We start from the raw sequence: 225324 nt of genomic DNA on the forward strand, positions 1-225324 counted from the left end.
AAAGCCAGGAAGAAAACAATTGCCTTCGGGTTCAGCAGATTCACCCAGAGCCCGCGCCGAAAAATGGACCAGGCAGGCTCGTTCCGAAGGCCCGCAATCTTTTCCTGCCCAAGGTCCGGCTTGCTGAGGAACTGCCGGATGCCCAGGTAAACCAGGTACGCGGCGCCAGCATAGCGGATGACGTTGAAGGCCACAGGGGAACTGGCCACCAGCACCCCCACGCCAAGAGCCACGATCACCACATGGATGACCAGCGCTGCCTGCTGCCCGAGGATGCCCCAAATGGAGCGGCGGAAGCCGGCGTTCAGGGAGTTGCTCATGGTGTTGATGGCTCCGGCGCCGGGGGTGAAACTGATCAGGGCGCCGGCGCCGGCCAGGGCAAGCCAAAGTGAGAATTGCACCAGTAAAGCTTAGTGGCAGCTATGGACACGATCAGTACCAGCGGCGGTTTGACGTTGCCTGCACACCGCCGCGGATCTATGCCCGCGCTATGACCTCGCCGTTGGGGATCAGGAACCAGCCGTCGTCGGTGGAGCCCCAGCGGTGCCAGCCGGCGGAAATCCGGGCAAGGTCCGCAGGGTTGGCGAACCCGTATTCCAGCGCCTGTTCAGCAAACGCTGAGTGCAGGACGCGCTCACCCCAGACCCGGGCCTGCCAGCGCCGCTGCTGGCCTGTGGCATAAAGCCAGTTGCTGCTGCTGGGCGCGACGTCGGTGAAGCCCGCGGACTGGGCCCAGCTGACAAGCCGCCGCCCGGCGTCGGGCTCTGCTCCGTTGCGCCGCGCGATGCGCTGGTACAGCTCCATCCACTCGTCCAGCTCGGGGATGGCGGGGTACCAGCTCATGCCATGGAAGTCGGCGTCGCGTACTGCAACAATCCCGCCGGGCTTTGCGACCCGGCGCATCTCCCGCAGCGCCTCCACCGGGTCGGTCAGGTGCTGCAGGACCTGGTGGGCGTGGACGACGTCGAACGTTTCGTCCTCGAAGTCGAGGTCGTAGATGTTGCCGGCCACGAACTCGACGTTGGCGACCTCCCGCTCGGCGGCGAGGGCCTTTGCCTGGGCGATAATGTCCGGGGAGCGGTCCAGCCCGGTGACCTTTCCGGGGGTGACCAGGGCGGCGAAATCACAGGTGATGCTGCCCGGCCCGCAGCCGACGTCGAGCACTTCAACCCCCGGCCTCAGGTGCGGCAGGACAAACGCCGCGGAATTCTCGGCCGTCCTGGCGGCATGGGCCCGGACCACCGACTCGTGGTGGCCGTGCGTGTAAACGTCGTCTTCAGGCTGCTGCGCACTCATAATCAAACGCTACCCCCCAACCGGGTAACTCCCACTGTCGTTTCGGGCCGTAAGACGACGCTGGCGCGACCTACTTGCGCGCCGTGGGAGAACCGGGCGTGTTGGCCGATTCTTCCCGTGCGGCCACCGTGGCTTCCACCATGGCCGTCATGAACCGGGTCACCGTCTCCAGCTCCTCCGGGCTGAAATCCGCCATGGCGCTCCCCATCCGCCGCGAGAGGGGAGCGAAAATGGCTCCGCCGTCCTGGAATGCCTTGGGTGTCATCCGCAGGTGGACCTGCCGGCGGTCCGAACTGTCGCGCTCGCGCACCACATGCCCGGAGTTGTCCAGCCTGTCGATCAGCGCGGTGGTGGCAGGCGAGCTGAGGTTCAGTTCCTTGCGGAGGAGCCCCGGCGTGACCGTGCCGCCGGCGGCAGTGTGGCGCATGATCACTGCCAGTGCATTCAGGTCCGTCCGGTGCATGTCCTTGCGCCCGCCCGCTGAGTCCACGTAGCGGTTGGCCTCCAGCGTGAACTCCTGAAGGAGCCGAACCAGCGGATGCGGGCCCTCACCCGTGGGAGGGCCGGTGATGGCGGCAGTTTCCTCGCCGGTCATGCCCCTCCAATGTGTGCCTTAAGCGGGAACTCTCCGCTGTGGACGGCAGTCGTGCTGCCGGGCCGTATTGACGGATATTACTTCAGGAGCGCCCGCCCGCCCTCATCGGTGCCGGAGAGAAAAAGCTAGGTAAACACTTATCTCCATCGCAGAGATACTTTAATATGGAACCAATTCTACTCCTGCCCAGCACTAGGAAGGCCCCATGAACTCCCACTCCCATGCCAAGGAACGCGTCCCGTTCTGGCTGCGCTGGCTGCTTCCCGTGATCCTGGTCTTGACGTGGCTGGCCCTTGCAGGGGTGGGCGGTCCCACCTTCGGTCGCCTGGAAGAGGTCTCCTCCAACGATCAAGCGTCTTTCCTGCCCGCCAGCGCCGAGGCAACCGCCGCGCGTGACTGGCAAGCAAAGTTCCGGGACTCCGATGAAGTTCCCGGCGTCATCGTCCTGGAGGGCGAGGAAGCTTTGAGTCCGGAACAGCTGGGCGACATTGCAAGCCTCCGGACAGAGCTTGAAGGCCTCGAGCTCGGCAGCGCCGTGATCGGACCCATCCCCTCCGAGGACGGCAAGGCAGTCCAGTTCATCGCCCCGATTGATTCTTCCGCCGAGATCAAGGAGGCCGTCCAGGAACTGCGGGACACCGTGGCCGAGGCGGCACCGGAAGGCCTGCGCACGTTCGTTACCGGTCCTGCCGGGCTTGCTGCCGATCTCACCGCAGCCTTTGCCGGCATCGATGGAATCCTCCTGCTCGTGGCGCTGGCCGCCGTGTTCGTGATCCTGCTGGTTGTCTACCGCTCACTGCTGCTTCCCATCGTGGTGCTCCTGACCTCGGTCTTCGCACTGTGCGCGGCGATCCTGCTGGTCTTTGGCATGGCCAAGGCGGGCTGGATCCAGCTCAACGGCCAGAGCCAGGGCATCCTGTCCATCCTGGTGATCGGCGCCGCCACGGACTACGCGCTGCTGTATGTGGCAAGGTTCCGTGAAGCCCTCACCCATACGAGCAACCGCACGGCCGCCGTGTTGACTGCCTGGAAAGCCTCCTTCGAGCCCATCCTGGCTTCAGGCGCCACCGTGATCATCGCGCTGCTGTGCCTGCTCTTCTCGGACCTCAACTCCAACAAAGCCTTGGGGCCGGTGGCTGCAGCAGGCATCCTCTGCTCGCTGTTCGCAGCCCTGACCCTGCTACCCGCACTGATGGCCCTTTTGGGCCGCGCAGCGTTCTGGCCCTTCCGCCCGAAGCTTGCGCCGGCAGGCGCGCGTGGGCCGGAGATCGTGACCGGGCTGGAAGGCCAGAAGGGACTGTGGCGGGCCACCGGCTCGCTGGTTTCCCGGCGCCCCCGCATCATCTGGGTTGCCTCGGTACTCGTTCTGCTTGCCGGTTCCGCCGGTCTCCTGCAGCTCAAGGCCAACGGCGTCCCGCAGACGGACGTCATCCTCAGTGCTTCCAATGCGGTGGACGGCCAGGACGCCTTGGCACGCCATTTCGACGCCGGCAGCGGCAGCCCCGCCGTCGTGGTCGCGGATCAAGGGAAGGCACAGGAGGTGCTGGACACTGTGAAGGCGGCCGACGGCGTGGGCGAGGCCTACCTGCTGGCCCAGGGCTCGGTGCCCATTACCGGAGCCCCCGGCGCTCCCAGCTCGCCGGACGTCCGCGAAGGAAAGGTGCTGATCAATGCCACGCTGAACTCCGCAGCTGATTCCATCGAGGCCGAGGAGGCTGTGAAGGCCCTTCGCGACGACATCAAGGCGGTGGACCCGGGCGCGCTGGTGGGAGGCGTGACGGCGACAGCCCTGGACACCAACACCACCGCGCAGCGGGACCTGGTGATCATCATCCCGGTTGTCCTGGTGGTCATCCTCTTCATCCTTATGCTGCTGCTGCGCTCAGTCCTGGCGCCGGTCCTGCTGGTGCTCTCCGTGGTGCTCTCCTACGCGGCCGCCATGGGCGTCTCGGCGCTGGTGTTCAACAACATCCTGGGCTTCCCGGGCGCGGACGCCACCGTACCGTTGTTCGGTTTTGTATTCCTTGTCGCCCTCGGCGTGGACTACAACATCTTCCTGATGAGCCGGGTCCGCGAGGAATCCCTCAAGCACGGCACCCGCCCCGGCATTCTCCGGGGACTCAGCGTCACCGGCGGCGTCATCACATCCGCAGGCGTGGTGCTGGCAGCGACCTTCGCCGCGCTGGGCGTCATTCCCATCATGTTCCTGGTGCAGCTGGCGTTCATCGTCGCGTTCGGAGTGCTGCTTGACACCGTCCTGGTGCGCTCGCTGCTGGTGCCCGCCCTGGCCTATGACATCGGTCCCCGGATCTGGTGGCCGGGCAAGCCGGGCCGCCCCGAACAGGACGCCGCCGTATGGGGCGAGGCCGGCCGGAGCCACGAAACCGACCTGGAAGGAGCCGGCCGCCGGTAAGCAGGACCTGATGGGGGTGCCCTGCCTGGCAGGCGCCCCTTCCGGCCACCGTCCAATAAGAGCTGAACAATAAGGAGGGCGGCCGGAGGAGCTTGGGTTCATTTCTTTCCCCGGGCGCTGAGGTCGGACAGCGCATCCATGCTCCGGTTGCTTGAGGTAAGTAGAGTCACGATGACAAAGTGAGCACTTCGGTTGCCCATGCGCCGGTGGGCGCGGCTGCAGCGTTTTGGATACGCGCGGCATCAACCGCAAAGAAGCGAGCTAGCGTTGCGCATCCCACCAGCACTGAGTGTGGGGTGAGGCGAGGATCATGAAGGAGCCAAGACAACATAAGATCGACGTCACTGTCATTGGAAGGCAGAGGCGCTGCTAGGAGATGAGCACCCAATTCCCACCGGCCTTCCATGGGGTCGGACTCCCGTACGCCCTGCCGAATCTGGTCAGCGGTTTGTTCCACTTGGGCTAGTGTCATGAGGACATTCGTCCCGCGCTCTTTGTCATCAACCGTGAACTTTCCTATGCCCAGGGTCTGAAACGCTGCAGGCCCCAACCGCAACCCCAGCTCTTCGCGGGCCTCCCTTGCCAACGCCCTCCTCGGATCAGGAAGTCCATATTCGTCGCCGTCAGGAAACACTCCCTTGCGCGTTCGAAGTTCGAGATTGCCGTTTACAGCGGGACCGAATTGGTTGGGATGAGATCCTGCCAATCTCGATCTGCTGGCAAAAAGCAGCATCTTGTCTGATGTTATAACAGAGGCGGAAAGTGTGAGGAGTCGGGCGTAGGCCCCATCTACTTTGCGATTTTCACCGGTCATGTCTCTAAATGCAGCAGGATAATGATCGAGGATTACGGCGCCGAACGTTGTCTCCGACAATGCTAGGTGGAGGCGAAGTCTGCCGTTCGATTCATCTCTTTCCATTCGCCAATCCAGCAGTCGGGGTAAAACGCCGTCGAAAGCGTGTTGTTTTGCGAGCTTTTCTGACAGCAATAAAAGGTCTTCTTCGGAAACGTTAAGTGAGAACTGCTCAAGGCCAGGATTTTCGAGGGATTGTGGGCGATCGGTCCTCGGTATGGTTTGAGTTGGTGCTGAGGGCGCTAAGCGGTGGCGCCTATAGCTGACAAAAAGGTCATAAGCCAAGGTTCCCGAAGTCAGCTCTGGCAAGTTGAATATCTCGAGTTCCCTCCGAAATTTTGGACTTTCGATTTTAAAGCTTTCGGGAGTCTTCATAGTTTGGCCAGACGCAGCTTCTGCTAAAAGGTTTGCGGTCATGGTGGCCATTTGTATTTCCTGAGTTACAACAGGAGCCGCGGCCGTACCTAACAGAGAACCTCTCCTGAGGTCGGCGGCATATGCCAGATACGCCCTCGACAAATCCACGATCTGGCTGCGATTTGCGCTGTAACTGATCAAATTCGAGGGCGCGACGTCAGCATCTTGATATAACCGGTGCGATGAGTAGATGTTCGCCAGCCAGTTGAGTTCGTCAGCAGCGCTGTGTGGAGCACCCCGGATTATTGCCTTTACCCGCGAGAAGGATGATTTGCGAGGTACGCGAACGCCCTTCATCGCTGCGTGTCGGCGTCTCCCCATCAGTGACGCGGGTCTCGCCCTCCAGGCGCTAAAAACCGCATAGACGGCAATAGCAGCCGGAAGGAGTGACACCCAGTCAGCGAAGTGCATTCCCCAAAAATCCTCTGGCCACGTCATGCACTTAGTGAACCATAGGCCGATTCGGAACCCTGTTGACGGAAAGTCCTGCTGGATAGACTGCAAATGCGCCCGCATGGACGCGGAACTCAAAGGAGAGATGCACCATGACTGAGAACCAGGAAACTTTCGGCGAGGAGCCCCGCGAAGGAAGCACTGCCCCCGGCCTTGAGGGCGAAGGCGGGCAATACGTGAGCGGCGACTACGGAGATGCCGGCACCGCCGGTGACGCTGCCCGAAACCTTGAAGACGGGGAATACGAGGACGGCGACTACGGCTCTGCCGGCACCGCCGGAACGGCCCACGAAACGGACAGCATCCGCGAAAGGCTTACGGACGGGCAGGTCAACACCACCGCGGAGGAGCGGGGGCCCCTTCACGGTCACCGGGACGGAGACAGGTAGCACAACCAGGCAGGCAGTACGGCGGCGGCGTTCTCCAGCAGCGAAACGGAGAGCCGTCGTCGTTCGCTTTTAACACCGGCTTTTCGCGGAAACCCAAGCCCGCCCCGCACTGCCTAAACCCAGACTTGAGCGTAGGTCACTCAACTTTGGATTGACATTGCTGACGCCCTGAGTAGAGTTGAGTGCAGAACGCTCAATTGTCTGGGCGCCCGCAGTTTCCAAGAAAAGAAGGAAGCAATACATGTCACGTGCAGTAGGTATCGACCTCGGAACCACCAACTCCGTCGTCTCCGTTCTCGAAGGTGGCGAGCCCACCGTTATTGCCAACGCCGAGGGTGGCCGCACCACGCCGTCCGTCGTTGCATTCTCCAAGTCCGGCGAGGTCCTGGTCGGCGAGATCGCCAAGCGCCAGGCCGTCAACAACATCGACCGCACCATCGCTTCCGTCAAGCGCCACATGGGCACCGGCTGGACCGTCGGCATCGATGAGAAGAAGTACACCCCGCAGGAAATCTCCGCGCGTATCCTCATGAAGCTGAAGAACGACGCCGAGTCCTACCTGGGTGAAAAGGTCACCGACGCCGTCATCACCGTCCCGGCCTACTTCAACGACGCCGAGCGCCAGGCGACCAAGGAAGCCGGCGAGATCGCGGGCCTGAACGTCCTGCGCATCGTCAACGAGCCCACCGCCGCGGCACTGGCCTACGGCCTGGACAAGGGCAAGGAAGACGAACTCATCCTGGTCTTCGACCTCGGCGGCGGCACCTTCGACGTCTCCCTGCTGGAGGTCGGCAAGGACGAAGACAACTTCTCCACCATCCAGGTCCGCGCCACCGCCGGTGATAACCGCCTCGGCGGCGACGACTGGGACCAGCGCGTCGTTGACTACCTGCTCAACCAGCTCAAGGTCAAGGGCATCGACCTGTCCAAGGACAAGATCGCCCTCCAGCGCCTCCGCGAAGCAGCAGAGCAGGCCAAGAAGGAACTTTCCTCCTCCACCAGCACCAACGTCTCCCTCCAGTACCTGTCCGTCACCCCCGACGGCCCGGTCCACCTGGACGAGCAGCTGACCCGCGCCAAGTTCCAGGACCTCACCAAGGACCTGCTTGAGCGCACCAAGAAGCCCTTCCACGATGTGATCAAGGAAGCCGGCATTAAGCTCTCCGACATCAACCACATCGTCCTCGTCGGCGGCTCCACCCGTATGCCTGCGGTTTACGACCTGGTCAAGGAACTGGCCGGCGGCAAGGAGCCCAACAAGGGCGTGAACCCGGATGAGGTCGTCGCTGTTGGCGCAGCCCTCCAGGCCGGTGTGCTGAAGGGTGAGCGCAAGGACGTACTCCTGATCGACGTCACCCCGCTGTCCCTCGGCATCGAAACCAAGGGTGGCGTGATGACGCACCTGATCGAGCGCAACACCGCCATCCCCACTAAGCGGTCCGAGACCTTCACCACGGCTGATGACAACCAGCCGTCTGTGGCTATCCAGGTCTTCCAGGGCGAGCGCGAGTTCACCCGCGACAACAAGCCGCTGGGAACGTTCGAGCTGACCGGCATCGCGCCGGCTCCGCGCGGCGTCCCGCAGGTTGAGGTCACCTTCGACATCGACGCCAACGGCATTGTCCACGTCTCCGCCAAGGACAAGGGCACCGGCAAGGAACAGTCCATGACCATCACGGGCGGTTCCAGCCTCTCCAAGGAAGACATCGACCGCATGGTCAAGGATGCCGAGGAGCACGCAGCCGAGGACAAGGCCCGCCGTGAGGCCACCGACACCCGCAACACCGCCGAGCAGCTTGCCTACTCCGTGGACAAGCTCATCGCCGACAACGCCGACAAGCTGCCTGAAGAGGTCAAGACCGAGGTCCAGACCGACGTTGACGACCTCAAGAAGGCCCTTGAAGGCACGGACGACGCCGCAGTGAAGGCCGCCTTTGAGAAGCTCCAGGCTTCCCAGGGCAAGCTGGGCGAGGCCATCTACTCCCAGGCCGGTTCCCCCAACGGCGCAACCGGTGCCGCAGGTGCTGAAGGCGGCGCTCCGGCCGGTGACAAGGGCGACGAAGACATCGTCGACGCCGAGATCATCGACGAAGACGAAGCGAAGAAGTAACCATGCCGCACCACGGTAACGAGGAAGAGCACAACACGTCACCCCGTGAAGAGCACCTCCAGGAGCAGCAGGGCAACGGCCGCCAGGAACCGGTCATCCGGGACAACCGCAAGGTTGACCCGGTGACCGGGGCTGCCCGCCACCCCGAGGGCGGGCACGCTGAAGGCGGCAACACTGTTCCCGGCGACCCTTCTGAAGCAGTGGATTCCGACGGCGACGCGCTTGCCCAGGCCGAAGAGATCCTCAACGGCATCCAGGTGCCGGCAGAGGAATCCGTGGCGCAGGGCGTTTCGGCAGGTGGCTCCTCAGCTGAGGCGGCAGAGCTGAAGAACGACCTCCTCCGCCTGCAGGCCGAGTACGTCAACTACCGCAAGCGCGTTGAACGCGACCGTGCCGTGGCAGGGGAGATGGCCGTCATCGGCGTCCTGAACTCCCTGCTTCCGGTATTGGACGACGTCGACGCCGCCCGGCAGCATGGTGACCTCGCCGACGGCCCCTTCGCCGCGATCGCCGCAAAGCTGGAGAACGCGCTGAAGACCTACGGTTTGGTTCGGATCGACGAGACCGGCGTGGAGTTCGATCCCACGATCCACGAGGCCCTCATCCAGCAGCCCGGCGGGGACATCGAAGTTGACACCGTCAGCCAGGTGCTCCGCTCCGGCTACAAGTCAGGCGAACGCGTCCTCCGGGCCGCCCAGGTCATCGTCGCAGTACCTGCGTAGCTATACTCCGGTGGTTGAGCTTGTCGAAACTTGGGTTTCGATAAGCTCAACCACCGATTCATAACTTTCGAAAGGAAACGCCATTGGCTAGCCAGGATTGGGTGGACAAGGACTTTTACAAGATCCTTGGTGTCGCCAAGGACGCTTCCGACGCCGATATCAAGAAGGCTTACCGGAAGCTGGCACGCGAGCACCACCCTGATACCAACTCGGGGAACTCTGCTTCCGAGAAGAAGTTCAAGGACATCTCCGAGGCTCACTCTGTTCTCTCCGATCCCGAAGAGCGCCAGCAGTATGACGCCATCCGCGCCATGGGAGGCGGGGCCCGCTTTGCTCCCGGCGGTGCCGGAGGAGGCAACGGCGGGTTTGAGGACATGTTCGGCGGCCTTTTCACGGGCAACACCGGACGCCACGCCGGGGGCTTCAATCCTTCTTCGGGCGGCATCCCGCCCGAGTTTGCGGACCTGTTTGGCGGCGGTTTCGGCCAGACGGGTTTCCAGCGCGCTCCGCAGAAAGGCGCCGACCGGTCTGCCTCCACCAGCATCTCCTTCTCGGGTTCCATCCGCGGCACCACCATCGGGCTGCGGGAACCCAGCGGTGAAGTCATCGACGTCCGCGTGCCTGCCGGCATCAAGGACGGCCAGAAGGTCCGGGTGCGAGGCAAGGGCCAGCCGGGTCCGGCCGGCAACGGCGACCTCGTGGTCTCCGTGGCGGTCAAGCCGCACGAGTTTTACACCCGCGACGGCGACAACCTCCGCGTGCACGTCCCGGTCACCTTTCCCGAAGCTGCGCTGGGTGCCGATATCGAAGTGCCCACCATTGACGGCGAAAAGGTGCGGGTCCGCGTGCCGGCCGGTACGCCGTCGGGCCGTACGCTGCGGGTCAAGGGCAAAGGCGTGAAAACGTCCAAGGGGACCGGGGACCTGCTGGTGACCATCGACGTCGCCGTGCCCAAGAACCTGAACAAGGAAGCTGAAGCTGCGGTGAAGGCGTTTGCCGATGCCACAGCCGGCGCTGACGTCCGAGAGGGCCTGGCCGCCAAGGCCCGGCTTTAGCAGCGGGTGAGCCGTGGACATCAACTCAGACCAGCCGATCTTTGTAATTTCGGTGGCGGCTGAACTGGCGGACATGCACCCCCAGACCCTTCGGCAGTACGACCGGATGGGCATCGTCTCGCCCAGCCGCGCGCCCGGAAAGTCCCGCCGCTACTCGCAGCGCGACATCAACATGTTGCGCGAGGTGCAGCGGCTCTCCCAGGAAGGCGTCTCGCTCGAAGGCATCAAACGGATCCTCGAGCTCGAAAACCAGGTGGCCGCTTTGCAGCGCCGGGTTTCCGAGCTGGCGGACGAACTGAGCCGCCGGCCGCAGCCATTCGATTCGCGCATTTTCGCAGCCGGTGCTGCCGGCGACGTGGTGAGCCTGGCCCGGGGCCAACGGCCCCGGCCGCGGTCGCAGGCCGTGGTGCTCTGGCGGCCGCGCGCCATCGGGCGGTAGGCGCCGCTACTTCCGCCTGGCGCGAGCCGGCCGCTGGCCGCCTATTTTCCTATAACCGCAGGTGAGCGGTGCCATTGCCTTCGTGGATTGTGTCCGGCCCGCAGGCCTAAGTTACGAATCAGCACGTTTCCCGCAGGTTAAATCTCAGCGTCCCGCTTTCCCGCGGTTCTTCCGCGCGTTACTTCCTGCGCCGTGGCTTTGGGCCAGCCCAGGCAACAGTTTGGAAACTGTCCCGAAACCAATCCTCCAGGCACCGAAACAATCGGCTCCTACATTCATCGCAAGAGGTCACTTCCCAAGGCCTTGGAGGCGAGCCGCTGCCTTGGCAGCGGCTGAATGAGAAGCAGGTACACATGAGGGTTTCGGTTAACAAACGCGCTTTCCTTCCCCTTACTGCGGCCGCTGTGGCCACGGTGCTGGCAGGTTGTGGCAGCCAGATTGCGGACCCGGCGTCCGGAGGCTCCACCGCCAGCAGCGGCAGTTCCTGTGTGGACACGTCAGGCAACAGCATCAAAGTGGGTTTCATAAACTCCCTGTCCGGCACCATGGCCATCAGCGAGAGCACCGTCTTCGACTCCCTGACCCTGGCCGCGGAGGAAATCAATGCTTCCGGCGGTGTTTTGGGCAAGCAGCTACAGGTGGTCAGTGAGGACGGCGCCAGCGAACCGACCAAGTTTGCCGAGCGTGCCGGAAAACTCATTCAACAGGACTGCACAGCTGCAGTCTTCGGCGGCTGGACCTCGTCAAGCCGCAAAGCCATGCTCCCGGTGTTCGAAGCCAACGATGCCCTTCTGTTTTATCCGGTGCAGTACGAAGGCCTGGAGTCGTCGAAAAACATTTTCTATACCGGCGCCACTACGAACCAGCAAATCATTCCCGCTCTGGATTACCTGGCTGAGCAGGGAACAAAGTCGCTTTTCCTGGTGGGCAGCGACTATGTCTTCCCGCGGACGGCCAACAAGATCATTCGGGCCTACGCCGCTGCCAAGGGCATGGAAATTCTAGGCGAAGAGTACACGCCGCTCGGCTCGACCGAGTTTTCCACCATCGTAAATAAAGTGCGGGACTCCAAAGCCGACGCGGTCTTCAACACTTTAAACGGCGACAGCAATGTGGCCTTCTTCCGTCAGTACAAGAGCGTCGGCCTGGCGGCTGACAGCATGCCCGTTGTCTCGGTTTCCATTGCCGAAGAGGAAGTTCCCGGCGTCGGCCTGGACAACGTTGAAGGACAGTTGACGGCTTGGGACTACTACCAGACCCTTGATACCCCAGCCAACAAGAAGTTCGTCGCAGCGTTCAAGGCGAAGTTCGGTGCCGAGAGGGTGACGAGCGACCCCATGGAGGCTGCCTACACCTCCCTGTATCTCTGGAAGGCCATGGTGGAAAAGGCCGGGTCATTCGACGTGGACAAGGTTCAGGCCGCAGCGGACGGGGTCACCTTTGAGGCGCCCGAAGGCCTGGTGACAGTGGACGGGGAGAACAACCACATCACCAAGACTCCCCGGATTGGCAAGATCAACGCGGAGGGCCTCATTGACACCGTCTGGTCCTCACCGGAAGCCGTTAAACCGGATCCTTTCCTGGCCACCTACGACTGGGCCAAGGATTTGGCCAAGTAACAGCTGCCCACACATCGAAGAAAGGCCTGCTGGAATGGAACTCCTGATAGGGCAGATGTTCGCCGGGCTCAGCCTCGGTTCCGTGCTGCTCCTGGCGGCACTCGGGTTGTCGTTGACTTTTGGTCAAATGGGTGTCATCAACATGGCCCACGGTGAATTTATGATGGCCGGAGCCTATACAGCCTTTGTGGTTCAGCAGGCCATCTCGGATGCCGGGGTTTCACTGCTGGTTTCCATTCCGGTGGGTTTCGTCGTGGGCGGTGTCCTGGGGCTGGTGCTCGAGGCGGTGCTGTTACGCCGCATGTACCACCGGCCCCTGGACACGCTTCTGGTTACTTTTGGGGTAGCGCTCATCCTGCAGCAAGCCGCACGGGACCTCTTCGGCGCACCCAGCGTGGATGTCCGCGCGCCAGCCTGGCTTCAGGGAAACATCGAGTTGCTGGGTGCGCCGATCCCGCTGACCCGGCTCTTTATCCTGGCTCTCTCGCTGGTGTGCCTGGCAGGTTTGGTCCTCCTGCTTAGGGCTACGCCACTGGGGCGCCGCATCCGGGCTGTTGTGCTGAACCGGGACCTGGCAGAAACCAGCGGTGTCTCAACCCGGCGCAGCGACCAACTAACGTTCTTCATCGGTTCCGGCCTGGCCGGTGTAGCCGGTGTCGCTGTCACCCTCATTGGTTCAACCAGTCCCTACCTCGGCACCAACTACATCGTTGATGCCTTCCTGGTGGTGGTGGCCGGTGGCATTGGCCAAATCAAGGGGGCAGTCATCGCCGCATTTTCCCTTGGCGTGCTGCAGTCCATCTTTGAGTACTCGACGACGGCGAGCATCGGCAAGGTCCTGATCCTGATATTGATCGTGGTGTTCCTTCAGCTCCGGCCGCAGGGCATCTTCAGCCTCAAGACGAGGAGCCTGGCATGAGGGGCCTTCTGCGCGGACGGTTGGGTACTGCGGCGGCGTTCGCCGCCGGTGCGGTCCTGCTCCTGGGTGTTGCACCGGTGATTCTTCCAGCGTTCAGCCTGGGACTGCTGGGAAAGTTCCTTTGCTTCGCTATCGTGGCGGTGGGCATTGGCCTGGCGTGGGGGCGCGGCGGCATGCTGACCCTTGGCCAGGGGGTGTTCTTCGGGCTTGGCGCCTACATCATGGCGATGCACATGAAGCTTGCCGACGCGTCACTTTTCGGCGGCTCCGGCGTGCCGGACTTCATGTCCCTTTACGGCAACGGCGAGGTGCCCGGCTGGTGGGAGCCGTTCCGAAGCCCGGCTGTAACTCTGCTTGCGGTGGTGCTGATCCCGGCGCTGGTGGCACTTGTCCTGGGTCTGGCGGTCTTCAAGCGCCGGGTGAAGGGTGCCTACTTCGCAATCCTGAGCCAAGCGCTGGCCGCTGCATTCGCTGTGTTCCTTATTGGTCAACAGGCCACCACTGGCGGCTCGAACGGGCTGAGCGGCTTCCGGTCATTTTTCGGCTATGACCTGCAGGACCCGAGCAACAAGGTGATGTTGTACATGATTGCGGCGTCAGTGTTCCTGCTGTCCATAGCCCTCGCCCGGCAGCTGATGCACAGCAGGCTCGGCGAGCTGCTGGTTGCGGTACGGGACCAGGAGGAACGGGTCCGCTTCCTTGGTTACGATCCGGCAACCATTAAAACCGTCATCTACGTGATTGCCGCTGTCCTGGCAGGCATTGCAGGCGCACTGTTCGTCCCGCTCGTCGGAATCATCTCTCCGGCAGACGTAGGAGTGATCCCTTCCATCGCCTTCCTCATTGGTGTTGCCATCGGCGGCCGTGCCACGTTGCTGGGGCCGGTCCTCGGTGCTGTCGGTGTCGCCGCCGCCCAGTCCGGCCTGTCCTCCACTTTTCCCTCCTTTTGGGTGTATTTCCAAGGCCTGTTGTTTGTCCTGGTGGTCGGGTTCATGCCCGGCGGGCTGGCTTCAGTGCCGGCGCTCGTGGGCAGGCGGCGCAGAATTCGTCCGGCTGTATCGGTGCCCGCGGCACCAACAACGCCAGCGTTTGCGGCACTATCGCCGGAAGCTGAAGAAACAGTTATCCCTGAGGAGGCCCGCAGATGACCACGCCCACCCTGCTCCCGAACGGTGAGCCCCGGGCCGGAGGGCTCCGCCATGGCCGGCCCAAATACCTGGAAGTCCGCGACCTGTCCGTCTCCTTTGACGGATTCCTGGCCGTGGACAACGTCAGCCTCGATGTCATCCAGGGCGACCTGCGGTTCCTGATCGGCCCCAACGGCGCGGGGAAGACAACGGTGATCGACGCGATCACCGGCCTGGTACCTGCCACGGGATCAGTGAACCACACCGGGGTAGAGATCCTCGGACGGAAAGTGCACCAAACCGCACGGCTGGGGGTGGGGCGTACATTCCAGACGGCGAGCGTGTTTGAAAATCTTTCCGTACTCCAGAACCTGGACATCGCGGCCGGCGCCGGCCGCGGTGCGCTTCGGATGCTCCGTCGGCGCAGGACCGTGGATGCGGCGGTGGAAGAGGCGCTTGAAATCATCGGGCTGGAGGGATCGGCCGGAAAACAGGCGGGCATTCTCGCCCACGGACAGAAGCAATGGCTGGAGATCGGCATGCTTCTGGTGCAGAACGCGGACGTCCTCCTGCTGGACGAGCCGATTGCCGGGATGAGCCAGGACGAGCGGTTCGAAACCGGGGAGTTGTTGCGTCGAATAGCGGCCAGCCGTATCACGGTGGTGGTCGAACACGACATGGATTTCGTGCGGGAGTTCGCAACGTCCGTCACCGTGCTTGCAGCGGGCAAGGTCCTCAGCGAGGGAAGTGTTGCCCAGGTGCAGGCAGATCAAAAAGTGCAGGATGTCTACCTTGGATCCTCGCGAGTGGAGGCCACTGATGCTTGAAGTTGAAAATCTGGAGACCGGTTATGGACGTACCCAAGTCATCTCCAACGTCAGCCTGAGCGTCCCGGACGGAGCCGTTGTCTCTGTCCTGGGGCACAACGGCGCTGGCAAGACAACGCTGCTGCGCGCCGTCGTCGGGCTTCTCAAGCCGACCGCGGGACGCATCACCCTTGACGGGGAAGACATCTCGGCTCTACGCCCGCACCGCAGGGTAGACCGGGGAATGGCCTACGTGCCGCAGGGCCAGCAGTCATTCGGGCAGCTGTCCGTCATGGAGAACCTGCAGCTCGTAGCGGACGGGCGGAGGAACGGCCCCGAACGGGTGGCGGAAGCCTTGCACATGTTCCCGGCGCTCCAGACATTACTGGAACGCCGGGCAGGGCTGCTTTCGGGCGGCCAGCGGCAGCAGCTCGCCATCGCCCGGGCGCTCATCACAGACCCCCGCCTACTGATCCTTGACGAACCCACCGAGGGAATCCAGCCAAACATCGTCACCGAAATAGAAGCGACCATCGTCGAGTTGTCCCAGCGGAAAGGCATGAGCATCCTCCTTGTGGAGCAACACATCGGCTTTGCCCTGCAGGCCGCGGACAGCTACTACGTCTTGTCGGCGGGAAGGGTCTCCTCTTCAGGTCCCGGCGGTGCCGGTTCGGCCGGTACGGTTCGGGAGGCCATGCTCATCTGAGCCGCGGAGGATGCCGGTGCTGATGTCCTCATCTTCCGCCTGCACCACGCCAACGATGACAACAACCGGTGGAGTGACAAGGGCAAGAAGCTTGCCCGCTGGGACCGGCGTCAGTATGCCGGTCTGTCCGCCGCCACCCCTGGGGTGGGGTAACGGCGGCCGCGACCCGGGAGCCTCACCGCCGGAGGGCATGCGGGGCTCGCGTTTCCGAGGGCTTCCAGCGGAGCACTTGGGATACCGAAAATGCCAGAGGCCTTCGACCGCCGAACTTGAACCCGTAAACCAGAATATTTGGCGCAGCCGAAGGAGATGCATGCACGCACGGCGCCGTCCCTTTGGATGCAGACGGTGCGGAACCGGTTCTGGTGCTCCATTCAAAAGAGGCCAGGACGCCGGCGGGGCGGCATGGCGGGTTGCGCCCAGCGCGGCTGACATCCTGCCCGTGCTCTTTCGCTGCCTGCAGGACGCCCGGCATGAGACGAACGGGTTGCATTGTAGACGGGATGCTCTTCAACATCCTGTTGGTCCGGGAGGTACTCTGGCCCACCCCATCCGAAGTGTCAGGTTGGACTTTATGAGTTTCTTGAGTGCGTGTCAGAAAAGCGGCAATTACGCTTCAGTCTGACAACTTGTCGGCTGCCACCTGACGTCAGGTTGGGGTGTGGCCGAACCTGAACAAGCTCCTGGCCCATGTGCTAGTCCTTTATGAGGTCGTAGGTCACAAGCTTTCAAAGGGAGCATGAATTTGTCGTTGAGCTGTAGCGACCACTTAGCCCGTTTTGCTAACTCAGCGGCCCTCCAGAGGGGGTTCGCTTTGGGCGCTTGCGTGCCTTACGGACCCGGTTGTCGTCCTGCGGATGACCGGATGGGGGTGTTCTGATGATGGTGGCAGGTTGCCGGTTTCCTTCTATGCATCCATTGCCAGTCAATCTCGCCACTGCCAGACGCGACCGATAGCCGACAGGTCAGGTCCTGCTGGCCGTTCAGTCTTCGTCCGCGTTGCGCGTGTGTCGCGGAAGGAATGCCGCGGTCACGAGGGCGACGACTGCGATAACAGTGCCGACTGTGAATGCAGCGCGTGCACCATTTGCGATGGAGGTAGCGTCGGTGCCGTCGGCGTTCGAGCTGAGAACCGCGATGAGTACTGCCAAACCGGCCGCGCCGCCGAGCTGCTGGATAGTGTTGAGCGCGGCGCTGCCGTGCGGAGCGAGAGCACTAGGAAGCGATCCCAGCGACATGGTGAAGAGAGCGACCCAGGCGAACGCTTGGCCGGCGCAGACGAACATGTAGGTTGCCAGGACCACCCACATCGAGGTGTTCTCGGTGAAGGCCGTCATGAACCACCAGCCGGCACTGACAACGATGGCTCCCGGGATAGCAAGCCCCCGGGCTCCGATGCGGTCGTAGTAGCGGCCGACGAGGAGGGACACGATCCCAATCGTCGCGCCGCCGGGCACCATGAGCAGCCCGGTCTCCAATGAACCGAGTCCGAGGGATTCCTGCAGGATGAGGGGGAGCAGGGTGGCGAGACTGAAGGCGCCCATCACCAGGAACGAAAAGACGATAACGGGTCGTGCGAACCCGGCATGCATGAAGATCCGCATGTCCAGAACGGCCGCGTCACGGCGCTGCAATCGGAGCTGACGCAACACGAATGCTGCGATTCCCGCCACGCCCAGCGGGATCGCGATCCAGAACGCTGTTGAGAAGTGACCGCCGCTGGATTCGCCGGCACTCGCTAGTCCGTACACCAACGCGCCGAATCCGATCGCGGAGAGCACCAGCGACAACGTGTCGAATCCGATTCGCCGCGGCGTAGTGAGGTTCGGCATCTTGATTGCCCCGATGAGGAGGCCGAGGACCGACAGAGGCAAGATGATGATGAACAGCCACCGCCAGGTCAGCTGCGACATCACGAGGCCGGAGAAGGCGGGACCGAGGGCGGGTGCGACGGCAGACACCGCCGTGACTAACGCCATCATCTGTCCACGACGAGACGGCGCAACGAGACCCATCGACGTCGTCATCAGCAGCGGGACCAACACCGCCGTACCGAGGGCCTGCACAATCCGGCCGGTGAGCAGCAGCGCGAAGCCGGGGGCAACTGCCGCGATCAGGGTGCCGAGGGTGAACAGACCGACGCTGACAATGAAGATTGTCCGGAGCTGGAACCGCTGCATGATGTACCCGGTGGTCGGGATGATCACCGCGAGGGTGAGGGCGTAGCCGGTGGTGAGCCACTGCCCGGTCGTAGCCGTGATGTTCAGGTCGTCCATGATCTGTGGCAGCGCCACCCCGACCACCATCTCGGACAGGAACGCCACGAACGCCGAGAAGACCAGGACGGAGATCGTCAGGACCTCTCCCGGAGACAATCGTTTCGTTGGTGCCGAGTTGGTCGTGTTCGGGCCGGTAACCGCTCCCTGGGGATCGGCGATGATGCCGGCCGGCCCTGTTGCAGGGGCGAGATGCGTGTCACTACTCATAAGCTGTTGACTCCAAGGTGCTCGTAGGATTCATCGGTTCGGGTCGGAATCCACAGGATTACCGACTGGACAAAGCACCGCTCCATCGGAGAGCTTGTCGGTATTTCAGTCTCCACATTCACACTAATGTGAAGGTCAAACCGGCTCAGCGCCAACCTTTCGTTGGGTCGTCGTCTTGGCGGGAAATCTCCGGTGCCTGGTGTGCGGCGGGGCGTAACCAGCGGAGAGAAGTTCGGTCGGCCAGTCATCCTGTTTTAGGCGAGCGTTTGGGGTTTGACTGCCACCAGGATCAGGCCGCCGAGCACGGAGGCGAGGCCGCCGAGGACCAGGGCGGTCTGTACGCCGGCACCGTCGACGAGGAGCCCACCGATGAACGCGCCGAGGGCAATCGCGACCTGGAACACACCGGTTTGGAGTCCGCCGATACTTTCCAGGCGGCTCGGTTCGGCTCGCGCAAGCCAGGTCGAGATAACCGTGGGCAGAGCACCGAAACCGGCCCCCCAGAGCGCGGCTGCGACGAAGAGCAGCACGGTGCTGCTGCCCATGTACACGAAGGCGATCATCGCGAGACCAAGGACGAGCGGGAAGATCAGAGTCGCGATGCGCAGCGTGCGGTCGGCGAGAGGTCCGGCGATCAGATTGCCGCCCACAATGCCCAGGCCGTACACCAGGAGCAGGACAGCGAGCTGCTCGGGATCGAGTCCGCCGACCTCGGTCGCTGCAGGACGGATGTAGGTGAAGCCGGCGAAGTGACCGGCGCCCATCAGGGCCATGGTGAACAGGCAGAGCAGGACCATGCGGGAGCGCAGTGTCTGTACCAGGGGCCGGAATCCGCTTGAGGGACCGGTCACCATCGAAGGCAGGGCGAAGAATTGGATGACCATGGCGATGATGCCGACGCCCGCGGCCAGAGCGAACACTGCACGCCAACCCCAGATCTCACCGAGCAGCGTGCCGAGCGGGACGGCGGCGACGGTAGCCAGGGTCACGCCCACGTTCACGATCGTCAAACCCAGACCGAGCTTTGATGCAGGCACCAGGCGCGCTGTGATGGAGATCGCCAGCGCCCAAAACCCGCCGATCGCGATGCCGAGCAGGACGCGGGCGGCCAGAAGGATCGGGTAGGTCGGCGCGATCGCCACCAGCACATCGGATACGACTGCAAGCGCCGAAAGAATGATCATCAGGTGCCGGCGGTCCATACGCGAGAGCACGACAGGGATGGTGATGCCGGAAATGGCTGCGACGATGGCTGTGATGGCGACGGACTGACCGGCCACGCCCTCTGTCACTCCCAGATCCGCGGCAACCCTGGAAAGAAGACTTGCCGGCAGGAATTCGGCCATCACGAGGGCGAATACACCCACGCTCAGCGAGGCCACCCCCGCCCACGAGGGTTTCTGCGTCGGGCCTGCACTGTCGGACCGTGATCCGTTACCGCCGGTCTCTTGTGTTGCTGTTGCTTCGTGAGAAGTCATTCGGGATTCATCCTGGCTTGCGTGTGAGCGCGCATCAGTAGGTGCGCGTTGGTACGTGGGGGGGAGTTGTGGGGACGTAGCGTCAGCTGTAGCAGGCACGGTTGATGGCGACGAGGAACTTGCCGTCCGGTTTACCGCCGGCATTGATGTACCCGCCGATGGCGTCCATGGCCAGATCCCGGCGCTGGGGGACGCGCTCCTTCTGGGCGGCTGCCAGGAAGGCTGGCATCTCCTCGCGTCTACGATCCGTGCAGTAGACGGGGGCGCCGGGCTGCTGGCGCCAGGACTCGGCGAGGACTCCGGCGTCGACAGCATCGAAGCCGGTCTGTTCGACCAGTGACATCGCGAGCTTCCGGTGGTCGTCACGGTCGGCTGCCACCGGGATTGCCACCCGGCCTGCCGTGCCGGCCTCAACGGCCTTCGCGTCGAACGACTGGGATGTGATGGCATTCCAGGCTTTGGTCACGGGGCGGCCGAACAGCTCGGACAACCAGATGCTTTCGGGTTGCCCCTCAACGAAGGCGGGGACGATGCCGTCGCGGGCCGGGTAGTAGTTGGACGTGTCGATGACGGCGGCGGCCTCGGGTGCGCGCCGGACGTGGGCGGCGATGTCCTCGTTGCGGTTCATCGGGACCGAGACGATGAGGACGTCGACGTCAGTGGCCGCTTCGGAAGCTGTGACGGCTCGCGCGCCAGTCCTCAGGGCCGAGGCCGAGATGGTCTCGGGCCCGCGGGAATTCGCGACCATTACGTCGTGCCCATGGCGGCTGAGGCGCCGGGCGATGGTCGAGCCGATCGAGCCCGCGCCGATGATACCGATCTTCATGTGTCTCCCTAGTGCAATGTCTGTCCTCTCATCATCAACATTGCCACTAGTGTGAAGGTCAAATCGGAGGTGTCATATACCGGACGAGGACGAAGGTAAGCGACCCACCGATACAACGACCTACACACGCATCAGGCAGGGTCGAGCTCGCGGAGGGCCCGGTATTGGCCTTGGAAGTACACCAGGGGATCAGGGTGTTCTTTAGGAGATGTTCCTAGTTCGATAACGCGTCCGAGCACGATGAGATGGTCGCCGGCGTCGTGCTCGGCCCAGATTGTGCAGTCGAGCCAGGCCAGGCTTTCATCCAGGACCGGGTTGCCCTGTGTTGTGGGGCTCCATCGGATGTTGGCCCATTTGTCCGTGCCTCGTCGGGCGAACTGGTTGGATACTGCTTCCTGGTCGCGCGAGAGGATGTTGACCGTGAAGGTTCCGGCGTCGCGGATCCTCGGGTAGGTGGTGGAGGTTTTCATGACGCTGAAGGACACGACCGGCGGGTCGACGGGGACACTGTAGAACGACTGGCAGGTGAACCCGATCGGCCCCTGGTCATCGTGACTGGTGATGATCGTGATGCCCGACGCGTAACGTCCCACGGTGCCACGGAAGAGACCCTGGTCAATGATGTGGCTCTGATTGTGGCTGGGGTTGTCGGTGGTTGTCGTCATTCGGCGTTATCCGCGAGTCGAGTGTCCAGGCCGTACTGGGCGGGGGCGCCGAGGTGATCACGGAGGGTGGTGCCTTCGTAGTCGTCGTGGAAGAGACCGCGCTCCTGCAGCAGGGGAACAACCTGGTCGACGAAGGTGTCGATACCGTCCTCGTAGACGTCGATGGACACCCAGAAGCCGTCGCAGGCGCCTGCCTCGAACCATTCCTGCATGTGGTCCGCGGTGACGGATGCCGGACCGACGGGGGTGGGGTGGTAGTCGATGACCCCGTGGGCGAGGATATCGCGGAGGGTCCATCCTTCGCGGGCGACCTCCAGTGCCCGTGGGGAGCGGGGATCGAAAGGGCTGGGTCGGGCTGCTGCCAGCTGGGCGGGCCTGAGTGGCTCGTCGATCTGGCTCGCATCGAGAGTCAGTCCCAGCATGGAGCCGAGATAGGGGACGAGGGCGGGGGCGGCTTGGTCGCCGAGGGCTACGCGGCGGTCCAGTGCCGCGCGTTTGGTGGCGGCGATGGCTGGCATCACTCCGGCGATGAATTTCACCTCGTCAGGGTTGCGTCCGGCCCTGCGCGCTGCATCCCGGACGGCTTCGCGCTGGGCGCGCGCGTCCTCGATGGTGAATACTGCGCCGATGACGGCGCTGGCGTACCGACCGGCGATCTCGAGGCCGTTCGCGCCTCCGCCGGCTGAGAAGACCACAGGTTGGCCCTGCTCCGACGGCGGTATGGGCAGCGGACCGCGAGACGCGACATATTTGCCCTGCAGGTTGATGGCCTCGATCTTCTCCGGATCGATGAACCGGGCGTTCGTCGTGTCCCTGATCCAGGCATTCTGCTGCCAGCTACCCCAGAGAGCTTGTGTGATCTGGATGGTCTCGTGCGCCCGCTGGTAACGCTGCGGCCGGGGCGCGATCTCCTGCCCGAAGTTCGCGGCGGACGCAGGGTCGCTGGTCGTCACAGCGTTCCACCCGGTCCGGCCATGACTCATCACATCCAGGGCCTTGAACTGGCGAGCGAGGTTGTAGGGCTCGTTGAAGGTCGTCGAGCCGGTCGCTACCAGACCGATGCGCTCGGTCGCGCGGGCTATGGCTGCCAGGGTCAGCATGGGTTCCAGGGTGAGCATCGGCGCCTCCTGCACGCCATCTGCTTCATAGGCCAGGAAGTCAGGCAGGAACAGGAACGCGAACTTGCCCCGTTCGGCGGCCTGGGCGTAGCGCACCTGCGCGTCGAAATCGGCGTAATTGGCCGGGTCCACGCCCGCGGCGCGCCAGGCCGACCCGTGGGCGCCGTACCCATTACCGAGCTGCAGGCCGAGGATTAGTTTTGAAGAGGAGGAGGAGGTCATCTACCCATCGTGCAACCTTCTCACTAGTGGGAAGGTCAAATCGTGCGCCCGCTGCTACGCCGGCTGGCGTTCGGTGACGATGCTGCTCTTGCTGCCGGCGGCGGCCTCCAGGGCCTGGACGTAGCGGGTGATGGCATCCCGGTTCTGCGAAAGGACGTCGATCTTGTGCGTCATCCGGTCCCGCTCCTGCCGCAGAATTTCCAGGAGTTCCGGGTCAGCGTCGTCGACGACGACGGTCTGCGGCTGGTTCAGGCACGGCAGGATGTTGCCGATGATCCTGGTCGGGATACCCGAGTCGATGAGCCCGCGGATTTTCGCCACGCGGTCAACAAGGTATTCGTCATACTCCCGGTAACCGTTGTCGAGGCGGCGCGGTGTCACCAGGCCCTGATCCTCGTAGTAACGGAGCATCCGAGCCGGCACTCCGGACCTTTGTTCCAATTCACCTATACGCATGCCCGCTCCTTCGATCGTGACCAGATCTGCACCAACCTTCACACTAGTGGAAGGCTAACAGGGTGAGCTACCCGGATCGGAGTCGGAAGCAGTATCTGCGTCCAGCGATGAGCCTTTACAGCTAACCGCGTATTCGAGTGATTCCAGCGGTGGTACCGAGTTGTCCGCGGACCCGCTGGTAGATTTCGCCGAACGTCGTCTGGTGACCGGCGTCGGTAAGTTCGGCCCATCTATCCGTCGAAGGCGGCGCGGACTGCTATCCCAGCGAATTCGGTCACGAGGCGTGCTTCCTCGGGCTCACCTCGCCCTCAAAAGCGTTTCCGTCAACCCGGCGAGGCTCGGACAAGCTGCGCTCGGCGACCCTGTTCCGTCCACAGTTGGGGGCAATTCGGGTTATCCACAGCTGGATATTGGGAGCCCCTGGATTAGCTCCCAGAGCAGCAGTAGCGGTGGATAACCCATCAGAATCGTCCCTGACTGTGGGCGGCGTCGGACCTTAAAGCCTCGCAGTGGACCACTTTACGTTCCTATTTCTGGGGCCCGAGCCTATGCTCTTGTGCGAGGTTGGGGTGTGCTTCATCTTGGAGTCGGCCACGGCCGGGAAGGGGAAAGCCCTCGACCGGAGCGGGTCGAGGGCTTTCCTCATGTGCAGTGTTGCGGAGGAGATGTAGGTCTACGGCTTGGAATTCTTCGTCTGGGTCCCGCCGCGTGGAGCATCGAAGAGCAGGTGCTCTCCTTCCAGCACTTCGGGGTCTGCCGGTGCGACGGTGGCACGCGGGCCCTTGCTGCCGGTCTCGGGGAGCGTGAAGTAGACGATGAGGGAGAGGGTGACAATGGCGATCATGTAGTACGCAACGAACATGGGCTGTCCGGCGCCGACGAATGCAGCGGCGATAAGTGGTGCGGTGCCACCGAAGACGGCGATGACGATCTGGTGCGCGAAACCGATGCCTGCTACCCGGACTGAGGCCGGAAAGAGCTCTGCCTGGATTGTCGGGTAAACGGCCTGCCAAATACCGAGAACTACCCACCCGGATGCCGAAACCAGAACGTATACCCAGAAGCCTGGCTGGTTCAGCAGCAGGAGCAGTGGGTAGAAGAGTACGATCATGCCGATGGCGCCGATGATGGGGAAGATCTTGCGGCGGCCGAGGCGGTCCGAAAGGTATCCACAGACCGGCACGATGACCACGAGCAAGGCCAGCCCGATAACGCTCCCGGCCAGGGTGGAGGACAGGTCCCGGCCCGTGGTCAGCTTGGCGTAGGTGGGGAGGAACGTGGCCCAGGTGTAGTAGGCCACGGCCGGGGCAGAGAGTGCCGCTGCCTGGAGCAGGGCCTTCGGGTGTTCGCGGAGCAGGTCCTTCAGGCGCGCCCAGGCGGACTTTTGATCGACGAGGGCAGCTGCCTCAAACTCAGGGGTCTCATCCGAGCGGGCCCGCAGGATGAGACCGGCGACGCCGAGGGCGCCGCCCACAACGAAGGGGATGCGCCACCCCCAGGCTGCGAGTTCGGCGGGAGCAAAGGATGATGTCACGATTGCGGCCGAACCGGTCGCGGCGAGGGTCGCGAGGCCGCTTGCCATGTTGGAGAACGAGCCGAACAGGCCTCTCCGGTTCGCGGGAGCGTGTTCGACCATGAACGCGATGGCGCTCTGCTGCTCGGTGCCGGCCGAGATTCCCTGGAGGATGCGTGCAACCAGAAAGAGAACAGGTGCTGCGTAGCCGATCGTCGCGAATGAAGGGGTGAGGCCGATGATCAGAGAGCCGAGCGCCATCCCGGAGATGGACAGCGTAAGGATGAGCCGGCGGCCGTAGCGGTCGGCCAGCGGCGAAATGATAATTCCGCTGAGCGGGCGTACAACGAAACCGACCGCGTAGGTGAGCAGCGCTGCGACAAGGGACGCGAACGGGTTCTCGCTTGGGAATATCTGTCCCGCGAACACCGCTGCCAGCAACCCGTAGATGTACCAGTCGTACCACTCCACAAAGTGGCCGATCGTGCCTGCCACCATGTTGACGGAGCGCCGGGGCGGCTCCGGCACTTCCGGAAATTCAGAAGGGCCCGAGCTGTCGAGCGCATCTTTTGAGGTCTTCATTGAACTCTCCATACTTTCACGTTTGCTGAGGAGGGGTTAGGGATTGAACCAGAGGCAATCAGTCCTCCGGCTTTTCACCGGTGCCAATAAGATCGATTGCTGAGATCGGTTGCAGAGATCGGTTGCAACAAACACTACGGGCGACAAACAAGGCTTGTCAACGTTTTTTGTGAGCCACGTCGCAGCTTCTGGCTTTGCCGTCTCTAAGGGAGGGCACACGCTTTGTCCTCGGGAGGCAGACGCGCGGCCTCGGCCGGATTAGGAGTGGTGTGGCCCGTTCATGCTGCGGGCTGCAAGAGCGGCTGGCGTAGAACTGGCCGAACCGGGCCGGTCTGCTGGTTCAGCCATCACCCCTCCGCCGGAAGGGGTGTCTCGTTGTTGTAGTCCACGAACCGGGCTCCCGACCACGCGCATTCCAAGCTCCCGTAGACGGACCAGTATTCCTCCCAGTGGGAAAGTTTCCACTGGTCCCGTTCCAGGCCGCGGCGGGCAATCCGGTCCCGCAGAAGGTCCTGGGGGACGCTCACCCGCACTACCGTGGTCACAGACGGTGGCCAGTTGAACTTTTCTGCCGCACGCGTCAGGAAGTCCGGTTCGTCGAAGTAGGCTCCGAAAGGGGCATCGAGCACGACGGACCGGTCCAGGCGCAGGTTGGCCCCGGCCACGTCCATGAGTGTTTCGTACTCGAGGGGCAGGAGGTTGTCGCGATAGTAGTCGTTGGACTCCCGGTCGGTGGGGTCGTGTCCGGTCGCCTTCAGCGCGAACTCGACGAAGCGTCCGCATACCCGGTCCTTGTCCAGGTATGCCGCGTTATGTTCTTTTGCTGTTTTTTGCGCGACCGTCGTTTTCCCTGAGCCGGCCGGGCCAATAACAATATAGACGCTGGGGACTGTCATCGGCGGGCCTCTGCCACTGCTGACAGGAACTCCTCGGCGGCTTTGGTGACGCGGGTAAAGTCGCCATCGGGCTGCCATGCTTTGGTCACGTAGCTGCCGACGCCGACACCTGCCACGCCCGCCGCGAACCATTCGCCTACGTTCTCTACGGTTACCCCGCCTGCCGGCATGATAGGCAGATGGGCAAGCGGGGCGAGCACGGACTTGGCATAGGGGATGCCGCCAGCCTCGGTGGGGAAGAGCTTGAGGATGTCAGCGCCCGCCTCGGCGGAGTTAACAAGCTCAGTCGGCGTGTAGGCCCCGCTGATGGTGGGTATCTGGTACCGGTTTGCTGTCCGGATCATTGCCGGGTTCAGCTGGGGACTGACGAGGAACTCAGCCCCGGCGCGGATGCACTCGTAGGCCGAGTGCTCGTCCAGCACCGTTCCAGCTCCGATCGCTACGCCATTCGAGCTATGCCTAACCGAAAGCCGGCGGATTACATCGACGGCTCCAGGGATCGAGAGCGTGATTTCAAGGGCACGGAAGCCTCCGGCGATGGCAGCTTCGGCAACACGTTCTGCGACCTCAGCGTTCTCGAGGCGGACGATGAGGACGGCGCCTGATGCGTCGATGGTCTGCAGGGTGCGAAGTTTCTTGTACATGGCTGGCCTTTCTCGGGGCCCAGGCGGGACGATGCTCCTTGTTACCTGGGCCACTGTTGAAGTGTCGTTGACAAACTCTCCCACCATCCATACTGTTATTGCAACCGATCTCAGCAATCGATCTCATACTTAGCAAAGGGGCTGGCAGATGAGTGGTCCACGCACGATCATTCTTGGTGCTTCCCATTGGCACGTTCCGCTGTACGTCCAAGCGATTGCCGAAGTGCATCAGGTTGTCGGTGTCAGTGACGAGGACGTGTCCCTCGTCCGGGGGCTTGCCGATGGCTGGGGAGCTCCGGTGGAAGCTGACTGGCGGAAGCTGGTTGACCTTCCCGATATTGGGCTGGCCTACGTTTTTGGCCCCCATTATGGGATGGCCGAGAAGTGTCATGCCCTGATCGAGCGTGGGATTCCGTTTGTGGTGGAAAAGCCGCTGGGAACGTCCCTTGCCGAACTTACTGCGGTGCGCAAAGCCGCCGATGCAGCCGGTGTGCCCGCTACCGTCCCGCTGATCCAGCGGGGCGGTCCCGCCGATCGGTGGCTCGCCAAGGCTGGCAGGCCAACGTATCAGCGAATCTCTTTTATTGCCGGACCGCCCTCCCGCTATGTCGATAACGGCAATGCGTGGATGCTGGATCCGGCCAAGGCGGGCGGAGGGTGCCTGGCGAACCTGGGTCCACACTTCGTGGACCTGTTCCTGCAGGGCTGTGACGAGACCTCGGTTCGTGTGCAGGCCCGGCTTTCGTCAACGTTGCACGGGGGAGATGTGGAGGACCACGCCAGTCTCATCCTCACTACGCCCGAGGGACGGGAAGCCATCGTGGAGGTTGGCTACGCATTCCCGGGTTCGCCGTTGAAGCGTTACTGCAGTTATACGTCTGTTGGTGAGGCAGGATACGCCTCGGTTAACTCTGATGGTTCTGCTACTTTCACCGCAGCCGATGGGACCACGGAGAGCGCCAGGATCGACGTGGACAGCGACCCTCTCTACGATCCGTTCGTGCGGCGGGTCGCCCAGACGCTGGAAGATGGATTCCAGGGCTTGCCTACACTGGCCCAGATCGAAGACGTCATGCGCCCCATTTGGCAGGCCTATGACGACCAGCACGGAGGAAGAGAACATGCCTGATCTGAGTATCGACGTCGTTGCGAAGGCCGCCGGTGTCCACCGGTCCACGGTCTCCCGGGCATTCTCCCGCCCGGAAGCGGTGAAAATTGAAACCCGCGAGCACATCCTCCGGGTCGCTGAGGGGCTGGGCTACACAATGAGTCCACTCGCCCAGGCGCTTCGCCGAAAGACCAGCACCTTCATCCCGCTGATCGTCCCTGACATCACCAACCCGTTCTTTGCAGAACTTGCCAAGACGATGACGCAGGCGGCGGACGAGCGCGGCTACCAGCTGCTGCTCTGCGTCACCAATGGTGACCCTGCCAAGACCGACGGGTACTTCACCGCCATGCAGGCCATGTATGCCCCCTTCGGTATCGTCGCCCCCTCCACGAAGGTCGATACCGAGGCGCTGAAACGCTTCGCTTTTGGCCACAAGGTGGTGGTGATCGACCGGGTTGAAGGCGACGATGCGGTCCCAACTGTCACCGTCGACAGCCGCCGCGGAATCATGCTCGCGCTGGACCACCTGCATTCTCTGGGGCACACGTCGATCGGCTACGTTTCCGGCATCGCCGGAACGCACACCGCCCAGGACCGGATGGACGCGTATCTGGAGCTGTCCGCTGAGAGCGGCAGCGCACCTGTGGTGCTGGACAGCGGGTCAGATCTGGATGCCGGCACGCGCGGGGCCGAACATTTCCTCGAGATGGAGAATCCGCCGACCGCCATCATCGCGGCAAATGACATGGTGGCATTTGCGGTAATCTCGGCCCTCGGCCGAAGCGGCGTGCGCGTACCGGAGGACGTGTCGGTCATCGGTTTCGACGGTCTGGCTTTGGGGGCCCGGTTCAACCCTCCCCTCACGACCATCCGGCAACCCATCGCCGACATGGGACACATCGCCATAGAACTGGCCGAGAAGCAGAACATCGACGGCTCCGTGGACCACATCGTCCTCGAACCTGAACTTCTGGTCCGTGCCTCCACCTCGGGACCACGCAAATGACCGCGGAGACTAACGGCGCCCCGGCAGGAACACTGCGGCGGCTGCCGGGGCTCCAGCACACGGACCACGTCGGCCTCACCGTCCCCCACCTCGAGGAGGGTATCCGGTTCTTCGTCGACGTGCTCGGGGCCGAGGAACTGTACCGCTCAGAGCGGGGTCCCGACGAAGAATTCATGCCCACAAACTTCGAAGTCCCGGCAGATGCGAAACTCACGCTGGCCATGCTGCGCCTGCCCCCGAACCTCAATATTGAACTCTTCGAGTGGAGCAGCGCTGAGCGGCGCGAAACCCCGCCACGGCATTGCGATGCCGGCGGACACCACCTGTGCTTCGTCGTGGACGACGTCGACGAAGCGGTCGCCGTGCTCCAGGAAACACCTGGGGTGCGGGTGCTCGGTGAGCGCAAAGAAGTCGCAGGCGACAGCCCGCGCGTAGCCGGCAACCGCTGGACCTACTTCCTTACCCCCTGGGGCCTGCTGATGGAGATCGTCGACCGGTCCCGCGTCCCCTCCCCACCCCGGCTGGTCGGTCCTGCGGACTGGACAGCGGCTCCAAACACTTCCAGAAAGGACGACCAATAATGCGGCTTGCAGGTCACACACTCGGAACCCCGGACCACACGGTTCCCCAGGCACTAGCGCTCTTCAAAGCTGCCGGCCTCGACGCCGCTGAAGTCATCTACCAGGACGACTACCTGTCAGGGTTGCCTCTGGGAGACCGGCACGCCGCGATGGAGGCACTAAAGGCTGCCGACAGCGAAGGCATCCCGATCGTAGGCCTTACGCCCTACACCACAGCCATCAACGCACTCGATGACGCAGAGTGGCGCGGCGCGGTCGATGAATTCCGCGGCGCCATTGAAACCGCGCACGTGGTCGGGGCCGACCGGGTCCGCGTCTACGCCGGATCCTGGCATGCCGGAGACTCCGACCATGCCCGGCGGTGGGCAAAGCTCGTGGACGCGCTGCAAACCCTTGCACCCGAAGCTGAACAGGCAGGCGTACGGCTGTGCGTTGAGAACCACTTCGGCACAATGACCCAGTCCGCGGCCGAAACTGCAGCCCTGGTCCGCGAAGTCGCCCACCCGGCCATCCGCGTTCTGTACGATCAGGCGAACCTGACTTTCACCCACGACGAAAAGTTTGAACAGGCCCTCGCTGTCCAAGGCGACCTGATCGGCCACGTGCACGTGAAGGACCTTGTCTTCACCGATCCCAACGCAGCGTTCCGCGCAACCGAAACGGCCCGGGTTAACGCTTCCGAGCGGGCCGTACGGTCCCGCGTCGTGGGAAGCGGCGTCGTTCCCTGGCCCCAAATTCTCGCCGGGCTGGTGCAGCACGGCTACGACGACGTGCTCAGCATCGAACTTGAATACCGCTGGCACCGGCAAGACCTTCCCAAGCCCGAGGACGGATTTAGGGAATCAGCCGACGTCCTGCGCGCCATGCTCTCTGATCCCGCTCAGGTAAGGAATGCTCGATGAACACCAACCGCCTCCGCGTCGGCGTCATCGGCGCAGGAAACATCGCTACCATTGCCCAATTGCCCACACTCGTACAGCGCGATGACGTTGAGCTGGCCGCCCTGGTGTCCCGCCGTGAGGATCCGGGCAGCCTGGTCCGACGCTGGGGCTTCGGCTCCGCCTACAAGTCGGTCGAGGACATGCTGGGTGCGCAGGACCTGGACGCAGTCTTCGTCCTCACACCCCGCTCCGAGCATGCCCACGCGGTCCAACTGTGCCTGAGCCGCGACGTCGACGTCTTCTGCGAAAAGCCCCTGGCCCCGGCCACTGAGGAGGCAGAACGCCTCGCGGACTTGGCCGATGAACGCGGCCGCATCCTGATGGTCGACTTCAATCGCCGCTATGCCCCCGTCTACACCGCCGGCCGTGAGCTGTTTGGCGACAAAGGCGCTACCTTCTGCGTCGCGCAAAAGAACCGCCCGGGATCGGAATACCGCGCAACGTTCGAGAACGCCATCCATATGGTCGACCTGCTCCGCTGGTACTGCGGCGGCGAGCCCGTGGACGTGGCCGCACACGCAGCCGGTGATGACCCCTGGGAAGAAGACGGCGTCGCAGCCATGATCCGCTTCAGCACAGGCAACACCGGAGTGCTCATGGCAGCCCGGACAGCAGGTGCCTGGAGTGAAAAACTCGACGCCTACGGCGCCGGCAAGACCGTGGAAGTCAGGGCACCGGAAACGGTCTCGACCACTGTCCAGGGAGTCACCACCTCACGGGAGCTCAGCGCCGAGGCCTACGGCTGGGCCACAGCGACCGATACGCTCGGCTTCTCAGCAGCAGTCCACCACTTCCTGGACCGGGTCGCCGACAGGGCCCAGCCAGTGACCTCCGGCCGCGACGCCGTTCACACCCAGCGGCTGCTTGACCGGATCCTCGCCGCCTCCGGACTGCCGACAGAAGAACAAGAAGGCCGGCAATGGGCAAGCCACGCCACCAGCGGCAACAGCTAATCAGCACGGGCACGCGCCACTCTGGACCGGGGATGGCAGAGAACCCGGGCTTCACCAGTGCAGCAGCAGGTCAGGACACGGAGCGACACCACTGAAGCAGCCGCGCCCGGAGCCATGGCACACCCTTTGGGAAACACCTCAAGTAAGGACCTAGAAAGATGAAACGAGCAGACCGAGTCGTTCTGGTGACCGGATCAAGCGGCGGAATCGGCGATGCCGTCGTCAGCGCACCCACAGCCGAAGGGGCCCTCGTCATAGGTGCCGACCGTGGCCCGAAGGAGGGCCAGGAACTGGCCGGCTTCTTGTCATCGAAGTCGTCCAGGTCCGCGTGGCTCCCGATATCTTGCAGGACAGGCTGCGCAAGCGAGGCCTCGAGCGCGACCCTGTCAAGCTCGCACAGTGGGACGAGTACTGGGCTGAGCACGGCGACCAACTCTGCTCCTGGACAGATGTTCCAGTGACGGAGCTGGGTGCACCGCGCAAACGGGCGAACCCGATGATCAGCGGAACGACGACGCTCATCGCGCACCTGGGATATCCCACCCACACGTTCAAGTCGTCTCTGATCTGCAACCCATGGTTTGAAACGCACGCGATCGATGCAGTCGTCGTCCCCATGGGGATCAAACCGGAGGACTACCCCGACTTCTTCCGCTCCGTCTTCACGCTAACCAACATCCGAGGTGCGCTTGTCACCATGCCGCACAAGGTGGTCACCATGAACCTCGTTGACGAGGTCAGCCCAACTGCCCAGATCGCCGGTGCCACCAATGCCGTCCTCAGGCGAGATGACGGATCACTGCTGGCCGAGCAGTTCGACGGAGCAGGCTTCGTCCGCGGCGCCCTGCGCAAAGGATTCGTCCCTCACGGCAAGCGGGCCCTGGTCGTCGGCAACGGCGGCGTGGGCTCGCCGATCGCCGCCTCACTGGCCGGCCTCGGACTTGCCGGCATCGGCTTGTTCGACCCCGATACAGGTGCCTCCGACGCGCTCGCCCAGCGCATCAGCGCGCACTACCCTGACGTGCAGATCGCCATGGGGTCAAAAGATCCGGAGGGCTACGACCTGATCGTCAACGCCACCCCGCTCGGCATGAGGGACGGTGACTCCATGCCTGTCGACATCGACCGGATCACGCCCGGCTCGTATGTCGGGGACGTCGTGCTGAAGGCCGGAATGACCCCATTCCTGCAGGCCGCCAAGCAGAAGGGATGCACAGTTCAGGTGGGCAGCGACATGCTGTTCGAGATGATCCCCGCTTACCTCGAGTTCTTCGGATTCGGCACTGCGACAGCCGAAGAACTGCGCACAACAGCGCAATTGCCCTTATGAAGAAAGGCCTCCGTGACGATGAGGTGGTTGTGAGTCGACCCAAGGCATCCCTCAACCGATAAAGATCCTTTGCGGCAAGACCGCTCGAAGCCGGCCTCGGGTGGCCACCCCGATAGTGGTGGCTTACTCGGTTCGGGCGGTCGTCCTGATTTGCATTGCTCGGAGAGGGCACGCGCCGCTCTCACGCGCTGGTATCAGAATAGAGCGAAATTCCGCTTCCCTGACAGTGGCTCCATGATGTTCTCAGAATCCACCCTGACAGTCGCCGGAAGTTCGAAAACACGGAAAGCCCATGGAGTTGCACATCTTATGAAGTCCATTTCGGGCAGTGGGCGGCCATGTCACCTGATGTAACTGGTCGGACGTCGGAGAACAACCCAGAGCTCCACCCCACAGGCCGAGTCCTCCCACGTCAGGCCGCTCCGACGTCAGGTTTGGGTGTGGCCCAACCGGTCAATCAACCGCTTTGAGCCTTTTCATCCAGACCTGATGGCCCCGGTATGCAAAGGGGCCCGGGGATGGCTAAGACTTGAGCAGGCCCCGGGTCCAGCATCCAGGGCGAGAGTAGTTCGAAATCGAATATGCACCTGTATCAGTAACCGAGCGCCGCGTCAGGTTGGGCCGAAGATGGTAGAAATCAGCAGTACATAACTGGTGGTGCCGCCTGCGATGCTCAGCAGCATGTTCGCTTTCCATAGGTGCAGCGCTGATGTCACCACCACCCCGAACATTGCGGGAACTGCGCTTGACATTGCGGGAACTGCGCTTGCCGGGTCGATGATGCTGACGTGCCGGAGGGTGTAGACGGTGAGAATCACCATCACGCCGATCGGGATGAGTTCGGCGATGTAGGGCAGGAGTTTGCTGCTGCGTAAGGGTGCGAGGATCGCGAAGGGGAGTGCGCGTAACGCCCAGGTCACTGCGGCGGCCACGAGCGTGACGGCGAGGAGGTATTGGGTGTCATCCATGACGCGACCTCCAGCGCTTGAACCCGTAGGAGGAAAGGAGCAAGCCAACGAATGTTCCCATGGCGGGCAGGATCATCGCGTCCCCGGCAAAAATTACGAAGAACAGGGCACAGGCAAGCGCTATCAGCGGTATCGGTACTGAGCGGCGCACACGGTAGGCGTCGATGCCCAGCACGAGAAAAAACGCAGTGATCGCGAAGTCCAGCCCCACTATGCCGGGCGGGACGAGGGAACCGGCGAGTACACCGATCGTGGCGCTGACCACCCAGTTCACGTAAAACACCGATTGGATCCCAAGGACGCGCGCACCGGACCATTGGCGCGCTTCGGGATGCGCCGTCAGTGCCCAGGCCTCATCGCACAGGATGTACGTGCTCAGCACCCGGAGACTGCGCGAGCGGATCTGTCCGAGGGGAAAAGAGAGCGCGTAGAAGACGTGCCTGAAGTTCACCAACAGTGCCGTCAGCGCTACTGACGTGAGCGGCGCGGCCGCGATCACCATGCCAACGAGCAGGAACTCAAGGGAACCAGCGAAAATCACGCCCGTAAACAGCGGTGCTGTCCACCACGGCAGGCTGGACTGCGAGATGAGCACCCCTAGTGCCATCCCCAGCGGGAACATTGCTATCCCGGCGGGGAGCGCGGTCCGGATGCCAGATAGGACTTCCCTGGGGCTGCCTGGGACGCCCGTCTCCTCATTGTTCACCACTGCTTCGCCCATAAAGCAATCGTAGAAACAATTGTGCGAACTATGGTTGTTGCTTTGAGCCGCTAGAAGGCATAGTGGGCAACATGAGAGAACCCGATGCGCTGGACTTAGCAATTATTGAGCAGTTGCAATTGGATGGTCGTATCAGCAACCTCGAATTGGCCCAACGTGTCGGGCTGACTCCGGCGCCGTGTCTGCGCCGGGTGCGCCGCCTTGAGGCTGACGGAGTGATCGCCGGCTACCGTGCAGTCATCGACGCCCAAAAGCTGGGCCGTCGCCTCGAAGTAACCGCCACAGTCGAGGTCAGGAGCACCGATACGCAGACGATCGCAGAGTTCGAGCGGGCGGTCGTGGCTTTCGACGAGGTGGTTGAAGCGCGGAAGGTATTCGGCAACCCGGACTACTTCTTACGCATCCTCGTGAGCGGCATCGAGGAATACGAGCAGTTCCAGATGCAAAAGCTCACAGCACTCCCCGCAGTCTTCCGCGTCGACTCGCACCAGACCATGAAGCTGCTCAAGAACTGACCGACTCCCATTACTTAGTACCGGCCAGGCAGGCCATCGCTGGTTGCTCTTATGGACCGGGCGTTCCGCGGTCCTGAAGTTCCTCGCGGCACAGGTTCTCCTGTTAGTTTTCCGCTGAAGCCCCATGCGCAGAGGGGGCAGGAGCAGGGCTGTTGCTTTGCTGCCTAGCAGCAGTCCTCCTCCTGCGCCCTGCCAGCCAGATCGCCACTGTGTTCGTGGCAACGATCATCCCCATGCCGAGCCATTCGTGGAGGACGAGGACCTGTCCCAGTACTACTGTTCCGGAGAGCGCGGCCAGGATGGGGTTGATGCTCATGAAGACGCTGAAGAATCCGGCCGGCACGTGGCGAAGCGCGATCAGGTCAGCGGCATAAGGGACCACCGAGCAAAGGACCCCGGCGGTGACGGCGTACAGAAGCGCCGGCGCGGTAAACACTCCCTGAACGAGGAGATACGCAGCTACGGGCAGGTAAAAAACCAGGGAAACCAGTGTTCCGGCGGCGGGAGCCTGTAGGCCGGGCAGGCGTTGACCGGCAACCCTGTTTAAAAGGATGTACGCCGCCCAGCAGGCGGCTGCAGCCAGGGCGACGGCAACACCAATGAAGTCACTGCTGGGGCCCGGCATGACGAGAACATACACTCCCAAGCCGGCGCTGAGCCCACACACCAGATCCCACCGGCTCCTCGAGGACAGCAGCGCAACGCCCAATGGTCCAAGAAATTCCAGGGTGACGGCAAGCGCCAGCCCGATCCGGTCGATGGCCACGTAAAGACAAATATTCATGAGGGCTGTCGCTGCCCCCAGCAGAAGGACCGGCCACCACTGCCGCCAGGTGAATCGATGGAAGGGTGGCCGCGCAACAGGAAGGAGAACCGCGGCAGCTACAAACTGCCGAACGGCCACGACACCGGCCGGTCCGACCATCGGAAAGGCGTGAGCCCCGATTCCGGCACCAATCTGGTTACTGAGTCCGCTTCCCGTCATCGTCAGAACTCCACGAACTAGCGATGTGTGGGCGCGGGCGCCGCGGGAATGGGCCGTTCCCTGTTCTAGCTGAGCTTCCATATCGAAAGCTTCGGGGGTCGAGCTGTGGTTGAGAAATGTGCTCTGTGGGCGTTCTATACGATGAGCGTATGGATGTTGAAGTGCGATACCTTCGGGCGCTGATTGCCGTGGTGGACGCCCAGACCTTTACCGACGCCGCCATTGACCTCGGAACATCCCAAGCCGCGGTTTCACGGTCCGTTGCGGCACTGGAACGCGTCCTAGGGTTGCGCATTCTGCAAAGGACAACGCGCAGCATCACACCTACTCCCGCGGGGGAAAGGGTCATCGCGCAGGCGCGGCGCGTCCTGGCAGAGGTGGCGCTCCTTGAACGGGCGGCACGCGAGCACAATAGCGAACTGAAAATAGGTTACGCATGGTCGGCGCTGGGCGCCCGGACCGCGGCCCTGCAACGCAAATGGACACAGGCACACCCAGACGTAGACCTGGTGTGGGTCCAGACCTACGCCGCATCCGGAGGGTTGGCGGACGGCTCTGCCGATGTCGCGGTCTTCAGGCGCCCGATCAGTGATGACCGCTTCACATCGACGCTCATTGGCAAGGAAGGCCGCTACGCGGCAGTGGCCACGGAAGACCCACTGGCCCGCAAACGCTTCCTGCGCATGGCTGACTTCGCCGGTCATACGCTGGCTGTGGACCACCGCACCGGAACGACTACCGAAGACCTTTGGACCGGATCGGCACGTCCGGCGTCCTTCCGACAGGTGCAGGGCGTCGATGAATGGCTGATGCTCATCTCCACCGGACAAGCCATAGGCATGTCCTCGGAGGCGACCGCAGCGCAAAATCCCCGGCCCGGCGTCGTGTACCGGCTGGTCCGGGATGCCCCACCTATCTCAGTGTTCCTCGCCTCCCGCCGTGACGATCCTTCAGCCCTGGTAGCAGATTTCACACGGCTGGCGCGGGAGACATTCAGTCCCGACGAAACGGCAAAGACATCCCACTAAGTCCCGAAGCGCAGCAGCAAGTCCCGCTCATGACCCCGCGAGGATTCGGCCGTCCTTTTTACAGCTCATTCCGGACGCGCTGGCGGTAATTTCTTGGTGTTTCTCCGGCGTCATTGAGGAAATGCCGGTTGAAGTTTGAGAGGTTTGAGAAGCCGACTTCGTAGCAGATGTCTGAGATGGCTTTGTCGCTTCGCTCCAAGAGCCGACGGGCGTGTGCGAGGCGCAGTTTACGGGTCAAGTCACTGAAGTTTTGGCCCGTAGAGCGCTTGAAGTACTTCGAAAATGTTGGTTCTGTCATTCCGACCAGGGCGGCCGCGTCGGACATTTTGAGGGTTCCGGCGTGGTTGCTGAAGACGTATTCGAGGACGATGTCGACCACGGCAGCGGCCTGGCCGTCCAGCTGGGGCCTGAACCATTCGTCGGCGAGGTAGCGCCGTTCTTCCTGTGGCGCACGGCTCAGAGTAGAGAAGAGCTCCATGAGGTGCTGAAGCCGCGCAAGTCCTGTGGAAGCGCCCATGGCTTCCATGGAAAGGGCCGCGCTCCGCGCCGCCTGCCCCAGGAATTCAATACCGCGGGCGGACTGATCGAGCAGGAGTTTGACTTCGGCCATTTCGGGGACGAGGGCAGCGGTGTGCTCCACCCACTTTCCGTCGAACTGGATGACCACGTCCCGGTTCTCCAGGACTTCTCCCGGTTCCAGGTCACTGACCCAGTCGTGGGGCAGGCCTGACCCGACAAGCGAGACGTGTCCGGCCTCAAACGTTCCGATGTGGTCACCGACGATGTACTTTCCAGTGCCCTTACGGATGAGGTGGATCTCGTACTCAGGGTGATAATTCCACCGCGCAACAGGGCTCGGGTAGTCGTGTTCGTGCCACCTGACGGAGTGGTTGGGGTCTGGCGGAATGACTTCGCGGTTAGCGCGCATTCCCAGCAGTCGTTCAGCCAGCCGGGCAGTCGCTCCGTCCTTGGGCTCCCCAACACTCATGATGGTTCTCCATGTTGCTTTGTTTATGAAATATGGACAGCACACTGACCGCCTTCCCCTAGAGTAATGGCTGCCTCGGAGTGAAGGGCGGGAAAATTAGTATCAGAAATAGGCAACCAGGACGCTAGTTGTGCCTTACCCCACAGCCCTAATGTTGAGGAACAAGAGAGCGGCGCACCGGATTTCCCGGTCGTAGTCGCCTCACCCGGTCCGGCATCGACACAGCAGTCGTTATGCGGTGACTGTGCACCCTTGAAGAACAAAGGAGTCCTTTATGCGCCCGAAAACGCGCGCTGCCGTCGTGTCCGCCGGAGCCCTCTGCATTGCCTTCAGTGCCTCGGCCTGCGCAGGTGCCGGCGGCGGCAATTCCGCCGGAGACCCGAACAGCATCAGTGTCCTGATGGTGAACAACCCCCAGATGGAGGACCTGCAACGGCTCACAGCAGAGAACTTCACCAAGGAAACCGGGATCAGGGTCAATTACACGATCCTGCCCGAGAACGACGTCCGGGCCAAGATCAGCCAGGAGTTCTCCAGCCAGGCCGGCCAGTACGACGTCGCGTCCCTCTCCAACTACGAAATCCCGTTCTATTCCGCGAACGGCTGGCTCGCCCCGCTGGATGATGTGGCCACGGATCCGGAGTTTGACCAGGACGACATCCTGCCCGCCTACACCGCGTCCCTGACGGGCGAGGACGGCAAGCTTTACGGCGAACCGTTCTACGGCGAGTCCTCGTTCCTGATGTACCGCAAGGACATCCTGGAGGCCAAGGGCCTGACCATGCCGGCGAAACCCACCTGGGACGAGGTCGCCGAGATAGCGGCGAAAGTCGACGGCGCGGAACCTGGTATGAAAGGCATCTGCCTGCGCGGCCAGCCGGGCTGGGGCCAGGTCTTCGCACCCCTGACCACGGTGGTGAACACCTTCGGCGGGACCTGGTTCGACAAGGACTGGAACGCCCAGGTCAACAGCCCCGAGTTCACCGAAGCTGTGGAGTTTTACACGAGGCTGGTCCGCGAGCACGGTGAAGCAGGGGCCGCGCAGGCCGGCTTTACCGAGTGCCTGAACAACATGAGCCAGGGCAACGTGGCCATGTGGTACGACGCAACTTCCGCTGCTGGGGCCTTAGAAGCTGAGGACTCTCCGGTGAAGGGCAAGATCGGTTATGCCCAGGCGCCCGTGAAGGAAACCAAGTCTTCCGGCTGGTTGTGGACCTGGTCCTGGGCCATGCAGGCCGCTTCCAAGAAGCAGGACGCTGCCGAGAAATTCATCGCCTGGGCCAGCTCCAAGGACTACGAGGAACTCGTCGCCTCCGAGCTCGGCTGGGCCAAGGTCCCGTCCGGCAAGCGCATCTCCACCTACGAAAACGCCGAGTTCCAGAAGGCCGCACCGTTCTTCGAAGCTGAACGCTTCGCTATCGAGAACGCCGACCCGAAGAACCCCGGCGCCCAGGAACGCCCCGCCGTCGGCATCCAATTCGTGGGCATCCCCGAATTCGCCGCCCTGGGCACGAACGTGTCCCAAGGCGTCAGCTCTGCCATCGCCGGCCAAGGCAGCGTGGCCGACGCGCTGGCCAAAGGCCAGGAAGCCGCCCAAAAGGTCGGCAACAAGTACAAGCAGCCCTAACCGAACCGCAGGAGAACATCATGACAACCGCAACGGCGCGCATCTCCCGCCCGGGACACCACGCAGCCAAACCTTCACGAGACGCCAAATCGCGCGAACGCGCCCTGGCCTGGGCACGGCGCGCACCGCTACTCCCTGCCCTGGTCTTCCTCATCCTGGTCACCCAGCTCCCGTTCGTGGTGACCCTGATCATCTCGTTCATGAACTGGAACAGCCTCAGCCCGGACAAGACCGCCTTCGCCGGCCTGGAAAACTACGTCACGGTCCTCACGGACCCTGACCTGCGCCAGGCAATCTTCACCACCATCCTCCTCACCGTCTCCGTGGTGCTGATCAGTCTGCTCATCGGCCTGGGCCTGGCCCTGCTGCTGGACAAAAAGTTCATCGGCCGCGGCCTGGCCCGGACCTTGCTGATCGCGCCGTTCCTGGTGGTTCCCGTGGCAGCGGCCCTGATCTGGAAGCACGCCCTCCTCAACCCCACCTACGGGCTGATCAACGGCATCCTCACCTGGGTGTGGTCCCTGTTCGGCAGCACCGCAGCCCCGCAGCTGGACCTGCTCTCGCAGGCACCCATGATGGCAGTGATCCTCTCCCTGGTGTGGCAGTGGACTCCGTTTATGATGCTCATCCTGCTGGCCGGACTGCAGTCCCGCCCCATGGACACCGTGGAAGCTGCCCAGATGGACGGCGCCACGCCCTGGGCGATCTTCCGCCACCTGACCCTGCCGCACCTGCGCCAGTACCTGGAACTCGGCGGGCTGCTCGGAGCGATCTACATCGTGCAGAACTTCGACGCCGTCTTCACCCTCACCGCAGGTGGCCTCGGCACGGCCAATCTGCCCTACGCGATCTACCAGACGTTTTACTTCGCCAACGAATACGGCCTGGCGTCCGCCGCCGGCGTCGTAGTGGTCATCGGCACCATCATCGTGGCTACCTTCGCACTCCGCACCGTCTTTTCACTCTTCAAGAAGGAGGCAGCACGATGAGCACCCTCACCCCCGCTGCACCGCAGAGCACCCCTCCCGGCCCCACCGCATTGAACACCGGCCGCACCCCACGCCGTCGCGGCAAGGCACGCATGGACCCCACCCGCAACAACACCGCCGCCGGCATCGCCGCCTGGCTGCTCGCCCTGCTCTTCGCAGTCCCGGTCCTGTGGATGATCCTCACCTCGTTCCACTCCGAAACCGACGCCGCAACCAACCCGCCCTCGATCGCAGCGAACCTCACCCTGGACGCGTACCGGGAATTCTTCGGCGAAACCTCCGGCGTCAGCCCCTGGCCGTCGCTGATCAACTCCGCCACCGCCTCGATCCTGTCCACGGTCCTCGTGCTGCTCCTGGCATTCCCCGCCGCATATGCGCTCTCCATCCGGCCGGTGAAGAAGTGGACCGACGTGATGTTCTTCTTCCTCTCCACCAAGATGATGCCCGTGGTCGCGGCCATCCTGCCGCTCTACCTCTTCGCACGAACCGTCGGAGCCCTGGACAACATCTGGTTCCTGATCCTGATGTACACCTCCATGAACCTGCCCATCGCCGTCTGGATGATGCGCTCCTTCCTCGCCGAAGTCCCGGAAGAGATGCTGGAAGCCGCACAGATCGACGGCGCCAACCTCCTGCTCATCCTCCGCAAAATCATCGCCCCTGTCGCGATGCCGGGCATCGCCGCCACCGCCCTGATCTGCTTCATCTTCAGCTGGAACGAACTCCTGTTGGCCCGAGTTCTAACCGGCGTCGTGGCAGGCACCGCCCCGGTGTTCCTCACCGGCTTCGTCTCCGGCCAGGGCCTGTTCCTCGCCCAGGTCTGCGCCGCCGCCGTCGTCATCTCCCTTCCAGTGCTGTTCGCAGGCTTCGCCGCCCAGGACAAACTCGTCCAGGGACTCTCCCTCGGCGCCGTCAAATAGTCAGCCGGTTCCCCGCCGAACTCTTCTCAAGGAATACTTCGATGACAACAACAACCACCCAGTCAGCCGCCACCGGTTCCGGCTTGCCCGCAACTATGCGGGCCAACATCCTCAAGAGCCAGGGCGACATGGCAATGGAAACCCTGCCCCTCCCGCAGCTCGACGCCGACCAGGTCCTGGTCCAAGTCGCCGCCGTCGGCGTCTGCGGAAGCGACGTGCACTACTACGAACACGGCCGGATCGGCCCCTACGTCGTGGACCACCCGCTCATCCTCGGACACGAACTCTCCGGACGGATCGCCGCCGTCGGCACCGCCGTTGACCCCGCCCGCATCGGCCAGCGCGTCGCCGTTGAACCACAGCGCCCCTGTCGGACGTGCAAGCAATGCAAGGCTGGCCGCTACAACCTCTGCCCGGACATCGAGTTCTACGCCACCCCGCCGATCGACGGTGCATTTGCCGAGTACGTCACCATCCAGTCCGACTTCGCTTACGACATCCCCGACAGCGTCAGCGACGAAGCAGCCGCCCTCATCGAACCGCTTTCCGTGGGCCTCTGGGCCTGCGAACGCGCCGAGATCCGCCCCGGGAGCCGGGTGCTGATTGCCGGCGCCGGTCCCATCGGCATCATCGCTGCCCAGGCCGCCCGCGCCTTTGGCGCAACCGAAATCTACATCAGCGACATCGCCGAAGACCGCCTCGCGTTCGCCCTCGAACACGGCGCTACGCACGCGCTCAACGCCAGGACCGACAGTGTCGAAGGGCTCGACGTCGACGCCTTCATCGATGCCTCCGGCGCGCCACAGGCGGTCCGGTCAGGCATCAAGGCCGTAGCTCCGGCCGGCCGCGTTATCCTTGTCGGCCTGGGGGCCGATGACGTCGAACTACCGGTCTCCTACCTCCAGAACCGCGAAATCTGGCTCTCCGGCGTATTCCGCTACACCAACACCTGGCCTCTGGCCATCCAGCTGATTGCGGACGGGAAGGTGGACCTGGACATCCTGGTCACCGGCAAGTTCTCCCTCGCCGAGTCGGAAGAGGCGCTCAAGGCCGGCAAGCAGCCCGGCCAGCTCAAAGCCGTCGTCTACCCCGGCCGCTAAGCACGCAACCCGGAGTACCGGCAAGAACATCAAGCACTGACCTGCGAGGAAGCAGCCATGCAAAAACGACAGAACCCCCTTGTGGCCGGGGATGCCGATGATCAATCATTGGTGACCGTTATCGGCGAATCCCTGGTGGACATCATCGAGGACCCGGGACAGGGGGCCAATGCGCGGGAGGTCCAACCCGGTGGCAGTCCTCTGAACGTGGCGGTCGGATGCGCCCGGCTGGGCCTCAGTACCAAACTCGTCACGCACTTCTCCGACGACCCGCACGGGCGGCTCATCGCCGGGCACCTCAGCAGCAACGGGGTGGACACCCTGGTGAGCGGTTCCCTGCCCACCTCAACCGCGGTAGCTTCCCTCGACGCGGCGGGCGCCGCCACATATCGGTTCTCCATCGGCTGGGACATCAACGGAGCCTCCATTCCCGCCCTAGCAGCAGTGGAAGGCTCGCACCATGTCCACACCGGCTCGATTGCCACTGTTTTGTCCCCCGGGGACAAAACAGTACGGAACCTGGTCGAGGCGGCACGCCCTCACGCCACCATCAGCTTCGACCCCAACAGTCGACCGGCCATCAGCAGCGACGTCGCCCATGCCCGGCAGGCTGCTGAAGATTTTGTCGCCGTCAGTGACATCGTCAAGGCCAGTGATGAGGACCTGCAGTGGCTCTACCCCAACAGGACCCCGGACGAGTCATTGGCTGCCTGGCTGGAGCTCGGCCCGTCGCTGGTGGCCCTGACCCGCGGCGCAGAGGGGCCCGTACTCCTGAGCAGGCAGGGCCGTGTGGAACTGCCAGGGGAGGCCATCGTCGTGGCAGACACCGTAGGGGCGGGGGATTCCTTCATGGCCGCCCTCATCTCCGGCCTTGCACAGCTGGACCTCCTAGGCGCCTCCGCCAGGTCACGCCTTCGCAGTCTTGCATCATCGGATCTGCAGGCGCTGGCCGCCTATGCGAACAAAGCGGCAGCCATTACCTGCTCGCGGCAGGGCGCCAATCCACCCACCACCGCGGAACTGCACCCATTGACCGCAACGCACACGGCTTAGGAGGACGCCAAAATGCCCACACTCACCGCCGGCTCACTTCGCGCGCTGCCTGAAACTGTGGCAAAACCTGCCTATGACCGAACGAAACTCACTGCCGGGATCGTCCATTTCGGTGTCGGTGGTTTCCACCGCGCACATCAGGCGTTGTACCTGGACCGGCTGATGAGCGCCGGCAAGGCTTACGACTGGGCTATCTGTGGGGTGGGCGTTCTGCCCGGGGACGCCCGGATGAAGCAGGTCATGGAAAGCCAGGACTGCCTGTACACCCTGATGGTCAAGAGCCCGGATGGGAGCCGTGAAGCACGGGTCATCGGCTCAATCATCGAGTACCTCTTCGCCCCCGAGGACCCCGAAGCTGTGATCGAGAAGATGGCTTCCGAGACCGTCCGCATCGTCTCGTTGACCGTGACCGAGGGTGGCTACAACTTCCACCACGTCACCGGGGAGTTCGACGCCGAGAATCCTGACGTGGTCCACCACCTTCGGCCCGGAGCTGCACCCCGGACGACCTTCGGCCTGATCGCCGAAGCCCTGTCCCGCCGTCGTGCCCGCGGCCTGGCACCCTTCACCGTAATGTCCTGCGACAACATTCAGGGCAACGGTGACGTAGCGCGGAAGATGTTCACCGCGTTCGCCACCCTGAAGGACCCGGGCCTGGGCAGGTGGATGATGGAGCACGTCCCTTTCCCCAACAGCATGGTGGACCGCATAACCCCGGTAACCACCGACGCCGACCGCACGGCGATTGCCAAAGAGTTCGAGGTGGAGGACGCCTGGCCTGTGGTGTGCGAGCCGTTCGAACATTGGGTACTGGAGGATAACTTCAGCCTCGGCCGCCCGCCCTTCGAAGACGCCGGAGTCCAGCTCGTAGAGGACGTCGAGCCTTACGAGCTGATGAAGCTCCGCCTGCTCAACGCCAGCCACCAGGGCATGTGCTACTTCGGCTACCTCGCCGGCTACCGTTACGCCCACGAAGTCGCCCAAGACCCGCTCTTCGCCCAGTTCCTGCTCGACTACATGGATCAGGAAGCCACCCCCACCCTGCACCCCGTCCCGGGCATAGACCTCACCGATTACAAGCGCACCCTCATTGAGCGGTTTTCCAACGAACACGTCAGGGACACCCTTGCGCGCCTCTGCGCCGAAAGCTCAGACCGGATACCCAAGTGGCTGCTACCGGTCATCCGCATCAACCTCGATCACGGCGGCCAGATCCACCGCTCGGCCGCTATCGTGGCCAGCTGGGCCCGATACGCCGAAGGTACCGACGAACAGGGAAACCCGATTGACGTGGTGGACCGGCTCAAGACGGACGTGATGGCCGCGGCAGCGCGTCAGCGTGATGAACCGCTGGCCTTCGTCTCCAAGCGGGAACTTTTCGGTGATCTCATCGACAACGCACGTTTCGTGGCCGCGTTCGGGACGGCTTTGGATGACCTCCACACTGGGGGCGCCAGGGCGACCTTGGCATCTGTGGTGTCGGGCTCCTGACAGATCACGGCGGATGAAAACGTTCACAGTCATGCTGCAGTGGGCTTTGGCTGCCGGGGTCGTCTTTGGTCTTCCCTGCTGCTTGGTATTGCAGCTTGAACTCCATCCGGACACAACGTACCTGGACCACCTGCCCGGTACGTTCGCGCTGCTCGCCGGAGGGCTCCTTGCACTGGTCCGGCCATCGCCGGCACCCGAACCGATCAGCGCTTTGCCGGATGCACATGCCGACGTTTTCCGCTACGCCATCCGCTCCGGAGTGCTTCCAATCGCAAGCATCTTCAGCGATTGGAGCGGAGAGCTCTCCCGGCTCCGCGCTTTGCTGGAAATGACTCTCCGCAGCCTGCCAACTGCCACGGGGGCAGTGTTGGCCATGGAAATGTACGGCCTCTTCATGTACCCCGCCGGCCGCGTCTTCTTCTTCGCGAGTGCCTTGGCATCCACCGTATTCAGCTTGGTAGCGTTCTCCTGCTCGGCAGTCACCCTAAAGAATATCGGCATCATTGAGGAGCGCCTCCGCGTTCAACAACAGCACCTTCAAGTCGTGTGATTACCGCCTGCGGGGCAGATCCGAGCACGCGGGCGTTCCTGCTCTCCGACCGCGCCAATAACAAGGACCGGGCGCGGCCCAGACGCTGGCGTCCAGTGCCTTAGACCTCTCCCCTAGCCGTCTTTAGAAGAGCCGATAACCGTGATTCCGTCAACCTGCCTCGGCCGGGCAAACCCGTGCTTGCTGATCACACGGCCGGAACTGGTGGCGACTCTAATCCGTCCATGGCTGGGGTCAATTCAGGTTATCCACGGCTGGGAATTCGGAGCCGTTGGGGTAGCTCCCCGGCAGCAGTAGCGGTGGATAACCTATGAGAATTGTCCCCGGCTGTGGGTGGCGGCACCGTACTGTCTCACGGTAGAGCGGAGAAGTAATTCCTAGTGCTTCTGCAGTTTCGTAAGCCTTGGTTGTCGACGGCGAGGTGCACCAGAGTTTTGTAACTGGCTCTGGTGGGCTCTGTGGTGTTTAGCTAAAACTCATCCAAGCACTGCACATTTCGTCCTACGCCAATGTTTGAGGCTGAAGGCCCCGGGTCAGCTTGCGGATGGCCTCGTTGTGGAGTCCGCTAAGTGCGGCGAGTTCGAAGTCGTCCATAGCTCCAAGGCGCCGTGCCGCAGCCAGTAACTTCAGCCGCTGTCCCTCTAGGACTGCCTTCGATTTCTCGAGCTGCGCCAGCTCGGCCCTGAGCGACTCAATCAGGAGACATTGATTTTCGGGCGGTTCGCCTGATGGCACGAGGTCATCGTAGGACAGCCCAATGGTCCTGATGGTCCATCGCGACAGTCCCGCGGCTTTGGCTAACCTAGTGACCTTCATTCCATCGCAGAGTGCTTGCGCGACGTGTTGGTTCAGGCGCCCGGACAGGGGGCGGCTGCTGCTTGCGATGAAGGCGAGCCGCGCCCGATTCGCCTTGAGCAGCTTCCGAAGCTTTTCCGCCTCAAGCGCTGTCTTGTCAGGTTTGGGTTTTCTCCGGTAGCGGTAATAACCGCTCCCGGCGTGATGTTCTACGGCCAAGAGCACTCCTCGGTTTCGGATACTGCCGGATGGGCAAATTCAAAGGCTAGACAGATGGACGTTCCCGCGGAAATACCAATAGTGCGTGGACCCATAACCGGAAACTGTGGGTCAGCTAGCCATAAGGGACGCTTATCCGTCCACGCACTTTAGGTCTTATCCATACCAGCCCGTTGTCCCTAGGGTCGAAGGAAACGAGTACCGCTCGGCTCCTGACTCCTTAGGAAGAGACCATGCCTAAATTTGAACCTGCATCGCGGGTATCCCGCATCAAGTCATCCGCCAGCGTGGCCGCCGCGGCCCGTGTGCGTGAGCTGAAAGCAGAAGGGCGACGCATCCTCGACCTGACAGTCGGTGAGCCTGACTTTGACACCCCTGAGCACATCAAGGCAGCCGCCGTCGAAGCCATCCGCCGTGGCGAAACCAAGTACACGTCAGTCACGGGAACCCCGGCCCTACAGAAGGCGATCCTGCAGACGCTTGAACTCCGGACCGGTCTGCACTACACGCCGGCTGAGATCACCATCGGTGGTGGAGCAAAGCAGGTCATCTTCACAGCCTTCATGGCTTCCCTCAATGCCGGTGATGAGGTAATCATCCCCGCCCCCTACTGGGTCTCCTACCCGGACATGGTCCTGGCCAACGAAGGGACACCCGTCATCGTTCCCTGTGGCGAGGACACGGGGTTCAAGCTCACGCCCGACGCTTTGGCCAGCGCGATCACCCAGCGCACCAAGTGGATCATCCTCAACGCACCGTCCAACCCGACCGGCGCCGTCTACTCGCGGACTGAACTGCGGGCACTCGCTGACGTTCTGGCCGCCTTCCCGCAGGTCTACGTCCTGACCGACGAAATTTATGACCAGATCTACTTTAGCGAAGGCAAGCTTGCGAGTTTGGTTGAGGTGGCCCAGGAACTCAAGGTCCGGGTTCTGGCGGTGAACGGCGTGTCCAAGGCCTACGCTATGACCGGCTGGCGGCTCGGGTATGCAGCCGGTCCAGCGCCGCTGATTGCTGCAATCAACAAGCTGCAGTCCCAGATCTCCTCCTGCCCTTCTTCGGTGAGCCAGGCAGCAGCGGCCGCTGCGCTCACGGGCGACCAAGGCTTTGTCCAGGAAAGCGTTGAAACGTACCGCAGACGCCGGGATACCACCGTAGCAGCCTTGAACGCGGTGGACGGCCTGTCGTGCACGACGCCGGATGGCGCGTTTTATGCGTACGTCAACTGTGCGGGGGTCATCGGCAAGACGACTCCGGCCGGCACCGTGATCCGCGATGACCAGGACTTTGTCCTGTACTTGCTCGATGAGGCCTCTGTGGCGGTCATCCAGGGATCTGCCTACGGACTGGGCCCGTACTTCCGCGTCTCCTACGCCACGAGCCTGGACATTATCGAAGAATCCATCGCTGCCATTGACAAGGCCGTCCAGGCCCTCAGCTGACCCAACCCACCTAAGGAAAATCGCCGTGATTCACGTCAAAACCACCATCGACCGCCCCAACGCGGAGGCCGTCAGCCGGCTCGCGAAATTTTCGTCAGCCACCATCCACGAGGCACAGGGACGCAAGGGAGCCCTCAGTTCACGGATCAAGCCCATCGACAGGTCCATGTCCTTCTGCGGCCCCGCCACCACGGTCCGCTGCGCACCGAGGGACAACCTCATGCTGCAGGTTGCCATCCACTATGCACAGCCCGGTGACGTTATCCTGGCCGCCGCAGGGGAGTACGAGGAAGCCGGCACCTTCGGCGACGTCCTTGGCAACGCGATGAAAGCCAAAGGACTGGCCGGCCTCGTGACGGATTCCGGCGTCCGCGACACCCAGGACCTCATTGAACTTGGGCTTCCCGTTTTCTCCGGCAGCATCTGCATTAAGGGCACCGTCAAGGAAACCATCGGCCCCATCAACCACCCGGTGGTCTTCGGGGACGAGATCATCTACCCCGGCGACGTCCTTCGCGGGGATGCTGACGGGGTGGTGGTAGTCCGCAAGGAAGAAATTGAGGAAGTCATCCGTCTCTCACAGGAACGTGAAGACGCCGAGCGTGAGCTCATCGGCCTGTACAAGGCCGGGGGGACCACCATCGACCTGTGCAACCTGACCGAGGTCCTGAAAGTTAAGGGACTGCTGGTCGAACAGGCCTAGCAGCACCAGTGCTGCCGCCGTCCGGGTATGCCCGGGCGGCGGCACCGGCATGCCCTCCCTGTTGGACGCGCCCTCCAACACAAGAGGGAGGCCCGGCGCCTTGGACAGACACCGGGCCCTCCCCGGAGAAGTAGTGCAAAGTAGCGGTTTACCGCTGTGGAAGCACGTGGGTTGGAGGACCGACCACGGCGTCCTCGAGGAGCCATAGCGTGGATCCACCCCTGCCAGCTGGCATGATGCTGCCTTCGAAAACGAAGACAGGTTCCATGGAGCGGTCCTCCGGACGCCAAAAACCGTTTGCGGGGCAGTGGAAACCGGTTTTAGCCATCAAACCCCGGCTGTTTCCCGAAATTTTCCGGAGGGTGTTGATTTTTTTCACGGTTTACTCCCAATTAATCCTTAAAAGAATGAATTGACCGCTGTTTCCCGGTCATGAATTAATCTTAGGATCAGGAGCGTAAGGGCGCTAAGACGAATGATGCGTGCCCCAATAAGCGAACGGTATGGAGCGGCTATCTTGCGTATTTGGTACTGAGCATTTCCTGGAGCATTTCCTTCAGCACCAGGAGAACCGCGGCTGCCGCCTCGGAAAGAGGGTCATGGTCAGGCGTGCACAGGGCGATCTTGCACTGAAGCGCCGGATCCTTGATGCGCAGTACATGGAAGTCCTCTTCGTGGAAGAGGGCGTCCGCGGCGGACTTGGGCAAGATGGTGGCGCCCAAATCCGCCCGCAGCAGCCGGGCAAGCGACGGAACGGATTCCACTTCACCCACGAGCAGGATCTTCAGGCCCTTGCTGGTGAAACCGGCTTCCACGGCCTGGCGAAGGGTGTGGATTTGCTCGGGCAGGAAGAGCCCGTGGCGGGCCACCTCTTCAAGGGAGATCTGACCGTCTGCATGGTTAACGTCTGCTCTTTTTGCGTTGACGACAAAGTGGAGATCTTCCACGATCATCGTGGTGAACTGGACGCCGCGGATCGCGCCCGGCTCGTAGATGAGCGCCATGTCCAGCCGGCCGTTCTTGATGGCTTCGCTGAGCACGCCGCCATAGATTTCGGTGACGTGCAGGGTGATGTCGGGGTACCTGCTGGCCACTTCGGTGATGATCCTGGGCGTCAGACTTGATGCCATGCTGTACGGCGCGATCGCAATGGAAACGCGCCCTGACGGTGCTGCCCCGGACTTGGCGACGTCCAGCCTCGCCTGGTCGACGAGGCGCAGGATGGACTGGGCGTGCCTGTACAGCGTGCGTCCGGCGGCAGTGGGTGTTACACCCTGCTTGCTGCGGATCAGCAGTCGTTGCTTGAGCTCAGCCTCTAACGCTGACACCTGCTGGCTCAGTGCCGGCTGGGCCACATGCAGCGCCGCCGCGGCCTTGGTGATGCTTCCCGAGTCCACAATCTGCACAAAGTACGCAAGCTTCCGCGTATCCATGCCGCCTTCTCTCTCTGCGGCGTCCTGAACCCGTATAGGTCATAACCGGATGCTATGAAGGGATATGCAACTGGTCTTTGTGTGATGCACATCTCTGACACTAGGTTGAGTTCAGATCGCTATTTCACTGGCAGTACATTCTACCCCTCCGGGCAGACATGCAATTCTGTGATGGCGTCAGATGCATTCTGCATAAAAGCGGCTTTTACTGACATAAACGTTTTCCTTAACATTTCCGAAATATGCACTCCATAACATCGGAGCACCCAAGAGTCCGCCGGCAACAGTAAACGGATTCTTCCTTAGAAAGAGATGACAAATGCGAACAACAATCAAAGGCAAAATGGCAGCCGTGGCCGCGCTTTCCGCGGCGGTGCTGGCACTGTCTGCCTGCGGGGGCGGCAACGAAGCCGCCAGCAGCGGCAGCGCCACGTCAGGTGAAGTGAACCTGATCGCCTACTCCGGTGTGTGGCAGGACCAGTACACCGCCGCAGTGATCGAACCGTTCCAGGCGAAGTACCCGGACATCAAGATCAACTACTCGTCCAAGCGGTCCTCCGCTGAGATGCTCAGCGCACTGCAGGGCCAAAAGAACAACCCCGCAACCGACGTGGCGATCATGGACAACTCGGTCTCCACCACCGGCAACAAGCAGGGCCTGTTTGAAAAAGTGGACGAGGCAAGCGTTCCGAACCTGGCGAACGTCCCTGAGAAGTTCCGGGACAAGGAAGGGTACGGCCCCGTGGCCATGCTGGACGCTGTCGGGCTTCTCTACGACACCGCCACGTTCCCGACGGCGCCCGAGAGCTGGAAGGTGCTGTGGGATCCGGCCTACGCGGGCAAAATCAACGTCAACGCCCCGCCGTCCCTGCTGGGACTGTCCCTGACCGCCATCACCTCGAAGATGGAAGGTGAGGACTACACCAAGAGCATCGACGCCGCCGTGACCCGCCTGAAGGAGATGGCGCCAGGTGTTCAAACCTTTGCGCCCAACCCGGACGAGTACCAGAACGTAATTACCGGCCAGACGGTGCTCGGCCTTGGCCAGAACGCGCGAGGCCAGTTCTACAGCGACCAGAGCAACAAGAAGATGGGCGTCACCTTCCCCGAGGAAGGCACGGTCTACCAAATCAACACCATCAACCTGGTAAAGGACGCCCCGCAAGCCGCGGCCGCCAAGACATTTGTGGACTACGCACTCTCTGCTGAGGCACAGACCGCATTTGCCAAAGCTCTGTTCTACGCACCCTCCGTCACCAACGCGGAACTGCCCGCAGATGTGAAGGACCGCGTGGTACCCACCGACGGCCTCGTGAACGTCGTTCCGCTGGATGTGGAATTCCTGTCCTCGGCCCGCGACAAGTGGACCGATACCTGGAAGCGCGAAATCATCACCAAATAGCACCCCGGGTGCCCCTCCCAACTTTCCCTTCAGGAGAACTGAATCCCCGTGACTGAATCAAAACTGTCGATCGAAAATCTGACCAAAAGATATGCAGCAGGTCTGGAGCCGGCCGTCGACCGCCTGAACATGAAAGTGGAGGAGGGGCACCTGGTGGCGCTCCTCGGCCCGTCGGGCTGCGGCAAGACAACAACCCTGCGGATGGTTGCCGGCCTGATGGACCCGACCGCCGGCTCCATCGTGGTGGACGGCAAGGAAATCACGCATACCCCCGTCAACAAACGCGGAATGGGCATGGTGTTCCAGTCCTACGCCCTCTTCCCACACATGAACGTTGAACAGAACGTGGCCTTCGGCCTGGAAATGCGCCAAACCCCCAAATCAGAACAAAAAGCCCGCGTGGCAGCGGCCCTGGATATGGTCCAGCTGGGCCACCTTGGCAAGCGCCAAACCAAGGAGCTCTCCGGTGGGCAGCAGCAGCGCATCGCACTGGCCCGCGCCCTGGTAGTGGAGCCCACCCTGCTACTGCTGGACGAACCGCTGTCCAACCTGGACGCAAAGCTCCGCGAAACCATGCGCACCGAAATCCGGTCCATCCAGCAGCGCACCAAAGCTACGACGCTCTTCGTTACCCACGACCAGGACGAGGCCCTGGACATGGCCGACCGGATCGCCGTCATGAACGGCGGCCTGATCGAACAATTCGGTTCCCCCACAGAGGTGTACGAACGCCCCCGCACACATTTCGTGGCTAACTTCATCGGCCAGGCCAACTTCCTCACTGCCCGGGTGGGCGCTGAAACCGGACCGGCAAACCAGTCCGGTGAAAGCTACTACAAGGTCGACGTGGAAGGCCTGGGCCAGTTCGGTGCCATAGGCGCTTCAGGGCTTTCCGGCAGCACGCATGAACTGGTCATCCGGCCGCACCGGCTGGGCGTCGCACTTCAGCCGGGAGCTGCCCGGGCACCCATGACCGGGGCCATAGAACGGGTGAGTTACACCGGTGACGCGCTGTCTGTGGCCGTACGCGTTGGTGACCAGCAACTGCAGGCCCAAATGCTGACCAACAGCGGTGACCTGCCCCGGATCGGCGATGCCGCCTACCTTTCCTGGGCAGCGGAAGACGCCTACCTCCTGCCAGCCCCCGCGGAAAGGCTCGCGGCATGACCCTCCTCCAGACTCCGGTCATCCACAAACCCCCCGCCGGGGGCGAGGGAGAGCTGGAAAAAGCCACCGAACGGCGCAACCGGCGCACCTACCTCGCGCTCCTGCTGCCCGGTCTTCTCGGCCTGCTGGTCAGCTTTGTCTTCCCGCTGGCCTACATGATCCGGATGTCCTTCAACGAGGGCGCCCCGGACGGTGTCATCATTGAGACGTTCACGCTGGACACCTACATCCAGCCCCTGACCGACCCCTACTACTGGCGCGTCACCTTGGACACCTTCCAGATGGGCGTCACCGTAGGCATCCTGTGCGTCCTGGTGTCCTACCCGGTGGCACTCTTCCTGGCTCGCAGCACCAGCAAGTACCGCGGCCTGCTCATCGCCATCGCCATCGCTCCGCTGCTTACCTCGGCAGTGGTACGCACCTACGGCTGGATGGTCATCCTCGGAACCAACGGGCTGGTCAATTCCTCCCTGGACGGACTCGGCCTGATCGACACCCCGTTGAAGCTCACCAACAACATGACCGGCGTGACCATCGGCCTGGTGGAAATCTTTATGCCCTACGCCATCCTGGCCATGATCTCCGGCTTCGGCCGGCTCAGCCCCCAACTCGAGGAGGCGGCCGGTTCCCTGGGAGCCAGCAAGTTCAAGGTCTTCACCCGGGTCACGCTCCCGCTGTGCCTTCCGGGCCTGCTGACCGCGTTCCTGCTCGTATTCGTGCTTTCCATCAGTACGTTCATCACGCCGAGGCTCCTGGGCGGCGGCAGCGTGCAGGTCCTGGCCACCGAGATCTACGACCAAACCACCGGTCTGCTGAACTGGCCGTTTGCAGCCGCCCTGTCCGTCATCCTGCTGGTGCTGTTCGGCCTGATCATCGCAATCTACCAGCGCCTCACCAAGAAGATCGGAGGCTGAGACCGTGAGCGACATCAAGGTATTCAAGCCACGCTTCAACCCCGCCAAACCAGCATTCGGGCTGCTGGTGTTCCTGCTCTACCTGTTCCTGCTGGCGCCACTGCTGATCGTCTTCGTGGTGTCCTTCGCCTCCAACCAGTACCTGTCCTTCCCGCCGGAAGGGTTCACCTTGAAGTGGTACGAGATGCTGCCGCAGGAAAGCACGTTCATGGAGGGCATGAAGGTCAGCCTGATCGTAGCCGTCATCGTCACGCTCATCGTCCTGGCCCTGGGCGTACCGGCAGCGCTGGCGCTGGAGAGGTTCGAGTTCAAGGCCAAGGCAGCCGTCCAGTCGTTCTTCCTGTCACCGCTGCTGATCCCCAGCATCGTCCTGGCCCTGGGCATGGTACTGCTGTTCGGTCCGCTGGAGCTGAACAACACCTATGCCGGCATCATCATCGGCCACGTCGCCATCACCATCCCGTTCGTCATCCGGACCACGTTGATGAGCCTTGCCACCACCGACACATCCTGTGAAGCGGCCGCCCGCATCCTCGGTGCGGACTCCTGGACGGTCTTCCGGCGCGTGACCCTGCCCATCATCCAGCCGGGCGTGATCGCCGGCGGCGTTATTGCCTTCATCGTCTCCTTCGACGAAGCCGTGATCTCGCTGTTCGTGGCCGAATCAGGCCTGCCCACCCTGCCCGTTCAGGTGCTGAGATACGTGGAAAACTCCGCCGATGCCGCCGTCGCCGCCCTGTCCGTGATCCTCATCCTGATCTCCCTCGCGGTGGTGGTCGTCGTCGAACGCGTGATGGGACTCCGCAAAGCCCTGCGCTAAGGCTCCGTCCGAACGAAAGCCAAAACCCCTGCCCAACCGGCACAACGAAAAAACCTGCCCGGTCCGCAACAGCGGGCCGGGCAGGACGTCGTCCAGGACGGGTGCAGGTCATAACTGGCACCTATCCCGTGACACCGATTACGTCTTTGTGTGATCAAAGTCCCGGTGTCAGACTTTTTCTACACGCCCGGTAATCCGGGCCACGGGAGCCAGGCTTCACCCGGCTGGTCCCGAAACTTCCGCTTCCGGCATCTGACGCTGTGCCTTCGTGCCAGCGCTGCGCCAACACCCCTGAAGGAGGGCTCACATGGGACCCATCGTTGATCTCGTTGCAGATCTCGGAGAAGGCTTCGGCGCCTACTCCATGGGCGATGACGCGGCCCTGCTCGAAGTGGTGTCCAGCGCCAACATCGCCTGCGGCTTCCACGCCGGAGACCCGGACATCATGAACGCCACCGTTGCTGAATGCGTGCGCCGCGGCGTCAGCATCGGGGCGCACCCCAGCTTTCCGGACCTGCGGGGCTTCGGCCGCCGCGCCATGGACCTAACCGCAGACGAAGTCCGCAACGACGTCCTGTACCAGTTCGGGGCCCTGAGTGCCTTCGCCGCCTACCACGGCGCCGGCGTCGCACACCTCGCCCCGCACGGACGCCTCGGCAACCTCGTAGCCACCCGCGCCGACTACGCCGAAGCCGTGGCTGACGCCGCCGCCCGCATCAACGCCGACCTCATCGTCCTGGCACAGGACGGCGAGCTTGCCGACGCGGCCGCAGCCCGCCGGCTTCCGGTAGGGATCGTGGGAATCGCAGACAGGGCCTACGAGGCGGACGGTACCCTCGTGCCGCGCAGCCGCCCAGGTGCTGTCATCCACGATTCCTCAATCATCGTGGACCGCACCATCCGTATGGTCTGCGAAGGGCTGATCGAGACCGTCGCCGGAACCGACCTGCCGATCGTCGCCGACACCATCCTGCTCCACGGGGACACCCCGGGCGCGGTTCAACTGGCCAAGCAGGTCCGCGCAGAACTGGAACGAGCAGGCGTAACCATCGCACCCCTCGCCCAAGTCCTGGCAGCCAAAGTGGAAGCTGTCTGACATGCCCGCCACGCCAGCTCCAGCGCTGCCTCCGGTGGAGGTGTTCGAATCCGGGGACGCCGCACTGCGCGTCGTCGCTTCATCCCCGGACCGGGAGGCCAATTGGGGCACCGTCCACGCCCTCGCCGCATGGCTTGAGGTGGTGGGGGCCGACGGCGTCTACGGCGCGGTGCCGACGTACGACTCCCTGCTCGTGGAATTTGATCCCGGCGTCACATCCGCACGCCAGGTCCGGGCTTTCATCCTGTTGGGCCTGCGCCAGCTCGAATTCACCGGAACCCCTGCCCGTACACCCAGAGAGTTCAACGTCCCCGTGGTGTATGGCGGCGAGTACGGCCCCGACCTGGAGTGCGTAGCCGAGCAGCAGCAGCTATCCGTCGAAAAGGTCATCGAGCTTCACACAGCCAAGTCCTACGTGATCCGCTGTCTCGGTGCACCCGCCGGCTCGCCCATGATGGACGGCCCCAATTTTCCCTTCCCCGTGCCGCGGCTGAAGGACCCCCGGGTGTCCGTCCCTGCAGGTGCGGTATCGGTAGCGGGGCGCCAGGCAGTCATCGCCCCGGCAGTGGCACCCGGCGGCTGGTGCGTCATCGGCCAGACCCCGCTCACCGTCCTCGACGCCGCGGTCGAGCCGTTGGTTCCCTATGTCCCGGGCGATGTGCTGCGCTTCCACCAGATCCAGCCCGAAGAGTTCGCGGCCTTCACCGGCCGCAAGTTGGAGGCAGCACGATGAGCGGCTCCCTGATCATCCAGCAGCCCGGCCACTCCGTGGTCACAGATCTCGGACGCTTCCGTGGCCCGCGGTTCGGGCTGCCCGTGAACGGCGCACTGGACCAGTTCTCAGCCCGGGCGGCCAACATCCTGGTTGCGAACGGCGATAACGCGCCGCTGCTGGAGGTCACCGCCCTGGACTTCCGCATGCGCGCCACTACTGACATCCTTATTGCCGTCACCGGCGCACCACTGCACCTCACAGTGGGCGGGCGCGAGTGCCAGCAGTGGGAGCCCGTATCCGTCCGGGCAGGGGAGACCGTGACACTGCGCGGGATCAACGGCGGACTGCGCGCCTACATCGCCGTTCACGGCTCCGTGCAGGCACCGGTCCTCCTCGGCAGCTGCGCCCCGGACACCGTCGTCGGATTCGGCCTGCGGCTCACCGAAGGCACCGAACTGAAGGCTTTCCGCAGCGTCCCGCCCATCCGGCAGCCGTACTTCGACCTCCCGCTGTTCCGCCTGGGCCTGACCCGGCCGGAATTCACCAGTACCGCAGTAGTGGAGGTCACGGACGGCCCCGACGTGAATGAGTTCGGGGGCACCGCGGACCTGCTCTACAACACCGAATACACCGTCAGCGGCCGGAGCAACCACATCGGCCTGCGGCTCGGCGGAGCGCTTCCGGAACGCCAGTCCACCGCTGAGGTACTGTCCCGGGGCGTCCCGGTGGGAGCCGTCGAGGTGCCATCGCGGGAGGAACTCCTGGTCCTGCACCGCGGCCGCGGAGTCACCGCAGGCTACCCCGTCCTCGCCGTCGTCACCACCCGCTCCCTCGACGTCCTGGCCCAGGCCCGCCCGGGCCACAAAATCAAGTTCCGCAAAACCACCGTCCCCGAAGCAACAGCGAAACACCGGGCAGCGCTGCGCGAACTGGAGAACCTCCGATCCACCGTCAGTACCGTGTTCTCACTCCTGGTCATGAACAACCAGCCCGGCTGGCAACAACTGGCACCGGCCGCCGGAAGCTAAAACCCCCTCGCCTCACCCCCAAAGCATTGTTACCATCCCTTAAGTAAGGAAAGACATGTCCACCTCTACGCACGCGGCCCAGCCGCAAGAGCGGCTCAGCAACAAGCAGACCCGCAAGGTCGTCACTGCCGGCTGCGTCGGTATTTTCGTGGAACTCTACGACAACGGCATCTTCGCCTTCATGGCCGGAACGCTCGCCCTCGTCTTCCTGGCGCCCGGAAACCCGGACAACGCCCTACTCTTCGTCTTCGCCGGTTACGCCGTCTCCTTCTTCGTCCGCCCCCTCGGGGCGGTTGTCTGCGGATACCTGGGAGACCGGATCGGGCGGCAAAAGCTATTGGTCTTTGTCATCCTCCTGATCAGTGTGGCCACCGCTGGCATCGGGCTGCTGCCGGGCTACGCCGCCATCGGCATCGCGGCCCCCATCCTGCTCGTCCTACTCCGCATGCTGCAGGGCTTCTCCGTCGGCGGTGAGGCCGCCGGCGCCATGACCTTCCTCGCCGAGCACGCACCCGAAGGCAAGCGCGGCATCATCACCTCCTACGCCCAGATCGCCTCCTTCGCAGCACTCCTCACCGGCACGCTGGTTGCCTACTCCATGTCCCCCTGGCTCACCCAGGCAGCCATCGACGGCGGCGGATTCGGCGCGTTCGCATGGCGCATCCCGTTCCTGGTGGCCATCCCGATGGGCATCATCGGCTGGTACATCCGCAAGGCCATCAGCGACACCCCCAACTTCGAAAAGCTCAAGGAAGAAGGCGGGCTGTCCGCCAACCCGCTCAAGGAAGCCTTCGCCTCCGCGGAACACCGCCGCGCCATGCTGCTGGCCCTCTTCATCCCGCTGATGAACGGCTCCGGCTACTACGTCCTGTTCTCCTACATGCCCACGTTCCTGAAGGGCAAGCAGCTCAACTTCACCATCGGTGAGGCCCTGCTGGTCACCGCCTGCAGCCTGGTGGTTATCTGCATCGCCATCCCCTTCATGGGCGCCCTCTCGGACCGCGTCGGCCGCAAGAAGGTCATCGCCGGCTCGGCCATCGCCATGGCCGTCCTGGGCATCCCCTCCTACGCCCTGATCGCCACCGGCCAGATGGCCTTCGCCATCCTAGGTGCCTCGATCATGGCGGTGGTCTTCGCCGGACACACGGCAGTGATCCACATCCTGATCGTGGAACTCTTTCCCACCCGCGTTCGGTACTCGGCCTACGGCTTGGGCTACAACATCTCCTCGGCACTCTTCGGCGGTACAGCGCCGCTGCTGATGACCTGGCTGATCTCCTCCACGGGCAACATCTACATGCCCGCCTTCTACGCAGTGATTACCGCGCTGGGCACGCTGGCCGCCGTCAGCACCGTCAAGGACCGGGCACACCTGCCCCTCCGCGACGCCTAACCTTCCACCTTCATCCAGCAGTTTTCGACTGCACCATAGGAGCTATCCATGTCTTTTTCCGATTACTCAACTGCCCTCGTCACCGGCGCGTCGACCGGGATGGGCGCCGCGATAGCCGAACGCCTGTCCAAGCGCGGCCTCACGGTCCACGCCCTGGCACGCAACGAAGGGCGCCTGAAGGAACTGGCGGACAATACCGGGGCGGTTCCCCACGTCGTGGACCTCACGGACACCGCGGCGCTGACCGCTGCCGTCGGGAACCTTGAGGTGGATGTTTTGGTGAACTGTGCAGGCGTCTCCCGCCCCGGCAACATCCTGGACTCGAGCGAGAGCGACATCGACGAACTCGTGGACGTCAACCTCCGCGGCCTGCTCCAACTGACCCGGCTGGTCCTGCCCGGCATGGTGGAACGCGACCTGGGGCACATCATCAACGTCAGCTCCATCGCAGGCACCTACAATTTCTACGGCCACACGGTCTACCACGCCACTAAAGCCGCGGTGCACCAGGTCTCCCGGCAGCTCCGCAACGACACCGTGGGCAGGCGCATCCGCGTCACCGAAATCTGCCCCGGACGCGTCGAGACAGAGATCTTCGGCCGCAACATGGGCGGTACGCCCGAAGCGATGGAAGAGGCATGGAAGACCTACTACGAAGGCTACGAATCGCTCACCACCGATGACATCGTCAACGCCATGGACTACGCCATCGAAACACCCCGGCACGTAAACGTTGGCATGCTGGAGCTGATGCCCACGTTCCAGGTTCCCGGCGGCCTCACCTTCAACAGGCGCTAACCGCGGCCCTGCCCCTCCACCGATAACCGCCCGACTGATAGGTTTCCCGATGCAAACAGTCCGTACAGTCAGCTTCCCCGACCGGCAGCTCCTCGACGATCTCTCACCCCTTCCCGAAGGGCTGCGCGGAGTGGTCTGGGACCTGAAGGCGGATCCCGACGGCGGGACAATGGGCGAAATCGACGGCGTCATCCTCCCGTACATCGATGCCGGCGCCGTGTTGGGATCCCTCGCCAAGGTCGAGTCGCTGAAATTCGTCCAGACGCAGTCAACCGGGTACGACGGCGTCATCGAGGCTGCCGGCCCGGCGGCCGGCGTCGCCAACGCCTCCGGAGTCCACGCGGCGGCGACCGCGGAACTCGCCATAGGGCTGATCCTGGCGAAACTGCGCGGCATCGACCAAGCAGTCCGGGACCAGCAATACGGCCTCTGGCGGCCTGAACGGCGCCAGTCCCTCGCGGACCGGCGCGTGCTGCTGGTCGGCATCGGCGGGATAGGACACGAGATCGCCCGCCGCCTCGAGCCCTTCGAAGTCACCGTCACCCGAGTGGGGAGCTCAGCCCGCACCGATGAGCACGGTGAGGTGCACGCGTCCTCAGAACTGACCACACTTGCCGCCACCCACGACATCCTCGTTTCGGTGCTCCCGCTGAACGAACACACCCACCAGCTGATCGGCGAAGAGGTCCTCGCGGCCCTGCCGGACGGCGCCCTGGTGGTAAACGTAGGCCGCGGCTCCGTTGTCGACACCGCTGCCCTCACCAAGGAAGTCCTCTCCGGCCGCCTACAGTGCGCCATCGACGTCATCGATCCCGAGCCGCTGCCACAGGACCACCCGCTGTGGTCCACCACTAACGCCCTGATCACGCCCCACGTCGGCGGCAACGCCTCCGCGTTCCAGCCGCGGATCATCAAACTCCTCCGGAAGCAGCTCGAAGCCCTCGCCGCCGGACACACCCCGGTCAACCTGGTGCAGGCAGGCCCGTTCTCATGACCTCACTTTTTGACCTGACGGGCCGGGTCGCCCTGGTCACCGGCTCCAGCCGGGGGATCGGCAACGCGCTGGCCCGGGCATTGGCCGACGCGGGAGCCACCGTGGTGCTGAACGGTATCAACGAGGAGCGGCTCAAGGCTGCAACTGCCGCCATGGCTGCCGATTTCGCCCCCGGCCGGGTGCACAGCGTGGCGTTCGATGTCACGAGCGACGCCGAGGCCGCCCGCGGGGTCGCGTGGGTGGAAGAACACGTGGGGCCACTGGAGATCCTGGTCAACAACGCCGGCATCCAGCACCGCGTGCCCATGCTGGACCTGGACGTCAAGGACTGGGAACGGGTGATTTCCACCGACCTGACCAGTGCCTTCCTGGTAGGCCGCGAAGCAGCGCGCTTTATGATTCCCCGCGGCCACGGCAAGATCATCAACATCTGCTCTGTCCAGACCGACCTGGCCCGGCCCACCATCGCCCCATACATCGCGGCCAAGGGCGGACTGCGGAACCTCACCCGTGCCATGACGGCTGAATGGGCTTCGTCCGGTCTGCAGATCAACGGGATCGCACCCGGCTACATCCACACCGAGATGACCCAGAACCTGGTGGACGATGAGGCCTTCAACTCCTGGATCCTCGGCCGGACCCCCGCGAACCGCTGGGGGACGGTCCAGGACCTGGCCGGGCCCGCCGTCTGGTTGGCGTCCAGCGGCTCGGACTTCGTCAACGGCCAGACCATCTTTATCGACGGCGGAATGACGGTGGTGGTCTGATGGCCTTCACCGAAGCCCTGCCGGAACCAGGAGTAAGCGTGCAGTCCCTTCCCAACCCTGTCCTTCCTGTTACCGGGCCTGCAGTCGTTGCCCACGCCGCCGGTGACCTCCGGATCGACGAACTCACCCTCACCGCCCCGGCCCCGGACGAAGCAGTTATCGAGGTGCACTACGGCGGCATCTGCGGCTCGGACCTGCACTACTGGCTGCACGGCGCCGCCGGCGAATCCATCCTCAAGGCACCACTGGTCTTGGGGCATGAGATTTCCGGAACGGTTATCCAAGCCGCTGCCGACGGAACCGGGCCGCTTCCCGGAACACCAGTCGCGGTCCATCCGGCAACACCCGGTCCGGGCGCTGCCCGGTACCCGGCGGACCGGCCCAACCTGTCCCCGGGCTGCACCTACCTGGGCAGTGCCGCCCGGTTCCCGCACAAAGACGGCGCGTTCAGCCGGTACGTGAACCTCCCCACCCGGATGCTGCGGACACTGCCACCCGCCATCGACCTGCGCACCGCCGCACTGATCGAACCAGCCTCCGTAGCCTGGCACGCCGTGGCCCGGGCCGGGGAAATCGCCGGGAAAACGGCACTCGTCATCGGCAGCGGCCCCATCGGCGCCTTGGCCGTTGCAGTCCTGAAACGGGCCGGCGCGAGCCGCATCACCGCCGTCGACATGCACGAAAAGCCGCTGGAAATTGCCAAAGCCGCGGGAGCGGACCAAGTGCTGCAGGCCGGCGACACTGAAGCGATCGCTGCCGTCGAGGCCGATATCGTCATCGAATCCTCCGGCAACCACCACGGCCTGGCCTCCGCGATCCAGGGCGCAACCCGCGGCGGCACCGTAGTGATGGTCGGGCTGCTGCCCACCGGCCCGCAACCGGTGCTGATCTCCCTGGCCATCACCCGGGAACTGGAGCTGAAGGGTTCCTTCCGGTTCAACGACGAGATCGACGACGTCATCGCCGCCCTCGCCGACGGCACCCTGCAGATCGACCCCGTCATCACCCACGAATACCCCGTGGAGCAGGCACTCGAAGCCTTCGACGTCGCACGGAACTCCGCCGAATCCGGCAAAGTACTCCTCAGCTTCGGCGCGGGAACCGCGTCATGAGCCAGCTGCCGCCCCTAGTGGTAATGGGTGTTTCGGGGTGCGGGAAGTCAACCGTCGGTTCCCTCCTGGGGGAGCGGCTCGGCGTTCCGTTCTTCGACGGCGACGACTTCCACCCGGCCGCGAACAAGGCCAAAATGGCCGGCGGAATTCCCCTGAACGACGGTGACCGCGGACCCTGGCTCGCCGAAATCGGCACGGCGCTGGCAACCCCTGCCGGAGAAGCGCCGTCATGCATCATCGCGTGCTCCGCGCTCAAGCGCAGTTACCGGGACCTGCTGCGCAACTTCGCCCCTAATACAGTGTTCATCCATCTCACCGGTGACGCAGCAACCATTTCAGACCGGCTGAGCAGCAGGAAACACGAATACATGCCAGGGAGCCTCCTCGCCTCCCAGCTAGCTACTCTTGAACCGCTCGGATCCGATGAACCCCACATTGCCGTGGACATCCACCAGGATCCAGCGTCGCTGGTGAATCGAATCGTGCGGCAGCTGGCCGACTTACAGGGCAAATTTCACACTTCTTGACAGGACCCTTACGTTGCGAAGTGCATTACCCGAGCCAGCTCGGCCATGGCCTTCGTCCAGCTACCACATCGCCAATTCCCTCCCGTCTGTTTACGGCTGCCCGAACCGAAGGCATGGCGTTTCGTTGAGCGCGCCGTCCGTCGATTTCAGGAGCAGCGGGCCACCGCCGAGCGAAAGCGCACGGCGAAGTCCGATCACCCTCCAGGCTTTCTGGCCTTGATGACATTTGGGGCTGCTTGCCTGTCTCACGACATGCCCTCGGTGAACCAGACGCTGCTGGGCAGCTGCGATTAGGGGGCCTCGGAAGGAACTCCTCCGCCAGAGCATGGCAGGAAAGCAACCCCCTTTGACGGGCACTCCCCCGCCAATTTCGAAAGGCCGATAATGGACCTTCTGTCGAGCTGACCACATCTGGATCATCCTTGCTTCTGCATATCAGGGAGACGATGGGCGGTCCACGGCTGGGGTCAATTTTGGTTATCCACGGCTGGGAATGGGGGCCCTCGGATTAGCTCCCTGGCAGCAGTAGCGGTGGGTAACCAATGAGAATTGTCGCCGGTTGTGGACCGCCGCGCTTCACGTGACTCTGGTTTCTAGAAGCCAGAGTCGGAGTCGTAAAAAAACGTCACAACCATCGTCGTCAGGTTTGGGTGTACCTGAGTTGACGTACCAAGACGCTCGGCGGCGTCGGCCCTGAAATCTCATCTTTCGGTGTGATCGATCCCGGCCGGAACCATGGGGTGTCCTTCGCCTAAGTTTGCGAGGATCTGGTCGGTGAGTGCTTCGATGCCGCCTTCTGATGTCACGGTCATTCCGGCTTCGGCTGTTTCCAGGTCCTCAAGTGTCTCCAGCTGTGAAGTGAGAAGGGATGCGGGCATGAAGTGCCCTGGGCGCTGGACCAAGCGCTCCTTCAGTACCGAGGGGTCGACCCTTAGGAGGATGAACCTGGTGGAAGGAGCGGCTGCCCGGATAGCGTCACGATAGGCACGTTTGAGGGCCGAACAGGCAACGACGATGCCGTGGGGGTGTTCTGCCGCGAGTTCTGCGCCGACCAAGCGAAGCCAGGGCCATCTGTCGTCATCGGTAAGCGGTACGCCAGCTGCCATCTTTTGGACGTTCGGCAAGGGGTGCAGGTCATCAGCATCTTTGAAGGTTGCTCCGAGCCGGGCGGCGATGGCGGCGCCGACGGTACTCTTTCCTGAGCCCGACACGCCCATGACAACAAGGGCGATGTGCACTAGAGGAGTCCTTGCCGTGGGGTTCCTGCGGGGATAGGCGCAAGCCGGGTCACAACAACAGGTGTTTCCAGGAGGCCGTCCAGAGCGGCGTTTAGGCGTTTGACCGGTTCGCCGGCACCGTGTGCGTCGAGCAGCTCGGCTGATTCCCATTTTTCGATCATGAGGATCTGGTTGTTGGGGGCTTCGTGTATCGCGTAGAGCAGGCAGCCGGGCTCTTGGTGCACTTCGCTGATCGCGGGGGAGAGGGCGGCGACGACCTGGTCGAAGGCGCCTTCCTTCGGGTTGAAAGCAGCGGTGACGACGACGGTCATGGTTGGGGTTCTCCTTGCTTTGAGGGTGCCCTGAAGGGCGGGGTTGGTCCTTGGGGACGCGGCGCGGACCGACCGTTAAAGTCCGTCAGTCCGCGCCGAACATCCGCAGGGTGCTCTTCAGAATTAGCTGGGAACGGCGAGATTTTCCCCAAGGGCCAGGGCCTCGGTTTCGCGGCGCAGTTCGAGGGCCTGGGCGAGTGAGTCGTCCATGATGACGTCGTCCCAGCGGACGATTCCGCCCTTGGCTACGTCGTTGCGCAGTTCGACGTGGTGGGCCAGCGCGACCGGCAAGGCTCCGGTGGTGACGGAGTGCTTCGCGGAAACGAGCTGGCCCCAGACGGTGTATCCGCCTTCGCCGTCAAGGTATTCGCCGGCTTTGAGGTCTTTTTTGGCGGTTGCGACGACGTCGCCGAAGAATCCGATGGGGGAACCCGTTGAGATTCCGCGGAGGACGGCGTTGGCGATGGATACGTTCAGTTCCAGGCCGACGTAGTGGTAGGGGCGGTACAGGGCGGCGTACTGGCCGGTGGGGTCCGGGTGCCAGGGGTATTCGTTGAAGCAGCCGGAAACGTAGGCGTTCGTGGCTTTCACGACGACGAAGACGCCTTCCTGGGTGTTGTGGGGGATCCAGGTCCCGTCGCGGTTGACACTGGACATGACGTCGACGGTCCCCTCGTGTGCGAGGGCTCCTCCGACGTCGGCGGGGCGGCAGATTGTGGCGATTTCTTCCACGTCTCCCGGTGTAAACGTCAGTCCGGTGTCAGAGGGGACCAGTCCTGCCCCGTTGGCGACGGCGGCCATTTCGATGGCGGCCTTGGTGCCGTCGCGGAAGGAGGTGTGCATGTTGGGGTTCAGCTGCCCGGAGTCGGTGAGTTCCTTGGAGAATTCCCAGTTTTCCCAGACGTTGTCGGGGTTCATCTCGTGGTAGTGCTCGAGGAATTTGGCGCCCTTGCCGGCGCAGACGACGTCGAATCCGCTGGTGCGGGCCCAGTCGACAAGTTCCATGATGAGGGCCGGCTGGTCGCCGTATGCCATGGAGTAGACAACGCCGGCTGCTTCTGCCCGCTTGGCCAGGGCGGGCCCTGCCAGGGCGTCGGCTTCAACCGTGACCATGATGATGTGCTTTTTCGTTTCGATGGCGCGCAGGGCGTGCTTGACACCAACGATGGGGTTGCCGGTGGCTTCAACGATGATGTCGATATCTACGTCGAAAAGCTCGTCAGCGTTGGCCACGATCGCGGTGGAGCGGTCCCTCAAAGCGGTTGCTATGTCGGGCGCGATCTGGTCTTTGGGCCAGCCAACGAGCTCGAAAGCACCTTCAGCGCGCTTGACGTTGATGTCTGCGATGGCGACGACGTGGATGCCCGGGATGTTGTTTGCCTGGGCCAGGTACATCGTCCCGTAGCGTCCGGCGCCGATCAGACCGACCCGGATGGGCTTTCCGTCGGCCTCGCGCTGAGTCAGGAGATGGTGCAGATTCATGGGTTGCCTTTCAAGGGATACGGCGCTGTTCCGGAAGGGTGCGGGCTGGTCTGGGATCAACCGCAGCTTTTGGGGCTCTACTTTTCACTCTGCGGCTCGCCGCTTGGTGGTGAGGCTGCTGAACAAGCGGGACCCACCTGAGGTAAAATAAGTGGAACCGGTACACTTTTATGTCATACGGGTAGGCCCGAGGTCAAGCCCTAGGCTGAAATAGGTTTCCAGATGTCCAGGAAGTGCCAGGCAAGGAGTAGGCGTGCAGAAACAACCGACCATCCGCGATGTTGCTCAGGCGGCCGGGGTGTCCGTTGCTGTTGTCTCCCGGGTGCTGAACCCGGGGTCAGGTCCCGTTGCCGCAGCTACCCGCGGCAGAGTGAACGACGTGATGAAGAACCTCGGATACCACCCCCGCACGGCAGCCAGGGAGCTTAAGTATGGCCCGCCTACAACCCTGGGGTTGCTGCTGGCTGATGTCTCCAACCCCTTTTTCGCCCGACTCGCTGATCAGGTGGTGCAGGAGGCGCACTCGCGCGGTATCCAGGTGCTGCTGATGACCACGCAGGAGGATGACCAGCTGGAGTCGGAACGTCTGGCGACGCTTATCGAGCGCAGGGTCAGTGGCATTATCGCGACTCCTACCGGCAACAACCTGGCCATCTGGAAGCAGCTTCAGGATCTCGGCACTAAAGTGGTTTTTGTCGACAGGTCAATACCTTCGCTTCCCGAAGTTGACGTGGTCAGCATCGATAACTTCGAATCCGCGCGGGCAGCAACGGCGCTCCTCGCCGCTCACGGCCACCGCCGCATCGGAATCATCTCCGGGCCGGCTTCCTCCACTACCGGCAGGGACCGGATTGCCGGCTATCGGCAAGCCCTGGAGACAGCCGGCCTGGAGCAGGATGAGCTCCTCATCCGGCACGCCGCGTTCCGTGGACCCGCAGGAGGGGATGCTGCATCAGCCCTGCTCAACATCGAGGAGCCGCCAACTGCTTTGGTGGTGGCAAATACCGCCCAGGTCACCGAAGTTCTGCGTCGCCTCTCCCACGCCGGAATCGAAATCCCCGGAGCGCTGTCTGTCATCGTCTTCGAAGATTCGCCCTGGACCGAACTCATGACCCCGGCACTCACAATCGTCAGGCAACCCATAGATCTGCTCGCCCGGCATTCCGTGCAGCTCGCTTTATCCAACACCCAGGGCAAGACGTCGGCAAAACACAACGTCATACGCGTGGCCGCGGAACTGGTCGAACGCTCCAGCGTTGCCCGGCTGCAGTTCTCCAAGTAACCAATAGGGCACTCACTCCCTAATGGTTTACAGCAGCATAGGCCTTGTGGTAAAAAAGTGTACCGGTTCCACTGGCACCGCAGTCTTTCACTTTGTTCTGTAGGCGTGTACCAGGACGCCCCTGTTTACCCTGTCCGCACAGCCCCGAACGCCTTTGTCACCGCCATCCAAGCATTAGCACCCCTGTCCTTGTAGGCCAGGAACCAGCAAGTATTCAAAGGAGAATCAGATGCCAAAGCGCACCTTGGCCACCGCAGTTATGGCCGTTGCACTCACCGTTAGTACTGTCCTTACCGGTTGCGGCGGGGGCGGGGCCGCTGGAGGGTCCAGCACCACCGTCCGCCTCGGCATCGGCGACCCGGCAGCCTCTTCCATGGGGGTGTCCGCAAAGCACTTCGCCGAAAAGGTTGCCGAGCTGAGCGACGGCAAGGTCAAGGTCGAGACATTCCCCGACGGCACCCTGTTCGGCGGCGACCAGAACGCAGCCGTCAACCTGCTTGGAAACGGCACGCTGGACTCGACCATCATGTCGACCTCGGTCTACGCATCATTCGAACCAAAGATGAATGCGGTCAGCCTTCCCTACCTCTTCAAGGACTCGGAAGAGGTTACCAAGTACTTCGAAGGCGAGCCGGGCAAGGAACTGTTGGGCTCACTGGACAAGCTGGGCATTAAGGGTGTGTCCATGCTGACCCGCACTCCGCGGCACACCACCAACTCAGTGCGTCCCATTACCCAGCCCGAGGACTTCAAGGACCTGAAGCTCCGCGTACCGCAGAACGACCTCTGGGTTAAGTTCTTTGGCTCAGTAGGTGCCAACCCGACGCCAATGGACTTCAAAGAGGTTTACACCGCCCTGCAGCTGGGCACTATTGACGGCCAGGAAAACCCTCTGGAAGTGCCAGTGAACAACAAGTTCTTCGAAGTCCAGGACTACCTCTCCCTGACGGGCCACATCTCCGACGGCCTCGTCCTGGGGTTCAGCAAGAAGAAGTGGGACTCCTTCGATGAGGAGACCAGGAAAGTCCTGCAGGAAGCGGCAGACGAGACCGCTGACTTCAAGACCAAGTACGACACTGACGAAGCCACCAAGACCCTCGAGAAGCTGAAGAGCGAAGGCGTGCAGATCAACGAGCTGACCCCCGAGGCGAGGGAAAAGTTCCAGGCGGCAGCGCAGAATGTTTACCCCGAGCTTGAGGGCAAGGTGGGCAAGGAATTCGTCCAGTCCAGCCTTGAATTCCTCGGACGCTAAGGTGACGGGTCCAGTGCAGGAAACGAATTCAGTGCATGATGATGGAACCACCCCAACCCTGGGGGCCGAGTACCAGGCGGCCGAGGGTGGCTCCAAGGCGGTTCCGGTAAGCGACGTCCCGGGACCTTTGGGTTGGATCTGGAAGGCCGTGGATGCTCTCCTTTTCATCGGAATCTGCGCGATGCTGCTTAGCCTTGCTGCCCAAATGGTCAGCCGCCAGATGGGCGCCTCGCTGTCCTGGACCGAGGAACTGACCCGTTTCCTGTTTATGGACACCACATTCCTGGGAATGGCAGCGGGCTTCCGGGCCGCCGTGCACCCGAGGGTTAGCTTCGCGGTGGCGTGGGGACCAGCCTGGCTCAAGCACGTCAGCATGCATCTTTACGCCATCTGCGGAACCGTGTTCTTCAGTGTCCTGCTCTACAAGACGGTGGAACTGATGCTGCAGCAGTACGCCGCCGGAGAGTCCAGTCCTGCCCTGGGACTGAAGATGTTCCTGGTAACCCTGCCCCTAGTGATCAGCGCGGCACTCGCCATCATCGCCCACATCACGACCGTCTACTTCTCCCCGTATATGCGTAAGAGGATTCTCGAAGGAGAGATGATCGCATGAGCCTGACCCTGCTGGGCATTTTCCTCCTCCTGCTACTGCTGGGGGTTCCGCTCTCAGTCTCACTCGGTATTGGCGTCATCGCCACGCTGCTGATTTTCGATATCCCCCTCGACCTGTTGCCGCAGTCCATGATGAGCTCCATGAACAGCTTCCTGCTGGTTGCTGTCCCCTTGTTCGTCCTGGCCGGCAACCTCATGTCCGGAGGAGGTATTTCGGACCGCATCTTCCGTGGCGCCGAAGTCATTTTCGGCCGCTTCCGTGGCGGCCTCGGACAGGTGAACATCGCATCGAGCGCGATCTTCGGCGGCATCTCCGGATCCTCCGTTGCCGACATTGTCAGTCTTGGCAAGATCGAGATCAAAGCCATGACTGACCATAAGTACCCGCGGCCCTATGCGGCAGCAATGACCATGGTCACCGCTACCCTGTCCTCACTGATACCGCCGAGCATCCTCATGATCATCGCCGCGTCAACCGCGAACGTCTCGGTAGGCGCAGCCCTCGCGGGAGGATTTGGACCGTCCATTGTCCTGATCCTCGTCCTGATGCTTGTGAACTTCTTCCTGTCGGTACGCCACGGTTACGGCGAAGTCTCCAGGACGCCTTTCAAGAAGGGCCTGCGGATCGTCCTCGAGGGCATCCCGGCCATGGGCGGCCCGGTGATCATCCTGGTGGGCATGTTCAGCGGGCTCGTCACGCCCACGGAAGCAGCCGCCATCGCCGTCTTCTACAGCCTGCTGGTTGGCGTCTACGTCTACCGGGACATGAAGTGGCGCCAGATGCCCAAGATGATCGTGGATGCCGGCCTCACCACCGGCACCATCCTGCTCATCGCCATGATCGCCGGCGTCGCCTCTTACATCTTCACCATTGACGGGCTGCCGGCAAAGGTCAGCAGCTGGCTGCTGAGCGTCAGCACTAACCCCACCATCGTCATGCTGCTGATCGGCCTGATCCTGATCCTCATCGGAACCGTGATGGACAAAGTCGCAGCCATCCTGCTTTGCACACCGGTGCTCATGCCCGCGGCCGTGTCTTCAGGTGTGGATCCCATCCACTTCGTTGTCTTCCTCGTTGCTGCCCTTGCCGTTGGCCTGGTCACGCCGCCTGTCGGCGTCTGCCTGTTCGCGGCGTCCTATGTTAGCGGGCTACCGATGGAAAAGATTGTGAAGGCCGCGGTGCCGCTCTACGTGGTCATGGTGGTTGCCATCGTCATGCTGGCCATCTTCCCGCAACTCATCCTGTGGCCGTCTGATCTCCTGACCAATCAGTAGGTCTGCCTTAAATTCGCCTCCAACCGTACCTGAAAGCCCTAATCGCTAAAGGATTTCAATGCCTGAACATGACCACCCAGCGCTTGCCCTAATGGGATTAGGGCCGATGGGGGAACCTATGGCGCGCCGGCTGCTGAACGGTTACGGCGAGCTGACAGTCTGGAACCGGACTGTTTCGAAGGCCCAGGCCTTAGCGGGCCTGGGCGCCCGCGCCGCGGCTTCACCTTTCGAGGCGGCCGCGGACATCGTTCTCACCGTGTTGCCGGACCTCAGCCACGTCGAATCATTGCTACCGGGGGAAGAGGGCCTGCTGGCCGGATGGACAGCCCGGGGTATTGCCCAGCCAATACTTGTCGTGCACGGGACCGTCTCACCGGGGGCAGTGGCGGCCTTTGGTGAACGGATGCTTCGTGAATATGGCGTCCGGGTCCTGGACGCCCCCGTTAGCGGCGGCACCGTGGGTGCCGACAACGGAACCCTGAGCATCATGGTGGGCGGGGACGAGGACACGTTCAGCGCGGTCACTCCAGTGTTCGGGTTCATGGGCAGCACCATCCGGCACATGGGCCCTGGAGGCTCGGGTGCACTCGCCAAAGCCTGCAATCAGATCGTGGTCGCAGGCACGGTCACCGCCGTTTCCGAAGCCATGCTTCTCGCGCGCGGCGGAGGACTGGATCTATCGGTGATGCTTGAGCTGCTTCGGGGCGGGCTGGCGGACTCCGAGGTGCTTCGCCAAAAAGGGCACAGATGGATTGACGGCGACTTCACAGGTGGCGGCAGCGCCCAAAACCAGCTGAAGGACCTCAACTTCGTACTGGGGGCGGCCGGAACAGCGCAGCTGGAGCTGCCCCTGAGCACGGTAATCCACAATCTCTTCGAGGATATGGTCGCGCGGGGCGACGGCGCCCTTGACCACACAGGGATCCTCCGGACCCTTGCTCAGCGCTCCAAGGCTCGCACTGAAACCTGAAACCCTCACGGAAGGCGCAAAAATACCAAGTCGGCCAGGGTACTCAAGTATTCCAAACGGAATTATTGGGAGCCGTCATGCGAGTCGACCCGCACTCTAAGGCGCTCCTTTTTCCGGCGTGCGAGTTTGAGGAAGACTCAGCCTCGCTCCTTAAAGAAAGAGCCCCAGGAAGCCGGTGGCCCGGTTCTCTGGGGTTTTCAGTGTGCGTTGGTTAATCAGCTGTTCGCAGACCAATACGGATTAGTTGGCGGCGACGAGTGCTTCGCTGCGAACGTAAAGCCTGATCGGTTCATGGTGCTTCCTGGACCACTACGGCCCTGACCTCGTCCCGGAATCGGGGGGCATGAAGGTCCCGCGGCACCCCCACACCGGCCTGGCAACGGTGAGCTGGCTGTTCACCGGCAAGATCGCCCACCGCGACTCCGCCGGGTACGAGGCGATCGTCCGGCCCGGAGAGGTTAACCTCATGATCGCCGGACGGGGGATCTCACACCAGGAGTTCTCCACCCCGGACACCGGCATTCTGCACGGAGCCCAGCTCTGGTACGCCCTGCCCGATGCCACCAGAAACATGCCGCCGACCTTCGAACACTACGCCCCGCAACCTGTCTCCGGCGACTGTACCGAACTGCGGGTCTTCATCGGCTCCCTGGCCGGCTCCTCCTCGCCCGTGGCCACCTACACCCCGCCCCTGCTCGGCGCCGAGGCCGTGCTCAGGGCCGGTGCCCGCCTCGAACTGAGTCTTGACCCGTCCTCTGAACACGGGATCCTGGTCGACACTGGAGAGATCTCCCTTGACGCCGCGCCCATGGCCGTGGACCACCTCCACTACCTGGCCCCCGGCCGGAGCAGCATCGTCCTGCAGGCCGGGCAGACCCCAGCCCGGGTACTGATCCTTGGCGGGGAGCCCCTCGGCGAACAGATTGTGATGTGGTGGAACTTCGTCGGACGCAGCCACGACGAGGTGGTGTCATACCGGGCCGCCTGGCAGGCCGAGATCGGTGCCGAACCGGCCGAGCCTCCCGCCGGGGACGTCTACGCCGACGGCGCCCCGTATCCCCGCTTCGGGCCGTACCCCGAAGGCTACCCCGACCCGCTGCCCGCGCCGGAGCTGCCCAACGTCCAGCTCCGGCCCCGCGGCTAAAGCACCCGCGCCAGGAGAGCCCTGTTGGAAAACGAAACCACAATCACAGTCCGGAACTCACCCGAACGCCGCCGCTACGACCTCCTCGACTGTGACAAAGTCATCGGCAAGGCCCACTACCTTCCCCACGACGGTGCTAGAGGACCGGAGCGAGTTTTTTACCACACCACAGTCAGTGAGGACTACGGCGGGCAGGGCCTCGCCGCCCGGCTCGTCCAAAACGCCCTGGACGAAACCCTCGCAGCCGGCATCGCCGTCGTTCCGGTCTGCCCCTACGTGAAAAACTGGCTACGCAGGCACGCTGACTACCATCCGCGCATGAACGCGGTACACCCCGAACACCTCGCCGCCGTCGAACACGCAGGACAGCACCAAACCGTACACCCAGCCGCCCCTTCGTCAGGTTGGAGTGTGCTCTAAGCGGAGGATATTCCGCCGGTCTGCCAGGTTTTACCCGTTCTTTGCCTCTTCGGCGCCTCGGCTCAGGTAGATAGACGGAAACGATGAATCCGGGCTCCCCATTGCCCCAGCAATGCCACAACAACTATCAGGGCTCCGGAAACGATCAAAGCAGGGCCGGCTCCGGCGCCGGCAAGCAGCGCGCCAAGAGCCGCACCAAGAAGAAGCACAACAATCGCAGCACTTCTCCTGTTCAGCAATCCCTTGTGCCCCCTTACGAGGAAAAGCTCACCCGACAACGCGGTTAGGGTGGAGGTGACGACCACGGTTGTCATTTCCCGGACCGCGAGCTTTCGGGCTACACAGGCCTGAATTCCCATAGCAGCTGCCGCCAATGAAGAGATGATCACTCGGACATCGGTGGAAAGGCTATTACCGACCAGGGAGGCTAGGGCCCCGACGGAGCAAAGAAGGAGCCCTGCGACAAGCAGCAGCACCGTGATTGGCAGGCGCCATTCCGCAGATCGTTTTCTCAGTACCAGCCCGGTCACCGCGGCGCCGATTGAGAAACACACCATCGCTGTCAGAGGACCTAGCACTGGAAGGCCATCTGCTCCCGCCATGGCCATGCCCAGTATCACCACGTTCCCCGTCATGTTTCCGATGAAGACGTGGTCAAGGGCGAGATAACCGACTGCATCGACAATCCCAGTCCCAAAAGTCAGGACCATTAGTAGCCCAAGCAACTGCACATTCCAGCGCTTCTCGACCAGGACCTGTGCTTCGTCTGCTTGATTACCAAGTCCGGCACTGAGTGCGGCAGCTGGGGTATATGGGGATGTAGTCATTTTTGAATCTCCTGAATGATTCTGAAGGGCTGCAGCCTTGCGGGAGGTGTGACCGTCGTTAATTGTCCAAAGAACTCTGGACAATTACGCCGGGTTAAAGCTTTCGGTAGGAGCTTCTCGAGGGCGAACCGAAGCGTCGCATGCGTGTAGAACAGGGTTGCATCCGAGCCATTCAGGAAGTCCATGGACGCTCCGATGTTGACGAGGACGACGGCGGGAGTTGCGCTCCCGCCGTCGTGAACCGTTCGGCTTGCTGCCTGGCGTTTTTGGCGCGGCGCTCAGCCTTTAAGCTTGGAATCTTCGCCCAGACGGTGCCATGAACGGTTGTGGTAGACCAGAGCGTCGCCGGGTTCGCCCGCTTGGACGTCACGCATCACGCGGGACTCCAGGGCGTGAACGGCGATGATTGTGGAGGTCCCCATCTCCATGCGATTGATGACGGCGCAGCGCAACCAAGCGCGGACATCGTCATACACCGCTTCGCCGGTTGCAAGGGCCGACCAGCGGTGCGTCTGGTCAAAGCGGTAGGCGCCGGGGGTCGCTCCAAACTTCGCCAGGTGGACGTCGTGCGCGTCCAGCAGGTGCACGACGACGGTTTCGGCGCGCGAAAGCACCTCGGACGCAGAGGACAGTGCCGACACCGAGAAAATCAGCAACGGAGGTTCCGCACTCACTGACACGACCGACGATACCGTCAGTGCCACCGGTCCTTCGCCGGCATCAGCCGTGATGACGGCGACTCCTCCTGGGTGGCCACGGAACAGTGCTTTGAATTCGTCGGCCGAGAGGGAGGGCGGGAAGCTTTGCTTCGGAGCTTCGAGCCAAGTGTCTGCGGGGTAGGCGTGAAACATCGTTATGACACCCTGGGTGTAGAGCGGTCGAGTTCCTCGCGAATGATGTTCGTCCCTGCGCTGAGAGCACTCAGCTTGGCCAGTGCGACGTCCCGGGGGAACGGTGCCATGCCGCAGTTAGAGCTGGGGATGAGCTTGTCCGCATCAACGAACTGCAGGGCCTTGCGGAGGGTGTTGGCGACGTCCTCCGGGGTCTCGATGGTCTCGCTTGCGACGTCGATTGCCCCGAGCATGACTTTCTTGCCGCGGAGGAGCTCGATGAGGTCCATGGGCACGTGGGATTTCTGGCATTCCAGCGAGATGATGTCGATGCTGGAGCTCTGCAGCAGCGGGAACGATTCCTCGTACTGCCGCCACTGTGAGCCGAGCGTCGCCTTCCAGTCAGTATTCGCCTTGATCCCGTAGCCGTAGCAGATATGCACGGCGGTCTCCGCACGCAGCCCTTCTGCCGCTCTCTCAAGCGCAGCCACGCCCCAGTCCTTGACCTCATCGAGGAAGACGTTGAACGCGGGCTCGTCGAACTGGATGATGTCCACGCCGGCCGCCTCCAGTTCCTTTGCCTCCTGGTTCAGGATCGCAGCGAACTCCCAGGCCAGCTTCTCGCGACTCTTGTAGTGGTCATCGTAGAGCGTGTCCACCATGGTCATTGGACCGGGAAGAGTCCATTTGATCGGCTGGTCGGTGGTTGCGCGGAGGAACTCAGCGTCTCCGACGAATACCGGCCGCTCGCGGCGCACCGCTCCGACGACGGTGGGCACGCTCGCGTCGTAGCGGTCGCGGATGCGCACGGTCTTGCGCTGTTCAAAGTCGACCCCGCTGAGATGCTCGATGAAGGTCGTGACGAAATGCTGGCGGGTCTGCTCGCCGTCGCTGACGATGTCGATGCCGCGTCGGCTCTGCTCGTGGATGGCAATGCGCAGCGCATCCTGCTTGCCCTCCAGCAGCGCATCTCCCTCCAGCTTCCACGGGGACCAAAGAGTCTCCGGCTGTGCGAGCCACGATGGTTTCGGCAGGCTTCCGACAACGGTGGTGGGCAAAAGTGTGTTCATGATTGACGATTCTCCGTGGGTCAATTGACGAGAGCGGGGTATTTGGCGGTCCACTGGTCCAATAGATCCTTGTGGGGCGTGATGAAGTGCTCCTCCGTGTACTTCGCCTGCGTGATCGCGAGCTGACTGCGCTCGACGCGGTCGTAAGCGATCTGGGTCCGCGAGTAATCCTGCTCTCCCAGGCTCGGCTGGTAGACGGGGCCGGCGGCGGAGTTCGCGTTGTAGATCTCCGGGCGGTAGATCTTCTGGAACGTCTCCATGGTGCTGATCGTGCCGATGAGCTGCAGGTTGGAGTAGTCGTTGAGCAGGTCGCCGCGGAAATAGAAGGCTAGCGGCGCAACGCTGCCGCGTGGCATGAAGTAGCGAACCTGCAGCCCCATCTTTCCGAAGTACGCGTCCGTCAGCGAGAACTCGTCCTGCTGGTACTCGACGCCCAGGACCGGGTGACGGTTCCCCGTTCGCCGGTACGTCTTGGTTGTGGAGACGCTGATGCACACCACTGGCGGCTGCGGGAAGCGTTCCTGGCATTCCGGGGAATCGAGGAAGTGCTGGAACAGTTTGCCGTGAAGATCGCCGAAGTCCTCGGGAACGGTGGGCTTGCCTGAGTCGTCTCCTGCTGCCGCTGGCAGTACGACGCTGAAGTCGAAGTCACGGACGTAGGAGGAGAAGTTGTTCCCGACGATCCCGTGGTGGCGGACCCCGTTCAGCTGGTCGACGATCTGGATGTCGAGAACCTCGAACAGCGGGAAATGCTGATCCGTGCCTTCCGCAGTGAACTGTATCTGCACGGAGACGATCTCAAGCTCGAGCGTGTAACGGTCCCGGTCTGGGTTGTCCCAGCCTGCGAGATCGTTGAAGCGCCGCCGCATCATGGCCAAGGCGTTGCGGAGGTTCTCCTGGCGGTGCTCGCCCCGTGCCAGGTTGGCGAAATTCGTCGTGACCCGGGAGCCTTCCGACGGGGAGTAGTCCTCGTTGAAGGGGGTAGTGGTGATGCTGAAGGTGAAGTTGTCTGCCATGCGCTGCCAATCGTTGATGGGCCGGACACGGCCTTTCAGAAGGGGATGTATCCATGGTGCAGCCTTCCAGGGATATCGAGTAACTAGGGGTTTCTATGCACTGATATAGAATTTTCCTATGCCCCAGCTTTCGAGCGGACTTACCCTGCAGCAGCTCCGCTACTTCATAGAAGTTGCAGCTGAGGGGTCGATCTCCGCGGCTGCCGATCTTCTCTACGTAGCGCAGCCAACAATGTCCGCAGCGATGAAGGACCTTGAGGCCCGGGTGGGCCGTGCGCTCCTGGTTCGCTCCGCCCGCGGGGTCACCCTCACCGCCGACGGGGTCGAGTTCCTCGGCTATGCGAGGCAGGTCGTCGAGCAGTTCGCTCTCCTCGAGCAGCGCTACCTTGGTAGGCCACCGACGCGACGTCTGCTCGGGGTGTCAACGCAGCACTACTCGTTCGCGGTGGACGCCTTCGTCCGGATGGTCAAGGCCACTGAGGTGGCCGAATACGAGTTCTCGCTGCGTGAGTCCCGCACCTGGGACATCATCGAGGACGTGCGGACGCTCCGCAGCGAGATAGGCATTCTCTACCGGAACGATTTCAACCGGAAGATCATCGACAAGCTACTCCGGGAATCCGGGCTCGCGTTCACTCCGCTTTTCCTCGCCAAACCGCACATTTTCATTTCACGGAACAACCCGCTCGCCTCAAAAGAGCGTGCGACTCTCGCCGATCTCGCCGGCTTGCCGCGGCTAACCTTCGATCAAGGTGCGAACAACTCTTTTTACTTCGCCGAGGAGATTCTCTCCACCTTGTCCAGTAAGCAGGAGATCCGGGTCTCTGACCGTGCCACGATCTTCAACCTCATGATCGGGCTCCACGGCTACACGATCTCGACGGGCATCATCAGCGGGCAGCTCGACCCGGAGATCGTCGCCATCCCGCTCGACGTCGACGAACGCATCGAGATCGGCTGGATCGGCCACGCCGCGATTCCGCTTACCGACCAAGCGAAGCGCTACCTCAGGGAATTGGGGGCAGTCGTCGCTGAGTTCGGCGTAGCGCTGCTTGACTGACTGCAGTTGAGCGGGCGGTCTTTACTCCTTCGGTGATCGGACGTGTTTGTTGCAGCCGAGCGGGTTGCTGGTATTGCTGTATCGGCCGAGTTATGACTGCGTTTGTTCAACTGCGCAAACACTAAAAGACTGACTGGGACGGTCCTCTACTTCTACTCGTCCCACTTCAACGCCTGTGAGTCTTTACGTGGCTGGTCTGGGACTAGCTGGCAGTGTTGATGCCGGTCGTTCTGCCCGGCGCGTGACTCGAAAAAACAATTGCCCTTGAGGGTGCGTTTCCCCCGATTTGTCCGCGCTCGGTGGAGCGGTCGGCGTTGATCTTTCCCACGTCGGTGGCTTGATTAGAAGCTTGCCCAGCCTCTGAGGTTGTGGCTCATCACAGTTTTGCCTCGAAGTGACTCTTCCCAGGTCCGGCGCCGGTCGTGCTGCGACTTGTCTTGTCCATTCGAAAGAAAGGAGGGTGGCCGCGTTGACTATCGTTGCGCAGACCCGCCCGTTCGTGGGCTGTTGAGGGTATCGGCTCGTATGGAGCCCGTCTGGCCAGGGCAATAACCGACGCCGGTGACAACGTCGCCGAAGCTCCACGTATGAACGCCCGAGGCCGTCGAGGGCTGGGCAAATCGGACCCATTGGACGCCACAGCCATCGGAGCCGCTGTCCTGGGCTTGGAGGAGTCCCAACTACGGGTTCCGCGACGGGATGAAGGAACCCGTGCCGGGCTCAGGATCCTGAGTGCAGCCCGGGATCAACTGACGCGGGAACGAACAATGAATGTCAATGCACTTATTGCCCTCCTCCGGGCACATGATCTTGGAATCGATGCCCGTAAACCTCAGGTCCCCGCTCAGATCAACACGATCACCAGATGGCGGGAAAGGCAGGAGCAGATGGAACTAGCGATTGCGCGGGAGGAAGTGATTCGGTTGGCGCGCCGCGTTCTCGAAGTGACCACTCAGCTGGCTGCTAATCAGAATCGCATGACTGAGCTGATACAGCAAAGTCCCGCCGCCCCGCTGCTGGAGATGGTGGGCGCCGGGACCGTTTCAGTCGCTGCCGTCCTGACAGCTTGGTCGCATCCAGGAAGGGTTCGCAGCGAAGCTGCCTTCGCGTCACCGGCAGGGGTGAATCCCCTGCCGGCCTCAAGTGGTAACACTGTCCGGCACAGGCTCAACAGAGGCGGTGACAGGCGACTCAATCGTGCCCTGCACATCATCACCATGACGAGAATGATCCACCATCCCGAAACGCGGGAGTACGTTGCCAAACGCACTCAAGAAGGCCGTGGCTACCGGGAAATTCGAAGATCCCTCAAGCGCTACCTTGCCCGAATCCTCTACCGTCAGCTCAACACCCTTTACGCCTCTATAGATCCAGCCCACCAAAATGTTGCAGGGTCAGAGCCCAGCCAACTCGTCGGAGCGTATCGCGATTCCGCGCCACGCCTAGGCCTCATCGCTGCCCCAGCGTCCTAGCGCGATGATCGCCTCACGCAAGGCGAGCCCGCGATCGGTCAGCGCGTAGGCCCGGGTGTTGTGCCGGAGGGGCAGGCGGGACAGTACACCGGCGGTCTCAAGCTCGCGCAGGCGGGTCGCGAGTATGTTCGTCGGCACTCCGAGGTCGCGCTGCAGGTCGCCGTAGCGCTGCGGCCCGTTGAGCAGCCGCTCCACGATGAGCAAGGCCCACCGCGCTCCAACGATATCGAGGGCCGCGGCGAGATCGCTCACTCGGTCGGATCGTCGTCCGGCTTCATCCAAAACGGCGAGTAGTGGTAGCCGTCGGGGTCGTCGAACTGGCGCTGGTACATGAAGGGGTGATCGTCGGTATCACCGATCCGCCCGCCGGCGGCACCGGCGCGTTCGACGAGCTCGTCGACCGCCTGACGGCTGCCAAGGTCGAATGAGACCGTGACCTTCGAGGGGGTGTCGGGTCCGCCGACGAGCTCCTCGGCGCCGCCGACGCTCGCATACATTTCGCGGCTGCCGAGCATGACGTACTGCTCGGGCGCGATCGCGAAGCATGACACGTTGTGATCGGACATTTCCGGGTTGAGGGTCCAGCCGAGGGCGGTATAGAAGGCTGTCGAGCGCTGAACGCTCTCGACCGGGCAGGTGATGAAACGGCTCATGCGGCTCATACTTGCAAAATGCAAGTGCGACGTCAAGATCTAGTTAATTGGCTCGTATCCCTAAGGATTTGAGACGCCTGAGTATGAGACACGTCGCCTCGGCCAGTAGAAGGTTTTAAGTGCCCGTAAGGGGATACTTCACCAGGCACTGGTTCTTTATTTTGGCTCGCTAGAGCGGCCGACCATAGGGATAGTCCACCCATAGCCCGGTGCCTTCTTCTGGGCAGGCCAGGTCCGCGCCGTTCCGCGTGGACCAGTAGTCCGCGGGGAAGCGGGATCCTTGAAGCACGGCGTTCAAATCGACGCCGTGCTCCTCGCGTCCGTCGGCGAATCGCGCGTCATACCGAATGCTGCGGTAACGACTCTTCAACCAGCGACGCCTCCGCCATGAGGCCGCGGCTCGGACGGCAACCGGCATTTGTGAACTCATTCCTACATCCTCCCTTGCCGCTCGCCCTCATGTTGTGATCAGCGCACGAAGGCGCAATCGAGATGTGCCCGACAGCCGGTCGACTTACGGACACTAATGCAGGACGCTCTCACGGCATCTCAAAAGTGAGTCGAGTTTGACGTCGATCTTGAGGCCCAGCATTTTCTCACCGTTCAACGAGCACCTTGGGTTCGCGGTCGAATGGCAGTCATGGTCAGTCGCTTGAACGGCTTCCGCGCATCAAAACGCAACCTCACTGCGGATATACTCGCGTCACCGGTCCGGGTATAGCAAAGGGCCGCTCGTCAGGGCCTAGCCGAATTTCAGATCAAGTACTGTATTTCCTGAGGTCCAGAAAAGCTCCGGATCAGGGCCCCGGTAGTGGAAAAATCCCCGCAACGCGGAACTTGCTGTGTCCAGATCGACGACAACGCCGCTAGGTGCGAACGCAGGACCCGTAGGAATGAAAATCTCAGACTCTGCTTTCCCCTTCATTAAGCCCAACACCCGCCACGCACTCTCGTCTTGAGAATTAGCCGTGCAGTGCACGATGAAACCCGTCGCAGGACTTCCCATAGCCTCAAACAATCGATCACTACGTCCGACAAAGAAACGCCCCGCCTCAGCGCTGTCCCAAGACGAAAGCGCCGCCAGTGACGATGCCTTCGCTGTCTCGGTCGGCGGCACCTCGACACCATTGACAACCCACACGTCCCGGGGCGTCCTCTGTTTACTGTGAAGTAGTCCGAGGCGAATGATGTTACCGACCATCACGCCAATTGCGCTTGCGGGAACTACCACTGGCCAGAGCTTAGACCAAGGCGCAGGAAACTGCGAAAGAAGGAAGCCTGCCGCGACGACAGTGAGGACAAAAATTATGGTGACCCAACTTTCTCGGACGAGTCCCCGAATTAAACCGCCCCCAAGGATGCCGGCGGCGAGTAAGATGCCGATTTCGAAACCGTTCGAGCCACCAGTCAATGAGAAGGTGGAGAAAAATATCCCTGCCGCAAAAATAAACGCCATCACCCACAGGGCCCAAGCTGCGCGGAAGAAACGGAAGTACGACGAAAAAGTCTGCATCTCTTTCATATTACAAAATCATCCTGTAACTAAATTCTCGAGTAGTAACCCGACTTGCATGAGCTAGACGTGCTGTAGCTCTAAGTTGAATACTTCCAGAACGGACTGTAGACGGGACACCCGCCAATTCCCATTTTTCGCTGATGTCCATCCCTGCTGCGAGCCCACCTGCGAAGAAGGCATATCCCGCCGCCAGGAACGACCGTCTTGCCCTCGACACCGACACCTTCCCCCGAAGGGTTTTGCAGGTTGAGCGTGGTTAGGGGAGGCGCGAGGCGCTGCCCGACCCCAAACTCCAAGTTCCTACCGTTCCAAAACCCTTGAAATGCGAGGCGTCCCAAGGCTGAGGAAAGCAACGCGTTCGCAGGTTCTGGTTCCTGTGGAATCACATGGCTTTCCCAGCACCAGGCCATTCTCATAACTATGTCTCGAACCCCTTGGTGGAATCGGCATACTAATCATTAGTTACGAGACACATTCGGAGGCAGGCGTGTCGAAACTTATTGGCTATGCACGCGTTTCGACACGGCAGCAGTCCACCGACCGGCAACAGGCAGATCTACTCGCCGCCGACGTTCGACCCGATGACCTATACATCGACCATGGAGTCTCCGGGGCGCGTGCTTCGCGACCACAGTTCGATCGGGCACTCGACGCGCTCATCCAGGGTGACACTCTCGTCATCACGACTTTTGGACCGGCTCGGTCGATCCACCCATAACATGCTCGCCTTCGCCGATGAACTCCGCGGCAGGGGCGCCGGTCTGCGGGTGCTGAACCTGGGCGGTGGCGACGTCGACACCGCAACACCGATGGGCGCAATGTTGTACACGATCATGGCCGCCCTCGCGCAGATGGAGCACGAGATCAAGCGCGAACGTGTCACGGACTCCATTAACAAGCGTCGCAAGGCTGGCCTCGGCCTTGGCGGCCGACCCCGCCAGGTCACTGATAGCCAAATTCAGAATGCTGTCCGCCTGGTTAAAGGTGGCGAGCCCGCGGCGCGGGTTGCCAGGGACCTGGGAATGTCCCGGGCGACTTCCTACAGGCGGTCACGAGCCCTTGCCGACCAGCAGGATGCATATAGCCCCACATAGGCCGCTTTTTCGCGCCAACGTTGACCCCGACTGGGTTGCGGGGGTGGGAGCGTTCCCTGTCTGCCGGGCCTGCGAACGGTGCGTAGCTGGTGCCGGGCGTCTTTTGGTAGCTGCTGCCACGGAACACCAGTTCCGCGTTCAGTTGCTTGTCGGTGATGGTTTCCAGTGATTCGGGCGGGCAGCACCCGGCGTCGCTGTCGCACAGCAGGTTCTGCCAGTGTGACGGGGTGACCAGCCACGCGTCCTGCAGCGGGGTACCTGCGCTGTCCAGTGCCTCGATGACGGCCTCGACGTGGTCGTGGAAGGGGCGGGGCTGTCCGGGCGGGGGGTGCTGGCCGTGTAGATGGCCAGCAGCACCGCCGTGGCCTGAGTGTCCAGTGCGAGGTAGTCCACCAGGGAGCGGGCGAAACCGGCGGGTTCCGCGAACGCGGGGGCGTCGACCCGCAGTGTGGCGCCCAGCGTCTTGCCCCGCATGGTCAGGAACACAAAGGATTCCCGCGGTACGAACCCGAGGGAGTGCGGGATGAAACCGAGGATGTCGGCGGGGCTGGAGATGCGGATTGCGTCGTTCATGTTGAAAGTCCTTTGCTGAGGAATTTGGTGGGTGGGGCGGCTCGTGGTCACCTAAGCCGCCCCAGGCGACAACTTGGTCCGCGTCCGCACCCGTTTCCCGCCCGCTTGACAGACATAGAAGCGTCGATAATGGACCTTCTGTCAGGCTGTCTCGGTCAGGCAAACAAGTGCTTACTGACAACGCGGCCGGAATCGGCGGCGGTTTCGACCCGTTCATGATTGGGGTCAATTCGGGCTATCTACGGCGGGGAATAGGAGCCGTTGGGGTAGCTCCTTGGCAGCAGTAGCCGTGGATAAACTACGAGAATTGTCCCCGTTGCGGGGACTCAAGCAAGGAGCCGGGTGTCGGCCTGGAGTTGCCGCCGTGAAAGGCTGCAGTTATGGAAAACTTACCTCGGGAACATGACCTCGTTCTCTATGGAGCGACAGGGTTCGTTGGCCGGCTGATCGCCGCCTACGTCGCAGAGCATGCACCGGCAGGTATGCGGGTCGGACTCGCGGGCCGGTCCAAACCCAGGCTTGAGGCGGTTCGGTCGCAGTTGCCGGAAGCGGCGCACGGATGGGCCCTTATTGAAGCTGACTCGGAGGCCGGGGACACTATCGCGGCCCTCGCCGCGGGCACCCGTGTGCTGTTCACAACCGTCGGTCCATACGCGAAACACGGACTACCCGTCGTGGAGGCATGCGCACGGGCCGGTACTCACTACGCCGACCTCGCCGGTGAGGTGTCCTTCATCCGGGAGGCGATCGATCGCTACGACGCCCTGGCCAAGACGAGCGGGGCCAGGATTGTGCACTCCTGCGGCTATGACTCCGTGCCGTCCGACCTCGCCGTACTGCTGCTTCATCAGGCGGCAGAAGCCGACGGCGCTGGCGGCCTGCTCCAGGTTCAACTAGTTGCTAGGGCCAAGGCCGGCATCAGCGGAGGCACGCTCGAGTCGATGCGCGGGCAGCTCGACGCGATGCGATCGAGCCCCGCCCTGAGGTCATTGGCCGCAGACCCCTTCGCTCTAAGCCCTGACCGGGCACGGGAGCCGGAGATACAACAGCCTCCTGACGCCGGTCCGGTGCGCCGTTCCGATGACGGCACCTGGACCGTGCCTTTCATCATGGCCCCATTCAACACTCGGATAGTGCGCCGCAGCAACGCATTGCAGGGCTGGGCCTACGGCCGCTCCCTTCAGTACGGCGAGGTGATGGGAATGGCCCGCGGACCGGCAGGAGCGGTTCTCGCCAGGGCAACGGCGCTCGGGCTTCGGGCATTTGTGGGTGCGATGGCGTTCCCGCCCACCCGGTGGGTGCTCGACCGCTGGCTGCCGGCACCAGGTGCAGGTCCGAGCATCAGCACGCAGCGCGCAGGCTGGTTCCACTCCCAGGTAACCGCCCGCACCGAAGACGGGCACCGTTACCAGGCAATTGCTGCCGGCCCCGGTGATCCCGGCTATGCCGCCACCGCCGTCATGGCAGGGGAGACTGCACTCGCTCTAGCCCTCGACAGTGACCGGCTGCCAACCGCGAAGGGGTCACTGACACCGGCCACTGCACTCGGCAACGTGCTCATACAGCGACTCCGTGCGGCCGGCCACACTTACGAGGTCACCAAACTCGTCGGAACTAGATCCTGCAGATCGACGGCGCAGGCAGGGAAGTGGACTAGTGCTTGGGTGTTCCGCTGGATTGGCGGGGGATGAGGGTAGGCATGGATCGCCGAATGAGGGGTTCGGTTGCGGGGTTGACGATGAGGTCGATGGCGGTGGCGGCGATCTGGTCCAGGGGAACGTGGACGGAGCTTAGGGGTGTGGGCAGCCGCGCCGAAAGGGGTGTGTCGTTGTACCCGACCAGTGCGAGGTCTTCGGGGATGGTGATGCCGTTGCGGTGTGCTGCCGCCATCACGCCCATGGCGATGTTGTCGTTGGCCGCGAAGACCGCTGTGGGACGATGGCCAGCGCTAAGGAGTGTTTCGCCGGCGGTGTAGCCGTTTTCGATGCCGTAGCCTGCGGCGATGAGCCATTTGTCGGCCGGTTTGATGCCGGCTTCTTCCATGGCTCTGCGGGCGCCGGCGAGACGGGCTTTCCCGGAGGATGTGAAGTCAGGGCCGGTGACGACAGCGATCTCGCGGTGTCCGAGGTCGATGAGGTGGCGCACGGCGAGGTAGCCGCCCACTTCGTCGTCTCCGAGGGCGGATGGGCTGATGCCGTCGGTGCGCAGTACCAATGCATGCGCTACCCGGCGTTCACGCAGGAGCCGGGGGAGTTTGTCGTCGAGCCGGGCCGTGGCCAGGATCAATCCGTCCACGTTGCGGTCGAGCAGGGTTTCGGCTGCGCTGCGTTCCTCGTCAGGGTCATCTCCGCTGGTGGCAACCATGGCGAAGTAGCCGCGGGAGGATGCGGCTTTCTCGAGTTCTTCGAACATCAAGGCCATGACGGTGTCGCTCAAGCGGGGGACAAGGACGCCCAGGGTGCGGGTTTCGCCGCGGCGCAGGCTGGAGGCGAAGGAGTTCCTCCGGTAACCGAGCTCCTCGGCCACTTTCCGGACGTTCGCTGCAGCTGCTGAGCGAGACGTGGTCCTTTCATCCAGGGCGCGGCTGGCCGTGGAAATGCTCACGCCACTGGCCGCTGCGACGTCCTTCAGCGTGACGACAGTGCCGGTGGCGGCCGGATCCATAAGGGTTCTCCTCTTCAGCAAGGGTGTAACAGACACTCTAATCCTCCTGACTTGCAAACGTTCTCTTGACAGTGAGCTGCGACACGGGCAAACTTGAAAACGTTCCCGCAAACGTTCTCATGACAGCGGGACTGCCGACCATCAATGAAGACAAGAGGTAGCTGCAATGACACTCGATCTCCGCGGACTCAGCCCCGCACCTGTCACCCCGTTCACCGAAGATGGCGCTATCGACTACCCGGCGATCCAGCGTCTTGGCTCGTGGCTCGGTTCGATTGAAGGCGTTAAGAGCCTCGTCGTCCTGGGGCACGCGGGCGAAGGCACGTTCCTTACTGAAGAGGAGCAGCTTGACGTTATCCGCGCGTTCGTTGCCTCCACCGACGGCCGCGTGCCGGTCGTGGCGGGCATCACCAAGGAGGGCAACAAGACCGCGGCCCTAGAGGCAAAGAAAGCTGTCGAGGCCGGCGCGTCAGCCGGTCTGGTCTACCCCTCGCACGGGTGGCTGCGTTTCGGATACCAGGACGGCGCGCCGCAGACGCGCTACAAGGAGATCTATGAAGAGTCCGGTCTGCCGCTGATCCTGTTCCAGTACCCGGACAACACCAAGGCGAGCTACAACCTGGACACTCAGCTGGAGATCGCTGGCCAGGAGGGCGTCTTTGCCACGAAGAACGGTGTCCGGAACATGCGCCGGTGGTACACGGAGATCCCCGCACTGCGCGCCGCGTACCCCGAACTGCAGGTGCTGTCCTGCCACGACGAATACCTGCTGCCAACGATGTTCGATGTCGACGGTCTGCTCGTCGGCTACGGCAACATCGCCCCCGAACTGCTCGTCGAACTGATCGAAGCCGGCAAGGCGCAGGACTACAAGCGTGCCCACGCCATCCATGAGCGCCTGCTCCCCGTGACAAAGAACGTTTACCACCGCGGGTCCCACATGGAAGGCACCGTCGCCTTGAAGTGGGGCCTGGTGAACCGCGGCATTCTTGACCACGCCACGGTGCGCACCCCGCTCCTGCCCCTGCCCGAGGGCGCCGAAACCGAAATTGCCGAAGCCTTCGCTGCCGCCAACATCGGCAAGGTCACCGTCAGCGCCTGATTCCACCCTTTACGGGTCCTCACGGGTGGCGTGCCCCTGGCCCGCCACCCGTGCCCTAACTTTCACTCTCCGTCCCGGGCCAATGACGCCCCCAGCAGTGTCGCTGTATAAGGAGGACTCGCCGATGCGCGAGCAGCAGAATAAGACCATCACCCACCAGGAAACCAGGGAAGAACAGATGGCAACCCAGCAAGGAAACCAGGCCCCCGCGGCCGCGAAGAAGCACCGGACTTTCCTGCAGTACCTTGCCCTGATGGGCCCGGCCTTCGTCGTCGGAGCCTGGCAGTTCGGCCCCGGAAACCTCACCACCGCCGTGCAGGCCGGAAGCCGGTTCGACTACAGCCTCGTCTGGGTCATCGCAGTCTCAACGATCCTGATGATCTTCTTCACGGACATGAGCGTCCGGCTCGGCATCGCCACCCCCGTCTCTTTGATCTCCTCGATCAAGGACCACCTCGGCAAATGGGTCGGCCTGCTCGCAGGCTTTGGCGTCTTCGGTATCACCCTCATGTTCTCCGTCGGCAACGCCGTCGGATCCGGCCTCGGCCTGTCACTGATCTTCGGCGGCTCCCCGGTCCTGTGGACCGTTGTCTGCACCATCGCCGTCGCGATCGTCCTGGCTTTCAAAAACGTCTACGGCATCGTCGAAAAAGCACTCCTGGTCATCGTTGTCCTGATGGGCATCGCCTTCATCGCCAGCACCGTCGTCGCGCAGCCCGACTGGTACCGGTCCCTCGAAGGAATGGTCCCAAGCCTGCCTGCCGGAAGCGAACTCCTCATCATTGCCCTCGTAGGCACCAACTTCTCCATCAACGCCGCCTTCTACACCTCCTACGGCATCAAGGAACACCGCCGCACCCGCGCCGACTACAAGGACATCACCCTCGTTGACACCATCCCCGGCATCGTCGCCCCCGGCATCATGACCGCCCTGGTCATCATGGTCGCCGCCGCCGTACTGGGAAAGACCGGGGCCGAGGCCGGGACCATCAACGCCCTCGCCTCCATCTTCACCCCGCTGGCCGGCCCCACCGGGGCCATGCTCTTCGCCCTGGGACTTTCCGGAGCAGCGTTCTCCTCCATGATCGCCAACGCCACCGCAGGCGGTACCATGCTCTCCGACGCCATCGGACGCGGTGCCAAAGCAGGATCCCCCGCAGCGCGCATTTTTACCGCAGCGATCCTTGCCTTCGGCCTGATCATCACCCTCTCATTCCAGTCCTCACCCGTCGGCCTGATCGTCATCGCTCAGTCCCTCACAGTCCTCATCGCACCCCTGCTCGGAGTCCTGATCGTCACCATGGCCAACAAAACCGCCGTCATGGGCGACCTCCGCAACAAGTGGTGGCAAAACCTTTTCGGAGCCATCGGCCTCATCGCCATCTTCGCCCTGTCTTTCCGGCTCATCAGCACCCTGATCGGCTAGCTGAACGCGGCACAACCACACAAGTAATGCCCCCACCCCCGATGGTGGGGGCATTACTGTCCATGAATGCGGGTTGCTTCTTTGCCAAAGGCGGTCGCTCAGTAGCTGGCGGGGGTGCCGCCGTCGGCTTGCTGGATGTATTGGGCGGCGAGGGCCTCGGAGCCTCGGGCGAGGAGCGCGACGTCGGCGCCCACCAGGATGAACCTGGCGCCGTTGGCAAGGTAGTGGCGGGCGGTGTCGGGGTTGAAGGCGTTGACGCCGGCAGGTTTGCCCGCGGCTTTGGCAGCAGATAGGCAGTGTTCGACGGCGGCACGCACCTCGGGGTGTTCCTGCTGTCCCAGCAGGCCCATGGATGCGGCAAGGTCCGACGGGCCAACGAAGATGGCGTCCACGCCGTCGACCTTCAGGATGTCCTCGACCGCGTCCACCGCCGTCGTCGACTCAATCTGGACCGTGACGCTGATGGTCTCATTCGCTCGGGCGAGGTAGCCAGGGACCCGGTTCCAGCGGGCGGCCCGGGCAAGGGCGGAACCAACGCCGCGGATGCCTTCGGGCGGGTAGCGGGTGGCCGCGACAGCGGCTTCTGCCTCGGCCACCGAGTTGATCATGGGGATGAGCAGGTTCTGCACGCCGAGGTCCAGGTATTGCTTGATGATCACGGTGTCGTTGACCGGCGGCCGCACGAGGGTGTGGACCGGGTAACCATGGGTGGCCTGGAGCTGGGCGAGGATGGATTCCAGCCCATTAGGGGAGTGCTCCGCGTCCACCAGCAGCCAGTCCAGCCCGGATCCGGCGCACAGTTCTGCAATGAGTGGGCTGCCGGAGCAGACCCACATCCCGGCCAGCGGACGGCCTGCCTGACCCTTTTGCTTTTGCTCAGCGAGGGCGTCGCGGAAGGTGGGTTCTATTCGAAGCGGCATGTGACACTCCCGAGGGGTCCGTAGTCGGCGTGGACGGTGTCACCCTTGTAGACCCAGAGCGGGCGGGTGAAGGATCCGGCGAGGATGATGTCCCCGGCTTTGAGCGAGTCCCCGTGCGCGGCAATTTTGTTCGCCAGCCAGTGGACGCCGTTGGCCGGGTGGTCCAGGACCCCCGCTGCGACGCCGGTTTCCTCCACGGTCTGGTTCTTGTAGAGGATGGCCGAGACCCAGCGGAGGTCCACGGCGTCCGGCTTCACCGGGTTCCCGCCGATCACCATGGCGCCCATCGCGGCGTTGTCGGAGATGGTGTCCACGATGGTCCGGCCCTCCATCTCGATCCGCGAATCGAGGATCTCGAGGGCCGGGACCACATAGTCGGTGGCTTTCAGGACATCGAAAATGGTGACGCCGGGCCCCTTGAGCCCGTCCTTGAGGACAAAGGCGAGCTCAACCTCCACCCGCGGATGGGTGTACTTGTCCCACTCCACGGAGCAGCCGGATTCCAGCACCATGTCATCGAAGATAGCCCCGTAGTCCGGTTCGGTGATGCCGGTGGCGTCCTGCATGGCCTTGGACGTGAGGCCGATCTTGCGGCCCACCAGGACCCGGCCAGCCTCTTCGTTGCGGCGGCGCCACAACTGCTGGACGGCGTAGGAGTCCTCCACGGTCATCTCCGGGTACCGGGCTGTCAAACGGGGGACGGGGGTGCGGGTGCGGCCGGCTTCCAGCAGTTCGTCCGCGATGGCCTCAATCGTCTGGGCATCGAGCATGGCTACAGCTGCGCCCCCAGCTTGAAACCGGTCCGGTCCCCGTCCGGCGAAGCGTCCTTGCGGGTGTAGGAGAAGCCGTCGGCACCCACGGTCACGGCCATTTCGGACTTTTCCTCGCGTTCAATGACCGGTTGGGGGTTGCCGTCCAAGTCCAGGACGAGGGAGGCTTCGGTGTACCAGGACGGGACGACGGGGTTGCCCCACCAGTCGCGGCGCTGGTTGTCGTGGACGTCCCAGGTGATGGTGGGGTTGTCGGGGTCGCCGGTGTAGTAGTCCTGGGTGTAGATCTCAATGCGGTGCCCGTCCGGGTCCAGGATGTAGAGGTAGAACGCGTTGGACACCCCGTGCCGACCCGGGCCACGCTCGATCCGGTCGCTGATGCGCAGTGCGCCCATCTTGTCGCAGATCTGGATGATGTTGTGCTTCTCGTGCGTGGCGAACGCGACGTGGTGCATCCGCGGGCCGTTGCCGCCGGTCAGGGCGGTGTCGTGGACCGTCTGCTTGCGGTGCATCCACGCGGCGTAGGTGACGCCGTCGGAATCCTTGATGTCCTCCGAGACCCGGAAGCCGAGGTCCTCCAGGTACGCCCGGCCCCGGGGGACGTCGGGGGTGACCTGGTTGAAGTGGTCCAGGCGGACCAATTCGCCGGCCGAGTAGAGGTCGTAGCGCTGGGTGAGGCGTTCCACGTGCTGCACGTGGTAGAAAAACTCGTACGGGAAGCCCAGCGGGTCCTCGACCCGGACGGAGTCACCGATGCCCTTGGTGAACCCGTCCTTGCGGCGTTTGGTCCGGCAGCCGAGCTCCTTGTAGTAGGCCTCGGCGGCGTCCACCTCGGCGGGGGACTTCACCCGGTAGGCGAAGGCTGCGACGGCGGCGACGGGTCCTTTGCGCAGCACCAGGTTGTGGTGGATGAACTCCTCCAGGGAACGCAGGTAGATGTTGTTCTCGTCTTCTTCGGTGACGTGGAGGCCCAGGACGTCCACGTAGAACTCGCGGGACTTGGCGAGGTCCGTGACCACGATCTCCATATAGGCACAACGGACGATATCCGGGGCCGTAACAGAAGGGGTGGGAACAAAGCTGGTCATGATGGTCTCTCTTCTTCGAAAGTAGGTTTGTGGGGACCCAACTGACTCGCAGTAGGTGTCGTTTTGGAGCCTCAAAACGACAACAAATGTGAGCTACTTGGGCTGCCAGGGCCTGGTTGGGTGGTTAGCCTTCGTTGGCGGCGGAGGCTTCGATGCTGCCGAACTTTGGGGTGTGGACGGTGCCGAGGGTGATGTGGACGGCCTGCTGGTCGGTGTAGAAGTCGATGGAGCGGTAGCCGCCCTCGTGGCCCAGGCCTGAGGCTTTGACGCCGCCAAACGGGGTGCGAAGGTCGCGGACGTTGTGGCTGTTCAGCCACACCATGCCTGCTTCGACGTTCTGCGAGAAGTTGTGCGCCCGGGTCAGGTTCTGGGTCCAGATGTAGGCGGCCAGGCCGTACTTGGTGTTGTTCGCGAGAGCCAGGGCCTCGTCGTCGGTTTCGAACGAGGTGATGGCGACGACCGGTCCGAAGATTTCCTCCTGGAAGATCCGGGCCTCGGGGGAGACGTCGGCGAACACGGTGGGTGCGATGTAGTTGCCTTCGGGCAGGTGCTCGGGGCGGCCGCCGCCGGCCAGGAGCCGGCCTTCGGACTTGCCAATTTCCACGTAGGAGGCCACCTTTTCGTAGTGCTCCGGGTGGACCAGGGCGCCCACCTGGGTCTTGGGGTCGTGCGGATCACCCACCACGATGTTCTTGGCGCGGGCGGCATACTTCTCGCAGAACTCGTCGTAAATGGCGCGTTCGACCAGGATGCGGGAACCGGCGGTGCAGCGTTCGCCGTTGAGTGAAAAGACCCCGAACAGGGCCGAATCGATCGCGGCGTCCAGGTCTGCGTCAGCGAACACCACGCAAGGGGACTTCCCGCCGAGCTCCATTGACAGGCCCTTGAGGTTCTCAGCCGCGTTCCGGAAGATCGTCTGGCCGGTGGTGGTCTCGCCGGTGAAGGAGATCAGCGGCACGTCCGGGTGCTTGACCAGCGCGTCGCCTGCTTCCTCGCCGAGACCGTTGACCAGGTTGAAGACGCCGTCGGGCAGTCCCGCGTCCTTGAAGATCGTGGCCCACAGCGAGGCGGACAGCGGGGTGAACTCGGCGGGCTTGAGGACCACGGTGTTGCCGGTGGCCAGCGCCGGGGCGAGCTTCCAGGACTCCAGCATGAACGGGGTGTTCCACGGCGTGATCAGGCCGGCCACGCCGATCGGCTTGCGGTTGACGTAGTTGATCTGCGAGCCGGGGACCTTCATGGCGTCGTCGAACTGGGCCACGATCAGGTCCGCGAAGAAGCGGAAGTTCTCGGCCGCGCGCAGGGCTTGGCCCTTGGCCTGGGTGATCGGCAGGCCGGTATCGAAAGTTTCCAGTTCAGCCAGACGTGCTTCCTGCGCTTCGACGGCGTCAGCGATCCGGTTCAGGACGCGGGCCCGTTCGCGGGGCTTCATCTTCGGCCATGGGCCGTTGACGAAGGCTTCGCGGGCGGCGGCGACGGCGAGGTCGATGTCCTCTTTTTGGCCGGCCGCGGCAGTGGCGTAGTTCCGGTTGGAGACAGGGCCCAGGACGTCGAAGGTCTTACCGCCCACGGAGTCAACGAACTGGCCGTTGATGTAGTGCTGGATATGGGTGGGAAGGTCTTCAGGAACGTAGTGCTTGGAGGTCTCTGTTGAGGTCGTCATCATTGAAGTCCTAAATGTGTTTGGTTTGGGCAAGGTAGGCGTCCAGGGTGGCGGAGCGGTGGAGCCTCGCCGCCTTTTCGATGGTGTCGGCGTCGGCGCCGGTTTCGATGAGCTTCAGCAGGGCCTCGTGCTCGTCCACCGAGTCATGCGCACGGCCGGGAACGAAGCGGAAGGTGGAGGACCGTATTGCTGCCAGCCGGTTCCAGCCGCGGTGCACCAGGTCCAGGATGTGCGGGTTGGGGCATTGCTCGAACAGGACGCTGTGGAAGTCCCGGTTCAGCTGGGTGAACCGGACAGGGTCGAAGTGGTCCAGGCACTCCCGCATCTCCTCGTTCACCGCACGGGCACGGGCGATGGCCTCTGCATCGATCAACGGGGCGGACAGCGCAGTGGCGGCCCCTTCCACGATGCTCAGGGTCTGCATCGTGTAGAGGTACTCCGTGGGGTCGATGCCGGCTACGGTTGCACCGACGTTCCGTTCGAACGTCACCAGCCCTTCGGCCTCTAAGCGGCGGATGGCCTCTCGGACCGGAACCACACTGAAGCCGAGGTCCTTGGCGATGCTGCCCAGGACCAGGCGGTACCCAGGGGTGTACGTTCCTTCCACGATGCGGGCCTTCACTGCTTCGTAGGCCTGTTGGGATTTGCTGCCGACGGCGGCCACCGGAAGGCGGGTCAGCGCTGCTTCAGTCATCAGATGCCTGTTCCGCTGGAAGGTTGAGTGCTTCCCATTCCTTATATCTGGCCTGCCAGTCCGCGTTCATCGGGTACAGGCCGTCCACGCTGTGGCCCTGCCGGACCATCTCGAAGATGAAGGTTTCTTCCTTTTCCTGCTGGATGCAGTCATCCACCAGTTCCTCCGCCATCGCCGGTGGGATCACCAGGATGCCGTCCGAGTCAGCCACGATGATGTCACCGGGCTGAACCGTTGCGCCGCCGCAGGCGATGGTGATGTCCGTATCCCAGGGGATGTGGCGGCGGCCCAGCACCGCGGGGTGCGGGTTGGCGAAGTACGTGGGCATGTCCAGCCCGGCGACGGCGGTGTAGTCCCGGACGCCGCCGTCGGTGATGATGGCCGCGGCGCCACGGACCTGAGCTCGGAGGGCGAGGATGTCGCCCACGGTTCCGGTGCCTTTTTCGCCGCGGGCTTCCATGACCAGGATTTCGCCTTCTTTGACGGAGTCGATGGCCTTCTTTTGGGCGTTGAACCCGCCGCCGTAGGTCTTGAAGAGGTCCTCGCGGTTGGGCACGTAACGCAGGGTCCGGGCCAGGCCCACCACGCGCCGGTCCGGCCGGGTGGCCTGCAGGCCGTCGATGCTCACGTTGTTCAGTCCGCGCTTGCGCAGCTGGGAAGACAGGGTGGCGGTGGCGACGCTCTCGAGCTTGGCCTTCAGTTCCGGAGTCAGAACACTGGCGGGTGCAGGAAGTCCTGCAGCTTCGCGGGAACCGTACGCCTCTTCCCGCTGCACGTCATCAATCTTGGGGCCGGCACCAAAGTCCGCGAACGGCGTCGTGCCTTCCTCCACCCGGGTGACCAGGCGGCCTGTGGTGAGGTCCCCTGCGGAGACCTCCACCTCCAGGACGTCTCCCGGTTTGGCCACGGAAGCGCCGGCGGGGGTGCCGGTGAGTATGATGTCGCCCTCTTCGAGGGTGAGCAGCTGGGACAGGTCCGCCACCAGGCGGGCGAACGGGAAGAGTAGGTCCTCGGTGGAGTCGTCTTGAACCAGCTCGCCGTTGTGCCAGGTGCGGATGCGCAGTTGGGCGGGGTCGACGGCGTCTGCCGGGATCAGTGCCGGGCCCACCGGGGTGAAGCCGTCGCCGCCCTTGGAACGGAGGTTCGAGCCCTTGTCCGCCCAGCGCAGGTCATAGACACCGAGGTCATTGGAGGCGGTAACGGCCCCGACGTGGCTCCAGGCGTCCTCGATTCCTACCCTGCGCGCAGCCTTGCCGATGATCAGGGCAATCTCACCCTCGTAGCCAAGGAGCTCGCAGCCGGCAGGACGTTCTACTGTGCTGCCGGTCACGGCCAAAGAACTTGGGGGCTTGAGGAAGTAGGACGGCTGGGCCGGAGTCCGCCCCCGCTGGGCGGCGCGGCTGGGGTAGTTGATATGGACGGCGATCACTTTCCGTGCTGCTGCCAAGGTGTCCCCATGGACCTGCTTCAAAACGTCTCCTTGATCAGTACGAAATCGTATACGATCACTATCGCTTCCCAAGAGCGGCCCGTCAACCCCCTTCGCCCTGCCTCGTTTTAGCTTCCTTGTCGTCCACATCACACGTGGCGTACAGTGTTGGTCGGCAGCAGCTTTTCTCATATGGAAATACAAATTCCATTATCGAACAACCTTCCGGCCGAACAGCCGCACAATGAAGTGAGGAATTTCGTGCAGTTTCACCACCACGGTTATGTATCCGGAGACCCGCGGATAAAGCCCGCCGCCGGCGTCGGCATCGACCGCCCCGCCGGGCTTCCGGACGAAGTGGACGTGCTGATCGTCGGGACCGGCCCGGCAGGAATGCTCGCCGCCGCACAGCTCTCCCAGTTTCCGAACATCACCACTCGTATCATCGAGCGCCGTCCCGGCCGGCTCGCAATCGGCCAGGCCGATGGCATCCAGGCCCGCAGTGTGGAAACATTCCAGGCCTTCGGTTTCGCCGAGCGTATTATCGCCGAGGCCTACCGGATCACCGAGATGGCCTTCTGGAAGCCGGACCCGGCCCACCACTCCAACATCATCCGGACCGCCCGCACCATTGACGACGAGATGGGCATCAGCGAGTTCCCGCACCTCATCGTCAACCAGGCCCGTGTGCTGGACTACTTCGCCGAGGTCATGGCCAATTCACCTACGCGGATGAAACCCGACTACGGCTACGAATTCCAAGGTTTGGAGGTCACCGACGGCGGCGACTACCCGGTCGCCGTGACCCTCCTCCAGACAGCCGGTCCCAACGAGGGGCAGGAGCGGATCGTGCGGGCCAAATACGTGGTGGGAGCCGACGGCGCGCGCAGCAAGGTGCGCCAGGCCATCGGCTGTACGCTCGCCGGTGACGCCGCCAACCACGCCTGGGGCGTCATGGACGCCCTCGCCGTCACCGATTTCCCGGACATCCGCACCAAGTGCGCCATCCAGGGCGCCGAGGGCAGCATCCTGCTGATCCCCCGGGAAGGCGGGCACCTGTTCCGCATGTACGTGGACCTGGGACAGGTAGACCCCGCCACTCACCACGCGGTGCGCAACACCACCAATGAGGAGATCATCGCCAAGGCCAACGCCATTTTGCACCCCTACACCCTGGATGTCCGCAACGTCGCCTGGCACAGCGTGTACGAGGTTGGCCACCGCCTTACCGACAGGTTCGACGATGTCCTGCCGGAGGACCGCGGCACCCGCACCCCGCGGGTGTTCATCACCGGGGATGCCTGCCACACCCACAGTGCCAAGGCCGGCCAGGGCATGAACGTCTCCATGCAGGACGGTTTCAACATTGCCTGGAAGCTGGGTCACGTCCTTGAAGGCCGCAGCCCCGAAAGCCTGTTGGCCACCTACTCCCGGGAGAGGCAGGTGGTGGCCAGGAACCTCATCGACTTCGACAAAGAGTGGTCCGCCATGATGGCCAAGAAGCCCGAAGAGTTCGAAAACCCCTCGGACCTGGAGGACTTCTACGTCCGCACCGCCGAATTCCCTGCCGGATTCATGACCCAATACGCGCCGTCCATGCTGGTGGGCACCGCACACCACCAGGACCTGGCCACCGGCTTTCCAGTAGGCAAGCGCTTCAAGTCAGCTCCCGTCGTACGGGTGGGTGACACCAACCCGATCCACCTGGGCCACCACGCCACGGCGGACGGCAGGTGGCGGATCTATGTTTTCGCCGACGCCGCGCCGGCCGGGGAGCCAACAGGTGTGGCTGACTTTGCCGGGTGGCTCGCGAACTCGCCGGAATCGCCGCTGGCCGCAACGCCGTCTGACGCTGATCCTGACGCCTGGTTCGACGTGAAGGTGATCTACCAGCAGCCGCACACCGCCGTGGACATTGGCGCAGTTCCCGCGGTGTTCAAACCGCAGGTGGGCCCGTTCAAGCTGACCGACTACGAGAAGGTGTACGCCACGGATCCGACCGCCGACATTTTTGAACTGCGCGGCCTGGACCGCGGCGGCGTGGTGGTAGTGGTGCGGCCGGACCAGTACGTGGCGAACGTGTTGCCGCTGTCGGCATCGGTTGAGCTGGGCGAATTTTTCGCGCCCCTGCTGAAGCCGCGCCACACAACAGGTCAGCCGCTGACGGTCTGACGTGTCCTGTACTCGGCGGCCGCATACACGCCGAGGACGCGCACCTCGGTGGTGAAAAAGTCCAGTTCCTCGAGGGCCAGCTTCAGGGGCAGGTCCTCGGGGTGTCCTTCGACGTCGGCCATAAACATAGTGGCCGCGAACTCGTTGCCCACCATGTAGCTTTCGAGCCGGGTCATGTTCACGCCGTTCGTGGCGAACCCGCCCAGCGCTTTGTACAGGGCAGACGGGACATTCCGGACACGGAACACAAAGCTGGTGACTGCCGGCCCGGGCAGTTCGTTCCGTCCCGGCAGTTCCGTTTCCCGGGCAAGGACCACAAACCGGGTGGTGTTGGAGGGATCGTCCTCCACCCGTGAGGCCAGCACTTCCAGGCCGTAGATCTGGGCGGCCAGCGGGGGAGCGAGGGACAGCTTGCGGGGATCGTTCCACTCGCTGACTTCGCGCGCGGAACCGGCGGTGTCACCGGCGATGACGGGCTTGAGCCCGTGCTTCCGGATGAGGCGGCGGCACTGGCCAAGGGCATGGATATGGCTGTGGACTTCGGTGGCGTCTCCGATGGTGCTGCCCGGGATGCCCAGCAGGTCGAAGTGGATGGGCAGGAAGAATTCGCCCACAATCTGCAGGTTGGACTGGGGCAGCAGGACGTGGATGTCCGCTACCCTGCCGGCGATCGAATTCTCAATGGGGATCATGGCCAAGTCCGCCTCGCCGCCGGACACCAGTTCGAAGGCGTCCTCAAAGCTCGCGCACGGCACGCTTTCCAGTCCGGGGAACATCTGCTGGCAGGCGATATTGGAGTTGGCGCCGGGCTCACCCTGGTACGCAATCTTCTGAGGCATGATCCGTATGGTTTCACGGCGCGCAGCTGCAGACCCAACTGGCAGCGCTAAGTGTCGTTTTTGAGCGTCAAAACTCCATGGCGTGTTGGGGAGAGGCGCTCAGATGGGGGTGACGCGCAGCCAGACGTATTGCCGTGGCAGGAGCGTGACGCCTTCGTCCAGCTGCAGCACAGCCTCGGAGAGAAGGTCGACGGCGGCAGCTGAGTAACGTGCGAAGGTTTCTGGCGGCAGGGTCTGCGGCACATCGCTGAAGTTGGCAAGTGCCAGAATCAGGGTAGGCCCGCCGGGCCGCTGGTAGGCCAGGACGGCGCGGTTGTTGGTGGCGAAGTCGATCAGCCGGGTGCCGGCCAGCTCAGGAGTGGCTGCCCGGACCTCGATCATGCGTTTCATGCCGGCGTAGATGGCACCTTCCGGAGCGGACGGGTCCAACCGGTGCTCGTATTGCTCTTCGGGGAAGCGGGGCCTGTGGACCCAACGGCTGTCAGCTTCGTGGCCTTCCTCCCGGTCATATCCGTAGTCGTTGACCTGGCCCACCTCGTCGCCCAGGTACAGCAGGGGGATCCCGCCGGTGCTGAAGGCAATCGAGTGGGCCAGGAGGATCCGCTCCACAGCCTCAGCCGGGCTGACCTCCATGCCGCACAGCGACGCCGTCGTACCCGAAATCCTGCAGTCACCGGTTTTGGGGTTGTCCTGGAAAGGAACCCCGCGGGCGAAGCTGCCGGGGAAGCGGTTGACGTAGAAGGAATTCAGGAAGCGGCGGTGGTCGTAGCCGTTGATGCCCAGTTCTGCGGCGTCCTCGTCGGCGAACGTCCAGCCGATGTCATCGTGGCTGCGGACGTAGTTCACCCAGGACGTGCCCTCGGGAATGTTGTGGCGGCGCTCCAGTGCCTGTGCCAGCAGTGAGACGTCGCGGGTGGCCAGGGATTCCCAGATCAGGGCCATCTGCAGCGGGTTGTAGGAAATCTGGCACTCAGCGGGGTCGATGTAGAGCGCCACCTCATCCGGATGGACGATCGCCTCGGACTTGAACAGCAGCGACGGGGCAGCCAGCCTGCACACCGCGTTGAAGGCCTGGAGCAAGGTGTGGGCTTCCGGGAGGTTTTCGCACGGCGTGCCGAGCTTCTTCCAGATGAAGGCCACGGCATCCATGCGCAGGATGTCCACGCCCTGGTTGGCCAGGAACAGCATCTCGCCGGCCATGGCGCGGAAGACCGCGGGGTTGGCGTAGTTCAGGTCCCACTGGTAGGTGTGGAAGGTGGCCCAGACCCAGCGCCCGTCCTCCATCTGAATGAAGGATCCCGGGTGGTTCTCAGGAAAAATTTCACGCACGTTCTGCTCGTAGGCGTCCGGCATCGTCCGGTCCGGGAAGATCCAGTAGTAGCCGCTGTATTCCGGATCGCCGGCTGCGGCGCGCCTGGCCCACTCGTGTTCGTCGGAGGTGTGGTTGAAGATGAAGTCCACTACCAGGCTGATGCCGTTCGCCCTCAGCTCGGCGGCCAGTGACCGCAGCTGTTCCATCGTTCCCAGCTTCGGGTTCACGTCGCGGTAGCTGGAGACCGCGTAGCCGCCGTCCGAGTGCGGCTCGGGGGCCAGGAACAGCGGCATGAGGTGCAGGTAAGTGAGCCCGAGTTCCTTGAAGTACGGGATGCGGGCGCGGACTCCTTCCAGGCTTTCCGCATACCGGTCCACGTAGCAGACCCCGCCCAGCATGTCGTTGGACAGGAACCAGCCGCTTTTGGCCTCCCGTTCGGCGTCGAGGACCTTCAGCTCCTCCGGACGTTCCTGCCAGGAGCGGGCGCTTTGCAGGACCAGCGCCGTTAGCTGGTCCAGCCAGTCGGCGCGGGAGCCGTACAGCGAGTGGAAAAGGCGGCAGAGGTCAGGAAAGTGCCGGTGGAACCGCTGCTCGAAGTCAGCTCCTGCGGTGAGGGGCGCTCCTGCAAGTGCGCGGACGACGTGCTGCCGCGCCGTTTCGTCCACGCCGACGGATTCCTGCATTGCTTAACCCCTTCCGCAATCCGGCCGGCTGATCCGGCAGGCACTGGTTACGGCAGTATGCCACGGCGGGCGGCACTGTGCGCGAGCGGGGCAGCGGCTCCACGACGCGCCAGAACCAATGCGGATGCAAAGAGCGCTACCAGGACAACCGCTGCCAGCCAGGCCGCCTCAACGGTTTGGGGCCAGATCCCCGCCAGGCCAAGGAAAGCGGGGACCGTGGCAGTCGCCGGGCTGGCCAGGACCAAGGCCCACCCGATGAGCGGCTCCAGGCGTCCCAGCTCCAAAGCCATTGATCCGAACATCAAGGCCCAGAGAACTGCCCACGCCAGCCACAATACGGCCAGCAAGGGATCAGCCCCACGCCAGGAAACGGCCAGCAGCAGCCCGACAAACGCAACCATGCCGCAGAACCACCCCAATCCCTTCGAGCCCAGGTTCAGCAGGACGTCCAAACCCACGTAGACGTACGTCAGGCCGAACAGGAACATGCCCGCTGCGGTGGGCAAAGTGGCGGCAGGGCCGCCTTCAGCCAGGAAAACGACGGCCAGCACCAGTTGGATTGAGCCCACCACCAGGCTCAGCACGGCCGCGTCGCGGCGCGGCAGGTGCCCCAGCAGGGCGAGGCCATTAACCAGCAGTGCGGCGCCGGAGAGGAGGAGGCATATGTGCGGCATCAGAACCCGCCCTCGCCTTCCGGCCCAGCTGCTGCGGGTTTCATAAAGCGGAATTTTGTGATCACATTATGGATATTAGCTGTGGGCTCGGGTGCTCTCCTAACGAGCTCAAGTCGTAATCGGATAAGTCGAAACCCAGACCGGGACAGCGCTGCCTCGCTTCGCCGTCCCGTGCCAGGCCCAGTAAGGAATAGTTCATGGACGCACGGTTGGAGGCCATCAGGGACACGGTCCTGGCCCGTAACCCCGGCGAGGCGGAATTCCACCAAGCCATTACAGAGGTCTTCGAAAGCCTGGGGCCGGTCCACGACAGACACCCCGAATTTCTCGAAGCGGCCATCCTGGAGCGGCTCTGCGAACCGGAACGGCAGATCATCTTCCGCGTCCCATGGACTGACGATGCGGGACGCGTGCAGATCAACCGCGGCTTCCGGGTGGAGTTCAGTTCCGCCCTGGGACCGTACAAAGGCGGCCTGCGGTTCCACCGCTCCGTCTACCTGGGCATTGTTAAATTCCTTGGCTTTGAGCAGATCTTCAAGAACGCGCTCACCGGCATGCCAATCGGCGGCGGCAAGGGCGGTTCCGACTTTGACCCCCGCGGCCGCAGCGACGGTGAAGTCATGCGGTTCTGCCAATCCTTCATGACCGAGCTTTACCGCCATATCGGCGAATACACAGACGTTCCTGCCGGCGACATCGGGGTGGGCGGACGCGAAATCGGCTACCTTTTCGGCCAGTACAAGCGCATCACCAACCGCTACGAGTCCGGTGTGCTCACGGGCAAGGGCATCTCCTGGGGCGGCTCGCTGGTCAGGCCCGAAGCCACGGGTTTTGGCACCGTGATCTTCACCCAGGAGATGCTGAAGACGCGGGGCACGTCCTTTGATGGCCAGCGAGTTGTGGTCTCCGGCTCCGGCAACGTGGCCATCAACGCGATTGCCAAGGCTCAGGCGCTGGGTGCCACAGTGGTGGCCTGCTCGGACTCGTCCGGTTATGTGGTGGATGAGGCCGGCATTGACGTGGCCCTGCTCCGCGAGGTGAAGGAGGTGGAACGAGGCCGCCTGAAGGACTACGCCGAACGCCGCGGCGGCACCTCCTACGTCGAAGGCGGCACAGTCTGGGACGTAAACGCCACCGTGGCGTTGCCCTGTGCCACCCAGAACGAGCTCGACGGCGATGCTGCCGCCCGGCTGGTCCGCAACGGGCTCCTCGCCCTCGGCGAGGGTGCGAACATGCCGTCCACCCGGGACGCCGTGGCAGTGTTCCAGGAATCCGGTGTGCTGTTCGGTCCGGGCAAGGCGGCCAACGCGGGCGGCGTGGCGACATCGGCCCTGGAGATGCAGCAGAACGCCAGCCGTGACTCCTGGTCCTTTGAGCATACGGAGGAGCGGCTTACCGAAATCATGGTGGGCATCCACCACCGCTGCGCGTCCACTGCGGACGAGTACGGTGACCCGGGCAACTACGTGCTCGGCGCCAACATCGGCGGGTTCGTCAAAGTGGCCGACGCGATGCTGGCCCAGGGGCTGATCTAGCGGGAACCCCTCATCGGTTCCTGCCCCTGGCAGCCACACTCCACCGGCCTACGAGTTGTCCTTGCTTTACGACGGCGACCTCATCCACGAGGTTGATCGCCAGGCACACATGGTTGGGGATGGCCCTCAGCCGGGTGCCGATGGGCGGTGGTGCCCAGCGGCCGTACCATTCCACGGTGGCGTGGTGCTCCGAGAGGGCTATGATGCGGGCATCGGGGTGATCGATCAGCCGGCCAAATCCAGTTGCCCAGGATGGGCGGTCACTGCCCAGGATCTTGCTGCCGGCGTCAATAATGAAGCGCGCAGGGGCTCCCGCCGGAGTGTCATGGTGGCTGACCACGGTGGCGGCGACGGTAAGGGCGATGTCTTCCAGGGCGCACCGGCCAAGCTCTAATTGCTGGGCGTCACCAAAAACATAGACGCCGGGACGCACCTCGGTGGCAGCGGATTCTTCCGTGAGCAGCGCCGTGGGGGTGGATCCACCGCTGCGGACCTGCGCCTCGAACCCGGCTTCGGCAAGTGCCTCTGCCGCCCGCCTCAGGGCTGCCTGCTCCTGCGCCGCAGCCTCGGCCGGCATTCCTGGGGCGTAGCTGTGGCCCGGGAAGGTGAACACACCTGCTACCCGCAGGCCGGCGTCGGAGGCTGCCCGCGCCACCGCAGCCGCGGCTTCCGGCACCACCCCGCTGCGGTGGTGGCCGCTGTCGATCTCCGCCAGCACGCTGACGTTCTCCGCGACGTGTCCCAGGGCGGCTCCCAGCGCGGCGGCGCCAGCCGGGGAGTCCACGCCGACGGCGACCGTAACCTTTTCCGCCAGGCGCGCCAGCCGGGCGGCCTTTACCTGCGACAGCCACAAGGGGTAGGCGATGAAGATGTCCTGCACCCCGGCCGATGCGAAAACTTCCGCTTCGCCGATGGTTGCCACTGTCAGCCCCACTGCACCGGCAGCGAGTTGGCGCGCCGCTATCTCCGGGATTTTGTGGGTCTTGGCATGCGGCCGCAAGGCAAGGCCCTTGGCCCGGACTGCCTGGGCCATCTGTTCAATGTTCCGGTCCAGGACCTCCACGTCCACCAGGATTTCCGGGGTATCAACTTCCGGGGGAATAGTCATGCTTCGCCATCTTAGGAGCTGCCGGGCAGCACGGTGTGGAACCTCATTCCTCCTCGAACCAGTCCCGTGCGGGGTTGGTCACCTCCGGACCCGAACGGTGCCGGCCGGGCTGGGCCGCCCACTGCACGCCGTTCGCCAGGACCCGCTGGATCTGCGGGTGGTGATACACCGGGTATTCCTGGTCGCCGGGACTGAAGTAAAAGATGCGGCCCTTACCGCGGGTGAAGGTGACGCCGGACCGGAACACTTCACCGCCGGCGAAGGAGCTGATGAAGATCAGGTCGTCCGGGTCCGGAATGTCGAACAACTCGCCGTACATCTCCTGCTCCGGGATGACAATGGGGCTGTCCACCCCCTCCGCAATGGGGTGCGACGGCTTTACCGTCCACACGAGCTCCCGCTCGCCGTCGTTGCGCCAGGCCAGTGAGCAGCTGGTGCCCAGCAGCCTGGTGAACACCTTCGCAAAGTGACCCGAGTGGAGCACGATCAGCCCCATCCCGCCGAGCACGTGCCGGTGGACGCGTTCGACGACGGCGTCGCTCACCTCGTGATGGGCGATATGCCCCCACCAGAGCAGGACGTCCGTTTCCGCAAGCACCTCCTCGTCGAGGCCGTGCTCATCGTCGGTGGCGAGGACCGCCGTCGTAATATCTGCTTCCGGGTAGTAGGAGCGGAGACCGGCGGCGATGGCGCCGTGGATGCCGTCAGGGTAGATCTCGCCGATGTGGGACGGCTCGTTGTTGGCCTCGTGGACGCCCTCGTTCCACACCCGGATTTTCAGTTTGCCGTTCATTAGAGACGAACCTCCCTCTGCTCCAGCGCGGACTGGTAGCACGCGTCGATGATCTGTGCCCGGTAGAGCGCCAGGGAGCCGTCATGCTCCTCCCAGACTGCTTGCCCGCCGCGCACGGCTGCCACAAAATCCTCCACCACTCCGTCATGGGCGCGGCCGGGCAGCACCGGCGGCACGTAATCGGCGCTTTCACCGTCCTTTTCCGTGAACACCCGCAGCTGGCCGACGGGCGGGAAAGGTGCCCCCTGCACTTTGAGCTCGGCCCCGCCGTCGGTCCCGTACACCGTGAAGTCCAACAGGTCGTCGGTTTCGCGATAGGTGGCCCAGCTCGCCTCAATCAGCAGTGTCCCGCCGCCCTCAAGGCGGAGGAAAGCGGACGCGAAGTCTTCCACCTCGAAAGCGTGGCTGGAAGCCAACGCGGAGTACTCGCTTCCGCCGCCCCGCCCCTGCGGGCCCAGTTCTGAGTGGGTCGCGGCGGACACGGCCACTACTTTGGGTTCGCCGAGAAGGTGCAGGGCGTAATCGAGCGCGTGCACGCCGATGTCCGCCAGCGGTCCGCCGCCGGCGAGCTCCGGGTTGGTGAACCAGCTGCCCAGCGTCGGGATGCCCGAACGGCGCAGCCAGGATGCCTTGGCATAATATGGCCGCCCCAGGCCGCCGTCGTCAATCACGCCCTTGAGTGCCTGGATGTCACCGCGGCGGCGGTGGTTGAAGGCGACGTCCAGGACGCGCCCCGCCTTCCGCGCCGCGTCAACCATTGCCCGGCCCTCAACCGCGTTGCGTGCGATGGGTTTCTCGCTGAGCACGTGGAGTCCGCGTTCCAGTGCGGCGACGGTGATAGGTGCGTGCAGGAAGGTAGGCACTGCCACGCTGATCGCGTCCAGGCCGCCGTGCTCCAGCATCTCCTCCCATTCCGCAAAGGCGTTCGGAATGGAGTACTCGGCCTGCAGCGAACCGCGGAGTTCCTGCTCCATCCCTGCCAGCGACACGATCCTCACGCCCGGCAGCGAAGCGTAGGCCTTAAGGTGCTGCTGGCCCGCCCAGCCGATGCCCACCACCCCGACCCGCAGTTCCTGGGCGCCTTCAGTCCCCTTTTCTGCCTCCGCTGTCTCAGTGGCTGGGATTGGCTGTCCGGGTGGCTGCTCGTTTTTCACGGATACTTCCTTTTCCTTGGTGGCGGGAGCTTTCGGCGCGGCGGGACTGTCTGGGTTTTCCCCAGCATAGTCCGGGCCATCTCGGAAACGGCCGGCGCAGCACCTGCAAGCACCGTGACTCCTGAAACTCGCAGATGAATGACTGAAACGACCATTTAACGCGCAGGAAACCTGCCCAAAAATGGCCGCCATACAGTTGGAGCACGACGGCAATAGCCGCCCCTCCGCTACACGTGGTACCGGACCCGCGTCCCTCCTCCGGAGCGGCTCTGACGGCAACTTCCGTTCTCTCTTCGCATCACGAAAGGGGTTCCCATGGATTCGGGAAATGTCGCTTGGATTCTGGCCAGCTCGGCGCTGGTCTGCATGATGATCCCCGCCCTGGCCCTGTTCTACGGGGGCATGGTGGGGTCGCGCCGCATTCTCAACATGATGATGATGTGCTTCGGCGGCGCCAGCCTGGTGGCTGTCCTCTGGGCGCTTTTCGGTTATTCGATGGCTTTCGGAAACTCGGTAGGTGGCCTGGGACTGATTGGTGACGTCACCGAGTTCCCCGGCATGGCGCAACTGCTCCCGGCGGATGAGGGCGCTTCCATCCCGGTGGTCCTCTTTGCCGCGTTCCAGCTTTTCTTCGCGTGCGTCACCACCGCTCTGGTGGCAGGGGCAGCCGCCGGCCGCATGAAGTTCGGCGCCTGGATGCTGTTCGCCGGCATCTGGGCCACCATCGTCTACTTCCCCATCGCGCACTGGGTGTTCGCCTTCTCCTCGGCCGACGGCAGTGTGACCGGCGGCTGGATCGCGAACGGCATCAAGGCCATCGACTTCGCCGGCGGTACCGCAGTCCACATGAACGCCGGCGCCGCCGCCCTTGCCTTGGCCTTGGTCCTGGGCAAGAGTTCAGGGTGGCCGAAGGTAGAGCACGCCAAGCCGCACAGCCGACCTCTGGTGCTCATCGGAGCCGGGCTGCTGTGGGTGGGCTGGTTCGGCTTCAACGCCGGTTCCGCGCTTTCTGCAGGCCAGTCCGCGTCCGTGGTTTTCCTGAACACCGCCGTCGCGGCTTCTGCCGGCCTCCTTGCCTGGGCCCTAGTTGAACGCCTGCGCCGCGGCGCAGCTACCAGCATGGGCGCGGCGTCCGGCCTGATCTCCGCCCTGGTGGCCATTACGCCTGCCTGCGGCGCCGTCAGCCCTCTTGGGGCGGTGGCCATCGGCGCCATTGCCGGGGCCGTCTGCTCCCTTGCGATCGAACTGAAGTTCCGCCTGGGCTATGACGATTCGCTCGACGTCGTCGGCGTGCACCTGGTGGGCGGAATACTCGGCACCCTGCTGATTGGCTTGTTTGCTACTGACGCAGCACCCAACGGAGTGAACGGACTCTTCTATGGCGGCGGCGTCGAACTCCTCGGTGTCCAGTCGCTGGCGACTGTGACGGTGCTCGCCTACTCCTTCGGCATCACGTGGATCCTGGCGAAGATCCTGGACCGCATCGTTGGCCTGCGGATCAAGCCGGAGGACGAGATGCGGGGCATCGACCTCGCCGCGCACTCGGAGCTGGCATACCTCACCGATGAGGATCCGGTGGAGCTTGGTTCGCCGCAGCGGACCTAGGAGCTGCTGAGAAGTCCGGGTGGAGGCGCCCGGCACACGGATCAGGCGGAGGGCCAGGCCCTGGACCGGTGCCGGCAGCAGCTGGCTTATAGTTCCAGGGTTTGGCCCCTTGTCATGCCGGTTCAGTGTTCGGTGCAGATAAGGATGCCGCCGCGGACTTCCAATACCGCCGCCCTGACGTGGCTGAGGCGGGTCCTGGAATCAGATGCCATCGTGCCAATGTCCTCGCCGCCCCAGTGCGGGTGCGTGAAGTAGGCCACCAATGCGCGTTCCTTCCCGTCTTCACCAACTGCCAGGGGAACCACATCCGCGTGGCGTCCGACGACGGGCCTTCCGTCCACGTGCTCGGGCCGCGTCAGGATAAGCCCGTCCAGGTACTCCTGCCGGGCCCAGTTTCCTGCGGCATCGGCCGAGCGGTAGATGGCCTGGCCCCGCCATTCGTCCACGATCATCCAGTAGGTTCCCTCAAGGCGGAAGACCTTGGGTCCTTCGTGGGGACGGCCGGGGATGGTGAGTCCTTCGGGAACCCAGGACGAGGGGTCCCGGGGGTTGTCGCTCACGGCGCTGTACGTGTTGGAGCCGCGGGCCTCATCCTTGTACCAGAGGCGGTAGCGGCCGTCCCCGCACAGTGCGACGGCGGCGTCGATAACCCTCGGCGATTCCAGGCCGATGGCGCCGAGGTACTCCCATGCGACAAGGTCCCGGCTGCTGAACTGGACAATCGACGCGTTGCCGGTCCAGTCCGTCCGGACTCCGCCCAACACCGTCAGATACATGACCCACTCGTCGCCGACATGTACGACGTCGGGCGCCCACAGGGTTGCCGGCAGTTCCGTTTGAGGGGGCACCAGTCCGTCCACGGTGCCTTGGTAGCTCCAGTTCCGTCCGCCGTCGGAGGACCGTGCAACGCCGATAGCTGTGCCGTGTACCCATTCCACCCCCGACAGGCCCGGTGCCGTGGCACGGCGCTGGGTATAGAAGAGCACCCACTCGCCGGTGAGGTGGTCCGGAACCAGGACGGGATCGGTGGGCCCGTCCCATACAGGATCCCGGTAGGGAGCCCGGAAGGCGTCCGGGCGGAGCGGCAGCAGGTTCGAAGATGGAAGCATCCCGGTTCCGGCCTGCTGCTGTTGCACGTCTTCTCCAACGTTGTATATCCTGTGCCTACAGTTTGGCGACAGCTCCACCTGCAGGATATGGAATCTTATTCCTGGAACAGCCCCGCCAGGTCCTCCGCTGTGATGGCGCCGCCGGCCAGGGCGTCGCCTTCCATCACGTCGGCGAACAGCTGTGACTTCCGCGCCTTCAGCGCCATGACCTTTTCTTCGATGGTGTCCTTGGCTACAAGCCGGTAGACCATCACATTCCGCTCCTGGCCAATGCGGTGGGTGCGGTCCACCGCCTGCGCCTCGGACGCGGGGTTCCACCAGGGATCGAGCAGGAACACGTAATCGGCCTCGGTGAGGTTCAGCCCGAACCCGCCGGCTTTCAGCGAGATCAGGAACACGGGGGCAGCGCCGTTTTTGAATTCACTGACCACGTCGGCGCGGTTGCGGGTACCGCCGTCGAGGTAGCAGTACTCGATCTTTTCCTCGTCAAGCCGTTCCCGGACCTTTCCAAGAAACCCCGTGAACTGGCTGAAGATCAAGGCACGGTGGCCCTCCGCCACCAGGTCATCAAGCTGCTCGAACAGCACATCGAGCTTGCTGGACCGGACCGACGCCATCGCCGGGTCCACGAGAGAGGCATCCAGGCTGAGCTGCCGCAGCAGGGTGAGCGACTGGAAGATGGTGAAGCGGTTCTTGTTGACGTCCTCGATCAGCCCCAAAATCTTTTGCCGTTCCCGCTGCAGGTGCGTCTGGTATACCTTTTGGTGGCGGGGGTTCAGCACCACTTCCAGGATCTGCTCCTGCTTCGGCGGCAGGTCCTTGATGACCTGGTCCTTGGTGCGGCGCATCATCAGCGGACGGACCCGACGGCGGAGCTTGTCCAGCTGCCCCTTGTCACCGTTCTTCTCCACAGGCTTCTGGTAGTACTCCGCGAAGCGTTTGGGACTTGAAAACAGTCCCGGCGCGACGATGGAGGTGAGCGCCCAGAATTCCATGAGGTTGTTCTCCAGCGGCGTGCCCGTGATGGCGAGCTTGAAAGCCGCCGGCAGCTTGCGGGCGCACTGGTACGCCTTGGACTGGTGGTTCTTCACAAACTGGGCCTCGTCCAGGACCAGGCCGGCCCACTCACGGGAAGCGTAGGCCTCGTAATCGATCCGGAACAAGGCGTACGACGTGATGACGATGTCCACTCCGGCAAGCGAGTCCGCCGGCAGCTGGCTGCTCTTGGCGAAGGTCTCACTGACGGCCTGAACCTTCAGGCCAGGAGCAAAGCGCGCCGCCTCCAGGGCCCAGTTGCCCACGACGCTGGTGGGGGCCACCACCAAAAAGGGAGCCCCGGCGACGGACGGGGGACCTGAAGCGCCGGAGGCTGCAGCATCGGGTGCAGGTTCCTTTGCGGCCGCGGCAGCCAGTTCCTTGGCCGCGCACATCAGGGCGAGGGCCTGTACGGTCTTGCCCAGGCCCATGTCGTCGGCGAGTATGCCGCCCAGGCTGTGCCGGTAGAGGAAGGTGAGCCAGTTGAAGCCCTCCAGCTGGTACGGACGCAGTTCTGCGTTCAAGGTGGCGGGGAGCGGCAGGCCGTCCACGCCGCCCTCGAGCAGACCGCCAACCGCTGACCGCCAGGCCGCTGCCTGCTCGTCCACGATCCCCAGCTGGGCCAGCTCGTCCCACAGGCCGGCCTGGAAGCGGCTGATCTGCAGCGGTGCGTCCTTGTTGTCCTGCAGGGAGCGGGCCTCCTCGATCAGTGCCCGCAACTGATGCAGTTCGGGCAGATCCAGCGAGAAGTAAGCGCCACTGGGCAGCAGCATCTTGGTCTGCCCCGCGGCGAGCGCGGAGAACACCGCGGCGAAGGAAACCGGCTGGCCCTCGAGGGAGATCTGGATGCCGAGGTCGAACCAGTCGCGCTGCTCTGTCGCTTTGGTGGAAATGGAAACCACCGGCGCTTCCTCGGCCTCGCGGTAGTCCGCGATGTCGCCCACCGTGTCAACGTCCACATCGGGAGCCTGGCGCAGCCGGGGCAGTACCTCCTCGGTGAATGCCAGCGTGTCCAGGCCCTTCAGCTCCACGGACGCCGCGAGCCGGGGGGTGCCCCAGCCGCCGGTAGCCGATTCTCCGAGCGCCGGGACCACGTCCCAGGGCTGGCCGATTCCTTCGAGGATCCGGGCTTCGGCGGTGTCGTCGCGGTAGCCGTGGTCGCCGGGGTGTCGCCACAGCGGTTGGGCCGTGACCAGGTTTCCCGTCTTGTAGTGCCATTCCCAGTGCAGCCGCACTTTGTGGTCGGCGCCGTAGTTTGCCAGCAGGGAGAGCGTGGGGACGGCAAGGGTGGGGAGCTCAACGGACTCGTCCCGCGCAGTGACACGGGCCGTTTGCTTCAGTTTCGGGTAGAAACCGGTGAGGAAGCGCGACTCGTCTTTGGCGGGAATGTGGAGCGTGCTGCCGGCAGTGACGAACGCCAGCAGCTCCTCGCTCAACCCGCTTTCCAGCGGCGCCAGGGTGATGACACCGTCCGGGTCCGGAACTCCAGGCAAGGCTGCCTCTCCGGACGTGACAAAAATTCCGTGCGCGGGGCGACCGATGGTGCCTATTGACGCCGGATCGACCTCGACCCCCTCAACGGTGACGGTGGGCGCGAGCTCCAGGCCGCCGTCGGACGCCTGAGCGGCAGCGGAGCCGGCTGTGCCCCCGCCGGCAGCTGAAGGTTCAGCGGCGGGGGACCCGTAGCGGCTGAGGTTCAGGCCGACGGCGGCGGGGGACTCCGCGAGCCGCACCGGTTCGGTGCCGCGGGAGTGGACCAGCGCCAGGCCAATCTTCCTGGCGTCGGCCAGCAGGCTCCAGAGGTTTTTCCCGGAGTAGGTGTTCAGGCCCAGCCACAGGCCTGATGAGTTCTGCATGCGGCCGGCGGAGGCGGAGTGCGCGGCCAGGAACTCCTGCATCCATTCCACGTGCGATTCGTTGCATTCGCGGCGGAAGTTCAGGTAGCTCAGGGTGTTCCATGAGACGTCGCCGCGGATCCACTTTCCCTTGGCACCCATGATCACCGGGCGGGCTTTGAGCTGGCGGACGCTGCGCAGGGGATCCCGGCGGCCGGTGTAGGAAAAGTGCGGTGCGGGCTCTTCGATCTCGAACTGCAGCGCCAGGGGAACGCCGTTGCTTGAGGGCCCGGCGCCGGGCCGGGAGATCAGTGGGCTGAGGGCCTGTTCCCAGTCAGAAACGGCACTGGACGGTTCGCGCGAAACCTGCGTGGCGGTGGCCGGCGAAAGCAGCTGCAGGCGGGTGGCAGGGTTGTCCTCCGCCGCGAAGAGCAGCGCGGCCACGTGCTTGCAGTCCTTCCGGACCGGGCAGCTGCACACACCCACGGTGCAGCTCCAGCCGCCACCCTTGCGGACCAGCTTGGCGGTGGTTGAATACGGCAGGTCCGCACCGCCGCGGACCTTGCCCAGCATGAGCCCGGTGGCAGCGTCGAACGAAATGCCGGAGACGCGGCTTCCCATGGCATAGGCCAGCCCGGCCGCCAGGGAGCGGTCGTTGATGGCAGGGGTCTGTATTGCCAGTGCCGCACTCTCGTCCGGTTGGGATGGCATGGTGCGCGCTACTTTCAACAGGCCACGGCGGGGCCGGGGCCGGTGGTTGGTTATCTGATCCATCTTAGTTCGCCCGCGGGGGAGGGCGTGCCGCGCCTTTTGAAGGCTGGGGAAGGGGGGGCCCGCAAACTTCGCCGGACGTTCACTTCGCCCTCAACGCCGCTGGTGCGTGCCGCACATAGCGTGGAAAGCGTTTGAGCACCATCCGCGTACAGCAGTGAGGATTGCCATGATTACCAGCCAGCAGCCTGTCGTTTTGACCAGCAGCAGCATTGGATCCAGCGATGAGGACGTCGTGGAGGCCAATGTCAGTGTTGTGGATGCCATGCACTCTGCCCTGCTCCCCGCTGACGAGATGAGTCGCGTCGCCGTCCGCAGCTACTACGTGGACTTTTATCTCACCGAGGTACTGGAGGGTGGCTTCGCGCAGTACGTGTCCAACGCCGACGACAGGGCTGAGGCAGACAAGCTGATCCGCGAAGGCATGGCGGGAATGGGAGCGACCGCGCACCTGGACCTTTTCAACCGGTTCATTGAGGCCTTCGACGGACTGTCCGAAGAAGACGAAGAGTGCTACCTCGACGGCGGCCAGGAGGACTCGCGGGAAACGCCCGACGGCGTCCTCCGGATGGAGGAACTCGACGGTGAGTTTGAGGAGCTGCTGGAGAGGGAAAACATCACCGCACTGAACGCCGCCTGGCTGCACGGCCAGCCCGAACTCCTGGTGCTGGACGACGAGGAAGTCGGCGCGTACATCGAGCAGCTCGCTGCCCGGATTCCGGCTTCGAGCGGGCGCCAGGCACAGGCCGACGCCTAGGAGCTATCTGACTGGCGGGTGTGACAACGCTCCCGGGTCAGCCGTTCTGCTCCAAAGCCAGCGTGAGAATTTCCAGCAGTTCGTCGTCCACCTGCTCGGCTGAGGTGAGGCGTACGCGGCGGGTGAAAGGGTCATCCGCCCGTGTCCTCACGGTTTCGATCCGTCCTTCGGCAGCGGCATCGAGCCGCAGGGTTACGTCCACCGCGGTGTTGGTTGTGCGGGTGACCTGGGCGAACTTCCGCCGCGGGCTGTGGAGGGACACGTAGCCTTTCCGCATCTGGATCTCCACGCCCTCAGTCGCGGACGCCCACGCCAGGATGGCATCCGCGACGGGCCGCAGATGCGGGTGGTTGGCGTACTGCCCGTCGATCAGCTCATCGGCGTCCCGCAGCATAAATTCCGGGTAGCCGAACATCTCCCAGGACACCGCGTACTGCGCGTACCCCGTCACCCCGAAGCCGTCGCGCATCCAGGTGCGGAGCTCGCTGTCGTCCCGGATGCCGGCGGCGCGTGCCTTCTCAACCCAGAGCACAGTGTCTTCGCCGGTCTTCCTAAGAAGGAGGGCTTTATTGTTGTCCACCATCGATTGCCAGGTGTTGGGCTTTTTATGGGATTCCGGGGTGGCAGGCATGGATCGATCGTAGCGCCGCGGAAAAAGATTCCGGACACCCGTAACTTTTCCGCCATCCTCCGCGATCCAGGAGGTCCGCCCGACGGATCGATGACAACGTGTTGTCGGCGCACCGGCCCCAGAGCTCGTGCCGCCCCTTCCTTCACTCGTCGTCGGGCGGCCCGGCCGCGGAAGGTGCCCCCGCACGCCGGCGGACGCCCCCGCACGCCAGCGGACTTCCCCGGGCAAGCCCGGGGAAGTCCCCGCCTCATTAACCTTGCCCGGCACCCAGCTTCCCGTCCCCATGGGTCATCTACTTGGCAGCCGTCTTGATCATTTCGCCGGCCGGATCAGCCAGGTACCAGACGCCGTTGACGCCCTGGCCGAGGATGTCGCCGGCCTTGGTGTCCTTGGCGAAGTAGTACAGCGGCAGCCCGTTCAAGGTCACCTGCCGGGCACCTTCCGGCGTGGTGATGGTACCTACCGTTCCGGTTACCCCCTCGACCGTGGGCTCGGCCGAGGTGGTGAGGAGCGGCGGCCACGCGGCCAGGCATTCCGCGGTGCAGGCACTGGTTCCGGAGTCCTTCACGTCCTTGGTGAAGAAGTAGAGACTCATCCCCTTGGCATCCACCACGATCTCGCCAAGGCTGGAAGAGGCGGTCATGAGGTCGACGCCGGCACTCGCCGTTGTAGAAGGCGTTGCGGACGGCGGGGAGACCGAGGCGGCGGGTGCGGTTGCGGAGGCGAGGGGCGATCCTGCCGTGACAGCAGGACTGCTGGCGGCAGGAGTTGTGCCGGTTCCGCCGGCGCAGCCCGCCAGGGCCGCCGTCAAGGCCAGGACGAAGAGGCCTGTCCCCAGATGCTTTTTCATGGGTCTGCTCCTTGGCTGGTGCCCGGCGTCGGATCACCGGACGCTAACGGGTACGACGCCTCCGGGTGAAGAATGGTTCAAATGAACCACATTCCGGTTGCGGACGTCGTATCAGCCGGAAGCAGCGCGTGAGCGGGCAGTGCTGCTGGCGGGACGGGAGGTCCTGGGAATGCCGCTGGACGAGGACGTTGTGGAAGCCATCTATCGTGAACACGGCCCGGCCCTCCGCCGCTTTGTGCTGAGCGCCTCCCGGGACCCGCAACTTGCCGAAGACGTGGTCCAGGAAACGGTGCTCCGGGTATGGCAGCACGCGCCGGAAGTCACCGGCAGCCTCCGCAGTTATCTTTTCCGGACGGCCAGGAACATCATGATCGACAACTACCGCCGGGCGCAGCGCCGCCCGGCGGAGACACTGGATGACGGCCTCGCCGATTCGGCGGCAACCGAGGAACGCGTGGATGAGCTGCTGAACCGGGTACTGATCGAGGAAGCGCTGCTCCGGCTCAGCCCGGAACACCGCGACGTTCTGGTGGCGTTGCACTACCGCAGGTTCACCGTGAATGAGGCAGCAGTCCAGCTGAACGTCCCGAGCGGAACGGTAAAGTCCCGCGCCTACTATGCTGTGCGGGCGTTGCGGACCATCCTGGACGAGATGGGGGTGGAACGGTGAACGCCCCGGACCAGCACCAGTTGTTGGGCGCCTACCTGCTGGGCGGACTGGACGCCGAGGACGTGCAGGGCTTTGAATCCCATCTGCAGGGATGTGCGAAATGCCGGGACGAGCTTGCCCGCCTCGACAAAGTGCCTGCCTTGCTGGACGCCCTTCCTGTCCCGCAGGCCGTAGCGCTCACCGTCGTCCCGGCCGGATCAGGTGCGCCGCCCGCCCCTGCAACCCGTGCCCCGGTGCACCTCCTCTCCGAACTGGCACGCCGCCGTCGTAAGGCACGACGGCGGGGGGCAGCTCTGGCAGGGACGGTCGCCGCAGCCTGCCTCGCCGTGGGGCTGGCGGTGGGTCCGCTTTTGAACCGGCCCGCGCCGCCGGATGCCACATATTCCGTCCAGTCAGGAGGCGGCCTTCAGTTCAGCATTGATATGGCCCGCAAAACGTGGGGGACCGAGCTGGCCGTGAATGGCAGCAGCCTCCCCTCCGACGGCACGCTGTCCCTGTGGGTACGTGACCGCGCAGGCGGCGAGGACCGGGCGTGCGCCTGGACGGCCACGCCAAGCGGCAGGGTCAGGGTTACGGGAGCCACGCCCATCCAGCTGACCAGCATTTCAAGCGTGGAACTGCGGGACGGCATGCAGCATGCCGTCGCAGTAATTACTGTGCCTTAGAGGCGCCCGGGTGCCTGCGCGGCGGGCCAAAGCCCCCTACGAGGACAGAGGCATCTGCGGGGAGCTGCCAATTTATCGGGTCATTTTCCCCAGGCGTGCCCGGACGATCATGAAGGCGCCGTAGCAGACCAGCCCTGCCCCAACCGCTGCCAGGAGGTATATTCCAAACGGCTGGTCACGGAGCGCCCGGAGCCCGCCGTCCAACCCGGTGGACTCCTCGGGATGCGCCTGAAGGGTGGCTATGGCGATGAGCAGCCCGGTCAGCAGCAGCACGACCCCCTTAGCCACATACCCCGTGACACCCAGGACGGTGACGGCCGTTCTGGTGCTGGAGGAGGCAGGCATCACCAGATGCTTTTCGAAAGACTTCCGCAGACCCCGGATGCCGTAAACGACGCCGGTAACGGCAATGCCGATGCCCAGCACGACCAGCAGCGCCACGCCACCCGGAGCTTTCATCATCGAAGCGGTGAAATCGCTGGCTGCCTGCTGGTTGTCCCCGCCGGAACCGGTTCCCCTCGCAAAGGACATCAGCGTGAGGGCAAGACCTGCGAACACCAGTGCCTGTGCAGCAGCCTTGGCCTTTTTCCCAACCTTCTGTTTTGTGGGCAGCCGGTTGTAATCGAAGACGGCATCGCTGGTCTGCCACAACGCGAGGGCCGCGCACGCGGCGAAGCTGGCCCATAACAGGAAAGGCCCGGCCGGCTGGCCGGCAAGCTCTGCCACTGCGCCGCTGAAATCAGCGTTGCCTGTACCGCCCATGGACAGCCGGATCGCGATGGCCCCCACCAGCAGATGCAGGATGCCGCTCGCCGCAAATCCCGCCCTTGCCAGCAGCTCAAAGGTCCGGGAGTTGGTGACGTTTTCCGCTGCATCAGCCGCTTGTCGCAGTTCTCTTTTGATGGCTGTTCCCTCTACGCACGCGCTAATGCGCTGATTTAGCGTGCCAACCCGCACAAGGGCAATCGTGCCATGCCGGGGTGGCCGGGACCAGTGGTCCGGCACGGCCACGCATCGCACCGCCGCCGGCCGCCGGGGCTGGCAGGACGAATGGAGGGGTTGCGGAGTTACCGGCGGCGGTAGCAGAGATCGAAAATGAGCCGCCCGGCTTCATGGGCCTTGCCCTCGAAGCTCGTCCGGATCCTGCCCTCGAACCGCGGCGCCCAGCCACCTGTCTCGTCCACGCCCTCGTTGGGGCCGGTGTGTTCTGTACTGACGGGGGCACGGCCTTCACGGACCGGGGCTCCGCCCACCACTGACTCGACCCCGGACTGCCATACCTGGGTCAGCGGGCTCTCCGGCCCGCGGCGCTCGCCGGTGTGCAGGTTCTCGAAGTCCTTTGAACCGGCCAGGACATCACGGACGTGGACGGCGTAGTTGGACCAGTCCGTGGCAATCCGCCAAAGTCCGCCCTTTTTCAGCGCACGGGCGGCAAGGTCCGCGAACTCGGGCTGGATAAGGCGCCGCTTGTGGTGCCGGGACTTGTGCCAGGGGTCCGGGAAGAAGACCCACAGTTCACTGACGGATCCTTCGGGAAGCATGCTGGCCAGCACCTCCGGTGCGTTGGCCTCCACCACCCGGACATTGCTCAACCCACGGCTGTTGATCTTGATGATGGTGTTGGCAAGGCCGGGGGTGTAAACCTCCACCGCCAGGAAATCGGAGTCCGGATTCTGCTCTGCGGCATGGCAGATGGCATCACCCAGGCCGGAGCCGATCTCAACGACGAGGGGTGCCTTGCGGCCGAACTCCGCCTCGGCGTCAAAAGTGTAGTCAGGGTGGACTGAGGTGTTGGCGACGTGCCGGGGGACGTCAACAGCCCACCGTTCGGCGTGCTCTTCCCATGCGGCCTGCCGGCGGCCCTGCAGCCGGGTTCCGCGGCGGACAAAGCTGACCGGCCGGCCACCATAGGTGCCGAAAGACGCCTGCGTGCCGGGGGTCACCGGCCTCGGGACGTGCTCCGGCTGCGGGGATTCTGGGGATTCGCTCATCCCTTCCAGAATACCGGCGGGGCGGTGGCCTATTGGCCGGGGGTGTCACCTCGAACTCCTCCGCCAGTCCTCCTGCAAGAATGGGCACGTGACGGAAGCGACAGATGCTGCGGCGAAGAAGCAGCAGCCCGGCAGCCCGGCGGGAAAGCCCCAGCCCGGCAACCTGGTGGACACGGAAATTGATGAGCTGCCGGCACCGGAACCAACCCGGGCAGGAAGCCGAAGGGAACGCATTTACCTGGCCCTGTGCCTTGTGTTGATCGGCCTCAATCTGCGCACCGTCTTCTCGAGTTTTTCCGCAGTGCTTCCCGAGGTCACCTCACAAGCTGCCCTTCCGGGATGGGCGGTGGTGGTGCTGACCACTGTCCCGGTGATGCTGTTGGGTCTCTTTGCGCCCCTGGCCCCGGTCCTGGCCCGCCGCTTCGGTCCGGAACGGGTCCTCCTTGGCGCCATGGCCGTACTCACCGCAGGGCTGTTGCTCCGCCCCGCCGAACTCTCCTTGCCGGCCGCGGGTGCGGCGCCGGGACCAGGACACCTGCCGGCACTGCTGGCAGGAACAGCGGCCTGCGGCGCTGCCATCGCACTGTGCAACGTGCTCCTGCCCGGGGTGGTCAAACGCGACTTCCCCCACCGGCTGGGCCTGATGGGTGGTCTGTACACCACTGCCATCTGTGCCTCGGCCGCGCTGGGGGCTGGCTTCACCTACCCGCTGTACCAGGCGACGGGGGAGTGGACCATGGCGCTGTGGTTTTGGGCGCTGCCCGCCGCCGTCGTCCTTGTCCTGTTCCTGCCAGTGGCGGTGCGGCAGCACCCCGTCCGCCACCAGGCGGTGAGAGAGGGGGTGAACGTCTGGCGTTCGGCGGTCGCCTGGCAGGTCACGATTTTCATGGTGCTCCAGGCCATGATGTCCTTCAGCGTGTTCGCCTGGCTCTCGCCCATCCTGCGGGAAAGGGGCGTGGACGGAGCGACAGCCGGGCTGATCGTGTCCATGTGCATCGTGCTGCAGATGCTTGGTTCCCTCTTCGCGCCGGCGCTGGCTGCGAGGTTCCCGGACCAGCGAGGCATCAACACGGTGGTGGCGCTGATGACCGGCAGCGGTTTCGCATTGAGCATTTTCGGGCCGCTCGAGCTGATTTGGATATGGGCAGGACTTTTGGGCCTTGGCCAAGGCAGCCTCACCGCGGTGGCGCTGACCATGATCATGCTGCGCACCAGGGACGGACACACGGCGGCGCACCTGTCTGGAATGATGCAGGGCGTGGGCTACGGCCTGGGCTCCACTGGAACCCTGATGGTGGGCCAATTGCACCATGCCACGGGATCATTCACCGCCGCCGGAATCCTCTTTCTGGCCGTCGGATCGCTGGCGGCGGTTTTCGGCTACCGGGCTGGACGAAACCGATATGTCGGGGACCAGACCAGGTAGCAGAGGGCCGCAAACCGACACCCGCCGCTATGCTGTGGAGCACGTCCAATACAACCGATGGGCAGAAGCGTGCGCCACACAACCCTTGCAGCCAGCGACCCCCACGCCGGCATTCTGCAGCGGCCGTACCTGTGGGTGACCATCGGTGCCTGCGCGCTTGTGTTCCTCGCCGCGTTCGAGTCGCTCGCAGTGACCACCATCATGCCGGTGGTGAGCCGGGAACTGAACGGCGGCGGCCTCTACGCCCTGGCCTTCGCGGGGCCGCTCGCAACCGGCGTTATCGGCATGGTTGCTGCTGGAAACTGGTCCGACCGCCGTGGCCCCACCGTCCCCCTGTACACCTCAGTGGCTTTGTTCGTGGTTGGCCTGCTGATCGCGGGCACTGCGGAATCCATGCCGGTGCTCGTGGCCGGCCGGTTGGTGCAGGGCCTGGGCGGCGGCGCGTTGACCGTGGCGCTGTACGTCCTGGTGGCCCGCATTTATCCCGCGCTGCTGCACCCTGGAATTTTCGCTGCCTTCTCCGCGGCCTGGGTGATTCCGTCCCTGGTGGGCCCGTTTGCCGCCGGGATTGTTGCGCAGGTGTTCAGCTGGCACTGGGTGTTCCTGGGCGTGGTGTTACTGGTCCTACCGGCGCTCGTGATGATTGCGCCGGTGCTGCGGAACGTGCCGTCCTCCAGGGAACAGGACGCCAAAGAACGATCCGAAGCACAGCAACCATCCACTCCACGGGCCCTGAACAGGCTTGTCTGGGCAATCCTCGCGGCGCTGGCGGTGCTGGGACTCAATCTGTCGCGGGATGTCCGCCTCCCCGGCATGCCCGCAGCACCGGCGCTCCTGGCGGTCGCCGCCGTCGTTATTGCGCTGGTGGCCGCGCGGCCGCTGGTGCCGCAGGGGACGCTCATTGCCCGCCGCGGCCTGCCAAGCGTGATCCTGGTCCGCGGGCTCGCTTCGGCTGCTTTCTTCGGCGCCGAGGTCTATTTGCCGTACCTGCTGGTTGAGCAGTACCGCTTCCCGCCCACCTTGGCCGGCCTCACCCTCACCTGTGGAGCGCTGGCTTGGGCAGGCGCGTCGGCAGTCCAGGGCCGGCTCGGGGCGCGGCTGCCCCATCGCCGCGCCGTCCGCATCGGCGCTTTCATGGTTCTTGGTGCTGTGGTCCTCGCGCTGGCCACCACCGCCCTGCACTGGCCGGCCGCTCTCGCCATCTCGGGGTGGGTCTTTGCCGGCGGCGGTATGGGCCTGCTCTATCCGCGGCTAAGCGTCATGACACTCGCGCTTTCCAGCAAGGAGAACGAGGGTTTCAACAGCTCCGCGATGTCCATCTCAGACTCCCTGGGCGGTGCGCTCGCGCTGGCGACCACAGGCATCGTGTTCGCAGCATTTACGACCACGACGGAGTCCTTCGCGGGGGTCTTCGCACTTGCCGCGTTGGTAGCGGCAGCCGCGGCGGGGGTTTCTCCACGGGTAACCAACAAGAGCCAGGGCGGAGCTTGACCTCAGGGCAGGCGGCTGGCGCGAACCACGACATCGGCGATGGTGGCGTGCTGCCCGTCCGGTCCGGTCACCGGACGCTCGCGGCTGGTCTGCACTTCCAGCTGCCACTCGGGGCCATCCAGCTCCAGTTCCTTGACCACCTGCTCTGCGGTGTAGAACATCCCATGCGTTGTGTGGGCGCCGCCCCACGGGGGAAGCCGGTCCGGATGGTGGCCCACCACCAGCAAGGTGCCGCCTGGTTTAACCGCCGCTGCGGCATTTTTTAAGGGACCCTGCCAGGCGAGCTCCTGGGAGTGGAGGAACTGTGAGGTCACCAGGTCGTACGATTCGTCGGGCTGCCATTCCTCGAGGTCGGCCTGCTGCCAATGGATGCGGCTGGCGATGGCGCCCTCGGCAGCGTGCACGCTTTCGCGCGCCAGGGCGGCTTTCTCGTGTCCGTGTGCCCGGTCCAGGGCGACGGCGGAAACATCGACGGCGGTGACAGTCCAGCCGTGCTGGGCCAGCCAGATCGCATCAGCGCCTTCGCCGCAGCCGAGGTCCAGCGCGTGTCCCGGCCGGAGTCCGCCGGCCTCCCGGACCAGTTGCGGGTTCGGCTTGCCGCTCCAGATCTGGGGCTTGCTCCGGTACCGCTCGTCCCACAGGGCGGCAGCGTCCCTGATGCCCTGGCCTTCACTGTCCCCAGAAAGGCCTGGCCCGGCGTCGTGCATTGCCCGGTGGGATTCGGGGGAGTGCGCTTCATGCTGGTGGGAGGCGTGTTCAGTCATGCCTCCACCCTGCCCCGCACTGCCAGGGTTGGCAACGGGTGGTCCGGGGAAGGGGAGTGGGCGCGGGATGCTAGACTGGTGGAACTTGATGTGCAGTGATGCCCTTGTCTCCCTTCATTGAGGGACTGGGCTTTTTTCATGTGAGAGGCACATCCTGCGTCGATGAACGCGTTCCATTTGGTCCCGGCCGCCGCTTTGCATAAGCGGCAGCAGGCTGGTTGATCACCTGAATTTTCTTCGGCGAACCCCCGTTGCCAACCGGCGTCGGGGGCCGATATCCGCACGGATACCGCCTGAAAGACCTTTGACTTTGACTACTTTTGCTGCCCTCGGCACGCCCAAAGCCCTCGCCGACACCCTCACCGCCCAGGGAATTACCGAGCCGTTCCCCATCCAGGTGAAGACCCTCCCTGACACCCTGGCCGGACGCGACGTCCTGGGCCGCGGCCGTACCGGCTCCGGCAAGACCATCGCATTCGCGATCCCGCTTGTTGCACGGCTCGCTGAGCGGGAGGCCAAGCACTTCCGCAAGCCCGGCCGCCCCATGGGCCTGGTCCTTGCCCCCACCCGCGAGCTGGCCACCCAGATCAATGCCACCATCGAGCCGCTGGCCAAGGCTGCCGGCTTGAACACCACCGTCATCTACGGCGGCATCTCCCAGGCCCGCCAGGAAAAGGCCCTCCGTGCCGGCGTCGACATCGTCATCGCCTGCCCAGGCCGCCTGGAGGACCTGATCCGCCAGCGCATCCTCACCCTCGAAGCTGTGGAGATCACCGTCCTGGACGAGGCCGACCACATGGCCGACCTCGGCTTCCTGCCGGTGGTCAAGAAGCTCATGGACATGACCCCGGGCCAGGGCCAGCGCCTGCTCTTCTCCGCCACCCTGGACAACGGCGTGGACAAGATCGTCCAGCGCTACCTGTCCAACCCGCTGACCCACTCCGTGGACGATCCGCAGGCAGCGGTCACCACCATGGAGCACCACGTCCTGGTGGTCAACGACCAGACCGTCAAGAAGCAGCTGATCGTGGAGCTCGCCTCCGGTGCCGGCCGCCGCGTCCTGTTCATGCGGACCAAACACCACGCCCGGAAGCTGGCCAAGACCCTGACCGACGCCGGGATCCCCGCCGTGGACCTGCACGGCAACCTTTCGCAGAACGCCCGTGACCGCAACCTCGCCGAGTTCTCCTCCGGCGACGTGCGCGTCCTGGTGGCCACCGACGTCGCAGCTCGCGGCGTACACGTGGACGACGTCGAACTGGTCATCCACGTAGACCCGCCCACCGAGCACAAGGCGTACCTGCACCGCTCAGGCCGCACCGCCCGTGCCGGTTCCGACGGCACAGTGGTCACGCTGACCCTCCCCGAACAGCAGACCGACGTGAAGAAGCTCATGAAGGCCGCAGGCGTCGAGGTCAACTTCGAGCGCGTCACCGCCAACTCGCCGCTGGTTGCTCAACTGGTGGGCGAAATGGCCGACAAGATCGATCCGCGCACCCGTGCTGCCTTGCTGGCCAAGAAAGCCGCGCAGCAGGGCGGCGGTACCTCCACCGGTGCCAACGCCGAGCGTAAGCGCGCCCGACGCCAGGCTGCACCCACCGCCGGTGGACGTGGCGGCCGCGGTGGACGCGGCCGGGTTTCCGCCGAGCCCACCCGTACCGACGTACCGCGTGCCGAGCGCCGCGCAGCAGCTTTCGAAGGCCGCACCGAAGCCCGTGCAGCGTTCGACCGCGTCAGCGAGCAGAACGAGGACCGCGCCATCGCCGCAGCGGCTGCCCGCCGCAACGCACGTGGCCGCGGCATCGCGTCCACGCACAGCAACGACGTCCCCGCGGCAGGTGGCCGTGCATCGGCTGGCCGCGGTTCGGACGGACGCACTGATTCACGTGTAACCCGCAGCGACGCTCCCCGTGGCGGGACCGGCCGTCCGGCTTCCTCAGGCCGCCCGGCCACCTCGGGCGGACAGCGCAGCGGACGTCCGGCAACCGGCCAGCGCGCCGCAGCCGGCGCAGGTGCCCGGACCGGCGGACAGCGCTCCGCAGGTGCCGGTGCAGCTGCTGCCGGTGGCAACAAGGCTGTCTGGTCGTCCAGCACCGGGGGAACCTCTGGCGGATCCTACTCCGCCGGCAACGGCGGCGGTACCGGCCGTCCCGCGCGCAGCGGTCCCCGCCGCGCTTCGGCTCCGGCCTCCAACGAGCGCCGCGGCCGCTAAGAGTATTTTCGGTGGTTGAGCCCGTCAGATTTGGATGGGCTCAACCACTGCTTCAATGCGGTTGTGTCACCAGCCGCGGGCGCGCCACTCCTCAAGGTGCGGCCGCTCGGCGCCCAGGGTTGTGGGTTTGCCATGGCCAGGGTGTACGACGGCGGAGTCCGGGTAGGCGCCGAACAGACGCCCGCCCACATCGGTGATCAGCTGGTTGAACCGGTCCGGATCCTTCTGGGTGTTGCCCACTCCGCCGGGGAACAGTGAGTCGCCGGAGAAGATATGCGCGGGGCCTTCCGGGTCCTCATACACCAACGCTATTGAGCCCGGAGTGTGTCCGCGCAGGTGGACTGCTGTCAGCTCAAAGCCGTCTACGGCCACCGTGTCCCCGTGCTGGAGGCGCCGGTCGACCGCGACAGGCAACGCGTCGGCGTCGTCCGCTCCAGCGGCAGTGGGCGCACCGGTTGCCTCAACCAGCTCCTTCAGCGCCCGCACGTGGTCCCAGTGCTGGTGAGTGGTGGCAATCAGGGCGAGCCGGGGCTCACCGGCCGTGTCCGCGGAGGAGTCCTGCAGCAGCTGCTGGATGGCAGCAGGATCATCCGCGGCGTCGATCAGCACCTGTTCGCCGCTGGTTTTGGCCGTCAGCAGGTACACATTGTTGTCCATCTCGCTGACCGGGATCCGGCGGATGGTCAGGGCCGGCAGGTCGTACAGAAGTGAGTCCATAGGCTTCAGTCTAGGGACGCCCTTTTGTGGCCGGGCTACTCGCGGCCCTGGGATACCCAGTTGGGATCGGCGGAGCGGGACCCCACGACGGCGTCCGATGCTTCGCCAAGTGCATCCAGTTGCGCGGAAGTCAGTTCCAGGGCCAGTGCGCCCAGGTTTTCGTTGATCCGGTGCCTTTTGCGGGTGCCGGGGATGGGGACCACTGGAAGTTTCAGCCGTTTGCCTTGGGCGAGCAGCCATGCCAGGGCCACCTGGGCGGGCGTCGCATCAATCTCGTCCGCCACGGACCGGACGGTGTCCACTACAGCCTCGTTCGCACTGGCGGCGTCCGGGGCGAAGCGGGGGATCCGGCGTCGGAAGTCATTGTCCCCCAGGTTCGAGGCGTCAACGGTGCCGGTGAGGAATCCCCGGCCCAGCGGCGAGTACGGCACAAAACCCACCCCGAGGGCGGCGGCGGCAGGAACAACGTTGCGTTCCACGTCGCGGCTCCAGATGGACCATTCGCTCTGGACGGCAGCAATCGGGTGGACGGCGGAGGCTTCCTCAAGCTCCTGGGCCGTCACTTCCGAGAGCCCCAGGTGCTTGACCTTGCCCTGCTGCACAAGCTCCGCCATGGCCTCCACGGTTTCCACAATCGGAACGCGGAGGTCACGGCGGTGCATGTAGTAGAGGTCGATGACGTCCGTGCCCAGCCGTTGCAGGCTGCGGTCCACGGCCTGCCGGATGTGGGCGGCGTCGCCGCGGATGTCTGTGTACCCGTCCGCCGGCGAGCCCACCAGGCCGAACTTGGTGGCGAGCTGGACCTCGTCCCGCCGCTTCTTCAGCAGTTGCGCGATCAGTTCTTCGTTGCTGCCCCCGCCGTAGATATTCGCCGTGTCAACGAAGCTGACGCCGGAGTCGACGGCGTGGTGCAGCGTCCGGAGCGCGTCGGCCGGATCAACATCGCCATAGACCGGTGTGAGCGCCATTCCGCCGAAGCCGAGCGGGCTGACCCGAAGGCCATCGCCGAGGTGAACGGTGGGTCCAGTCATGGTCGTGCTCCCATCATCGAAGTTATCCAAGCCAAGAACCCCGTCCGGGGTGGCTGTATTCCGTTAGTGCCAGGGGATGAGCCGGTCCGCTGCCGGGCGGGTCGCCTGGATCAGCACCGCGTTGGCCTCGTCAGGCCCCGTTGCCCAGGCTTCCGCCGCGACAGGTTCCATGCCAAAGGACACGTGCCGTTCCACCAGGCGGCTCAACCGCAGCGCGTGAGGCGTGTCCACGAACCAGACCTCGTCCAGCTGCGCCCTGATGTCTTTCCAAGGCTCCTGCTCCACCAGCAGGTAGTTGCCTTCAGTGATCACCAGCGGCACTTCCGCCGGGACCACGATGGAGGCTGCCACGGGTTCATCCAGGGTGCGCCGGAACTCTGGGGCGTAAACGACTGGCTCATCCCGGCGCACCAGGCGGCGCAGCAGCGACAGGTAACCGCCGGCGTCGAACGTGTCGATGGCTCCCTTGCGCTGCCGCAGCGGCGTCCCCTCGATGATGGCGTTCCCCAGGTGGAAGCCATCCATGGGCACCACGGCTGCCTGCCCGGGGTCGAACTGCTGCTGGATCCAGGCAGCGAAGGTGGACTTTCCGGAACCCGGCGCCCCCGCGACGCCCAGCAGCACCCGCCGGCCGCCGTGCAGTCTTTCGCGCAGGGCAGCCAGGGCCTCAGTAATCTCTGGGGAGTCCATGGCAAAAGCCTAACGGCGCCAGGAACATCAGGGACTGGTGGAAGCCGAAGCGGAGGCGGCGGCCTCGGACCCGGACTCAGGGGAGCCGGTGTCGCCGGGCAGCGCCTTGAGCCCGGCCGCACAGGCGACGATCCCGGCAATGAAGACCACCTTGAGCACGCTGAAGGGTTCCGCGCCGGTGGCCATCGCCCAGCCAACAGTCAGCGCTGCCCCGATCCCCACCCACACGGCGTAGGCGGTCCCGAGGGGGATGCTGCGGATGGCCATGCCCAAACCCAGCATGCTCAGGGTTGCTGTCACCGCGAAAACCAGGGTTGGCGCCGGCTTTGTGAAACCGTCCGACAAGCCAAGGGCTGTGGCCCAGACCGCTTCGAGGACGGCCGAGGCCAGCAGTACCAGCCAGGGAATCGAACGCCGGAGCATCACGCCACCACCTTCAGGCCCACCACGCACACAGCGATGCCGGACAGAAGGAGCAGGCGTGCCGCCGTCGGGCGTTCCACTTTGGTGATGATGGCATATGCGGAGGTGAGCACTACGCCCACTCCCACCCAGACGGCGTAGGCGGTGCCGGTGGGGATGGTTTGCATGGCGATGGCCAGGCCGCCGGTGCTCGCTGCCACGGAGGCCAGGAACAACAAAGCGGGGGCGACGCGGCGCCGGCCCGACGCTTGAAAAGCGCGGTGCAGGGCGGCCGCCCACACGGCTTCAAGGGCACCGGAAAGAATGAGGATTAACCACGGCATGACAGATCCTTTGGCCAGTCTTGTCGCTTGCCGGGTACTGAACCGTCGTCCGGAGGCCCGTCTGCAGGGCCTACCTTTCCAGCGTAGCAACGCCGGGCGCCGGGCGCCCAACGATGGTGCCCAACCTCACCAGCTGCATCCAAGCAGGCAGCGCCACGTGCCGCTCCGGGGTTCCACAACGGCACGCGGCGCTGGCCGCCCGGGCGGGCGGACCAAAGGCTAGAGGGCGCCGCCGGCAGCTTCGGGGGCCGCGGAGTCCCGGCCGCCATCACCGATGGTTTCCCGGGCAATGAAGTTTTCGATGTCGAACAGGTTGTCCGCGCGCTCAGCGATGTTCAGCAGCGTGGTCATGGAAGCGACTTCCTCCACCTGCTCCTTCAAGAACCAGAGCATGAACTGCTCGCCAAGGGCGTCGTTCTCGCCGCGCGCAGCCCGGAACAGGTCCTCGATATTGCGGGTGACTTCCTTTTCCTGCTGCAGGGCCAGGGCCAACGGCTCAGTCACGGAGGCGAAGTCGTTGCGGACCGCCGGAACGCCCGGGATGGTGAAGGTGATGTCCCGGTCCAGCATGTACTGCACCATCATCATGGCGTGGTTCCGCTCCTCCACGGACTGGCGGTAGAAGTACCTGGCCAGCTGCGGGAGGTCCTGGTTGGCGAACCAGGTGGCCACGGCAATGTACTGCTGCGATGCCGTGAATTCGTTGCCGATCTGCGTGGACAGGAGTGCATTGAACGTTGAAGTGGTCATAGCCCGAGTCTAGGGACGGCCGCGGGCGCCCACCAGTGTGGAAAGGCTCTGCTACGCAAGGCCAGGCTGTCCTATGCCCCTTCGGGCTCTTCCTCGACCGGGTCAATGGATACAACGGCCAGGAAGCCGCGGCCAAGGACGTCAGGGGTGCCGACGTCGGAGCCCACCACGGCGTCATACCGTGCCAAGGCCTCGGGTTCCTCCGTCTCCACACCGGCTGTAGCCTGCCCCTGAAGCAGGATTCCCAGCTGTCCTGCAAAGAGGGGTTTCGCGCGCTTCTTGGAGAGCTCAATGATGGACGTAAAACCCTTGAAGCTGCCGGTCCTTGTGATGACGTTGAGGTTCCGGATGTCGCCCGTGGGCAGCTTGGCGGAAGTAGCCGCGCCGCCCGGGAAGCGGAACGCCCGGAACTTCTCGAGCGGGTGTTCGGCGCCGTCCACCGAGAGCAACAGCAGTTCGCCGTCAATCACCGTCAGCACCCGTTCCATGCCGGGGAACGGGGAGAAGTCGCTGGCCTTGCTGACGTCCGCAATGCTGACCCGCCAGTCCCAGGATCCGTCCTGCGTTGAAGCCGCCGCGGGGTGGCTGGCGAGCTGGCGCGTCACCCCAGCGCCGTTGCGCCATGGTTGGGGCTTGAGGTCTGCAAAGCGGATGATCTCCATCTGCCCAGCCTAATTGGCCCGCGTCCACTCCGGGCCCCGGCCTCCTGCTACTCTCCTCCGGGGGGATAACACCGAAACAGCATCAAGGAGCCGGGAATGTTTGTGAAAGTGTGTGGTCTCAGTACGCCCGAATCCGTCCGTGAAGCGGTGAACGCCGGGGCGGATGCGGTCGGTTTCGTCCTCACCGCCAGCCCGCGCGTCGTTTCGCCCTCCCAGGTGTCCTCGTTGCTGGCGGAGGTCCCTGCGGACGTCTCGCCCATCGGCGTATTCCGCCACGAGCCGGTAGCTGATGCCGTGGCAATCGCCCGCGCTGCCGGCCTGGAGTGGATCCAGCTGCACGGCCCGCGCTCCCGGCAGGACGTCGCAACAGTCCACGACGCCGGCATGAAGCTGATCCGGGCAATCACCATGGGTGCCACTGCAGAGGAATTCGAAGACTGGGGAGAGGACATTCTGCTGATCGACGCCGCTGTGCCTGGCTCGGGCGAGGCCTGGGACTACGCCTCAGTGGCCGCCCTGCCTGTGCTTCAGGGCCGGCACTGGCTCCTCGCCGGCGGGCTGGACCCGGCCAACGTGGGTGCTGCCTCCACGGCTGCCCATGCCTGGGGCGTGGACGTGTCGTCCGGCGTGGAGGCGTCCCGGGGCGTCAAAGACCTCGCCAAGGTGCGCGCCTTCGTGCAGGCAGTGAAGGGCGCCTCCCCGGTCCGGCACTGATTCCGGGGGCAGTCAGGGAAGGCCCCCATCCCTTTCTGTCGCACCCCAAGGGCACAATGGATGTATGAAGACACTGCTCAACATCATCTGGCTGGTTTTCGGGGGATTCTGGCTCGCGCTGGGCTACTTCGTGGCGGGGGTTATTTGCTGCCTGCTGATCGTCACCATCCCGTGGGGCATCGCCTCGTTCAGGATTGCCGAATACACGCTGTGGCCGTTCGGCCGGACGGTGGTGGACAAGCCCGGCGGCTCAGGAGTCTTTTCGCTGCTGGGCAACGTGATCTGGCTTTTGGTGGCGGGCATCTGGATCGCCATCGGCCACGTGGTCACCGCCTTTGCCATGGCAGTGACTATCATCGGCATCCCGCTGGCCATTGCCAACCTGAAGCTCATCCCGGTATCCCTGATGCCGCTGGGAAAGCAGATCGTACCTACCAGCGCACCATTCGTAGCCGCCTACCGGTAAGAGTCAGCGCGGGCTGAAGGCCCCGTCCGCCAGGATGGCCACCGCGCTGCTGCCGTCCAGTTCCGCGGCGATATCGACGTCCCCGGCGTAGCCCGCACCGGCCAGCTCGAGGCCGCTGGAACAACCGTGCAGCATCCCGCGGAGCCTCGGCTCCGCGGCTTCGAAGACCGCCATCGCCGCCACGGCCTCCGGCGAGTAGCCATGCCTGCCGTCCTCCGCCTCGTAGCCGCCCTTGCCCGCAGCTACCAGTCCGGCGATGAATGCGCCTGCCCCGATCTGGTCCTCCACTGCGGGGCGCAGCGTGCCGTCCGGCCACCGCTCACCGGCAGCAATCACCGCGACCACCGCCTCCTCGGCGAGGTTGGCAGCTACCCAGTCGGCTGTTGCCGCGGCATTGCGCAGGGACACGGCTGCTACCAGCGGGACCTCGCGCGCCAGCCCGTGGCAGAGCGCCGAACCGTTCGGGGACGGCAGCACCACCCGGTCCAGCGACGCTGCAGCGCGGAGGCTGGCGGGGGAGAGGCTGAGCCCGCCCCCGTTGCGGGGCCCGGCCAGTTGGGCCCCGTGGCGCGCGGCAAAGCCCTCAGCGCCCGTGTCCTTCCAGGGGAAAGGAAAAACCACGCCGCCCCGGTCGAGGACCACGCTGACGCAGGTGCCGAAAGACAACACGTCCACCACCACGGCGAGGTCCGCCCCGGACGTTATGGTCCTGGCACCGTCCAGCCCCCACTCCATCCGCACGATGTAGGGCAGTTGCCGATGGGCTGCGCTCGCTGTAAAGGTATGGGCAGCGTTTGAGGGACCTGCGTTCACGCCAGTTCACCTCTTAAATTCCGGTGCGCGGCGTCCAGCCAAAGCTCCCGGGCGCGGCCGCTGTGGAACAGCGGGTCAAGTTCCAGCAGGTGGCGTACGACGGCCGCGCGTCCGGCTGCGAAGTCGGCGTCACCGATGTGGGCATAATCCTGGCGGACGTCCGCAACATACCTGGCGTACTCGTCAGGTTCGCCCCCGAGAACCGAAAGGTCGGCGTCGCAGAGGAGGGCGCCGTCGTCGTCCCCGTATTCCGGGCGGTGGCCAGACGTCAGCCGCACCAGCCGGGCCACCTCAGCCACGTCCGCTTCGTCAAGGCCGGCAGCAGGGAGCCGGTCCTCCGCGAGGCGTGCTGATTCCTCCTCGTCCTGGCCGGCCGCACCCCGGTAGACGGCGTCGTGGAACCAGGCGGCCAGCAGCACGGTCCGGGGAGGGTCGGCCGGATCGGCCAACAGGTCGAGGGCTTCCAGGACTGAGAGCAGGTGGGTGCAGCCGTGGTACCGGCGGTGGGGCTCGCTCCACCGGTCCAGAAGGTCGAGGAAGAGCGCGTCGTGGCCGGGCATGATGGCGTCCCAGCGGTTGAACAGCGGAACCTTGAGTGACTTGTTCCGCTGCCGGGCAGGGATCCGCAGCCCGCTTGCAATCAGTTTGCGGACCAGGACCCGGGCCTCCACCGGAACCGCTCCTGCGGCCACCAGGTCATCGAAGCGGCGCTCGGCAACGTCGTAGTGGTCGGCGTCGAAGGCGCGCTCCGGAATCCCGGCCGCGGCGGCGAATTGATGCAGTTCCGCCAGCGACGAGTCCGAGACCAGGTGCGAGAAGTGCGTCCCGTGGGCAGGCCAGAGGGGCGGGTCGATGTAGATGGCCATGCAGGAAGTCTAGTGGGACCTGCCGGGGGGAACCGGGTGCCGGCAGCGGGCCGGTAATTCCGAAGCTGCGGCAGTTTTGTAAGACTGTTTCCGCAAATGAGCCCTAAACTGCCGTTATGACGATTATCCGCGTTGCTGAGGCTGCCCGCTTCCTGGGTGTCAGTGACGATACCGTGCGCCGCTGGCTGGACAACGGCTCCCTTACCCCCGTGAAGGACGACGGCGGCCGGATCGCCGTGGACGGGCTGGAATTGGCCCGGCATGCGCAGAAGTTGGCTCAACTGCCGGACGATCCACACCGCACAGGCAGTTCGGCGCGGAACCGGTTTGTGGGGCTGGTCACCGGCATCACAGCGGACAAAGTGATGGCCCAGGTTGAGTTGCAGTGCGGGCCGTTCCGGGTGGTATCACTGATGAGCAGCGAAGCTGTCCGCGATCTGGGGTTGGAGCTCGGTTCCGTGGCCACCGCCGTGGTCAAAGCCACCACGGTCATCATCGAGACGCCGCAGGGCAAGGGCCTGTGACGGGCCAGAAGGGAATGGCCCTGCTGCTCGCGGTCCTGATGACGGCTACGCTGGCAGCCTGCGGTGGCAGCGGCCAGGCCGCCGGCAGCGGCGGGTCACTGACGATCTTTGCCGCCGCCTCCCTCAAGGCCAGCTTCACGGAGCTGGCCCGGACGTTCGAAGCCAGGCGCCCCGGCACAACCGTCAGCCTCAGCTTCGCCGGCTCCGCGGACCTTGCCACGCAGATCAGCCAGGGCGCATCGGCTGACGTCTTCGCTTCCGCCGACACCAGGAACATGGAAAAGCTGCAGGAGGCCGGGCTGGTGGACGGCGGTCCCAGGGTCTTCGCCACCAACACGCTCGCCATCGCAGTCCCGCCGGGAAACCCGGCCGGCATCAGCTCCTTCACGGATCTTGCGGAACCGGGTACGCGGCTGGCCCAGTGTGCACGGCAGGTGCCATGCGGTGCCGCCGTTGCCGCCATCGAACAGCGGACTGGTGCCGAGCTCAACCCGGTCAGTGAGGAAAACTCCGTGACGGATGTGCTGGGCAAAGTCATCTCCGGGGAAGCCGACGCGGGGTTGGTCTACGTCACCGATGTCCGGTCCGCGGCAGGAAAGGTGGATGCTGTTCCCTTCCCGGAAGCCGCCACCACCATCAACAGCTACCCGGCCGCCGTGCTGGCCAACAGCCGGAACAGCGCAGACGCCCGGGCCTTCCTCGAACTGCTGGCCAGCCCCGAAGGCCAACAAGTCCTGGCATCCGCCGGCTTCGGCAGTGGTCAACAGTGAGCAGCAGCCCGTGAGCCGCCAGGCCTACAGCGGCATACCGCGCTGGGTGCATGCCGTCGCGGTCCTGGCCGCGCTGGTGGTGGTCCTGCCGCTGGCCGCCCTGGTGGCAAGGGTCAACTGGGGCAACTTCCTTCCGCTGGTCACCTCCGAATCCGCCGTGTCAGCCCTGGGCCTGAGCCTGCGGACCTCCGCCGCCAGCACGGTCCTGTGCATCGCGCTGGGTGTGCCGCTGGCGCTGGTCCTGGCCCGGGGCAGGTTTCCGCTGCAGGGCCTGTTGCGCTCGCTGGTGCTTCTCCCACTCGTGCTGCCGCCCGTGGTGGGCGGCATCGCGCTCCTGTACACGTTCGGCCGCCAGGGCCTCCTTGGCAGGACCCTGGACGTCTTCGGCCTCCAGATCGCTTTTTCCACCACGGCCGTTGTCCTGGCCCAGACCTTCGTGGCCTTGCCCTTCCTGGTGGTGAGCCTAGAAGGGGCCCTGCGGACCGGAGGAGAACGGTATGAAGCCGTGGCGGCCACCCTCGGCACCTCGCCCGGGCGGGTGTTCCGCCGTGTAACGCTGCCGCTGGTGCTGCCCGGCCTGGCCTCCGGTGCGGTGCTGGCCTTCGCCCGCAGCCTGGGTGAATTCGGCGCCACCTTGACGTTCGCAGGCAGTCTCCAGGGGGTGACCCGGACCCTGCCGCTGGAAATCTACCTGCAGCGGGAAACGGATCCGGATTCCGCCGTCGCACTGTCCCTGGTACTGGTGGCTGTGGCGGTCGTTGTGGTGGCACTTGCGTACCGCCGGCCCGGCAACAGTCCCTTCCGGGCGTCCAGGCAGCGCACGACGACGGCCGCCGCGCCGGGCGGGAACGGCCCGTGACGTTGATCTTTGAGGCAACCGTGGCGGAGCGGGGATTGGACGTGGCCCTCACTGTCGGCCCCCGTGAAACAGTGGCAGTGATGGGGCCGAACGGTGCGGGTAAATCAACCCTGCTGTCCGCCATCGCAGGCCTGCTTCGGCCGGACAGCGGGCGGGCCGAGCTTGACGGGAAGACACTGTTCGATCTCTCGCCGGGCAGGAGGACATGGACGCCGCCGCACCGCCGCGGCACCGCCCTGCTCGCCCAGGAACCCCTGCTGTTTCCGCATCTCGACGCCTTGGAAAACGTGGCCTTCGGGCCACGGAGCGCCGGGGTGGCCAGGCGCCAGGCACGGACAGAAGCTGCGCGCTGGCTGGCCGAGGTGGAAGCGCAGGATCTTCATGGCCGCCGTCCGGCGGGGCTGTCCGGCGGCCAGGCCCAGCGGGTTGCCGTGGCCCGCGCCCTGGCAGCAGATCCCGGGCTCCTTCTTCTGGATGAGCCCATGGCTGCCCTTGACATCCATTCCGCGCCGCTGCTGCGCCGCCTGTTGAAGCGGGTCCTGGCGGCCAGGCCGGCCATCATCATCACCCACGACGTCCTGGATGCCCTGATGCTGGCGGACCGCGTGGTCATTTTGGAGAAGGGCAGAATCTCAGAAGAAGGCCCCACCCGGGAGGTTCTCCAGCGGCCCCGCAGCCGGTTCGCCGCCGGGCTCGCAGGGCTCAATTTCCTGGCCGGCGAAATAACGGACCATGGGCTTCGGTCCGGCGGGCTGAACCTCTACGGGCAGCACCACGAGCTTCCGGGCCCGCTGCCCGCCGGACAGCCAGGCGTGGCGGTTTTCCCGCCGTCGGCCGTTTCGGTTTTCCTGTCTGAAGCGCACGGCAGCCCGCGCAACGCCTTTCCGGTGACCATCACCGATTTGGAGCCGCACGGGGACGGGGTCCGCGTCCGCGCGGGCGAAAGCGGGCAGCTGAACGCGGACATCACGCCGGCCGCCGCCGCTGATCTCGCGCTGGCGCCAGGCATGCGGGTGTACTTCGTGATCAAGGCCGGGTCCGTGGCCATCTACCCGAACTAGTCGCTCTGGCCCCGGCTAATGGTGCGGTGAGCCCGAAGGGTAGGCTGGTCAGCGTCGCGCGGACGGGCGCGGCGTATTGGGGGAGAACTAATGAACGTACCAGCGGGGCATGTCCTCGGCAGAAAAATTACGACGGCGGCTGCCGCCCTTGCGTTGCTGGCTGGCACAAGCGGTTGCAGCCTGTTCCCGTCGCCGGCCCCTCTGCCGGACATCGCCCCGGCTACGCCGGTGTCCGCGCTGCCGGCCGAGTGCCCCTTCGTTGGCCAGAACGACCTGCTGCCGGTCCGGATCCCCATCGGCACACCGCGCGAGACGATCGGCAGTGTCCTGAACGCGTACAGCGCCTGGCTCAACGCCGGTTCGGAGCTGGTCAGCGCCTGGACTCCAGGCACCGCGGTCCCCGGGAACTGTGTCGAGCGGCTTGCGGCCAGGAATGCGGAGGCCTACTCGAACACCCTTTTCACGTCGCACAGCGACGTGGCCTGGCAGCAGTACTTCACCTCCGTGAAGGTAATGAACCAGCAGAACCTGGCAGCGGTCCGCTCTGCTGAACCGGAAAGCAGCGGGCGGGGAATGTTCGAACTGCTGCAGGAGATCGACTCGAGCGCCACAGACAGCGGCACGTTCCTGAAGTTCGATGCCGTGTACCGCCCCGTGGTTGCCGGCCAAGGCAGCTGGGAGGACCTGGACAAGCCCACGCGCTGGTATGTGGAACTGGTCCCGGCGGGAGAGTTCCTGGTCATCAACTACATCGAGACCAAACCGGCGGCCGGTTACCCGGCGGGCTGACGCCGCTGCCGTTGCCGTTGAGCGGATGCCGGTCCTCGGCCTGCTCCCCACGGCGGCGGCCTACATCCCCGGCAGGTCCAGGGACTCGTAAACCTGAATGCTGGCGCCGGGCATCATGAGGTGCGGGTGGCCGTCCAACAGAGCCTGGGCACCGGCGAGGTCCTCGGCCTGGAGGATTCCGTAACCTGCGACGCCGGTGCTGGTATCTGAGGTACCGGTTGAGGTGATTTCCTTCCCCGCTCCCAGCGGGGTGCCCAGGTCCACAATGCCGTCGCCGGCGCCCTCGGCCCACGCCATCCACGCCTTCATGCCTTCCCGGGCTGCCTCCGGCGAACTTTCGGCCATCTGCGCCTGGGCCGACTGTGCTGCGATGTAGAGAACAACAAACTTCTTCATTGCCTGTCCGGTCTCCTGTGCGCCGGCGGCACTGTGCTCCCCGGTCACAAGCCGATCCTAGGGTGGATGGCTCTGCTTGGAAACGGGGGGGGAAGTGAGGCGTGCGGGTTCGCTGTGGGAAAACTGAAAATAAAAAGTACCCCATCCAAAGTTGAGCGTAGTAGACTCAACTTAGATCAATTGCCCTGAAAGGAGCTCTCTTTGGACGTCAAATTCACCACCAAGAGCCAGGAGGCTCTTTCGGCTGCGGCCATGAATGCCTCCACCGCCGGCAACCCGCAGGTGGAACCTGCCCATTTGCTTAAAGCGTTGATGGACCAGCGTGAAGGCGTAGCGGTGGCGCTTCTCCGCGCAACCGGCGCCGATCCGGACGCTGTCAGCGTCCAGGCCAGCAGTGCCATCAAAGCGCTGCCGGCCACGTCCGGGGCGTCCAGCCAGCAGGCGCAGCTGTCCCGGCCCGCCCTGCAGGCCATCCAAAACGCGAAGGAGGAAGCCGACCGGCTGGGCGACACCTTTGTTTCCACTGAAGTGCTCCTCCTGGGCCTGTCGGCCGGAAGCGACGCCGCAGGCCGGCTGCTGCGTGACGCCGGCGCCTCCCACGAAGCGCTGCTCGCCGCCCTGCCGGGCGTGCGCGGCGACGGAAAAGTCACCAGCCCGGACCCGGAGAACACCTTCCAGTCGCTGGAAAAGTTCGGCACGGACCTCACCGCCATGGCCAGGTCCGGCAAGCTGGACCCGGTGATCGGCCGCGATAACGAAATCCGCCGGATCGTCCAGGTCCTCAGCCGCCGGACCAAGAACAACCCCGTCATCATCGGTGAGCCCGGCGTGGGCAAGACCGCCGTCGTCGAAGGACTGGCCCAGCGCATGGTGGCCGGGGACGTGCCCGAAAGCCTGCGCGGGAAGACCCTCATCGCCCTGGACCTCGCCTCCATGGTGGCCGGCGCCAAGTACCGCGGCGAGTTCGAAGAGCGCCTCAAGGCCGTCCTCGAGGAAATCAAGAACTCCGACGGCCAGATCGTTACCTTCATCGATGAAATCCACACGGTAGTGGGTGCAGGTGCCACCGGAGACTCATCCATGGACGCGGGCAACATGCTCAAGCCCATGCTGGCACGCGGCGAACTGCGGCTCATCGGTGCCACCACCCTCGATGAATACCGCGAGAACATCGAAAAGGACCCTGCCCTGGAGCGCCGCTTCCAGCAGGTGTATGTGGGTGAGCCCAGCGTCGAGGACACCATCGGCATCCTCCGCGGCCTCAAGGAGCGCTACGAGGCGCACCACAAGGTTGCCATCGCAGACTCTGCCCTGGTGGCAGCAGCGACCCTCTCCAACCGCTATATCTCCGGGCGCCAATTGCCAGACAAGGCCATCGACCTGGTCGATGAGGCCGCGTCCCGGCTGCGGATGGAAATCGACTCGGCACCCGAGGAGATCGACCAGCTCCGCCGCGCCGTCGACCGGCTCACGATGGAAGAACTCGCCCTGGAAGGCGAAACCGACGCTGCTTCCATGGAGCGCCTCGCCGCGCTGCGGGCGGACAAGGCGGACAGGGAAGAGGAACTGGCTGCGCTGAATGCCCGCTGGGAGGCCGAAAAGGCCGGGCTCAACCGGGTGGGTGACCTCAAGGCGAAGCTGGACGAGCTGCGTTCCACGTACGACAAGGCCGCCCGCGAAGGGGATCTTGAGACGGCATCACGGATCCTTTACGGCGAAATTCCGGCGCTCGAGCGGGAGCTGAACGCTGCCGCAGAGGCCGAAGCCGCCATCACGGACAAGTCCGCCCAGATGGTGGCGGAGCAGGTGACCGCAGACGACATTGCCGAGGTCATCTCCGCCTGGACGGGGATCCCCGCAGGCCGGATGCTGCAGGGTGAAAGCCAGAAGCTGCTGCACATGGAGGAGGAGCTCGGAAAGCGGCTGATCGGGCAGAAGAAGGCCGTCACCGCCGTGTCCGATGCCGTCCGCCGCGCCCGCGCCGGCATCAGTGATCCCAACCGCCCCACCGGTTCGTTCCTGTTCCTTGGCCCCACAGGCGTTGGCAAGACGGAGCTGGCGAAGGCACTGGCGGACTTCCTGTTCGACGACGAACGCGCCATGGTGCGGATTGACATGTCCGAGTACGGCGAGAAGCATTCCGTGGCGCGGCTCGTGGGTGCCCCTCCGGGCTACGTGGGCTACGAGGAGGGCGGCCAGCTCACCGAAGCCGTCCGCCGCCGTCCGTACTCGGTAGTGCTGCTGGACGAAGTGGAGAAGGCCCACCCCGAGGTCTTCGACATCCTCCTGCAGGTGCTCGACGACGGCCGCCTCACCGATGGCCAGGGCCGCACCGTGGACTTCCGCAACGCGATCCTGGTGCTGACCTCCAACCTGGGCAGCCAGTTCCTGGTTGATCCCTCGCTGGATGCCGAGGCCAAACGGAACGCCGTGATGGCCACCGTCAACGCCTCCTTCAAGCCGGAGTTCCTGAACCGGCTGGACGAAGTGGTGCTGTTCGACCCGCTGTCCGTGGAGGAGCTTGCCCGCATCGTTGAACTCCAGGTGGGCGAACTGGGACGGCGGCTGCACGAGCGCCGGCTGACCCTCGACGTCACCGACGGCGCCCGCGCCTGGCTGGCGATGTCCGGCTTCGACTCCGCCTACGGCGCCCGGCCACTGCGCCGTCTGGTCCAGCGGGAAATCGGCGACCGTCTGGCCAAGGCGATCCTGTCCGGCGAAATCTCGGACGGCGACACCGTGCTGGTGGACACGGCCACCGATTCCGTTGAACTCACCATCGAGGGGCTGGAAGCGCTGGCCAAGCCCAACGGCGGTGCGGTCCCCGGAACCGGACTGGTGGTTCGCCGGAAGGAATAGGCCCACCGGAAGCAGTGGACGTGTAGCCGGGCCAGGACGTGCTGCCCTGGCGCCTGGTGCCCCAGGCGCTAGGGCAGCACGCTCGCGTTAACGTTGTTGCCGCCGGGGGAGGTGACGTAGCAGTCCACCCTGCGGTCCCCGCTTTCCCAACTGGTGGAACTGGGAAAGCTCCGCTCGAAGTTCAGGGTGTACTCGTTGGCCGCAGGTCCCAGTCTTGCGGCCTGGCACGCTTCCAGGGCTTTGGCCTTCAACGCCTCGGGGCCCGGGTACGACTCGCTTTCCGGGTAGCGGAACAAGGCGACCAGTTGGGCTGAATGGCCGGTGTCGCAGGGGACAACCGTGGCTTTCAGCGCTTCCGGGCTGAAGTCCTTAAAGCAGTCGCCCAGGGCATAGTCGGCAGGTTCCGCCTCGCGGGGCAGGGGCAGCGGACTGGCGGGGGGAGTGGCGGCGGTTTCCAGCACACCGGCAGCGGCGCCTCCGGACGCCTCCTGGTTTTCGTTGCTGTTCAACCACAGGGCAAGCCAAACGAGCGAGCCGATGACCGCCAGGAGAACAACAACGAACAACGCCTTCCACAGCGTCCGCTGGTTGATGCTCCCGCGGCCCGCTTCGGGCCCCTCCGGGAGGGCCGACCGGTTGCGGCCCCCCGCCCCGGCTTCATTCCGCTGTTGCCGCCTGCGTAACGGGGGCTCGACTGCCGGGACTCCATACTCGGCCGCGGGTACCGTGGGCAGGCCGGCGGCGGGCGAAGAGGCGGGCTTGGGCGGGACGTCCTGGTGGTTCACGGGGTGCATCCTCCTGCGTTTTTCTCCGCGCGGGCGCCGGAATTCCGGCCGGGCTCAGTAGTTGCTGATGTGACTCTACCGAAGAAAAAAGCCTGATTCCGGCCTGGGCAGGGCAGGAGCGGTACTGCATGTGATGTGCATCGGCACTGCGGGAGCGCGCCTGGCAAGCGGGAGCAGTAGAAAGCATGTAATCTAGGTGTACGACAAATTGACCAAACATTCCGGGGCCTCACCATAGCCAAGGTGACCACCTCCGGTCCGAGTACAAAAGGGGGTCACGCCATGGGGCGCGGCCGTCAAAAGGCAAAAGCTACTAAACAGGCTCGGGACATCAAGTACTACTCCCCGAACACTGACTACACAGCTCTCCAGCGTGAGCTCAAGAGTTCAGAAGTCCGCGCTCCCAGCCGTTTCGCCAACGAGCCGGTTGAACCGGACTATTCGGCTTACGTGGACAAGTACGCGGATGATTTGGAAGAAGATGACGACGAGGTAGATACCCGTCGTATCGGCTAGTTGTCCCGAGGTCTGTTGCCGTAACCGGACAGCCCTGTGACACCGTCGCACTCATGGATTCAGTATCGGGGTCCCGGTCTTTCAGCTCGGATCAGTGCTGCGCTTCTTTGTAGCCCCCTGGTCTTCGCAGACTGAGGGTGCTGAACTGCAGACATAAAGCCCGCCCCCTTCGCCTTATACGGTGCCGGGGCGGGCTTTTTGCTGTCCGGCCAGGCTCACAGCCAGAACTGACGCCAGGACCAGCGCGGAAGCCGGTGCCAGGACCGCCCACGGCGCCCGTTCCACGTAGCCGATGCCCTCGGCCAGGATCAGGCCCCAGTCTGGTGACGGCTGCTGGGGTCCCAGCCCCAGGAACCCGAGTGCCGCCAGGGCAAGGGCAACCCCCGGCAGCCGGAGCATCGCGTGGCGCAGGAGCGGCCGCACCACCGCCGGCAGGATGTAGCGAAGCATGATGCGCGCCCTGCCCACCCCCAGAACAGGGAGGATCTGCACGTAGGATTGCGCCCGTGCCTCCTGGGCAAGCGCGGCGGTATGTGCGGCCAGCGGAGCCCAGCTTACGGCGGCCACGGCCAGGGCAGCGCCCTCTGCCGAGGGTCCCAGCACGGCAGCAACAACCAGCCCGGCGAGGATGGGCGGCGCGGCGTTGGCCACCTCAAGCGGCCCCGCAGCGGCCAAGGGGAACAGCCCGACGGCGATTCCCACCGCCAGGCAGACCAGGACCACTACCAGCGCAGTCCCCAGCGTCCCCAGGGCGCCGTGTCCCACCCGGGCCAGGAGGTCACGGCCGCTGGCGTCGGCACCAAAGGGCAGCGCCCAGGTGGGTGCCGCGAGCCTGGCGTGGGCGGAGGTGAAGGGATCACGCAGCAGCCCGGCCCCGACAATGAGCAGCAAGGCGGCAGCTGCGACTGCCGGCACCGCCGGCCGGCGGCGCCGCCCTGACCGCGCCGGCTCCGGAAGCGGCAGCGTGCCGAAGCGGACCGCGGGCCCAATCAGGAGGTACCGCGCCGCCGTCGTCAGCGTTCCCACCAGCAGTGCCAGCCCCATCAGTGCCAGCATGCCCGCCTGGAGGGTGGGAATGTCCTGGGCGCCGGCGGCACCGAGGAGCAACCGGCCGAGCCCCGGAATGGCGTAGACCTTTTCCACCGCCACCGCTCCGCCGGTTAGTCCGATGAGGACCAGCCCGATCTGTGGCAGCACCGATGGCAGTGCCCGCCGCAGCACAGCCAGCGTCAGCCGCCCGGGTCCTGTTCCTGCCAACCGCCAGGTGCCCACCCACTTCTCGCCGAAGCCGGCGCGGATGGCGTCGGACAGGAGCAGCCCCATCAGGCCGCCCGCAGGAATGCCGAGGGCCAGGGCGGGCAGGACGGCGTACTCCGGGCCCTTCCAACCGAAGGGCGGAAACCACTGCAGCCAGATGGCACCTGCCACCAGCAGCATGGCGGAAAGCAGGAATTCCGGCAGCGAGGTGAGTGCGGCGGAAAGCGCGCCGGACGCTGTCCTCCGCCGCTGCCGGAGGCCGTCCACTACGGCCGGCGCGCAGATCAGCAGGGCAATAACGGCTGCTATGGCAATGGCGAAACCCATCAGCGTCACCGACACGCTCAACGCAGCCGCGGCGCCGGGTCCCACCGGAGTATTGCTGATCCAGGACGTGCCAAGGTCACCGGCAAGCACCCCCTGGACCCAGGAGCCAAGCATGGCCACCGGTCCCTGCTCCAAACCGAGCTCCGCCCGGATGGCAGCCAATGCTTCCGGCGTGGGCTCGCGGTCCGCGTACCTGGCACGGAGGATGGTGTACTCGGCGCCACGCCCCGAGAGCCACGGCATCATCCCGATCAGCACCACCAGCCCGAGGAGGGCGACGATCCGCGAGACGGTGACCTTCAGGAAAACCAGAGCGGGCATCAGCCGGCCGCGCCTGTGCCGGTGGACCCGCCGCCCGTGCTTTCCGTCGTGCTGCTGACTGCTGTCCTGCCCGTGATCAGGGCCCGTTCGCGCGGATCCCGCTCCACGCCCCGCACCCTTACGGATTCGCCCTGGATGACCCGTTCGTGCAGCAGCGGGATGGCGGGGTCGCGGGCCAGGATGAGGCCTTCGGCGGCCGCGATGGCAGCACGGCGTTCCGGGCCGGCAGGAATGCCTGCGGCCCTGGCCAAGGCTGCGTCCACAGCCGGATCGCAAAACTGGGAAATGTTGAAGGATCCGCTGCAGGAGAAGTCGCTGTAGAGGTAGGCCACGGGATCACCGGAATCCAGCACAGTTGCGCGGGAGAGGATGAAGGCATCGAATTTCCCGGCCAGGGCGTCCGCCTCGATGTGCTGGTATTCGCGGACATCCTGCTCTACGGTGAAACCGGCGGCTTCCAACTGCTGCTCCAGCTGGACCGCAACTTCCGGCAACTCGGCCCGGTCGGTGAAGGTTCCAAGCCGGATGGGCGTCCCCTTCACCGCGGTTGCGGCAACGCGGGCAGCAAGGGCTGCAGCGTACCCTTCGTTATTCCGCTCGTCCGCCGCCCACGGAAGGGCCGGGCCGAGCAGCCCGGCTGCCTTGTCCGCGCGTCCTTCGTAAACCCTGTCCACAACGGTGCCGGCATCGATCGCCCCGCGGGCAGCGGCGCGGACGGCCGGATCAGCGAACGGACCCGCGGCAGTGTTGAGGTAGAGCGTGTTGGTCCGCGGCATTGGCACCTCGTGCACCAGGGCGGGATCGATCTGTTCCACCTGACCCACGGGTATGGCTTCGACAATGTCCGCATCCCCGGTCCGCAGAGCCGCTGCCCGGGCGGTTCCGTCCGGGACGAACTGGACGTCCACGCCGTCGGCCTCCGCTTTTTCACCCCAATACCCGTCGAAGCGGTCCAGCCGTGCGGACGAGGTGCCGTCCACAGACACCAGCCGGTACGGCCCTGTGCCTGCATTCCGCGGGTCAACCATGCCGCCCTCTTGGTAAGCCGAGGACGCGAGGACGGCCAGCTGGGGACTGGACAGCCGCTGGGGCAGAAGTGGATCGGGCGTCGACGTCCTGACCACTACAGCGCCGGGACCGTCAGCATCGGCCGCAAGTTCGACGCCGTCGAGGATCCTCGGCTTAGGGCTGGCCTTCGCGGCAGCGGTCAGGGAGGCAACAACCTCCGCCGACGTCATGGCTGTCCCATCGTGGAACTGCACACCTTCCCGGAGAGTGAAGCGCCACGAGGTCTCATCGATCTGCTGCCACTCGGTGGCCAGCCCCGGCTTGGCCTCGCCGAGATCATCCAGGACCACCAGGGTTTCGGCGGTCTTCCAGCGCGACAGCTTGAAGGCGTCGTCGCTCAACGGGGACAACCCGGACCGGGGCGGCTGAAGCATGGCCACCTTGATCCGGCCGGCACCGTCCCCGCCCTCGGCCGCCTGCTCGGTGCCGGCGAAACATCCGCTCAGGCCGGCAGCGATCAGGAGGGCTGAAAGGGTAGTTACGCCTGTTTGGAGTCGTTTTTTGGGCACGTTTGTTACCTGCTTCGATTGTCGGTGGGAGAGCCGGCTTACTGCCGGAATGAGCGTTTACTTGATATGCGCGGCGGTTCAGCGCCTGGCCGGCAGAAGCCGTGGAAGTCCGACGGCGGGAATCACCATGAGTGCCGCCATCACCGCCCAGGGCCAGACGGCGTCAGGGCCCGGCCGGGAGGCACCTGAGTAGAGCGGTCCCAGGACGAAGTTGCCCAGCAGCACTGCGCAGCCGCCCATGCTCGCAAGAAGTCCGTAGTAGATGCCGGTCAGGCGGCCGCGGGCAAAGTCGAGGACCAGCGGCATGGCCACGGGTCCGATGCACATGTGCCCCAGGCACAGCCCCACCACGAGCAGCAGGGGCGGCAGGAGCTGCAGGGTGCCGGTGGCAGGGAATCTGGCAAGCAGGGCCATGGTGGCGAAGGCCAGGCCCTTGAGGAAGAAGCCGGTTGTCAATGCCCGCCCGGCGCCCATTCGGGTGGTCAGCCGGGAGATTGGCCACTGCAGCGCCACGGTAAGGACGGAGGCAACGGCGAACAGCACGGCCAGGGCCTCAGGTCCTGCGCCGCTTCTGGTCAGCTCGATGGGAAGGCCGAAGTAGAGCTGGTTGTAGGCCAGCAGGTTCACACTGTAAAGGGCGGCGAAGGCCAGGAAACGCTTGTCCCGCAGCATCGCGGGGACGCCGTCGGCGGGCAGGGCAGGGGAATGCAGGCGGGCTGGAGCAGGTGTTCCGGCCCGGGCCGGCACGTGGTGCCACAGCACCCCGGTCATGACGGCAAAGACCGCCGCCCCGGCCACCGCGGCCCAGTTGAAGGAAAACCCCAGCAGCAGTGCTCCCACCAGAGGGCCGGCCACGGCCCCGATTTCTCCGCAGATGGCGAGGAGCGCAAAAAGTCCAGGTGCCTTCCCGCTGGTGTTCCGCCGTCGTTCTTCTGCCCTGCCAACCAGTGATTCCAGGGCCGGGGAGAACAGTGCCCCACCCATGCCCGTGAGCACGGCGCCCAGGAGGAACAGCGGAAAGCTGCCGGCCAGAGCCAGGGCCAGGTAGCCGGAGATGCGGACCAGGCAGCCCGCCAGCATGGCGCGGCGCGGCCCCCAACGGTCCGTGATCATCCCGCCCGCCAGGAAGAGTCCCTGCTGGCTGAAGACGCGGGCGCCCAGGACCACGCCCACCGCGGTGGCGGTCATTCCGAAGTCCTGGGTCATCACCAGAGCCAGGAACGGAACCACCGCATAGAAGCCGATGTTGAAGACGAGCTGGCTGGCGAGAAGGAGGCCAGGGGCAGGACGGGGTTCTGCTGCTGTCTGTTCTGCAGCGCTGAGGGCGGTCACAGGGCACCCGCCGGGACGGCGCAGTGGAGCTGCAGGTTAGCCGAGGCCTGCACGAGCTCGACGGCGGCCGGGCTGGCGGGGTTTTCCAGCACCTTCCCCGATGGCCCTTGTTCCACGACGGTGCCGCCTGCAAGCACGGCCGTGGTGCCGCACAGCCGGGCGGTTTCCAGGTCGTGGGTGACCAGGAGCAGTCCCAGGTTGTCATTCCGCACCAGTCCGGCCAGCAATGTCAGCACGGTATCCCGGAGGGGGAGGTCCAGGCCGCTGACGGGTTCGTCGGCCAAGAGGTAGGCGGGCGAGACAACCAGGGCGCGGGCGATGGCCACCCTTTGGCTTTGCCCGCCGGACAGTTCCCCCGGGCGGCGGTGCATCAGGGCAGCCGGCACCTCGACGCGTTCCAGCGCATCGCCGATCATCTCCCGGTGGTTTCCTTCCAGCCGGAGCTGCCGCAACGGTTCCATCAACAGCTGCCAAACGGTCATCCGGGGATCGAGGCTGCCTGCAGGATTCTGCGGAATGTACTGCACTGTCCGGCGGTACCAGCGAAGTGTTTTGGCGGTTCCGGGCCCCACGGTCCGTCCGCCGAGCGTCACGGTGCCTGCGGAGGGCTTTGCCATGGCCAGGAGAATCCGCACCAGGGTGGACTTGCCCGAGCCGGAGCTTCCCACAAGCGCTGTGCTGGTGCCGGGGGAGAGGGCAAGGCTGACGTTGGCCAGCGTCTTTTCCGCGGGTCGCCTGCTGCGGAAGCCGCGGGGCGGGTAGGCAAAGGAGATGCCATTTGCGGCCAGGGCGGCGGTCATGCTGCCACCGCTGTTGTTCCAGCCGCGGGGGTTCCCGGAAAAGCCGAGGGCGAAGTTGCACCGGCTGCCTGCACCAGCCGACGGGTGTAGGCGTGCCGCGGAGTACGGAGCAGTTGCGCCATCGGTGCGTCTTCCACGATCCGGCCGCCCTCCATGACCATGGCGCGGCTGCACAGCGCGGCGGCGGCCGCGAGGTCATGGGTAATAAAGAGAAGCGTGCGGCCCTCGGCCCCCCAAGCGCCGAGGGTCGCAAGTACTTTCAGCCGGGTGACGGCGTCCAGGGCGGTAGTGGGCTCATCAGCCACGAGGACGCGGGTACCGCAGGCCAGTGCCAGGGCGATGCAGACTCTTTGCAGCTGCCCGCCGGACAGCTCGCCGGTGTAGCGGGGCAGGATGGCTGAAGGCTGCTCGATTCCGGCCCGGGCCAGGAACCGGCCAGCCTGCGTCCGGGCGTCCGTCCGGCTGAGCCCGGCCCTGCGCAGCGGAAGGAGGAGCTGTTTGCCCACGGGGACCAGCGGATTGAGGGAGGTCTGCGGGTCCTGGCGGATTAATGCCGCGTTCCCCGGGGCTGCCTGCACCTTGCCGGCTACGGCCGGATGCCCTGGGAAGGTGACTGCCCCGCTGACGGTGATCCCTTCCGGGACGGTTCCAGTCACGGCGGCGGCCGTCAGTGACTTTCCCGATCCGGAGGCGCCCAACAGGGCAACGCACTCACCTGCGTGGACGGAAAACGTCAGGGGATGCACCAGCGGCTGGCCTGCATGCGCCAGCGCGAGGTTTTTCACGGAGAGGGCGGGTGCAGGCATCTGGGCATCATTTCGTAACAGGACTCAGGGCAGGTCTCATACTAACAATAATCATTCGCAATTACGCAAACCGTAATGCGCCCAAGAGGTGCAGCGGGCACAAAAATGCCGGTGGGTACCCCTGAAGGCACCCACCGGCGTCGAGGAAATGCTAGGCGTAGGCGTTGACCAGGCGGACTGCCCCGCCATCCACACCCTTGGCGCCCTGAACGTAGTCCGGGCCAGACTTCAGGATGGAATCGGAGTCCCCGGTGACGGTGCCCATCACCCAGGAAGGCAGGCCGCGGTCGTTGAGGCGGGCAACTGCGGCGTCAGCGGCGTCAGCCGAGACGATGGCCACCATGCCTACGCCCAGGTTCAGCGTGCGTTCCAGGTCCGCCAGCGGGACGTTGCCTAGTTCGGACACCAGCTTGAAGATGGCGGGCAGTTCCCAGGTGGAGCGGTCCACCGTGGCCACGAGGCCCTGCGGGAGTACGCGGGCAAGGTTGGCAGCCAGGCCTCCGCCGGTCACGTGGCTGAAGCCGTGCACCGCTGATGCGCCGGTGACGGGGAAGGTGCGGGCGAGGTCCAGGCAGTCCGCGGCGTAGACGCGGGTGGGCTCGAGGAGTTCCTCGCCCAGGGTGCGGCCCAGTTCGGAAACCTGGCGGTCCAATGCCCAGCCGGCGTGGTTGATTACGCGGCGGACAAGCGAGTAGCCGTTGGAGTGGAGGCCGGAGGAAGCCATGCCGATCACCACGTCCCCGGCGCGGACACGGTCCGGTCCCAGGAGCTGGTCGGCCTCAACAACGCCGGTGGCTGCGCCTGCGACGTCGTACTCGTGTTCGCCCAGCAAGCCAGGGTGTTCGGCCGTTTCGCCGCCCACCAGTGCGGTGCCGGCGACGGAGCAGGCCGCTGCGATGCCGCGGACAATATCGGCGATGCGCTCGGGCACCACCTTGCCGCAGGCTATGTAGTCCGTCATGTACAACGGCTCTGCACCCACCACCACGATGTCGTCCACCACCATGCCCACCAGGTCGAATCCGATGGTGTCGTGGACGTCCATGGCCTGGGCAATGGCAACCTTGGTACCCACGCCGTCGGTGGACGTGGCCAGCAGCGGCTTCTTGTAGGTGAGCAGCGTGGAGACATCGTAGAGGCCGGCAAACCCGCCTACCCCGCCGATTACCGAGGAGTTGTGGGTGGCCTTGATGGCACCCTTCATCAGCTCGACGGCGCGGTCGCCGGCTTCGACATCGACACCGGCGGAGGCGTAAGTGATGCCTGCAGTGTTCCCGGAGGTGTTGCCGGAGGCGGGGGCAGCGGAAGTCATACGGACTCTTTCTTGTCAGTGCCGGCGGCGGCGTGTACGTCTGGCACAAGGTCGGCTTCGGTCAGCAGGTTCTCGAACTCCGAGTCCGGTCCGGGATCGCAGCCGGTGGCGCCGGACTTCTCCGCCGGGTCCTCTTCGGAGTCCACGGCAAGGGCCGCGGTGGCACCGGGGAGGGCGGAAGGCGAGGGCTTCAGGCCGCCGAGGTCGGTGCGTTCGAGGAGGTTCTTCCCGAGCTTGTCCGCGCCCGGAAGCTCGATGGGGTACTTGCCGGTAAAGCAGGCGGTGCAGAGGCGCTCGCGCGGCTGCCGGGTGGCGCCGATCATGCCGTCCTCGGAGATGTAGGCCAGCGAGTCCGCGCCGATGGCCTGCGAGATCTCCTCGATCGTGGCGCCGTTGGCGATCAGCTCGGCCCGGGAAGCGAAGTCGATGCCATAGAAGCAGGGCCACTGGACCGGCGGGGAGGAGATTTTGACGTGGACAGCGGCGGCGCCGGCTTCGCGGAGCATCCGGACGATGGCGCGCTGGGTGTTGCCGCGGACGATCGAGTCATCCACCACCACCACGCGCTTGCCGCGGATCACGGACTCGAGGGCGTTGAGCTTGAGCCGGATGCCGAGCTGGCGCAGGGTCTGCGAGGGCTGGATGAAGGTGCGGCCTACGTAGGAGTTCTTGACGAAGCCGTGGGCGAACGGGATGCCGGATTCCTCGGCGTAACCCACGGCTGCAGGCGTACCGGACTCCGGAACCGGGATAACGATGTCCGCGGCCTGCGTGTTTTCGCGGGCCAGCTGGCGGCCCATTTCCACCCGGGACTCGTACACCGATCGGCCGGCGATGGCGGCATCCGGGCGGGCGAGGTAAACGTACTCGAAAACGCAGCCCGCCGGCGTCGGCTCGGCGAAACGCTGGGAACGCACGCCCTGCTCGTCGATGGCGATGAACTCGCCCGGCTCGATCTCACGGATGAAGCTGGCGCCGACGGTGGCGAGTGCCGACTGCTCGGAGGCGACAACCCAGCCGCGCTCCAGCCGGCCCAGGACCAGCGGGCGGATGCCGTAGGTGTCGCGGGCGGCGTAAAGGGTGCCTTCGTCCATAAAGACAAAGCAGAAGCCGCCCTTGATTTTGGGCAGCAGTTCGATGGCCGTCTCTTCGAGGGTTTTGCCCGGCTCGCCCTCAAGGAGGGCCGTCACCAGGGCTGTGTCCGAGGTGTTGCCCTGCTTCATCTCGCCCGTAAGCTGATCGCCGTTGCGTTCCTGGATCATCGCGTTGAGCTCAGCCGTGTTGGTGAGGTTGCCGTTGTGCGCCAGGGCAACCGTTCCGGTGCTGGTGGCGCCGAGGGTGGGCTGGGCGTTGGCCCAGTGGCTGGCTCCGGTGGTGGAGTAGCGGCAGTGGCCCACCGCCAGGTGTCCGGTAAGGGTGTTCAAGGTGGTCTCGTCGAAGACCTGGGAGACGAGGCCCATGTCCTTGTAGACGTTGATCCGGTTGCCGTCGCTGGTGGCTATGCCAGCGGACTCCTGACCGCGGTGCTGCAGTGCATACAGCCCGTAATAGGTAAGTTTTGCTACTTCTTCACCTGGTGCCCAGACTCCGAAAACGCCACAGGCGTCCTGCGGGCCTTTTTCGCCAGGGAGAAGATCATGGGAAAGTTTTCCATCGCCGCGTGCCACTGGTCGATTATCTCACGAGCTGGAGGAGGACTTTTCCGGCCGCCCGTTTGTGACTTGCCTAGGGCCGGGGGTCGGTGTCCGATTCGGAATCGGGGACGGACTCCACCACAGCCCGCTGCTGCCTTTTCAGGCTTCGCTGGTCCAGGATCAGCGCCAGTACGGCGCCCAGGATGGCACCGGCGCCGGCAAAGAGCACCAGGAAAAATCCGAAGACCGAGGCGGGGTCAAAGCTCTCGCTCGCCGGCAGGCCGTAAGCAACCGCCGCTGCTGCCCCCACACCCACCAGTGCGCCCAGAATCAGGAACGGGACGTACTTGGGCGCCCGGCGGACAGTGATCTCGCGGCGCTCGGCGGGGGGTTGTTCAGAAGCCATGCCTCAAGCCTACATTTCCGCCGTTGCCCTATCAGTTACGGCTGCCAGGGCGCCGGTTTGGGGACTGTAAGTGACAGGGCAACGGGGAGGGGTGTCAGCTGCCGCGGTAGGTGGAGTACGCGAAGGGGCTGAGCAGGAGCGGAACGTGGTAGTGCTCGGAGCCGGTGACTTCGAACACAAGGTCCACCTCGGGGAAGAACGTGGCAGTCTGGAGGCCGGCATAGTAGCTGCCCGTTGCGAAGTTGAGCCGGTAGTTGCCGGGTTCCAGCTGCTCCGGGCCCAGATCCTTCGCGCGGCCGTCGGCATCCGTGGTGGAGGCTGCAAGTTCCTGCCAGCTGCCGCCGTTGTTTTTGTAAAGCACGACGGCGACCCCGGCCGCCGGGCGGCCGGCGCCGGTGTCGAGGACATGGGTAGTGACGTGGGAGACGCTCATTCGGTGATCAGTCCTTCAAGCCGCAGTACGGCAATCTCGCGCAGCTGCTGGGCCACAATGGAATCTTCCTCAGCGGGGGAGTTCCCCAGCCGCTGGTCCAGGGACTGCAGGATTTCGGGAGCCGTGCGCCCGGCTGCGCGGATCAAAAAGACCCTGCCGAATTTGGCCTCGTAGTCCCTGTTGCCCTGGGCCAGAGCCTCCGCCAGGGCCTTGTCCGCCGGATCCACCCCTGCCTGCTCGGAACGTGACATGGACGCCTCGGTGGTGGCCGCCGTCGGACGTTCACCGATCCGCGGGTGGTGCGCCATGGCTGCTTCAACCTCGGCCGGAGTGAACGGGTGGGCAGCCTCGGAGGCGAACGCCAGGAGCGCGTCCTTGGAAGGGAAGGGCCGGGCGGCAGCCACAGTGTCCACCCAGCGCTGAACGTCGATGCAGGGTCTAAGCGTCTCCGCTGCCCGGGCGGGGTCAGCAGTGTTGAATTCGGCAAGCTTCATGCTGGCAGGTACCTCGTAACAATTGCTGGCATCCATGGTGACGGCTATGCGGATGCCGGACTTCCCGGCGCCCATCACCAGTGAACCCGGATCAAGGCTTCCGCATCATGGAACTGTTATTTCAGCATACGTAATATTGAAGATCAGGCTGCTGCCGGTGTCAAGAGACTACAACAGTGCCGGGCCCCATCCGGTATCATCACGGGGAAGCTGCAGGGCCCGGGCGGAAGATGCTGGGGGAACAAAAAGAATATGGACGGGACGGCTATGCAAACGCTGACCGATCAGGACGCCGCACGCGATCGTGGCCTTCGGGAATACGGATTGATCCCCGCCGACCCTGGTGGGTTGCCGGCGCTGGTGGACCCGAGGACGCGTGCTGCGCTGAACAACCTGGTACGCCTGGCAGCGAGTTTGTGCGGCGTGCCCTACAGCGTGGTGAACATCATTACCGCGGACCAACAGCTGCAGGTCGCCGCCGCCGGTATAGATCCCGGAATATGCTCCCGCGAGGACTCGATGTGCTCGAGCGTCTTTCTGAGTGGCGAGTCCACGGTGGTGCGTGACGCTTCCGTGGACCCGCGGTTCCGGTCCAACCCGTTCGTGACCGGGGAAATAGCGGACGTCCGCTTCTACGCCTCCGTGCCGTTGGAGACCTCTTCCGGCCTGGTGCTTGGCTCGCTCTGTGTGTTTTCTGACCAGGCGGATCTGCCCACGCCCGAGCAGATCCGCCTGGTGGAGGTCCTGGCCGGCCAGGTCGTTGAACTTCTGGAACTCCAGCACCGTACGCTGCAGCTCAACACAGCCCTTGAAGATCTCCACCGGAGCAACGAGATGCTGGCCGAATTCGCCGGGCGGGTCAGCCATGACCTGCGAGCGCCCCTGACCACCATCCTGGGGTATGTGGAACTGGCCGAGGACGACCCCGACATACCCCAAGGACACCCTTCCGCCGAGTACCTGGAACTCATAGCCAACGGCGGGCGCCGCATGCTGGTAACTCTGGAAGACGTGCTGGACTACTCGCGCGCCGACGGCAGGTTGAACCGTAACCACGTGTCCCTGCTGGCTGTCACGGCGGAGGCAGCGCAGGACCTCGGTGTGGACCTCGACGCCGACAGCGGGATCTCCTGCGACGACGCCAAGCTCTTCGCAGACCACGGGCAGCTTCGCACCCTGTTGCAAAACCTCCTGGCCAACTCACTGAACTACCGCTCGCCGGAACGTCCGCTGCGGATCGAGGTCAGGGCTGCAAACGGCCCCCGGGGCGTGACGGTCCAGGTTGCCGATAACGGCAAAGGCATCCTCCCCGCCGACCGGGCCAGGGCCGTGGAGCCACTGGTACGGCTCAACCGGCCCGGCGACGGGCCCGGGACAGGCCTGGGCCTGGCGACCTGCCACCGGATCGCCCAGGCGCACGGCGGAGAACTCACCATCAGTGACACTCCCGGAGGCGGGGCCACTGTTTCGGTGCTCATCCCGGCCGAAGCCGCGGCGGGCCCGGCCGGGACGTCGGGCCGGCTGTAAAAATCAGCCCTGCGGTGTCCTGGACAGGACCCAGACGTTGGTGCCGTCCTGCCGTTCGAAGGTAACCGTCGTGACCAAGGCCTGGATCAGCGCCAGGCCGCGGCCGGACTCGGCGTCCTCACCGACGGTTGCCGGCTCCATCGGGCCGAAGGGCGGCTTCGCGTGGTAGGCGCTCACCCGTGCCTGCAGCAGCGCGGGCCGCACCTCGATGTCCACCCCCAGCTCCACGGGTTCCTGCGCCACGGGCTCGGCATGCTGGACGATGTTCGACGCCGACTCGATGACCGCCGTCGTAAACGTCATCTGGTCCATGTCCTGCACAAAGGGGACGTCGAGCCAGAGGCTGTCGAGGTGGTTGTGGATCGACTCGATGGCGTCCTCGGACGCCGGCCCGCGGAAGCTGCGGGACGCCAGGACCTCAGTCATTGCTGAACGCCTCTTCGGCGGATCCGTAAGCGGTGAGGACTTTGTCCATGCTGGTCAGCTGCAGGACCATCTTCACCTGGGGCTGGACAGCTGCGATCCGCAGGTCCCCGCCCGCCTGCCGCGCCGCTTTGAGGCAGCCGATCAGCGCGCCCAGGCCGGACGAATCCATGAACGCCGTTTTTTCCAGGTTCACCACGATCCGGTTGGATCCGCCGGCGATTACATCCGTGACGAACTCGCGCAGCTTAGGCGCGGAGACCATGTTCAGCCGTCCGTCCGCCTTGACCTCCGCATACGAGTCCTTGACCTCATAGCTAAACTCCATCGGGTTTCCTCTCTGCTAATGCCAAATCTGGAGCTGGTTCATAACCCTTGTAGAGCACTGCACGCACCAGGATGCTCATGACCACCAGGTCGAAAATGACCCACACGACGTTCACGAGGGTGCCAAGTGGCTCGGCCAGGCCGGTAGCCAGGCGGATGATTCCGACGACGGCGGCCACGGCCAGCAGGACGGACACCACAATCTGTGGCCGGATCAGGCTCCAGCTGGGTCCGCCGTTCTGGCGGGCCTTGGGGGTGACGGCAAATCCAAGGGGGCGTCCGAACCAGACGTTCCGGGCCGCCGTCGAGCACGCCTTGATCCAGGTGGGGAACAGGGCAAGGCTGTACTGTTGGCCGCGCCAGGTGGGGATGCCGCGGCCGGCGACGGCGAACAGCAGCTGGTTGACCACCATGAACGGGATGAACCGGATGAAGAAGTCCCAGCTCAAACTCGTCACCGGCAGGACTCCGAGCAACAGGTAGATGATCGGGGCGGCGAAGTAGATAACCGCTGCGTAGCCGCTGAGGTAGGTCCACATGGTGGCGAAGTACATCAGCCGCTGCCCCAGCTTGAGGCCCTTCTGCACCAGCGGGTTCTCGCGGAGCAGCACCTGGATGGTGCCCTGCGCCCAGCGGAGGCGCTGGGTGAGCATGGTCTTGAGGTCCTCGGGAGCGAGCCCGTAGGCGAGGATTTCGTGGTGGTAGACGCTCTCCCAGCCCATCGCGTGCATGCGCATGGCGGTGGCCATGTCCTCGGTGACGGAGATCGTGGCCAGCGGCATGACCGGCTGTGCCTCATCGTTGCGTTCCACCGAGAGGGCATCCAGGACGGCCTGCACGGATTCCAGGGCGCCCAGGGGCGACCAGTCACGGGCGGACATGCGCTGCACCGCATCGTCGGCCACGACGGGGACGCCTGACTCGCCCACGTGGGCCAGTTCCATGGCGGCGATCTCCTCAAGGTCTGCCTGCAGGGCTTCGACGTCGGCCATCACCAGGGTCTGCACGGCGGCGTCCACGCGGCGGCGTACCCGGTAGGTGATCTCGCTCAGGGCTCCGCCGGCGTCGAGCTCCTGCTGCGCCTCGCGGGTTGCCGCCTCCACTTCGTCCAGCACCTGGGCCACCAGTGGTGTCATGTCTGGAGACTTCCGGGCCTGCTTGATGGCAGAGCGGGAGGCGGCCAGGGCACGTCGGATGCTCTTCTCGGTTTCCTTGACGTAACCCACCAGGCCCAGCTGCATGAGGGCTTCGCGGCGGAGGATGGCGTTGGAGCCGCAGAAGAAGGCGGCGTTCCACCCGTCCTTGCCCTGCTGGATGGGGCCATAGAAGAGGGGCGCCTGGCTGCCGAGGGGATCATCGGCCGGGACGTTGCTGAAGTACTGCGGTGTCTGGACCAGCGCCACCCGGCGGTTGTTGAAGTAACCGAGGGTCTTTTCGAGGATGTCCGGCTCGGGGATCTGGTCAGCGTCCAGGATCAGGAGGAACTCGCCGTGGGTCTGCATCAGGGCGTTGTTGAGGTTGCCCGCCTTGGCGTGCCGGGGCAGGTTGGAGGTCCAGTCCTCGCTGCGGGTGACATAACCCAGGCCATGCTGGGCGGCGAGGGCCTCCAGCTCGGGGCGGGCGCCGTCGTCCAGGATCCACGTGCTGTGCGGGTGCCGGATCTTCTGAGCGGCCAGCGCGGTGGTCATCACCATGTCCAGGTCTTCGTTGTAGGTGGTGATGAAGACGTCCACGGTGGCATCGGCCGGCGGCGCCGGGGCGCCCTTCCGGATCTTCAGCTTCCACACCGTCATGCCGAACAGCATCACGTCGATGAGGCTGTAGGTTTCAGCGACCACCAGCGGCACGGCGATCCACCAGGCGTCCCAGTTCAGCGATGCCATCCAGCGCCAGGCAATGTAGTTGACGCCCGTGATGACGGTGAGCACCACCACCAGCCGGGTCAGGAACCGGGTCATGCGCCTGCTCCTTCGGGCAGCCGGCGGACCACAACCACGGTGACGTCGTCCTCAGCGGTCTCGGCCGGGGCCAGGGCAAGGATGGCGCTGCTGGCCGCCTGGGCCGACTCATGTCCCTGCGCAGCGCTGCGGACAGCCTCGGTGAAGTCCTCAACGGTCTCGAAGACGTCCAGCACGCCGTCGCTGGCCACCACCAATGAATCGCCCGGGGCGAGCTCCAGGCTGGACTGGGGCCATTGTGTTCCTGCCCAGGCTCCGACCGGCGGCCCGCCGGACCCGAGGCGGTGGGCGGCGCCGCCGGAGGTGACGTGCAGCGCAAGCCCATGCCCGGCGTCGACATAGCTGACCGTTCCCGAGGCCGCGTCAAGCCGCGCGTGGAACAAAGTGACAAAGGAGTTGGAGGAATCCAGGTCCGTGGCTATCGCCTTGCTGGCGGAGGCGAACGCGCCGTCGAGGTCCTGCCGGTGGCCGGTGGAGCGCATGACGGCGCGGACTGTCGCCGCGATCAGGGCGGCGCCCATACCTTTGCCCATGGCGTCGGCGAAGGTCAGGTGGAGCCCGTCCGGGGTCTGGTACCAGTCGTAGAAGTCCCCGCCCACGCTGCGGGAAGGCCGGAACATCCCGGCCACGTCATAGCCTTCGACGCGGATGTCCTCCTGCGGGAGGAGGCTTAGCTGGACTTCGGTGGCGCGTTCCAGCTCGCTCCGGGCGGCCGAATCGGCAGCTGCGGAGGGGCGGCGGCGGAAAAGGGCGTTGATCCGGGACTGCAGCTCCCGGGGGCTGAATGGCTTGCTGATGTATTCATCAGCTCCGTTGTCCAGTCCGGTCAGCTTGTCCAGTTCGTCCGCACGCGCGGTCAGCATCACAATGAAGGCGTCCGAGAATTCCCGGAGCCGCTTGCAAACTTCCAGTCCGTCGAGGTCCGGGAGGTTCAGGTCCAGGGTCACCAGGTCCGGCTGGCGGCGGCGGACTTCCTCCACACCGGGCAGACCCGCTCCGGCCTCAGTAACGTCGAAGCCCTGCTTGACCAGGACGCGGACCAGCAGGCCGCGAATGTCCGGGTCATCCTCGATGACAACGGCACGGCGGGTTTCGGAGGGAGAGACCATAGCTCTACTTCTACCGTATTAACGGCAACGGGGCATGTCGCAAGGCTTTTTGTGGTGCTGGCCGTGTTGGGAGCGGCCACCGGATCCGGGCTTCCCCGGCGGCCGCTCCCAGCGGATCTTGCGCCAATCTTGGCACCTGCTTGCCTGGACGTTGAGGAAGGCCCGGGACACTCGAAGGCAGAAGAAACAGCTTCAGGGACAACGGTCAACGAAGACCGGTCCGGAAGCTGGCCGGTGCAGGAGGGGCAGCCATGGGACACAGCAACATCAAAGACCAGACGACGGCGTATGCCGCCGCGGGCGCGGCGCCTGCCGATGGCGGGGCGACCGCGATTGGACCGGAGGCGGAAGCGGGTCCGCGTGAACTGGTGCAGGCCGGCCTGAACAAGGGCAGGGCGCTCCTGCGGGTCTACCTCCACTCGCGGAAGGTGCGTGCCGCGGCCAAGGCACTGGCGCAGGCACTCGCCGAATCGAGGGCGGCGTCGAGCTGGCCCGGGGACCGGTTGCCGGTGGGTGAGGAGATGTCCGTGCAGGTGGAAAAGCTGACGCACCGCCTTAACCTGGAGACCGAGGCGCATTGCAGGTTGGAGGCGCTTTTCAGGAGTGCGGACCTGGGGCGTCCCGCGGCGGTTTAGGTGCCGGGAACCCTGGTTAGCGCTATGGGCTGGCGCCGTGGGTTGGGCTGGCGCCGTCATCTCGGGGTGCGGGTGGAGCCGGGGTTACGCCTGATCCCGCAGGTTCAGGCGCATCAGCACCCGCGGGAAGCCGTTGAGTACTGACTCCGTGTCCGCAGCCTTGGTGAAGCCGGCGTCCTCGAAAAGCTTGCGCGTGCCCACGTACGCCATGGTGAGGTCTACCTTTTGCCCGCGGTTATCCACCGGGTAGCCCTCGATGGCCGGTGCCCCATAGCTTCCAGCGAACGCAACGGCGCCTTTGAGCAGGTGGTGTGAAACGCCTTTGCCGCGGTGCCCTGGCCGCACCCGGATACACCACACAGACCAGACGTCCAGCCCGTCCACGTGCGGAATCTTCCGGTTCCCGGCGAAGCTGGTATCCGCGCGGGGGTGGACTGCTGCCCACCCGACTACTTCGCCGCCGTCGTACGCCAGGATTCCCGGCGGGGGATCCTGGGCCACCAGCTCCTTCACCAGCTCCCCGCGCTCCGTCCCGTGCAGTGCCTGGTTCTGTTTCGACGGAATGCGGTAGCTCAGGCACCAGCAGACGTTGGCGTCCGGCCGTTTGGGCCCCACCATCGTCCTGACATCCTCAAACTCAGTGGCCGGACGGACCTCGATCGCCATGCGGCCATCCTGTCACCGGCCTGCGCAGGAGGCAACGGCGCTGAGTCCCTACTCGCCCGGGATGCGCCCTATGCTCCATGCCGAGACTTTGCGCAGGTCGACCCTGGTGGCCTGCATGCGTACGTGGACTCCCCCTGAAAGCAGCACCGGTCCAAGGAAGTGGATGTACCGGTCCTGGTCCTTCGGCTGCGGGCCTGCCCCGCCTTCTCCCGCCGGTTGGCGTTCCAGTTGGTCCGTCGCCGGCTCCAGCGACTCGAAGGCGGCGGCGACGGCCGGGCTGCCGATGCGGATCTGGTCATTTTGCCGCTGTGCCCAGGCGTGCGCGGACACGACGGATCCGGAGATGACGGCGCCGTCCACAACAACGGTGAGCTCCACCGTTGCGTCGTTGCCCACCCTGGCGACCGGAGCCAACAGGAGCGCAAGACGGTGGTCGATCTCGTACCAGGATTGGGCTTTAAAGCTTTCGCGGTTGGCCGCGAATGCAGCGTCGCGCTCCGCCGCCACCGCGGAAAATACCTCTTCAGCAGGCTCGTCCGCCATGGACCCTTCCCCTTTCGTGGTTCCGTCAGGTCACCCTCCCACAAGAGCTTAGTTTCCTGGCCTCGCAAAGCGTTGGCGGGTGGAAGAAGGCCGGCAGGAAGGGGGGTGCCAACCCTGTCGGCGTCTGTCTCCCGTCACTACACTGGGACGCATGACCGAGCAGGAACCGGCCCGGGGCAGGGCGGCTGCGGCTTCCGACGGCGGGACAGGACCTGGCAGGGACGTAGCCGTTAACGCGGGGACGGGTGAGGACGGCGGAATCCCTCACCTGGCCGACCCGGACGCCGTCGATACCTCCCTTCGCACTCCCGCCGAAAGGAACCGCACCTTCACCTGGATTCTGGCGAACACTGCCCTCGCCAACATCACTACCAGCTACCTGTGGTTTGCCCTGACGTTCTGGCTGTACCTGGGAACCCGCAACGTGATCGCCACGGGGGTGGTGGGCGGCGCATACATGTTGCTCATCGCCCTCTCGAGCATCAGCTTCGGCACTTTCGTGGACCGCTACCGCAAGTTATCCGTGATGCGGTTTGCTGCCGTGTTCACCCTGGTGATGTTCGTGCTGTCCGGAGTGATGTTCCTGCTGACACCCGCCGCCGTGCTGCTTGACCTGGCGCAGCCGTGGTTCTGGGTGTTCACCATGGTCATCCTGATCGGCGCGGTGGTGGAAAACATGCGCAACATCGCGCTCTCCACCATCGTCACCATCCTCATCGAGCCGGACCGGCGGGCCAACGCCAACGGGCTGGTGGGCATGGTGCAGGGACTGATGTTCCTTGTCACCTCGGTGCTCTCCGGGCTGTCCATTGGGCTGCTCGGAATGGGCTGGACGATCGCCGTCGCCGTCGTGCTCACCGCCCTGGCCTTCGCGCATCTCCTCTTGCTGCGAATGCCCGAGGAGCTGCGCCCGGCGGCCACGGATGCCCACGGCGGATTCGATTTCCGCGGTGCCCTTGCCGCCGTCCTGGCCATCTCCGGGCTGTTCGCGCTGATCCTGTTCTCAACGTTCAACAACTTCATCGGCGGGGTCTACATGGCCCTGATGGATCCCTACGGCCTGGAAATGTTTTCGGTGGAGCTGTGGGGGATCCTTTTGGCGGTTGGTTCCAGCGGCTTCCTTTTGGGCGGAGCCTTGATCGGCAAATTCGGCCTGGGTTCCAACCCTTTGCGCACCCTGCTGCTGGCCGTGATTGCGATGGGCGTCCTGGGCGCAGTGTTCACGCTGCGGGAGTGGGCATGGCTGTACATCGTGGGGATCTGGCTGTACCTGACCCTGGTGCCTTTCGTGGAGGCGGCCGAGCAAACGGTCATCCAGCAGGTGGTGCCACTGGAGCGGCAGGGCCGGGTGTTCGGATTCGCCATGGCGTTTGAGTCCGCGGCGGCGCCGGTCACCGCGTTCCTCATTGCGCCGATCGCCCAGTTCTGGATCATCCCGTACGCGCGCTCGGCCGACGGCGCAGCCCAGTTGGCCCCGCTGCTCGGGGAGGGCACCTCCCGCGGCATCGCCTTGGTGTTCCTTGTTGCGGGCCTCATCATGGTCGCCGCCGCGGTGCTGGCCTTCCTGACACCGGTCTACCGCCGGGTGTCAGCGGAGTACGCGGAGGCGGCGGCTGCGGAGACGGCCAGCGCCAAGTCCTAGATACCCAGGGCTTCCTTGAGCGCTGCGACGTGGCCGTCAGCCTTTACCTGGTACTGGGCGAGCGTGACTTTGCCTTCGGGGTCCACCACCACGGTGGACCGGACGATGCCCTCGACAATTTCGCCGTCCACCAGCTTTTCGCCCCAGGCGCCGTACGCCAGGGCAACTGCGTGGTCCGGGTCGGACAGCAGCGGGAAGGTCAGGGAGAAGTCGCCGGTGAAGCCGGCCAGGGCCTCGGGGGCGTCGGGGGAGATGCCGATGACCTCGTAGCCCTTGCCCTGCAGGGAGGCCAGGCTGTCGCGGAAATCGCAGGCCTCGGTGGTGCAGCCGGGGGTGGCGGCCTTGGGGTAGAAGTACACAATGACGTTCTTGCCGCGGTAGTCGGCCAAGGCAGTCTCACGGCCCTGGGCGTCCTGAAGGGTGAATTCAGGGGCCTGGAATCCGGGCTGAAGCTTGGTGGTCAGGGTCTGGCTCATGGCGTTCCTTAGGAAGACTTTGTCATTACTGGCAAAACATCAAGTGAAGCGGCTTCCCGCTCAGTCATACAACTCCGGCGTCATATGCAGTATTCCGCCGGCCCGCGGACAGTTGCCAGCTGGCCGGGCACAAACCGGTAACCGCCGCCGCGGACGGTGGCCACAGCGTGCCGGGCGTTCCCGAGTTTCCTCCGGATCCGCCCTACGTAAACGTCGATGGACCGCGCGGAGGCGCCCGGGGTTTCAAACGAATCCAGGAAGTCCTGGAGTTCCTCCCGTGCCACCGTGCGGGACAGGTGGGTCACCAGGTACCGCAGCACCTTGAACTCCACGCCCGTAAGCGGGACGGGGCGGCCATCCAGCAGCACGTTGTCGGCGGCCAGGTCAACGGCAACCCGGCTGACGGGGCCGGCCGACGGCGGCAGGCGGGTGCCGCCGTCGGCCTCATCCGGTGCCCCGGCGGGTTCCCCGGAAAGGGCCTCCGCTGCGGGAGGAGGTTGAGAGGAGTCGTCTGCGGCTCCTCCCGCGTCAGCGGAGAACCCGGTGGGAGCTCCGGCGGCAGGCCAGTGGACTTCCGCCTCCGGAGCAGTTTCGAGGGCCCGGGCAAGGACCAGTTCGGCTGCCCGGGCCAGGAGTTCGGGGCTGGTGCCGTCCCCGGGAACCACCCATACGGCAAGGCCGCGGGCAATCACCGGACGGGGGCAGGCCGCAGCAGGTGAGGCAGCAGTCCTTGGTACGGCCGCTCCCGTGGCAGCAAGCCGCCGGCGTGCCACCGTCCTCGGACGTACAGCTTCCACTGCCATGGCGCGTCCTTAGACTCCGCCGCGGCGGATCAGCTTACCCGTGGGGACTTGACCGTCCACGACCGTGCCGCGCAGGAAGGTCTTGCGGACCACGCCGGAGAGCGCTTTGCCGTCATACGGGGTGATGGGGTTCTTGTGCTTGAGCTTGGACACGTCCACCACGAAGGCCTCGTCCGGGGCGAAGACGGCGAAGTCGGCGTCGTAGCCCAGCGCCAGCTGGCCCTTGTTGGAGAGCCGTGCCAGCGCTGCCGGCTTCTCACCCATCCAGGACACCACCTGCTCCAGCGGAATGCCCCGGTGCCGGGCTTCGGTCCAGATCAGGGACAGGCCCAGCTGCAGCGACGAGACACCGCCCCACGCCACGGCGAAGTCACCGTTCTCCAGGTCCTTCAAATCCAGTGTTGAGGGGGAGTGGTCCGAGACGATGCAGTCGATGGTGCCGTCCTGAAGCCCCTGCCACAGCAGCTCCCGGTTGGAGGCCTCGCGGATGGGCGGGCAGCACTTGTAGGCGGTGGCGCCGTCCGGGATTTCCTCCGCCATCAGCGTCAGGTAGTGCGGGCACGTTTCCACGGTGAGCTTCACGCCGTCGCGCTTTGCCGAGGCGATCATGGGCAGCGCGTCCGACGACGAGAGGTGCAGGATGTGCGCCCGCGCACCGGTCCAGCGGGCCCGTTCGATAACCTCGGCGATGGCCTTGTTCTCGGCGCCGCGGGGGCGGGAGGCCAGGAACGTCTGGTAGTGGTCGCCGCCGGGGTGGGGTGCCCGGTCGATGGCGTGCGAATCCTCGGCGTGGACGATCATGAGGGAGTCGAAGGACTTCAGCTCGGCCATGTCCTCCTCCATCTCGTCCGCGTCCAGGTGCGGGAACTCGTCAACGCCCGAGTGCAGGAGAAAACACTTGAAGCCGAACACACCTTCATCGTGCAGGGCGCGCAGGTCCCCCTTGTTGCCGGGGATCGCACCGCCCCAGAATCCGACGTCAACGAAAGCCTGGTCCTCCGCCACCTCGCGCTTGAGCTTCAGGTTTTCCACCGTGGTGGTGGGCGGAACGGAGTTCAGCGGCATGTCGATGATGGTGGTGACACCGCCGGCGGCGGCGGCCCGGGTGGCCGAGGCGAAGCCCTCCCACTCGGTCCGGCCGGGCTCGTTGACATGGACGTGGGTGTCCACCAGGCCCGGGATCAGGGTTTCATCATCGGCCAGTTCAATAACCTCGGTCCCGGCCAGGCCGTTGCCGAGCGGCTCGAGGGCAACGATCTTGCCGCCGCGGACACCCACTTCGCGGGGTGCCAGGCCGGCGGTGGTGAGGATGCGCTGGCCGCGGATGACCAGGTCAAAACGTTCTTCAGACATGGAGGTCCTCCTTGGTACTGGCGGAACCGGACAGCCCACTGGCTGCCAGCCGTCCGCTGATCTGGGTGCCCAGCTGCTCCAGAAGCTGCGCTGCCTCTGCTATGCACCTGTTTACATTGCTTTCGAGTTCGGTCAAAGCGTAGACCTCCTCGAATCCGGCGGCACGTGCCTGGCCCGGTTCAAGGGTGGTCCGTCCGCACACGGCGATCACCGGAACGCCCTGCCCGGCGGCTGCCCGGGCAACACCCATGGGCGTTTTGCCCAGCAGGCTTTGACCGTCCAGGCTGCCTTCGCCCGTGATCACCAGGTCGGCGCCGGCCAGCCGGTCCGCGAACCGGGTGAATTCGAGGACGACGTCGATGCCCGGGCGCCGTGTTGCCGCCAGGGCGGCGATGGCCGCGTAGCCAACGCCGCCGGCTGCACCGGCTCCCGGGGCTTCCGCTGCCTTGATGGCGCGGTGACCGATTTCCCTGGCCAGGACTTCGACAAACCTGGCCAGGGCGGCGTCGAGCAAGCCGACGTCCTGTTGTGCGGCGCCCTTCTGCGGGCCGAAAATCGCCGCGGCGCCCTGGGGGCCCAGCAGGGGATTGTCGACGTCGGACGCCAGCACAAAGCGTGTGTCCTTCAGCCTGGCGTCAAACCCGCTGAAGTCGATCCGGTCCAGGCGGGCCAGCGCGGCACCGCCTCCCGGAAGTTCGTTGCCCTCTGCATCAAGGAAGGTGGCGCCGAGTCCCTGCAGGACGCCGGCCCCGCCGTCGGTGTTGGCGCTGCCGCCGACCCCGAGGATGATGCGGTTGCAGCCGGCGTCCAGTGCGGCGCGGATCAGTTGGCCGGTTCCCAGACTGGTGGCGGTACGTGCAGCCGCAGGGCCTGGCCGTCCCTCAACAAGTGCTCCGGCGGCGAGCAGGGCCAGGCCCGAGGCGGCCGCCATTTCAATGACGGCCTCATTGCCCCGGACAGCGAAGTGGGCCGTGACGGGCTCTCCTGACGGTCCGGCCACCAAGGCGCTGCGGCGGGTAAACCCGGAGCCGGCGGCGGCGTCCAGTGTGCCCTCGCCGCCGTCAGCCACTGGAATCCGGACCACGTCCAGGTTGCCTCCCGCTCCGCGCTGCAGTCCCTTTTCCAGGTGACTGCAAACTTCAGGTGCGGACAGGGAACCCTTGAACTTATCCGGGGCAATGATGATGCGCATCGGTCTTTCCTGTCTAGGCCTGCAGGGCCAGGATGGCGGTGGGGGCGTCGGCAGCGGAGCCGGCCAGTTCCTCGAACTCGTTTACCGCGTTGATTTCCACACCCATGGAGATGTTGGTGACCTTTTCCAGGATCACTTCCACCACTACCGGAACCCGGAATTCGTCCATGAGTGCCTTGGCCTTGTCGAAGGCGGCGGCGAGGTCCTTGGGGTCCTCCACGCGGACGGCCTTGCAGCCGAGCCCTTCGGCCACCTTGAGGTGGTCAACCCCGTACCCACGTGCGTTTTCGGACAGGTCCGCGCTGTTGACATTTTCGAACGCCAGGGACACGTTCTGCTCCATTTTGAAACCGCGCTGGGACTGGCGGATCAGGCCCAGGTAGGAGTTGTTCACCACCACGTGGATGTACGGGAGGTTGAACTGCGCGCCCACTGCCAGTTCCTCGATCATGAACTGGAAGTCGTAGTCGCCGGAGAGGGCCACCACGGTCTGGTCCGGGTTGGAACGTGCGACGCCGAGGGCTGCCGGGGCGGTCCAGCCCAGGGGACCGGCCTGGCCGGCGTTGATCCACCTGCGCGGTCCGAACACGTGCAGCATCTGTGCCCCGGCGATCTGCGACAGGCCGATGGTGGACACATAGATGGTGTCGCGGCCGAAGGACTTGTTCATTTCCTCGTACACGCGCTGGGGCTTGATGGGAATGTTCTCGAAGTGGGTCTTGCGGTGCAGGCTCGCCTTCCGCTCCTGGCACTCGGCAACCCAGGCGCTGTAGTCCGGCAGGGACCCTGCCGCTTTGCGCTCTTTGGCGAGCTCAACCAGCCCCGCCAGCGCCACACCGGCGTCGGACGCGATGCCCAGGTCAGGCGAGAACACCCGGCCGATCTGCGTGGGCTCGATGTCGATGTGCACGAACTTCCGGCCGGCGGTGTAGGTCTCCAGGCCGCCGGTGTGCCGGTTGGCCCAGCGGTTGCCGATGCCGATCACGAAATCGCTTTGCAGGTAGTTTTCGTTGCCGTAGCGGTGGGAGGTCTGCAGGCCCACCATGCCGGCCATCAGGATGTGGTCATCCGGGATGGTGCCCCAGCCCATCAGGGTGGGGATGACCGGAACGTTCAGGATTTCGGCCAGCTCCACCAGCTGTGCGGAGGCGCCGGCGTTGATGATGCCGCCGCCGGCTACGATCAGCGGGTGCTGCGCGGCGGTGAGCATGTCCAGGGCCTTTTCCAGCTGCTTGCGCGAGGCCTTGGGCTTTTCGATGGGGAGGGGCTCGTAGGTGTCGATGTCGAACTCGATCTCGGCCATCTGCACGTCGATGGGCAGGTCCAGCAGCACGGGGCCGGGACGGCCGGAACGCATCAGCTGGAAGGCCTTCTGGAAGGCGCCGGGAACCTGGCCGGGTTCCAGGATGGTCATGGCCATCTTGGTGACGGGCTTGGCGATGGACTCGATGTCCACGGCCTGGAAGTCTTCCTTGTGCAGCTTGGCAACCGGAGCCTGGCCGGTGATGCAGAGCATGGGGATCGAGTCGGCCCATGCGGCGTAGAGGCCGGTAATCATGTCCGTTCCGGCCGGGCCGGAGGTGCCAATGCAGATGCCGATGTTGCCGTCCTTGGCGCGGCTGAAGCCGTCCGCCATGTGGCTGGCGCCCTCAACGTGGCGGGCCAGGGTGTGGCGGATGCCGCCGTGGGCGCGCATTGCGGAATAAAAGGGATTGATCGCGGCGCCTGGCAGGCCGAACGCCTCAATGGCGCCTTCCTTCTCCAGGATGGCCACCGCTGCATCAACGGTACGCATCTTGCTCATGGTGTACTCCTTGAAAGCTTGAAAGTCTGTGGGCCCAGGCCCGCAGGGTTCCCTGACCGGGCTTGGGAGGTTAGGGGGCGGGTGGGGAGGGTGTGCTGAAGGAAGCCCTGGTGGTCAGGGCGTCCAAATTTGTGTTGGTTAAGCCGGGGGTTACTCGCGGCCGCTGAGCTTCAGGACCTGCTTGAAGAGGCCGGAGTGGTCCAGGCCGCCGTCGCCCTGGTTGACGGTGGCGGCGACGAGCTGTGCGACGACGGCGCCGAGGGGGACGGCGACGTTGGCTTCGCGGGCGGCGGAGGTGACGATGCCCAGGTCCTTGTGGTGGAGGGCGAGGCGGAAGCCGGGGTCGAAGTTGCGGTCCAGCATTTTCTGGCCCTTCTGGTCCAGCACCTTGGAGCCGGCGAGCCCCCCGCCCAGGACCTTGAGCGCGGCGTCCGTGTCCACGCCGTAGGCCTCGAGGAAGGCGATGGCTTCGGCGAGGACCTCGATGTTGACGGCGACGATCAGCTGGTTTGCAGCCTTGACGGTTTGGCCGGAGCCGGAGGGGCCCACGTGGACGATGGTTTTGCCGACGGCGTTCAGGACATCGGAGGCGGCCTCGAAGTCTTCCTTTTCGCCGCCCACCATGATGGAGAGTGCGGCGTCGATGGCGCCCTGTTCGCCGCCGGAAACCGGGGCGTCCAGCGGGCGGATGCCTGCTTCGCGGGCGTCGTCGGCGAGGCGCTTGGCTACGTCCGGGCGGATGCTCGAAGCGTCGATCCACAAGGTGCCCTGTTTGGCGTTCGCGAAGGCGCCGTCCTTGCCGCTGACTACACCCTCAACATCGGGGGAGTCCGGGACCATGGTGATCACGACGTCGGCAGTTTTGACCGCGTCCGCGATGCTCGTGGCGCCCTTGCCGCCTTCGGAGACAAGCTTGTCGATCTTGTCCTGGCTGCGGTTATAGCCGGTGACGGTGTGGCCGGCCTTAACCAGGTTGATGGCCATGGGCAGGCCCATGATTCCGAGTCCGATAACAGCAACGTTGCTCATGATGGTTCTCTTTCTGAAGTCTGTGATTAATGGCGGCCGGGGCCCAACGAGGTAGCAGTAACTGCCGTTTTGACGGGCCAGAACGACAGTTGGTGCTACCTGGTTGAGCGGGCCGGGGAACTATTGCGTGGCGTGCTGGCGGATGGCCCAGCTGAAGGCCGTTTCCTGCGGTTGCTTGTATTCGAGGCCGATGCAGCCGGCGTAGCCAAGTTCGCGGCTGCGGGCGATCCACTCGCCAAGCGGGAGGGTGCCGGTGCCGGGGGCGCCGCGGCCGGGGTTATCGGCGATCTGGATGTGGCCGAAGTCCTTGGCATGGTTCTCGATGACCGCTTCGACGTCGTCGCCGTTGACGGACAGGTGGTAGAAGTCGGCGAGGAGTTTAATGTTGCCGACGCCGGTCTCCGCCTTGACGCGGGCGATGACCTTGAGTGCGTCAACAGCCGTGAGGAGCGGGTACTTCGGCGCACCGCTGACGGGTTCGAGGAGGACGGTGCCGCCGATCCGGGCGACGCCTTCCGCAGCTGCGGCAAGGTTTTTGAGCGCCAGTTCGTCCTGTTCTTCGGGCGTGAACTCGTCCTGCCGGTTGCCGTAGAGGGCGTTGAAGGCCTTGCAACCCAGGCGCCCGCCGATGCCCGCGACGACGTCGATGTTGTCCTTGAACTCCGAGCAGCGGCCCTTCCAGGACACCAGGCCGCGGTCGCCGCCGGGCATATCGCCGGCGTTGAAATTCAGGCCCGTCAGTTGAACGCCTGCGTCCTGGATGGCATTTTCGAATGCGGCGACCTGCGAATCGGAGGGGACGGAGCTTTCAAAGGGCCACCAGAACTCGACAGCGTCAAAGCCGGCTGCCTTCGCCGCTGCGGGGCGTTCGAGCAGGGGCAGCTCCGTGAGGAGGATGGAGCAGTTCACTGTGTACGTCATCGTAGGTCCTTCCGAGGAGGGGCTTTGATCTATCTTCCTGTGCTTCCCGGCATCTTGTCGGTTTCCGCTTTGTGGAATTTAGATTCTGCTTTATGAAAAGTGTAGGGAAGGAGGTGCCGGTGCGTCAAGAGCGCGTGTACACACGAAGGAGCCAGGGGCATGTGCCCCTGGCTCCCGTGCGCCAATCCTTCTATATGAAGATCTGCGTGTTTTAGCGGCGTACCTTAACTACCTCGCTCTTCTTCCAGTCGGACCACTTCGACCAGTCGGACCAGTGGCCCTTGTGGTCCTTCACACGGAATGACACGAGATGGTAGACCTCTTCTGCGCCCCTGCGGTCAAGGTTGCGCACGCGGTCAACACTGTGAAGGGTCTTTTCACCGTCGTGCTTTTCGAACTTCACATAGAAGTGCGAGTGTCCGAGGAAGTCGTCACTGCGCCGCGGGCCGTCCTCGTCTTCGTAGCGAAGCTGGCGTATCTGGACAGACTTCTCGCCGTCGCAATCGACTTTGATCTTGAAGTCGACCCTGTTGCCCCGGAGATCCTTGGGATCCAGCGGTTTGACCCAACAGCCATGGGTGTATCCATGCCTGTAGTCGTCATGGGCTTGGGCAGGGCCAGCCATTGCCCCGCCGAGCAGACCTAATGAGAGGGCCGGAACCAGGGCGATCTTTGCCCGGATCGAACGGCTCTTTGAGGGAGTAATTGACATTTTTTTGCTCCTGTAAGGATGCGATTCACCATTTTTTGTGAGGGTGCGAGTCCTCGTTTTTGGACAGCATGAAACCACGCGGCTGAGCGTGTCGCGATTGTTCAGTCTGGCGGCCGCAGCTGCCCGTCCCATTTTTCAAACAGCACGCCCGGCTAATGTGTGGGGCGCGGCTTCGGACCCGTTTTCGGGGTCCGGTAGTAATATGTTGCGCCCGCAATTCCGCCCGACGCTAGGGTCGGGACTACCCTTCTTTGGCCTCAAATCCCCCCACTGACTTCAGGTGCCGCAGGCTCTGGTTGGAGATACGCCAGCAGAGGCTGGTGAACGCGTGTGCGCCGGGAGCAAGGGGCTACTGCATCTCCGGCGTGCTGGAAATTGAAACGGCCGACGCGCGAGGTCCACTATCCGCGCGAACGACACCTATGCGCCCTCCCGGCCACGACGAGTGGGTGGTGGGGGACCAGCCGTTCGTCGCCGTCGAATTCCTGGGCGCCGCTTCGTTGGGCCGGCCACGACGACACGGGATGCACGCACTGATGTGAAGCATTCCGCTTCAGGTTTGGCCACCGCCAGACGCGGCGGTGCCAAAACTAGCACGGTTTAGGGCAGCTCCTTCGCCCCCGGCGGGACCGCTGTCGGCGGGACGGCTGGACCGGGGCGGGCGAGCAGGGCCAGCGAGGCGGTGACAGAGTGGTCGGGCTTTTCCGGCGGGCTGGTGTAGGACCGAAGCACCAGCAGCGACTGCCCCACCAGTTCTACCGTTTCACTGGCATGAAGGAGGCCGGTGCCCGCGTGCTCACCTGCGGTATCGATGAGTTGTTCCCAGCTGGGCGAATACTCGGCGCTGGGCAGTGTGAAGACCACCGGCTCGTCCCCGGAATTGCAGAACAGCAGGAAGTTGTGGTCGTGGATAACCCGGCCACGGTGGTCCTTGCCAACGCTGGCCCCGTTGTAGAACACCCCCAGTGCCCGCGCGAGGGGGTTGTCCCAGTCTCCGGGTCCCATGGCCGAAGCATCCTTGTCGAGCCAGACGATGTCAGGCAGCGGCTGGCCCGCACCGCGCATGACGGGCCTGCCTTCAAAGAACCTGGTGCGCCGGAAGGTGGGGTGTTCCCGGCGCAACCTGGTGACGGCGGCAAGGAACTCCACCAGGGGTTGGTCGGCTTCTTCCCAGTTAATCCATGACAGGGGCGAATCCTGGCAGTAAACGTTGTTGTTCCCCAGTTGGCTGCGTCCCAGTTCGTCGCCGTGCAACACCATGGGAACGCCCTGGGAAAGGAGGAGCGTGGCGAGGAAGTTGCGTTGCTGGCGTGCCCGCAGGGCAAGGATGCCGCTGTCAGTGGTGGGTCCCTCTGTGCCGCAGTTCCACGAGCGGTTGTGGGACTCGCCGTCGTTGTTGTTTTCTCCGTTGGCGTCGTTGTGCTTGGAGTTGTACGACACCAGGTCCCGCAGGGTGAATCCGTCGTGCGCCGTGACGAAGTTGATGGAAGCCACGGGCCGGCGTCCTGAACTTTCGTACAGGTCCGAGGAGCCTGCCAGGCGGGAGGCAAACTCGCCAAGCGTGGCAGGTGCGCCCCGCCAGAAGTCGCGGACGGCGTCGCGGTACTTCCCGTTCCATTCGGTCCAGAGGGGCGGAAAGTTCCCCACCTGGTACCCGCCGGGGCCAACGTCCCACGGCTCGGCGATGAGCTTCACCTGCGACACCACGGGATCCTGCTGGACGAGGTCGAAAAAGCTGGACAGCCGGTCCACGTCGTAGAACTCCCGCGCCAGCGCGGAGGCGAGGTCAAAGCGGAACCCGTCCACGTGCATCTCGAGCACCCAGTACCGCAAGGAATCCATCATCAGCTGCAGGGCGTGCGGGTGGCGCACGTTGATGGTGTTACCGGTGCCCGTGTAGTCCAGGTAGTGCTGCTTCTCGTGGTCAACCAGCCGGTAGTAGGCCTGGTTGTCGATGCCTTTGAAGGAAAGGGTTGGCCCCAGGTGGTTCCCTTCCGCGGTGTGGTTATAGACGACGTCGAGAATCACTTCGATGCCGGCGGCGTGCAGGGAGCGGACCATGGCCTTGAATTCCTGCACCTGCTGCCCCGGTTTGGTGCTGGAGCTGTAGCTCTCGTGGGGCGCGAAGAAGCCGATGGTGTTGTAGCCCCAGTAATTGCTGAGGCCTTTGTCCTTCAGCGTGCTGTCCTGGACGAACTGGTGGACGGGCATCAGCTCGATCGCCGTCACGCCGAGCTTCTGCAGGTGTTCGATGACGGCGGGGTGGGCGATGCCGGCATAGGTGCCGCGTTCCCGCTCCGGCACCTCCGGATGGGTCATCGTCAGGCCCTTCACGTGGGCTTCATAGATCAGGCTGTCGCTGTAGGGGGTCCGCGGCGGGCGGTCGTGCTGCCAGTCGAAGAACGGGCTGATCACCACGGATCTCATCGTGTTGGGAGCGGAGTCTTCCGTGTTGAACGAGGAAGGGTCGCCAAAGTTGTAGGAAAACATCGGCTGGCCCCAGGCAATGTCACCGCTGGTTGCCTTGGCGTAGGGATCCAGCAGCAGTTTGTGCGGGTTGCAGCGGAGCCCACGGGCTGGATCATACGGGCCCTCCATCCGGTATCCGTAGAGCTGGCCGGGCAGGACATGCGGGAGGTAGCAGTGCCAGACGAAGGCATCCACTGCTTCCAGGGTGATCCTCTGCTCAGCGCCGTCCTCGTCGAAGAGGCACAGCTGCACCGCGCTCGCCGCTTCGCTGAACACCGCGAAATTCGTGCCGCTGCCGTCATAGGTGGCACCCAGCGGATAAGGGCTCCCCGTCCAGACTTCCATGCCCGCCTCCCTCCAAAGAACTCCATCGAATCACAGAGGTGTCCCTCTTTCTGGAAAGGGAGATGCGCGCACGACGGCGGGCCCCGCCTTCGCAGGTACGCCACCCGCGTGCTGCACACTGTTTTCATGACTTTTGCGAATGTTGGAAGCCTTGGAACCAGGCCCGGCCAGCGCGACGCCGTCGTGTCCATCCTGCTCCGGCCCATGGAGGGCCTGAAGGAAGCCGGTTGCCTGCTGTACGAGGTGGGCGTCAATGATGAGGTGCCGGACACGGTATTTGTGTCCGAGCTGTGGGAGTCGCCGGAGGCGCACCGGGCCTCGCTGCAGCTGGACAGCGTTCGGGCAGCGATCAGCGAGGCGATGCCGCTGCTCTCGGGGGAGATGGGCGGCAGCCAGTTCACAGTGCTCGGATCCCCGCTTCGCTGAACCGTCTCCCGCGGGCGCCCCTGTCTCTTCCGCCCGCCAGCAACTAGGCTGACCGGCATCGACTGGACACCAGTGTGTGCACACTGACGAACGGGGTAAGGGAGACACATGAAACCGCTGCCTGCACTTGAACTTGTTACCCGCCTGGAAGATGCCGACTGGCTGGATCCCGTGGCGAAGAAGGTCCGGAAATTAGTGAAGCGCACGGTCCGCCCGCAGTGGGCCCGTGACATTCTGCACGGGGTGCCCATCGGCCACCCGGTTCATCCCCTGGCAGTCCAGGTTCCCCTGGGATCCTGGATTTCCGCCGCCGTCCTGGATGCGCTCCCCGGCAACACGCGGGCCGCCACCGTACTGATCGGCGTCGGAACCGCCTCCGCGTTGCCTTCGGCGGTGGCAGGTTTTATGGACTGGTCCCAGCTGCACAGCCAGCAGCAGCGGGTGGGATTGGTCCACGCCGCCGCCAACATCACTGCCGCGAGCCTCTACGGGGCGTCGCTGGTGGCGCGGGCAAACGGGCAGCAGGGTGCAGGCAAGGTGCTCGCGTACCTGGGCCTCGGCATTGTTGGTTTCGGCGGTTTTTTGGGCGGCCACCTCAGCTACCGGCAGGCTGCCGGCGCGAACCACACTGAGGACGTTCTGCATCGCTTCCCGAGCGGCTGGCAGGCCCTCGCGCCCCTGGAAGACCTGCCCGAAGGAAAGCTGCACAAGCGCGTTGTGGCCGGACTCCCGCTCGTGGTGTTCCGCGAGGCGGGTACAGTCAGCGTGCTGTCCGACGTCTGCAGCCACCTGGCCGGTCCGCTCCACGAGGGCAAACTCAAGGATGGCAGTAAGAACGACGGCGATCCCTGCGTCGTGTGCCCGTGGCACGGCAGTACCTTTTCGCTCCGTTCGGGCGAGGTGCAGGCGGGGCCAGCCACAGCGCGGCAACCGCGCTTCGCAACCCGCGTCACCGGCGGGCTCGTGGAAGTGAACCTCCCCGGCGCGGACTAGGAGAATCCAGAAGACTGTCACCAGATGGAGGAGGTCGAGCGGCTCTGCGACCGGGTCATCCTGCTTAAGGACGGCACCGCCCGCGCCTACGGGACCGTCTCGGAGGTGCAGGAGCAGTTCGGCGGCACCGTCTACCGGGTCAGCTACGAGGGCATCCTGCCCGCCTCGAAGCTTTACGACGTCGTCACCGACATGGGACCATGAACGACTACCGAAATTACGGCAACCACGTGCAGGGCAATGTAGGAGCCATCCAGCAGGGTGACCACAATACAGCCACCGTGAATCAGACCCTCAACGACGATCACCGCCAACTTGTACTCGCGAAACTGGCGGAAATTGAGACTGAAGCGAGCGTGCAAGCCGACCCTGGGCTCGCAGAGCAGGTAGCTGCGATACGCGCGGAGGCCGAGAAGCCAGAACCTGTGAAGGAAAGTTTGCTTGCAAAAGCGGCCTTAGCTTTAGCTACCGCACTTGGTTCTGCAGCAGGAAAGAGCGCCGGCCAACAGGTCGTGCCAGGCCTGCAGCAATTGATCCAGGTCATCACCGGATGATGCTGCATACCAAACAGTTGCTCGCCGGTCAGTGGATTGGGCTTATTCCGTAATCAGCTGCTACAAAACAAGAAGGATCTGCTTGGGTACAGGAAGTCGCAGCTCCACTAGAGACGACAGCATGGTAATTTGCCACGTTCACGCTCCTCCGCGGGAGGGCATGCGTTTCAAAGCAGACTGATATAGGTCTCGGTTGGGACGTCCCTCCACAGAACAGGGGCGTCGGGTCCAAAGACGTAGCAGTTGAAGAAGTTGTCTCGGCCGCGCGGTTGGGCCAAATTGTCCGGGGTGAAAGTGCAAACGGCGCCTTTGGCTCCTCCTGAGGAGCCGATTGCCCGCCCAACGTTGCGCAATACGGCTCCTGGTTCAGCGAAAGTCGGGGTCTCGTACGTTTGGTTTAGTAGGACCTTGGTAGCTGTCAGCCAGGGCAAGTTTTTTTTGAACAAGACCATGCCGTACTCCGGGCCGTTCCCACGGTTTGTCTGCTCGAAAGTTGGAATTGCCGTCTCGTAGCCCACAGCTTGAGCATAGGCATGCGATGCTCGCCAAAGGGCAGGAACGTCGTAGAGGTGTGGGTGTTCATCCAGCAGCGCATCGGGATTGTATTGAGGATCGGCGCATGGATCGGTGAGATCGGACAAGGGGACGTCGCGATGTTCTGCGTCAGTGGTCAGGTTAAGCAACCATGTACCCCGTCTGTGCTCTCCGCCGTACCAGGCCTGTTCGAAGTTTGGCCACGCGGTGAGAAATCCTTGGGAACGGCCATATCGGTGTGCCGCGCGAAGAGCCCTTTCCGGGTCTAAACCGAAGTCGTAGTAGCTGTTTGCCTCGCGAACTTCCGCGTCCCAGTATAGGGGAAGGTGATCGTATAAGACTGGATCTCCTGAGCTATTTTTTCCGCGCTCATCCATTACAAACATCAGCCCGGCATTGCGTTCCTTCGCAAGCCCCAGCGCGTGCTGCCGGTTTGCTTCGGCGCAGTTATGGACGACGTGAAGAATTCTTTGACGATAGGACGGGTTTTTCCACCACGATGGTACCTGCGTGTTCCTGGTGCCTATTAGGCCGGTGAAATTTGCTTTATAGGCGGAATAATCTGTTTCCCAGAGGAGCGCAAAGTCGATGTCTGTGCCGACAACGGCGTCATCGACGCATTGCCCTGCAAGCACCATGACCTTTGCCGTGGGGTGCGCGGATTTGAACTTAGCCACCAGAGTCTGAGCGGCGGCAACGGATGCAGGGTCATCGGGGAGCACCAGCTCGTCAAAGTACACGCCGTCGATCTCTGTTCCAAAGTGGTCGTACCAGGCTTGAACGCAGTCCTGTTTTGCTGGTCCGCCGAGGATTTCGTCGGGAGCTAAGAGGTGGGGGCCGCCGTTTCGGGTGCTGACATATCCCAGGACTGTACCGGGAAGGCTGTTTATTTGGGCCTTTGCTGCAGCCTTGAAGGTAGGATTCCCTCTCGCGGTGTCTGGCCAATATTGCGCTACGACAGTTATCGCTAGTGCGCCGGCACTATTTTTCAATTGCGTCCAGTACGGCTGAAACTCTTGGTCCAGACTCCAGAAGGCTGGCACCGCCAGTTTTTGCAATTGTGCTCCCGGTGGCAGTGTGCGCGGTCGCCGCAAAGGCCACGGCCGGAGGGCCACTGGGGCCTGTGGCAGGGAAATAGGAAAATTTGTTATGCGCCGGGCGGCTGCACGGCCCAGGTATTTAGCGGCGGAACGTGCAGCAGTTGAAAACTTCTCGACCAGTAGGCTCATTGCGCACCTCTTAGGTTAGATGGGGCACTTAGGCGTACCTGCCCTTGTCGCTGCCCTTGTCGCTGCGCTTGGTAGGCGTTGCCTTTCTGCTCCTGAATACGTGGACGCAGATTTAGGGGATGGGACCGTTTCTGATCTGGAGAATAACTTTCGTCCCGCGAGCCACCGTTGTGCCCGCCCTTGGCGACTGCCTCCACACCCATGCGTTGGGTCCTTGCGTCCCTCGGAATTCCGCCTGAAGGCCAAGGGATTGAAGTTTGTCGGCAGCCATGGCGGGTCGCAGTTCCTGTAGGTGGGGCACGGCGATCTCCACCGCCGGTGGCGAGTTCTCGCTTGCAACTTTGGCGACTTCAGCGCTGAAGTTTGAAGCTATGTGCAGCCAGACATTTTGGTCCGGGTGGACCCTGTCCGTGACGTATATGTAGCCAGCTTTGTTTTGTCGACTGGTTTCAATTATTTTGGGCATCTGAGGATCAGGACAAGAGTGAACGGCGTGCCAAAATTTGGTGGGAGGGTAGTTTACCTGCCAAGTGGGGGGGACGTAGGACTGATAGTTCGAGCTAGAAGACTCGAAAGCCATGAAGGTGTCAGCAATACCTATCATTGACTCCGGGAAAGTCGCGCCGGGATTCTGTACAACCAGCGCTTTACCGCCTTTAGTGCGAACGTGGTCGAAAATTTTCTTGTAGTAAGCAATGTTTAATTCGTCGTCGGCGTTGTTCATTTCATCGAAGAACATCCCGTCGATATTCGGCCAACGGGCATAGAAGGTGTCGATCTCGAAGATAACGTTGTCCACCGCAATCCTTGACAAACCCATGGCATGGTTTGTGTTATCAGGACCAGGGTCGCCGGGGGAGTTGAGTGGGGCGGCGAGGCCGGCGGTGGCGTTCATTGGTGACGTGGCGAAGCTTCCTGTTGTCGGTGATACTTCAATCCAGAAGTAGTCTGCATCCGGCGCGAGTCCGCTTGGCAGCGCTTTAGACCGAACTCGAATGGGTCCGAAGCCTGTTGTCCATCCTGTCGGGTTGACTGCTCCGGATGAGTTTCGGGTCATGACCACATTCGTCGCTGCTTCCACTGTGAACCGATGTTCCGCTTGAACGGAAGTCGTCCCGGGAGTCGTCCCGCTGTCACGATAGTTCGTAGTTACATAGCCAAGAACGTCAGTCCCAACCGCGTGCAGTTGATCAAGGCGTTGCTGGTATTGGGCGTGTTTTGCCCCGCCCTGCAAGTAGCTTGAGGTGTATCCTGGCCCGCTTGCAGGGTTGATGATCGCGAGGGCAAGAAGCGGGCCTGCGCTGGCTGCAGCCGACCAGTCATCGTCTCCACCGGGACCCGCATCGAAGTAGGTGGGAATAGCAATTTTCTGGTTCAGCACGTTAGTCACCCTTCGATGTGGTGGACATCTTTTGTCCGGGAATCGGGGAGTGTCTGCTCCTGTTGCACGGCATTGATCAAGGTGCCAGTCCTCATGAAGGCAACCGAGAGGCCAGGGTCTCCACAGGTTCTAATTATCTGCCTGCAAAGAGTCTTGTGGAGTGACCGGCTGCTACTAAAACCAGCGGTGATTATCCGACGATGACGGTGTAGCGCAGGGCGTAGCTCCACCTGCTGAAACCAAGGAAGCCACCTCCCCAGTCGCCGTTGAATTGCCATTCCCGCTGGTTGCTGCCGACAGGTAAGGCCCACACCGGGAGATCCTGAGTGTATGAACCAAGGTTGTCGTCTTGGTCAAGACTAATAATGCCTCCGGCAATTTTAACAACAAAAGGCACCAGAATGGCCGCACCGGCGGTGTAGGGATTAGGTATGGTGGCAAGACCGCCTGATACAGCATTGGCAATTTGGTCCACTATTTGACCCTGTTTGCTCCAGTCTTTGGCTGAATCTTCGTCAAAAGCAGTCAGGGCGATTTTCAATACCCTATTGCTATCGACCATTTTGTCGAACACGACTCCGCCACCCACGCCAAAGGCTTTAGTTTCATTTTTGCCGATTTGAATTGGCAGCGTTGCTACGCCTTCGGATTGTTCACCGTCCGAAACTGCCCCTACTACATAGAATTCATCGCCACTGCCGGTGACTTCTTCTGGATCAAAGCAGACGACATCATCAAGTCGTACCATAACGCGCGGCATGCTTCCTCCTGTAAAGCTACTGTTACGGATAAGTTGTTGCATCCACAAAACGAAGTTCTGTTCAAATAGGGAATTAGCTAGCGGCCATCATGTTGCGGTGGCCTCGACTGAACCCATCTTGTTTCAAATGCCGTTACTGCTGCGTTACTGCTGCCGGAGCTTAGCCGCTGAACAAAGCGCAAGGCGCACCCAGCTACGCCGGATGCCTGGCGTGGCGCTACGCGAGAGGAGTACTGGAAATTGTTCCGCCTGCAGTTTCGCGCGGGCTGTAGCAGGTCGGCTAGGGCAATCGAAGTCCTCCAAAGCATGACAAAAGCCGCCCTGCTGGCACCCGACCGTTCGTTCCACCTTTGGAAACTTCCCGAAAGTGGTCATCAAGAGCCCCACACATGGGTCTGTATATAGGATAAGCCTGCCTCAGGCGATTAACCTTACATAACGTCGGTTATCGGAACACGTAGGCCGGTGGATTTTCGGTGTGATTCGTGAATTACCCGTCAGGTGTTTCGTACGCCTGCGCCCCAGCAACCCCCTTCCGTCGGACCCAAACTCGCAACAGTACTCCGAGCACAAGACGAACGCTGCCGACGGCTACCGACCCTGAGAATCAGGCAGAGAAATCTTACATAGCTTGAAACCCCTAAACTCTAGCCCAGGTCCTTGACAGCAGGCTCGTCACCCGGCAATCTGGCCGTCCAGAAGGGAGAAGCGGCGCGGGAGGCGTCCAGCGCTCCGGCTCCCTCACCTGCCATTGCGTTGGAGGAGGTGGCCAACACATGCCCCCTGGCCCAGGTCGGCCCCATAGGTCGGATTTACCATCATGGCAACCGTTGCACTTTGACGTCAGTGGCGCTGACGGCACGTGGGGCCACACGGATCACTTCCATAACGACACACATATCGACACACCCCATACTGACAACCACGAAGACCTGCACTGGGACGATCCGCATTCCGACGCCGGCCACGATGATATTGGTTTCATCGACAACGAACATGTTGATGCCCACGGAGATGAGCCGTTTGGAGACAGTGGCCACGACGACACGCACCATGACTCCTTCGCGGATGTTCACTCTGACGAAGGGGGACATGATGACGCTGGCCACCACGATTACCATTACGACTTGCACCACGACCATGACGACACCCCTCATGACGACACTTCTCACGAGGACAGTGAACGATCCCCTTGGACGCGCCTCGAGGAGCTGATTTCTCGTGTTGAGGACCGCTATCTTGCGCTGGACCGACAAATAGGTGGCATCTTTAGGGAGCAGATGCTCCCCGTCACCCTTGAAATGAACCGCGTACTCGGCGAAATCGAACGGCGTCTTTCCGTGCTGGAAAGCGACCCTTCCCGAGCGCATAAACAAGGGGGCGATCCATCGTGACAACGGAACTCCGGCCTCTAGGCGTTGCCTGCAATTTGCAGTGTCATTACTGCTATCAGAACCCTCAGCGAGATGCGGGGAACCCCAGGCAGCACTACGACATGCAATTAATGAAGCAGGCCATCCTCGCCGAAGGAGGACCTTTTACTCTTTTTGGTGGGGAACCATTACTCATGCCGCTGGAGGACTTGGAGGAGCTTTGGGCTTGGGGTTTTCATGAATTTGGTCGAAACTCCATCCAGACTAACGGAAGCCTCATCAAGGAAGAGCACTTATTGCTGTTCGACAAATATCAAGTTGCCGTTGGGATTTCCATAGATGGGCCTGGTCCACTTAATGACGCCCGCTGGCTCGGGTCACTCCCGAAGACCAGACAGGCAACTGCCGCCACTGAAGAAGCCATTCAGCGGCTGTGCGACGCTGGCCGCCCTCCAAGTCTTATAGTTACACTCCATCGAGCAAATGCCGTAGGCGAAAGGCTCGCTACACTTATTGACTGGTGTAATGACTTGGCCACCGTTGGTGTTCGCTCGATGCGGCTCCACTTGCTTGAGGTAGAGGACGAGGCCACGCGTCAGAAATATGCCCTTTCCGATCAAGAGAATCTTGACGCACTGCTGGCGTTCTACGCACTTGAACCGCACTGCGCGATTCGCTTCGACGTCTTCGAGGACATGCGAAGGATGCTGCTCGGTGATGATGAAACCACAACCTGCGTTTGGAACGCCTGTGATCCGCTTACGACTAGGGCAGTGCGGGGGGTGGAAGGTCGAGGACAGAGAAGCAATTGTGGACGCACGAACAAGGACGGTATTGATTTCGCAAAGGCCGATACCCCCGGCTTCGAGCGATACATCGCGCTTTACCACACACCGCAAGAAAGCAACGGCTGCAAAGATTGCCGATTCTTCATGATGTGCAAGGGCCAATGTCCGGGAACTGCGGTTGACGGAGACTGGCGTAACCGCTCGGAGCTTTGCGGCGTTTGGAAGCGTTTGTATGCCAAGATCGAGGCAGATCTTATCGACAGAGGTAGGACTCCTCTTTCGCTGAGCTCTCGGAGAGCACACCTTGAGGAGGAATTGCTATCTGCATGGGCGGAGGGTAGAACGAGGTCTCTCTCATCAATGACAGCATTTTGGCGTTCGCCAGATGGCTGGGACTGGCGGTCCGAGTTGCAGAGTATCCGGGCCGACCTAAAGAACATCGCTCCAGAGCAAGCCGCGGGGCCGGGTGAAAGACATGCAAAGAAGGCCTGAAGTGCAAGTCCCCTTGGTCGAACGGCTTCCTTTCGCCCTTCACGATTTCACTCGACTCAGCTGGGTGAGCGAGGTGGTGCGCAACGAATGGGAGCCTCGAATCATGGCCATCTCCACGGCCTGGTCCAATTTGGAGTGGTTATCTGTATCTGCCGGCATTCGCGATGCATGCATCCAAACCATTGGCGTTACCGGAATCAGTTCCATCAAACAAGCAGTCGCCCGCCACGGATTGCGTGTAGAGGTGCTCGATTCGGTGTGGGGAGGAAAATACCCTTACGCGGCATCGGTTCCGCCTGCCGGATCCGGTAGTCAGCTATGGCGCGTTGCGATTGCGCCAGAAGGTCGTATGGCCGAAGTCGTAGATGCCTACGCTCGACGCGACAACGAGGACTTGGGGCAGCTACTTGGCTACCCCTCTTGCTGCCGTGACTTCTTTCAGGCTGTATGGACGGACGCCGGTCATGTCGATACGACTTGGTCTATGGCGCTGAGAACGGCTGGAGCGGACGTGGAGGATCGAACTGTCTCCCTCGCTTCGGATGAACGGAGTAATGTCCTTTGGCGCTGGGCGGGCATTCGTCCTGTGATGCACCTTCCTTGCAGCTTCTCCTGCCCGGCAACGCTGACTATCGGCGGCCGCCTGGCCGATCTGGGCAGAGCCTCTGACTACGTCAGAGAGGTCGACTGGCTGCAAGAGGTGCTCGGCTGGTCCGTTCAGTGGAGCGCCTTGCACGGCATAGCGTTAGTCAAGACTCCGCTTCTCACAATGACTACCAAGACAGACGCGACCGCGGACCGCTACGTTGTTGCGGCGGTTGGCGATCAGCCCGATCACGCCCTCCCCACTGGCTTGTCGTTCCCCTACCGTTCCCCCACCAAACGACCCATGCGAGAGTCACGTGCGTTTAGGCGAGGGCTAGAACTACCGATTATCGAGGTTCGTTCCGGTGAACCACGGTGGCGCTACACCGATAACGGATTCCCCTCCCACTCGGCGATGCTTCGCTTGCAGAAGCCCCTGATCGATGCTGCTGCAAGAATTGATATGGGCGGGCCGGTACGAGTCCTTGATCTCGGATGCGGCAATGGGGCTCTACTCGAGAAGATTCGAATGACCCGTTCTAACGTGGTCCCCAGCGGTATCGATGCAGCGCCGGAGAAGGTGAGCCGCGCCCAAGCAATACTCCCAGACTATGCGGACTCCTTCGTTGTAGGCGATATTCTTGATGCCGACTGGCCAACCGACGTAATTGACCTAACGATCGTATCTATAACCCGCTTCAACGAAGGCTCAAAAAGTCGTGGCTTGCAGCTGAAGAATCGCATCGCCGCGTGCTCTAGCTTTGTACTTCTCTACTTCTACCCTGAGGAGGAAATACAACAATCGAGCTGGAAGATTCACGAGCCACTCCAACTATGGCCCAACTGCCACATCCTCAGCGACGGTGGAGAACCCCCAACTTCCACAAGGTGGTGGCTGATACGCCTAGCCGAGCAGTTCAACTGATTGGGTAGCTCTGCTTCGATCCGAGGGAGGGGCGCCGGGGCTTGAAAGCTTATGGTCCACCTGAAGGGCACGAGAAAAAGTTAAAGACGAAGGCCGGCTTCAGCGCAACGTGAGGTCAGAGCGGCGCGGTAGCGGCGTATACAACGCGTGAGGTGACTGTCTGATTAGCCCTGTCCAGTTCGCGGTGGTCCCGGTTACCGAATTGCCTGATGCAAACGAATGTGGCACCGGCCACCTCCGCGTGACAATGGTTTCCGTGAGCGGCACCGGCGCGGCGCAGCCCTACCTGGCTAATCTAAGCCGCCGCGCAAAGTCGAAAGGTAGGTGTCTATCAGGGTCGCAACCGCATCGTCGCCAACAATGGCGAATGGAAATCCCTCGATATCTACAGGCGTAGTGAAATCGCCGCTTACCATTGACTCGACGTACCTCTGCTGGAGTTTAGAAATGGTGCTCTTGCCTACCTCAACGAGGCCGTCCGAAACTGCTGTCTCTACGCCCTGAAAGTCACGAACGGCCTGGATCGTCTTCGCACCACACTTGCCGTCGATAGCAATCTCACCCAGCTCTCTTCGGACCCGCCAGTCGCACAGAAGCAATTGAACGTACATCACGTCACCGGCCTGGTTGGACCCGTTCGCTCCAACAGAATTACGTATCATGAGCGGCACCTCTTCAATTCGTGCGGTTACCTTTCACTACGAGAAGACCAGCGACCCTACACCCGCCGCAATCATCAGCATGATCATTACGGCTAGCATTGCGGCCCGCTCAACTGCATCAACCACTTTCTGAGGTACTGGGCTGCGCAACCGGCTTTCTTTGCAGATTTCATATACGATGAGTCCTGGAGCGACCCTCATCCAACGGAGCGAGATTGTTGTGACGATAAATCCCTTATTCTCGATCCACAATACTTCCTCTTTGTCTGGGCCTGGGTTGTAGTTTCTCCCGGCAGTGTAAGGAAGGTTGTTTAAGTGACACATGATCTCAAGCTGAGCCACTTTGGCTATTCCTTTGGGCCGACTGGCGGCGGAATTGGGTTTAATTTCGTAAAACTCCATAGCGGGCCGAGCCGGGCTGTGCGTCCAAAAGTCCGGATTCTTGATCCCGCCTCCCGCCATGGTTGCTTGAGTTGCCAGCGACGCTTCGTTAACGTTCGGGTTGTTCTCTTTTAGAAATGCGATTAAGAGCATCGTATTGAGGCCGCGCACGTCTTCAAAGATCTGAGTCCCGTCAAAGTTGCGTCTCGGGAAGACGGACGTCAGCTGATTGAATCCCTGATTGCTGCAGTAGTGCTCAAAGATCTTCTTCTCTGCGAAAGCGTCGACAACATCACCCATGGCGTTCTCGATTTCCTCTGGCATACCGGGAATCTCCTCCGGCGGCTTACAGGTCTTTCCCATTCCAGTCTCCTAGCAGGTCTCGGGTCCAAGAGCCTGCGATATCACATAAAACGATATGTCAGTTTCAAGAACTGGCTTGAGGCTATCTCCCCGTCCGTTACTGTGGCGTTATCGCCGTATCACGGGAAAGGACCATGCTTTTCGGCTGCCGATCGGTATCAGGGCGCGCGCCCTCACATGTGGTGGGACATACATAAACACGACCGTTTCTTCCTATCCGTATATCGCCACGCTAGTTGTTAGCCCGAACCTCGACCCGGCCTATCGTTCGGGGTGGCTGAGCTGCGCGGCAGGTGATGCGCCTAAGTCTGGTTACCCCTTGGAAAGCCCTCTCGTGCAGCTCAATGGCCAAGCACCGGTGGTAACTTCATCATCCTGCAGGGTAAGGACGAATGCGCCGCAGATTTCAACCAGGTACCTGTGCCTTTCCCTTACACCTCAAATCATGAACTCCGCAACTTCTGCGCCTCTACTGGCTTGGGTATCAGCGACATCAGGGCGAACAACGAGCTGGCAATAAGAACCGAACACGAAATCCGTTCAGGACTGCTCAAAATCCGTGCGTCATGGAGGACTGCATCCGCCGAAGCGTCACCCGGGAGGGCATTCTTCCGGGCGGTCTCAATGTCCGCCGACGCGCAAAGACCTGGTTCGGCCGCCTATCTCAGGGAGACCCAAACTATGATTTATTCGCCTCGGACTGGGTCAAGCTCATGGTCATGGCAGTCAATGAGGAAAATGCATCCGGAGGTCGTGTTGTCACAGCCCCAACCAACGGAGCCGCAGGCATTACTCCGGCAGTCCTCCACCACACAACGACCTACGTTGAGCAGATCGCCACTGCGTCCGAAGAAGACAAAATATACGCCGTCGTCCGCTTTCTCCACAGCCGGAGCCAACGTCGTCTTGTACAAGGCGCGGCCCGTCCATTTCAGGAGCCGAGGTTGGCTGCCAGGGTGAGGTGGGATCGGCGGCATCCATGGCGGCCGCAGGCCTTACCGAGATCCTGGGAGGAACGCCGGAACAAATTGAAAACGCCGCCGAAATCGCCATGGAACACAACCCTCACCTGTGATCCATTGGCGATCTGGTCCAGTTACCCTGCATCGAACGTAACGCGATAGCTGCAAATAAGGCCATCAAAGCCGCAAGAATGGCGTTGCGCGGCGACGGCAAGCACCACGTCACCCTCGACCAGATAATAGAAATCATGCGACAAACAGGACTCGACATGAGCGAGAAGTACAAAGAAACCGCAACCGGCGGACTCGCTGTTAATGTGCCCCTTTGCTGACGAAGGCATGCTGACCTATAGCGGCTGATCACTCCCCCGCCGATACTCATGGAAAGCTGCCCGCCAGAACAGGACCAAGGTCAGGCCGCATCCGCCACTCGATGTTGCGTTTTACCTACACCCCAACCTGACGACGACGACGGTGTGATGTGTCTTATGATGCCCCCTGGCTTCCAGAACCAGAGTGCACCTGAGGCTCCTGCGGCCCACAACCGAGGACAACTCTAATTGGTTATCCACCGCTACTGCTGTCAGGGAGCTACTCCAACGGCTCCCATTCCCAGCCGTGGATAACCAGAGTTGACCCAGCTTTGGACCGTCTCCCCTGTAGGCAGGAAGCGTCGGTGATCTAGACATGGCCAAGCTGACAGGATCAATTATCGGAGTTAGGGCTTTACAGCTGACCGGACCAGCACTATGGGTGGCCTGCTCGACTCTTGAGGCTTCAGCGGTGAGGTGAGGTCAGAGCGGTGCGGTCGCGGCGTATACAACGCGTGAGGTGACCGTCTCCGTCCCGTCAGGGGCATCCGCGTAGAGCATCTCCTCCTCGATGATCATCAACCGCTGCTGGCCGCCGTTGGCCGGAACGGTGACTTGTCCTGTCCACGTCGCAGTGGTCCCAGTCACTGAGCGCGCCAGTTTTGTGCTGGTCCCCTCAACCGGCTGCCACCGCAGGACCTCGTCGGCGACTGCGGGGTCCGCCCGCTGGACCGACACCGTCACCGCCGGTAACTCGCTGTCGTCCTGGGCGTTTGTTCCTCGTCCTTGCACTCCTGTGTAGCTTGGGCCGGCCACTGTTACCGTCCGTATCGACTGGTTGTTTAGCACCGCCGTTACGGTTGCAGTCCGGTCCGGTACCGGTTGCACGATGTCGGCGAGCACAATCGGCGACAACGCACACCGGGGCAGCGAGTTCGGTTGATAACGCACCAGCGACAGACGCACGAACGGCGCGTATGCCTCGCCCGTGTCGACGTCGATGTCCGCGAACCACCGTTTGGTTTCTTCGTCGTACTGGGGCGCGACGGCGACCACGCTGACGGTCCCTACGGCCGGCGCACCGACGAGGGGCAGTCTCTCGGCGATTATCGGATTCCCGCGGAAGCTCGTTGGTCGCAGGTTGCGGAGAGGTGCGCTCCCGCGAATGAGGTCCTGCCCGATAAGGGAGACAAATGGGTAGTCCGACCCTTTGGGTGAGATGACTTCGCTGCCGATAACCACGCCCAGCAGTTCCCCATCCCCTGACGACCACCAGCCGCGGCCCATCCAGATCCGCAGGCCCCCGCCCTGCCGTCGGATCACCCGGCTGCCGTCTTCTTCGCTGGCGCTCCATCCCATCGTGGGCATGACGTAGTGCAGGTCGGGCAGCTTCGGGGGTGCCGAGTTGGGCACATCTACGGAGTACACGTCACTGGTTACCGACAGGCGTTCCTTTTGGTCGATCCAGCTAGCAGGGAAGTCCTCTCGGAAGGGCGTGGTCGCGGTCAGCGCATAACTCACCCGGCGGTATCTTGTGTCGCCGAACTGGTGCGGCTTCATCAGCCTCTGCTCCCGCTCGCCTGTCTGTTGCGTGTCGAAGGTCAGTTCCTTGCCGTCGCGGAGCCGATAGGCCGCGGGCAGCCCCTCTGGTACCAGCGCCGAGGCGTCCATCGGCATGCTGAGCACGGTCATCCGAGCGGACAACCTGCGTGGGCCGTCCTCGCGCGCGTCGTCGACCGGTTCGGTCCAGGAGGCGTCCAGGTCCACCTTCACGGTGGAGGCTCCGTGAAGGTAGGCCGTTCCCGCGACCTCAGCGTGTGTGGCTCCCTGCTGGCGGCTCACCCGGACGCCGTCCCATTCGGGCACCATCAAGGGGTGCTGCACGGCGTGCACCAGCTCGAGGTCGTGCCATGGCGTCGTGAGCCAGCAGCGATTCTCCTTCATCGCGGTGATGACCCGGTCGAGCTCGGCCCCTCCCAGCTCCTCCTCGCACCACCGTGCCATCCCCATCAGGCTCAGGTCGGCCAACTCGGAGGCCATCCGCACCCGTGCGGTCCTCGCCTGCGGAAGGCTGACAGTCAGCACCCGAGTCTCCTCGTCCCATTCGGGCGGCCCGTCGCCACCGACGAGCCGGAGCCGCAGAGGCTGTGCTTTCCACCAGATGCCGTCCGCGGTATCGAAGGACAGTCGGAAGGGCTCGCCTTCGGGTGTCCCCGGCAGGCCCCGGAAAATCACCCCGACGGCAAGCGGATCGGGCAGGTAGGGCAGCTCCAGCTGATCCACAGCGTGCACGACGTACCCTCCTCCGGTCCCGTCTGGGGTGGGGATCCCTACAACTTTCGCACCTGGGGCCTCAGGGTCGTTGAAGCTCCCCTTCTCCCGCCTTGCAATCTCATAGGCGCCGCGGATGCCCGCTACCCGTTCCGGGCTCGGGGGCGTACGGTCTGAACCCATGGCCAGGTCGAACATCCCGTGCTTCTCGGTCAGGTCGTAACTCGCCTTCGGCGGCGCCAGATGCCGCACGTCCTCGGGTGTGTAGCCCGGATGATCGGGGAACTCGGTGTTGAACTGCTTGGCGTAGTCGCCCGGCTCGGTGCCGATGTCGCTGCGGATCACGAGGCGGTGCAGCGAAGCGCCCTCACGATATGCCGCGTAAGGCACCGCTACGGGCGCTGACACCGGTTCGAACCGCAGGTAGGGAGCCACCTTGAGGTCGCCGACCCCCAGCGCGTCGGCCTCCCGGAGTGTCGGACCACCTCCGACTAGATCAACCTCGCGCAGCCGCACACGGTAGGAGCGGCCGAACCGGAGGCGTGGCAGCGAACCGGGCACAACCACTGAGGTGAAGCTCAGACCCATTGCTGTCTGCGGGTCATTGGGCACGGTCGCAGGCAGCGTCTCGGGCCGGTCCGGGTCGGGAGCGTCGGCGTGCCGTGACAGCGGCGCCCCGGCGCGTGGGGCGGACAGGCTCCAGCCGTCCCATGACACCAGCACCTCATGGACGTACAGCTCGCCGTCCGGGTCCGGTTGCTGGCCGGGAGGGGTGAGCCGTTCGGCGAGGCTGACCAGGACCTGCCCCTCGCCGGTAGTCGGTGCCAGCCCTGGCGCATACTTCTGCGCGGTGGCCGAGAGGACGCGTTCGTGCAGGGAGTGCCACACTCCGGTCTGCTCGTCGAACACGTCGAGCCGGTAGCCGCGGACGAGATCCTCGGCGTAGAGCTGCGCGGCGCCGCCCTCGATGACGCTGTTGACGGTGCCGCTGTGGCTGAACTCGGCCTGCAGCAGGTCTGCCCGGCCGGTCTGCACCAGCGCCAGACCGGCAGTGCGCAGGGTGCTCAGGCCCGCGTCCTCGGGCTGGCTGAGGGCGGCGCCCTCCGCCGCGGGTGGCGGGGTGGTCACCGTCGTTGCGGTCGCGATCGTCTTCAGGGCGCCACCATCGACATCGACCTGGGTAATGGTGAAGCCCATGGACATCAGCGGCACGAGGCCCTCGGGCACGGTAGCGTCGTGCATCTCGCGCGCGGCCACGAAACGCCCTCCCACTCTCGTGAAGGCGGTATGGTGGGCGACGCTTTCTCGCACCACAGCGTCGGCCGGGTTGGGTGGTGGCATTGTCGGCGTCGCGGTGAGGAATCCGGTCGGTCCGGGGACGGCTTCGGCGGGAACCGCGAGGTCGACGGCCAGTCCGAGGCGGCGCCGCAGCTCGGGATAATCCTCGAGGGCGCCGAGCATCTGGTGAAAATCGACGGAGGCACGGTAGTGCTCGCCGTCTGTGGGCATCTCGCGCGGCTCGGTCTCAGGGGAGGAATGGAAGAGCGCGGCGCGCTCGACCTCGAAGACGGAGCCCGGTGCCAGTGGGTGGATAGCCGGGCCGCCGTGGATCCCCGCCGCCCAGCGGTGGGCGGCTTCGGCGCGGGCTTCCGCGAGTATTCGATCGGCGGCGGCGGACACGCCGATGTGCCGCTCGATCTCGCCGTAGCGGCTCTGGCCTGGCTGGAAGACCTCCGACAAGAGCTCGTCGAGTCCGGGCACGAAGGGCTCGACCCTGTGCTGGGTCTGGCGTTTGGGCAGGTTGTCCGGTGACACGGCGGCGGTGCGTGAGTAGAGGCGCTTGAGCTGGTCATGCACCCTGACCACGTCAAAAGTGACCACAGGCCGGTCGGCCAGGTGGGGGAACTGCCACGTTTTGACTGGCGTGTCCGGACCGAAGAGCGCCGCCCACAGGTCGGCATCGGGCCCCGGACTGACAACCTCGGCTGGCAGGTCGAGGCCGTCGGCATCAACCTGCCATGTAATGGACGCAACGCTGGTCGGCCAGATGAGCAGGTCGGGAAAGAGCGCCAGGGCGGTGCCCTCATCTGTGCACAGCCGGGGGGACATGCTGGCGGTGACACGGAGTCGCCCGTCGGGCAGCACCCCACCCGGAACGGTGATCCACTGCAGCTTCTGTTCCGTGGTCATGCCACCTCCAGTGCGTAGGCGAGGCAGTAGTCCTGCCAATCGTCGGGGGACAGAACCTGCTCGAGGGTAGGGTCACCGGCGGGCCCAGCGAACCGCTTCTCGACCGAGAGCTTCACGCTCGTGCTGAAGCACAACACCTTTACCGAGACAGTGAGGCTCGCTTGGCCCCAGATCTCGTTGCGGCCAGCTCCCTTGTCCCGGTAGGTGAAGGCCAGATAGAACTCCAATGAGACGCTGATTAGGCCGAGGACCTCGAGGAAGCCGCCGCACCGGAAGTAGCCGGTGAGTTCGTTCCCCTTAGTCTCGGACAGTTTGAAGTAGACGCCGGCCATGACGTAGACACCGCCGCTGGCAACCCCAAGGTTGAGCGAGATGTTGCCCCCGAATTCGATGCTCGCCTCGATCTCCTCGACCCCGGCGGCGCTGACGCCGAGAGCGAAGAACCCTCCACCTCCGAAGAGGGTCACGGTGACGAGGAAGGGGTTTTCGCGCGAGGACAGCGCGAACCGCAGCCCGGCCGGCTTGCCGACGAACGGCAGCGAGAGAACCGCCGACAGTGACAGGTTTTGCAGTGAAAACACTCCTACGCCGCAGGTCGGGATGCCCAGGCTGAACCCGGCCTTGATCCCCTCCGGTCCCACGGAGATGGCGGGCGGGTCGCTGAACCCGTCGGCCGGAAGGAGCGTGCGGATGGTCTCGATGAACTTGAGCGCCCCCACGAACTCCAACCCGACGCCCTCGGCGGTGACATCAGGCTTGCGCCCGGGAAGCGAGACGAATTTCATCGTGCCCATGGACAGCTGGACCACGCCAGCGAGCGTCAGGCTGAAGCCACGCAGTTCCCCGGTGACCGTCGTCTTGGGCGGCGTGCCGTCAAGCCGGGTAACCGTTGCCACGTCCAGCAGGAATTGCGCCTTGCTGAGCTCGAAAACGGGCTTCACGGGAGGCGATGCCTTCAGCTGGGGCTTCCAGACAAGCCGGGTGACGTTGGCCACCGGAAGCCCGTCGGGTCCGGGCACCGGTCGGGTCCGGATGACCGGGGTCGGGATTTTGGCATCGGCGTCTCTCAGGGCGGCGTCGAGGTCCGCGTCGGACGTTCCCCCAGGCCGTTCCGGCATCGGTGGTCCTATCTCTGCGAGCAGGTCCGCGAGGTCGACCGTGCCGAACAGCTTCATCCCGGCGAACAAGGACTTGAGCAAGGCAGTGGGAACCGGGCCCGCCATCAGGGCCGGCATCGCCCCCATCGTCGCTGACAGCGCATCGAGCTTGATGGCAGGAGTGGCCACACCACCGCCGCTGGCGGCGTGCACAGCGAAGGGAATCTCCGGGTAGGTTGCAAAAAGCCCCGCCGGGTTCGCCGCCGGGGCCAACCCGTGTTCCAGGAAGGTGGGGGCCAGACGCACCTCCACCGTCTGCGGACGCCCGGTAAGCTCCTCGACGGCGCGGAGGTGAATCCCGGCCACCACCGACTGGGGAAGCCACCCGGGAAGATAGTCGGGCGGGAGAGCCGCTCGATCCCGTACCTTGACCAAGTCGAAGGTTAGGTATTCGGTCGGGGCGGTGGTGGCGTCCGGCTGGCCGGGCAGTGCCTCTGCGAGGGCTAGATGTTGCGCGTGCGCCTCTGCAGTGCGGTTGGGCGCCGGCGCGCTGTTGAACGTGCTGATGATGCTGTCGGCATTACCGACGGTGGAGTAGGGAATGAAGAGCATCGGCTTGGTCAGGCTGACCCGTCGATCCTCGCCGTCGATGCTGTCGAAATCGAACCGGACCAGTTGGCCGGACGCCTTGATCCACAGGGGCGAGCCAAGTGCGCGGTCGATCTCTTCCTGCGCGGTCTCACCGCCGAAAGAGATCCCTAGGTCGATCTTGGGGGTCTCGAGGGTTCGCAGCTCGATCGTGCGCAGCGGCATCTCGCGACTGCCCGAGGAGTAGCCGGGCGCCAACAGACGATAGTCGAGGAAGGGTTGGGTGACGACGATCCGGTAGTACTGCCGCAGGACGGTCCGGGTACCGAAGACACCAACATTGCCATGGGGGCCGGGTTCGGTACCCAGGGACACCGGCTCGAACCGACGCTCCGTGACCTTAACGATCGAGGCGCGGTGACCGGTATCGAGGAAGCCGCGCCGAACGACCTTGACGAACTGGTCGCGCCCAAGGCCAGTGATGTGCTCGTAGGCCTGCACGTTGGGGACGATGACCCCGAGCCGCTCCAAGTCTTCCGGGTTCTGGTCGTTTCGGGGGAAGTCGAATGCCCCCAGCACGTGGTGATGTGCTCCGAGCGAGGTAAGTGTAACGTGCTGGGCAGTCAGCGTGGCGGGCGGGGGCACCAGCGGGCCCGACCTGCTCAGCCGGCGACTGATCAACACCCACAAGAGAGGCGAGAGCCGCAGTTCGCGGAAGGACTTAGCCGCGTTGCCAAAGTCACTGGTCAGGGTGACAAGGTCGGCAATCTCGCTGGCCGAGAGCGATGTGAGGAACGGGTCGGTGTCGCGGCCCCAGATCGCGCGCAACTCGGGGTGCGCGCCGGACAGCCGAGTGTGCCAGAGCTCGGTCACGCCGTCTACGGCGTGCGGTGTGCTGCGGTGCGTCCATCTGTGGTCACCAACCGGTGATAGGACCAGACGGTAAGCCAGTTCCAGAGCGGTAACGTCTGCGGCTGGCGGGGTAGGACGGGCCGCCCCGGCGCTAGTCGGTGTGCCGGGTGGGTGCGCGTGAGGCGCCAAAACAGGGCGCAACGCTGCCCAGCCGAGCAGTCCAGCGACGGTGAAGGGGATACCAGGCCCGTCCAGAGGGACGTCAAATGCCAGCCGGCTTGGCGACGCCGCCATCGACCGCACCGGCACTGGAGTGACGGGCGCGTTCTGCGTCTCCGACTCCAGAAATGCCTGTTCGGCGATGTGCTGAGGCTGGAAATCGAAGACGACCCGTCCAGGAGTCGCCGGATCGACAACATGCAAGGCCCCGTCGTTCTCGAGGGCGAGATTGGTCAGAGTTATGTCCAGGACCAGCAGATCCTGGGTTCGGAGCACACGCAGAGTAATGGTTTCAACAGCCACAACACCCTCCTCAAACTACCTCGCCATCTGAGCCCAGTGCTCCCCGGAGGCAGGATGACCTAAACAAACGTGGCACCCACCTCGGCGCGGAAATGGGTTGGCTTATGCGCCCCAGCTGGGGGCCAGGCAGCATCAATGGCCGCCTCGCCTTGCCCAGCCAATGCAACGAGTCGATCTGACAGACCTCCCAGTTCAACCATCCGCTACACCGTCAACGGGATGGCGACCTGCACGCTGGTAGGATCGCCCAGGCTCAGCGGACTGGTTCCTTCATGCACCGGATCGAATGAGTAGACAAGCCGCTGCTGCAGATACACCTCATACGCGGGGAAGCCGTCGTGGGTCCCCATCAGGCTGTAGGTGAAGGCGGGAACCCCAGTCGCCGAGACCACGAGGTCAAGCTGACAGTCGATCGCGGGCGCTAACGCCTCAAGCGGGTTTATGCCGTTGACACTAAATGAGACGCGAATATTCTTGATCAAGCCAAAGGGGTCTGCAGGTTCGAGCCGACCAGTGACGTTGAGGGCATCGTCCGTGACGACCGCCGTCGCAATGCCGTTTGGAAGCGCCTCCGTGCCTAGCAACGGGTTCTTCTGGATCTCCTTCCACCAGTACGGCTTCCCCCAGACGTCGACGAGCTTGTCCTTCGTGTACCAGCGGCTTTCGCCGAACATTCTGCGCTTGACGCGAATCGGCGTTATCGTAGTGGGCGAATCATCTATCTCCACCCACAAATCTGCCCTGGCGGTGCCTTCCCCGTAGCTGAAGCCGCGATCGTCCCCATCGAATCCTACGTCGCCGACGACCGGTAGAGGGATGGTCACGGCACGGGACGGAATGAATAAACGCAGGCGAGCATCGATCATCCTATCGGCTCCTGCTGGAAGCCAAGTTGCAGTTGCTGGAAGCGGTTGATCGCCCCGATCGCCTTCAGGCCAACAAGCCCACCTACCTGCAGAGACGGATTCGAGCCACCGAATCTAGCATCGACGTGATTGAGCAGCATCTGCACCGTGAAGACATCGTCTAGAACATTGGTGCCCCCGTCACCGACGCTCGAGGACAAGCCGCTTACGCTCATCGTTTCTGCCTCCCATGGATACAGTGAATTGTGGCTGCGTCTGGCTGCCCCAGCGCAAAGTACGTCGGCACCGACGTCGACATCGTTTTCCTTTCTACGGATAGGATTTTTCTTTCATTGGTGGGTATCAAAATGGTCTGGCCATTTCACAGTGAAAGGTGTTCCGCGTAGACGAAAAGCAGCCGACTACTTAGGTTCCTTGATATTGGAAAACACCCAGCGTTACGGCGGCGTTACTGGCGGGCGCCATGTTCTGCTCCAGCGGTCAGGTGGCTAAGGGCGGGGACCAGCTCTTGCTTACACGTGTGGTTTGCAGCTTCAGCTGTCATGCACACGTTGCGATATCGTTTATCTTGTCCCCCTTGATCCATTTGATTTGGGGCTAGGGCACACCCGAGCCTGACGTCAGGCGTCAGTGGAAATAGTGTGTAAACAGGTCTTCGTAGACGAACTAGACGACTTGTGGCATCCCGTCTGGAGGTCATCCTGACAGGACGGTATAGCCCTCTGCATTGGAAACGGTGGTATGAGCCGTCCATCGGCGTTCTTTCGAGCACGTCTTTTGGACGGCTACACGTGTGGAATTTTCAGGGGCAAAATTTGCTTAACCGGCCAAGCTTCGGGATTACGGCGGCATGACATGCAGCCCAGATTGGTTGAAAAGCCTCTGCTGCGTTGATACCTTGTTTCGCTCCACCCGACGAGTGTTCAACGTACTTCAGCCAATTTTTCTGTCCCTGCTCAGGATCTTTGTACAACTCCTTAAGGGATCGTGCACAACTGGCCGTCCCTTGGGTGGCACCAAGTGCGGCCTTCAATCGATCAGCAAGATCGGTTTCATGCGTGATTTTTGCAGCGTCCGAGGCGGCTTCTTGTCCGCTCTTGACGCAACCATAGATTGCCCCAGCGACGGGGCTGGAAGCCTTCAGTTGCCGCTTTCGTACGAATTCACGAACACCTTCATCAAGATTTCCTGACTCTGCGTTGATATCCAGGTTTTCCAACGCCAGCTTCTGACTTATCCAGCCAGAGGTGAGAGTTGGCTCGGGTGCCCAGGCGATCTGGTCCGGCCATTCCGAAATGGACGGTGTCACTATCTCCCCCGGCACCACATAGGTTAGTTGCTGTTGTCCGCCCCCTATTAGGGTTCGAAAGAAGGTTGCTTCGCTGGTTGGTTGAGGATTCTCGGCGAAACTCCAACTAATGGTGGGCGCCATAACCCAGACTTGGTTGGTGTTGTTATACAACACGTAGTCTCCGTTGGCTGTGGACCGGCAAAGGTTAAAGCCAGTAAAAATGCTGCTGTAGTCCTGATCCTGGGCATAAAAGGGTGTGCCGGGAGCCCCGTATTTGTAGTGATCGTAAGCTGCGCTGGGACAGGGTCCCGCCTGCTGCACGGGTTCAGGAGCATCGGTCGGCTCCTCGGCGACCGGCGGTACTGCGATGCCGGGTGAACCCGTGCTCTGATCTTTCGCTTTCTCCTCGCAAGAGGTTGTCGCTGCCCCAAGGACGAGGGCCAATGCTGCGGTTAGTGCCGCACTCCTGTTTTTCTGCACAGAAAGCATATCCGTTACCGCCTTATGACGACGCGGTGGTAATCATGGTACGCCTGCAGTTGCCGTGGCGGTAGGACGTGACAATCCGGGCTTGAATCGGCAGTAAATCACTGTGCAGAGCGTGAAAACACTTGTCTAGTGTGTGGCACGAGTATCCGGCTACGAGCACCAGGCTCATGCTCAGTACCCGGACTCGACGCATGCCAGAAACAGGGTAGCGAAGGTCTTGCTTTATGGCGGGCTTTCGCCCATTCTTCGAGAACCGGGCGACGTCCCCGGGTCAACTCAAAGGAGAGACCATGACCACCGAAGAGACTGTAACCGAAATTACCCGACCTCTTAGTTTTGCGACCGCCGCTAAGCGGGACGCAGTTCAAGAATTCGTTGAATCCCTTGCCCGTGATCCCCGAATTGAGGCATCAATCTCGGTACAAGAAACCTATGAAAAACGCCCCAAACTTCCACCAGGACACCACGGCATCGGTGTCGTGGAGTTCTTTATTATCATCGCGGGAGCTGCGTATCTGGTCAGACTGGTCGCTGAGATTATTGAAGACCTTGGACGCACCGGAGGAACCGTTATCGACGCGAGCGGAGATGGGCAACCCAAGGTTTACACAGATCCGAACTTGCCAGATGACTCAGTCACCATTCTGTCCACGGACGAGAAGAAGGTAACCTACACGCCGCAAGAATCGGTCTTTGAGACCCTGATGGCTGTCCTCAAAGAGGTACTCATCTCTGTGCTCTCGGGGGCTAAAGACAAGGCCAAGGATATAGCCGAAAAAATTAAGGATGTCGTGGTGGAGCGCGGTGGTTCTGAAGAAGAAGTCAAGGTCTCATAGTTTCGCCCTGCTATTGAGCGCTCACCACAAGGTCGTAGAGTTTGGCTTAGCTTCGCCGTCTGGGTACTTGCGCTCATGAAATTGACGACCAAGGCCTTCCTACGAAGTCAAAGTGGGCCAAGATTCCGGTCAGAGTACTTTAGAAAAGCCCTTCAGGGGGAGGATCGCACGGTAGAGCTTTTAGCTTGTTCGCCGCGTGGCCGCCGGCGACGGGTTTGCAACCTTTGAAGGATCCGTCGGCGGAGAGAAGGACGCCCATGTGGTGGTCGGCGTGGTCTCTCCACCAGATGCTCATGCCGGTTGAGGCGTCGAGGCGGAGGAATTCCCAGGACCGCCAGAGGGCTTCGAGGCGACTGATGGCTTCTTCGTGTTTCCACCAGGATGGGCACCACGTTCGGTCTGTTCCGCTGAGGCTGCGTCGGTAGGCCGGGGAAAGCTTTTCCTGGACGAAGCTGACCAGGTCCGGTACACCAGTTCCGGCTCCTGTTCGGGTTCAGCTTCTGCCGGGTCCGGCGATCCTGATGGTTCGACAGGCAGCTCCGGGTCATCGTCCCATTCGCCCAGGTCACTCATCTGCTGCGCTCCGGCTGGATGCTGCGGCGGTAACCCAGGGATTCACCATCTCAGCGGCAGCGGTATCCACCGTTGCTGGACGCTTGGAAGGGTCGTGGGCGGCGATGGAGGCCCGGATTTTTGGTGTCGTGTTTGCCGCCCATCCAGGGCACTGTTTCCAGCAGGGCTGCCGGGGCGCCGGAGGCGAACATGATGGCGCGGCCGCGGGGGAATGATGCGAGGTCGGAGACGTCGAGGGTGCGTTCTTTGCGGTCGTTGTCGTAGTTGTACGACACCCCCTGCTTGGATCGGCTCTTGGTCATGTTGGAGTACCGGTACTCCCCCACGAGCTGGGAGACTTCGTTGAGGAATTCTGCTTCGGCGACGCCGCCGCCGTAGACCTTGATGTTGGACGCGGACCAGAGTTTCCGCATGCCTTCCCGGCCCCAGACTTCAACGCCTTGTGACCAGGACTGGAGGATGGTCATCAGGACGACGCCGCGGGATCCGTAGTGGCTGTAGAGGTTGGGTAGTTCGCGCCAGCGGCAGACGCCTCGTCGAGGACGCCGATCATGGGTGTTTGGAGGCGTCCGCTGCGGGAGTGGACGGCGAGTTCTTCGGCCGCTTCGACCGTGGCCACCGTTAGGGCGGTGACCAAGGGGCCGGCGGTTCCTTTGCCTTCCTTTGAGAGGCTGTACAGCGTCCCCTTGGAGCGGACGAACTTGGCCGGGTCGAACTGCGGCCGGTTATCAGCCGGGCCCTGCGGGGTGACCCAGCGGGAGACTTGCCGGTTGGTCAGGCAGGAGGCCATCTGCAGGGCGGTTCCGTAGATGCCGCCGCGCTGTTTGTCGTGGAGGTTGATCACGCCCTGGACGGCGTTGCCGGTCTGGGTGAAGCCGGCCTCCATCAGGATCGGCACGGCCGCGTCGTCGGTGGGATCGGTCAGCCAGGTGTGTACCTGGGTGATGGGAAGATCCGCCAGGGCGGCCGCGAGCAGCAGGCCGGCGAGCACCTGCTTAGGCGCCCGCCTCTATGCCCAGCAATGAGTGGCGCGCGTCAAGTGAGGCAAGGGTGCAGGAACCCTAAACCGTCTTCACCGGGGAAAGCCCTGTGTAGAGGAAGTCAGCATGGCTGGCCTTGAACTTCAGCTTCTCTGGCCAATGTGATGGTTCCAATCGGGCTGTTCGCCTTTGTAGTGCCGGCCGGTGGGCGATGTCCAGCCAGGTGGTTCGTTCCGGGTGGCTGGTGTGGGTGCCCAGGGCCTGTTGTGCTTGAGGCGGTGGTGCTTTGGGCAGAGCTGGGCAACGTTGCTGATCCCGGTGGTTCCACCATGCTGCCACGCTTGAAGATGGTCTGCTTCATTGTCGGGGGTGAGGCCGAGCAGGGCGAACACCGGGACGGTGACGAGGACCTGGGCATCCGGTACCGGGACATTTCTGATCCCGGCCAATTCATTCCTGCCGCCGGCACCGCTTCCAACGGGAGCGTTTAGGAGCAGGCCGGCGGCGATGTCGGGGCGTAATGGTGTCAATGTCCGGGGCTCTTCCGGTCTCTGGAGGCCGCGGGCGAGGGCAGTGGCCCGGTTCCAGATGGCGTTTGCAGTCTCGGCGGGCATATACAGCAAGAGCCACGCCATGCCGTCGCGGTCCGGACTGTACTCCATCCGCCGGTCGGCGGCACACTTGGTGTGGCGTTTTTCAAGAGTTTCGGGGTGGTGGCGTTCGCGCCACGTCCTCACTTTGGTGCGGAAGCGTGCGGGGACCAGGTCGCCCTCGGCGGCTCCGCGGGCGGAGTTGGGGGCGAAGGGGTCCAGGAAGTGGGCGGCCAGGGCGGCGGCCCCGGCGGAGCCGAGGCAGTTCGTTTCGTCAGCCAGGATTTTGGCATGCTGCCAGGCAATTGTCCCGCTGGACAGGGCGTCCATGGCCAGCGGAAGGGAGGAGAGCTGCCGGGCCTGGCTGACCAGCGCACCGGCCGCCGCGGAGCTTGACGGTCAGGACACCAGCGATTTCCGCTATGGCGGACATTTCGGTGCAGTTCCGCTCGTGCACAGGCGCGTCCGGCGGGGTAATGGCGTGCTGAACGTCGACGGCCTCAGCTGCGTCCTGGGCCTTGACCGCGGCGAGCTCCCCTTCCAGCCGATTTACTGCCGCTAACCGTTCCAGGCGAATTTCGTACCGGCGCTGCAGCACATCCTGTTCGGCGCCGGTGGCAGGTACCGGCCCTCCAGCCTCAAGGCGGGCGCCCTTCAGGAACAAGGCTGCCACGGAGGTAATAGAGGCACGAATGCCCTCCATCACTGCCGCCGTTCCCACGCCGTTTCCCATACCCACATCATCCATCGGGGCACTGACAATTTTGAGTGCTGTACCGGCGGTCTTGGCTCAGACGCAAGCGGGTGGCCAGTAACTCTTTCCCTGCTGCAGTTGCAGATCAGTCACCCACCCGCCGCGTCGGAGGACTCCGGCAAGATTCAGGTCATTGCCGACCACGACGACGTCCGCCGGCATCCCGGAGCGCAGGTCACCTACCTGTCGTGACAGTCCCAGGACGGCTGCGGGGACAGCGCTCGCAGACGTCACCGCGTCACGCAAAGAAACGCCGGCGGCCACCGCGGTCCGGACCACGTCCAGCAGCGTGGCCGTTCCGCCGGCGATTGCACCGGTGCCGTCCACCCGGGCCACTCCGCCGTCAACCGTTACGGCCACCGTGCCCAGCTTGTACTGGCCGTCCTGCAAGCCGGTGGCCGCCATGGAGTCGGTGACCAGGGCTATATTGTCAGCGCCAACGAGTTCGAAGACCGTCTTGACCGTCTCGGGGGCCAGGTGGACGCCGTCGGCGATCAGTTCGACGACGGCCGTCCCGGCGCGGGCCGCGCTGAGGCAGGCGGAGACGGGCCCGGGGGAGCGGTGGTGCATCGCGGGCATGGCGTTGAAGAGATGGGTGACGGATGGACGCTTCCCACTGAAGCCCGCCCCTGGTGATGCTTTCGAAAGTCCGGCGGCTGCCCGCTTCAGGAACATGGCGGCTGACTGGTGATCCGCTGCGGTGTGCCCCAGCGACGGAACGACCCCGCGGGCGGCCAAAAGGTCCGCTAAATCCAGGGCTCCGGGAAGTTCTGGGGCCAGGGTCACGGAGGCCAATGTGGGACCCGCCACCTCCAGCAGTTCAGACAAGAGCCCGGCGTCGGGTTCCAGCAGCAACGCAGGGTTGTGCGCTCCACACTGCCCGGCAGAGAGGAAGGGCCCCTCAAGGTGGGACCCGGCGATCAGCCCCTCTTCGGTCACGGTCCGTAGTGCCTGTAGGTTGCGCAGCAGTTCTGCGGGCACTGCCGTGACCAGGCTGGCCAGCAGTGTGGTGGAGCCACGGCTGTGGAGGTAGCGGGCCGCATCACGCGCGCCTTCCACCGAGCCGTCCGAGAAGTCAGAGCCGTGGGCACCATGGCAATGCAGGTCCACGAGCCCCGGGAGCAGCAGGCGCCCTGCAGCGTCGCCGTCATCACCGGGGCGCCCGGCAGGGCCCTTCTCCCCGGGAAAGCCTGACACCGGCCCGGCATAGGTGATCCGGTCGCCGTCCACTGCCACCAGGCCGTCCTCGACGTCCATGCTCGCGCTCACGATGTGGCCCCGAAGGACAATCTCTGCACCCATGGTCACCGTGTTCCGTATTCCGTCCGCACCTGCAGGTATGGCAAACCGCCGCATCCCATGAGGCAAGGAGAGCTGCTGTTTCGGATTATTGCAGACGGACGGTGCCACCGCTCCCGGTCACCCCGGCAGCCTGCGTCGCAAGCCGGGGGCGCGGTGCTGCAGTTCCACCCGCAACAAAGGATGGGAAATTTCCCATCTCCGTCCAAAACCCTTTAGTGTAGGAAACACTAAGCATGCTTCCTATTTCACTTAAGGGGTTCTACCTGATGCGAAAAGTACCCGCGCTTGGACTGATGACTGCAGCAATGATCGCCCTGGCGGGCTGCACGGGCGGCGGCGGTGGAGCCGCCACTCCCAGCGCTACCGGGACGGCGAGCGCCTCGGCCAGCCAGACGGCGGAAGCCAAGGTTTACACCGAGGATGAGCTCCGCGAGCTGATCTCGGGAATGAAGGACGAAGACGGCAACGAGCTGAAGCTGTACTCCAAAGAGCAGGTAGACCAGGGCGGCAACATCGCCAACCTCCTTTTGAGTACGGCAACCGTCGACCCCGCCGACTGCAAGGACATCGCCACGGCGGGCCTGCTGGACTCGGTGGAAAGCGGCGAGATCGCCGTCGCGCTCTCCGAGGGCGACCAGCCGCGTACAATCTCCGCGCAGTCGGGCAGTGACGGTCCCGGTGCCGTCGAAGTTCTGGACGAAATCAGCGGCAAGATGGACCAGTGCGACAAGTTCTCCGTCACCGCGCTGGGCCAGACCTATGAGGTCACCAGCGAGGAGCTCCAAGCCAACACGGACGCCGAGAAAACTTTCGGAACGCTCAGCACCCGCAGCGGCGAGAACCAGGAAAAGCTGATGCAGGTCTCCGCCGCACAGGGCAAGCTGCTGGTTGTTGCCACCAAGAGCGGCGCAAACTTGGGCGATCCTGACCAAAAGGAGCTCGAGGACCTTATCAATGAGGTGCTGGAGAAGGCCGACGGCGGCAGCGCAACTTCCAGCCCAACGTCCACCAGCACGTCCGGTACAGCGGGCACCTCCTCACCGAGCGGATCGGCATCACCGTCCGCTACCGAGACCGAACCGTCCGCCACCGAGACCGAAACGGAAAGCGCCGAGACGTCCTCCGCTTCACCGACTTCGTCCCGCTAAAGGATCGCGCGGAAGAGTCGGGTTAGAGTAGGCAAAGGCGGGCGGACCCCAAGGGTCCCGCCCGCCTTTTGCCCATGTATGCCAGGTGAAAGGCAGGAGCATGACCAGTTCGAATGAGGAGCCCGGGAACACGGCTGACCTTCGCGGCCCTGGTGATCCCGACGAGGCCAAGCACGTGACGGAGGCGCCGCAGAGCGGTCAGCACCCTGAGCTGCCAGGTGCGAGCAATATCCGGGAGGAGCAGCAGGGGCATGCAGCCGGAACCGTGCCGGCGTCGTACTCCGGCAGCGGCGAGCCGCCCCAGGAGCACAAGCCCGAGGAGGCCCTGCAGGAGCCGGGAACCTGGGACGACGAAGTCTGACATGATCACCCGGGCCGATGTGGAGCACGCGGCACACCGAACCGCCGGCCTCACCCGCCTGACGCCGGTCCTGCAGGCGGACCCGGGCGCCTTCCAGGGCGAGGTGTGGTTCAAATGCGAGTTCATGCAGCACACCGGGACCTTCAAGGCACGGGGAGCGCTGAACCGCATTCTCGCCAGCAAGGAGCGCGGAGAGCTGAAGCAGGACGCCGGCGTGGTGGTGGCCTCCGGTGGAAACGCCGGCCTAGCCAACGCCTACGCCGCAGCCCTGCTGGGTGTCCCGGCAACGGTGTTTGTCCCCGGTGCCGCGCCGGCTGTGAAGGTGCAGAAGCTTAGGGCAATCGGAGCCACGGTTATCCAGGGCGGCGCCGAATACGCCGAGGCTTACCAGTCTGCTGTGGCCCACGCCCGGGAAACCGGTGCTGTTTATTGCCACGCTTACGATCAAACCGAAATCGCAGCCGGAGCCGGAACCGCAGGGACGGAACTGCTGAAGCAAGTACCCGGAGTGGATACCGTGCTGGTTGCGGTGGGCGGGGGCGGGCTGATGGCCGGAGTCGCCGCAGCGGTGGAAGGCCATGCGCGGGTGGTGGGGGTCGAACCCGAAGGCGCGCCAACACTCCATGGCGCCCTTGCCGCCGGTGAGCCCGTCGACGTAGCAGTTTCCGGCATCGCTGCTGACTCCCTGGGAGCCCGCCGCATCGGCGACATCGGCTTCTCGGTCGCGGTCCGCACCGGCGTCGAAAGCGTCCTGCTGTCCGACGCCGACATCGTCAGTGCGCGGGCGCTCCTGTGGAACGAGTACCGGGTGATTGTGGAACACGGCGCTGCGGCGGCATACGCTGCCCTGACCTCGGGCGCTTATGTGCCGAAGCCGGGCGAGCGCGTGGCAGTGGTTCTCTGCGGGGCAAACACGGACCCGGCCACCCTTTAAAACCGGCAGCCGGGTCCAGGCAGAGGTTAGCGCTTAGCTGCAGAACTGGCTGTAGGTGCTGCCGGCCTGCTCATAGCCGGCCTGGAGTTCAGTCAGCCTGGCCTGGTCCGGGGCTTCCTTGGCCTGCTCGTCCGTGTATTCGATGATCGACTGGAGAGCCGGCTTGAGCTCTTCGGATGCAACCGCGTGAATAGGGCGGATCTGGTTGGCCAGGCGGTTCATGCCCGTCTTGCCGGCGTTGTTCGCCGGGTTGGAAACAACGCTTTGGATGCGCTCGCAGGTTTCCGCGGTGCTGAGCTGGGTCGAAGCGGTGCAGGCCGTGGCGGAGACAACGAGTCCGGCGGCGATCAGGGCTGTGGCGAGTTTCTTCATGGGTCCCTCAGTAGTTGATTGAGGTTTCGATTGTAAGCAGAATCCGGAAGCCGGTGCTGGTCCGTGATCCCCGCACCCTTGACTATGAAGGGGGGCATCGGGCTCTGGCGGGCCCTTCGGCCAGTGCCTAAGATGGCAGCACCATCGTGCGGAGCTGCCGCAGATTGGGCCCCGCGCACCAGCCCAATCCAAGGAAGCATCATGCGCCGAGTACCACGCCGAACCGCCGTCGGAATCATTGCTCTTCTGGCCCTGCTCTCACCCACTGCGCTGCCGGCGGTGGCCTCGCCGCCCTCCGGGGACGAAGTCATTATTCTCGACGGTGCCAAGTCCGCCGAAGGCATCGCCGCAGGCAAGGGGAAGACTTTCTATGCCGGGGAGCTGATGACCGGGGATATTTTCCGCGGCGATATTCGTGACGGGAAGGCCAAACGTTTTATTGACGCACCGGATGGGCGGATGGCTGTCGGCATGAAGGCGGACGTCCGGAACGATCTGCTGTTCGTGGCAGGCGGGGGCACCGGGAAGGCATATGTCTACAACACGGAAACCAAGGCCACGGTGGCGGAGCTCACGCTGACCACCAAGGCGGGTTCGTTCATTAACGACGTGGTTGTCACCGACGACGGCGCCTGGTTCACCAACTCCAAGTACGGTGAGCTGTACCAGGTCAAGGTCAGCCGGTGGGGCGAGGTGGGCAAAGCCGCCAGGACGCTGACCGTGAAGGGCGAGGCCGGGGCTGCCCTGGCACCTGCGGACTTCGGATTCAACGGCATCGCGTCCAGCAGGGATGACCGCGCGCTGATAGTGGCCCACACAAAAAACAGGGCCCTCTACACAGTCGATCCGTGGAGCGGCGAAAGCAACAGGATCAAAGGCCTGGATGTCGAGTTCGTAGACGGCATCCTCGTGAAGGGCAACAACCTGTGGGCGGTCCAGAACAGGCTCAACCAGATTGTCCGCGTCAAGCTTGCCGGTGACCTTTCCTCCGGCACCGTCCGGGACGTCATCACCAGCCCGGCGTTCAACGTCCCGACGACAATTGCCAAGTTCGGCAACACCCTTGCTGCTGTCAACGCGAAGTTCGGCGTGCAGCCCACCCCAACCGTCTACGAGGTAGTGCTGGTTCCGGCACGCGACTGACTGATCCCAACTGTATTAGCGAGGGCATGGAGAGTCCGGCCGCGCAGTCGGTGAAGTACGCCAGCACGACACAAAGGCATCAAGCACAGCGAAGCGCCGCCCGCCTCCAGTGGAGGTGGGCGGCGCTTTCGTTGGGTCCGGAAACTTCGACGCCGGACGCTGCTTCAGCGGTCAGCCGCAGTCAGTTCCGGTGCCGGGATGGGTCACGGTTTAGTGCTGGCCGAGGTTCCCGCCGACGGGCGGCAGTCCGCCGTCGGGCCGACCGTCGCCTGCACGCCGTTCGCCGGCGCTGAGGTTTTCGCCCTCAAGGGTCTCGTCGGACTCGCCCGTGGTGTCCACCAGGCCGTTGGTCTGGTCGAAGGCGTGGCCAATACGGTCATCACCCAAGTCGGCGACTGAACCGGTGGAGCCAGCTGCCGCCGTCGTGCCCGTGGTGGTGGTCGTATCCGTCGTGACGGGCGTGACGGTTACAGGCTCGGCGGGGGACACTGGGGTCACCGTTACGTCGGCACCCTCGGTGGTGTCCTTCTTGGACCCGGCCATGGCTGCCGCGGCGCCCGCTGCCGCAGCAACGCCCAAACCGGCCGCAACCTTGCCGGAGATGCCAGCCTTGCCGGAATCGCCGCGGGATCCTGCTGCGTCCTCCACACCAGGCGTGCCTGCGGGTGCGCCGGAGCTTACACTGCCGCGCCATGCTCCGCTGGCGTAGCCCTCAGCCTCGATGAACTCCTTGAACCGCTGCAGGTCTGCCTCGGCCTGGCGCTCCACCACGTTGAGCTTGTCGCCCACCTTCTCGATGATGCCTTCGGGCTCGTACTCAAGCGTCAGCTGCAGGGAGGTCTGGCCGCCGCCGATGTCCTCGAATTCAATGGCACCGGCGTTCGTGGCGCCTTCCGTGGCTGCCCACGCAACCTTGCGGTCCGGGATCTGCTCCAGAATTTTTGCTTCCCACTGCCGGCGGATCCCGCCGATCTCGGCCACCCACTCCAGCCGGTCGTCGCTGAGCTGCGTCACGCTCTTGACGCCGCCCATGAAGTGCGGGAACTCCTCGAACTGGGTCCACTGGTTGTAAGCGGTGCTTACCGGTACGTTCACCAGAATGCGTTTTTCGACCTTCGTGCTCATAACGTCTCCTTCGCTTTGTTACCGGAGCTGATGAGCTTGGTAAAAATCATCAGCATGCTTACCAACATACCTAATGGGCTGGCTGGTTTCCAGAGCAAGAAAAAATGACGGCGGCCCGAGGCGCCGGACTGCCGGTCCAGCGCCGCCGTCGGGCCTTTCCCGAGGTCAGGGCAGAAAGGGCTGTTCAGGGCTGTCCGAAAAGGCCGCCGCGGGGAGGGATGTAGCCGGAGTCCGCCAAGGCCAGCGTTTCAATAGCTGGGTTGATGCGGATTACTTGCCGGACCCGGCGGCTTCCGGAGTATCCGCGCCCTCGGCCGGGTCCTGGGAGTGGACCCTGATCTCTGTGGCATCGGCATCCGGGTCGCCCTCAGCGGGGGCTTCCGTGTGGACCCGTTCATCCTGCATTGGATTCTCGCTCATGGCTGCTCCTGACCGCACGGGGGTTTCGCTACAGTCATTCAGCGCTCCAGGGCCCGGCCTGTCAAGGACCCGCCGCTTACTCTGGCCGGGACAGGCCTTCTGTGCTGGACTGATGCTGCAGTGGCATCAAGGCCGCCTGGGAGGCGGCATCTTTTCCAGGACGAATATTGCCGCCGGGATCTACCGGCTTTCGGAAGGAACACTCATGGCACAATACAAAATCGGCTACTTCGTGGGGAGCCTGGCAGCCGGCTCCATCAACAGGGTCCTCGCCAAAGCGTTGATAAAACTCGCTCCGGAGAACCTCGAGTTCACAGAAATCCCCATCAAGGATCTCCCGCCTTACAACTACGACTTCGACGCGGACTTCCCGCCCGAAGGCCGTGCGCTGAAGGAGGCCATCGAGGCGTCGGACGGCATCCTGTTTGTCTCCCCTGAATACAACCGGTCCATTCCCGGTGCCTTGAAGAACGCCATCGACTGGGGCTCGCGCCCGTGGGGGAGCAACTCCTTTGCCCGCAAGCCCACCGGAATCATCGGGGCATCCCCGGGCAGTATCGGCACTGCCGTGATGCAGTCCTCGATGCGCAGCGTCCTCAGCTTCCTGGACGCACCGCAGCTGAACGCTCCGGAAATGTACATCCACTACAACCCCGAAGTGTTCGGCGACGACGGCGAGGTCAAGGATGAGGGCACAGCCAAGTTCCTGCGCCACTACATGGAGGAGTACGAGGCCTTCGTGGAACGTGTCCTGACCGCCAACGCACCCGGCCACATCGGCGACCGTGAACCTGATACGGCCAAGCTGTCCAGGTAAAAACCCTCGCACTGCAGAATCACGGATGCCTGCCGTCAAGGGGAGGGCGGGCATCCGGGTCCCTAGTCAAGCGGCAGGGTGACTGTCACGGTGGTGCCCTGCCCCGGGGCGGAGCAGATGTCCACGGAGCCGCCGGCCTCGTGGACAGCCGCGGTCATGAGCCTGAGGCCGTAACCGTGGCGCCCGCACGTGGCGAGGTTGCGGTCGAAGCCTTTGCCGTCGTCGGCCACTACCAGGCGCACGCCGTGGTCCACGGCGGCGAGCCCCAGGTTGAGCTGCGACGCTTCCGAATACTTGAACGCGTTACTGAGCGCCTCGCGCGCCGACTGGTAGAGCAGAAGGGCGCAGTCCGCCGGAATCTCGATGCCCCAGTGCGGAGTGTCCCAGGCGACCGCCATCCCGTTCCGGCGGAGGGGCGCCGTGAGCCGGTGGATGCAGCCGGCCAGCCCCAGGGTGTAAAAGTCGAGCGGCTGCTGATCTGTCAGCACGCCTGCCACAACCTTCACGTCTTCAAAAGCTGTTTCGTTTCCCATGACTTCCTGCACCCCGCAAGCTGTTGGTTCGATACCTCCAGAGTGGACCTCCAGCGTCAACGGGCAGCAAGGTTATCCTCAAAATCCCATCAATTCTCCGTGCCGCAAGGCGCTGAATTAGTCTGGCTGCTTCAAGCCCGGCGGGATTCCGGATCCTGGCCGGTTCGAAGGTTCAAGGCCCGGCTGGGGGCCGGAAAGTTGGAGGACATGCCGTTGTGGGCGCAGGCACTGCTGTGGGGGACTGGCGCCGGAGCAGCGCTGGTCATTGGCGCGGCGCTTTCCTGGCGTTGGAACTTGCCGGCCAAACTGGTTTCCTCGATCATGTCCTTCGGATCAGGGGTGCTCATTTCTGCCCTGGCATTCGAACTCGTTGACGAGGCAGTTCAGGGCGGCGGACTGTGGCCCACCGTGGTTGGATTCCTGGCGGGTGCCGTGGTGTACGTCGGGGCCAACATGATGCTGGCCAGGGCCGGGGCCAAGCACCGAAAGCGCTCCGGCGGGCAGCAGCCGTCGGAATCCGAAGACCCCGGCAGCGGAACGGCAATCGCCGTGGGCGCGCTGCTTGACGGCGTGCCGGAATCGGTGGTCCTCGGCGTTGGCATACTGGCAGGCGGGGCGGTCAGTCCGGCGATGATGGCGGCGGTATTCATCTCCAACGTTCCGGAGGGACTTTCCGGAACCGCCGGAATGAAGAAAGCCGGCAGGAGCGCCCGCTACGTGTTCGGGATGTGGGGCGGCATCGCGCTGCTCTGCGGGGTGGCCTCTTTGCTGGGCTATGCCGCCCTGGAGAACGCGCCCGGGGAAGTAGTGGCACTCATTACCGCAGTCGCGGCCGGCGGCATCCTGGCAATGCTGGCGGACACGATGATCCCCGAGGCCTTCGAGGAACACCACAACCTAACCGGGCTCACGGCGTCAGTAGGCTTCCTTGCCGCCTTCACCATTCATCACCTCGGGGGTTAGGGCTTAGCGGGGACAGGACCACCTTCTCGACAGCGTTCGGCAGAGTACCCTCGTTGAAGAACCCGGCCATGGTCGGTGCTTCAAGAAAGGTGCGGATGTCCTGGGAAACAGTCGCCGGCCTCGTGGCGGGCCTTTTGCTGGCGTACGCCGTTCTGCTCCTCCTGCTGTGGTGGTACGCCCGCCGGCATCCCGAGACCGTCTCCATGAAGGATGCGCTGCGCCTGCTGCCGGACCTGCTCCGGCTGATCAGGAGGCTGGCCGCTGACCGGACGGTCGCCGTCGGGGTCCGGGTGCTCCTGGCACTGCTGCTCGCCTACCTCCTCTCGCCCGTTGACCTGGTGCCGGACTTCATCCCCGTGATCGGATACGCGGACGATGTCGTCATTGTGGCATTGGTGCTGCGCTCGGTGTTTCGGCGGGCCGGGCCCGGGGCGCTGGAAAGGCACTGGCCGGGAAGCCGGCCCGGGCTGGAGATTATCCTGAAAGCGGCGGCGCCGGCCCGCCGTCGGCCGTAAATTCTTTGGCCTGGTCCGCGCCTTTCGCGCCATGTGCTGTTAGCGTGGAGGCCCGGCCAAAGAAGGAGGAGCAATGACCATCAACTCACCCGATTCACTGCCTGATGACAAGCTGCAGGGGGGCGCGGCCCCCGGCAAGGGCAAGGACGGCAGTGTTCCCGGGGGCGCGGACGGCGTGGGCCTTGGCGCCGATGCGGAGCCCAATACCTTCGAACCCGAAGAGGATCCCGAGGCAACCGAAGAGCCGCAGACGGACTGAAGCCCGGCGGCCTGATGCCGCCTGCAGGCCCGGCTCAAGGTTCAATCAAGATTCAATTCGGTCGACCCAAACCGGCTTTCCGGAAGGTTACCAGCCGGTAGATTTTTAGATGCTTCCAAGTTCCCCCCGATGCGGAAGCACAACGGAAGCCCCCGCGCTTGAGCCAGACTCGCGTGGGGGCTTCTAACAACGAGGTGCTGCCGGTGCTTGCCCTGCCAGCCAACGCCCAGGACGGGCATTGCCCGCGGATGGCTGGCGGACGGGCGATTGAGAGGGGCCGGCGATGGCTGGGGGGCGGTGCCCGCGGTCTCAGAACGGACACCATCATCGCCGGCCCCAGCTTGATCCCTGGCAAGTGGCCGGGGAAATCGGAGGCTGAGACCTTGGCAGCGGAAGTAATTGATCCGCTGCTAGAAACACTAAATTGCTCCGGCGGCACGTACACGAGTAGTCGGTACTCGTTAATACCGAGGAGTCCACTTGTTAATACCGAGGAGTCCACTTGTCTGTAGGGAGAGGCCCGGGAAACCCGCAGGAAAAGGGAAAGGGCGCCGCTCCGGTTGGAGCAGCGCCCTTCCTGCAGCGGGAAGTCAGTCTTTCTTGAAAGCGTCCTTGATCTTCTCGCCGGCCTGCTTCAGGTCCCCCTTGGCCTGATCGCCTTGTCCTTCGGCCCTCAGGCTTTCATCGCCGGTAGCTTCTCCAGCGGCTTCCTTGCCCTTGCCGCCCAGCTTCTCGGCTGCATTACCGATCTTGTCGTCCAAACCCATGGTGTTTCTCCTTCGGTCGGAATCCGCCAGCATCACGCTGACGGCTTACTGTTTTATCCTACGCTGGCTCCCTGCGGGATCCCTGGATTCCGAAAGAAACCCCTGAGCTGGACTCATACATTGACCAGCCCCCGTTGCCGGAGGTCCTGCCACAGCTCAGCCGGAATATTGGTGGACAAACGCTTGGCGCTTTCGCTGATCTGTTCGGGCCTGCTGGCGCCAACCGTGACGTTGACGACGGCGGGGTGCCGGAACGGGAACTGGATGGCGGCAGCAGGAAGTTCGACCCCGTGTTCCTTGCAGACGCCGGCCAGTTGCCGGGCCCGCTCCAAGACCCCTTCGCTTGCCGGGGAGTAGTTGTAGTGCGCGTCCGAGGGCAGTTCCGGCTTGGCGAGGATGCCGGAGTTGTAGACGCCGACACTCACCATCCCGGTGCCGAGTTCCAGGCAGCGGTCCAGCAGTCCCTCGCCGGGGCGGCCGTCTGAGCCGGGCTGTTCCAGCATGGTGAACCGACCGGCAAGCATGAGGAGGTCAAGGTCCGCCGCTTCGACGCATTGCAGTGCTGCACCGGCGGTGTTGGTGCCGACGCCGATGGCCCGCACCAGGCCCTCGGCCCGGAGCTTTTCGAGGGCGGGCAGCGCGGAGCTCACGGCGTCTTCCATGCTGTAGACGTCGGGGTCGTGCAAGTAGGCGATGTCGATGTACTCAAGGCCCAGCCGTTCCAGCGAATCTTCGATGCTGCGCCGCACTCCTGCTTCCGAAGGATCCCATTCACGCCGCATGTAGGCCGGTACGTCGAAGCCGTCAGGGTCCTTTGTGTCCTTGGTTGCAGGTGACGGGACGAGGACCCTGCCCACTTTCGTGGAGAGGACAAACTCTTCCCGTGGCTTGTTGCCAAGGACTTCACCTATCCGCCGTTCGGACAGGCCCAGCCCGTAGTGGGGTGCGGTGTCGAAGTAGCGGATGCCGGCGTCCCATGCCGCCTCCACCGTTGCTGCAGCCTGCCCATCCGGAATGGAGCGGTACAGGTTGCCCACGCCGGTGCCGCCGAAGCCTAACCGCCCAAGCCGATCCCGTAACTGCCTGTTGTCCTGGTCCATAGCACTGTCCTCTCGGTTCCGTATCCTGGGGTCACACTGGCAGGAGCCTAGGGAGAGGCGCCCTGCGGTGTCAACGACAGAACCTAGTAAGGGGGAGTCCGCCGGGATCAAGCGCCGGGCATTGACCTTGATTCATTACTCGCATATAGTTCAGGCAATAAACTATGTATTTAGGCGCCATCTAGGAGACATTATGAAGGTCCTCATCACTGGTGCCCATGGAAAGGTCGGTCGGGCCGCTACCCAGGCGATGATCGACGCCGGGCACGAAGTATTAACCACCGATCTGACCCGTCCCGGCTTCGAGCGCAAGCCTGAAGGCACTCCGAAGTACATGATGGCTGACCTCACCAACGCAGGGGAAGCGTACGCCGTCGTCCGTGGAGTGGATGCCGTGGTACACATCGCTGCGATCCCCGAACCCACCGGTCATCCGCCCCACGTTGTATTCCAAACCAATCTCATGGCGACTTTCAACGTTCTCGAGGCCGCCATTCGATTTGGCGTGAAGCGCTTTGTTTACATCTCCAGTGAGACTGTCCCCGGCTTCTTTTTTCCCGAGCGGGATTTCCTCCCGGACTACGCCCCCGTGGACGAGGAGCACCCGATCCACCCGCAGGACCCCTACGCGCTCTCCAAGCACTTCGGCGAGCAGCTCATGGACGCGGCGATCGCCCGCTCGGACGTCCAGTGCATCTCCATCCGTCCCAGCTGGGTCCAGTTCGAGGGCAACTACCAGATAAACCTCGGACCGCAAATCCGTGATGCGTCGGTCCTCAGCCCCAACTTATGGAGCTACATCGACGTCTACGACCTCGCCGACGCCATCGTGTTGGCCACGGAGTCAGACCTGCCCGGACACGAGGTCTTCTACATCGCTGCCCCTGACAATGTTGGCGGCCACGACTTCGCCGAGATCCTGAGCAAGTACTACGGGGACAGCATCGAATTGCGCGGCCTTGACCGCTCCGATGCGTCGGGCATCTCCAGCGCGAAAGCCCAACGAATGCTCGGTTGGACGGCGAAGCGTTCCTGGCGTGACTACCTCGACGCCGAAGGACAGTTGATCAACCGCTGACCTCAGCGGGAGTGAGTGCTAGCATGCACTCCCGCCGGTCCCTTGTCACACCCGCCGGAATGCTTTAGGCGTAACCGCACGTAGACAGACTCCTGCCGGGCTCTCCAGTGCATTTCCTACAAGTGCATCCAACCGAACCAACGGAAGAAAACAATGACGTTTCCAACACAAAGAACAACGGTCCCCACCGTAACCCTCAACAACGGCGTCCGGATCCCGCAGCTCGGATTCGGCGTATTTCAGGTTCCGCCGGAGGAGACTCAGCGCATTGTCGAGGATGCCCTGGAAGCTGGTTACCGCCACATAGACACGGCTGCCGCCTATCGAAATGAGGCCGGCGTTGGGGCAGCAATTACCGCGTCGGGGATCCCCCGGGAGGAGATCTTCCTAACCACCAAGCTGCGCAACGGCGAGCAGGGCAAAGCAAAAGAGGCGTTCCATAACAGTGCCCTGGCTCTGGGGGTCGACTACGTGGACCTCTATCTGATCCACTGGCCCGTACCGTCTCAGGGACTCTTCCTGGAGGCATGGAAAGAAATGGAAAAGCTCTACGCCGACGGCCAGGCCCGCGCAATCGGCGTCTCCAACTTCCTGGCCGACCACCTGGACACGCTCCTGTCAGGGTCCGATGTTGTTCCGGCCGTCAATCAGATCGAAATCCACCCCACCTTCCAGCAGGAGGAACTGTCCGCGACAAGCCGCTCCCTCGGCATCGCCGTGGAGGCGTACAGTCCCCTGGGTCAGGGCGCAGACCTCACGGCAGCTGCAGTCAAGTCACTTGCGGCCAAGTACGGTGTCAGCCCGGCACAGATATTGCTGGGATGGCACCTCGCACAAGGCACAATCGTCATCCCGAAGTCAGCGGATTCCACACGTATGCGGGAAAACCTGGAAGCCGTGCGTCTCACGCTCACCCCCACCGAGTTGGCGGGCATCACGGGACTGGAGTCCGGCGCCCGTGTCGGCGCGGATCCAGCCGTGGCCGCGCACAGCCAAATGTAGGCAGCGGACAACTAATCAAGCCGCTATCGCCGTAGTCCCGTCTGCAACAGCGTTGGGGCAACGACCTGTGCAATAGCCAGGAAGTGGGTCTTATCGTGGAATTACGCGGAAAAGGAAGCGGGTCCGGACCATGACCCAGAGAACGGCCAGGATCACCACGTAGGCGGCGGTGTTGAGCCAGATGTCATCTTGCCGGAGCGCCGGGATATTCGCTGCGGCGAGGATCAGGAAGACGTGGAGGATGAAGACGTAGAGCGTTGCCTGGCCAAGGGGGATGAGGAACCAGCCGAGGGCCCGCTCAAGTGGTTTCCAGTAGGCGCTGAGCAGGGCGTACCCGGTGATGATGATCAGCAGGACGTTGAGCAGTCGGCCGGGGCCGAGGTAGGTGCGTTCGAAGAAGCCCTCATAGATGGTGCGGAAGGTTTGTTCGGGCAGCAGCGCCAGCCTGACATCGTAGGCGTTTGAGTAGTAGGTGCTGGTCCAGGAGAAGATCGCCAGGGCGGCCGTCAGGAGGACGCATGCCCAAAGCAGCGTTCTTTGCCGGTGATGGGAGAACCAGGCCACGATCTGGCCGCGGTAGTAGCCGGCGACCATGCCCAGGACGAACAGCACCTGCCAGACCAGCAGCGGGAAGGAATCCTCGAACTGTGAGGGCAGCAGCCGGAACTGGGTGATGGTTCCCACGGCGTAGAGCCCCAGGCTAATGGTGAGAACCAGCCAGGCCCGTCCCCGGCTGAGTGCTACGAGCACCAGGGGGCTGATGGCCAGGAGGATCACGTAGAGGCCCATGACGTTGAATTGCCAGGGCCCCAACTGCAGCAGCAGCAGTGACGGTATGAGGTAGTCGGGGACGGGAAACTGGAACAGCGACTCCATCCCTGCGTACAGGTTGTAGGTGGACCCTACGCCCCCGGCGCCCGTTGCGCCGGTGCCCTGGTCGGTGAAGGTGGTGACGGCGGTGGCGTTCAGGAATGGCAGGCGGCTCAGGGCGAAGACGAGCAGCACGACCGCCAGTGCGGTGAGGTAAAGTTTCCACGCCCGTTTGCTGGTGTGGTCCACCACGTCACCTAAATTGTCTTTGACCCGGGGGCCGTAGACCAGGCCCAGGACGGCTCCGGATAGGAGTACGAACAGTTCGGCTCCGGAGACCACTCCGATGGTTTCCTGAGTCAGCAGTTGGAAGAATGAGGTAAGTCCTACGTGGTTTACGACGACGAAGATGATGGCTGCCCCGCGCAGCATGTCGATCCTGGCGTCGCGGGGGGAATCGACCGCATAGGCCCATCGGCGCACCGGACCCCAGAGGGGCAGCAGGCACAGGGCAAGGGCCCCGGCAAGGCCGGCGGCAGCTGTTACCCACGCGGCGGATCCGTTAAGGACGGTTCCCGTGGCAGGCGCCGCCGCCCCGTCCAGGGTTGATTGCTCAAAGACCGGCCCGGTTACCGTACCAGTGGCTGTGATGCGCTGGGCGAAAGCGCCGGCCAGGTCGGGAGTGTGCGTGGATCGCCAGTCCACTGCGACTGTTCCCTGCTGGCGTTGCTCGGCCGTTTCGTTCCACACCACCGCTTCTATCCGGTCGTATCCGTTGCCAGGTGCTTTCATCACCTGGTCCCACCAATTGTTTTTGATGTCCGTTTCGGTGGGCCCGCCGCTGACGTCGGGGCTGTAGAAAGCTGCTGTCTCCACCATCAAGGGTTTGTTCCGGGCGGAGGCATAGGCGCCGTAAAAGTTTTCCGCGGCGGCCCCGGCGGAGGTGGCGGGGCCCAGCAGCGCCTCGAACTCTCCGGGCTGAGGCAGAGTATTGGGCTCCAGTGTCCCGTCAGTTTTGTCGTGGTAGGCGGACAGCCCTACCCAGTCAACGACGTCGTCACCGGGATAGTAGGGGGCGTAGGCGTCATCGTTGAAGTTGAACTCCCCGTTGCCGTCAGTATCCAGTGCCCCAAGGGCCCCGCCCGCAGGCGAGGTGGGGGAGGGAGCCCGGAAGGGGTAGTCCTCAGCCGCTGTGGGGGACCAGACCATCACCGGATCCCCGAGTTCGTCATCCATTGCCGCGCTGAGGACGCGGAAGGCGTCCCGGTAGGCCTCGGGCTGCTGCCCCCAAGGTACCCAGGTGGCATTCATTAGCGGGGCGAAACGAATGAACACGGTACCTTCATAGCCCTGGGCCGCGTCAGCAACCTGCGCTGCCAGTGCCGAGGCCAGGGGGTCATCAACGTCCGTCAATGGAACGTCGGGCCGTACTGTGAGCAACGCCTGGGCCCCTTGGGCGGCGACTTGGCCAAAGTATGAACGCAGGAACCCTTGTTCCTGCTCGCTCATGGGCAACTGCACCGGCCGGCCGTAAAGCGCAGCCGGGGTCCCGAGCCGTTCCTCGTAGGCGGCCGGTGAGTCCGTGGACCAATCCAGCAGCGCACCAAGGTAAGGGCCCCCACCTGATGCCCCGGGTGGCGACGGGCTGGCAGCCCGGGCGGGTGCAGCAGTGGTCAGAAGCAACGCCGTCAGTAGCGGGAGGACAAAGAGCGCTGTGAGCATCGGCAGGGGCGGGAACCGCCGCAGGTTGAAAGTCATGTTCTCCCTCAGAGTCCACTGGCAGTAGGTACTATCCTGCCCTTTCCCTGTTGCCCCTGTCTGCAAACCGGTGGCCTGGACTAGGCTGGTGGACTACCGCGCCGGTTCCCGGCGCCTGATGACGTCGAGGGGAGCGCATCGGATCTCGTTGCCCGGTTGCGTACACGCCCGGCCGTATACAGGAGGGATAGCGTGCATCGTTTCGTGCTTCGCCTGCTGGTGGTGCTCACGGTAATCCTTGGAGTCAACTATGTGGCCTGGCGGTGGCTGGAGTCCCTCAACTGGTCGGCGTGGTGGATTGCGGTGCCGTTGGTGCTTGCCGAAACGTACAGTTTGATCGACGTGTGCCTGTTTGGGTTGACGATGTGGCGGCTGAGGGAAAGAACACCGCCGGAAGCCCCTCCCGGACTGACGGTGGATGTCTTCATCACCACGTACAACGAGCCAATCGAGATGGTAATGGACACCGCACTGGCTGCCCAAAGGATCCGCTATCCCCACAAAACCTGGATTCTGGATGATGGTGCGCGGCCGGAAATGCGGGAAGCAGCTGCGCAGCACGGTGTGGGGTACCTGACCCGCAGTGCTGACTGGACTTCCAGCCTCCCCCGCCACGCCAAGGCCGGCAACCTCAACAACGCCCTGATGATGACCCAGGGCGAGTTCATGATGATCCTGGACGCCGACCAGATTCCGAAACCGGAGATCCTCGACCGAACGTTGGGATACTTCAACAATAGGAGGGTCGCCCTGGTCCAGACCCCGCAGTGGTTCATCAACGTTCCCGACGACGATCCGCTGGGCAGCCAGGCGCCGCTGTTCTACGGGCCACTGCAACAGGGCAAAGACGGGTGGAATGCCGCGTTTTTCTGCGGCTCAAACGCGCTGCTGCGGCGTGAGGCGCTCATGCAACTGGGCCTTGCCGGGTACGTCGCCGAGGTCGACCGGAACATCCGCAGCGCCCTGAATGGCTCCCGAAAAGCGCTCCGTCATGCACGCAAATCCACCCAGGCCGCCAATCCCACGGTCGCCCGGCTGCTTGACGAAGTGGAACGGGCAACCACAAAAGCGGCAGCGGACCTCAAGTCCGGGCGATCGTACAGCGAGATCACCTATGACTTGCGCCGCACGGTGGACGCTGCCGTTGCAGAGCTCGTGGCCGCGGACTTCTCCGCCCTGCAGGCAGACCTCGCCGAGATCCGGGCTATGGACCTGGACGCCGGGCATGGGCAGCTGTCCCCCGAGGAAGTGGACAATGCGGTGGCGCAACTGTCCTCCCGGCAATGGTCCCCGCTGGGTGCGCTCGAATCAGTGCAGGCGGTTCTGGAAGCGATCTCCGTGGAGCGCGGCGATGAGGCGCAGCCGCTCATGCCGCTGGCCACCATCTCCGTCACCGAGGACATGGCCACCTCCATGCGCCTGCACTCGCTCGGCTGGAAGAGCGTTTACCACCACGAGATCCTGGCCCTCGGCCTGGCACCGGAGGACCTGAAAACCATGCTCACCCAGCGGCTGCGCTGGGCCCAGGGCACCATCCAGGTGCTGCTCCGGGAAAACCCCCTCACCAAGAAAGGCATGAACGGCGCCCAGCGGCTGATGTACTTCGCCACCATGTGGAGCTACCTGTCCGGGTTCGCCGCCGTCGTCTACATCGCGGCCCCAATTATTTACCTGGTCCTGGGCATCTTGCCGGTCACGAGTCTCAGCACCGATTTCTTCATCAGGTTCATCCCCTTCATGGTGGCCAACCAGATCCTCTTTGCCTACGCAGGCCGCGGCGCGAAAACATGGCGGGGACAGCAGTACTCCCTGGCCCTGTTCCCCACCTGGATCAAGGCCTGCACCACCGCGGCCCGCAACGTCTGGTTCGGGCGGCCTCTCGGGTTCGCCGTCACGCCGAAGGTGAAGGAAGGCAACAGCCGCGACTGGCACCTCATCCGGCCACAGCTCATCGCCATGGGAATGCTCGCCGGCGCCGGCGTGATCGGCCTGGTCCGCCTCGCCTTGGGCATGAACGAACCGCTGGGCACCCTCGTGAACGTCGCCTGGGTCATCTACGACCTGGTGGTTTTCAGCGTGCTCTTCAAGGCCGTCCGCTACGACGGATACGTCCCGGAAGAAGCAGCCACACCGGCAGAACGATAGGACCCACCCGGTGCCCGCGGAGTTGCCTGCAGCCGGCTCGCGCTCCAGCGAGAGCGGAATCATAGCGCCCCGATTCCCCAAATGAAAACCAGCATGCGATCATTGATAGGATGACTTCCCCCACTCCTTCCTCCCAGACTCCCGTCCGCCCCCGCGCAGGGGAGGGCGAGGCTGCTGACAGCACCCGCCCGCAGGTCCGTCCCACTGCCGAGGGCTGGGAGCAGGCACGCACTGCCGAGGGCCGGCCGCTCCTCCAGTTCGCCTCCCCGCGCGTGAAGCAGCCGCCGGTGCACCTGGCGGACCTGACCCTGGCCGAGCGCGCCGCGAAGCTGAAGGAGCTTGGCGTGCCCGCCTTCCGGGCGAAGCAGCTTTCCACGCACTACTTCCAGCACTGGACCACGGACCCGGACGCCATGAGTGACCTGCCCAAGGCCGGACGTGAGGAACTCGTCGCCGAAATGTTCCCGCCGCTGCTCACTGAGGTACGCCGCCTGCGGACCGATAAGGGGGACACCATCAAGTTCCTCTGGCGTCTGTTTGACGGTGCGCTCGTGGAGTCCGTGCTGATGCGGTACCCCGGCCGCATCACCCTCTGCGTTTCCTCCCAGGCCGGCTGCGGAATGAACTGCCCCTTCTGCGCCACCGGCCAGGCCGGCCTGACCCGCAACATGTCCACCGCCGAGATTGTTGACCAGGTAGTCGCTGCCAACCGCGCCATCGCCGCCGGCGAGTTGGGCGAGAACGAGCACGACGGCGAGCGGGTCACCAACATCGTGTTCATGGGCATGGGCGAACCGCTGGCCAACTACAAGCGCGTGATGGCTGCCCTCCACCGCTTCGTGGACCCTTCACCCGAGGGCCTGGGCATGTCTGCCCGGAACATCACTGTCTCCACGGTGGGCCTCGTCCCGGCCATCCGCAAGCTCGCTGACGAAGACCTGCCTGTCACCTTTGCGCTGTCCCTGCACGCTCCGGACGACGAACTCCGTGACGAGCTGATCCCGGTGAACAACCGCTGGAAGGTGGACGAGGCGCTGGACGCGGCCTACAACTACTACCGCAAGACCGGCCGCCGGGTCAGCATCGAGTATGCGCTGATCAAGGACATGAACGACCATCCCTGGCGTGCGGACCTGCTGGCCAAGAAGCTTAACCAGCGCGGCCGCGGCTGGGTGCACGTGAACCCGATCCCGCTCAACCCGACCCCCGGCTCCATCTGGACCGCTTCTGACAAGCCGGTGGCGCAGGAGTTCATCGAGCGGCTCCGCGCCGCAGGCGTGCCCTGCACCCTCCGGGATACCCGCGGCAAAGAGATCGACGGCGCCTGCGGCCAGCTCGCCGCCGCCGACTAGAACCGCGGGCCCAGCCGCGGCCCAAACTTCCGGACCAGATTCACGGCCCGGGAGTACCTGTCAGCGGACCGCCGCGTACCAGATCAGCAGCATCGTGACGAAAAACCCGGTCCCGTAGTTCAGCCACAGGAACCGCTCCCAGCCCCGGTGTGCAAGTTCAGCTTTGTCGTCGTCAAGGGAAGCGAACGGCAGTATGCTGATCACGTACGGCAGCACCAGGACCGCTGCCAGCGGTCCCGGCCATGGGGTGAACAGCATCAGTGCGCCGCCAGCCAGGTAAGCGGCGATGGCGAACCGAACCGTGGCGCGGGCGCCGGTGACGGTGGCGATCGACGCTATGCCGCCGGCGCGGTCGGCGCCGATGTCCTGCACAGCACCGAACGCCTGGCTCGCCATGCCCCAAAGGAAAAAGGCAGCCAGCAGCGCCCACAACGCCCCTGTGAACTCTGCCTGTGCCAGCACCAGACCGTAAACCGCTGGGCTCACAAAGTGCGTGCTGGACGTGACCGAATCAAGGAACGGGCGCTCCTTGAAGCGCAGCCCGGGCGCACTGTATGCAACCACTGCAAAAATACTGACGGCCAGCACCAGCCACGAGGCCGGCCCGCCGAGCAGCACGAGCGCCGCGAGGAACGGCAGGTTGGTGGCAATCGCGGCGCGGAGGGTGATGGTGTGCATGGTCCGGTCCAGCACAGCGCCTTCCACACCTCCCTTGCGCGGGTTCCGGAGGTCCGATTCGTAGTCGAAGACGTCGTTGATCCCGTACATCGCCAGGTTGTAGGGGATCAGGAAGTACAGGGTTCCGATCACCCAAGCAAGGTCGATCTGCCCAGAGGTCAACAGGTAGGCCGCTCCGAATGGAAAGGCCGTGTTCACCCAGGACAGCGGGCGGGAGGAGACCAGCAGCGTGCGCAGGGTCTTCATGCCCGCCGCCGCTCTGCGCCCTGGCCCAGGAGAATCCATAAAGAGGGCAACAAAAGCACCGCGGCCACCGGGTAGGCGAAGTCTTCCAGCGGTGCCAGGCCCACGGAGACACCCGAAGTATGGTCGGGGGAGTAGGTGAAGAGCCCGGCGGCGATCATCAGGTTGTCGAACACGGCCGTCAGGACCAGCACGACGGCGGTGGTGCAGCCTGCTGCCCCGAGTGCCATGCGGCGGCCCCGGCCCCGCAGTCCCACGGTCACCGCTGCAATGCCCACAACAAAAGCCACGATAAGGAACACCGAGTTCAGCGCCCAGTAGGTCATGAGCGTTCCCTCACCCTTTCGGTTGGACGCGACCGGGCCTGGAGGCCCCGCTGGAACAGCAGGAAGAGGTTCATCACGAGGTAGGTGAGGAAGACCAGGAAGATGGGTTCCTCCAGGGGCAGCTCCGGGCCGAGTTCGATCCCGATCGTCTCGTTGTGTCCGCGGAAGAAAATACCAAGCCCGATTCCCGCCAGGTCCCACGCCAAAAAGAACACCAGCCCGGCTATGAGCACGGCAGCTGCCCGGCGGGCATCACGCCAGAAGAACAACCGCAGGCGCTGGTCAAGAAGCACCATGCAGCCCAGCGACACGAGCAGGAACAGTAAGTAGGCGGCAGGCATCACGCGTCCGTGTTCTCCCGCACCCTGCCCGGGCGCAGCGGCACCGGCAGGGGACCTGTGCTCAGGTCACGGCGCAGCCGCTTGATGACCAGTTCGGCGCTGATCAGGCACATGGGAATGCCAATCCCCGGAATGGTGGAACCGCCCGCGTAGTACAGCCCCTGGACCTTGCGGCTTACGTTGCCGGCGCGGAAAAAAGCGCTTTGCTGCAGCGTGTGCGCCGGTCCCAGCGAGGTGCCCTTCCATGAGTGGTAGTCGCGCCGGAAGTCCTCGGGGCCGTAGCTGCGCCGCAACACGATCCGCTGCGCGAGGTCCGGTATTCCGGCCCAGTCGCTGAGCTGCTGGATCACAGCGTCCGCCACGCGTTCGAGCCGGTCATCACCGCTGCCGCCGAGGCCGGGGTCTGCGGGGATGGGAACCAGGACGAAGACGTTCTCGTGTCCATCCGGGGCAACGGCGGGATCGGTGGCGCTGGGCTTGCACACGTACAGGGACGCGGGCGCGGGGACAAAGGTGTCCTTGCCGAAAATCGCCCGGAAGTTCTCCTCCCAGTCCTTGGTGAAGAGCAGGGTGTGGTGCTGCAGTTGGGGCAGTTCACCGCGGACGCCCAGGTAAAGGAGGAGGGCGCTGGGCCCGGCGGTGGACCGTGACCAGTACCGCTCGGGGTAGGTCTGCAGGTTCCGGGGGAGGAGCTCGGTTTCGGTGTGGTGCAGGTCCGCAGCGGATACGACGACGTCCGCTGCCAAAGTCTGTTCGGTCCCGTCACCGGCCTGGTAGCGCACGCCCCGCACCGCCGCTGGGCGTCTCCGGGAGGTTGTGGGAGTGGTGTCGATCCCGAGCACTTCAGCGCCCGTCACAATGGTGACACCGGCGCTCCTGGCCAGCCGCTCCAAAGCGTCCACAAGCTGGGCGAACCCGCCCATGGGGTAGAGCACGCCGTCGTCGAGATCCAAATGGCTCATCAGGTGGTACATGCTCGGCGCGGTGAACGGCGAAGTTCCGAGGAACACTGCCGGATACTCGAGGATCTGTTGCAAACGGGGATCCGACACGTAGCGCCGGGCGTAGCTGTGCAGCGGTTCCAGCAGCAGGCGGGCAAGGCGCGGCAGGCGGCCCAGCACGTCCGGCGTCAGCAAGGAGGCATAGGACTCGAACGTGGAGTAGAGGAACCGGCGGGTTGCCATGGCGTAGGTATCGGCCGCGGAATCGAGGTACCGCTCCAGCCGGACGCCGGCACCGGGTTCCAGCCGCTCGAAGAGTTCCACCACCCGGCCCCGCCCGCCCGGCACGTCTACGGGATCGCTGAACCCTTCAGAGACCAGCCGGTACGCCGGATCGAGTTTCACCAGGTCCAACTGCTCAGCGGCAGAGGTTCCCAGCAGCCGGAAGTAGTGGTCGATCACGTCGGGCATGAGATACCAGGAAGGACCGGCGTCGAACCGGAAGCCGTCCTCGCTCCAGGAATATGCGCGGCCGCCTACAACGTCCTGCTTCTCGAGCACGGTGACGTGGTAGCCCTCTGCGGCCAGCAGCGCGGCGGTGGCCAGGCCACTGATGCCGCCGCCGATGACGACGACGGCAGTTCCGGCGGGCGTGCTTGCCTTCACTGTGCCCCTACCCGGCTGGTGTCTGGGGAGGCCGGTTCCAGTCCACGCCTGCCGGTGAGGACGGCGACGGCGATCCGCGCCTTCACGGTATTCGGGACGCTGACCCGGGCGCGGATCAGCTCCGGCGCGGGCGTCGCCCGGATCCGCTCGGCAAGTTCTGCAAAGAGTTCCTGTGCAAGGGCCACCGCACGCCGGCTGGACGGCGGCAGTTGCCTCAGCACGGCACGGGATTCCTGCAGATCATGGTCGATGTCGGCCAGGAGCTGCTTCTTGTGCGCCTCGTCAAAGTTGGCGGGGGAGACGCCGGGAAAGTAGCTGCGGCCCAATGACGTGAAGTCCTCGGCGAGGTCCCGGAGGAAGTTGACTTTCTGAAAGGCGGCGCCAAGGTGCCGGGCACCGCGCTCCAGCCGCTCCCTTTCCCCGGTATTCACGGCTTGCCCGTGCAGGAAGCATTTCAGGCACATCAGGCCCACCACTTCGGCGGACCCGTAAACGTACTCGGCGAAAGATTCCGGGGTGTGCTCCACCTGGTCAAGGTCAGCGCGCATGGAGGAAAAGAACGGGCGGGTGAGGTCCGTGCCGATGCCCGTCCGGCGCGCGGTGTCTGCAAAGGCGTGGACCACCAGGTTGGCGCTGTACCCCAGGGCCAGGGCGCGTTCCGTTTCCCGCTCGAATTCATCGAGCTGCCGCCGGGTCTCGGCAGGTTCCAGGCCTGCGGCGGAGGTGACGCCGTCGACAATTTCATCCGCGACCCGCACCAGCGCGTACACAGACTCCACCTGGCGGCGCACGCTGTCGCCGAACAGGCGGGAAGCCAGCCCGAAGGAGGTGGAGTAGGAGCGCAACACCACAGCGGAGGCCCTCATGGCAGTACTCGTGTACTCTGCCAACGCGTCGCGGTCCTGGCTCATGCGGCAATCCGTTCAGTGACAGCCCCGGTGATGGGTGCCAGGCCGTCCCGGATAGCCTGCGGCACACACGGTTGGTCAAGTGCCTGTTCCGCCCGGTCAGTAAGATCGGCGGCGAGCTGCATGGTCCGGTCACGGGCACCGGAGTCGATCAGCAGTCCTCGGACCTCCGCCGCGCCCGGGGCGGTGAGGTCCGGGGCGGACAGCAGCTCCGCGATCCGGGGCCACTGGGGCTGCGCCGCCGCATAGGAGATCACCGCGGTGCGCTTTCCCTCCCGCAGGTCGCTCCACCCCACTTTGCCGGTCCGCGATTCGTCCCCGAAGACTCCAATCAGGTCATCGGCCACCTGATACGCGGTGCCGATGCAGCGGCCAAACTCGCCCAGCGCGCCCAGCAGTCCGTCTTCAGCGCCGGCAAGGACTGCTCCGGCCAGGAGCGGAGCCTCAAAGGAGTAGACGGCCGTCTTCAGCCGCGCCATATCCAGCACGTCGTCCACGGGCTGGGGGTTGGGGTCCAACGGAGCAAGCACATCAAGCAATTCGCCGCCGGCGGAGGCGAAGATGGCCTCGTCGAGAAGGTCAGCCAGCTGCTGCCGGGTGGCGGGGTCCGCGTCCACTTCCCCCAGGAGCCGGTAGGCGTTGGACAGGGCAAGGTCACCGGCAATTACTCCGACTGACAGGCCCGTATGTTCTGCCCGGGATGGGCCGGTTCCCCTTGCTGCGGCGAGGTTGCGGTAGGTGCCTGAGACGTTGGGCACCCCGCGGCGGGCGAAGTCACGGTCCACTACGTCGTCATGCACAATCAGTGCGGTGTGCAACAGTTCGAAGGACGCGGCGACGGTTGCCGCCGTCGCCATATCGCGGCCACCGAGCAGGCTGTAGACGGTCATGACCAGGCGGGGCCGGAAACGCTTCCCGCCCACCGTGCAGGCTTCGAGGTGCTCCCACATGGCGAGGTAGTCCGGGTGCATTGCTTCGGCGCGGGACTTGGACCGGGCGAAAAAGGACGTGAGGACGTCGTCCACCAGCCGGCTGTCGAAGAAACTCGACAGCGTGGTCTCCTTGTCCATAGGTAAAGTAAACACGCGAGGACCTTTGGAGGGAAATGAACCACACGCCGGAACTGGTTGTCTTGGCTGCCGATGACGGCACGCCCGTCGGAACCCAGGCCAAGGAAACAGTGCACTCCACCTCCACGCCACTGCACCTTGCCTTTTCGGCGCATGTGTTCGACGACGACGGCCGCATCCTCATCACCCGGCGCGCCCTGTCCAAGCGCACGTGGCCCGGCGTCTGGACCAACTCGTTCTGCGGACACCCAGGCCCGGGGGAAACTACCGAAGACGCAGTGGCGCGGCGGGCCGGGTATGAGCTGGGGCTTCGCCTGGAGTCCCTGGAGCTCCGGTTGCCGGACTTCCGGTACAGGGCAGTGGACGCCTCAGGAGTAGTCGAAAACGAAATCTGCCCCGTCTACACGGCCCGAGCCGCGTCCCCCCTGAACCCTCGGGATGACGAGGTCATGGAGTGGCAGTGGGCCGATCCGCTGCAGGTCACCGCTGCTGTCGCTGCGGCGCCGTGGGCCTTTAGCCCGTGGCTGACCCTCCAACTGCCGCTGCTCTATCCCGCGAGGTTCAGCTCAACTACGCGGTGATCACCGCTGCAGTGGTGTCCGACGACGGCGCTCGCGGCGGGCGCCGAGCGTTACCTTCCAACGTTCCCACGGCGGTGCCACGCGCCAGTGCAGGGCGAGTGTGTGGAACGCACGCCGGAAGCGGCGGCGCCCGGCAGCGCCCCCGGCCAGGGAGCGCGCCGAAATGCCCACCCGGAGCCGGCGGTCGTAGGCCGTGGGTTGGGTGGGGCCGAGCGCAAAGCCGAGGTCGACGTCGTCGTGCACGCCCACATCGTCACGGTGGATCCGGCCGCGGACAGCCTCCCAATCCTCGCGCCGGAAGGCGCAGTTCGATCCGAAGGGCGGCCAATGGGCCATCGCGAAGCCCATGAGAACGAAGTACGCCTGCATGTAAGCGAGTGCGGCGAGCCTGGAACGGATGGGGCCGGCGTCGTAGAAGTCGCCGGGCCCCGTGAGGACCGCCAGCTCTGGCTCACGGGTGAAGCGGGCAGCGATGCGTTCCAGCCAGCCAGGCGGCGGAATGGTGTCTGCGTCGCAGCGGACAATCACGTCACCAAGGGCGGCGTCGTAACCGGCAGAAGCAGCGGCGGCGATGCCGGGCGCTGCTTCGTGAAGTACCCGGGCACCGTACCTGGTGGCTACTTTCGCGCTGTCGTCGGCGGAATTGTTGTCCACAACGATGACTTCCAGCGGGGCCACCGTCTGGGCTTCCAGGGCTTGCAGGCAGCGCGACAGGAAGATGGAGTCGTCTTTGCACGGGATCACCACTGACAGGGACAGCATGTCCTGATCCTAGCCGCGGGCATGCGGCCGATGCCCCTGCGGGGAGCGCCCGGACCGGCCGCAGTTGCAGCCGGACCGGACGCTTCGTTAGTAACCCGGGGGTTAGCGCAGGTCGAAGCGGTCAGCCTCCATGACCTTCACCCAGGCGGCCACGAAGTCGTTGACGAACTTCTCGCGGCCGTCATTGCTTGCGTAGACCTCGGCCAATGCCCGGAGCTGGGAGTTGGAGCCGAAGACCAGGTCCACCGGGGTGGCAGTCCACTTCAGCTCGCCGGTGGCCACGTCCGTGATCTCGTAGACGTTCTCCTCCGCCTCCGACACCTTCCACTTGGTGCCGGGGGAGAGCAGGTTGACGAAGAAGTCGTTCGTCAGTACTCCCTGCTTGTCGGTGAGGACGCCGTGGGCCGAGCCGCCCACGTTGGTTCCGAGCGCACGCATGCCGCCGACGAGTGCCGTCATTTCGGGTGCGGAGAGGTCCAGCAGGTACGCCTTGTCCAGCAGGAGGGTCTCCGGCGGGAGCTTCCCGCCGGGGCGCACGTAGTTGCGGAACCCGTCTGCCCGCGGCTGCAGGTACTGGAACTGGTCGACGTCGGTCTGTTCCTGGGCGGCATCGGTGCGTCCCGGGCGGAACGGCACGGTGACGGGGAACCCGGCGTCGGCCGCGGCCTTCTCCACAGCGGCGCAGCCGCCGAGGACGATCAGGTCGGCAAGAGAAACCTTCTTGCCGTTGGCCTGAGCTGAGTTGAACTGCTGCTGCACGCGCTCAATTGCCTGCAACGCCGTCGAAAGCTGCTCAGGTTCGTTAATTTCCCAGCCGCGCTGTGGTTCCAGCCGGATCCGTGCCCCGTTTGCGCCGCCGCGCCTGTCGGTCTTGCGGTAGGTGGACGCGGAGGCCCATGCGGTGGTCGCGAGCTGGGAGACGGACAGTCCCGAGTCCAAAAGCGATGCCTTGAGCGAGGCGATGTCCTGCTCGTTGATCAGCTCGTGGTCCACAGCCGGAACGGGATCCTGCCAGAGCTGCGCTTCCGGGACCCATGGCCCCAGCATGTGCGGGCCCACCGGTCCCATGTCACGGTGCAGGAGCTTGTACCAGGCCTTCGCGAAGGCCAGCTGGAACTCATCGGGGTTCGCCAGGAAGCGCCGCCCGATTGCCTCGTAGGCGGGGTCGACGCGCAGTGACAGGTCCGTGGTCAGCATCGTGGGACGGTGCTTCTTGTCGGGGTCGTGCGCGTCCGGGATGATGGCCGGGGCGTCCTTGGCAACCCACTGGTGGGCGCCGCCGGGGCTCTTGACCAGCTCCCACTCGTACTCGAACAGGATCTCCAGGAAGCGGTTGCTCCACTCGGTGGGCTTGTCCGTCCAGGTGACCTCGAGGCCGGAGGTGATGGTGTCGCCGCCCTTGCCACTGCCGTAGGTGCTGAGCCAGCCAAGGCCCTGCGCCTCAAGGTCCGCGCCCTCCGGCTCGGGGCCCACGTGCGCATCCGCGGGGCCCGCACCATGGGTCTTGCCGAAGGTGTGGCCGCCCGCGATCAACGCGAAGGTCTCTTCGTCGTTCATCGCCATCCGCTTGAAGGTCTCACGGATGAAGGCTGCCGCCAGTTTGGGATCCGGGTTGCCCATCGGCCCCTCGGGGTTGACGTAGATCAGGCCCATCTCCGTGGAGCCGACCTCCTCCGACATCTGGCCCTCGCCGATGTAGCGTTCGTCGCCCAGCCAGGTGTCCTCCGGTCCCCAAAAGATCTCTTCGGGCTCCCACACGTCTTCGCGGCCGAAGGCGAAGCCGAACGTCTTGAAGCCCATGGACTCAAGGGCTACGTTGCCAGCGAGGACCAGCAGGTCTGCCCAGGAAAGCTGCTGGCCGTACTTCTGCTTCACGGGCCACAGCAGACGCCGGGCCTTGTCCAGGTTGGCGTTGTCCGGCCAGCTGTTCAGCGGCGCGAACCGCTGGCTGCCGTCGCCTGCGCCGCCGCGGCCGTCATAGACGCGGTAGGTGCCGGCGGCGTGCCAGCTCAAGCGGATCATCAGGCCGCCGTAGTGGCCAAAGTCCGCGGGCCACCAGTCCTGGGAGGTGGTCAGGACTTCAGTGATGTCCTGCTTCAGTGCCTCGACGTCGAGCTTCTGAAATTCCTCACGGTAGCTAAAGCCCGGGTCAAGCGGGTTGCCCTTGGGGTTGTTGGCGTGGAGCACCGAGAGGTCCAGCTGGTTGGGCCACCAGTCGGCGACGGTCCGCGGCCGGTGCCCCTTCGGCTGGGGCGAGTCAATCGCCGGGTTCTCGCTCTCGCTGCCGTGCGAGGTCACGCTGCCATGGGCAACGGGGCATCCGCCCTCAACCTTGCTGTCCAGGCCTTGGGCGCTTCCAGGGGTGGGAACCGGGGGGTGTTCCTGGGGATCGGTCATATGCTTCCTTCCATGTGGCCGAGGCCGGGAGCGGACTCGGCGGCCGGTTCAACCTTCCCATTTGAACATGGACAGGAAGGCCGGGGAGAACCCCTGTCCGCGATGAGAGAAACGGGCCCTGTTTCTTCTGCGGCTCCGAGCCGGCGCGTCGACGCCGGCAGGCGCCTGGAGGCTAAAGGGTATGGCCCGAAAGCCAGCGGAGCGCCTCTGTTTCGTCAGTGAAAAACCGTGTCGGAGTTGTCGACTGCCGGGCGAAACCGGCGATTACCGTGCCCATGGGATGGTCGCCAACGAGTGCAACAGTCGAGAACCCGCTGTAG

General features: G+C 64.0%; 211 protein-coding genes, 5 pseudogenes and 1 riboswitch (2 of these 217 running past the window's edge). Of the genes and pseudogenes, 97 read left to right on the plus strand and 119 right to left on the minus strand.

Annotated features, from left to right (window positions below; genetic code table 11):
* The 3 genes from AC5RT4_RS04310 to AC5RT4_RS04320 form a co-directional block, all read right to left on the minus strand.
* Positions 1-401: the 5' portion of a LysE family transporter gene (locus AC5RT4_RS04310; protein ID WP_494042467.1), read on the minus strand. The gene continues 223 nt to the left of window position 1, outside the view; 401 of the gene's 624 nt are visible here — the first part of the coding sequence; it begins with the start codon at positions 399-401; the stop codon falls past the left edge of the window.
* A 76-nt stretch (positions 402-477) separates the two neighbouring features.
* Positions 478-1296 (minus strand): methyltransferase domain-containing protein, encoded by an 819-nt coding sequence (locus AC5RT4_RS04315; RefSeq protein ID WP_494042468.1) that lies wholly within the window; start codon positions 1294-1296, stop codon positions 478-480.
* 70 nt (positions 1297-1366) lie between these two features.
* The gene (locus AC5RT4_RS04320) at positions 1367-1891 is read right to left on the minus strand and encodes a MarR family winged helix-turn-helix transcriptional regulator (RefSeq protein WP_494042469.1); all 525 of its coding nucleotides are present in this window, start codon (positions 1889-1891) and stop codon (positions 1367-1369) included.
* 205 nt (positions 1892-2096) lie between these two features.
* Here AC5RT4_RS04320 and AC5RT4_RS04325 point away from each other — a divergent pair, with 205 nt between their 5' ends.
* Positions 2097-4304, plus strand: coding sequence for an MMPL family transporter (locus AC5RT4_RS04325; RefSeq protein WP_494042470.1), 2208 nt, complete (start codon positions 2097-2099; stop codon positions 4302-4304).
* Between the two features lie 166 nt (positions 4305-4470).
* On the opposite strand, the gene AC5RT4_RS04330 is transcribed toward AC5RT4_RS04325, so the two are convergent.
* Positions 4471-5583, minus strand: coding sequence for an NUDIX hydrolase (locus tag AC5RT4_RS04330; protein WP_494104942.1), 1113 nt, complete (start codon positions 5581-5583; stop codon positions 4471-4473).
* 536 nt (positions 5584-6119) lie between these two features.
* Here AC5RT4_RS04330 and AC5RT4_RS04335 point away from each other — a divergent pair.
* The 10 genes from AC5RT4_RS04335 to urtE all read left to right on the plus strand — a co-directional run bounded on the left by AC5RT4_RS04335 (position 6120) and on the right by urtE (position 15919).
* A complete protein-coding gene (locus AC5RT4_RS04335) occupies positions 6120-6416 on the plus strand; it encodes a hypothetical protein (protein WP_494042471.1) in 297 nt (98 codons plus the stop codon).
* Positions 6417-6657: 241 nt separating this feature from the next.
* Complete coding sequence (gene dnaK / locus AC5RT4_RS04340) at positions 6658-8526, plus strand: molecular chaperone DnaK (protein WP_494104943.1); 1869 nt, start codon at positions 6658-6660, stop codon at positions 8524-8526.
* Positions 8527-8528: 2 nt separating this feature from the next.
* On the plus strand, positions 8529-9248 hold the full coding sequence (locus tag AC5RT4_RS04345; RefSeq protein WP_494104944.1) for a nucleotide exchange factor GrpE: 720 nt from the start codon (positions 8529-8531) through the stop codon (positions 9246-9248).
* A gap of 83 nt (positions 9249-9331) precedes the next feature.
* The gene (locus tag AC5RT4_RS04350) at positions 9332-10303 is read left to right on the plus strand and encodes a DnaJ C-terminal domain-containing protein (protein WP_494104945.1); all 972 of its coding nucleotides are present in this window, start codon (positions 9332-9334) and stop codon (positions 10301-10303) included.
* A 13-nt stretch (positions 10304-10316) separates the two neighbouring features.
* Entirely contained in the window at positions 10317-10742 is a 426-nt protein-coding gene (locus AC5RT4_RS04355; protein ID WP_494042475.1) for a heat shock protein transcriptional repressor HspR, read from the plus strand.
* A gap of 353 nt (positions 10743-11095) precedes the next feature.
* The gene (gene urtA, locus AC5RT4_RS04360; RefSeq protein ID WP_494104946.1) at positions 11096-12361 is read left to right on the plus strand and encodes an urea ABC transporter substrate-binding protein; all 1266 of its coding nucleotides are present in this window, start codon (positions 11096-11098) and stop codon (positions 12359-12361) included.
* 34 nt (positions 12362-12395) lie between these two features.
* Positions 12396-13280, plus strand: a complete 885-nt coding sequence (urtB, locus tag AC5RT4_RS04365; RefSeq protein ID WP_494104947.1) for an urea ABC transporter permease subunit UrtB — start codon at positions 12396-12398, stop codon at positions 13278-13280.
* The gene (gene urtC, locus AC5RT4_RS04370; protein WP_494104948.1) at positions 13277-14428 is read left to right on the plus strand and encodes an urea ABC transporter permease subunit UrtC; all 1152 of its coding nucleotides are present in this window, start codon (positions 13277-13279) and stop codon (positions 14426-14428) included. Before urtB ends, urtC begins: the two co-directional genes overlap by 4 nt.
* Positions 14425-15234, plus strand: coding sequence for an urea ABC transporter ATP-binding protein UrtD (gene urtD / locus AC5RT4_RS04375; RefSeq protein WP_494104949.1), 810 nt, complete (start codon positions 14425-14427; stop codon positions 15232-15234). The genes urtC and urtD overlap by 4 nt, the downstream gene beginning before the upstream one ends.
* Positions 15227-15919: an urea ABC transporter ATP-binding subunit UrtE gene (urtE, locus tag AC5RT4_RS04380; protein WP_494042482.1), complete on the plus strand. Its 693-nt coding sequence runs from the start codon at positions 15227-15229 to the stop codon at positions 15917-15919. Before urtD ends, urtE begins: the two co-directional genes overlap by 8 nt.
* Positions 15920-16902: 983 nt before the next feature.
* On the opposite strand, the gene AC5RT4_RS04385 is transcribed toward urtE, so the two are convergent.
* The 9 genes from AC5RT4_RS04385 to AC5RT4_RS04425 all read right to left on the minus strand — a co-directional run bounded on the left by AC5RT4_RS04385 (position 16903) and on the right by AC5RT4_RS04425 (position 26805).
* The gene (locus AC5RT4_RS04385) at positions 16903-18405 is read right to left on the minus strand and encodes a DHA2 family efflux MFS transporter permease subunit (protein ID WP_494104950.1); all 1503 of its coding nucleotides are present in this window, start codon (positions 18403-18405) and stop codon (positions 16903-16905) included.
* 254 nt (positions 18406-18659) lie between these two features.
* Positions 18660-19883 carry an MFS transporter gene (locus AC5RT4_RS04390; protein WP_494104951.1) on the minus strand — a complete coding sequence of 408 codons (1224 nt, stop codon included), beginning with the start codon at positions 19881-19883 and terminating at the stop codon, positions 18660-18662.
* 82 nt (positions 19884-19965) lie between these two features.
* Positions 19966-20727, minus strand: a complete 762-nt coding sequence (locus AC5RT4_RS04395) for an NADPH-dependent F420 reductase (RefSeq protein ID WP_494105142.1) — start codon at positions 20725-20727, stop codon at positions 19966-19968.
* Between the two features lie 113 nt (positions 20728-20840).
* A complete protein-coding gene (locus AC5RT4_RS04400; protein WP_494104952.1) occupies positions 20841-21374 on the minus strand; it encodes a flavin reductase family protein in 534 nt (177 codons plus the stop codon).
* Positions 21371-22714: an NtaA/DmoA family FMN-dependent monooxygenase gene (locus AC5RT4_RS04405; protein ID WP_494104953.1), complete on the minus strand. Its 1344-nt coding sequence runs from the start codon at positions 22712-22714 to the stop codon at positions 21371-21373. The genes AC5RT4_RS04400 and AC5RT4_RS04405 overlap by 4 nt, the downstream gene beginning before the upstream one ends.
* Positions 22715-22768: 54 nt before the next feature.
* Positions 22769-23170 (minus strand): MerR family transcriptional regulator, encoded by a 402-nt coding sequence (locus AC5RT4_RS04410; RefSeq protein ID WP_494104954.1) that lies wholly within the window; start codon positions 23168-23170, stop codon positions 22769-22771.
* Between the two features lie 673 nt (positions 23171-23843).
* On the minus strand, positions 23844-25265 hold the full coding sequence (locus AC5RT4_RS04415; RefSeq protein ID WP_494104955.1) for an MFS transporter: 1422 nt from the start codon (positions 25263-25265) through the stop codon (positions 23844-23846).
* Positions 25266-25612: 347 nt separating this feature from the next.
* Complete coding sequence (locus tag AC5RT4_RS04420; RefSeq protein ID WP_494104956.1) at positions 25613-26161, minus strand: P-loop nucleotide/nucleoside kinase family protein; 549 nt, start codon at positions 26159-26161, stop codon at positions 25613-25615.
* A complete protein-coding gene (locus AC5RT4_RS04425) occupies positions 26158-26805 on the minus strand; it encodes a bifunctional 4-hydroxy-2-oxoglutarate aldolase/2-dehydro-3-deoxy-phosphogluconate aldolase (protein ID WP_493947874.1) in 648 nt (215 codons plus the stop codon). Before AC5RT4_RS04425 ends, AC5RT4_RS04420 begins: the two co-directional genes overlap by 4 nt.
* 148 nt (positions 26806-26953) lie before the next feature.
* Between AC5RT4_RS04425 and AC5RT4_RS04430 the strand changes: the two genes are divergently transcribed.
* The 6 genes from AC5RT4_RS04430 to AC5RT4_RS04455 all read left to right on the plus strand — a co-directional run bounded on the left by AC5RT4_RS04430 (position 26954) and on the right by AC5RT4_RS04455 (position 32727).
* Positions 26954-27934, plus strand: coding sequence for a Gfo/Idh/MocA family protein (locus AC5RT4_RS04430; RefSeq protein ID WP_494042490.1), 981 nt, complete (start codon positions 26954-26956; stop codon positions 27932-27934).
* Entirely contained in the window at positions 27927-28922 is a 996-nt protein-coding gene (locus AC5RT4_RS04435; protein ID WP_494042491.1) for a LacI family DNA-binding transcriptional regulator, read from the plus strand. Before AC5RT4_RS04430 ends, AC5RT4_RS04435 begins: the two co-directional genes overlap by 8 nt.
* Positions 28919-29503, plus strand: a complete 585-nt coding sequence (locus tag AC5RT4_RS04440) for a VOC family protein (protein WP_494042492.1) — start codon at positions 28919-28921, stop codon at positions 29501-29503. Before AC5RT4_RS04435 ends, AC5RT4_RS04440 begins: the two co-directional genes overlap by 4 nt.
* Positions 29503-30405 (plus strand): sugar phosphate isomerase/epimerase family protein, encoded by a 903-nt coding sequence (locus tag AC5RT4_RS04445; RefSeq protein WP_494042493.1) that lies wholly within the window; start codon positions 29503-29505, stop codon positions 30403-30405. Before AC5RT4_RS04440 ends, AC5RT4_RS04445 begins: the two co-directional genes overlap by 1 nt.
* Positions 30402-31397, plus strand: a complete 996-nt coding sequence (locus AC5RT4_RS04450; protein WP_494104957.1) for a Gfo/Idh/MocA family protein — start codon at positions 30402-30404, stop codon at positions 31395-31397. The genes AC5RT4_RS04445 and AC5RT4_RS04450 overlap by 4 nt, the downstream gene beginning before the upstream one ends.
* A 328-nt stretch (positions 31398-31725) precedes the next feature.
* On the plus strand, positions 31726-32727 hold the full coding sequence (locus AC5RT4_RS04455) for a shikimate dehydrogenase family protein (RefSeq protein ID WP_494104958.1): 1002 nt from the start codon (positions 31726-31728) through the stop codon (positions 32725-32727).
* Positions 32728-33338: 611 nt separating this feature from the next.
* Here the strand turns inward: AC5RT4_RS04455 and AC5RT4_RS04460 are convergent.
* Both AC5RT4_RS04460 and AC5RT4_RS04465 read right to left on the minus strand, forming a co-directional pair.
* Positions 33339-33695 (minus strand): branched-chain amino acid transporter permease, encoded by a 357-nt coding sequence (locus AC5RT4_RS04460; protein WP_494104959.1) that lies wholly within the window; start codon positions 33693-33695, stop codon positions 33339-33341.
* Complete coding sequence (locus AC5RT4_RS04465; RefSeq protein ID WP_494104960.1) at positions 33688-34416, minus strand: AzlC family ABC transporter permease; 729 nt, start codon at positions 34414-34416, stop codon at positions 33688-33690. The genes AC5RT4_RS04460 and AC5RT4_RS04465 overlap by 8 nt, the downstream gene beginning before the upstream one ends.
* A gap of 71 nt (positions 34417-34487) precedes the next feature.
* On the opposite strand from AC5RT4_RS04465, the gene AC5RT4_RS04470 reads away from it, so the two are divergent.
* A complete protein-coding gene (locus tag AC5RT4_RS04470; RefSeq protein ID WP_494042205.1) occupies positions 34488-34931 on the plus strand; it encodes an Lrp/AsnC family transcriptional regulator in 444 nt (147 codons plus the stop codon).
* A 103-nt stretch (positions 34932-35034) separates the two neighbouring features.
* Here AC5RT4_RS04470 and AC5RT4_RS04475 read toward each other — a convergent pair whose 3' ends face one another.
* Positions 35035-35715, minus strand: coding sequence for an EamA family transporter (locus AC5RT4_RS04475; protein ID WP_494104961.1), 681 nt, complete (start codon positions 35713-35715; stop codon positions 35035-35037).
* Between the two features lie 350 nt (positions 35716-36065).
* Between AC5RT4_RS04475 and AC5RT4_RS04480 the strand changes: the two genes are divergently transcribed.
* Complete coding sequence (locus AC5RT4_RS04480) at positions 36066-36944, plus strand: LysR family transcriptional regulator (RefSeq protein WP_494104962.1); 879 nt, start codon at positions 36066-36068, stop codon at positions 36942-36944.
* 58 nt (positions 36945-37002) lie between these two features.
* Here AC5RT4_RS04480 and AC5RT4_RS04485 read toward each other — a convergent pair whose 3' ends face one another.
* The gene (locus AC5RT4_RS04485; RefSeq protein WP_494104963.1) at positions 37003-37932 is read right to left on the minus strand and encodes an AraC family transcriptional regulator; all 930 of its coding nucleotides are present in this window, start codon (positions 37930-37932) and stop codon (positions 37003-37005) included.
* 274 nt (positions 37933-38206) lie between these two features.
* Between AC5RT4_RS04485 and AC5RT4_RS04490 the strand changes: the two genes are divergently transcribed.
* Genes AC5RT4_RS04490 through AC5RT4_RS04520 form a run of 7 tightly spaced genes read left to right on the plus strand, consistent with a single transcriptional unit; the run spans position 38207 to position 45662 of the window.
* A complete protein-coding gene (locus AC5RT4_RS04490) occupies positions 38207-39559 on the plus strand; it encodes an ABC transporter substrate-binding protein (RefSeq protein WP_494104964.1) in 1353 nt (450 codons plus the stop codon).
* 20 nt (positions 39560-39579) lie between these two features.
* The gene (locus tag AC5RT4_RS04495; protein ID WP_494104965.1) at positions 39580-40548 is read left to right on the plus strand and encodes a carbohydrate ABC transporter permease; all 969 of its coding nucleotides are present in this window, start codon (positions 39580-39582) and stop codon (positions 40546-40548) included.
* Entirely contained in the window at positions 40545-41468 is a 924-nt protein-coding gene (locus tag AC5RT4_RS04500) for a carbohydrate ABC transporter permease (RefSeq protein WP_494104966.1), read from the plus strand. Before AC5RT4_RS04495 ends, AC5RT4_RS04500 begins: the two co-directional genes overlap by 4 nt.
* A 41-nt stretch (positions 41469-41509) precedes the next feature.
* Entirely contained in the window at positions 41510-42568 is a 1059-nt protein-coding gene (locus tag AC5RT4_RS04505; RefSeq protein ID WP_494104967.1) for an NAD(P)-dependent alcohol dehydrogenase, read from the plus strand.
* Between the two features lie 57 nt (positions 42569-42625).
* Positions 42626-43621, plus strand: coding sequence for a carbohydrate kinase family protein (locus AC5RT4_RS04510; RefSeq protein WP_494104968.1), 996 nt, complete (start codon positions 42626-42628; stop codon positions 43619-43621).
* 12 nt (positions 43622-43633) lie between these two features.
* The gene (locus AC5RT4_RS04515) at positions 43634-45112 is read left to right on the plus strand and encodes a mannitol dehydrogenase family protein (RefSeq protein ID WP_494104969.1); all 1479 of its coding nucleotides are present in this window, start codon (positions 43634-43636) and stop codon (positions 45110-45112) included.
* A 13-nt stretch (positions 45113-45125) separates the two neighbouring features.
* On the plus strand, positions 45126-45662 hold the full coding sequence (locus AC5RT4_RS04520) for a hypothetical protein (RefSeq protein ID WP_494104970.1): 537 nt from the start codon (positions 45126-45128) through the stop codon (positions 45660-45662).
* A 501-nt stretch (positions 45663-46163) separates the two neighbouring features.
* Here AC5RT4_RS04520 and AC5RT4_RS04525 read toward each other — a convergent pair.
* On the minus strand, positions 46164-46676 hold the full coding sequence (locus tag AC5RT4_RS04525) for a hypothetical protein (RefSeq protein WP_494104971.1): 513 nt from the start codon (positions 46674-46676) through the stop codon (positions 46164-46166).
* A gap of 233 nt (positions 46677-46909) precedes the next feature.
* On the opposite strand from AC5RT4_RS04525, the gene AC5RT4_RS04530 reads away from it, so the two are divergent.
* On the plus strand, positions 46910-48118 hold the full coding sequence (locus AC5RT4_RS04530) for an aspartate transaminase (protein WP_494104972.1): 1209 nt from the start codon (positions 46910-46912) through the stop codon (positions 48116-48118).
* Between the two features lie 25 nt (positions 48119-48143).
* On the plus strand, positions 48144-48821 hold the full coding sequence (locus AC5RT4_RS04535) for a 4-carboxy-4-hydroxy-2-oxoadipate aldolase/oxaloacetate decarboxylase (RefSeq protein ID WP_494104973.1): 678 nt from the start codon (positions 48144-48146) through the stop codon (positions 48819-48821).
* Between the two features lie 512 nt (positions 48822-49333).
* Here AC5RT4_RS04535 and AC5RT4_RS04540 read toward each other — a convergent pair.
* On the minus strand, positions 49334-50254 hold the full coding sequence (locus AC5RT4_RS04540) for a LysR substrate-binding domain-containing protein (protein ID WP_494104974.1): 921 nt from the start codon (positions 50252-50254) through the stop codon (positions 49334-49336).
* Positions 50255-50573: 319 nt separating this feature from the next.
* Here AC5RT4_RS04540 and AC5RT4_RS04545 point away from each other — a divergent pair, with 319 nt between their 5' ends.
* The 13 genes from AC5RT4_RS04545 (at position 50574) to AC5RT4_RS04605 (ending at position 62987) form a co-directional block, all read left to right on the plus strand.
* Positions 50574-51656, plus strand: coding sequence for an ABC transporter substrate-binding protein (locus tag AC5RT4_RS04545; RefSeq protein WP_494104975.1), 1083 nt, complete (start codon positions 50574-50576; stop codon positions 51654-51656).
* A gap of 48 nt (positions 51657-51704) precedes the next feature.
* On the plus strand, positions 51705-52823 hold the full coding sequence (locus AC5RT4_RS04550) for an ABC transporter ATP-binding protein (protein ID WP_494104976.1): 1119 nt from the start codon (positions 51705-51707) through the stop codon (positions 52821-52823).
* Complete coding sequence (locus AC5RT4_RS04555; protein ID WP_494104977.1) at positions 52820-53737, plus strand: ABC transporter permease; 918 nt, start codon at positions 52820-52822, stop codon at positions 53735-53737. Before AC5RT4_RS04550 ends, AC5RT4_RS04555 begins: the two co-directional genes overlap by 4 nt.
* A gap of 4 nt (positions 53738-53741) precedes the next feature.
* Positions 53742-54557, plus strand: a complete 816-nt coding sequence (locus tag AC5RT4_RS04560; RefSeq protein WP_494104978.1) for an ABC transporter permease — start codon at positions 53742-53744, stop codon at positions 54555-54557.
* A 307-nt stretch (positions 54558-54864) separates the two neighbouring features.
* Entirely contained in the window at positions 54865-55653 is a 789-nt protein-coding gene (locus AC5RT4_RS04565) for a LamB/YcsF family protein (RefSeq protein WP_494104979.1), read from the plus strand.
* Position 55654: 1 nt separating this feature from the next.
* Positions 55655-56386, plus strand: a complete 732-nt coding sequence (locus tag AC5RT4_RS04570) for a 5-oxoprolinase subunit B family protein (protein ID WP_494104980.1) — start codon at positions 55655-55657, stop codon at positions 56384-56386.
* Positions 56383-57396, plus strand: coding sequence for a 5-oxoprolinase subunit C family protein (locus AC5RT4_RS04575; protein ID WP_494104981.1), 1014 nt, complete (start codon positions 56383-56385; stop codon positions 57394-57396). The genes AC5RT4_RS04570 and AC5RT4_RS04575 overlap by 4 nt, the downstream gene beginning before the upstream one ends.
* A 55-nt stretch (positions 57397-57451) precedes the next feature.
* Positions 57452-58789 (plus strand): MFS transporter, encoded by a 1338-nt coding sequence (locus tag AC5RT4_RS04580; protein ID WP_494104982.1) that lies wholly within the window; start codon positions 57452-57454, stop codon positions 58787-58789.
* A gap of 48 nt (positions 58790-58837) precedes the next feature.
* A complete protein-coding gene (locus tag AC5RT4_RS04585; RefSeq protein ID WP_494104983.1) occupies positions 58838-59587 on the plus strand; it encodes an SDR family oxidoreductase in 750 nt (249 codons plus the stop codon).
* Positions 59588-59636: 49 nt separating this feature from the next.
* On the plus strand, positions 59637-60581 hold the full coding sequence (locus tag AC5RT4_RS04590; RefSeq protein ID WP_494104984.1) for a 2-hydroxyacid dehydrogenase: 945 nt from the start codon (positions 59637-59639) through the stop codon (positions 60579-60581).
* Positions 60578-61348: an SDR family oxidoreductase gene (locus AC5RT4_RS04595; protein ID WP_494104985.1), complete on the plus strand. Its 771-nt coding sequence runs from the start codon at positions 60578-60580 to the stop codon at positions 61346-61348. Before AC5RT4_RS04590 ends, AC5RT4_RS04595 begins: the two co-directional genes overlap by 4 nt.
* Entirely contained in the window at positions 61348-62460 is a 1113-nt protein-coding gene (locus AC5RT4_RS04600) for an L-idonate 5-dehydrogenase (RefSeq protein ID WP_494104986.1), read from the plus strand. Before AC5RT4_RS04595 ends, AC5RT4_RS04600 begins: the two co-directional genes overlap by 1 nt.
* Positions 62457-62987 carry a gluconokinase gene (locus AC5RT4_RS04605; RefSeq protein WP_494104987.1) on the plus strand — a complete coding sequence of 177 codons (531 nt, stop codon included), beginning with the start codon at positions 62457-62459 and terminating at the stop codon, positions 62985-62987. The genes AC5RT4_RS04600 and AC5RT4_RS04605 overlap by 4 nt, the downstream gene beginning before the upstream one ends.
* A gap of 701 nt (positions 62988-63688) precedes the next feature.
* On the opposite strand, the gene AC5RT4_RS04610 is transcribed toward AC5RT4_RS04605, so the two are convergent.
* The 3 genes from AC5RT4_RS04610 to AC5RT4_RS04620 all read right to left on the minus strand — a co-directional run bounded on the left by AC5RT4_RS04610 (position 63689) and on the right by AC5RT4_RS04620 (position 66018).
* Positions 63689-64204, minus strand: coding sequence for a gluconokinase (locus tag AC5RT4_RS04610; protein WP_494105143.1), 516 nt, complete (start codon positions 64202-64204; stop codon positions 63689-63691).
* Positions 64205-64224: 20 nt separating this feature from the next.
* Positions 64225-64536 carry a putative quinol monooxygenase gene (locus AC5RT4_RS04615; protein ID WP_494104988.1) on the minus strand — a complete coding sequence of 104 codons (312 nt, stop codon included), beginning with the start codon at positions 64534-64536 and terminating at the stop codon, positions 64225-64227.
* Positions 64537-64659: 123 nt separating this feature from the next.
* The gene (locus AC5RT4_RS04620) at positions 64660-66018 is read right to left on the minus strand and encodes an NAD(P)H-dependent oxidoreductase (RefSeq protein WP_494104989.1); all 1359 of its coding nucleotides are present in this window, start codon (positions 66016-66018) and stop codon (positions 64660-64662) included.
* A 253-nt stretch (positions 66019-66271) separates the two neighbouring features.
* Here AC5RT4_RS04620 and AC5RT4_RS04625 point away from each other — a divergent pair, with 253 nt between their 5' ends.
* The 7 genes from AC5RT4_RS04625 (at position 66272) to AC5RT4_RS04655 (ending at position 72973) form a co-directional block, all read left to right on the plus strand.
* A complete protein-coding gene (locus AC5RT4_RS04625) occupies positions 66272-67300 on the plus strand; it encodes a LacI family DNA-binding transcriptional regulator (protein ID WP_494104990.1) in 1029 nt (342 codons plus the stop codon).
* Positions 67301-67529: 229 nt separating this feature from the next.
* Entirely contained in the window at positions 67530-68552 is a 1023-nt protein-coding gene (locus AC5RT4_RS04630; protein ID WP_494104991.1) for a DctP family TRAP transporter solute-binding subunit, read from the plus strand.
* Positions 68553-68583: 31 nt separating this feature from the next.
* The gene (locus AC5RT4_RS04635) at positions 68584-69165 is read left to right on the plus strand and encodes a TRAP transporter small permease (RefSeq protein WP_494104992.1); all 582 of its coding nucleotides are present in this window, start codon (positions 68584-68586) and stop codon (positions 69163-69165) included.
* The gene (locus AC5RT4_RS04640) at positions 69162-70439 is read left to right on the plus strand and encodes a TRAP transporter large permease (protein ID WP_494104993.1); all 1278 of its coding nucleotides are present in this window, start codon (positions 69162-69164) and stop codon (positions 70437-70439) included. Before AC5RT4_RS04635 ends, AC5RT4_RS04640 begins: the two co-directional genes overlap by 4 nt.
* Before the next feature lie 91 nt (positions 70440-70530).
* A complete protein-coding gene (locus AC5RT4_RS04645) occupies positions 70531-71409 on the plus strand; it encodes an NAD(P)-dependent oxidoreductase (RefSeq protein ID WP_494105144.1) in 879 nt (292 codons plus the stop codon).
* A 283-nt stretch (positions 71410-71692) separates the two neighbouring features.
* Entirely contained in the window at positions 71693-72553 is an 861-nt protein-coding gene (locus AC5RT4_RS04650; protein WP_494105145.1) for a pirin family protein, read from the plus strand.
* 24 nt (positions 72554-72577) lie between these two features.
* A complete protein-coding gene (locus AC5RT4_RS04655) occupies positions 72578-72973 on the plus strand; it encodes a GNAT family N-acetyltransferase (protein WP_494104994.1) in 396 nt (131 codons plus the stop codon).
* A gap of 62 nt (positions 72974-73035) precedes the next feature.
* Here AC5RT4_RS04655 and AC5RT4_RS04660 read toward each other — a convergent pair whose 3' ends face one another.
* From AC5RT4_RS04660 to AC5RT4_RS04675, 4 genes are all read right to left on the minus strand, one after another.
* Positions 73036-73800 carry a DUF1275 family protein gene (locus AC5RT4_RS04660; RefSeq protein WP_494042522.1) on the minus strand — a complete coding sequence of 255 codons (765 nt, stop codon included), beginning with the start codon at positions 73798-73800 and terminating at the stop codon, positions 73036-73038.
* A 278-nt stretch (positions 73801-74078) separates the two neighbouring features.
* Complete coding sequence (locus AC5RT4_RS04665) at positions 74079-74651, minus strand: flavin reductase family protein (RefSeq protein WP_494104995.1); 573 nt, start codon at positions 74649-74651, stop codon at positions 74079-74081.
* Positions 74652-74653: 2 nt separating this feature from the next.
* The gene (locus AC5RT4_RS04670; RefSeq protein ID WP_494042524.1) at positions 74654-75700 is read right to left on the minus strand and encodes a methionine synthase; all 1047 of its coding nucleotides are present in this window, start codon (positions 75698-75700) and stop codon (positions 74654-74656) included.
* A gap of 20 nt (positions 75701-75720) precedes the next feature.
* Positions 75721-76716: a DUF1852 domain-containing protein gene (locus tag AC5RT4_RS04675; RefSeq protein ID WP_494104996.1), complete on the minus strand. Its 996-nt coding sequence runs from the start codon at positions 76714-76716 to the stop codon at positions 75721-75723.
* A gap of 118 nt (positions 76717-76834) precedes the next feature.
* Here AC5RT4_RS04675 and AC5RT4_RS04680 point away from each other — a divergent pair, with 118 nt between their 5' ends.
* Both AC5RT4_RS04680 and AC5RT4_RS04685 read left to right on the plus strand, forming a co-directional pair.
* Positions 76835-77776 (plus strand): LysR family transcriptional regulator, encoded by a 942-nt coding sequence (locus AC5RT4_RS04680; protein ID WP_494104997.1) that lies wholly within the window; start codon positions 76835-76837, stop codon positions 77774-77776.
* Positions 77777-78255: 479 nt separating this feature from the next.
* A complete protein-coding gene (locus tag AC5RT4_RS04685) occupies positions 78256-79248 on the plus strand; it encodes a transposase (RefSeq protein ID WP_494104998.1) in 993 nt (330 codons plus the stop codon).
* Here the strand turns inward: AC5RT4_RS04685 and AC5RT4_RS04690 are convergent.
* From AC5RT4_RS04690 to AC5RT4_RS04700, 3 genes are all read right to left on the minus strand, one after another.
* Entirely contained in the window at positions 79219-79500 is a 282-nt protein-coding gene (locus AC5RT4_RS04690; RefSeq protein ID WP_493969088.1) for a winged helix-turn-helix transcriptional regulator, read from the minus strand. The genes AC5RT4_RS04685 and AC5RT4_RS04690 overlap by 30 nt on opposite strands.
* Complete coding sequence (locus AC5RT4_RS04695; protein WP_494104999.1) at positions 79497-79901, minus strand: VOC family protein; 405 nt, start codon at positions 79899-79901, stop codon at positions 79497-79499. Before AC5RT4_RS04695 ends, AC5RT4_RS04690 begins: the two co-directional genes overlap by 4 nt.
* Positions 79902-80643: 742 nt before the next feature.
* Positions 80644-81423 (minus strand): hypothetical protein, encoded by a 780-nt coding sequence (locus AC5RT4_RS04700; RefSeq protein WP_494105000.1) that lies wholly within the window; start codon positions 81421-81423, stop codon positions 80644-80646.
* 481 nt (positions 81424-81904) lie between these two features.
* Here AC5RT4_RS04700 and AC5RT4_RS04705 point away from each other — a divergent pair.
* A pseudogene (locus AC5RT4_RS04705) lies at positions 81905-82511 on the plus strand (recombinase family protein).
* A 138-nt stretch (positions 82512-82649) separates the two neighbouring features.
* On the opposite strand, the gene AC5RT4_RS04710 reads toward AC5RT4_RS04705, so the two are convergent.
* The gene (locus AC5RT4_RS04710; protein ID WP_494105001.1) at positions 82650-83084 is read right to left on the minus strand and encodes a DUF4192 family protein; all 435 of its coding nucleotides are present in this window, start codon (positions 83082-83084) and stop codon (positions 82650-82652) included.
* Between the two features lie 380 nt (positions 83085-83464).
* Here AC5RT4_RS04710 and AC5RT4_RS04715 point away from each other — a divergent pair, with 380 nt between their 5' ends.
* On the plus strand, positions 83465-84775 hold the full coding sequence (locus AC5RT4_RS04715) for a saccharopine dehydrogenase family protein (protein ID WP_494105002.1): 1311 nt from the start codon (positions 83465-83467) through the stop codon (positions 84773-84775).
* Here the strand turns inward: AC5RT4_RS04715 and AC5RT4_RS04720 are convergent.
* Positions 84738-85748, minus strand: a complete 1011-nt coding sequence (locus AC5RT4_RS04720; RefSeq protein WP_494042532.1) for a LacI family DNA-binding transcriptional regulator — start codon at positions 85746-85748, stop codon at positions 84738-84740. The two genes, AC5RT4_RS04715 and AC5RT4_RS04720, sit on opposite strands and share 38 nt — an antisense overlap.
* A 166-nt stretch (positions 85749-85914) precedes the next feature.
* Between AC5RT4_RS04720 and AC5RT4_RS04725 the strand changes: the two genes are divergently transcribed.
* Entirely contained in the window at positions 85915-86850 is a 936-nt protein-coding gene (locus tag AC5RT4_RS04725) for a dihydrodipicolinate synthase family protein (protein ID WP_494105003.1), read from the plus strand.
* A 124-nt stretch (positions 86851-86974) separates the two neighbouring features.
* The gene (locus tag AC5RT4_RS04730) at positions 86975-88276 is read left to right on the plus strand and encodes an Nramp family divalent metal transporter (protein WP_494105004.1); all 1302 of its coding nucleotides are present in this window, start codon (positions 86975-86977) and stop codon (positions 88274-88276) included.
* Between the two features lie 98 nt (positions 88277-88374).
* On the opposite strand, the gene AC5RT4_RS04735 is transcribed toward AC5RT4_RS04730, so the two are convergent.
* The 6 genes from AC5RT4_RS04735 to AC5RT4_RS04760 form a co-directional block, all read right to left on the minus strand.
* Complete coding sequence (locus AC5RT4_RS04735; RefSeq protein ID WP_494042535.1) at positions 88375-89196, minus strand: HpcH/HpaI aldolase family protein; 822 nt, start codon at positions 89194-89196, stop codon at positions 88375-88377.
* The gene (gene hpaH / locus AC5RT4_RS04740) at positions 89181-89966 is read right to left on the minus strand and encodes a 2-oxo-hept-4-ene-1,7-dioate hydratase (RefSeq protein ID WP_494042536.1); all 786 of its coding nucleotides are present in this window, start codon (positions 89964-89966) and stop codon (positions 89181-89183) included. Before hpaH ends, AC5RT4_RS04735 begins: the two co-directional genes overlap by 16 nt.
* Before the next feature lie 2 nt (positions 89967-89968).
* Entirely contained in the window at positions 89969-91054 is a 1086-nt protein-coding gene (hpaD, locus tag AC5RT4_RS04745; protein ID WP_494042537.1) for a 3,4-dihydroxyphenylacetate 2,3-dioxygenase, read from the minus strand.
* Between the two features lie 124 nt (positions 91055-91178).
* Positions 91179-92717: a 5-carboxymethyl-2-hydroxymuconate semialdehyde dehydrogenase gene (hpaE, locus tag AC5RT4_RS04750; protein WP_494042538.1), complete on the minus strand. Its 1539-nt coding sequence runs from the start codon at positions 92715-92717 to the stop codon at positions 91179-91181.
* Between the two features lie 10 nt (positions 92718-92727).
* Positions 92728-93411 (minus strand): GntR family transcriptional regulator, encoded by a 684-nt coding sequence (locus AC5RT4_RS04755; protein WP_494042539.1) that lies wholly within the window; start codon positions 93409-93411, stop codon positions 92728-92730.
* Complete coding sequence (locus AC5RT4_RS04760; protein WP_494042540.1) at positions 93404-94882, minus strand: fumarylacetoacetate hydrolase family protein; 1479 nt, start codon at positions 94880-94882, stop codon at positions 93404-93406. The genes AC5RT4_RS04755 and AC5RT4_RS04760 overlap by 8 nt, the downstream gene beginning before the upstream one ends.
* Positions 94883-95101: 219 nt before the next feature.
* Here AC5RT4_RS04760 and AC5RT4_RS04765 point away from each other — a divergent pair, with 219 nt between their 5' ends.
* A complete protein-coding gene (locus tag AC5RT4_RS04765) occupies positions 95102-97012 on the plus strand; it encodes an FAD-binding monooxygenase (protein WP_494105005.1) in 1911 nt (636 codons plus the stop codon).
* Here AC5RT4_RS04765 and AC5RT4_RS04770 read toward each other — a convergent pair.
* The 3 genes from AC5RT4_RS04770 to AC5RT4_RS04780 all read right to left on the minus strand — a co-directional run bounded on the left by AC5RT4_RS04770 (position 96994) and on the right by AC5RT4_RS04780 (position 100520).
* Positions 96994-97851: a prephenate dehydratase gene (locus AC5RT4_RS04770; protein WP_494105006.1), complete on the minus strand. Its 858-nt coding sequence runs from the start codon at positions 97849-97851 to the stop codon at positions 96994-96996. The two genes, AC5RT4_RS04765 and AC5RT4_RS04770, sit on opposite strands and share 19 nt — an antisense overlap.
* A gap of 99 nt (positions 97852-97950) precedes the next feature.
* On the minus strand, positions 97951-99846 hold the full coding sequence (locus AC5RT4_RS04775) for an amylosucrase (RefSeq protein WP_494105007.1): 1896 nt from the start codon (positions 99844-99846) through the stop codon (positions 97951-97953).
* A gap of 47 nt (positions 99847-99893) precedes the next feature.
* Positions 99894-100520, minus strand: coding sequence for an AmiS/UreI family transporter (locus AC5RT4_RS04780; RefSeq protein WP_494105008.1), 627 nt, complete (start codon positions 100518-100520; stop codon positions 99894-99896).
* A gap of 197 nt (positions 100521-100717) precedes the next feature.
* On the opposite strand from AC5RT4_RS04780, the gene gdhA reads away from it, so the two are divergent.
* On the plus strand, positions 100718-102055 hold the full coding sequence (gene gdhA, locus AC5RT4_RS04785; RefSeq protein WP_494105009.1) for an NADP-specific glutamate dehydrogenase: 1338 nt from the start codon (positions 100718-100720) through the stop codon (positions 102053-102055).
* 10 nt (positions 102056-102065) lie between these two features.
* On the opposite strand, the gene AC5RT4_RS04790 is transcribed toward gdhA, so the two are convergent.
* Genes AC5RT4_RS04790 through AC5RT4_RS04800 form a run of 3 tightly spaced genes read right to left on the minus strand, consistent with a single transcriptional unit; the run spans position 102066 to position 105080 of the window.
* Positions 102066-103163, minus strand: a complete 1098-nt coding sequence (locus AC5RT4_RS04790) for an alanine racemase (RefSeq protein ID WP_494105010.1) — start codon at positions 103161-103163, stop codon at positions 102066-102068.
* 43 nt (positions 103164-103206) lie between these two features.
* Positions 103207-103956 carry a ThuA domain-containing protein gene (locus tag AC5RT4_RS04795; protein WP_494105011.1) on the minus strand — a complete coding sequence of 250 codons (750 nt, stop codon included), beginning with the start codon at positions 103954-103956 and terminating at the stop codon, positions 103207-103209.
* Complete coding sequence (locus AC5RT4_RS04800) at positions 103956-105080, minus strand: Gfo/Idh/MocA family protein (RefSeq protein ID WP_494105146.1); 1125 nt, start codon at positions 105078-105080, stop codon at positions 103956-103958. The genes AC5RT4_RS04795 and AC5RT4_RS04800 overlap by 1 nt, the downstream gene beginning before the upstream one ends.
* Positions 105081-105425: 345 nt before the next feature.
* On the opposite strand from AC5RT4_RS04800, the gene AC5RT4_RS04805 reads away from it, so the two are divergent.
* Entirely contained in the window at positions 105426-106715 is a 1290-nt protein-coding gene (locus tag AC5RT4_RS04805) for an ammonium transporter (protein ID WP_494105012.1), read from the plus strand.
* Between the two features lie 122 nt (positions 106716-106837).
* Here the strand turns inward: AC5RT4_RS04805 and AC5RT4_RS04810 are convergent, their stop codons facing one another.
* Complete coding sequence (locus tag AC5RT4_RS04810) at positions 106838-107851, minus strand: glycoside hydrolase family protein (RefSeq protein ID WP_494105013.1); 1014 nt, start codon at positions 107849-107851, stop codon at positions 106838-106840.
* A 68-nt stretch (positions 107852-107919) separates the two neighbouring features.
* Positions 107920-111405 carry a DEAD/DEAH box helicase gene (locus AC5RT4_RS04815; protein WP_494105014.1) on the minus strand — a complete coding sequence of 1162 codons (3486 nt, stop codon included), beginning with the start codon at positions 111403-111405 and terminating at the stop codon, positions 107920-107922.
* 229 nt (positions 111406-111634) lie between these two features.
* Here AC5RT4_RS04815 and AC5RT4_RS04820 point away from each other — a divergent pair, with 229 nt between their 5' ends.
* Positions 111635-112222 carry a DMP19 family protein gene (locus AC5RT4_RS04820; RefSeq protein WP_494105015.1) on the plus strand — a complete coding sequence of 196 codons (588 nt, stop codon included), beginning with the start codon at positions 111635-111637 and terminating at the stop codon, positions 112220-112222.
* A 37-nt stretch (positions 112223-112259) separates the two neighbouring features.
* Here AC5RT4_RS04820 and AC5RT4_RS04825 read toward each other — a convergent pair whose 3' ends face one another.
* The gene (locus AC5RT4_RS04825; RefSeq protein ID WP_494105016.1) at positions 112260-112853 is read right to left on the minus strand and encodes a DUF5655 domain-containing protein; all 594 of its coding nucleotides are present in this window, start codon (positions 112851-112853) and stop codon (positions 112260-112262) included.
* Positions 112854-113145: 292 nt separating this feature from the next.
* On the minus strand, positions 113146-113703 hold the full coding sequence (locus AC5RT4_RS04830) for a COG4315 family predicted lipoprotein (RefSeq protein WP_494042038.1): 558 nt from the start codon (positions 113701-113703) through the stop codon (positions 113146-113148).
* A 169-nt stretch (positions 113704-113872) separates the two neighbouring features.
* On the opposite strand from AC5RT4_RS04830, the gene AC5RT4_RS04835 reads away from it, so the two are divergent.
* Together AC5RT4_RS04835 and AC5RT4_RS04840 are read left to right on the plus strand one after the other, a co-directional pair.
* Positions 113873-114373, plus strand: a complete 501-nt coding sequence (locus tag AC5RT4_RS04835) for a sigma-70 family RNA polymerase sigma factor (RefSeq protein WP_494042169.1) — start codon at positions 113873-113875, stop codon at positions 114371-114373.
* Positions 114370-115038: an anti-sigma factor family protein gene (locus tag AC5RT4_RS04840; protein ID WP_494042039.1), complete on the plus strand. Its 669-nt coding sequence runs from the start codon at positions 114370-114372 to the stop codon at positions 115036-115038. Before AC5RT4_RS04835 ends, AC5RT4_RS04840 begins: the two co-directional genes overlap by 4 nt.
* Positions 115039-115110: 72 nt before the next feature.
* On the opposite strand, the gene AC5RT4_RS04845 is transcribed toward AC5RT4_RS04840, so the two are convergent.
* Both AC5RT4_RS04845 and trmB read right to left on the minus strand, forming a co-directional pair.
* Positions 115111-115929, minus strand: coding sequence for a DUF1206 domain-containing protein (locus tag AC5RT4_RS04845; RefSeq protein ID WP_494042170.1), 819 nt, complete (start codon positions 115927-115929; stop codon positions 115111-115113).
* A 176-nt stretch (positions 115930-116105) separates the two neighbouring features.
* On the minus strand, positions 116106-117029 hold the full coding sequence (gene trmB, locus AC5RT4_RS04850) for a tRNA (guanosine(46)-N7)-methyltransferase TrmB (RefSeq protein ID WP_494105017.1): 924 nt from the start codon (positions 117027-117029) through the stop codon (positions 116106-116108).
* Between the two features lie 88 nt (positions 117030-117117).
* Between trmB and AC5RT4_RS04855 the strand changes: the two genes are divergently transcribed.
* Both AC5RT4_RS04855 and AC5RT4_RS04860 read left to right on the plus strand, forming a co-directional pair.
* A complete protein-coding gene (locus tag AC5RT4_RS04855; RefSeq protein WP_494105018.1) occupies positions 117118-118455 on the plus strand; it encodes a CynX/NimT family MFS transporter in 1338 nt (445 codons plus the stop codon).
* A gap of 69 nt (positions 118456-118524) precedes the next feature.
* Complete coding sequence (locus tag AC5RT4_RS04860; protein ID WP_494042042.1) at positions 118525-119946, plus strand: MFS transporter; 1422 nt, start codon at positions 118525-118527, stop codon at positions 119944-119946.
* 2 nt (positions 119947-119948) lie between these two features.
* Here the strand turns inward: AC5RT4_RS04860 and AC5RT4_RS04865 are convergent, their stop codons facing one another.
* Positions 119949-120710, minus strand: coding sequence for a class I SAM-dependent methyltransferase (locus AC5RT4_RS04865; protein ID WP_494105019.1), 762 nt, complete (start codon positions 120708-120710; stop codon positions 119949-119951).
* A gap of 310 nt (positions 120711-121020) precedes the next feature.
* Between AC5RT4_RS04865 and AC5RT4_RS04870 the strand changes: the two genes are divergently transcribed.
* Positions 121021-122922: a DEAD/DEAH box helicase gene (locus AC5RT4_RS04870; protein ID WP_494105020.1), complete on the plus strand. Its 1902-nt coding sequence runs from the start codon at positions 121021-121023 to the stop codon at positions 122920-122922.
* Positions 122923-122988: 66 nt separating this feature from the next.
* Here AC5RT4_RS04870 and AC5RT4_RS04875 read toward each other — a convergent pair whose 3' ends face one another.
* From AC5RT4_RS04875 to AC5RT4_RS04905, 7 genes are all read right to left on the minus strand, one after another.
* Entirely contained in the window at positions 122989-123639 is a 651-nt protein-coding gene (locus AC5RT4_RS04875; protein WP_494042045.1) for an MBL fold metallo-hydrolase, read from the minus strand.
* A 35-nt stretch (positions 123640-123674) separates the two neighbouring features.
* Entirely contained in the window at positions 123675-124670 is a 996-nt protein-coding gene (locus AC5RT4_RS04880) for an aldo/keto reductase (protein WP_494105021.1), read from the minus strand.
* Between the two features lie 63 nt (positions 124671-124733).
* Entirely contained in the window at positions 124734-125360 is a 627-nt protein-coding gene (locus tag AC5RT4_RS04885; RefSeq protein WP_494042047.1) for a nucleoside/nucleotide kinase family protein, read from the minus strand.
* Positions 125361-125387: 27 nt separating this feature from the next.
* A complete protein-coding gene (locus AC5RT4_RS04890; protein ID WP_494105147.1) occupies positions 125388-125783 on the minus strand; it encodes a DMT family transporter in 396 nt (131 codons plus the stop codon).
* Entirely contained in the window at positions 125783-126106 is a 324-nt protein-coding gene (locus tag AC5RT4_RS04895) for a DMT family transporter (RefSeq protein ID WP_494105022.1), read from the minus strand. The genes AC5RT4_RS04890 and AC5RT4_RS04895 overlap by 1 nt, the downstream gene beginning before the upstream one ends.
* A gap of 9 nt (positions 126107-126115) precedes the next feature.
* Positions 126116-126181: riboswitch (guanidine-III (ykkC-III) riboswitch) on the minus strand.
* Between the two features lie 144 nt (positions 126182-126325).
* Positions 126326-126856 (minus strand): ferritin, encoded by a 531-nt coding sequence (locus AC5RT4_RS04900; protein ID WP_494042049.1) that lies wholly within the window; start codon positions 126854-126856, stop codon positions 126326-126328.
* A gap of 71 nt (positions 126857-126927) precedes the next feature.
* Positions 126928-127518 (minus strand): HutD/Ves family protein, encoded by a 591-nt coding sequence (locus tag AC5RT4_RS04905; protein WP_494105023.1) that lies wholly within the window; start codon positions 127516-127518, stop codon positions 126928-126930.
* A gap of 96 nt (positions 127519-127614) precedes the next feature.
* Between AC5RT4_RS04905 and AC5RT4_RS04910 the strand changes: the two genes are divergently transcribed.
* On the plus strand, positions 127615-128232 hold the full coding sequence (locus AC5RT4_RS04910; RefSeq protein WP_494105024.1) for a phosphoribosylanthranilate isomerase: 618 nt from the start codon (positions 127615-127617) through the stop codon (positions 128230-128232).
* A 64-nt stretch (positions 128233-128296) separates the two neighbouring features.
* Entirely contained in the window at positions 128297-128698 is a 402-nt protein-coding gene (locus AC5RT4_RS04915) for a YccF domain-containing protein (protein ID WP_494105025.1), read from the plus strand.
* A gap of 3 nt (positions 128699-128701) precedes the next feature.
* On the opposite strand, the gene AC5RT4_RS04920 is transcribed toward AC5RT4_RS04915, so the two are convergent.
* Together AC5RT4_RS04920 and AC5RT4_RS04925 are read right to left on the minus strand one after the other, a co-directional pair.
* Positions 128702-129511, minus strand: a complete 810-nt coding sequence (locus tag AC5RT4_RS04920) for a 2-phosphosulfolactate phosphatase (RefSeq protein WP_494105026.1) — start codon at positions 129509-129511, stop codon at positions 128702-128704.
* On the minus strand, positions 129508-130377 hold the full coding sequence (locus AC5RT4_RS04925; RefSeq protein WP_494105027.1) for a DUF4031 domain-containing protein: 870 nt from the start codon (positions 130375-130377) through the stop codon (positions 129508-129510). Before AC5RT4_RS04925 ends, AC5RT4_RS04920 begins: the two co-directional genes overlap by 4 nt.
* Positions 130378-130493: 116 nt before the next feature.
* On the opposite strand from AC5RT4_RS04925, the gene AC5RT4_RS04930 reads away from it, so the two are divergent.
* The 5 genes from AC5RT4_RS04930 (at position 130494) to AC5RT4_RS04950 (ending at position 134380) form a co-directional block, all read left to right on the plus strand.
* Positions 130494-130901: a TOBE domain-containing protein gene (locus AC5RT4_RS04930; protein ID WP_494105028.1), complete on the plus strand. Its 408-nt coding sequence runs from the start codon at positions 130494-130496 to the stop codon at positions 130899-130901.
* Positions 130902-130915: 14 nt separating this feature from the next.
* Entirely contained in the window at positions 130916-131671 is a 756-nt protein-coding gene (modA, locus tag AC5RT4_RS04935) for a molybdate ABC transporter substrate-binding protein (RefSeq protein ID WP_494105148.1), read from the plus strand.
* A gap of 10 nt (positions 131672-131681) precedes the next feature.
* Complete coding sequence (locus tag AC5RT4_RS04940; protein ID WP_494105029.1) at positions 131682-132530, plus strand: ABC transporter permease; 849 nt, start codon at positions 131682-131684, stop codon at positions 132528-132530.
* Entirely contained in the window at positions 132527-133591 is a 1065-nt protein-coding gene (locus tag AC5RT4_RS04945; protein WP_494105030.1) for a sulfate/molybdate ABC transporter ATP-binding protein, read from the plus strand. The genes AC5RT4_RS04940 and AC5RT4_RS04945 overlap by 4 nt, the downstream gene beginning before the upstream one ends.
* A 90-nt stretch (positions 133592-133681) precedes the next feature.
* Complete coding sequence (locus tag AC5RT4_RS04950; protein ID WP_494042058.1) at positions 133682-134380, plus strand: hypothetical protein; 699 nt, start codon at positions 133682-133684, stop codon at positions 134378-134380.
* A 60-nt stretch (positions 134381-134440) separates the two neighbouring features.
* On the opposite strand, the gene AC5RT4_RS04955 is transcribed toward AC5RT4_RS04950, so the two are convergent.
* On the minus strand, positions 134441-134824 hold the full coding sequence (locus AC5RT4_RS04955) for a hypothetical protein (protein WP_494105031.1): 384 nt from the start codon (positions 134822-134824) through the stop codon (positions 134441-134443).
* Positions 134825-134977: 153 nt separating this feature from the next.
* Here AC5RT4_RS04955 and clpB point away from each other — a divergent pair, with 153 nt between their 5' ends.
* Positions 134978-137635, plus strand: a complete 2658-nt coding sequence (gene clpB / locus AC5RT4_RS04960; protein WP_494105032.1) for an ATP-dependent chaperone ClpB — start codon at positions 134978-134980, stop codon at positions 137633-137635.
* A 68-nt stretch (positions 137636-137703) separates the two neighbouring features.
* Here clpB and AC5RT4_RS04965 read toward each other — a convergent pair whose 3' ends face one another.
* Positions 137704-138429 (minus strand): septum formation family protein, encoded by a 726-nt coding sequence (locus AC5RT4_RS04965; RefSeq protein WP_494042061.1) that lies wholly within the window; start codon positions 138427-138429, stop codon positions 137704-137706.
* Positions 138430-138702: 273 nt separating this feature from the next.
* Here AC5RT4_RS04965 and AC5RT4_RS04970 point away from each other — a divergent pair, with 273 nt between their 5' ends.
* Positions 138703-138936 carry a DUF3073 domain-containing protein gene (locus AC5RT4_RS04970; RefSeq protein ID WP_494042173.1) on the plus strand — a complete coding sequence of 78 codons (234 nt, stop codon included), beginning with the start codon at positions 138703-138705 and terminating at the stop codon, positions 138934-138936.
* A gap of 174 nt (positions 138937-139110) precedes the next feature.
* Here the strand turns inward: AC5RT4_RS04970 and AC5RT4_RS04975 are convergent, their stop codons facing one another.
* The 10 genes from AC5RT4_RS04975 to uraD all read right to left on the minus strand — a co-directional run bounded on the left by AC5RT4_RS04975 (position 139111) and on the right by uraD (position 149635).
* Complete coding sequence (locus tag AC5RT4_RS04975; RefSeq protein ID WP_494105033.1) at positions 139111-140841, minus strand: ABC transporter permease subunit; 1731 nt, start codon at positions 140839-140841, stop codon at positions 139111-139113.
* Complete coding sequence (locus AC5RT4_RS04980; protein WP_494105034.1) at positions 140841-142418, minus strand: ABC transporter substrate-binding protein; 1578 nt, start codon at positions 142416-142418, stop codon at positions 140841-140843. Before AC5RT4_RS04980 ends, AC5RT4_RS04975 begins: the two co-directional genes overlap by 1 nt.
* A 78-nt stretch (positions 142419-142496) precedes the next feature.
* Positions 142497-143750 (minus strand): MFS transporter, encoded by a 1254-nt coding sequence (locus tag AC5RT4_RS04985; RefSeq protein ID WP_494105035.1) that lies wholly within the window; start codon positions 143748-143750, stop codon positions 142497-142499.
* A complete protein-coding gene (locus AC5RT4_RS04990; RefSeq protein WP_494105036.1) occupies positions 143747-144550 on the minus strand; it encodes an ABC transporter ATP-binding protein in 804 nt (267 codons plus the stop codon). Before AC5RT4_RS04990 ends, AC5RT4_RS04985 begins: the two co-directional genes overlap by 4 nt.
* Positions 144547-145356, minus strand: a complete 810-nt coding sequence (locus AC5RT4_RS04995; RefSeq protein WP_494105037.1) for an ATP-binding cassette domain-containing protein — start codon at positions 145354-145356, stop codon at positions 144547-144549. Before AC5RT4_RS04995 ends, AC5RT4_RS04990 begins: the two co-directional genes overlap by 4 nt.
* A gap of 151 nt (positions 145357-145507) precedes the next feature.
* A complete protein-coding gene (gene purM / locus AC5RT4_RS05000) occupies positions 145508-146668 on the minus strand; it encodes a phosphoribosylformylglycinamidine cyclo-ligase (RefSeq protein ID WP_494105038.1) in 1161 nt (386 codons plus the stop codon).
* Positions 146665-148335: an amidophosphoribosyltransferase gene (gene purF / locus AC5RT4_RS05005; protein ID WP_494105039.1), complete on the minus strand. Its 1671-nt coding sequence runs from the start codon at positions 148333-148335 to the stop codon at positions 146665-146667. Before purF ends, purM begins: the two co-directional genes overlap by 4 nt.
* 58 nt (positions 148336-148393) lie before the next feature.
* Entirely contained in the window at positions 148394-148708 is a 315-nt protein-coding gene (locus AC5RT4_RS05010) for a hypothetical protein (RefSeq protein ID WP_494105040.1), read from the minus strand.
* A gap of 94 nt (positions 148709-148802) precedes the next feature.
* The gene (gene uraH, locus AC5RT4_RS05015; RefSeq protein ID WP_494042070.1) at positions 148803-149141 is read right to left on the minus strand and encodes a hydroxyisourate hydrolase; all 339 of its coding nucleotides are present in this window, start codon (positions 149139-149141) and stop codon (positions 148803-148805) included.
* Positions 149138-149635: a 2-oxo-4-hydroxy-4-carboxy-5-ureidoimidazoline decarboxylase gene (gene uraD, locus AC5RT4_RS05020; RefSeq protein ID WP_494105149.1), complete on the minus strand. Its 498-nt coding sequence runs from the start codon at positions 149633-149635 to the stop codon at positions 149138-149140. Before uraD ends, uraH begins: the two co-directional genes overlap by 4 nt.
* Before the next feature lie 267 nt (positions 149636-149902).
* On the opposite strand from uraD, the gene AC5RT4_RS05025 reads away from it, so the two are divergent.
* A complete protein-coding gene (locus AC5RT4_RS05025) occupies positions 149903-151162 on the plus strand; it encodes a GAF domain-containing sensor histidine kinase (RefSeq protein ID WP_494105041.1) in 1260 nt (419 codons plus the stop codon).
* 3 nt (positions 151163-151165) lie between these two features.
* On the opposite strand, the gene AC5RT4_RS05030 is transcribed toward AC5RT4_RS05025, so the two are convergent.
* Genes AC5RT4_RS05030 through AC5RT4_RS05045 form a run of 4 tightly spaced genes read right to left on the minus strand, consistent with a single transcriptional unit; the run spans position 151166 to position 154979 of the window.
* Positions 151166-151588 (minus strand): ATP-binding protein, encoded by a 423-nt coding sequence (locus AC5RT4_RS05030; protein ID WP_494042072.1) that lies wholly within the window; start codon positions 151586-151588, stop codon positions 151166-151168.
* Entirely contained in the window at positions 151581-151913 is a 333-nt protein-coding gene (locus AC5RT4_RS05035; RefSeq protein WP_494042073.1) for an STAS domain-containing protein, read from the minus strand. Before AC5RT4_RS05035 ends, AC5RT4_RS05030 begins: the two co-directional genes overlap by 8 nt.
* On the minus strand, positions 151903-153870 hold the full coding sequence (locus AC5RT4_RS05040; protein ID WP_494042074.1) for a glycosyltransferase family 2 protein: 1968 nt from the start codon (positions 153868-153870) through the stop codon (positions 151903-151905). Before AC5RT4_RS05040 ends, AC5RT4_RS05035 begins: the two co-directional genes overlap by 11 nt.
* Positions 153867-154979 carry a PP2C family protein-serine/threonine phosphatase gene (locus tag AC5RT4_RS05045; protein ID WP_494105042.1) on the minus strand — a complete coding sequence of 371 codons (1113 nt, stop codon included), beginning with the start codon at positions 154977-154979 and terminating at the stop codon, positions 153867-153869. Before AC5RT4_RS05045 ends, AC5RT4_RS05040 begins: the two co-directional genes overlap by 4 nt.
* Before the next feature lie 251 nt (positions 154980-155230).
* Between AC5RT4_RS05045 and AC5RT4_RS05050 the strand changes: the two genes are divergently transcribed.
* Positions 155231-155614: a hypothetical protein gene (locus AC5RT4_RS05050; protein ID WP_494105043.1), complete on the plus strand. Its 384-nt coding sequence runs from the start codon at positions 155231-155233 to the stop codon at positions 155612-155614.
* A gap of 84 nt (positions 155615-155698) precedes the next feature.
* On the opposite strand, the gene AC5RT4_RS05055 is transcribed toward AC5RT4_RS05050, so the two are convergent.
* Both AC5RT4_RS05055 and AC5RT4_RS05060 read right to left on the minus strand, forming a co-directional pair.
* Positions 155699-156280 (minus strand): GNAT family N-acetyltransferase, encoded by a 582-nt coding sequence (locus AC5RT4_RS05055; RefSeq protein ID WP_494105044.1) that lies wholly within the window; start codon positions 156278-156280, stop codon positions 155699-155701.
* A gap of 48 nt (positions 156281-156328) precedes the next feature.
* Positions 156329-156823, minus strand: coding sequence for a GvpU-like protein (locus AC5RT4_RS05060; protein WP_494105045.1), 495 nt, complete (start codon positions 156821-156823; stop codon positions 156329-156331).
* A 151-nt stretch (positions 156824-156974) separates the two neighbouring features.
* Between AC5RT4_RS05060 and AC5RT4_RS05065 the strand changes: the two genes are divergently transcribed.
* Complete coding sequence (locus AC5RT4_RS05065; RefSeq protein WP_494105046.1) at positions 156975-158465, plus strand: MFS transporter; 1491 nt, start codon at positions 156975-156977, stop codon at positions 158463-158465.
* Here AC5RT4_RS05065 and bcp read toward each other — a convergent pair.
* The 9 genes from bcp to glgX form a co-directional block, all read right to left on the minus strand.
* A complete protein-coding gene (gene bcp, locus AC5RT4_RS05070) occupies positions 158462-158941 on the minus strand; it encodes a thioredoxin-dependent thiol peroxidase (RefSeq protein ID WP_494105047.1) in 480 nt (159 codons plus the stop codon). The genes AC5RT4_RS05065 and bcp overlap by 4 nt on opposite strands.
* A gap of 80 nt (positions 158942-159021) precedes the next feature.
* Positions 159022-159744 carry a winged helix-turn-helix domain-containing protein gene (locus AC5RT4_RS05075; RefSeq protein ID WP_494105048.1) on the minus strand — a complete coding sequence of 241 codons (723 nt, stop codon included), beginning with the start codon at positions 159742-159744 and terminating at the stop codon, positions 159022-159024.
* Between the two features lie 9 nt (positions 159745-159753).
* Positions 159754-161097: an allantoinase AllB gene (gene allB / locus AC5RT4_RS05080; RefSeq protein WP_494105049.1), complete on the minus strand. Its 1344-nt coding sequence runs from the start codon at positions 161095-161097 to the stop codon at positions 159754-159756.
* A complete protein-coding gene (locus tag AC5RT4_RS05085; RefSeq protein ID WP_494105050.1) occupies positions 161090-162289 on the minus strand; it encodes a glycerate kinase in 1200 nt (399 codons plus the stop codon). The genes allB and AC5RT4_RS05085 overlap by 8 nt, the downstream gene beginning before the upstream one ends.
* Positions 162290-162302: 13 nt before the next feature.
* On the minus strand, positions 162303-164093 hold the full coding sequence (gene gcl, locus AC5RT4_RS05090) for a glyoxylate carboligase (protein ID WP_494105051.1): 1791 nt from the start codon (positions 164091-164093) through the stop codon (positions 162303-162305).
* Positions 164094-164243: 150 nt separating this feature from the next.
* On the minus strand, positions 164244-165122 hold the full coding sequence (locus tag AC5RT4_RS05095) for a 2-hydroxy-3-oxopropionate reductase (RefSeq protein ID WP_494042085.1): 879 nt from the start codon (positions 165120-165122) through the stop codon (positions 164244-164246).
* Positions 165123-165242: 120 nt separating this feature from the next.
* Positions 165243-166043, minus strand: coding sequence for a hydroxypyruvate isomerase family protein (locus tag AC5RT4_RS05100; RefSeq protein WP_494105052.1), 801 nt, complete (start codon positions 166041-166043; stop codon positions 165243-165245).
* Between the two features lie 211 nt (positions 166044-166254).
* Positions 166255-166755, minus strand: a complete 501-nt coding sequence (locus AC5RT4_RS05105; protein WP_494042087.1) for a hypothetical protein — start codon at positions 166753-166755, stop codon at positions 166255-166257.
* Between the two features lie 600 nt (positions 166756-167355).
* Positions 167356-169569 (minus strand): glycogen debranching protein GlgX, encoded by a 2214-nt coding sequence (glgX, locus tag AC5RT4_RS05110; protein WP_494042088.1) that lies wholly within the window; start codon positions 169567-169569, stop codon positions 167356-167358.
* Between the two features lie 126 nt (positions 169570-169695).
* On the opposite strand from glgX, the gene AC5RT4_RS05115 reads away from it, so the two are divergent.
* From AC5RT4_RS05115 to AC5RT4_RS05130, 4 genes and pseudogenes are all read left to right on the plus strand, one after another.
* Positions 169696-169995 (plus strand): putative quinol monooxygenase, encoded by a 300-nt coding sequence (locus tag AC5RT4_RS05115; protein WP_494042089.1) that lies wholly within the window; start codon positions 169696-169698, stop codon positions 169993-169995.
* 108 nt (positions 169996-170103) lie between these two features.
* Complete coding sequence (locus tag AC5RT4_RS05120; RefSeq protein WP_494042090.1) at positions 170104-170988, plus strand: Rieske (2Fe-2S) protein; 885 nt, start codon at positions 170104-170106, stop codon at positions 170986-170988.
* Between the two features lie 18 nt (positions 170989-171006).
* A pseudogene (locus AC5RT4_RS05125) lies at positions 171007-171180 on the plus strand (ABC transporter ATP-binding protein); the annotation flags it as partial.
* 8 nt (positions 171181-171188) lie between these two features.
* Entirely contained in the window at positions 171189-171542 is a 354-nt protein-coding gene (locus AC5RT4_RS05130; protein ID WP_494042091.1) for a hypothetical protein, read from the plus strand.
* 167 nt (positions 171543-171709) lie between these two features.
* Here AC5RT4_RS05130 and AC5RT4_RS05135 read toward each other — a convergent pair whose 3' ends face one another.
* From AC5RT4_RS05135 to AC5RT4_RS05150, 4 genes are all read right to left on the minus strand, one after another.
* A complete protein-coding gene (locus AC5RT4_RS05135; protein ID WP_494105053.1) occupies positions 171710-173134 on the minus strand; it encodes a spherulation-specific family 4 protein in 1425 nt (474 codons plus the stop codon).
* A gap of 283 nt (positions 173135-173417) precedes the next feature.
* Positions 173418-174695 (minus strand): spherulation-specific family 4 protein, encoded by a 1278-nt coding sequence (locus tag AC5RT4_RS05140; protein WP_494105054.1) that lies wholly within the window; start codon positions 174693-174695, stop codon positions 173418-173420.
* Positions 174696-174876: 181 nt separating this feature from the next.
* Entirely contained in the window at positions 174877-175446 is a 570-nt protein-coding gene (locus tag AC5RT4_RS05145) for a hypothetical protein (RefSeq protein WP_494105055.1), read from the minus strand.
* Between the two features lie 818 nt (positions 175447-176264).
* Complete coding sequence (locus AC5RT4_RS05150) at positions 176265-176822, minus strand: hypothetical protein (RefSeq protein ID WP_494042095.1); 558 nt, start codon at positions 176820-176822, stop codon at positions 176265-176267.
* Positions 176823-176836: 14 nt separating this feature from the next.
* Here AC5RT4_RS05150 and AC5RT4_RS05155 point away from each other — a divergent pair, with 14 nt between their 5' ends.
* Together AC5RT4_RS05155 and AC5RT4_RS05160 are read left to right on the plus strand one after the other, a co-directional pair.
* Positions 176837-178099, plus strand: coding sequence for a radical SAM protein (locus AC5RT4_RS05155; RefSeq protein ID WP_494042096.1), 1263 nt, complete (start codon positions 176837-176839; stop codon positions 178097-178099).
* Positions 178083-179609 carry a class I SAM-dependent methyltransferase gene (locus tag AC5RT4_RS05160; protein ID WP_494042175.1) on the plus strand — a complete coding sequence of 509 codons (1527 nt, stop codon included), beginning with the start codon at positions 178083-178085 and terminating at the stop codon, positions 179607-179609. The genes AC5RT4_RS05155 and AC5RT4_RS05160 overlap by 17 nt, the downstream gene beginning before the upstream one ends.
* Before the next feature lie 290 nt (positions 179610-179899).
* Here the strand turns inward: AC5RT4_RS05160 and AC5RT4_RS05165 are convergent, their stop codons facing one another.
* Together AC5RT4_RS05165 and AC5RT4_RS05170 are read right to left on the minus strand one after the other, a co-directional pair.
* On the minus strand, positions 179900-180271 hold the full coding sequence (locus AC5RT4_RS05165) for a peptidoglycan-binding domain-containing protein (RefSeq protein WP_494042097.1): 372 nt from the start codon (positions 180269-180271) through the stop codon (positions 179900-179902).
* Positions 180272-180307: 36 nt separating this feature from the next.
* The gene (locus AC5RT4_RS05170) at positions 180308-181015 is read right to left on the minus strand and encodes a hypothetical protein (protein ID WP_494042098.1); all 708 of its coding nucleotides are present in this window, start codon (positions 181013-181015) and stop codon (positions 180308-180310) included.
* Between the two features lie 566 nt (positions 181016-181581).
* Here AC5RT4_RS05170 and AC5RT4_RS05175 point away from each other — a divergent pair.
* Positions 181582-181779, plus strand: a pseudogene (locus AC5RT4_RS05175) (L-serine ammonia-lyase, iron-sulfur-dependent, subunit alpha); the annotation flags it as partial.
* Between the two features lie 197 nt (positions 181780-181976).
* Positions 181977-182309, plus strand: a pseudogene (locus AC5RT4_RS05180) (L-serine ammonia-lyase, iron-sulfur-dependent, subunit alpha).
* Positions 182310-182771: 462 nt separating this feature from the next.
* Here AC5RT4_RS05180 and AC5RT4_RS05185 read toward each other — a convergent pair.
* The 5 genes from AC5RT4_RS05185 to AC5RT4_RS05205 all read right to left on the minus strand — a co-directional run bounded on the left by AC5RT4_RS05185 (position 182772) and on the right by AC5RT4_RS05205 (position 192454).
* Positions 182772-186749 carry a hypothetical protein gene (locus AC5RT4_RS05185; RefSeq protein ID WP_494042099.1) on the minus strand — a complete coding sequence of 1326 codons (3978 nt, stop codon included), beginning with the start codon at positions 186747-186749 and terminating at the stop codon, positions 182772-182774.
* Positions 186746-189808: a hypothetical protein gene (locus tag AC5RT4_RS05190; RefSeq protein ID WP_494105056.1), complete on the minus strand. Its 3063-nt coding sequence runs from the start codon at positions 189806-189808 to the stop codon at positions 186746-186748. The genes AC5RT4_RS05185 and AC5RT4_RS05190 overlap by 4 nt, the downstream gene beginning before the upstream one ends.
* A 203-nt stretch (positions 189809-190011) precedes the next feature.
* A complete protein-coding gene (locus tag AC5RT4_RS05195; protein ID WP_494042101.1) occupies positions 190012-190674 on the minus strand; it encodes a DUF3238 domain-containing protein in 663 nt (220 codons plus the stop codon).
* Positions 190671-190889 (minus strand): hypothetical protein, encoded by a 219-nt coding sequence (locus AC5RT4_RS05200; RefSeq protein ID WP_494042102.1) that lies wholly within the window; start codon positions 190887-190889, stop codon positions 190671-190673. Before AC5RT4_RS05200 ends, AC5RT4_RS05195 begins: the two co-directional genes overlap by 4 nt.
* A gap of 587 nt (positions 190890-191476) precedes the next feature.
* Positions 191477-192454, minus strand: coding sequence for a hypothetical protein (locus AC5RT4_RS05205; protein ID WP_494042103.1), 978 nt, complete (start codon positions 192452-192454; stop codon positions 191477-191479).
* 290 nt (positions 192455-192744) lie between these two features.
* Here AC5RT4_RS05205 and AC5RT4_RS05210 point away from each other — a divergent pair, with 290 nt between their 5' ends.
* Positions 192745-193290: a hypothetical protein gene (locus AC5RT4_RS05210; RefSeq protein WP_494042104.1), complete on the plus strand. Its 546-nt coding sequence runs from the start codon at positions 192745-192747 to the stop codon at positions 193288-193290.
* Positions 193291-193429: 139 nt separating this feature from the next.
* On the opposite strand, the gene AC5RT4_RS05215 is transcribed toward AC5RT4_RS05210, so the two are convergent.
* The 6 genes from AC5RT4_RS05215 to AC5RT4_RS05240 all read right to left on the minus strand — a co-directional run bounded on the left by AC5RT4_RS05215 (position 193430) and on the right by AC5RT4_RS05240 (position 197489).
* The gene (locus tag AC5RT4_RS05215) at positions 193430-193750 is read right to left on the minus strand and encodes a DUF4913 domain-containing protein (protein ID WP_494042176.1); all 321 of its coding nucleotides are present in this window, start codon (positions 193748-193750) and stop codon (positions 193430-193432) included.
* Positions 193751-193913: 163 nt separating this feature from the next.
* Entirely contained in the window at positions 193914-194333 is a 420-nt protein-coding gene (locus AC5RT4_RS05220) for a TraM recognition domain-containing protein (protein ID WP_494105150.1), read from the minus strand.
* A complete protein-coding gene (locus AC5RT4_RS05225) occupies positions 194330-194854 on the minus strand; it encodes a hypothetical protein (protein WP_494105057.1) in 525 nt (174 codons plus the stop codon). The genes AC5RT4_RS05220 and AC5RT4_RS05225 overlap by 4 nt, the downstream gene beginning before the upstream one ends.
* A gap of 132 nt (positions 194855-194986) precedes the next feature.
* Complete coding sequence (locus AC5RT4_RS05230; protein WP_494105151.1) at positions 194987-195805, minus strand: HNH endonuclease; 819 nt, start codon at positions 195803-195805, stop codon at positions 194987-194989.
* A complete protein-coding gene (locus AC5RT4_RS05235) occupies positions 195708-196181 on the minus strand; it encodes a hypothetical protein (RefSeq protein WP_494042106.1) in 474 nt (157 codons plus the stop codon). Before AC5RT4_RS05235 ends, AC5RT4_RS05230 begins: the two co-directional genes overlap by 98 nt.
* A 42-nt stretch (positions 196182-196223) precedes the next feature.
* Positions 196224-197489, minus strand: coding sequence for an N-acetylglucosamine-6-phosphate deacetylase (locus AC5RT4_RS05240; protein WP_494105058.1), 1266 nt, complete (start codon positions 197487-197489; stop codon positions 196224-196226).
* A 233-nt stretch (positions 197490-197722) separates the two neighbouring features.
* On the opposite strand from AC5RT4_RS05240, the gene AC5RT4_RS05245 reads away from it, so the two are divergent.
* The 3 genes from AC5RT4_RS05245 (at position 197723) to AC5RT4_RS05255 (ending at position 199932) form a co-directional block, all read left to right on the plus strand.
* Positions 197723-198637, plus strand: a complete 915-nt coding sequence (locus tag AC5RT4_RS05245) for a hypothetical protein (protein WP_494105059.1) — start codon at positions 197723-197725, stop codon at positions 198635-198637.
* A gap of 100 nt (positions 198638-198737) precedes the next feature.
* Positions 198738-198998, plus strand: a complete 261-nt coding sequence (locus tag AC5RT4_RS05250) for a hypothetical protein (RefSeq protein WP_494105060.1) — start codon at positions 198738-198740, stop codon at positions 198996-198998.
* A 1-nt stretch (position 198999) separates the two neighbouring features.
* Entirely contained in the window at positions 199000-199932 is a 933-nt protein-coding gene (locus AC5RT4_RS05255) for a threonine/serine dehydratase (RefSeq protein WP_494105061.1), read from the plus strand.
* Between the two features lie 33 nt (positions 199933-199965).
* Here AC5RT4_RS05255 and AC5RT4_RS05260 read toward each other — a convergent pair whose 3' ends face one another.
* Positions 199966-200304: a hypothetical protein gene (locus tag AC5RT4_RS05260; RefSeq protein WP_494105062.1), complete on the minus strand. Its 339-nt coding sequence runs from the start codon at positions 200302-200304 to the stop codon at positions 199966-199968.
* Positions 200305-200505: 201 nt separating this feature from the next.
* On the opposite strand from AC5RT4_RS05260, the gene AC5RT4_RS05265 reads away from it, so the two are divergent.
* On the plus strand, positions 200506-201447 hold the full coding sequence (locus tag AC5RT4_RS05265) for an SMP-30/gluconolactonase/LRE family protein (RefSeq protein ID WP_494105063.1): 942 nt from the start codon (positions 200506-200508) through the stop codon (positions 201445-201447).
* A 210-nt stretch (positions 201448-201657) separates the two neighbouring features.
* Here the strand turns inward: AC5RT4_RS05265 and AC5RT4_RS05270 are convergent, their stop codons facing one another.
* Together AC5RT4_RS05270 and AC5RT4_RS05275 are read right to left on the minus strand one after the other, a co-directional pair.
* On the minus strand, positions 201658-202572 hold the full coding sequence (locus AC5RT4_RS05270) for an SRPBCC family protein (protein WP_494105064.1): 915 nt from the start codon (positions 202570-202572) through the stop codon (positions 201658-201660).
* A 270-nt stretch (positions 202573-202842) separates the two neighbouring features.
* On the minus strand, positions 202843-202992 hold the full coding sequence (locus tag AC5RT4_RS05275) for a hypothetical protein (protein WP_494042114.1): 150 nt from the start codon (positions 202990-202992) through the stop codon (positions 202843-202845).
* Between the two features lie 205 nt (positions 202993-203197).
* Here AC5RT4_RS05275 and AC5RT4_RS05280 point away from each other — a divergent pair, with 205 nt between their 5' ends.
* The gene (locus tag AC5RT4_RS05280; protein ID WP_494105065.1) at positions 203198-203809 is read left to right on the plus strand and encodes an NADPH-dependent FMN reductase; all 612 of its coding nucleotides are present in this window, start codon (positions 203198-203200) and stop codon (positions 203807-203809) included.
* Between the two features lie 62 nt (positions 203810-203871).
* Here AC5RT4_RS05280 and AC5RT4_RS05285 read toward each other — a convergent pair whose 3' ends face one another.
* Positions 203872-204342: a sensor histidine kinase gene (locus AC5RT4_RS05285; protein ID WP_494042116.1), complete on the minus strand. Its 471-nt coding sequence runs from the start codon at positions 204340-204342 to the stop codon at positions 203872-203874.
* Between the two features lie 207 nt (positions 204343-204549).
* On the opposite strand from AC5RT4_RS05285, the gene AC5RT4_RS05290 reads away from it, so the two are divergent.
* The 3 genes and pseudogenes from AC5RT4_RS05290 (at position 204550) to AC5RT4_RS05300 (ending at position 206079) form a co-directional block, all read left to right on the plus strand.
* Complete coding sequence (locus AC5RT4_RS05290; RefSeq protein WP_494042117.1) at positions 204550-205305, plus strand: ZIP family metal transporter; 756 nt, start codon at positions 204550-204552, stop codon at positions 205303-205305.
* Positions 205306-205619: 314 nt separating this feature from the next.
* Positions 205620-205701, plus strand: a pseudogene (locus tag AC5RT4_RS05295) (YkvA family protein); the annotation flags it as partial.
* Positions 205702-205893: 192 nt separating this feature from the next.
* Positions 205894-206079, plus strand: a complete 186-nt coding sequence (locus tag AC5RT4_RS05300) for a hypothetical protein (RefSeq protein ID WP_494042118.1) — start codon at positions 205894-205896, stop codon at positions 206077-206079.
* Between the two features lie 590 nt (positions 206080-206669).
* Here the strand turns inward: AC5RT4_RS05300 and AC5RT4_RS05305 are convergent.
* The gene (locus AC5RT4_RS05305; RefSeq protein ID WP_494042119.1) at positions 206670-206846 is read right to left on the minus strand and encodes a CsbD family protein; all 177 of its coding nucleotides are present in this window, start codon (positions 206844-206846) and stop codon (positions 206670-206672) included.
* Positions 206847-206959: 113 nt separating this feature from the next.
* Positions 206960-207946, minus strand: coding sequence for an aldo/keto reductase (locus AC5RT4_RS05310; protein WP_494105066.1), 987 nt, complete (start codon positions 207944-207946; stop codon positions 206960-206962).
* Positions 207947-208139: 193 nt separating this feature from the next.
* Here AC5RT4_RS05310 and AC5RT4_RS05315 point away from each other — a divergent pair, with 193 nt between their 5' ends.
* Together AC5RT4_RS05315 and AC5RT4_RS05320 are read left to right on the plus strand one after the other, a co-directional pair.
* Positions 208140-209024: an NAD-dependent epimerase/dehydratase family protein gene (locus tag AC5RT4_RS05315; RefSeq protein ID WP_494042121.1), complete on the plus strand. Its 885-nt coding sequence runs from the start codon at positions 208140-208142 to the stop codon at positions 209022-209024.
* Positions 209025-209177: 153 nt separating this feature from the next.
* The gene (locus AC5RT4_RS05320) at positions 209178-210026 is read left to right on the plus strand and encodes an aldo/keto reductase (protein ID WP_494042122.1); all 849 of its coding nucleotides are present in this window, start codon (positions 209178-209180) and stop codon (positions 210024-210026) included.
* Positions 210027-210116: 90 nt separating this feature from the next.
* On the opposite strand, the gene opgC is transcribed toward AC5RT4_RS05320, so the two are convergent.
* Complete coding sequence (gene opgC, locus AC5RT4_RS05325) at positions 210117-212594, minus strand: OpgC domain-containing protein (RefSeq protein ID WP_494105067.1); 2478 nt, start codon at positions 212592-212594, stop codon at positions 210117-210119.
* A 192-nt stretch (positions 212595-212786) separates the two neighbouring features.
* On the opposite strand from opgC, the gene AC5RT4_RS05330 reads away from it, so the two are divergent.
* On the plus strand, positions 212787-214739 hold the full coding sequence (locus tag AC5RT4_RS05330) for a glycosyltransferase (protein ID WP_494042124.1): 1953 nt from the start codon (positions 212787-212789) through the stop codon (positions 214737-214739).
* A 110-nt stretch (positions 214740-214849) separates the two neighbouring features.
* On the plus strand, positions 214850-216091 hold the full coding sequence (gene rlmN, locus AC5RT4_RS05335) for a dual-specificity RNA methyltransferase RlmN (protein ID WP_494042125.1): 1242 nt from the start codon (positions 214850-214852) through the stop codon (positions 216089-216091).
* Positions 216092-216151: 60 nt separating this feature from the next.
* Here rlmN and AC5RT4_RS05340 read toward each other — a convergent pair whose 3' ends face one another.
* Genes AC5RT4_RS05340 through AC5RT4_RS05365 form a run of 6 tightly spaced genes read right to left on the minus strand, consistent with a single transcriptional unit; the run spans position 216152 to position 221264 of the window.
* The gene (locus AC5RT4_RS05340) at positions 216152-217015 is read right to left on the minus strand and encodes a prenyltransferase (RefSeq protein ID WP_494105068.1); all 864 of its coding nucleotides are present in this window, start codon (positions 217013-217015) and stop codon (positions 216152-216154) included.
* Positions 217012-217338: a lycopene cyclase domain-containing protein gene (locus AC5RT4_RS05345; RefSeq protein WP_494042127.1), complete on the minus strand. Its 327-nt coding sequence runs from the start codon at positions 217336-217338 to the stop codon at positions 217012-217014. The genes AC5RT4_RS05340 and AC5RT4_RS05345 overlap by 4 nt, the downstream gene beginning before the upstream one ends.
* Entirely contained in the window at positions 217335-217679 is a 345-nt protein-coding gene (locus tag AC5RT4_RS05350; RefSeq protein WP_494042128.1) for a lycopene cyclase domain-containing protein, read from the minus strand. The genes AC5RT4_RS05345 and AC5RT4_RS05350 overlap by 4 nt, the downstream gene beginning before the upstream one ends.
* The gene (gene crtI, locus AC5RT4_RS05355; protein ID WP_494105069.1) at positions 217679-219286 is read right to left on the minus strand and encodes a phytoene desaturase family protein; all 1608 of its coding nucleotides are present in this window, start codon (positions 219284-219286) and stop codon (positions 217679-217681) included. Before crtI ends, AC5RT4_RS05350 begins: the two co-directional genes overlap by 1 nt.
* Positions 219283-220197: a phytoene/squalene synthase family protein gene (locus AC5RT4_RS05360; protein WP_494105070.1), complete on the minus strand. Its 915-nt coding sequence runs from the start codon at positions 220195-220197 to the stop codon at positions 219283-219285. Before AC5RT4_RS05360 ends, crtI begins: the two co-directional genes overlap by 4 nt.
* Positions 220194-221264, minus strand: coding sequence for a polyprenyl synthetase family protein (locus AC5RT4_RS05365; RefSeq protein WP_494105071.1), 1071 nt, complete (start codon positions 221262-221264; stop codon positions 220194-220196). Before AC5RT4_RS05365 ends, AC5RT4_RS05360 begins: the two co-directional genes overlap by 4 nt.
* Positions 221265-221299: 35 nt before the next feature.
* Between AC5RT4_RS05365 and idi the strand changes: the two genes are divergently transcribed.
* The gene (gene idi / locus AC5RT4_RS05370) at positions 221300-221845 is read left to right on the plus strand and encodes an isopentenyl-diphosphate Delta-isomerase (RefSeq protein ID WP_494042132.1); all 546 of its coding nucleotides are present in this window, start codon (positions 221300-221302) and stop codon (positions 221843-221845) included.
* On the opposite strand, the gene AC5RT4_RS05375 is transcribed toward idi, so the two are convergent.
* The 3 genes from AC5RT4_RS05375 to AC5RT4_RS05385 all read right to left on the minus strand — a co-directional run.
* Positions 221846-222607: a glycosyltransferase family 2 protein gene (locus AC5RT4_RS05375; protein WP_494042133.1), complete on the minus strand. Its 762-nt coding sequence runs from the start codon at positions 222605-222607 to the stop codon at positions 221846-221848.
* A gap of 102 nt (positions 222608-222709) precedes the next feature.
* Entirely contained in the window at positions 222710-225004 is a 2295-nt protein-coding gene (katG, locus tag AC5RT4_RS05380; RefSeq protein WP_494105072.1) for a catalase/peroxidase HPI, read from the minus strand.
* A gap of 172 nt (positions 225005-225176) precedes the next feature.
* Positions 225177-225324, minus strand: the 3' portion of a protein-coding gene (locus AC5RT4_RS05385; protein WP_494105073.1) for a SpoIIAA family protein. It continues 206 nt past the right edge of the window; only the last 148 of its 354 coding nucleotides appear in the window; its start codon lies beyond the right edge, outside the window; it ends in the stop codon at positions 225177-225179.

Source organism: Arthrobacter sp. sptzw42, from assembly GCF_059089685.1.

Excerpts from the sequence above, each read along its gene's own strand:
- AC5RT4_RS04815 (WP_494105014.1), bottom strand. The coding sequence starts at position 111,405 with ATGCCATCCCAACCGGACGAGAGTGCGGCACTGGCAATACAGACCCCT.
- AC5RT4_RS05245 (WP_494105059.1), top strand. The coding sequence starts at position 197,723 with ATGCTTCCTATTTCACTTAAGGGGTTCTACCTGATGCGAAAAGTACCC.
- hpaE (WP_494042538.1), bottom strand. The coding sequence starts at position 92,717 with ATGACGACCTCAACAGAGACCTCCAAGCACTACGTTCCTGAAGACCTT.
- AC5RT4_RS04895 (WP_494105022.1), bottom strand. The coding sequence starts at position 126,106 with ATGCCGTGGTTAATCCTCATTCTTTCCGGTGCCCTTGAAGCCGTGTGG.
- AC5RT4_RS04640 (WP_494104993.1), top strand. The coding sequence starts at position 69,162 with ATGAGCCTGACCCTGCTGGGCATTTTCCTCCTCCTGCTACTGCTGGGG.
- AC5RT4_RS04630 (WP_494104991.1), top strand. The coding sequence starts at position 67,530 with ATGCCAAAGCGCACCTTGGCCACCGCAGTTATGGCCGTTGCACTCACC.
- AC5RT4_RS04820 (WP_494105015.1), top strand. The coding sequence starts at position 111,635 with ATGATTACCAGCCAGCAGCCTGTCGTTTTGACCAGCAGCAGCATTGGA.
- AC5RT4_RS05185 (WP_494042099.1), bottom strand. The coding sequence starts at position 186,749 with ATGACCACGGAACAGAAGCTGCAGTGGATCACCGTTCCGGGTGGGGTG.
- rlmN (WP_494042125.1), top strand. The coding sequence starts at position 214,850 with ATGACTTCCCCCACTCCTTCCTCCCAGACTCCCGTCCGCCCCCGCGCA.
- AC5RT4_RS04965 (WP_494042061.1), bottom strand. The coding sequence starts at position 138,429 with ATGCACCCCGTGAACCACCAGGACGTCCCGCCCAAGCCCGCCTCTTCG.
- AC5RT4_RS04875 (WP_494042045.1), bottom strand. The coding sequence starts at position 123,639 with ATGGACTCACTTCTGTACGACCTGCCGGCCCTGACCATCCGCCGGATC.
- AC5RT4_RS04970 (WP_494042173.1), top strand. The coding sequence starts at position 138,703 with ATGGGGCGCGGCCGTCAAAAGGCAAAAGCTACTAAACAGGCTCGGGAC.
- opgC (WP_494105067.1), bottom strand. The coding sequence starts at position 212,594 with ATGACTTTCAACCTGCGGCGGTTCCCGCCCCTGCCGATGCTCACAGCG.
- AC5RT4_RS04735 (WP_494042535.1), bottom strand. The coding sequence starts at position 89,196 with ATGCCGCTTCGAATAGAACCCACCTTCCGCGACGCCCTCGCTGAGCAA.
- AC5RT4_RS04755 (WP_494042539.1), bottom strand. The coding sequence starts at position 93,411 with ATGACTGAAGCAGCGCTGACCCGCCTTCCGGTGGCCGCCGTCGGCAGC.
- AC5RT4_RS04495 (WP_494104965.1), top strand. The coding sequence starts at position 39,580 with ATGACAACCGCAACGGCGCGCATCTCCCGCCCGGGACACCACGCAGCC.
- AC5RT4_RS04665 (WP_494104995.1), bottom strand. The coding sequence starts at position 74,651 with ATGTTTCACGCCTACCCCGCAGACACTTGGCTCGAAGCTCCGAAGCAA.
- AC5RT4_RS04710 (WP_494105001.1), bottom strand. The coding sequence starts at position 83,084 with ATGAACGACGCAATCCGCATCTCCAGCCCCGCCGACATCCTCGGTTTC.
- AC5RT4_RS04610 (WP_494105143.1), bottom strand. The coding sequence starts at position 64,204 with ATGGGCGTGTCGGGCTCAGGAAAGAGTACCGTCGGCGCCGCCATCGCC.
- AC5RT4_RS05365 (WP_494105071.1), bottom strand. The coding sequence starts at position 221,264 with ATGGACAAGGAGACCACGCTGTCGAGTTTCTTCGACAGCCGGCTGGTG.
- AC5RT4_RS05055 (WP_494105044.1), bottom strand. The coding sequence starts at position 156,280 with ATGGCGATCGAGGTCCGTCCGGCCACTGAGTTTGAGGATGTCAGGACG.
- AC5RT4_RS05270 (WP_494105064.1), bottom strand. The coding sequence starts at position 202,572 with ATGAGCACGAAGGTCGAAAAACGCATTCTGGTGAACGTACCGGTAAGC.
- AC5RT4_RS04720 (WP_494042532.1), bottom strand. The coding sequence starts at position 85,748 with ATGGATCCGGCCGCCACCGGCACTGTCGTCACGCTGAAGGACGTCGCA.
- AC5RT4_RS04885 (WP_494042047.1), bottom strand. The coding sequence starts at position 125,360 with ATGGACTCCCCAGAGATTACTGAGGCCCTGGCTGCCCTGCGCGAAAGA.
- katG (WP_494105072.1), bottom strand. The coding sequence starts at position 225,004 with ATGACCGATCCCCAGGAACACCCCCCGGTTCCCACCCCTGGAAGCGCC.
- AC5RT4_RS05260 (WP_494105062.1), bottom strand. The coding sequence starts at position 200,304 with ATGAAGAAACTCGCCACAGCCCTGATCGCCGCCGGACTCGTTGTCTCC.
- AC5RT4_RS04775 (WP_494105007.1), bottom strand. The coding sequence starts at position 99,846 with ATGCAGGAATCCGTCGGCGTGGACGAAACGGCGCGGCAGCACGTCGTC.
- AC5RT4_RS04835 (WP_494042169.1), top strand. The coding sequence starts at position 113,873 with ATGCCGCTGGACGAGGACGTTGTGGAAGCCATCTATCGTGAACACGGC.
- AC5RT4_RS04700 (WP_494105000.1), bottom strand. The coding sequence starts at position 81,423 with ATGAAAGAGATGCAGACTTTTTCGTCGTACTTCCGTTTCTTCCGCGCA.
- AC5RT4_RS04790 (WP_494105010.1), bottom strand. The coding sequence starts at position 103,163 with ATGACTATTCCCCCGGAAGTTGATACCCCGGAAATCCTGGTGGACGTG.
- AC5RT4_RS05065 (WP_494105046.1), top strand. The coding sequence starts at position 156,975 with ATGACCGAGCAGGAACCGGCCCGGGGCAGGGCGGCTGCGGCTTCCGAC.
- AC5RT4_RS05275 (WP_494042114.1), bottom strand. The coding sequence starts at position 202,992 with ATGAGCGAGAATCCAATGCAGGATGAACGGGTCCACACGGAAGCCCCC.
- AC5RT4_RS04405 (WP_494104953.1), bottom strand. The coding sequence starts at position 22,714 with ATGACCTCCTCCTCCTCTTCAAAACTAATCCTCGGCCTGCAGCTCGGT.
- AC5RT4_RS05100 (WP_494105052.1), bottom strand. The coding sequence starts at position 166,043 with ATGACGTACACAGTGAACTGCTCCATCCTCCTCACGGAGCTGCCCCTG.
- AC5RT4_RS05350 (WP_494042128.1), bottom strand. The coding sequence starts at position 217,679 with ATGCCTGCCGCCTACTTACTGTTCCTGCTCGTGTCGCTGGGCTGCATG.
- AC5RT4_RS04900 (WP_494042049.1), bottom strand. The coding sequence starts at position 126,856 with ATGACCACTTCAACGTTCAATGCACTCCTGTCCACGCAGATCGGCAAC.
- urtC (WP_494104948.1), top strand. The coding sequence starts at position 13,277 with ATGAGGGGCCTTCTGCGCGGACGGTTGGGTACTGCGGCGGCGTTCGCC.
- AC5RT4_RS04435 (WP_494042491.1), top strand. The coding sequence starts at position 27,927 with ATGCCTGATCTGAGTATCGACGTCGTTGCGAAGGCCGCCGGTGTCCAC.
- AC5RT4_RS04695 (WP_494104999.1), bottom strand. The coding sequence starts at position 79,901 with ATGAGCCGTTTCATCACCTGCCCGGTCGAGAGCGTTCAGCGCTCGACA.
- AC5RT4_RS04400 (WP_494104952.1), bottom strand. The coding sequence starts at position 21,374 with ATGACGACAACCACCGACAACCCCAGCCACAATCAGAGCCACATCATT.
- AC5RT4_RS04905 (WP_494105023.1), bottom strand. The coding sequence starts at position 127,518 with ATGGAGATCATCCGCTTTGCAGACCTCAAGCCCCAACCATGGCGCAAC.
- AC5RT4_RS05345 (WP_494042127.1), bottom strand. The coding sequence starts at position 217,338 with ATGACCTACTGGGCGCTGAACTCGGTGTTCCTTATCGTGGCTTTTGTT.
- AC5RT4_RS05030 (WP_494042072.1), bottom strand. The coding sequence starts at position 151,588 with ATGACTGAGGTCCTGGCGTCCCGCAGCTTCCGCGGGCCGGCGTCCGAG.
- AC5RT4_RS04595 (WP_494104985.1), top strand. The coding sequence starts at position 60,578 with ATGACCTCACTTTTTGACCTGACGGGCCGGGTCGCCCTGGTCACCGGC.
- AC5RT4_RS05105 (WP_494042087.1), bottom strand. The coding sequence starts at position 166,755 with ATGTCAATTACTCCCTCAAAGAGCCGTTCGATCCGGGCAAAGATCGCC.
- urtD (WP_494104949.1), top strand. The coding sequence starts at position 14,425 with ATGACCACGCCCACCCTGCTCCCGAACGGTGAGCCCCGGGCCGGAGGG.
- AC5RT4_RS04825 (WP_494105016.1), bottom strand. The coding sequence starts at position 112,853 with ATGCCTGCCACCCCGGAATCCCATAAAAAGCCCAACACCTGGCAATCG.
- AC5RT4_RS05305 (WP_494042119.1), bottom strand. The coding sequence starts at position 206,846 with ATGGGTTTGGACGACAAGATCGGTAATGCAGCCGAGAAGCTGGGCGGC.
- AC5RT4_RS05045 (WP_494105042.1), bottom strand. The coding sequence starts at position 154,979 with ATGGTCTCTCCCTCCGAAACCCGCCGTGCCGTTGTCATCGAGGATGAC.
- AC5RT4_RS05320 (WP_494042122.1), top strand. The coding sequence starts at position 209,178 with ATGACGTTTCCAACACAAAGAACAACGGTCCCCACCGTAACCCTCAAC.
- hpaH (WP_494042536.1), bottom strand. The coding sequence starts at position 89,966 with ATGCTCGATGCCCAGACGATTGAGGCCATCGCGGACGAACTGCTGGAA.
- AC5RT4_RS04620 (WP_494104989.1), bottom strand. The coding sequence starts at position 66,018 with ATGAATCTGCACCATCTCCTGACTCAGCGCGAGGCCGACGGAAAGCCC.
- AC5RT4_RS04530 (WP_494104972.1), top strand. The coding sequence starts at position 46,910 with ATGCCTAAATTTGAACCTGCATCGCGGGTATCCCGCATCAAGTCATCC.
- AC5RT4_RS04320 (WP_494042469.1), bottom strand. The coding sequence starts at position 1,891 with ATGACCGGCGAGGAAACTGCCGCCATCACCGGCCCTCCCACGGGTGAG.
- AC5RT4_RS04645 (WP_494105144.1), top strand. The coding sequence starts at position 70,531 with ATGGGATTAGGGCCGATGGGGGAACCTATGGCGCGCCGGCTGCTGAAC.
- AC5RT4_RS05240 (WP_494105058.1), bottom strand. The coding sequence starts at position 197,489 with ATGGGTGCAGAGATTGTCCTTCGGGGCCACATCGTGAGCGCGAGCATG.
- purM (WP_494105038.1), bottom strand. The coding sequence starts at position 146,668 with ATGACTTCCGCTGCCCCCGCCTCCGGCAACACCTCCGGGAACACTGCA.
- AC5RT4_RS05120 (WP_494042090.1), top strand. The coding sequence starts at position 170,104 with ATGAAACCGCTGCCTGCACTTGAACTTGTTACCCGCCTGGAAGATGCC.
- idi (WP_494042132.1), top strand. The coding sequence starts at position 221,300 with ATGAACCACACGCCGGAACTGGTTGTCTTGGCTGCCGATGACGGCACG.
- modA (WP_494105148.1), top strand. The coding sequence starts at position 130,916 with ATGGCCCTGCTGCTCGCGGTCCTGATGACGGCTACGCTGGCAGCCTGC.
- AC5RT4_RS05165 (WP_494042097.1), bottom strand. The coding sequence starts at position 180,271 with ATGATACGTAATTCTGTTGGAGCGAACGGGTCCAACCAGGCCGGTGAC.
- AC5RT4_RS04490 (WP_494104964.1), top strand. The coding sequence starts at position 38,207 with ATGCGCCCGAAAACGCGCGCTGCCGTCGTGTCCGCCGGAGCCCTCTGC.
- AC5RT4_RS04390 (WP_494104951.1), bottom strand. The coding sequence starts at position 19,883 with ATGACTTCTCACGAAGCAACAGCAACACAAGAGACCGGCGGTAACGGA.
- AC5RT4_RS04780 (WP_494105008.1), bottom strand. The coding sequence starts at position 100,520 with ATGCCGCACATATGCCTCCTCCTCTCCGGCGCCGCACTGCTGGTTAAT.
- AC5RT4_RS04505 (WP_494104967.1), top strand. The coding sequence starts at position 41,510 with ATGACAACAACAACCACCCAGTCAGCCGCCACCGGTTCCGGCTTGCCC.
- AC5RT4_RS04615 (WP_494104988.1), bottom strand. The coding sequence starts at position 64,536 with ATGACCGTCGTCGTCACCGCTGCTTTCAACCCGAAGGAAGGCGCCTTC.
- AC5RT4_RS04675 (WP_494104996.1), bottom strand. The coding sequence starts at position 76,716 with ATGGCAGACAACTTCACCTTCAGCATCACCACTACCCCCTTCAACGAG.
- uraH (WP_494042070.1), bottom strand. The coding sequence starts at position 149,141 with ATGAGCGTCTCCCACGTCACTACCCATGTCCTCGACACCGGCGCCGGC.
- AC5RT4_RS05035 (WP_494042073.1), bottom strand. The coding sequence starts at position 151,913 with ATGGAGTTTAGCTATGAGGTCAAGGACTCGTATGCGGAGGTCAAGGCG.
- AC5RT4_RS04555 (WP_494104977.1), top strand. The coding sequence starts at position 52,820 with ATGACCCTCCTCCAGACTCCGGTCATCCACAAACCCCCCGCCGGGGGC.
- AC5RT4_RS05210 (WP_494042104.1), top strand. The coding sequence starts at position 192,745 with ATGACCACCGAAGAGACTGTAACCGAAATTACCCGACCTCTTAGTTTT.
- urtA (WP_494104946.1), top strand. The coding sequence starts at position 11,096 with ATGAGGGTTTCGGTTAACAAACGCGCTTTCCTTCCCCTTACTGCGGCC.
- AC5RT4_RS04545 (WP_494104975.1), top strand. The coding sequence starts at position 50,574 with ATGCGAACAACAATCAAAGGCAAAATGGCAGCCGTGGCCGCGCTTTCC.
- AC5RT4_RS04890 (WP_494105147.1), bottom strand. The coding sequence starts at position 125,783 with ATGCTCCGGCGTTCGATTCCCTGGCTGGTACTGCTGGCCTCGGCCGTC.
- AC5RT4_RS05040 (WP_494042074.1), bottom strand. The coding sequence starts at position 153,870 with ATGACCCGGTTCCTGACCCGGCTGGTGGTGGTGCTCACCGTCATCACG.
- AC5RT4_RS04950 (WP_494042058.1), top strand. The coding sequence starts at position 133,682 with ATGAACGTACCAGCGGGGCATGTCCTCGGCAGAAAAATTACGACGGCG.
- AC5RT4_RS04670 (WP_494042524.1), bottom strand. The coding sequence starts at position 75,700 with ATGAACACACTTTTGCCCACCACCGTTGTCGGAAGCCTGCCGAAACCA.
- hpaD (WP_494042537.1), bottom strand. The coding sequence starts at position 91,054 with ATGACCAGCTTTGTTCCCACCCCTTCTGTTACGGCCCCGGATATCGTC.
- AC5RT4_RS05205 (WP_494042103.1), bottom strand. The coding sequence starts at position 192,454 with ATGCTTTCTGTGCAGAAAAACAGGAGTGCGGCACTAACCGCAGCATTG.
- AC5RT4_RS04325 (WP_494042470.1), top strand. The coding sequence starts at position 2,097 with ATGAACTCCCACTCCCATGCCAAGGAACGCGTCCCGTTCTGGCTGCGC.
- allB (WP_494105049.1), bottom strand. The coding sequence starts at position 161,097 with ATGTCTGAAGAACGTTTTGACCTGGTCATCCGCGGCCAGCGCATCCTC.
- AC5RT4_RS04345 (WP_494104944.1), top strand. The coding sequence starts at position 8,529 with ATGCCGCACCACGGTAACGAGGAAGAGCACAACACGTCACCCCGTGAA.
- AC5RT4_RS05130 (WP_494042091.1), top strand. The coding sequence starts at position 171,189 with ATGAACGACTACCGAAATTACGGCAACCACGTGCAGGGCAATGTAGGA.
- AC5RT4_RS05025 (WP_494105041.1), top strand. The coding sequence starts at position 149,903 with ATGCAAACGCTGACCGATCAGGACGCCGCACGCGATCGTGGCCTTCGG.
- bcp (WP_494105047.1), bottom strand. The coding sequence starts at position 158,941 with ATGAGCCAGACCCTGACCACCAAGCTTCAGCCCGGATTCCAGGCCCCT.
- AC5RT4_RS04925 (WP_494105027.1), bottom strand. The coding sequence starts at position 130,377 with ATGGCCATCTACATCGACCCGCCCCTCTGGCCTGCCCACGGGACGCAC.
- urtE (WP_494042482.1), top strand. The coding sequence starts at position 15,227 with ATGCTTGAAGTTGAAAATCTGGAGACCGGTTATGGACGTACCCAAGTC.
- AC5RT4_RS04680 (WP_494104997.1), top strand. The coding sequence starts at position 76,835 with ATGCCCCAGCTTTCGAGCGGACTTACCCTGCAGCAGCTCCGCTACTTC.
- AC5RT4_RS04440 (WP_494042492.1), top strand. The coding sequence starts at position 28,919 with ATGACCGCGGAGACTAACGGCGCCCCGGCAGGAACACTGCGGCGGCTG.
- AC5RT4_RS05235 (WP_494042106.1), bottom strand. The coding sequence starts at position 196,181 with ATGGATGATGTGGGTATGGGAAACGGCGTGGGAACGGCGGCAGTGATG.
- AC5RT4_RS05195 (WP_494042101.1), bottom strand. The coding sequence starts at position 190,674 with ATGATCGATGCTCGCCTGCGTTTATTCATTCCGTCCCGTGCCGTGACC.
- AC5RT4_RS04445 (WP_494042493.1), top strand. The coding sequence starts at position 29,503 with ATGCGGCTTGCAGGTCACACACTCGGAACCCCGGACCACACGGTTCCC.
- AC5RT4_RS04485 (WP_494104963.1), bottom strand. The coding sequence starts at position 37,932 with ATGAGTGTTGGGGAGCCCAAGGACGGAGCGACTGCCCGGCTGGCTGAA.
- dnaK (WP_494104943.1), top strand. The coding sequence starts at position 6,658 with ATGTCACGTGCAGTAGGTATCGACCTCGGAACCACCAACTCCGTCGTC.
- AC5RT4_RS04730 (WP_494105004.1), top strand. The coding sequence starts at position 86,975 with ATGCGCGAGCAGCAGAATAAGACCATCACCCACCAGGAAACCAGGGAA.
- AC5RT4_RS04510 (WP_494104968.1), top strand. The coding sequence starts at position 42,626 with ATGCAAAAACGACAGAACCCCCTTGTGGCCGGGGATGCCGATGATCAA.
- uraD (WP_494105149.1), bottom strand. The coding sequence starts at position 149,635 with ATGAAGCTTGCCGAATTCAACACTGCTGACCCCGCCCGGGCAGCGGAG.
- AC5RT4_RS05255 (WP_494105061.1), top strand. The coding sequence starts at position 199,000 with ATGATCACCCGGGCCGATGTGGAGCACGCGGCACACCGAACCGCCGGC.
- AC5RT4_RS04795 (WP_494105011.1), bottom strand. The coding sequence starts at position 103,956 with ATGAACGGCAAACTGAAAATCCGGGTGTGGAACGAGGGCGTCCACGAG.
- AC5RT4_RS04990 (WP_494105036.1), bottom strand. The coding sequence starts at position 144,550 with ATGACCGCCGCCCTGGCCGCAAATGGCATCTCCTTTGCCTACCCGCCC.
- AC5RT4_RS04880 (WP_494105021.1), bottom strand. The coding sequence starts at position 124,670 with ATGACTGGACCCACCGTTCACCTCGGCGATGGCCTTCGGGTCAGCCCG.
- glgX (WP_494042088.1), bottom strand. The coding sequence starts at position 169,569 with ATGGAAGTCTGGACGGGGAGCCCTTATCCGCTGGGTGCCACCTATGAC.
- trmB (WP_494105017.1), bottom strand. The coding sequence starts at position 117,029 with ATGAGCGAATCCCCAGAATCCCCGCAGCCGGAGCACGTCCCGAGGCCG.
- AC5RT4_RS05265 (WP_494105063.1), top strand. The coding sequence starts at position 200,506 with ATGCGCCGAGTACCACGCCGAACCGCCGTCGGAATCATTGCTCTTCTG.
- AC5RT4_RS04330 (WP_494104942.1), bottom strand. The coding sequence starts at position 5,583 with ATGGCCACCATGACCGCAAACCTTTTAGCAGAAGCTGCGTCTGGCCAA.
- AC5RT4_RS04475 (WP_494104961.1), bottom strand. The coding sequence starts at position 35,715 with ATGAATATTTGTCTTTACGTGGCCATCGACCGGATCGGGCTGGCGCTT.
- AC5RT4_RS04660 (WP_494042522.1), bottom strand. The coding sequence starts at position 73,800 with ATGACTACATCCCCATATACCCCAGCTGCCGCACTCAGTGCCGGACTT.
- AC5RT4_RS04470 (WP_494042205.1), top strand. The coding sequence starts at position 34,488 with ATGAGAGAACCCGATGCGCTGGACTTAGCAATTATTGAGCAGTTGCAA.
- AC5RT4_RS04385 (WP_494104950.1), bottom strand. The coding sequence starts at position 18,405 with ATGAGTAGTGACACGCATCTCGCCCCTGCAACAGGGCCGGCCGGCATC.
- AC5RT4_RS05160 (WP_494042175.1), top strand. The coding sequence starts at position 178,083 with ATGCAAAGAAGGCCTGAAGTGCAAGTCCCCTTGGTCGAACGGCTTCCT.
- AC5RT4_RS05010 (WP_494105040.1), bottom strand. The coding sequence starts at position 148,708 with ATGGCTTCTGAACAACCCCCCGCCGAGCGCCGCGAGATCACTGTCCGC.
- AC5RT4_RS04415 (WP_494104955.1), bottom strand. The coding sequence starts at position 25,265 with ATGAAGACCTCAAAAGATGCGCTCGACAGCTCGGGCCCTTCTGAATTT.
- AC5RT4_RS04930 (WP_494105028.1), top strand. The coding sequence starts at position 130,494 with ATGACGATTATCCGCGTTGCTGAGGCTGCCCGCTTCCTGGGTGTCAGT.
- AC5RT4_RS04460 (WP_494104959.1), bottom strand. The coding sequence starts at position 33,695 with ATGGATGACACCCAATACCTCCTCGCCGTCACGCTCGTGGCCGCCGCA.
- urtB (WP_494104947.1), top strand. The coding sequence starts at position 12,396 with ATGGAACTCCTGATAGGGCAGATGTTCGCCGGGCTCAGCCTCGGTTCC.
- AC5RT4_RS04585 (WP_494104983.1), top strand. The coding sequence starts at position 58,838 with ATGTCTTTTTCCGATTACTCAACTGCCCTCGTCACCGGCGCGTCGACC.
- AC5RT4_RS05085 (WP_494105050.1), bottom strand. The coding sequence starts at position 162,289 with ATGCGCATCATCATTGCCCCGGATAAGTTCAAGGGTTCCCTGTCCGCA.
- AC5RT4_RS05050 (WP_494105043.1), top strand. The coding sequence starts at position 155,231 with ATGGGACACAGCAACATCAAAGACCAGACGACGGCGTATGCCGCCGCG.
- AC5RT4_RS05375 (WP_494042133.1), bottom strand. The coding sequence starts at position 222,607 with ATGCTGTCCCTGTCAGTGGTGATCCCGTGCAAAGACGACTCCATCTTC.
- AC5RT4_RS04540 (WP_494104974.1), bottom strand. The coding sequence starts at position 50,254 with ATGGATACGCGGAAGCTTGCGTACTTTGTGCAGATTGTGGACTCGGGA.
- AC5RT4_RS04830 (WP_494042038.1), bottom strand. The coding sequence starts at position 113,703 with ATGAAAAAGCATCTGGGGACAGGCCTCTTCGTCCTGGCCTTGACGGCG.
- AC5RT4_RS05250 (WP_494105060.1), top strand. The coding sequence starts at position 198,738 with ATGACCAGTTCGAATGAGGAGCCCGGGAACACGGCTGACCTTCGCGGC.
- AC5RT4_RS04465 (WP_494104960.1), bottom strand. The coding sequence starts at position 34,416 with ATGGGCGAAGCAGTGGTGAACAATGAGGAGACGGGCGTCCCAGGCAGC.
- AC5RT4_RS05360 (WP_494105070.1), bottom strand. The coding sequence starts at position 220,197 with ATGAGCCAGGACCGCGACGCGTTGGCAGAGTACACGAGTACTGCCATG.
- AC5RT4_RS04770 (WP_494105006.1), bottom strand. The coding sequence starts at position 97,851 with ATGCCTCAGAAGATTGCGTACCAGGGTGAGCCCGGCGCCAACTCCAAT.
- AC5RT4_RS04865 (WP_494105019.1), bottom strand. The coding sequence starts at position 120,710 with ATGACTGAACACGCCTCCCACCAGCATGAAGCGCACTCCCCCGAATCC.
- AC5RT4_RS04975 (WP_494105033.1), bottom strand. The coding sequence starts at position 140,841 with ATGCCCGCTCTGGTTTTCCTGAAGGTCACCGTCTCGCGGATCGTCGCC.
- AC5RT4_RS04805 (WP_494105012.1), top strand. The coding sequence starts at position 105,426 with ATGGATTCGGGAAATGTCGCTTGGATTCTGGCCAGCTCGGCGCTGGTC.
- AC5RT4_RS04420 (WP_494104956.1), bottom strand. The coding sequence starts at position 26,161 with ATGACAGTCCCCAGCGTCTATATTGTTATTGGCCCGGCCGGCTCAGGG.
- AC5RT4_RS04715 (WP_494105002.1), top strand. The coding sequence starts at position 83,465 with ATGGAAAACTTACCTCGGGAACATGACCTCGTTCTCTATGGAGCGACA.
- AC5RT4_RS05145 (WP_494105055.1), bottom strand. The coding sequence starts at position 175,446 with ATGCCGCGCGTTATGGTACGACTTGATGATGTCGTCTGCTTTGATCCA.
- AC5RT4_RS05075 (WP_494105048.1), bottom strand. The coding sequence starts at position 159,744 with ATGGCAGTGGAAGCTGTACGTCCGAGGACGGTGGCACGCCGGCGGCTT.
- AC5RT4_RS04315 (WP_494042468.1), bottom strand. The coding sequence starts at position 1,296 with ATGAGTGCGCAGCAGCCTGAAGACGACGTTTACACGCACGGCCACCAC.
- AC5RT4_RS04580 (WP_494104982.1), top strand. The coding sequence starts at position 57,452 with ATGTCCACCTCTACGCACGCGGCCCAGCCGCAAGAGCGGCTCAGCAAC.
- AC5RT4_RS04910 (WP_494105024.1), top strand. The coding sequence starts at position 127,615 with ATGTTTGTGAAAGTGTGTGGTCTCAGTACGCCCGAATCCGTCCGTGAA.
- AC5RT4_RS04480 (WP_494104962.1), top strand. The coding sequence starts at position 36,066 with ATGGATGTTGAAGTGCGATACCTTCGGGCGCTGATTGCCGTGGTGGAC.
- AC5RT4_RS05095 (WP_494042085.1), bottom strand. The coding sequence starts at position 165,122 with ATGAGCAACGTTGCTGTTATCGGACTCGGAATCATGGGCCTGCCCATG.
- AC5RT4_RS04605 (WP_494104987.1), top strand. The coding sequence starts at position 62,457 with ATGAGCCAGCTGCCGCCCCTAGTGGTAATGGGTGTTTCGGGGTGCGGG.
- AC5RT4_RS05060 (WP_494105045.1), bottom strand. The coding sequence starts at position 156,823 with ATGGCGGACGAGCCTGCTGAAGAGGTATTTTCCGCGGTGGCGGCGGAG.
- AC5RT4_RS04575 (WP_494104981.1), top strand. The coding sequence starts at position 56,383 with ATGAGCGGCTCCCTGATCATCCAGCAGCCCGGCCACTCCGTGGTCACA.
- AC5RT4_RS05170 (WP_494042098.1), bottom strand. The coding sequence starts at position 181,015 with ATGGGAAAGACCTGTAAGCCGCCGGAGGAGATTCCCGGTATGCCAGAG.
- AC5RT4_RS04570 (WP_494104980.1), top strand. The coding sequence starts at position 55,655 with ATGCCCGCCACGCCAGCTCCAGCGCTGCCTCCGGTGGAGGTGTTCGAA.
- AC5RT4_RS05315 (WP_494042121.1), top strand. The coding sequence starts at position 208,140 with ATGAAGGTCCTCATCACTGGTGCCCATGGAAAGGTCGGTCGGGCCGCT.
- AC5RT4_RS04915 (WP_494105025.1), top strand. The coding sequence starts at position 128,297 with ATGAAGACACTGCTCAACATCATCTGGCTGGTTTTCGGGGGATTCTGG.
- AC5RT4_RS04520 (WP_494104970.1), top strand. The coding sequence starts at position 45,126 with ATGAAAACGTTCACAGTCATGCTGCAGTGGGCTTTGGCTGCCGGGGTC.
- AC5RT4_RS05115 (WP_494042089.1), top strand. The coding sequence starts at position 169,696 with ATGACTTTTGCGAATGTTGGAAGCCTTGGAACCAGGCCCGGCCAGCGC.
- gdhA (WP_494105009.1), top strand. The coding sequence starts at position 100,718 with ATGGACGCACGGTTGGAGGCCATCAGGGACACGGTCCTGGCCCGTAAC.
- AC5RT4_RS04335 (WP_494042471.1), top strand. The coding sequence starts at position 6,120 with ATGACTGAGAACCAGGAAACTTTCGGCGAGGAGCCCCGCGAAGGAAGC.
- AC5RT4_RS05340 (WP_494105068.1), bottom strand. The coding sequence starts at position 217,015 with ATGAAGACCCTGCGCACGCTGCTGGTCTCCTCCCGCCCGCTGTCCTGG.
- AC5RT4_RS04430 (WP_494042490.1), top strand. The coding sequence starts at position 26,954 with ATGAGTGGTCCACGCACGATCATTCTTGGTGCTTCCCATTGGCACGTT.
- AC5RT4_RS05290 (WP_494042117.1), top strand. The coding sequence starts at position 204,550 with ATGCCGTTGTGGGCGCAGGCACTGCTGTGGGGGACTGGCGCCGGAGCA.
- AC5RT4_RS04450 (WP_494104957.1), top strand. The coding sequence starts at position 30,402 with ATGAACACCAACCGCCTCCGCGTCGGCGTCATCGGCGCAGGAAACATC.
- AC5RT4_RS05310 (WP_494105066.1), bottom strand. The coding sequence starts at position 207,946 with ATGGACCAGGACAACAGGCAGTTACGGGATCGGCTTGGGCGGTTAGGC.
- AC5RT4_RS05300 (WP_494042118.1), top strand. The coding sequence starts at position 205,894 with ATGACCATCAACTCACCCGATTCACTGCCTGATGACAAGCTGCAGGGG.
- AC5RT4_RS04500 (WP_494104966.1), top strand. The coding sequence starts at position 40,545 with ATGAGCACCCTCACCCCCGCTGCACCGCAGAGCACCCCTCCCGGCCCC.
- AC5RT4_RS04600 (WP_494104986.1), top strand. The coding sequence starts at position 61,348 with ATGGCCTTCACCGAAGCCCTGCCGGAACCAGGAGTAAGCGTGCAGTCC.
- AC5RT4_RS05280 (WP_494105065.1), top strand. The coding sequence starts at position 203,198 with ATGGCACAATACAAAATCGGCTACTTCGTGGGGAGCCTGGCAGCCGGC.
- AC5RT4_RS04410 (WP_494104954.1), bottom strand. The coding sequence starts at position 23,170 with ATGCGTATAGGTGAATTGGAACAAAGGTCCGGAGTGCCGGCTCGGATG.
- AC5RT4_RS04725 (WP_494105003.1), top strand. The coding sequence starts at position 85,915 with ATGACACTCGATCTCCGCGGACTCAGCCCCGCACCTGTCACCCCGTTC.
- AC5RT4_RS04590 (WP_494104984.1), top strand. The coding sequence starts at position 59,637 with ATGCAAACAGTCCGTACAGTCAGCTTCCCCGACCGGCAGCTCCTCGAC.
- AC5RT4_RS04515 (WP_494104969.1), top strand. The coding sequence starts at position 43,634 with ATGCCCACACTCACCGCCGGCTCACTTCGCGCGCTGCCTGAAACTGTG.
- AC5RT4_RS05200 (WP_494042102.1), bottom strand. The coding sequence starts at position 190,889 with ATGAGCGTAAGCGGCTTGTCCTCGAGCGTCGGTGACGGGGGCACCAAT.
- AC5RT4_RS05285 (WP_494042116.1), bottom strand. The coding sequence starts at position 204,342 with ATGGGAAACGAAACAGCTTTTGAAGACGTGAAGGTTGTGGCAGGCGTG.
- AC5RT4_RS04565 (WP_494104979.1), top strand. The coding sequence starts at position 54,865 with ATGGGACCCATCGTTGATCTCGTTGCAGATCTCGGAGAAGGCTTCGGC.
- AC5RT4_RS04425 (WP_493947874.1), bottom strand. The coding sequence starts at position 26,805 with ATGTACAAGAAACTTCGCACCCTGCAGACCATCGACGCATCAGGCGCC.
- AC5RT4_RS04995 (WP_494105037.1), bottom strand. The coding sequence starts at position 145,356 with ATGCCTGCACCCGCCCTCTCCGTGAAAAACCTCGCGCTGGCGCATGCA.
- gcl (WP_494105051.1), bottom strand. The coding sequence starts at position 164,093 with ATGAGCAAGATGCGTACCGTTGATGCAGCGGTGGCCATCCTGGAGAAG.